Source organism: Paraburkholderia sp. WS6, assembly GCF_030464835.1.
GTDB lineage: Bacteria > Pseudomonadota > Gammaproteobacteria > Burkholderiales > Burkholderiaceae > Paraburkholderia > Paraburkholderia madseniana.
The window spans coordinates 55,366-246,866 of record NZ_JALQCK010000010.1; the positions used below are offsets into that span (position 1 = coordinate 55,366).

Annotated in this window: 161 protein-coding genes, 8 tRNA genes and 2 pseudogenes; 98 read left to right on the top strand and 73 right to left on the bottom strand. The window is 62.7% G+C overall.

Features of this window, described 5'->3' with window-relative positions; translation table 11 throughout:
* Positions 1 to 88 precede the first annotated feature (88 nt).
* From M0D64_RS14450 to M0D64_RS14490, 9 genes are all read right to left on the bottom strand, one after another.
* Entirely contained in the window at positions 89 to 589 is a 501-nt protein-coding gene (locus tag M0D64_RS14450) for a dihydrofolate reductase (protein ID WP_154560610.1), read from the bottom strand.
* A 71-nt stretch (positions 590 to 660) separates the two neighbouring features.
* Positions 661 to 2,268: a sigma-54 dependent transcriptional regulator gene (locus M0D64_RS14455; RefSeq protein ID WP_266258194.1), complete on the bottom strand. Its 1,608-nt coding sequence runs from the start codon at positions 2,266 to 2,268 to the stop codon at positions 661 to 663.
* Positions 2,269 to 2,292: 24 nt separating this feature from the next.
* Positions 2,293 to 3,732: a hypothetical protein gene (locus M0D64_RS14460; protein ID WP_266258195.1), complete on the bottom strand. Its 1,440-nt coding sequence runs from the start codon at positions 3,730 to 3,732 to the stop codon at positions 2,293 to 2,295.
* Positions 3,733 to 3,833: 101 nt separating this feature from the next.
* On the bottom strand, positions 3,834 to 4,541 hold the full coding sequence (locus M0D64_RS14465; RefSeq protein ID WP_266258196.1) for a peptidase C39: 708 nt from the start codon (positions 4,539 to 4,541) through the stop codon (positions 3,834 to 3,836).
* Between the two features lie 99 nt (positions 4,542 to 4,640).
* A complete protein-coding gene (locus M0D64_RS14470) occupies positions 4,641 to 5,255 on the bottom strand; it encodes a C39 family peptidase (RefSeq protein ID WP_234487016.1) in 615 nt (204 codons plus the stop codon).
* A 169-nt stretch (positions 5,256 to 5,424) separates the two neighbouring features.
* Positions 5,425 to 6,828 carry a hypothetical protein gene (locus M0D64_RS14475; RefSeq protein WP_266258197.1) on the bottom strand — a complete coding sequence of 468 codons (1,404 nt, stop codon included), beginning with the start codon at positions 6,826 to 6,828 and terminating at the stop codon, positions 5,425 to 5,427.
* Positions 6,829 to 6,857: 29 nt separating this feature from the next.
* Positions 6,858 to 7,505: a hypothetical protein gene (locus M0D64_RS14480; RefSeq protein ID WP_266258199.1), complete on the bottom strand. Its 648-nt coding sequence runs from the start codon at positions 7,503 to 7,505 to the stop codon at positions 6,858 to 6,860.
* Complete coding sequence (locus M0D64_RS14485; protein WP_266258200.1) at positions 7,502 to 7,993, bottom strand: hypothetical protein; 492 nt, start codon at positions 7,991 to 7,993, stop codon at positions 7,502 to 7,504. The genes M0D64_RS14480 and M0D64_RS14485 overlap by 4 nt, the downstream gene beginning before the upstream one ends.
* A 62-nt stretch (positions 7,994 to 8,055) precedes the next feature.
* Entirely contained in the window at positions 8,056 to 8,616 is a 561-nt protein-coding gene (locus tag M0D64_RS14490) for a hypothetical protein (RefSeq protein ID WP_266258201.1), read from the bottom strand.
* A gap of 536 nt (positions 8,617 to 9,152) precedes the next feature.
* Here M0D64_RS14490 and M0D64_RS14495 point away from each other — a divergent pair.
* Together M0D64_RS14495 and M0D64_RS14500 are read left to right on the top strand one after the other, a co-directional pair.
* Complete coding sequence (locus M0D64_RS14495) at positions 9,153 to 10,547, top strand: sigma-54 dependent transcriptional regulator (RefSeq protein ID WP_097390052.1); 1,395 nt, start codon at positions 9,153 to 9,155, stop codon at positions 10,545 to 10,547.
* A gap of 164 nt (positions 10,548 to 10,711) precedes the next feature.
* On the top strand, positions 10,712 to 11,683 hold the full coding sequence (locus M0D64_RS14500) for a thymidylate synthase (RefSeq protein WP_154560617.1): 972 nt from the start codon (positions 10,712 to 10,714) through the stop codon (positions 11,681 to 11,683).
* Positions 11,684 to 11,808: 125 nt separating this feature from the next.
* On the opposite strand, the gene M0D64_RS14505 is transcribed toward M0D64_RS14500, so the two are convergent.
* A complete protein-coding gene (locus M0D64_RS14505; RefSeq protein ID WP_266258202.1) occupies positions 11,809 to 14,367 on the bottom strand; it encodes a DUF6600 domain-containing protein in 2,559 nt (852 codons plus the stop codon).
* 182 nt (positions 14,368 to 14,549) lie between these two features.
* Entirely contained in the window at positions 14,550 to 15,263 is a 714-nt protein-coding gene (locus tag M0D64_RS14510; RefSeq protein ID WP_266258204.1) for a helix-turn-helix transcriptional regulator, read from the bottom strand.
* A 246-nt stretch (positions 15,264 to 15,509) separates the two neighbouring features.
* Here M0D64_RS14510 and M0D64_RS14515 point away from each other — a divergent pair, with 246 nt between their 5' ends.
* The 4 genes from M0D64_RS14515 (at position 15,510) to M0D64_RS14530 (ending at position 18,773) form a co-directional block, all read left to right on the top strand.
* Positions 15,510 to 15,653 carry a hypothetical protein gene (locus M0D64_RS14515; RefSeq protein WP_266258206.1) on the top strand — a complete coding sequence of 48 codons (144 nt, stop codon included), beginning with the start codon at positions 15,510 to 15,512 and terminating at the stop codon, positions 15,651 to 15,653.
* A gap of 137 nt (positions 15,654 to 15,790) precedes the next feature.
* A complete protein-coding gene (locus M0D64_RS14520) occupies positions 15,791 to 17,059 on the top strand; it encodes an MFS transporter (RefSeq protein WP_266258207.1) in 1,269 nt (422 codons plus the stop codon).
* Positions 17,059 to 18,120 carry a GlxA family transcriptional regulator gene (locus M0D64_RS14525; protein WP_266258208.1) on the top strand — a complete coding sequence of 354 codons (1,062 nt, stop codon included), beginning with the start codon at positions 17,059 to 17,061 and terminating at the stop codon, positions 18,118 to 18,120. Before M0D64_RS14520 ends, M0D64_RS14525 begins: the two co-directional genes overlap by 1 nt.
* Positions 18,121 to 18,266: 146 nt before the next feature.
* Complete coding sequence (locus M0D64_RS14530; RefSeq protein ID WP_154560622.1) at positions 18,267 to 18,773, top strand: acyl-CoA thioesterase; 507 nt, start codon at positions 18,267 to 18,269, stop codon at positions 18,771 to 18,773.
* Positions 18,774 to 18,936: 163 nt separating this feature from the next.
* Here the strand turns inward: M0D64_RS14530 and fumC are convergent, their stop codons facing one another.
* The 4 genes from fumC to M0D64_RS14550 all read right to left on the bottom strand — a co-directional run bounded on the left by fumC (position 18,937) and on the right by M0D64_RS14550 (position 24,209).
* On the bottom strand, positions 18,937 to 20,337 hold the full coding sequence (fumC, locus tag M0D64_RS14535) for a class II fumarate hydratase (RefSeq protein WP_266258210.1): 1,401 nt from the start codon (positions 20,335 to 20,337) through the stop codon (positions 18,937 to 18,939).
* A gap of 16 nt (positions 20,338 to 20,353) precedes the next feature.
* Positions 20,354 to 21,928 carry a phospholipase D family protein gene (locus M0D64_RS14540; protein WP_266258295.1) on the bottom strand — a complete coding sequence of 525 codons (1,575 nt, stop codon included), beginning with the start codon at positions 21,926 to 21,928 and terminating at the stop codon, positions 20,354 to 20,356.
* Positions 21,929 to 22,340: 412 nt separating this feature from the next.
* On the bottom strand, positions 22,341 to 23,753 hold the full coding sequence (locus tag M0D64_RS14545) for an MATE family efflux transporter (RefSeq protein WP_266258211.1): 1,413 nt from the start codon (positions 23,751 to 23,753) through the stop codon (positions 22,341 to 22,343).
* A 237-nt stretch (positions 23,754 to 23,990) separates the two neighbouring features.
* Positions 23,991 to 24,209: an RNA-binding S4 domain-containing protein gene (locus M0D64_RS14550; RefSeq protein ID WP_011489423.1), complete on the bottom strand. Its 219-nt coding sequence runs from the start codon at positions 24,207 to 24,209 to the stop codon at positions 23,991 to 23,993.
* Positions 24,210 to 24,521: 312 nt separating this feature from the next.
* Here M0D64_RS14550 and M0D64_RS14555 point away from each other — a divergent pair, with 312 nt between their 5' ends.
* Both M0D64_RS14555 and M0D64_RS14560 read left to right on the top strand, forming a co-directional pair.
* A complete protein-coding gene (locus tag M0D64_RS14555) occupies positions 24,522 to 24,977 on the top strand; it encodes a hypothetical protein (RefSeq protein ID WP_266258213.1) in 456 nt (151 codons plus the stop codon).
* A 189-nt stretch (positions 24,978 to 25,166) separates the two neighbouring features.
* Positions 25,167 to 27,377 (top strand): ATP-dependent helicase, encoded by a 2,211-nt coding sequence (locus M0D64_RS14560; protein WP_266258214.1) that lies wholly within the window; start codon positions 25,167 to 25,169, stop codon positions 27,375 to 27,377.
* 8 nt (positions 27,378 to 27,385) lie between these two features.
* Here M0D64_RS14560 and M0D64_RS14565 read toward each other — a convergent pair whose 3' ends face one another.
* The 8 genes and pseudogenes from M0D64_RS14565 to fdxA form a co-directional block, all read right to left on the bottom strand.
* Positions 27,386 to 28,156, bottom strand: coding sequence for a DUF4088 family protein (locus tag M0D64_RS14565; RefSeq protein ID WP_154560627.1), 771 nt, complete (start codon positions 28,154 to 28,156; stop codon positions 27,386 to 27,388).
* Between the two features lie 328 nt (positions 28,157 to 28,484).
* Positions 28,485 to 28,808 (bottom strand): AzlD domain-containing protein, encoded by a 324-nt coding sequence (locus M0D64_RS14570; RefSeq protein WP_154560628.1) that lies wholly within the window; start codon positions 28,806 to 28,808, stop codon positions 28,485 to 28,487.
* A gap of 128 nt (positions 28,809 to 28,936) precedes the next feature.
* A pseudogene (locus M0D64_RS14575) lies at positions 28,937 to 29,644 on the bottom strand (AzlC family ABC transporter permease); the annotation flags it as partial.
* An 86-nt stretch (positions 29,645 to 29,730) separates the two neighbouring features.
* Positions 29,731 to 30,558, bottom strand: coding sequence for an AraC family transcriptional regulator (locus M0D64_RS14580; RefSeq protein ID WP_266258215.1), 828 nt, complete (start codon positions 30,556 to 30,558; stop codon positions 29,731 to 29,733).
* A 134-nt stretch (positions 30,559 to 30,692) separates the two neighbouring features.
* Positions 30,693 to 31,169 (bottom strand): CreA family protein, encoded by a 477-nt coding sequence (locus M0D64_RS14585; protein ID WP_266258217.1) that lies wholly within the window; start codon positions 31,167 to 31,169, stop codon positions 30,693 to 30,695.
* A 227-nt stretch (positions 31,170 to 31,396) separates the two neighbouring features.
* Positions 31,397 to 31,478: transfer RNA gene (locus M0D64_RS14590), tRNA-Asn, on the bottom strand.
* Positions 31,479 to 31,540: 62 nt separating this feature from the next.
* Positions 31,541 to 31,616, bottom strand: a tRNA-Asn gene (locus M0D64_RS14595).
* Between the two features lie 115 nt (positions 31,617 to 31,731).
* Entirely contained in the window at positions 31,732 to 32,055 is a 324-nt protein-coding gene (gene fdxA, locus M0D64_RS14600; RefSeq protein WP_054036179.1) for a ferredoxin FdxA, read from the bottom strand.
* Between the two features lie 280 nt (positions 32,056 to 32,335).
* On the opposite strand from fdxA, the gene pncB reads away from it, so the two are divergent.
* From pncB to M0D64_RS14625, 5 genes are all read left to right on the top strand, one after another.
* Positions 32,336 to 33,532, top strand: coding sequence for a nicotinate phosphoribosyltransferase (gene pncB, locus M0D64_RS14605; RefSeq protein ID WP_154560631.1), 1,197 nt, complete (start codon positions 32,336 to 32,338; stop codon positions 33,530 to 33,532).
* A gap of 183 nt (positions 33,533 to 33,715) precedes the next feature.
* The gene (locus M0D64_RS14610) at positions 33,716 to 34,378 is read left to right on the top strand and encodes a lactate utilization protein C (RefSeq protein WP_266258218.1); all 663 of its coding nucleotides are present in this window, start codon (positions 33,716 to 33,718) and stop codon (positions 34,376 to 34,378) included.
* A 67-nt stretch (positions 34,379 to 34,445) separates the two neighbouring features.
* Positions 34,446 to 35,873, top strand: a complete 1,428-nt coding sequence (locus M0D64_RS14615) for a sodium:proton antiporter (RefSeq protein ID WP_266258219.1) — start codon at positions 34,446 to 34,448, stop codon at positions 35,871 to 35,873.
* A gap of 66 nt (positions 35,874 to 35,939) precedes the next feature.
* Positions 35,940 to 36,929 (top strand): D-glycerate dehydrogenase, encoded by a 990-nt coding sequence (locus M0D64_RS14620; protein WP_266258220.1) that lies wholly within the window; start codon positions 35,940 to 35,942, stop codon positions 36,927 to 36,929.
* On the top strand, positions 36,926 to 38,374 hold the full coding sequence (locus M0D64_RS14625; RefSeq protein WP_266258221.1) for a DNA recombination protein RmuC: 1,449 nt from the start codon (positions 36,926 to 36,928) through the stop codon (positions 38,372 to 38,374). Before M0D64_RS14620 ends, M0D64_RS14625 begins: the two co-directional genes overlap by 4 nt.
* 27 nt (positions 38,375 to 38,401) lie before the next feature.
* Here the strand turns inward: M0D64_RS14625 and M0D64_RS14630 are convergent, their stop codons facing one another.
* The 6 genes from M0D64_RS14630 to M0D64_RS14655 form a co-directional block, all read right to left on the bottom strand.
* Positions 38,402 to 38,890 carry a GNAT family N-acetyltransferase gene (locus M0D64_RS14630; protein ID WP_266258222.1) on the bottom strand — a complete coding sequence of 163 codons (489 nt, stop codon included), beginning with the start codon at positions 38,888 to 38,890 and terminating at the stop codon, positions 38,402 to 38,404.
* A complete protein-coding gene (locus M0D64_RS14635) occupies positions 38,890 to 39,165 on the bottom strand; it encodes a hypothetical protein (RefSeq protein WP_054036190.1) in 276 nt (91 codons plus the stop codon). Before M0D64_RS14635 ends, M0D64_RS14630 begins: the two co-directional genes overlap by 1 nt.
* 111 nt (positions 39,166 to 39,276) lie before the next feature.
* Positions 39,277 to 40,578, bottom strand: a complete 1,302-nt coding sequence (gene glp / locus M0D64_RS14640) for a gephyrin-like molybdotransferase Glp (protein WP_266258296.1) — start codon at positions 40,576 to 40,578, stop codon at positions 39,277 to 39,279.
* A gap of 74 nt (positions 40,579 to 40,652) precedes the next feature.
* Positions 40,653 to 41,267, bottom strand: a complete 615-nt coding sequence (gene mobA / locus M0D64_RS14645; protein ID WP_266258223.1) for a molybdenum cofactor guanylyltransferase MobA — start codon at positions 41,265 to 41,267, stop codon at positions 40,653 to 40,655.
* A 12-nt stretch (positions 41,268 to 41,279) separates the two neighbouring features.
* Positions 41,280 to 42,389, bottom strand: a complete 1,110-nt coding sequence (moaA, locus tag M0D64_RS14650; RefSeq protein WP_266258224.1) for a GTP 3',8-cyclase MoaA — start codon at positions 42,387 to 42,389, stop codon at positions 41,280 to 41,282.
* Positions 42,390 to 42,610: 221 nt separating this feature from the next.
* Positions 42,611 to 45,916 (bottom strand): Rne/Rng family ribonuclease, encoded by a 3,306-nt coding sequence (locus M0D64_RS14655; protein WP_266258225.1) that lies wholly within the window; start codon positions 45,914 to 45,916, stop codon positions 42,611 to 42,613.
* A 732-nt stretch (positions 45,917 to 46,648) separates the two neighbouring features.
* Here M0D64_RS14655 and M0D64_RS14660 point away from each other — a divergent pair.
* Genes M0D64_RS14660 through M0D64_RS14675 form a run of 4 tightly spaced genes read left to right on the top strand, consistent with a single transcriptional unit; the run spans position 46,649 to position 49,774 of the window.
* Positions 46,649 to 47,683, top strand: coding sequence for an RluA family pseudouridine synthase (locus M0D64_RS14660; protein WP_171925412.1), 1,035 nt, complete (start codon positions 46,649 to 46,651; stop codon positions 47,681 to 47,683).
* The gene (locus tag M0D64_RS14665; protein WP_154560640.1) at positions 47,676 to 48,335 is read left to right on the top strand and encodes an HAD-IIIA family hydrolase; all 660 of its coding nucleotides are present in this window, start codon (positions 47,676 to 47,678) and stop codon (positions 48,333 to 48,335) included. Before M0D64_RS14660 ends, M0D64_RS14665 begins: the two co-directional genes overlap by 8 nt.
* 8 nt (positions 48,336 to 48,343) lie before the next feature.
* Positions 48,344 to 48,736, top strand: a complete 393-nt coding sequence (locus M0D64_RS14670) for a Rieske 2Fe-2S domain-containing protein (RefSeq protein ID WP_154560670.1) — start codon at positions 48,344 to 48,346, stop codon at positions 48,734 to 48,736.
* 33 nt (positions 48,737 to 48,769) lie between these two features.
* Positions 48,770 to 49,774, top strand: a complete 1,005-nt coding sequence (locus tag M0D64_RS14675) for a S49 family peptidase (RefSeq protein WP_154560641.1) — start codon at positions 48,770 to 48,772, stop codon at positions 49,772 to 49,774.
* A 117-nt stretch (positions 49,775 to 49,891) separates the two neighbouring features.
* On the opposite strand, the gene M0D64_RS14680 is transcribed toward M0D64_RS14675, so the two are convergent.
* Positions 49,892 to 50,611, bottom strand: a complete 720-nt coding sequence (locus M0D64_RS14680; RefSeq protein WP_200618368.1) for an SAM-dependent methyltransferase — start codon at positions 50,609 to 50,611, stop codon at positions 49,892 to 49,894.
* Complete coding sequence (locus M0D64_RS14685; RefSeq protein WP_266258226.1) at positions 50,608 to 51,225, bottom strand: Maf-like protein; 618 nt, start codon at positions 51,223 to 51,225, stop codon at positions 50,608 to 50,610. Before M0D64_RS14685 ends, M0D64_RS14680 begins: the two co-directional genes overlap by 4 nt.
* 271 nt (positions 51,226 to 51,496) lie before the next feature.
* Here M0D64_RS14685 and M0D64_RS14690 point away from each other — a divergent pair, with 271 nt between their 5' ends.
* The 22 genes from M0D64_RS14690 to nagZ all read left to right on the top strand — a co-directional run bounded on the left by M0D64_RS14690 (position 51,497) and on the right by nagZ (position 71,854).
* Entirely contained in the window at positions 51,497 to 52,141 is a 645-nt protein-coding gene (locus tag M0D64_RS14690) for a DUF177 domain-containing protein (RefSeq protein WP_154560644.1), read from the top strand.
* Between the two features lie 101 nt (positions 52,142 to 52,242).
* Entirely contained in the window at positions 52,243 to 52,422 is a 180-nt protein-coding gene (gene rpmF / locus M0D64_RS14695; RefSeq protein WP_006051932.1) for a 50S ribosomal protein L32, read from the top strand.
* A 172-nt stretch (positions 52,423 to 52,594) separates the two neighbouring features.
* Complete coding sequence (gene plsX / locus M0D64_RS14700; protein ID WP_097390021.1) at positions 52,595 to 53,701, top strand: phosphate acyltransferase PlsX; 1,107 nt, start codon at positions 52,595 to 52,597, stop codon at positions 53,699 to 53,701.
* The gene (locus M0D64_RS14705) at positions 53,701 to 54,690 is read left to right on the top strand and encodes a beta-ketoacyl-ACP synthase III (RefSeq protein WP_266258227.1); all 990 of its coding nucleotides are present in this window, start codon (positions 53,701 to 53,703) and stop codon (positions 54,688 to 54,690) included. The genes plsX and M0D64_RS14705 overlap by 1 nt, the downstream gene beginning before the upstream one ends.
* A gap of 111 nt (positions 54,691 to 54,801) precedes the next feature.
* Positions 54,802 to 55,737, top strand: coding sequence for an ACP S-malonyltransferase (fabD, locus tag M0D64_RS14710; RefSeq protein WP_266258228.1), 936 nt, complete (start codon positions 54,802 to 54,804; stop codon positions 55,735 to 55,737).
* Between the two features lie 84 nt (positions 55,738 to 55,821).
* Positions 55,822 to 56,571: a 3-oxoacyl-ACP reductase FabG gene (gene fabG / locus M0D64_RS14715; protein WP_154560647.1), complete on the top strand. Its 750-nt coding sequence runs from the start codon at positions 55,822 to 55,824 to the stop codon at positions 56,569 to 56,571.
* Between the two features lie 151 nt (positions 56,572 to 56,722).
* The gene (gene acpP / locus M0D64_RS14720) at positions 56,723 to 56,962 is read left to right on the top strand and encodes an acyl carrier protein (RefSeq protein ID WP_004197638.1); all 240 of its coding nucleotides are present in this window, start codon (positions 56,723 to 56,725) and stop codon (positions 56,960 to 56,962) included.
* Between the two features lie 329 nt (positions 56,963 to 57,291).
* Positions 57,292 to 58,530: a beta-ketoacyl-ACP synthase II gene (gene fabF / locus M0D64_RS14725; RefSeq protein WP_093640472.1), complete on the top strand. Its 1,239-nt coding sequence runs from the start codon at positions 57,292 to 57,294 to the stop codon at positions 58,528 to 58,530.
* A 117-nt stretch (positions 58,531 to 58,647) separates the two neighbouring features.
* Positions 58,648 to 59,031 carry a protein YgfX gene (locus tag M0D64_RS14730; protein WP_171925411.1) on the top strand — a complete coding sequence of 128 codons (384 nt, stop codon included), beginning with the start codon at positions 58,648 to 58,650 and terminating at the stop codon, positions 59,029 to 59,031.
* Positions 59,032 to 59,131: 100 nt separating this feature from the next.
* On the top strand, positions 59,132 to 59,731 hold the full coding sequence (rpoE, locus tag M0D64_RS14735) for an RNA polymerase sigma factor RpoE (protein WP_006051939.1): 600 nt from the start codon (positions 59,132 to 59,134) through the stop codon (positions 59,729 to 59,731).
* Between the two features lie 82 nt (positions 59,732 to 59,813).
* The gene (locus M0D64_RS14740; protein ID WP_266258229.1) at positions 59,814 to 60,440 is read left to right on the top strand and encodes a sigma-E factor negative regulatory protein; all 627 of its coding nucleotides are present in this window, start codon (positions 59,814 to 59,816) and stop codon (positions 60,438 to 60,440) included.
* 4 nt (positions 60,441 to 60,444) lie between these two features.
* Positions 60,445 to 61,488: a MucB/RseB C-terminal domain-containing protein gene (locus tag M0D64_RS14745; protein WP_266258230.1), complete on the top strand. Its 1,044-nt coding sequence runs from the start codon at positions 60,445 to 60,447 to the stop codon at positions 61,486 to 61,488.
* 37 nt (positions 61,489 to 61,525) lie between these two features.
* The gene (locus M0D64_RS14750; protein WP_266258231.1) at positions 61,526 to 63,040 is read left to right on the top strand and encodes a DegQ family serine endoprotease; all 1,515 of its coding nucleotides are present in this window, start codon (positions 61,526 to 61,528) and stop codon (positions 63,038 to 63,040) included.
* On the top strand, positions 63,037 to 63,312 hold the full coding sequence (locus M0D64_RS14755) for a glutaredoxin family protein (RefSeq protein ID WP_266258232.1): 276 nt from the start codon (positions 63,037 to 63,039) through the stop codon (positions 63,310 to 63,312). The genes M0D64_RS14750 and M0D64_RS14755 overlap by 4 nt, the downstream gene beginning before the upstream one ends.
* A gap of 193 nt (positions 63,313 to 63,505) precedes the next feature.
* Positions 63,506 to 65,299, top strand: coding sequence for a translation elongation factor 4 (lepA, locus tag M0D64_RS14760; RefSeq protein ID WP_154560652.1), 1,794 nt, complete (start codon positions 63,506 to 63,508; stop codon positions 65,297 to 65,299).
* An 18-nt stretch (positions 65,300 to 65,317) separates the two neighbouring features.
* Positions 65,318 to 66,211 carry a signal peptidase I gene (gene lepB / locus M0D64_RS14765; RefSeq protein WP_266258233.1) on the top strand — a complete coding sequence of 298 codons (894 nt, stop codon included), beginning with the start codon at positions 65,318 to 65,320 and terminating at the stop codon, positions 66,209 to 66,211.
* Between the two features lie 175 nt (positions 66,212 to 66,386).
* Positions 66,387 to 67,661, top strand: a complete 1,275-nt coding sequence (gene rnc / locus M0D64_RS14770; RefSeq protein WP_266258234.1) for a ribonuclease III — start codon at positions 66,387 to 66,389, stop codon at positions 67,659 to 67,661.
* Between the two features lie 55 nt (positions 67,662 to 67,716).
* Positions 67,717 to 68,616, top strand: a complete 900-nt coding sequence (gene era / locus M0D64_RS14775) for a GTPase Era (protein WP_154560655.1) — start codon at positions 67,717 to 67,719, stop codon at positions 68,614 to 68,616.
* Positions 68,603 to 69,535 (top strand): DNA repair protein RecO, encoded by a 933-nt coding sequence (recO, locus tag M0D64_RS14780; RefSeq protein WP_266258235.1) that lies wholly within the window; start codon positions 68,603 to 68,605, stop codon positions 69,533 to 69,535. The genes era and recO overlap by 14 nt, the downstream gene beginning before the upstream one ends.
* A complete protein-coding gene (gene pdxJ / locus M0D64_RS14785) occupies positions 69,532 to 70,296 on the top strand; it encodes a pyridoxine 5'-phosphate synthase (RefSeq protein ID WP_266258236.1) in 765 nt (254 codons plus the stop codon). The genes recO and pdxJ overlap by 4 nt, the downstream gene beginning before the upstream one ends.
* Before the next feature lie 16 nt (positions 70,297 to 70,312).
* Positions 70,313 to 70,756 (top strand): holo-ACP synthase, encoded by a 444-nt coding sequence (acpS, locus tag M0D64_RS14790; RefSeq protein WP_266258237.1) that lies wholly within the window; start codon positions 70,313 to 70,315, stop codon positions 70,754 to 70,756.
* 69 nt (positions 70,757 to 70,825) lie between these two features.
* The gene (gene nagZ / locus M0D64_RS14795; RefSeq protein WP_266258239.1) at positions 70,826 to 71,854 is read left to right on the top strand and encodes a beta-N-acetylhexosaminidase; all 1,029 of its coding nucleotides are present in this window, start codon (positions 70,826 to 70,828) and stop codon (positions 71,852 to 71,854) included.
* 3 nt (positions 71,855 to 71,857) lie between these two features.
* On the opposite strand, the gene M0D64_RS14800 is transcribed toward nagZ, so the two are convergent.
* The 4 genes and pseudogenes from M0D64_RS14800 to earP all read right to left on the bottom strand — a co-directional run bounded on the left by M0D64_RS14800 (position 71,858) and on the right by earP (position 75,820).
* A complete protein-coding gene (locus M0D64_RS14800) occupies positions 71,858 to 73,240 on the bottom strand; it encodes a sigma-54 dependent transcriptional regulator (RefSeq protein ID WP_266258240.1) in 1,383 nt (460 codons plus the stop codon).
* A 102-nt stretch (positions 73,241 to 73,342) separates the two neighbouring features.
* A pseudogene (locus M0D64_RS14805) lies at positions 73,343 to 73,519 on the bottom strand (CsbD family protein); the annotation flags it as partial.
* 275 nt (positions 73,520 to 73,794) lie between these two features.
* Positions 73,795 to 74,352: an elongation factor P gene (gene efp / locus M0D64_RS14810; RefSeq protein ID WP_054036233.1), complete on the bottom strand. Its 558-nt coding sequence runs from the start codon at positions 74,350 to 74,352 to the stop codon at positions 73,795 to 73,797.
* A gap of 265 nt (positions 74,353 to 74,617) precedes the next feature.
* Positions 74,618 to 75,820: an elongation factor P maturation arginine rhamnosyltransferase EarP gene (earP, locus tag M0D64_RS14815; RefSeq protein ID WP_266258241.1), complete on the bottom strand. Its 1,203-nt coding sequence runs from the start codon at positions 75,818 to 75,820 to the stop codon at positions 74,618 to 74,620.
* Positions 75,821 to 77,123: 1,303 nt separating this feature from the next.
* Here earP and ltrA point away from each other — a divergent pair.
* From ltrA to M0D64_RS14860, 9 genes are all read left to right on the top strand, one after another.
* Positions 77,124 to 78,824, top strand: a complete 1,701-nt coding sequence (gene ltrA, locus M0D64_RS14820) for a group II intron reverse transcriptase/maturase (RefSeq protein ID WP_266258242.1) — start codon at positions 77,124 to 77,126, stop codon at positions 78,822 to 78,824.
* 191 nt (positions 78,825 to 79,015) lie between these two features.
* Complete coding sequence (gene uvrC / locus M0D64_RS14825) at positions 79,016 to 81,220, top strand: excinuclease ABC subunit UvrC (RefSeq protein WP_266258243.1); 2,205 nt, start codon at positions 79,016 to 79,018, stop codon at positions 81,218 to 81,220.
* 198 nt (positions 81,221 to 81,418) lie between these two features.
* Positions 81,419 to 82,012 carry a CDP-diacylglycerol--glycerol-3-phosphate 3-phosphatidyltransferase gene (pgsA, locus tag M0D64_RS14830; RefSeq protein WP_266258244.1) on the top strand — a complete coding sequence of 198 codons (594 nt, stop codon included), beginning with the start codon at positions 81,419 to 81,421 and terminating at the stop codon, positions 82,010 to 82,012.
* 226 nt (positions 82,013 to 82,238) lie between these two features.
* Positions 82,239 to 82,314: transfer RNA gene (locus tag M0D64_RS14835), tRNA-Gly, on the top strand.
* Positions 82,315 to 82,376: 62 nt separating this feature from the next.
* A tRNA-Gly gene (locus tag M0D64_RS14840) sits at positions 82,377 to 82,452 on the top strand.
* A gap of 104 nt (positions 82,453 to 82,556) precedes the next feature.
* Positions 82,557 to 82,630 (top strand) — tRNA-Cys (locus tag M0D64_RS14845).
* Between the two features lie 188 nt (positions 82,631 to 82,818).
* Positions 82,819 to 83,223 (top strand): hypothetical protein, encoded by a 405-nt coding sequence (locus tag M0D64_RS14850; RefSeq protein ID WP_266258245.1) that lies wholly within the window; start codon positions 82,819 to 82,821, stop codon positions 83,221 to 83,223.
* Between the two features lie 47 nt (positions 83,224 to 83,270).
* Positions 83,271 to 84,029 carry a TraB/GumN family protein gene (locus tag M0D64_RS14855; RefSeq protein ID WP_266258246.1) on the top strand — a complete coding sequence of 253 codons (759 nt, stop codon included), beginning with the start codon at positions 83,271 to 83,273 and terminating at the stop codon, positions 84,027 to 84,029.
* 227 nt (positions 84,030 to 84,256) lie between these two features.
* Positions 84,257 to 84,751 (top strand): GNAT family N-acetyltransferase, encoded by a 495-nt coding sequence (locus tag M0D64_RS14860; RefSeq protein ID WP_266258247.1) that lies wholly within the window; start codon positions 84,257 to 84,259, stop codon positions 84,749 to 84,751.
* An 81-nt stretch (positions 84,752 to 84,832) separates the two neighbouring features.
* Here M0D64_RS14860 and M0D64_RS14865 read toward each other — a convergent pair whose 3' ends face one another.
* From M0D64_RS14865 to M0D64_RS14875, 3 genes are read right to left on the bottom strand one after another with little or no spacing between them, the layout of a single operon-like run.
* Positions 84,833 to 85,717 carry a cytochrome c oxidase assembly protein gene (locus M0D64_RS14865; protein ID WP_266258248.1) on the bottom strand — a complete coding sequence of 295 codons (885 nt, stop codon included), beginning with the start codon at positions 85,715 to 85,717 and terminating at the stop codon, positions 84,833 to 84,835.
* A 9-nt stretch (positions 85,718 to 85,726) separates the two neighbouring features.
* Entirely contained in the window at positions 85,727 to 86,188 is a 462-nt protein-coding gene (locus tag M0D64_RS14870; RefSeq protein WP_054036246.1) for a copper chaperone PCu(A)C, read from the bottom strand.
* A gap of 18 nt (positions 86,189 to 86,206) precedes the next feature.
* Positions 86,207 to 86,776, bottom strand: coding sequence for an SCO family protein (locus M0D64_RS14875; protein WP_266258297.1), 570 nt, complete (start codon positions 86,774 to 86,776; stop codon positions 86,207 to 86,209).
* A gap of 474 nt (positions 86,777 to 87,250) precedes the next feature.
* On the opposite strand from M0D64_RS14875, the gene otsB reads away from it, so the two are divergent.
* Both otsB and otsA read left to right on the top strand, forming a co-directional pair.
* The gene (gene otsB, locus M0D64_RS14880; RefSeq protein WP_266258249.1) at positions 87,251 to 88,000 is read left to right on the top strand and encodes a trehalose-phosphatase; all 750 of its coding nucleotides are present in this window, start codon (positions 87,251 to 87,253) and stop codon (positions 87,998 to 88,000) included.
* Positions 88,001 to 88,067: 67 nt separating this feature from the next.
* Positions 88,068 to 89,528: an alpha,alpha-trehalose-phosphate synthase (UDP-forming) gene (otsA, locus tag M0D64_RS14885; protein WP_266258251.1), complete on the top strand. Its 1,461-nt coding sequence runs from the start codon at positions 88,068 to 88,070 to the stop codon at positions 89,526 to 89,528.
* A gap of 113 nt (positions 89,529 to 89,641) precedes the next feature.
* Here the strand turns inward: otsA and M0D64_RS14890 are convergent, their stop codons facing one another.
* The gene (locus tag M0D64_RS14890) at positions 89,642 to 91,477 is read right to left on the bottom strand and encodes an ABC transporter ATP-binding protein (RefSeq protein ID WP_154565280.1); all 1,836 of its coding nucleotides are present in this window, start codon (positions 91,475 to 91,477) and stop codon (positions 89,642 to 89,644) included.
* 692 nt (positions 91,478 to 92,169) lie between these two features.
* On the opposite strand from M0D64_RS14890, the gene M0D64_RS14895 reads away from it, so the two are divergent.
* The 3 genes from M0D64_RS14895 (at position 92,170) to M0D64_RS14905 (ending at position 94,980) form a co-directional block, all read left to right on the top strand.
* Positions 92,170 to 93,234: a glycosyltransferase family 4 protein gene (locus tag M0D64_RS14895; RefSeq protein ID WP_154565279.1), complete on the top strand. Its 1,065-nt coding sequence runs from the start codon at positions 92,170 to 92,172 to the stop codon at positions 93,232 to 93,234.
* Between the two features lie 268 nt (positions 93,235 to 93,502).
* Positions 93,503 to 94,357 carry a hypothetical protein gene (locus M0D64_RS14900; RefSeq protein ID WP_266258252.1) on the top strand — a complete coding sequence of 285 codons (855 nt, stop codon included), beginning with the start codon at positions 93,503 to 93,505 and terminating at the stop codon, positions 94,355 to 94,357.
* 158 nt (positions 94,358 to 94,515) lie between these two features.
* A complete protein-coding gene (locus tag M0D64_RS14905; RefSeq protein ID WP_266258253.1) occupies positions 94,516 to 94,980 on the top strand; it encodes a DUF2214 family protein in 465 nt (154 codons plus the stop codon).
* A gap of 81 nt (positions 94,981 to 95,061) precedes the next feature.
* Here the strand turns inward: M0D64_RS14905 and M0D64_RS14910 are convergent, their stop codons facing one another.
* From M0D64_RS14910 to M0D64_RS14930, 5 genes are all read right to left on the bottom strand, one after another.
* Positions 95,062 to 96,939: an ABC transporter ATP-binding protein gene (locus tag M0D64_RS14910; protein WP_266258254.1), complete on the bottom strand. Its 1,878-nt coding sequence runs from the start codon at positions 96,937 to 96,939 to the stop codon at positions 95,062 to 95,064.
* A 520-nt stretch (positions 96,940 to 97,459) separates the two neighbouring features.
* Positions 97,460 to 97,534, bottom strand: a tRNA-Val gene (locus M0D64_RS14915).
* Between the two features lie 48 nt (positions 97,535 to 97,582).
* On the bottom strand, positions 97,583 to 98,323 hold the full coding sequence (dnaQ, locus tag M0D64_RS14920) for a DNA polymerase III subunit epsilon (RefSeq protein WP_266258255.1): 741 nt from the start codon (positions 98,321 to 98,323) through the stop codon (positions 97,583 to 97,585).
* Between the two features lie 80 nt (positions 98,324 to 98,403).
* Complete coding sequence (gene rnhA, locus M0D64_RS14925; RefSeq protein ID WP_093640388.1) at positions 98,404 to 98,850, bottom strand: ribonuclease HI; 447 nt, start codon at positions 98,848 to 98,850, stop codon at positions 98,404 to 98,406.
* Positions 98,847 to 99,710 (bottom strand): class I SAM-dependent methyltransferase, encoded by an 864-nt coding sequence (locus M0D64_RS14930; RefSeq protein WP_154565273.1) that lies wholly within the window; start codon positions 99,708 to 99,710, stop codon positions 98,847 to 98,849. Before M0D64_RS14930 ends, rnhA begins: the two co-directional genes overlap by 4 nt.
* Positions 99,711 to 99,729: 19 nt before the next feature.
* Between M0D64_RS14930 and gloB the strand changes: the two genes are divergently transcribed.
* The 7 genes from gloB to M0D64_RS14965 all read left to right on the top strand — a co-directional run bounded on the left by gloB (position 99,730) and on the right by M0D64_RS14965 (position 109,969).
* Positions 99,730 to 100,521 carry a hydroxyacylglutathione hydrolase gene (gene gloB / locus M0D64_RS14935; protein ID WP_266258256.1) on the top strand — a complete coding sequence of 264 codons (792 nt, stop codon included), beginning with the start codon at positions 99,730 to 99,732 and terminating at the stop codon, positions 100,519 to 100,521.
* Between the two features lie 157 nt (positions 100,522 to 100,678).
* Positions 100,679 to 102,373, top strand: a complete 1,695-nt coding sequence (locus M0D64_RS14940; protein ID WP_266258257.1) for a transglycosylase SLT domain-containing protein — start codon at positions 100,679 to 100,681, stop codon at positions 102,371 to 102,373.
* 201 nt (positions 102,374 to 102,574) lie between these two features.
* Positions 102,575 to 103,816 (top strand): nitrate/nitrite transporter, encoded by a 1,242-nt coding sequence (locus M0D64_RS14945; RefSeq protein ID WP_266258258.1) that lies wholly within the window; start codon positions 102,575 to 102,577, stop codon positions 103,814 to 103,816.
* Between the two features lie 429 nt (positions 103,817 to 104,245).
* The gene (gene carA, locus M0D64_RS14950) at positions 104,246 to 105,400 is read left to right on the top strand and encodes a glutamine-hydrolyzing carbamoyl-phosphate synthase small subunit (protein ID WP_054036255.1); all 1,155 of its coding nucleotides are present in this window, start codon (positions 104,246 to 104,248) and stop codon (positions 105,398 to 105,400) included.
* A 155-nt stretch (positions 105,401 to 105,555) separates the two neighbouring features.
* Entirely contained in the window at positions 105,556 to 108,810 is a 3,255-nt protein-coding gene (carB, locus tag M0D64_RS14955) for a carbamoyl-phosphate synthase large subunit (RefSeq protein ID WP_266258259.1), read from the top strand.
* A 152-nt stretch (positions 108,811 to 108,962) separates the two neighbouring features.
* Positions 108,963 to 109,439, top strand: a complete 477-nt coding sequence (greA, locus tag M0D64_RS14960) for a transcription elongation factor GreA (protein WP_054036257.1) — start codon at positions 108,963 to 108,965, stop codon at positions 109,437 to 109,439.
* A 20-nt stretch (positions 109,440 to 109,459) separates the two neighbouring features.
* Entirely contained in the window at positions 109,460 to 109,969 is a 510-nt protein-coding gene (locus M0D64_RS14965; RefSeq protein WP_154565268.1) for a DUF4149 domain-containing protein, read from the top strand.
* Positions 109,970 to 110,101: 132 nt separating this feature from the next.
* On the opposite strand, the gene M0D64_RS14970 is transcribed toward M0D64_RS14965, so the two are convergent.
* A complete protein-coding gene (locus tag M0D64_RS14970; RefSeq protein WP_063496816.1) occupies positions 110,102 to 110,632 on the bottom strand; it encodes a YhbY family RNA-binding protein in 531 nt (176 codons plus the stop codon).
* A 182-nt stretch (positions 110,633 to 110,814) separates the two neighbouring features.
* Between M0D64_RS14970 and M0D64_RS14975 the strand changes: the two genes are divergently transcribed.
* The 11 genes from M0D64_RS14975 to phoR all read left to right on the top strand — a co-directional run bounded on the left by M0D64_RS14975 (position 110,815) and on the right by phoR (position 123,124).
* Positions 110,815 to 111,477, top strand: a complete 663-nt coding sequence (locus M0D64_RS14975) for an RlmE family RNA methyltransferase (RefSeq protein WP_054036258.1) — start codon at positions 110,815 to 110,817, stop codon at positions 111,475 to 111,477.
* 189 nt (positions 111,478 to 111,666) lie between these two features.
* Complete coding sequence (ftsH, locus tag M0D64_RS14980; protein WP_074282683.1) at positions 111,667 to 113,556, top strand: ATP-dependent zinc metalloprotease FtsH; 1,890 nt, start codon at positions 111,667 to 111,669, stop codon at positions 113,554 to 113,556.
* Positions 113,557 to 113,639: 83 nt separating this feature from the next.
* The gene (folP, locus tag M0D64_RS14985) at positions 113,640 to 114,539 is read left to right on the top strand and encodes a dihydropteroate synthase (RefSeq protein WP_266258260.1); all 900 of its coding nucleotides are present in this window, start codon (positions 113,640 to 113,642) and stop codon (positions 114,537 to 114,539) included.
* Positions 114,540 to 114,567: 28 nt separating this feature from the next.
* Entirely contained in the window at positions 114,568 to 115,926 is a 1,359-nt protein-coding gene (gene glmM, locus M0D64_RS14990) for a phosphoglucosamine mutase (protein WP_266258261.1), read from the top strand.
* A gap of 310 nt (positions 115,927 to 116,236) precedes the next feature.
* Positions 116,237 to 117,268 carry a phosphate ABC transporter substrate-binding protein PstS gene (gene pstS, locus M0D64_RS14995; RefSeq protein ID WP_154565265.1) on the top strand — a complete coding sequence of 344 codons (1,032 nt, stop codon included), beginning with the start codon at positions 116,237 to 116,239 and terminating at the stop codon, positions 117,266 to 117,268.
* A gap of 171 nt (positions 117,269 to 117,439) precedes the next feature.
* A complete protein-coding gene (gene pstC, locus M0D64_RS15000; protein ID WP_154565264.1) occupies positions 117,440 to 118,441 on the top strand; it encodes a phosphate ABC transporter permease PstC in 1,002 nt (333 codons plus the stop codon).
* Positions 118,438 to 119,334, top strand: a complete 897-nt coding sequence (pstA, locus tag M0D64_RS15005) for a phosphate ABC transporter permease PstA (RefSeq protein WP_154565263.1) — start codon at positions 118,438 to 118,440, stop codon at positions 119,332 to 119,334. Before pstC ends, pstA begins: the two co-directional genes overlap by 4 nt.
* Before the next feature lie 17 nt (positions 119,335 to 119,351).
* Positions 119,352 to 120,200, top strand: coding sequence for a phosphate ABC transporter ATP-binding protein PstB (pstB, locus tag M0D64_RS15010; RefSeq protein ID WP_154565262.1), 849 nt, complete (start codon positions 119,352 to 119,354; stop codon positions 120,198 to 120,200).
* Between the two features lie 29 nt (positions 120,201 to 120,229).
* Positions 120,230 to 120,934 carry a phosphate signaling complex protein PhoU gene (gene phoU, locus M0D64_RS15015; protein ID WP_054036271.1) on the top strand — a complete coding sequence of 235 codons (705 nt, stop codon included), beginning with the start codon at positions 120,230 to 120,232 and terminating at the stop codon, positions 120,932 to 120,934.
* Between the two features lie 25 nt (positions 120,935 to 120,959).
* Entirely contained in the window at positions 120,960 to 121,661 is a 702-nt protein-coding gene (phoB, locus tag M0D64_RS15020) for a phosphate regulon transcriptional regulator PhoB (protein WP_028199153.1), read from the top strand.
* A gap of 149 nt (positions 121,662 to 121,810) precedes the next feature.
* Positions 121,811 to 123,124: a phosphate regulon sensor histidine kinase PhoR gene (gene phoR / locus M0D64_RS15025; RefSeq protein ID WP_154565261.1), complete on the top strand. Its 1,314-nt coding sequence runs from the start codon at positions 121,811 to 121,813 to the stop codon at positions 123,122 to 123,124.
* A 110-nt stretch (positions 123,125 to 123,234) separates the two neighbouring features.
* Here the strand turns inward: phoR and ppk1 are convergent, their stop codons facing one another.
* The gene (gene ppk1, locus M0D64_RS15030) at positions 123,235 to 125,298 is read right to left on the bottom strand and encodes a polyphosphate kinase 1 (protein WP_154565260.1); all 2,064 of its coding nucleotides are present in this window, start codon (positions 125,296 to 125,298) and stop codon (positions 123,235 to 123,237) included.
* A 202-nt stretch (positions 125,299 to 125,500) separates the two neighbouring features.
* Here ppk1 and ppx point away from each other — a divergent pair, with 202 nt between their 5' ends.
* Positions 125,501 to 127,126, top strand: coding sequence for an exopolyphosphatase (ppx, locus tag M0D64_RS15035; RefSeq protein WP_154565259.1), 1,626 nt, complete (start codon positions 125,501 to 125,503; stop codon positions 127,124 to 127,126).
* 115 nt (positions 127,127 to 127,241) lie between these two features.
* On the opposite strand, the gene M0D64_RS15040 is transcribed toward ppx, so the two are convergent.
* The 4 genes from M0D64_RS15040 to M0D64_RS15055 form a co-directional block, all read right to left on the bottom strand.
* Positions 127,242 to 128,054 carry a GNAT family N-acetyltransferase gene (locus tag M0D64_RS15040; RefSeq protein WP_154565258.1) on the bottom strand — a complete coding sequence of 271 codons (813 nt, stop codon included), beginning with the start codon at positions 128,052 to 128,054 and terminating at the stop codon, positions 127,242 to 127,244.
* A gap of 237 nt (positions 128,055 to 128,291) precedes the next feature.
* Positions 128,292 to 128,750 carry a phosphohistidine phosphatase SixA gene (gene sixA / locus M0D64_RS15045; protein ID WP_154565257.1) on the bottom strand — a complete coding sequence of 153 codons (459 nt, stop codon included), beginning with the start codon at positions 128,748 to 128,750 and terminating at the stop codon, positions 128,292 to 128,294.
* 191 nt (positions 128,751 to 128,941) lie between these two features.
* Positions 128,942 to 129,018 (bottom strand) — tRNA-Pro (locus M0D64_RS15050).
* Positions 129,019 to 129,113: 95 nt separating this feature from the next.
* Positions 129,114 to 129,287, bottom strand: coding sequence for a hypothetical protein (locus M0D64_RS15055; RefSeq protein WP_166618274.1), 174 nt, complete (start codon positions 129,285 to 129,287; stop codon positions 129,114 to 129,116).
* 164 nt (positions 129,288 to 129,451) lie between these two features.
* Here M0D64_RS15055 and M0D64_RS15060 point away from each other — a divergent pair, with 164 nt between their 5' ends.
* Entirely contained in the window at positions 129,452 to 129,613 is a 162-nt protein-coding gene (locus tag M0D64_RS15060) for a hypothetical protein (protein WP_166618273.1), read from the top strand.
* Between the two features lie 165 nt (positions 129,614 to 129,778).
* Here the strand turns inward: M0D64_RS15060 and M0D64_RS15065 are convergent, their stop codons facing one another.
* Both M0D64_RS15065 and M0D64_RS15070 read right to left on the bottom strand, forming a co-directional pair.
* Positions 129,779 to 131,131, bottom strand: a complete 1,353-nt coding sequence (locus M0D64_RS15065) for an MATE family efflux transporter (RefSeq protein WP_266258298.1) — start codon at positions 131,129 to 131,131, stop codon at positions 129,779 to 129,781.
* A gap of 32 nt (positions 131,132 to 131,163) precedes the next feature.
* Entirely contained in the window at positions 131,164 to 131,472 is a 309-nt protein-coding gene (locus tag M0D64_RS15070) for a DUF2288 domain-containing protein (RefSeq protein ID WP_266258262.1), read from the bottom strand.
* Between the two features lie 111 nt (positions 131,473 to 131,583).
* Here M0D64_RS15070 and M0D64_RS15075 point away from each other — a divergent pair, with 111 nt between their 5' ends.
* Positions 131,584 to 132,312 (top strand): pentapeptide repeat-containing protein, encoded by a 729-nt coding sequence (locus tag M0D64_RS15075; protein WP_266258263.1) that lies wholly within the window; start codon positions 131,584 to 131,586, stop codon positions 132,310 to 132,312.
* A gap of 752 nt (positions 132,313 to 133,064) precedes the next feature.
* On the opposite strand, the gene M0D64_RS15080 is transcribed toward M0D64_RS15075, so the two are convergent.
* The 3 genes from M0D64_RS15080 to M0D64_RS15090 form a co-directional block, all read right to left on the bottom strand.
* Complete coding sequence (locus M0D64_RS15080; RefSeq protein ID WP_097389968.1) at positions 133,065 to 133,391, bottom strand: hypothetical protein; 327 nt, start codon at positions 133,389 to 133,391, stop codon at positions 133,065 to 133,067.
* 127 nt (positions 133,392 to 133,518) lie between these two features.
* A complete protein-coding gene (locus M0D64_RS15085; protein ID WP_266258264.1) occupies positions 133,519 to 134,247 on the bottom strand; it encodes a peptidoglycan DD-metalloendopeptidase family protein in 729 nt (242 codons plus the stop codon).
* A 183-nt stretch (positions 134,248 to 134,430) separates the two neighbouring features.
* Positions 134,431 to 135,339 carry an aldose epimerase gene (locus M0D64_RS15090; RefSeq protein WP_266258265.1) on the bottom strand — a complete coding sequence of 303 codons (909 nt, stop codon included), beginning with the start codon at positions 135,337 to 135,339 and terminating at the stop codon, positions 134,431 to 134,433.
* Positions 135,340 to 135,983: 644 nt separating this feature from the next.
* On the opposite strand from M0D64_RS15090, the gene M0D64_RS15095 reads away from it, so the two are divergent.
* Positions 135,984 to 136,811 (top strand): undecaprenyl-diphosphate phosphatase, encoded by an 828-nt coding sequence (locus M0D64_RS15095; protein WP_266258266.1) that lies wholly within the window; start codon positions 135,984 to 135,986, stop codon positions 136,809 to 136,811.
* Between the two features lie 313 nt (positions 136,812 to 137,124).
* A tRNA-Arg gene (locus tag M0D64_RS15100) sits at positions 137,125 to 137,198 on the top strand.
* A gap of 58 nt (positions 137,199 to 137,256) precedes the next feature.
* Here the strand turns inward: M0D64_RS15100 and M0D64_RS15105 are convergent.
* Together M0D64_RS15105 and M0D64_RS15110 are read right to left on the bottom strand one after the other, a co-directional pair.
* Entirely contained in the window at positions 137,257 to 137,640 is a 384-nt protein-coding gene (locus tag M0D64_RS15105; protein WP_266258267.1) for a DUF427 domain-containing protein, read from the bottom strand.
* 244 nt (positions 137,641 to 137,884) lie between these two features.
* On the bottom strand, positions 137,885 to 139,465 hold the full coding sequence (locus M0D64_RS15110; RefSeq protein WP_266258268.1) for an acid phosphatase: 1,581 nt from the start codon (positions 139,463 to 139,465) through the stop codon (positions 137,885 to 137,887).
* Positions 139,466 to 139,680: 215 nt separating this feature from the next.
* Between M0D64_RS15110 and M0D64_RS15115 the strand changes: the two genes are divergently transcribed.
* On the top strand, positions 139,681 to 141,150 hold the full coding sequence (locus M0D64_RS15115; RefSeq protein ID WP_266258269.1) for a cytochrome-c peroxidase: 1,470 nt from the start codon (positions 139,681 to 139,683) through the stop codon (positions 141,148 to 141,150).
* A 56-nt stretch (positions 141,151 to 141,206) separates the two neighbouring features.
* Here the strand turns inward: M0D64_RS15115 and M0D64_RS15120 are convergent, their stop codons facing one another.
* Positions 141,207 to 141,446 carry a hypothetical protein gene (locus tag M0D64_RS15120; RefSeq protein ID WP_266258270.1) on the bottom strand — a complete coding sequence of 80 codons (240 nt, stop codon included), beginning with the start codon at positions 141,444 to 141,446 and terminating at the stop codon, positions 141,207 to 141,209.
* A 283-nt stretch (positions 141,447 to 141,729) separates the two neighbouring features.
* On the opposite strand from M0D64_RS15120, the gene M0D64_RS15125 reads away from it, so the two are divergent.
* Positions 141,730 to 142,119 (top strand): RT0821/Lpp0805 family surface protein, encoded by a 390-nt coding sequence (locus tag M0D64_RS15125; protein ID WP_266258271.1) that lies wholly within the window; start codon positions 141,730 to 141,732, stop codon positions 142,117 to 142,119.
* An 82-nt stretch (positions 142,120 to 142,201) separates the two neighbouring features.
* The gene (locus M0D64_RS15130) at positions 142,202 to 142,651 is read left to right on the top strand and encodes an NUDIX hydrolase (protein WP_266258272.1); all 450 of its coding nucleotides are present in this window, start codon (positions 142,202 to 142,204) and stop codon (positions 142,649 to 142,651) included.
* 75 nt (positions 142,652 to 142,726) lie between these two features.
* Here the strand turns inward: M0D64_RS15130 and M0D64_RS15135 are convergent, their stop codons facing one another.
* Positions 142,727 to 143,620 (bottom strand): transporter substrate-binding domain-containing protein, encoded by an 894-nt coding sequence (locus M0D64_RS15135; RefSeq protein WP_266258299.1) that lies wholly within the window; start codon positions 143,618 to 143,620, stop codon positions 142,727 to 142,729.
* 270 nt (positions 143,621 to 143,890) lie between these two features.
* Positions 143,891 to 145,600, bottom strand: a complete 1,710-nt coding sequence (locus M0D64_RS15140; RefSeq protein WP_266258273.1) for a glutamine--tRNA ligase/YqeY domain fusion protein — start codon at positions 145,598 to 145,600, stop codon at positions 143,891 to 143,893.
* 497 nt (positions 145,601 to 146,097) lie between these two features.
* Between M0D64_RS15140 and ggt the strand changes: the two genes are divergently transcribed.
* Both ggt and M0D64_RS15150 read left to right on the top strand, forming a co-directional pair.
* Positions 146,098 to 147,852, top strand: coding sequence for a gamma-glutamyltransferase (gene ggt, locus M0D64_RS15145; protein ID WP_266258274.1), 1,755 nt, complete (start codon positions 146,098 to 146,100; stop codon positions 147,850 to 147,852).
* Positions 147,853 to 148,030: 178 nt separating this feature from the next.
* The gene (locus M0D64_RS15150; protein ID WP_266258275.1) at positions 148,031 to 148,591 is read left to right on the top strand and encodes an alpha/beta hydrolase; all 561 of its coding nucleotides are present in this window, start codon (positions 148,031 to 148,033) and stop codon (positions 148,589 to 148,591) included.
* A 114-nt stretch (positions 148,592 to 148,705) separates the two neighbouring features.
* On the opposite strand, the gene M0D64_RS15155 is transcribed toward M0D64_RS15150, so the two are convergent.
* Positions 148,706 to 149,926: a CaiB/BaiF CoA-transferase family protein gene (locus tag M0D64_RS15155; protein WP_171927420.1), complete on the bottom strand. Its 1,221-nt coding sequence runs from the start codon at positions 149,924 to 149,926 to the stop codon at positions 148,706 to 148,708.
* A gap of 307 nt (positions 149,927 to 150,233) precedes the next feature.
* Between M0D64_RS15155 and alaS the strand changes: the two genes are divergently transcribed.
* Complete coding sequence (gene alaS / locus M0D64_RS15160) at positions 150,234 to 152,858, top strand: alanine--tRNA ligase (RefSeq protein WP_154566362.1); 2,625 nt, start codon at positions 150,234 to 150,236, stop codon at positions 152,856 to 152,858.
* Positions 152,859 to 153,015: 157 nt separating this feature from the next.
* Here alaS and M0D64_RS15165 read toward each other — a convergent pair whose 3' ends face one another.
* Positions 153,016 to 153,927, bottom strand: a complete 912-nt coding sequence (locus tag M0D64_RS15165) for a LysR family transcriptional regulator (protein ID WP_266239357.1) — start codon at positions 153,925 to 153,927, stop codon at positions 153,016 to 153,018.
* 118 nt (positions 153,928 to 154,045) lie between these two features.
* Between M0D64_RS15165 and M0D64_RS15170 the strand changes: the two genes are divergently transcribed.
* The 9 genes from M0D64_RS15170 to M0D64_RS15210 all read left to right on the top strand — a co-directional run bounded on the left by M0D64_RS15170 (position 154,046) and on the right by M0D64_RS15210 (position 164,500).
* Complete coding sequence (locus tag M0D64_RS15170) at positions 154,046 to 155,434, top strand: YbfB/YjiJ family MFS transporter (protein WP_266258276.1); 1,389 nt, start codon at positions 154,046 to 154,048, stop codon at positions 155,432 to 155,434.
* A 251-nt stretch (positions 155,435 to 155,685) separates the two neighbouring features.
* Positions 155,686 to 156,759, top strand: a complete 1,074-nt coding sequence (locus tag M0D64_RS15175) for a low specificity L-threonine aldolase (protein WP_266258277.1) — start codon at positions 155,686 to 155,688, stop codon at positions 156,757 to 156,759.
* Positions 156,760 to 156,891: 132 nt separating this feature from the next.
* Positions 156,892 to 157,422 (top strand): NUDIX domain-containing protein, encoded by a 531-nt coding sequence (locus tag M0D64_RS15180; RefSeq protein WP_266258278.1) that lies wholly within the window; start codon positions 156,892 to 156,894, stop codon positions 157,420 to 157,422.
* A gap of 3 nt (positions 157,423 to 157,425) precedes the next feature.
* Positions 157,426 to 157,875, top strand: a complete 450-nt coding sequence (locus M0D64_RS15185) for a thioesterase family protein (protein WP_266258279.1) — start codon at positions 157,426 to 157,428, stop codon at positions 157,873 to 157,875.
* 4 nt (positions 157,876 to 157,879) lie between these two features.
* Positions 157,880 to 158,818 (top strand): branched-chain amino acid ABC transporter permease, encoded by a 939-nt coding sequence (locus M0D64_RS15190; RefSeq protein ID WP_054036322.1) that lies wholly within the window; start codon positions 157,880 to 157,882, stop codon positions 158,816 to 158,818.
* 43 nt (positions 158,819 to 158,861) lie between these two features.
* Positions 158,862 to 160,100: a branched-chain amino acid ABC transporter permease gene (locus M0D64_RS15195; protein ID WP_266258300.1), complete on the top strand. Its 1,239-nt coding sequence runs from the start codon at positions 158,862 to 158,864 to the stop codon at positions 160,098 to 160,100.
* The gene (locus M0D64_RS15200; RefSeq protein ID WP_154566368.1) at positions 160,097 to 160,849 is read left to right on the top strand and encodes an ABC transporter ATP-binding protein; all 753 of its coding nucleotides are present in this window, start codon (positions 160,097 to 160,099) and stop codon (positions 160,847 to 160,849) included. Before M0D64_RS15195 ends, M0D64_RS15200 begins: the two co-directional genes overlap by 4 nt.
* Entirely contained in the window at positions 160,846 to 161,559 is a 714-nt protein-coding gene (locus tag M0D64_RS15205; RefSeq protein WP_154566369.1) for an ABC transporter ATP-binding protein, read from the top strand. The genes M0D64_RS15200 and M0D64_RS15205 overlap by 4 nt, the downstream gene beginning before the upstream one ends.
* A 586-nt stretch (positions 161,560 to 162,145) precedes the next feature.
* The gene (locus M0D64_RS15210; protein WP_266258301.1) at positions 162,146 to 164,500 is read left to right on the top strand and encodes a hypothetical protein; all 2,355 of its coding nucleotides are present in this window, start codon (positions 162,146 to 162,148) and stop codon (positions 164,498 to 164,500) included.
* 880 nt (positions 164,501 to 165,380) lie between these two features.
* Here the strand turns inward: M0D64_RS15210 and iolB are convergent.
* The 7 genes from iolB to M0D64_RS15245 all read right to left on the bottom strand — a co-directional run bounded on the left by iolB (position 165,381) and on the right by M0D64_RS15245 (position 174,469).
* Complete coding sequence (iolB, locus tag M0D64_RS15215; RefSeq protein ID WP_266258280.1) at positions 165,381 to 166,181, bottom strand: 5-deoxy-glucuronate isomerase; 801 nt, start codon at positions 166,179 to 166,181, stop codon at positions 165,381 to 165,383.
* Positions 166,178 to 167,104, bottom strand: coding sequence for a myo-inosose-2 dehydratase (iolE, locus tag M0D64_RS15220; RefSeq protein ID WP_266258281.1), 927 nt, complete (start codon positions 167,102 to 167,104; stop codon positions 166,178 to 166,180). Before iolE ends, iolB begins: the two co-directional genes overlap by 4 nt.
* Before the next feature lie 10 nt (positions 167,105 to 167,114).
* Positions 167,115 to 169,088 carry a 3D-(3,5/4)-trihydroxycyclohexane-1,2-dione acylhydrolase (decyclizing) gene (iolD, locus tag M0D64_RS15225; RefSeq protein ID WP_266258282.1) on the bottom strand — a complete coding sequence of 658 codons (1,974 nt, stop codon included), beginning with the start codon at positions 169,086 to 169,088 and terminating at the stop codon, positions 167,115 to 167,117.
* Positions 169,085 to 171,151: a 5-dehydro-2-deoxygluconokinase gene (gene iolC, locus M0D64_RS15230; RefSeq protein ID WP_266258283.1), complete on the bottom strand. Its 2,067-nt coding sequence runs from the start codon at positions 171,149 to 171,151 to the stop codon at positions 169,085 to 169,087. The genes iolD and iolC overlap by 4 nt, the downstream gene beginning before the upstream one ends.
* A 66-nt stretch (positions 171,152 to 171,217) precedes the next feature.
* Positions 171,218 to 172,042 carry an ATP-binding cassette domain-containing protein gene (locus M0D64_RS15235; protein ID WP_266258284.1) on the bottom strand — a complete coding sequence of 275 codons (825 nt, stop codon included), beginning with the start codon at positions 172,040 to 172,042 and terminating at the stop codon, positions 171,218 to 171,220.
* Between the two features lie 13 nt (positions 172,043 to 172,055).
* Positions 172,056 to 173,231 carry an ABC transporter permease gene (locus M0D64_RS15240; RefSeq protein WP_154567216.1) on the bottom strand — a complete coding sequence of 392 codons (1,176 nt, stop codon included), beginning with the start codon at positions 173,229 to 173,231 and terminating at the stop codon, positions 172,056 to 172,058.
* Between the two features lie 191 nt (positions 173,232 to 173,422).
* Complete coding sequence (locus tag M0D64_RS15245; protein WP_154567215.1) at positions 173,423 to 174,469, bottom strand: sugar ABC transporter substrate-binding protein; 1,047 nt, start codon at positions 174,467 to 174,469, stop codon at positions 173,423 to 173,425.
* A 277-nt stretch (positions 174,470 to 174,746) separates the two neighbouring features.
* On the opposite strand from M0D64_RS15245, the gene M0D64_RS15250 reads away from it, so the two are divergent.
* The 4 genes from M0D64_RS15250 to M0D64_RS15265 all read left to right on the top strand — a co-directional run bounded on the left by M0D64_RS15250 (position 174,747) and on the right by M0D64_RS15265 (position 178,050).
* Positions 174,747 to 175,628 carry a MurR/RpiR family transcriptional regulator gene (locus M0D64_RS15250; RefSeq protein WP_154567214.1) on the top strand — a complete coding sequence of 294 codons (882 nt, stop codon included), beginning with the start codon at positions 174,747 to 174,749 and terminating at the stop codon, positions 175,626 to 175,628.
* The gene (gene iolG / locus M0D64_RS15255; protein ID WP_093647641.1) at positions 175,621 to 176,637 is read left to right on the top strand and encodes an inositol 2-dehydrogenase; all 1,017 of its coding nucleotides are present in this window, start codon (positions 175,621 to 175,623) and stop codon (positions 176,635 to 176,637) included. Before M0D64_RS15250 ends, iolG begins: the two co-directional genes overlap by 8 nt.
* On the top strand, positions 176,631 to 177,677 hold the full coding sequence (locus M0D64_RS15260; RefSeq protein WP_266258302.1) for a Gfo/Idh/MocA family oxidoreductase: 1,047 nt from the start codon (positions 176,631 to 176,633) through the stop codon (positions 177,675 to 177,677). The genes iolG and M0D64_RS15260 overlap by 7 nt, the downstream gene beginning before the upstream one ends.
* A gap of 145 nt (positions 177,678 to 177,822) precedes the next feature.
* Positions 177,823 to 178,050: a sulfurtransferase TusA family protein gene (locus M0D64_RS15265; RefSeq protein WP_025600552.1), complete on the top strand. Its 228-nt coding sequence runs from the start codon at positions 177,823 to 177,825 to the stop codon at positions 178,048 to 178,050.
* A 130-nt stretch (positions 178,051 to 178,180) separates the two neighbouring features.
* On the opposite strand, the gene galU is transcribed toward M0D64_RS15265, so the two are convergent.
* Both galU and M0D64_RS15275 read right to left on the bottom strand, forming a co-directional pair.
* Entirely contained in the window at positions 178,181 to 179,062 is an 882-nt protein-coding gene (gene galU, locus M0D64_RS15270; protein ID WP_054042256.1) for a UTP--glucose-1-phosphate uridylyltransferase GalU, read from the bottom strand.
* A gap of 72 nt (positions 179,063 to 179,134) precedes the next feature.
* Positions 179,135 to 182,014 (bottom strand): valine--tRNA ligase, encoded by a 2,880-nt coding sequence (locus M0D64_RS15275; RefSeq protein WP_266258286.1) that lies wholly within the window; start codon positions 182,012 to 182,014, stop codon positions 179,135 to 179,137.
* Between the two features lie 394 nt (positions 182,015 to 182,408).
* Here M0D64_RS15275 and M0D64_RS15280 point away from each other — a divergent pair, with 394 nt between their 5' ends.
* Positions 182,409 to 184,760 carry a UvrD-helicase domain-containing protein gene (locus M0D64_RS15280; protein ID WP_154567602.1) on the top strand — a complete coding sequence of 784 codons (2,352 nt, stop codon included), beginning with the start codon at positions 182,409 to 182,411 and terminating at the stop codon, positions 184,758 to 184,760.
* Between the two features lie 11 nt (positions 184,761 to 184,771).
* Positions 184,772 to 185,563 (top strand): 5'-methylthioadenosine/adenosylhomocysteine nucleosidase, encoded by a 792-nt coding sequence (locus M0D64_RS15285; protein WP_266258287.1) that lies wholly within the window; start codon positions 184,772 to 184,774, stop codon positions 185,561 to 185,563.
* Positions 185,564 to 185,566: 3 nt separating this feature from the next.
* Here M0D64_RS15285 and M0D64_RS15290 read toward each other — a convergent pair whose 3' ends face one another.
* Complete coding sequence (locus M0D64_RS15290; RefSeq protein ID WP_266258288.1) at positions 185,567 to 187,456, bottom strand: propionate--CoA ligase; 1,890 nt, start codon at positions 187,454 to 187,456, stop codon at positions 185,567 to 185,569.
* 200 nt (positions 187,457 to 187,656) lie between these two features.
* Positions 187,657 to 188,922, bottom strand: a complete 1,266-nt coding sequence (locus M0D64_RS15295; RefSeq protein ID WP_266258289.1) for an MFS transporter — start codon at positions 188,920 to 188,922, stop codon at positions 187,657 to 187,659.
* Positions 188,923 to 189,444: 522 nt separating this feature from the next.
* Between M0D64_RS15295 and M0D64_RS15300 the strand changes: the two genes are divergently transcribed.
* Positions 189,445 to 191,124: a methyl-accepting chemotaxis protein gene (locus tag M0D64_RS15300; protein WP_266258290.1), complete on the top strand. Its 1,680-nt coding sequence runs from the start codon at positions 189,445 to 189,447 to the stop codon at positions 191,122 to 191,124.
* Positions 191,125 to 191,501: the final 377 nt, after the last annotated feature.

Here is a 191,501-nt window from a genome sequence, read left to right on the forward strand (position 1 = left end):
GTGGCGTTTTTTTATGCGTGCGTGTTGAGTGACGGTGAATGACGAATGCGCGAAGCGCAGACCGTCATTCAGGCGCGCTGCAACACCCTCAAGTGCCCTTACGCTTATACGTCACAAACGCGTAATCGAAGTCATTCGGCGCGTCCGCGCGATGCGTTTCATGCGCGACTTCTTCCCACTCGCCTTCATCGAGCTCGGGGAACGTGGCGTCGCCTTCGAAGTCGGCGGAGATCTCGGTGATGATCAGCTTGTCCGCCTGACGCAAACCTTCCGCATACAACTGCGCGCCGCCGATCAGAAACGCCTCCGGCGCCTGATCCTGCGCGGCGAGCTTCAGCGCGTCTTCGAGCGTGGTGGCCGCGTCGCAGCCCTGAAAGCGCCGTGCGGCATCCCGTGTCACGACAATGTTGCGGCGTCCCGGCAACGGCCGGCCGATCGATTCATGCGTCTTGCGGCCCATGATGATGGGCGCGCCCATCGTGGTGCGCTTGAAGAACGCGAGGTCTTCGGGAAGTCGCCAGGGCAACTGGTTGTCGCGGCCGATCACGCCGTTATTGGCGCGAGCGACGATCAGGGTGAGCGTCGTCATCGAATGGAAAGGGGAACGTAACCAGGATGATTCTACCTGAGGTGCAACACGGTGCCGCGCGAGGCGCCCCATCATTCATGGGCAGCCTCGTCGGCGGCGCTCGGTTCAAACGACGCCTTCTCGTCAACGGCGCTCAGCTCCCGCAAGCCGTGGTGACCCATCAGCCGGTACAGCGTGACGCGCGAAATATTCAGATCGATCGCCGCCTCGTTCAGCCGATGACGATGCCGCAACAGCGCAGCTTCGATCGCGCGTTTCTCGGCGGCTTCGCGCGCCTGCGAGAGACTCATGGTCTCCTGCTCGGTGAACTGCGCGAGGTCGAGGTCCTCGGCGGAAATCAGCTTGTTTTCCGCCATCACGATCGCGCGGCGCACCCGGTTGATCAGTTCGCGGACATTGCCGGGCCAGCCGTAGTTGTACATTGCCTCGATCGCCGACGGCGTAAAGCCACGGATCTTGCGCGCGCTGTCGGTCTTGAACTTGTGCATGATGTGATGCGCAAGAATCTCGATGTCCTTGCCGCGGGCGCGCAGCGGCGGCTCGTCGACACGCAGCACGCACAGGCGGTGGAACAGGTCGGCGCGGAACCGTCCGTCACGCATCGCGATCTCGAGATCCACGTGGGTCGCCGAGATGATTCGCACATCCACCGGGATCGATTCGCGGCCGCCGAGCCGGTCGATCTTGCCTTCCTGCAAAAAGCGCAGCAGGCTTGCCTGGCTTTCCATCGGCAGGTCGCCGATTTCGTCGAGCAGCAGGGTGCCGCCGTCCGCGGCCTCGACCCGGCCGATCTTGCGCTGGTTCGCGCCGGTGAACGCACCGCGTTCGTAACCGAATAGTTCGGATTGCAACAGATGGTGTGGAATCGCGCCGCAATTGATGGGGATGAAAGGCGCCTTGCGGCGCGGCGAGCGTTCGTGGATCGCTAGCGCCGTGAGTTCCTTGCCGGTGCCGGATTCACCCGAGATGAACACGCTGGCGTCGGTGTTGGCGACTTTGCGAATCGTGCGGAAGAGTTGCTGCATCGCTTCGCAGGTCCCGACCATCTCTTCTTCGTCGTCGGCGGCGGGCGCGGCAGGCGGGATCTCATCGGCATCGCACAACGTCACCATGCCGAATGCGTGACTGGCGAGGTAGTCGATCGTGGCGTTGGCCACCGGTGTCTTGACGTAGTCGAAGCAGTAGTGGCGGATCAGGCGCCGCACGTTGACGTCGGTGAGGCGTTCCGCAGTGGCGAGCGCAATCCAGCCGATCTGCTGTTGACGCAGGCTCGTTTCGAACCCGCCAAGGTCGCGCGGCGCAAAGCTGGCCAGGTCGACGATGCCGGCGCATATCACGTCGGGCTTGAGCAGGCGCGAGACCTCATGCGCCGAGCGGGCTACCATCACGTGCCAGCCGCGGCTCTTCAGATGGGCGGCGAGCGCCTCGTCCGGCGAGCGTGCGACGTACAGCAGCGCCCGATCGGTCCGCGCGTGCAGCAGACCGCTCCCATTCTCGGCGGCGGAGGGCGCGTGCAAGCACCCCACAGCGGCCTCCTGAGGTCGCGCCAAAGAGACTTCCGACGGCCGCCCCACGAGGACTTCCGCTGCTCGTGTCGCAGAAACGTCCGACGCTCGGGCGATCGACAGATGAGCGCCGGAGGGCGGTGTAACGCTGCTCAGATGGGGTGATTCGCGCACGATCAACCTCGTATCGTTGGCACGTCAAAAAGTGTAGGGAAAGCGCAAGCCGATCACGAAGTTCGGCGTGTCGGGCGTGAGGCCGACCGATACCGAACCGTTGATCGTCAAGTGCTTGTTCACTACGTGATTCAAGCCGAAGGTCAGTGCGGCAGCGGTGGTCTCGCTGCCCGGCACTTTCGAATAGGTTCCGCCTGGCGCCTTGGTCTGCGACTCGGGTTCCAGCGCCATGGTGTACGAAATGCTCGCTGAGTCCTTGTCCGAGAACGCCAGCGCCACGCCGCCGCCGAACTGCACGACGTCGCCGATCTTGACCGTCGCCGGTTCGGTCTGGCCGATCACCGACGAGATGTCCGAGAACGAGCGGGCAATGTTGTAGGTGTACGAAACGCTGCCGAACAGCACGACCGGATCGTAGGTCTTCAACACCGACAGGCCCGCCGTGATGTTCCAGAAGCCAGTGCCGGTGGGCAGCTTCGTGGGGGCGACGAGGTTGGTGTTGTTGGCATCGACCTGCGCCAGCTTGATGCCGAACGGCGACGAACCGGTCGGCGCCTTGATGCGCAGGCTGCCGACCAGGTCCGGCAGATTGTTGGTTTCTTTCAGGAACTGGTAGTAGATCCCGAAGTTGACGTCGCCAATATCGCTCGAATTTGCCGAGGCGTCCGAGACCGAATTTGCCGCACCGCCGGCTCCGCCGACGATGAAGTTGCTATGCCGGTAGATATAGGGCACGTCGACGTCGACGCTGATGCGGTCGGTCAGACCGTAGCGCGTGTCGAGGTCGGCCATCACCTGGTGCGACTTGGTCTCGCCGAGGTTGATGTTGCCGAGGAAAATCGCATCGAGCGCGAGGAAGCCGGACAGTTGCAACTGGCGGCGATCGTAGTAGGTATCGTTGATACCCCAGTCGAGGGTCAGCTTGTGCTCGAACAGAGGCGTGTGCTGTTGGCTCTGCACCACCGCGTCTTCCGATTGGGTGCGCACCGGTTGCGCGGCCTTCTGCGTCTGGCCGATCGCACCGCTGCCGTCGGTCGCTGCCGGCAGGCCGCCGCCACTGCTGCCTTCCGGCACCGGCGGAGTGACCGGCACGCCTGTCGCGGTACCCGTGGCGCCCCCCGGCGCGGGGGTGCCCGGATTCACCTGGGCAAGCGGCGGCAGCGGCACAGGCAGGCCGTCTGCGCCGGGTTGCTCGGCGACCGCGCCATTGCCGGCCGGCTCACCGTAACCCGGTGCGCCGCGGCCGCGCTGCGACATTTCGAGGTTCGTGACCTGCCGTTCGAGTGAGATGATCTGCTTTTGCTGCTCGCTGACGACACGCATGAGCGTGTTCAGCCGTTCTTCGATCGATTGATCGGCGAGCGCCTGTGCGCCGGCCCCCTGCGATAGCGCAAACAGCATGACGGCGGCTGGAATGGCCGCTAACGCCATTCGCGGCGCCCCATTCTTTGAGAATCTGATCATTTTTGTTCCCCCGGTATTCTGACTGCGCGTCGCATGTCTCCTTGTGCATCACGCGGTCGTTTGGTACATCGGTCTCCTACCTGGTCGGGCGGCGGCCCGTGTTATCTCCTTACGGTGTTTTGCAGGGCTTGTAGTACGCCAATCTGGCGCAGCATCGGGGCCGACATCTGCTGCGTCTGCAAATGCAGTTGCAACTGGTTGGCGACTTGCTGGTTATTGCCTGCGATCTGCAAGAGTTGGGCAATCATGCCGGCCTGTTGCGCGCTGGACGGCGCGATGGTTTGGGTGGCGATACCGCCCGGCGTCTGCAACGAAATCGAAATGCCGCCGTTGGCGAGACTGACGGAGGCTTTCACCGAGCCGTTCGCATTGCTTGCTGCGGCCGACGTTGCGTTGTTATAGGACCCGCCCGCGAGGCTGCCTGGCGAGGCGTCGAAATCGATCAGCGCCTGGTTCGTCCCGAGGTTGCCGTTGCCTGCCACCTGGGTAATCTGCGAGACGCCGTTGACGTTGACGTTCTGCCCGCCGGTCGCGCTGGCGTTGCGGTTGGCGCCGCTGCCCTCGCGCACGTTCGGGCCGGTCACCGAGGCCGCTGAATTGAACTTGACGTTCGGCTGGTTGGACGTGTTTGTACCGATCGCGAGCGAGCCCGAGGCGACAGCGGTGGCGCCGTTCGGCAACTGCCATTGCGACAGCAGGATGATAACGGCGCCCGAAATGATGTCCCCAGCAATGCCTTTGCCGGTCTGGTTGGCAAGGATGGCGTCGTCGACAGGTTGCAGCTTGAGGGCGCCGACGTCTTCAAACACCGTAGATGTCTGCTCGGCAGCGTGTGCGACTGATGCGAGGCCGCACGTTGTGAAACACAACGCACAGCCTATGGTGAGTAAGTTTCGGTCCATGATGAGTCAGAACAACTCTGCCTTGATCAAACCGTATTCAACAAAGGGAGTCGCTGCCGTACCGTTTTCCAGCGCACGTTCGCGCAGCTTTAGCGCGAGCGACTCGTTGCCTTGCAAGAGCGGAGAATCCTCCATAAATGGCTTGCCGACGACCGCGAACACGAGGCCGTTCCATTTCTTGACGAAGTCGTCTTCCATGACGATGCGGTTGCCGAGCGCCGGGTCGGCAATGAAGACACGGCTGTCTTCCGCGTGCTTGACGATCACGAAGTGCTCGTAGCCGTCGCTGTTCATCAGCACGAGCACAGGAATCTGCAGGTGATAGAGCGCTTCAGGGGTGACGCGGAAACCGCGGCCACGCAGGCCGATCGTTTCGACGAACTTCTTCATGTCAAGCATCGAGAAGCCGTTCTTGACCACCACCTCTGGTGTCGAAAACACCATCATGCGTTGGATCATTTCGGGTTCGGGAATATCGATCCCGTAGCCGTACTTCAGCAACGTGGCCAGAGCGGCCGAGCCGCAGCTATAGTCGTAACGCTGCGAAACGATGTGGTTGTAGCGGATCTCGCGGATCGAGCGCACGTTCACGTCGAACGGCACGCCCGCTGCTGCGTTCATGGAAAGGGCACTCTGCGCGTGACCCGTTTGCGACAGCACGAGTCCAGCGAAGAGTGCCAGAAAAAAGCCAGGCGTTACCCTGCTCACCCCGAACATGGTCTATTCCCCCCTGGGGAGACAGCCGGTCAGTACGAAGGCTGACCGGCGTCTTCCTGCGATGCAGCTCTACTTACTGATGCGACACGCTGGCGACTGCAAGGCCGTTGTGTTGCAGGTTGCCTACACCCGACGCGATGTTCACACCGATGTTGCCGGTAGCATTGGCGAGAGCACCCGCACCAAGCATCGACGAGCCGGTGAACTGGCCTTTGACACCTGCTTCCGCGGTCTGGCAGTTCTGGTCGCTTGCGATGACTTCGCCACCTTGCTTGCCGCCCTTGTTATGCTCCCAGCCCATCCCGCTGCTGCTGCTGTCTGTCGTAGCCGATGCTGCCAGGCTGTTGTTTTGCACGTTGCCCGCGCCCGAGGCCACGTTCACCCCGATATTGCCCGTCGCATTTGCCAGCGCGCCTGCGCCGACGGAAGCAACGAAGTTGAAGTCTCCCACTTTCGCCTTGCCGCTCGACGATTGAGTCGAGTAGATCTGTGCAGTGCCGAACACAGGGCCGACATCCATGTTCGACAGGGCGGCGTCGTTGGACTGGGCGTTGTCTACGCCGGTGGCGATGTTGACGCCAATGTTGCCGCTCGCGGTATCCAGCGCGTGATCGCCGATGCCGGCGGACATCGTCGTCGGCGTTTCGGTGTTGATGTGCTGGGTCACACTGCCCGTGACCGTGACGGAGCCCTTGCTGTCGTCGTAGTTATGGGTCCATCCGTAGGCGTGGCTGTTTGACGAGTAGCTGGCGCTGACCCTTTCGCCATGGCCGCTGCTGCTTTCCGTCGCCGTGCTCGCGCTGGCTGCTGCGGTGCTGCCCCACTCCACGCTGTAGCCGGCTGCCTGGCCAGCGAAGCCGCCGCCGTAGTTGTCCGAGGCGTGCGTGTTCAGGGCGGCGGCGAAGCCCGCTGCGACGCCGCCGAAGATGACGCCGGGGCCGCCGCCGAGACCAGCGATAAAGCCTGCTGCGATGAAGCCGTTCGCGGAGGCATGTGTGTTCACGTAGTCGTAGCCCTTATACGACGACGCGATACCCGCAGCGGAGCCGCTGCCTTGGCTAAACGAGGAGCTCGACGAGGCCGTGCTGGTTTGCGTGTTGGTCTTGTTATAGGCCCAGGCGTGGTCGCTATACGACTGGCTCACACCCCAGCCGCTGCCACTGCCGCTCGCATGATTCCAGCTATCCGTCGTGTTGACGGTTGTGGTCACGTTGCCGGAGACATAGCTCTGCGGAGGCGTTTTCATGTCGACGCCGCCGATGTTCACGCTTTGCGTGTTGTTGACCGTGGCGCCGGAACTGCTCGACACGTTAACCTTGCCGTGCAGCGTAATGAAGCCGAATTCGCCGATTTCGGTGTAGACGTTCGTTGCCGTAAAAAGCTCGGCCGGGTCGCAGCCGGCCGTGCATCCTTCTGCATAAGCCGAACTTGCTGCCATCGTCGACAGAACAGCCGCTGCAATGATTGTGCGCTTCATGATGACGCTCCGATAAAGAGTGTGGCTCGTTAGAAAAAGGTGCCCGCCGGGGGACGGAGCACAAAACTATTTGAACTGACGTTACCTGAGCCGGCTGTCTGGTTGATCTGGACGATCCCACTGACGTTTTTGAGCGCGTCCGCACCGATGGATACCTCGCGTGCGTCGTGGTTTTCGCCGGACCTTCCCAGGCCACCGCCTTTGGCGGTCGTAGCGGATAGCACCCCATCCGCTACGATCTCCCCTTCAATCGGCCCAGTTCCGATAACGGCGCTGTTCCGCTGAAGATTCCCTACACCCGCCGACTGATTCACTTCGATAAGGCCAGAGGTGTTTGAAAATGCATTACTACCGATCGTGCTTCTGGCGGCCGTCGTCCTGGCGTTCGTGGACGCGCTCTGCGAGCTTCCGATCAGGTTGAGAGGGACTTTGCCGTTGGTGAGCACGCCCTGGTTCGCTTGTACGTTATCGAGGCCTGATGCCTCGTTGATGGCGATAACCCCGGTGGCGCCGATGACCGCGCCGTTGCCGATCAGCGACTGCGCGTCGATCTGGGCCGGCACCGTTTGGGCATGGACCGCGAAGCTCGCGCAGCCAAGCAATGCCCAGGCAAGCAGGGGCCAGCGCGACTGTTTGCGTGACGGAAGGCGCTTGGCCGGCGCGCGTGAGGTTGTCATTTCATGGCTCCTAGAGCGGCGCCCAGGGGGGCGAGTGCACCGTTGACCGACTGGGCAATCGAGCTGCCGATTCCACCTGCGCCGCCGAAGCTGGCGCCCGCGCCGACCGGAACGTTGTTGCCGTTGCCCGCCAGCATGTGTGTAATACCGTTGGCGCCGACTAGCGCAGGCATATAGCCGTTGCCGGAGATGCCGGCGGTGCCGTGCGCGCCGTTCAGGTCGAGGTCGCTCGCCATCGTGCCGATCGCGCGATCGAAGGTCGCCCTCGGGAAGGTTTGAACCTGGACTGCGATCGGGTCCTGGCTCTTCGGCACCGGCACGAACGCATCGCGTGGCGTGATGTCGCGCTCGATGACGAGGTTGCCCGGCTGGCTCAACTGCTGCGCGGTGGCACTCGTCACGGCGCCGGCAGCGAGCACGCCGAGCAGCGCGGACAGCAAGGCTGCGCAGCGGTGGCGGCTGCCCGGCTTCTGGGTTGAAGCATTCATGTCAGTTCCTTGCGGGCAGACGATCGGTCGGTGCGGTCTTCGGCAGCGAGCGGGTCGTTGCGCTAATTTCTCTGGTAGCTCGTGATGTTGCCTTGTGCGGAGCGGGCGACGTCGACGGGAACCGGCAACTGCGACGGCGGGGCGATTTCGTCCCACAGCGTCACGCCGTTGCCACCGTTGTTAAAGCCGCGCATCAGTTGTGGCGTCGCGGAAACCATCAACATGCCGCCGAAGCCGCCGCGTTGGTGGGACAGCGCCTGATCGTCCAGCACGAGATCGGTCACAGACGCGGCGTCGGCGGGAATGCTCAGCGCGTTGCCGGCCAGATCGCTGCGGGGCGCGGCGCTGTCGTTCGTGGCGGCCACGGTGTTGTCCACCGCGGCGACGCTCGCCGTATTCGTGACATCCGTGGCCGTCGGGTTCGGCGAGGCCACCGCTGCGAGCGTCGTGCTCGCGAGGGTGGCGGAACCGGCATCGGCGGTTTCGGCCATCGTGGCGGATTGAGGTTGCGCGGATTCCTGTGCATTGACGCCAGCGGACAGCACGGTCAAGGTCACCGCGGCGGCGCATAATGCGGCGCAAGGTGCAATGCTGCTCAGGTCGATGCGGAAAGCGAGTCGCATGATGTGTCTCCTTGGTGCACAGCATTTAGCGAAACATGTGCCATGAGTCGCAATCCATTGGTGCGTCTGGATGTGACCCGCATACCGCGGAGTAACAGGGAAGAAATCGGACAAAAACGTTTCAGCGCTGAAACGGCAGGCAGAAAATACCTGTAATTCGTTAAATCCGAAGGTATGAAGTACCTTGGGGTGAACGCCAGGAAAAGCGCTTCCACAATGCTTTTATTCATAAGCTGAATAACTATTCATCGGCCGCTTGGCCTTGCTGGACAAGGAGTCTCCGATTAAATTCGCATAATTGTTTTCCAAGCGGCGCGTGTATAGTAAGCTCTCGAAAACAGCTTCAGATTTAAAAAAGCCCGCTAACGGGCCGTCTCAAACACACACGCCGCTTTCTTGGGGATCAGCTGTCCGCACGGAATGGAATGGCCGTTCGGTTTTTGCTATATCGCGAATCCCGAACGAGTCAGCGTGTCTGAACTGAAGTTCAGGTGCGTGCGTCATCCTTAACGTTCGTTGACGAGAGGATCTGAATAATGGAACCCGCAACGCGGCAACTGATTTACGTTTCACGCGATCCGAGCGCGGAACTGAATACTCGCTTCCATCAGCGCGGCTGGCATGTCGAAGTCGTTGGGTCGGCGCGCGATGTGCGCCGTGCTGTTCGCGCCGGAATGGCGGCGGGCGGCCTGCTCGATCTGTCTAGCGATTTTCAGCCACACGAGATTGCCGCCTTCGAGTCCTGCCTTACCATGCCGAACGTCGGCTGGGTTGCGGCGACCACCCCCGGACAATTGCAGGACGCGGCCTTGCGCCGGCTCGTGCGGGACTATTGTTTCGACTATGTAACGGTGCCTTACTCGGGCGACAGGATCGTCGATTCGGTCGGCCATGCATACGGCATGATCTCGCTCGGCGAGCCGGCATCGAACGATGGCTCGCAAGGCGCGGAAGGCGAAATGGTCGGCTCGTGCGACGCGATGCTCGCGCTGTTCCGCTCGATCCGCAAGGTGGCGATGACCGACGCGCCGGTGTTTATCTCGGGCGAATCGGGCACAGGCAAGGAGTTGACTGCGGTCGCGATCCACGAACGCTCGGCGCGCCGCAATGCGCCTTTTGTGCCGATCAACTGCGGTGCGATTCCACCGCATCTGTTGCAATCCGAACTATTCGGCTATGAGCGCGGCGCGTTCACCGGCGCCAATCAGCGCAAGATCGGCCGCGTGGAAGCGGCCAACGGCGGCACACTGTTTCTCGACGAAATTGGCGATCTGCCGCTCGAAAGCCAGGCGAGCCTGCTGCGCTTCCTGCAGGAACGCAAGGTCGAGCGGCTCGGCGGCCACGGTTCAATCGACGTCGATGTGCGTATCATCTCGGCGACCCACGTAGATATGACGGCCGCGATGATCGAAGGGCGGTTCCGCTCTGACCTTTATCACCGTTTGTGCGTGCTGCAAATCGACGAACCACCGTTGCGTGCACGTGGTAAGGATATCGAACTGCTTGCGCGGCACATGCTGGAACGTTTCAAGAAAGATGCAAGCCGCCGTCTGCGCGGTTTCGCGCCCGACGCCATCGCGGCGCTGCATAACTACGGCTGGCCGGGTAACGTGCGCGAGTTGATCAATCGCGTGCGGCGCGCCATCGTGATGTCGGAAGGGCGCGCGATCACGGCCCGCGATCTCGAGTTGGCCGAGTATGTGGAGATCGTGCCCGTCTCGCTCGCGCAAGCGCGCGAAGCGGCCGAACGCCAGGCCATCGAACTCGCGCTGCTGCGTCATCGCGGTCGTCTCGGCGACGCCGCGCAGGAACTCGGCATTTCGCGCGTGACGCTGTATCGCCTGCTGTGCTCGCACGGCATGCGCCATATGGAAGGCGAACCGCTGGTCACACCGCACGGCGAATTGCCGGCCTCGGTACCGCATCTCTGACGGGCTTGGTCGCCCACTTAGTTGCCCACTTAGCCACCGATATTTTCTCGGCGACGCACCTTGACCGGGCGCCGTCCGGCTGCGCTTGTTAAAATCGGGTTTTCCGCTCAATCTCCGTGGCGCATGCACCTGACCCAAGGGCGCGCTTCGTCGAAGGAACCCGCATGAAACAATACCTCGACCTCGTCCGCACGATTCTCGACACCGGCACGTGGCAGGAGAACCGCACCGGCATCCGCACCATCAGCATGCCGGGCGCCATGTTGCGCTTCGACCTCCAGCAGGGCTTTCCCGCCGTCACCACGAAAAAACTGGCGTTCAAATCGGCGGTGGGCGAGCTGGTCGGCTTTCTGCGCGCCTCGCGCAGCGCCGCGGATTTTCGCGACCTCGGCTGTAAGGTGTGGGACGCGAACGCCAACCAGAATCCGCAATGGCTCGCCAATCCGTATCGCCAGGGCCCGGATGATCTCGGCGACGTGTATGGCGTGCAGTGGCGCCAGTGGCCGGCCTACAAGGTGCTGGACGCAGGCGCGAGCGCGCAATTGGCCGACGCCACGGCGCGCGGCTTCCAGGTGGTGACGGAATTCGAGGAAGACGGCAGCCCCAAGGTGCTGCTGTACAAGGCGATCGACCAGTTGCGGCAGTGTCTCGACACGATCATGCAGAACCCGGCCGACCGGCGAATTTTGTTTCATGCCTGGAACCCCGCCGTGCTGGACCAGATCGCGCTGCCGGCTTGCCACCTGCTTTATCAGTTCTTGCCGAATGTTGCGCGGCGCGAAATTTCGCTGTGTTTGTACATTCGCAGCAACGATGTCGGCCTCGGCACGCCGTTCAATCTGACCGAAGGCGCGGCGTTGTTGCATCTGGTTGGCCGGCTGACGGGTTATACGCCGCGCTGGTTCACCTACTTCATCGGCGACGCGCACATCTACGAGAATCAGCTCGACATGCTGCAGCAACAGCTCACGCGCGAGCCGTATGAAAGCCCGGCTTTCGCGATCTCGGACCGTGTGCCGGACTACGCGAAAACCGGTGTGTATGAGCCGGAATGGCTCGAGAAGATCGAGCCGTCGGACTTCTCGCTGGTCGGCTACCGGCATCACGAGCCGCTCACGGCGCCGATGGCGGTCTGAACGCGCTCTGAGCGTCTGCTCGCTGCCCGCTCAAAGAAAAACCCCCGCGATGCGAATCGCGGGGGTTTTTTCTTGCCGCTTTCCGGCTATCGGGTTGTCAGCGCATCTAGCTGCGCGCGTAACCTTTAGCCTTTGTGATGCTCGTCACGATTGCCGCCGCTCGAATGCTGGTCGGCGTGCTGCGGTTGCGGCTGGGGGCGCGGCTGCTGCGCCTGCTGCGGACGCGGTTCAGGGCGCGGCTGCTGCACCTGTTGCGGTTGCGGTTGAGGGCGCGGCTGCTGCACCTGTTGCGGTTGCGGTTGAGGGCGCGGCTGCTGTACCGGCTGTGGTTGCGGTTGAGGGCGCGGCTGCTGTACCTGCTGTGGTTGCGGGCGCGGCTCAGGGCGCGGCTGCTGTACCTGCTGCGGTTGCGGGCGCGGCTCCGGACGTGGCTGCTGCACTTGCTGCGGTTGCGGTTCAGGACGCGGCTGCTGTACCTGTTGCGGCTGCGGACGATATTCCTGACGCGGTTGCTGCTGCGCCTGCTGCATCTGTTGCGGCTGGGGCGCTTGCGGCTGGGCGTGCACTTCAGGTGCGCGCGGCGGCTGCGCTTCTGGCTGGCGCTGAACCTGTTGCTGCGGCCCAGGACGTGCCTCCGGCTGGCGAGCCTGTTCCTGCGGGGCACCATGCTGCTGCGCCTGCTGGGCCATCGGCGTATGCGGTTGCGTCCATGCAGGCTCGTGCCGTCCTTCCGCACCGGGTTGCTGACCGGCTTGCGCCGGTGCGCCGTGCTGTTGCGCGAAAGCGTTCGGGTTGGCGCCGTTCGCTTGCGGCGGACGGGGCACGCCATTGGACGGACGAGCTGCCTCGCCAGGTTGCTGATGCACGTTGGCCATTTGCGGCGGCATGCCTGGCCGCGCCTGCGGTTCGCCGCCACGTTGCGGTTGACCGTTGAGCGGCGCTTCGCCCGGTCGCTGACCGGCCTGTTGCATGCCATTAGGCGTACCCGGTGCACCCGGCGCTGCGCCCGGCGTCCGTCCGGCCATATGCGACTGCACGACCCGCACGTTCTGCGCCGGCATGACCCCCGGACCGCCTGCCATGTGAGCCGGCACCGAGGTTCGCACGATCGGCTCGCCCGCGCCCGGCACACGTCCGCCGCTCTGCGCAAAACGTTGCGCGAGACTGTCGTGGTACGCCGCCGGCACGGCCGGACTGCGCGTCGCGACGACCGGACGCGCCGTCACGCCGGCCGGCGGACGGTAATTCGCGTTACGCAGGCCCGGTCCAAAGCTTTCCTTCACCGGCGCGATTCCCGGACCGCCCGGATTGATCTGCGCGTTGCGCCACTGTTGCGGATCGACCTTCTGCGCGAAGCGGCCAACCGATTGACCGTGCACGAAGGCTGTCGCCGGCACCGCGGTCACGCCGCCCGGCGCGCGATAGTTGATGTACGTGTTGTGAATGTTGGTCACATTCACGTTCGTCACGTTGCGGTTGTAGTTGTTGACGACCGTGGTGTTGTTGACGCGGTTGTAGTAACCCGGGCTCCAATGATCGTGATCGCCCCAGTGCGGATGCCACGGTTCGCCTGGGCCCAGCGGGAACCACGCGACGCCGGCCGCGACCGCGCCGCCAATCGCGAGACTCACGCCCCAGTTGACTCCGTCGCCACCGCCGCCCACGAAGGCGACCAGCGCCGGTGCGTAGACGGGCGGTTCGCTTTCCACCACCGGTCCCGGCACCCATGCCCACGAGTCGTCATCGTAGGCCCAGCGGCCGTAGTGGTAGGGCGCGAAGCCCCACGGTGCGTCGTCGACCCAGGTCCAGCCCCACGGTGCTTGCCATACCCAATGGCCGTCGTGATAAGGCGCCCAGCCGGCGGGTGTCTCACGCGGCACCCACACTTCACCGTACTGCGGGCTGTTGCGCCACGTGCCGTTGGCGTCGAGATCCTGATAGCCGGGGATGTCGCGCGACACGTAGCGCGCCGACACGGAGCGGTCTTCCGCAGCGTCGCGGCTCGCCGCCCATTGATCGAAGCCGTCGAGGCCGGGCGCGCCGTTGTCGCCGACCTCTTGCAGGTTGGTGCCGGCAAAGCGGATCTGCTGGCCGGCCGCGACCGGCACCTGGCCGCTGTCGCCGTACACGGTCGCGCTGCCGCTGCGCACGGTGACGGTGGTGGTGCTGCCGTCCGGCGCGACGTCGACGCGATAGTCGCCCGGGCCGTTCAGGCCGAGCGCCAGATTCGGCGTGTCGATTTCGTAGGAGGAGCCGGGCGCCAGTCCGCGCACCCGCGCCGACAACGTACCCTGAGCGACCTTCAACTGCGCGCTGTTGTCATCAAGATTGAGGATGTCGAGGCTGGTGGACTGGCCGAGGCGTACCGCGGTCGAGCCGATATGCAGTTCGGAGCGCGCGTTCTGATCGTTCCACAATTGATCGCCGGTGGTGAGCGGGCGATTGATTTGTGCGTACGACCAGTCTGTCGCGCCGGCCGGTTCGGTGGTCACGGCGCCGGCGGTGTAGTTCAGACGCGCAACACGCCCAGGCGGATCGGTGTTCTGTGAAGCAGCCCCTGGCGGCGCCTGTTCGGCTTCCTGCGCGAAGGTGGCTTGCGCCGCGAACAGGAACGCCGCGGCGGCGATCAGCGTGTAACCGGTGATCCGGCGTTTCGATTGTTGGGGTGTGGTCACTGTTCTCATGATTTGGCTCCGACGGACGCGCATTGTGCAGCATCCGTGAGAACCACTCTACCCGTACGGATTGTTTCAAGGCCCCCACTTTTGTAAGGCTCCCTCACGAGCGTGTAACAAAAGGTCTCGATGGGGCGTTTCGTAAGCTGAATGCGCAAATTTTGTAATCACGTCAATCAGTTAAGCGTGTTTCAAGCGGCCAGGAACGCGTCGAAATGGCGGTGGCCTGCCGGGGTGACGCGCAAGATCCGCGGCCGCTCAGTGCGTTCGACCCAGCCATGCGTCGACCACGAATCGAGCAGCGCGGCGCCGAGCGCGCCGCCCAGGTGCGGACGCCGTTCGCTCCAGTCGGGGCAGGTGCAGGCGAAGCGGCGCCGGCGGCTCTTCTGGGCGGACATGTCGATGCCCCACTCGGCGAAGCGGGCGGTGCCGTCGGTAGTGGCTTCGAGCGACGAGCCGTGCAGCGTCAATAGCCCGCGTTCGACCAGCCGCTCGAACACCCGCACCGACAGTTCGCCCGCCATATGGTCGTAGCAGGTGCGGGCGTAGCGCATGTCGACCGGCACGGTGCGCACCGGACGCGGCACGGCCCGTTGCGGCGCGCTGACCTGCGCGACGTTGGCGAGCGCTTCGATGGAGGCAGCGATATCCGGCGAGGCGATCCGGAAATAGCGATGCCGGCCGCGCACTTCGAGCGCGAGCAGGCCGCCGTCTGTCAGACGCGCCAGATGAGCGCTGGCCGCCGACGGCGAGAGCCCGGCGATCATCGTCAGTTCACCGGCCGGGCGGGCGCTGCCGTCCATCAATGACCACAGCATGGCGGCGCGGCCAGGGTCGGCGAGCAGCGCACCGATGCGGCTCAAGCCGGGGAAGTGATTCTGTTCGTCGGTGAGGGTGGTGGGCATCAGGCGTCTCCGGTTGGCGGCGCGGGCAGGGCGCCATGCAGTCCACTGTATCTGGCTGCTGTATTCGATGTTTCAGCTTAGCGTGAATCGTCGAATGCAGTGGCTACGAAAATCCGGCGGGAAGGGCAGGCTAGTGCGTGCTTCGATGAGGCGCTGTTTCTGCGTTTCGGTGCGGCGACGCCGCTTTGGCGTCGCGTTAGCCCGCCAGGCTAAAATCGAACCCTGTCTTTGCAGGAACACGCTGTCATGAAATTTCTTCTTGCCGCCGCTGCCGCAGTTCTGCTGTTCAGCGCGTGTGTGCAGGGCGGTTCCGGCTCGAGTTCGGGTGCGGGCACCGGCAGCATCACGATGTACGGCACGATCGACGAAGGCGTTACGGTCCGCAAGTAAGCGCGAGGCGCGTGCGGCCCCATTTTCAGGTGGGCGAGTGCGGCGACTGGCTGGAATTGATGCATCATTGTCATTCCTGCCACCTCCGGCCATGTGACGATCCAGGCATCGCCACTTTCGCCGTCCGAGGCCTACCGATGCCGCCACCCGCTGCTCCCTCCACCGTTTCTTCCTTTGCCGCCACTCAAACCGGCTCCGGCCACGCCGACCCTCATAGCCGGCGCGCCGCGCGCGTGCTGGCGATCTGCCAGGCGCTCTACACCTCATCGGTCTCGATCGATCTGACCTTGACCGGTCTGGTCGGCTACACACTTGCCGACGACAAGGCGCTCGCGACGCTGCCGTTTTCGCTGATTACCGTCGCCGCCGCACTGACCACCATCTTCGCGTCGTTCCTGATGGCGCGCATCGGACGGCGCGCGGGCTTCATGCTCGGCGCGGGTGTCGGCGCGCTGGGCGGGGCCGTCTCCGTGTGGGCGATCTTTCATCACAGCTTCTGGGCGTTCTGCGCCGGCACGGCGACCGTCGGTGTGTTCCAGGCGTTCGCGCAGTACTACCGGCTGGCGGCCGCGGATGCGGTCGGAATCGAAGGGAAAAGCCGCGCGATTTCGACGGTGCTCACCGGCGGCGTGGTGGCCGCCGTCTGCGGGCCACTTCTTGCCGCATGGAGCAAGGACTGGCTCGCGCCGGTGGCGTTCGCCGGCTCCTATGCGCTTGTCACCGGCTTCGGGCTCGTATCGATCGCCATGCTGGCGCTGCTGTATCGCGACGCCGCACCGTCCGCGAGTGCGGCCGTGACGCACGAACCGGCGCGGCCGCTCGGCGAAATCGTACGGCAGCCGATCTTTGCCGCGGCGCTCGCCAATAACGCGCTCGGCTACGCCGTGATGATGTTCGTGATGACCGCGACGCCGATTGCGGCGGTCGCGTGCGGCCACACGATCGGCGACGGCGCGGCGATCATTCAATGGCACCTCGTCGGCATGTTCGCGCCGTCGCTGATTTCCGCGCGGCTGATCCGGCGCTTCGGCGTGTTGCCGGTGATCGGTGCGGGGATCGTGCTGTCGGCGCTGTGCGGTGTGTTGGCGCTGCGCTCGACCGATCTGCCGCACTTCTACGCGGCGCTCGCATGTCTGGGCGTGGGGTGGAATTTCATGTTCGTCGGCGGCTCGACGCTGCTCGCGCAATCGTACCGGCCGTCCGAGCGGGCCAAGACGCAGGCAACCAGCGAATTCACGACGTTTGCGTTTTCCGCGCTGGGCTCGCTGTTCGCCGGGCAATTGCTGGCGCGCTTCGGCTGGGCGACGATCAATGCCGCGATTTTTCCGCTGCTGGGGTTGGCGGCGTTGGCTACGCTCGGGTATGCGTGGTCGAACAAGCGGCAACTCGCCCAAGGGGTTTCTTGATGGCTGCACGTCATATCGTCTTCGCGGTCGCTCCTGAACTCGTGCTGCTCGATGCGTGCGGGCCGCTTGAGGCGTTCTGGCGCGCAGAGTTGACGATGGCGGCCGCGGCGGGTAAGTCTGGCAACGCTGCCGAGCCGGTCGCCTATCGCACGACGGTCGCGTCGATCGACGGCGGCGTGCTGCAAACCTTTCCCGGCCTGCCGGTCGTCACGCAACGGCTCGATTCGCTCGACGACCAGCCGATCGACACGCTGATCGTCCCCGGCGTCCCGATCGACGAACATTGCACGTTGCAGCCGGAACTTGTCGCGTGGATCAGGCGTCGTGCGCCGGAGGCGCGGCGCGTCTGCTCGGTCTGCACGGGTGCCTTCTATCTGGCTGCGGCGGGCCTGCTCGACGGCCGCCGGGCGACCACCCATTGGCGGGAAGCGCCGCATCTCGCGCGCCGCTTTCCCAGCGTACAGGTCGACGCTGATCCGATCTTTATCCGCGACGTGGGCCATGACGAAGAAAGGCGCGTCGTCTGGACATCGGCGGGCGTGACGGCGGGAATCGATCTGGCATTGGCGCTGATCGAAGAAGATGTCGGCCACGCGGTCGCGATGCAGGCGGCGCGGCGGCTGGTGGTGTTCATGAAGCGGCCCGGCGGCCAGTCGCAATTCAGCGCGGCGTTGGCAGCACAGGCCTCGGCCGGCGGACCGTTCGAGGCGTTGCATAGCTGGATGGCCGGCCATTTGCGAGACGACCTGTCGGTCGAGCGGCTGGCCGAGCGCGCGCAGATGAGTCCGCGGACTTTCGCGCGTCGTTACGTCGACGAGGTTGGTCGCACGCCGGCTAAAACGGTGTCGGCACTGCGGCTGGAGGCGGCCGCGCGGGCGTTGGCGGAGTCGCGCCGGCCGCTGAAGCGGATTGCGCTCGATTGTGGCTTCGGCAGCGAGCAGAATTTGAGGCGCGCCTTTGTGCGGCGCTTCGGCGTATTGCCGCTGGAGTATCGGGAGCGTTTCGAGTCCGCGGTCGTGCCGCAGCGCGCGGCGGTTTCTGCGGTCGTGGCGGCGAGTTAAGCGGGTCTCTAATCGAAAGCTCGACGAAAGCATTGCGCTCGTCCAGGCCGACATTCGGCTACATAACCCCACCCAATCCGCGACGGGGTCAATATTGCGCTCGTATAATCGCCTCCTTTAAATGCGTCCGATTGACCGGAGTCAAGATGAGCACCCCTGCCTTAGCGCCCCTGGACCGTTCCGAAACCACCTTCCGCTTTCTCGCCGAGCCTAGCTCGGTCAACTTCGGCGGCAAGGTGCATGGCGGCGCGTTGATGAAGTGGATCGACGAGACCGCGTACGCGTGCTCGGCGGTGTGGTCGGGGCGCTACTGCGTGACGGTCAGCGTGGGCAATATCCGATTCCGCCGACCGATTCTGGTCGGCAACCTGGTTGAGCTGCGCGCGCGCGTCGTGGCGACGGGGCGTACCAGCATGCACATCCACGTGTCGGTGCAGGCAGGCGATCCGAAGGGCGGCGAGCTGCTGCAAACCACGGACTGCCTGGTGGTGATGGTCGCCGTTAACGAGAACGGCCACCCCGTGCCGGTGCCGGCGTTCGTACCGGAAACAGATGAACAGAAGCGCCTTGCCAGGTACGCGATGGACGTGAAGGAAGCGCTCGACGCGATCGTCGAACTGAAGCCGGAAGAAGTGGCGCAGGGGAAGGTTTAAGGGGCGCCTCGGTCGGCATCGGCACGCCTTGCGGGGACGTGCCGCCGCTTGCCAGGGGCATGCACAACAGGACGCGCGAACATTGCGTCCGCGCAGCCTGCTGTTTGCATTCACGTCAGCCAATCTGCCGGATCGGCCAAGCTCCGGCCGATCCCATCGGCAATCATCCCGCCGAATGCCCGACCATATCCTTCGGCTGCACCCATTCGTCGAACTGCCGTTCGGTGACATAGCCGAGCGCGAGCGCGGACGCCTTCAGCGTCGTGCCTTCCTTGTGCGCCTTCTTCGCAATCTGCGCGGCCTTGTCGTAACCGATGTGCGGATTGAGCGCGGTCACCAGCATCAGCGATTCGTTGAGCAACGTATCGATGCGCTCGCGATTCGGCTCGATGCCCACAGCACAGTTGTCGTTGAAACTGTGCGCGCCGTCCGCGAGCAAACGGACCGATTGCAGCACGTTGTGCGCAATCATCGGTCGGAACACGTTCAACTCGAAGTTGCCGCTCGCACCGCCGATATTCACCGCGACGTCGTTGCCGAACACTTGCGCGCACAGCATCGTCAAGGCTTCGGACTGGGTCGGATTGACCTTGCCCGGCATGATCGAACTGCCTGGTTCGTTCTCCGGAATCGACAGTTCGCCGAGGCCGCAACGCGGGCCGCTCGCGAGCCAACGGATGTCGTTGGCGATCTTGTTCAGGCTCGCCGCCACCGTCTTCAACGCGCCATGCGCGAACACCAGCGCATCGGCCGCGGCCATCACTTCGAATTTGTTGGGCGCGGAGACGAACGGCAAGCCGGTTAGTTTGCCGATCGCCGCCGCCACCTTGTCGGCGAACTGCGGATGCGCGTTCAAACCGGTGCCGACTGCCGTACCGCCCTGGGCGAGTTCGTACAGATGCGGCAGCGCCGATTCCACGTGACGGATGCCGTGATCGAGTTGCGCGACATAGCCTGAAAACTCCTGGCCGAGCGTCAGCGGCGTGGCGTCCTGCAGGTGCGTGCGGCCGATCTTGACGACGTCCGCGAAGGCTTTCGCCTTGCCGTCGAGCGTCTCGCGCAGCGTCTTCAGCGCGGGCAGCAGATGCTTGACGATCGCGTAGGCGGCGGCCACGTGCATCGCCGTCGGAAACACGTCGTTCGACGACTGGCCGCGATTCACATCGTCGTTCGGATGGACCTTGCGGGCTTCGCCGCGCTCGCCGCCGAGCAGCTCGCTCGCGCGATTCGCGATCACCTCGTTGAGGTTCATGTTGGTCTGCGTGCCGGAGCCGGTTTGCCAGACCGCGAGCGGAAATTCTTCAGGGTGCTTGCCGTCGATGATCTCGTCGGCCGCCTGCATGATCGCCTTGGCCTTGTTCTCGTCGAGCACGCCCAGACCCTGGTTGACCTCGGCGGCGGCGCGCTTGATGACGGCCAGCGCGGTGATCAGTTCGGGCGATTGTTTTTCAGACGAAATGCGGAAATTCTGCAGCGAGCGCTGGGTCTGCGCGCCCCATAGACGAGCGTTCGGTACGGCGATTTCACCGAACGTGTCGCGCTCCATTCGTACGTCTTCAGTCATGGTTCAACTCCGCTTTTCAAAGTTCTGCGTTGACAGGCAATAAGGAGAATAGACCCGTTAGCGCGTTCCGGTAAAAACCCGCTTGGGGGTCGAAGATATAGGTACGGCGCGTGCCGTCCTCGACGTCGGTCCAGACGAGCGGCGAGAGGGGCGCGCCGATCGATCGCAGATAGGCGAGTTGCGCCGCGTCGGCGAGCGTGACCTGGTAGCTTGCTTCGGGCGCGATGGCACGTTCGAAGATCTGTGCAACCTGCTCGGCGAGCGCCGGGCTATGGATGACCAGCGTCTGCTCGGTGTTCAGATTGGCCGAGCGCGGATCGAGATTCATCGAGCCGATCACCAGAATCTTGCGGTCGATGACATAAGTCTTTGCGTGCAGGCTGGCTCGCGAGCTGGATCCGGCGAAACCGACACGCCGCGCCTTCTGCTGCGGTTTGAATTCATACAATTCCACGCCCTGTTGCAGCAGCGGCACGCGGAAGGGGCTATAGCCGGCTTGCACCGCTACCGCGTCGGTCGCCGCGAGCGAGTTGGTCAGCACGGCGATGCGTACGCCACGATGCGTCAGTTCGCCGGCTGCCTTGACGCCGCTCTCGTGCGGTACGAAGTAGGGCGAAATAATCAGAAAATCTTTCTGCGCGTCGTGCATCAGCTCGCCCAGTCGCTGCATTGGCGGACTGACGTAGTCCGGCGAGGGATGTTCGATTTTCTCCGGCAAGTCCGCTTTGAATTCGGCCGGCGCCCACGTCAAGCCAAGTTGATCCTGGGCAATCTGCGTGGCGAGCGGCGAAGCGTTCAGCGGTTTCGCGTTGTACGGGTCGGCGTTGGTGCGCCAGTGCTGGCGTAAATCGTCGCGTGTCTGGTCGAGTTCTTTCGCATCGAACTTCTGCTTGTTCAGCGCCCGCAGCGGATAGGCGATGCTGCTGTTCCAGTAGTCGTCGAAACTGGCGGAGACGTCGGCGACTACCGGGCCGGCGGCCAGCACGTCGAGGTCGCGGAACTGCAGCGTTTCGCTCGCGCTGAAATATTCGTCGCCGAGATTGCGGCCGCCGACAATGGCCAACTGGTTGTCGGCGATCATCGACTTGTTGTGCATGCGGCGCGTGAAGTGGCCGATCTGCGTGAACACGTTCGTAGTGCGTTCGAATACGCCTTCCTGCGCGCTGCCGAATGGATTGAAAACGCGGATCTCGATGTTGTCGTGCGAGTTCAGACCCGCCATCGTTTGGTCGATGTCCTTGAAGTTCAGATCGTCGACCAGCATGCGCACTCTCACGCCGCGATCGGCTGCGTAGAGGGCGGCGCCGAGCAGCAGCTTGCCGGTGGTGTCCTCGTTGGCGATGTAGTACTGCATGTCGAGGGTTTTCGTCGCCGCACGTGCGAGCGCAATGCGCATCTGCAAGGCGTCGGTGCCGCTCGACAGTATCCGGAAACCGGACTGATTCGGATGCGCGGCTTCGAGCGGCGCGAGGGCCGTGTGAAGCGGCGTTGTTTCAGTGGCGGGCAGTGCGTGGGTGACCGGACGGTCGAATGCGGTGGCGGGCGGCTTGGTCGCGCAAGCGGTCAGAAATGCCGTTGCGCAGCACAGCAGGAAGAAACGTCTCGTTGTCCTCCAAGGGGTCTTCCTGCGGGGCGTGCTGAACGCGCACGTGCGGTGCGGTGCAGTCTGATCCTGATTTTGATGCCACGACACGCCGGCTCTCCCTTGATTGCACGCTTCTCACGGCGGCAGCGCGTGTAGCGTGCTCACGCTGTCGAGAAATGCATTCTAAGGGGAATCAGGCGTGTGGGCTTTCGATCTTCCGTGTGACTGCGACATGCATCGCGCGGGTGCGCGCGGTTTTGCCAGAGGGCGCATTTTACCGTTCGCGGCACGCTTGCCGGGAAACGATGGTTGCGGGCGCAACCATCCGCGAAATGCCTGGTTCAGGCCAACCTCAGGCCAACCTCAGGCCGGAGTCAGGCCGACCTCAGGCCGACCTCAGGCCGACCTCAGGCCGACCTCAGGCCGAAGGGGCAGGCGGCGTGCCGGGCACAACCGGCACGCGCCGCAAGCTCAGTTTGTGAAAGCGCAGCGTCATCAGAAGCGCAACGCTGGCAAGGCCGGCCGCGAGTCCCCACCACAAACCGCGCGCCCCCAGCCCGAAGTGAAATGCCATCACATAACCAGTCGGAAAGCCGATGACCCAGTACCCGAACGTCGCGGCGATCATCGGCACGCGCGTGTCCTTCAGGCCGCGCAGGCAGCCTGAGCCAACCGTCTGCATGCCGTCGACGATCTGGAAGATCGCGGCCACGCCGAGCAGCGAACTCGCCAACGTCACCGTGGCGGCGTTGGCCGGGTCGTCGAGATGCAGATACAGGCCGACGATCCAGTGCGGCGCGGCGATCAGCACGATGCCCGACAGCGTCATGAAGCCGACGCCGAGCGCGAGCGCGACGAAACCCGCGTGGCGTGCGGCAAGCGGCTGGCCGGCGCCGGACCAGTAGCCGATCCGCACATTGGCTGCCTGACCGATCGCGAGCGGCACCATGAAGGCCACCGAGGCGACGTTCAAGGCGATCTGATGCGCGGCCAGTTGCGATTCGCCGAGCAGGCCGACCATCAGGCCGGTGGCGAGGAACAGCGTCGATTCGACGCCATAGGTGATCGCGACCGGCCAGCCGATGCCGAACAACTCGCCCATTAGCGGCACGTTCGGCCGCGTCGCGACGACGAAATGCTTATAGCGTGGCCGCAGATGCAACAAGGCCATCAGCACGAGCGCGCTCAGCCAGACGGTGATCGAGGTGGCCGCCGCCGAACCGAGAAAGCCCAAGCGAGGCAGTCCGTGGACGCCGTGAATCAGCCCGTAGTTGAGAAAGCCGTTGACGAACACGCTGACGAGCGACACCCACAGGAGCCGCTTGGCCGCGCCGATGGCCGGCAGAAACGAGCGCATCAGGCCGACGCCGATCAGACTGCCGAGCGAGCCCCAGCGCAGCACCGCCGCGTATTCGCCGACGTTGTGCGCGAGCAGCGCGGGTTCGCCGAAGGCCAGCAGGATCGGCGTGGCGAACGACAGCAGGAAGAATGCGGGCACCGACAGCAGCACCGACAACACGAGGCCGGTCCAATAGATATGCGGCACGCGGCCTTCGTCCTGCGCGCCGCGTGCATGCGACACGCTCACGCTCACGGAGGTGAGCACGCCCTGCAGCAACGTGACCACGACGAAGAACAGGTTGGCGCCGAGGCCGCCGGCGGCGAGCGCGTCGGGGCCGAGCGAGCCGAGCAGGATCGTGTCGGTGACGCCCATCGCCATTTGCGACAGTTGCGCGATGGCGAGCGGCGCGGCGAGCCTGGCGGTGTCGGCGGCGTGGCGGGTCAGGGTCGGCGGCCGGGCGGCCACCCGGGTGAAGCCGGATTGAGTCATGGAGCGCTTGGAAGCGGAAGGGGCGACAGCGTGGCGGAGGGCGCAGCCCGGCCGATTCGCGGGGCTTGCGTGCTGCCGGTGAGGCGGCGAAATGCGGTGGCTCACCGGAGCGTAGGGCGGCTGTCAGCCGATTGTTTGTCTGTCGAAACTGACAGCTTATTGCTTAGGCGCGGGGATGTCGATGGAAGAGGCACGATTTTGGTGCGTGCGGTCCCCCGAGTTTTCGGACTTGGCGCGTCAAGCCTCGTGCACCGCGATGCGCGTATCGCCCAGCAGCACGACCTGGCCCGCGCGGATTTTGCAGGTTTTACGCGTTTCGACCCGGCCGTCGACGGTCACCGCGCCGTCCGCGACCATCATTTTTGCCGACCCGCCGCTGTCCGCAAGCCCCGTTATCTTCAGGAGATTGTGCAGTTCGACGTAGTCGCCGGTCAGTGTGAAATCGAGGTTGGGCATGGCGTTTGCGCCTTGAAGCAAAGGGTTCGCATGATAAGCCAGAAGCTTGCCCTGAATGAATAGTCCCCGTGCTCCCGGACCGGATTCGGGCGATTGCAAGCAGATGTTATGTAGTTGTCAGAAAATGAAACGTTCCGTAACACGGGTCGCATATCACGAACTTCACTCGTAAAGTGCGGGTCTGTAGGAAAGGTTGCTGGATTTTTCCAGCGACGAATAGACCGGGCGAGGTGCACATGGCATGAAGCACACGTCAATGTGCCGCGCCGGTTACGGCGCCCGCGTCACAACAACCTTAGAGAGGATTTAGCCATGACTCAGATTCGTACGCTCCTGATCGGTACCGCCCTGACTGCTTTTGCTGCTACCGCGGCGTTCGCGCAGACCGCGCAACCGGCCGCCGGCGTGAACGGCCAGGCACAGGTCCAGGCCCAAGGCGCCGATGTCGCACCCGCAGCACCGGCCGCGCAAGGTGTGCAGCCGGTGACACCGGCGCCGACGCGTCTGACGGCATCGGGCTCGACCGATCCGCTGGTCCAGAAACGCGACGCCAACGCACAGGCTAACGCCGAATACAAGGCGTCGAAGAAGGCGTCCAAGGCGGAATTGGCGCAGCAGCAAAAGGCTGCCAAGTCGCAGTACAAGGAGCAGGTGCGCGACGCCAAGATCAACCAGAAGGCGGACAAACAGACAGCCAACAACGAAATGAAGATGAACATGCAAGGTCAGGCGTCCGATCAGGACAATGGCGCCGACGTGAAGCACTAAGCCAGAGTTCTTCTGAAACACAAGGCGCTTCGACAACAAGCTTAGCCGTTGCCTCAGCCAACCTTGCTGTGGGGCTTCGTCAAAGTCTCGCAGTGCCTTCGCGAAGAAATGGCCCGGAGCGCGTAAGCGCCCGGGCCATTTCTTTTGGGGGCGGCAGGGAAAAAAGGGTCGCTTGTCTCCGATACTTGTATGGATATACAGTATGCGTCGCCGCGTCAATTCCACCTCAGGCCCGAATCCACTGTGCTCTCCGTCGCTGAATCTTCGCCACCGTCTGCTTCCGGTACCGATGCCGATACTGCCGCCTGGCTGGCAAAGCTCAACGACGCGCAACGCGACGCCGTCGAATACGGCGCCGACAGTCCCGACGCGCCGCCGGGCGCGCTGCTGGTGATCGCGGGGGCCGGCTCCGGCAAGACCAACACGCTGGCGCACCGGGTCGCCAATCTGGTGGTGAAGGGCGCCGACCCGCGCCGTATTCTGCTGCTCACTTTCTCACGCCGCGCCGCGCTCGAAATGACCCGCCGCGTCACGCGCATCGCTGGTGCGGCGCTCGGTACGCGGGCTGCGCTGGCGCAAGGGCTGACCTGGTCAGGGACCTTCCATAGCGTCGGCGCGCGGCTTTTGCGCGAATACGCCGACCTGATCGGCCTCGCGCCCGCCTTCACGATCAACGACCGCGAGGATTCCGCCGACCTGATGAATCTCGTGCGCCACGAGCTCGGTTTGTCGGCGAAAGAGCGGCGCTTCCCAGCCAAGGGCACCTGCTTTGCGATCTATTCGCGCGTGGTGAACACCGGTGCGTCGCTTGCCGACGTGCTCAACAGCGCGTTTCCGTGGTGCCGCGAGTGGGAAGCCGATCTGCGCATGCTGTTCGCCGCGTACGTCGAAGCCAAGCAGAAGCAGAGCGTGCTCGACTACGACGACCTGCTGCTCTACTGGTCGCATATGGCCGCGGAGCCGGCGATCGCGGCTGATCTGTCGGCGCGCTTCGATCACGTTCTGGTCGATGAGTATCAGGACACCAACCGCCTGCAGGCGTCGATCCTGCTCGCGCTGAAACCCGACGGCCGCGGCTTGACCGTGGTCGGCGACGACGCCCAGTCGATCTATTCGTTTCGCGGCGCGACCGTGCGCAACATTCTCGACTTCCCGGCGCACTTCAATCCGCCCGCGCGGCAGATCACGCTCGAGCGCAACTACCGCTCGACCGGGCCGATTCTGGCGGCGTCGAATGCGGTGATCGAGCTCGCCTGCGAGCGCTACACGAAGAATCTGTGGACCAACAAAGCGTCGGCGCAGCGCCCGCGTCTGGTGACGGTCGCCGACGAAGCGGATCAGGCGCGCTATATCGTCGAACAGGTGCTCGAAGCGCGCGAGCAGGGTATGAAGCTCAAGTCACAGGCCGTGCTGTTTCGCGCCGCGCATCACAGCGCCGCGCTCGAAATCGAACTGACCCGGCGCAACATTCCGTTCGTGAAGTTCGGCGGCCTGAAGTTTCTCGATTCGGTGCACGTCAAAGATGTGCTCGCCGTGCTGCGCTGGGCAGAGAATCCGCGCGACCGTGTCGCGGGTTTTCGCGTCGTGCAATTGCTGCCAGGCATCGGTCCCGCCACTGCCGCGAAGGTGCTGGACGAGGTCGTGGCCCGCGCGGGCGCCGGCAATCCGGCCGATTTCACCCATAGCGCCGGTGGCGCGCTGGCCGCCTTTGCGCCGCCCGCTCGCGCGCAGGAGGACTGGCATCCGTTCGTCAAGCTGATGTCGAGCGTGTACGGCCGGCAGACGCCGTGGCCGGCGGAGTTCGAAATGGTGCGGCGCTGGTACGAGCCTCATCTCGAGCGCAACCATGAGGACGCGGCGATCCGTCATGCGGACGTGCTGCAGATGGAAAGCATCGCGGGCACCTATGCGTCGCGCGAACGCTTCCTGACTGAGCTGACACTCGATCCACCCGACGCGACCAGCGACGAATCCGGCGTGCCGCTGATCGACGAGGACTACCTGATCCTGTCCACGATTCATTCGGCGAAAGGGCAGGAGTGGCGCAACGTGTTCGTGCTGAATGGCGTCGACGGTTGCATTCCATCCGATCTCGGCACCGGCAGCGAAGAGGAAATCGACGAGGAACGCCGCCTGTTATACGTGGCGATGACGCGCGCGAAGGAAGACCTGCATATCGTCGTGCCGCAGCGCTTTTACGTGCACAACCAGACCCATATGGGCGACCGTCACGTGTGGGCATCGCGCACGCGGTTCATTCCGGCGCATCTGATGCCCTTGTTCGACGCCTACGCCTGGCCGCGCGTGCCGTTGCCGAGCGCGCCGACAGCGGCGGGATTGGCCGCGGCAGCGCAAGCGAAGATCGAGATTGGGGCGAAGCTCAGAAAAATGTGGGATTGAACCTGCTTTTACCGTGACTGCCGTTGTTGTTGCTGTTGCGGCACCGGCCGTGGCGGCACAAAGAAATTGCGCAGCCAGGCGGCGAGGCGTGAGAACACGTCATACGGTTCTTCGACGAAAATCTCCGGCTTCAGCAGGCGCAAATACTCCATGATCTGCTGCGCTTCCTGCTTCTGGAACGAGCCGTGCGAAATGCCCAGGCGCAGCAGTCCGCGCAGTTCGCCGAGCTTTTCGCGCGCAGTGCTGCCCACGCTCGTTTCGCACGCTACTTTGGCTTCGTAGACGCGCTGACGCAGCGATTCCACCAGACGCCAGGCCGGCGTCTGCATGACTTCCTCGAGCGCCTGGATGTCCTGCGCGGCGCTCTTGATCTGCGCCGCGAGCGGATCGATCAACGCCGCGTCGCCTTCCGCTTCCTTGACGATGGCAGCGGCCCAGTCGCGGCACTGCTTGGCGAGCTCTTCCGGCGTCCATTCCGAACGGGCTGCAAAGCCGAAACCGAATTCCCCCGCCTGCCTCATCAGGATCGCGACGACGTCCGGGAATTCCTTGTCCAGCGTGCGTTTCGCCCATGCGTACTGGCCGCCCTGCAACATCCGCTGAACCGCGTGTTCGGTTAGCGGCACCATGTTGTCGAGCAGCTTGGCGCGCAAAAAGTCCTCAAACGACGGCGTCGCGAACTGCGGATCGAGCTTCAGCGAAACCCGCAGAAATGCGTCGAAGTCCTTGCGTAGCGTCGCAATGGTCTCGTCTTTGAGTGTGAGGGTGATCTGACCCATGTGTTATCCCGTTTGGTCCTGCCGCGCTGCTTCGTCATGTCGGCGTTCGCGCACGGACCCCGTGAGACGCGACGCCTATGCCGGCGCGGTTGATTGCTGCCTGTTGCCGCGTAACCAGCGGGACGTATCCCGACGAGCGGACCTCGACATCTTATCGGCGGATTCACGGAAAACTTAAGGGTGCGCGAGGCGCCGGCGGCGGCTTTAGAGGAATGCGTCGCCTGCGAGGGCAGCGCATGGCGGGTGCCACCCCGTGCCGAGCCCGCCGCGCCTGGCGCCTATGGCAATCTGGGCGCCGTTTGCACGCGATGTAGGCGTCGAACAGCGCCTATTTAAGCACAACGCCTTGCCAGACAAAAAAGACTGTCAGGCCGACCGCGATGGTCAGGAGCGGTCGGCGCGTGAGCGCGCTGACTACGATGGCGGCCAGCGCCCCGACCAGTTGCGGATTGCGCCAGGTCAGTTCGGCGCCGGCGCCGTGCGGCGAGACCGCCATCGGGACGATGATCGCCGTCAGCACGGTAACGGGCACGAAGCCGAGCGCGGTGCGCACGAGCGGCGGAAACACCAGCCGGTCGCCGAGCACGAAGACGGCGGCGCGGATCACCCACGTAATGGCGGCCATGCCGAGGATCAGAACGACGTAGTTCATCGCGACGCCTCCATGGTTTCCCTTGAGGTTTTCCGCGGGGCTTCCCGGTGGGGGCCCTGTGAGGTTTCGCGCGAAGCTGCTCGCGAGGAATCGTGATTTCCCCGCACGCCTCGCCCAAATCGCGGCGCCGACAGCAAGACACCGATTGCCACGCCCGCGAACACGGCGCCGAGCAGGCCGAGCTTGTACGGCCACGCCTGCCAGAAGAAAGCCAGCGTGCCCGCGGTCGCGGCCGCCGCGATATAGCGCAGCGCGACGAGCTGCGGCACGACGATCGCGATGAACGTGGCGACCATCGCGAAATCGAGCCCGAGCGACTGCAGGCCCGGAAAGGCCGCGCCGAACAGCAGGCCGGCGACGGTCCAGATCTGCCAGTTGAGGTACATGGCCAGACCCGCGCCAAAGAAGTAGTGCGGGCCAACCGTGCCGGGCTCCCGATGCCGGTAATGTTCCCACGCGACCGCGAAGACTTCGTCGGTGAGCAGCGCGCCGAGCGCCCAGCGCCAGCGCGAGGGCAGGTGCGCGACGTGCGGCGCGAGCGTCGCGCTATACAGCACGTGACGCAGGTTGACGACGAGCGTGGTCGCCCAGATCACCGCAAAACTCGCGTGGCCGGCGATCAGGCCCAATGCGATGAATTGCGCGGAACCGGCGAACACGACGAGCGACATCAGTTGTCCGTGCCACAGATGCAGCGGGCCGGACGCGACCAGGGTGCCGAAGATCACGCCGAAGGGCGCCGCGCCGACCATCATCGGGATGATGTCGCGCGCGCCGGCGGTGAATTCTTTTAAGTGGCCTGTGCTTGAGGGCTGGCCGGAGTGGGAATGGGTCAATCTTGCCTCCTTGATGCGCAAAGGATAGCGGGCAAGGCTGGGCGGGGGCTTGTACGTTCTTGCGGTGGGTGGGGGCGAAGCTTGCGTCAGCTGCCTTGCCAGCGCCCTGGCGGTACGCCGAACATGCGCCGGAAATGGCGCGTGAAATGGCTTTGATCCGTGAAACCGCTCGCCGCGGCGACATCCGTCACGGAAACACCCGCTCGCAATGGCGCGAGCGCGCGCTGCAAGCGCACCTGATTGCGCCACGCGTGCGGCGGCAATCCGGTGGTCTGCGTGAAAAGGCGCGCGGCGTGGAAGGGCGAGAGTCCCGCTGCCTGCGCGACCTCGGCCAGCGTGACAGCTTCGGCGAGGTCGCCGGTCAGGCGCTCCTGCATCGTCGCGACGCGGGCGTCGTCGGCGGCGAGGCGCCACGCTTCCGGCTGCGTTTGCGAGTAGCGGACCAGCAAGGTGGACAGCGCGTCGAGCATCGCGGCCTCGGCGGCGAGCGGATCGTCGCCGGCCTCCAGCAGACAGTGTGCGCGCGCCAGCCGCTGCGCCAGATCGGGATCGCGGATGACGCCCGGCGCGAACCACGGCAATGCTTGCGGCTTGCCGGCAACGTCGTTGGCAAGCTTGTGAATGAAATCCACCGGCGCATACATCACGCGATAGCGCCAGCCTGCCTCGACAGCCTTGGAGCCCGTGTGCAGTTCTCCCGGATTGATGATCGGCACGCTGCCCGCTTCGGCGACATAGTCCGAGCCGAGATACCGATAGCCCTCGGCGCCGGCGACGATCACCGGGATCGTGTACGCATCGTGCCAATGCGGCGAGAACTCGTGATCGTGATATTCCGCCGTGAGCAGATCCGCGCCGGGCAAAAGCGGCGTACGCCAGTAGCGGGCGGAATCCTGGAAACGATGGGCGGTCATGGTGAAAGTCTGGCGATCCTGCGGTCCGGTAGTACCGGCGATCCGGCATGACCAGTCAGTGTAGCGCGCCGTGGCCTTTGCGGTGACTCACGCGTGTATGTCTTTGCGCGGTGAGCTTTGCCGCGGGGCGGCGGTTACTTGACCGGAATTGTCGTGCCGGCCGGCATCGGCACGGCGCTCACGCTGTTCTTCGCACTGCCGCTGACGATGCGGTCGCTGTAAGTCATGTACACCAGCGTGTTGCGCTTCGCGTCGACCACCCGCACCACATGCAGCGATTTGAAGATCAGCGACATGCTGACCGAGAACACATCGGATTGCTGCTTCACGGGGCCGGTGAAATGAATCGCGCCCACTTGCCGACAAGCGATCGACGCCTCGGTTGGATCTTCGGCGATGCCCAGTGTCCCCTTGACGCCACCCGTGCGCGCCCGCGACACGTAGCAGGTCACGCCCTGGACGAGCGGATCGTCATAGGCCTCGACGACCACGCGATCGGAACCGGTAATGCGGAAGTTGGTATTGACGCTGCCGACTTCTTCGCTGTGGGCCGAGGACAGCAGCAGGGCGGTAGTGACTGCAAGTGCGATGCGCAACACGGTGGGATTCATGGAAGGGCCGGGAATGAGTGCTTGGGTTGGGCGCGAGAGATCGGCGTCGATAAAGCGCCATCGTATAACGGCGTGTCCGCCAGAGGGTCAGTGCAAATGCTCGGGGGCATGCGCAATCTTCCGACCGGAACGGACCGTCGCCCCCCGATTCAAGCCACCGGATCCGGCATTCAAATAGGCCAGACCAAAACAAAAAGGCCCGCACGAATGCGGGCCTTTCAAAATTTTGGCTCCTCGACCTGGGCTCGAACCAGGGNCAGGGACCTACGGATTAACAGTCCGGCGCTCTACCGACTGAGCTATCGAGGAACAGCAGTACAACTTGATCTACATAAAAAAGCCCGTATTGGTTAACGGGCTTTTGCAATTCTTGGCTCCTCGACCTGGGCTCGAACCAGGGACCTACGGATTAACAGTCCGGCGCTCTACCGACTGAGCTATCGAGGAACAGAACAACAAACAGCAGAGAAGCGAAATTGTAGGAGGTGACTAGGCGCCTGTCAATACCCTGCATTCATCTCGATTTGGTCCGAATGCAACAGCGGGGCGCAGGCCGCGCCGCTCAGCGTACGAGCAGGGCCAGCTTTTCCTTCACGTCCTTGAATTCGTCGGCTTCCGGCAGCGGCGCTTTGGTCTTGGTGATGCTCGGCCAGTTCTTCGCGAGATCGGCATTCAGCTCGGTGAAGTGCTGCTGGTCGCCCGGCACGTCTTCTTCGGCATAAATGGCGTTCACCGGGCATTCGGCCACGCACACGGCGCAGTCGATGCATTCGTCGGGGTCGATCGCGAGGAAGTTGGGACCTTCGCGAAAGCAGTCCACCGGGCACACATCGACGCAGTCGGTATAGCGGCACTTGATGCAGCTTTCGGTCACAACGTGAGTCATTCAGGCAGCTCCTGCATGCGGAATCAGGGGAGGCGTAACGCCAAAAGCGCTATTGTAACGTAACGTCAAGAGCCGCATGCGGCATCGGGCAACGGCTTTTATACGTTTTTGTGATTAGTTTATGGCGTCCGGCGAGCGCCGCCCGCCGGCGCGCTGAATCCGGATGCATTCGGGTAACATGCGTCAGGTTGGCGCGCACGGGGCGCGCCGCACGCGCATGGGTTGACGCGGTTGGTCGAGCCAAGCCTTCCGTTTTTCCTGCAGTCCAGTTCGCACCATCATGATTATTACTTCGCTGCTCGACACCGATCTGTACAAGTTCACGATGATGCAAGTGGTGTTGCATCACTTTCCCGCGGCGAACGTCGAGTACCGGTTTCGCTGCCGCACGCCGAATGTCGACCTCGTGCCGTATATCGGCGAGATTCGCGACGAAGTGCGCAAGCTCTGCGATCTGCGCTTCACCGACGACGAACTCGACTACCTGCGGCGCATGCGCTTCATCAAGGGCGACTTCATCGAGTTTCTTGCGCTGTTCCATCTGAACGAGAAATACATTTCGATTTCGCCCTCGCCGAAGGGCAATGGTGAAATCGACATCGAGATCAAGGGGCCGTGGCTGCACACGATCCTGTTCGAGATTCCGATGCTCGCGATCGTCAACGAAGTCTACTTCCGCAACACCCAGCAGAAGCCCGACTACAGCGAAGGGCGCGGCCGTCTCGTCGAGAAGATCAAGCTGCTCGGCGCACGCCCGGAATTCGCCGACTGCAAGATCGCCGACTACGGCACGCGCCGCCGCTTCTCGAAGCAATGGCACGAAGAAGTGATCCTCACGCTGAAAGACGGCCTCGGCGAACAATTCGCCGGCACCAGCAATGTCTTCTACGCGATGAAGCACAGCCTCACGCCGCTCGGCACGATGGCGCATGAATACCTGCAGGCGTGTCAGGCGCTCGGTCCGCGGTTGCGCGATTCGCAGATCTTCGGCTTCGAGATGTGGGCGAAGGAGTATCGCGGCGACCTTGGTATTGCACTGTCGGACGTGTACGGCATGGAGGCCTTCCTGCGCGACTTCGACATGTACTTCTGCAAGCTGTTCGACGGCGCGCGCCACGATTCCGGCGACCCGTTCGACTGGGGCGAGCGCCTGCTCAAGCACTACGAGGCGAACCGCTGCGACCCGCGCACCAAGATCCTCGTGTTCTCCGACGCGCTCGATATTCCCAAAGTGCTGCAACTGTACGAGCGTTTCCGCGGCCGCTGCAAGCTGGCATTCGGCGTAGGAACCAATCTGACAAACGACCTCGGCTACAACCCCTTGCAGATCGTCATCAAGATGGTTCGCTGCAACGGTCAGCCGGTGGCGAAGCTGTCGGATTCGCCGGGCAAGAACATGTGCGAAGACAAGGCCTATCTCGCATATCTGCGTCAGGTGTTCGGCATTGCGCAGCCCGAGGAAGACGCTGCGAAGTAACGGGGCGTCTGCGCGGCGCGTGTGCGACTTATGCGCCGCTGTCTTGTGTCGATATCTTGCTGAGATCGTGTTCGCCGCGTGGTCGATACGTTGCCCCAGGCCGTTCGGCCAGGGTGTTCGCGCCCAGGGTGGCCGGTATAATTCCCGCCATATCGCACGGCTGTCGACACGAGGATTTCGCATATGGACACATCGATTGCCCGCCGCAACATCCTGGCGCGCATCCGCGCAGCGCAGGGGCGTGAGCCTGAACCGTCCGCTCCCGAGCGCGAGGCGGCTGCGGATTATCTGGCGCGCCATCCCGAGGGTCCGCGTCCGGAGATGCCGGCCGATCTGACCGCACGCTTCATCGAAGAAGCGCAGAGAATGGCGACCACGGTCGATACCGTCGAATCGCTGGGCGACGTGCCTTCCGCCGCGCATCGCTACCTCACTGAACACGCTTTGCCGCTGCAGGCGATCGCATGGCAAACCCTGCAAGATCTGCAATGGGCCGAAGCCGGCCTCAACGTCGAATTCCGCAAACCTGAAGACGGCGACGTGGTCGGGCTCACTGGCTGCTTCTGTGCGACCGCCGAGACGGGCACGCTCGTTCTGTTGTCCGGACCGGAAACCTACGCATCGGCAGGTCTGTTGCCGGAAACGCATATTGCAATCGTGCCGGCTTCGCGCATCGTCTCGGGACATGAAGAGGCGTTCGGGCTGATCCGTAGCGAACGCGGTGAACTTCCGCGCGCCGTCAATTTTGTCTCCGGGCCATCGCGCACCGGCGATATCGAACAGACTATCGTGCTTGGCGCACATGGGCCGTATCGGGTGCATGTGATCGTCGTACGTGGCGTCTGAGCGCGTTGCGCGTCGCAGTCTCCTTGCGACGCGCACGGCTGCCCGCAGTTACAAGGACTTCAAGAATATGAAACGACATGCCGTAGGGGCGAGCATGGTGCTCGCCGCTGCATTTACGTTGGCAGGGTGGCCTCAACTGGCATCGGCGGCTACGCTCGACGGCGCGAGCTTGTCGGCGTTGTGGGGCTTGCCCTTTGCGGGCGTGCTGTTGTCTATCGCGGTGTTTCCGTTGGTCGCGCCGGCATTCTGGCATCACCATTTCGGCAAGATCGCGGCAGCGTGGGCGTTGCTCTTCCTGGTGCCGTTTGCGCTTGCTTTCGGCACGGGCGCCGCATTCGGAACGCTGGTGCACGCGGTGCTCGAAGAATACATTCCGTTCATCGTGTTACTGACGGCGCTTTATACGGTCGCGGGAGGCATCTGCGTGCGCGGCAATCTGCATGGCACGCCGCGTCTGAATACCGCGATTCTCGCGCTCGGCACACTATTGGCCAGCATCATGGGCACGACCGGTGCGGCGATGCTGCTGATCCGCCCATTGCTGCGCGCTAACGACAATCGCAAGCACGTCGTTCATGTGGTGGTGTTCTTCATCTTTCTGGTCGCGAACGCGGGCGGCTCGTTGTCGCCGCTCGGCGACCCGCCGCTCTTTCTCGGCTTCCTGCAAGGCGTCAGTTTCTTCTGGACCACCACGCATCTGGCGTTGCCGATGCTGTTTGTCTGCGTCGTGCTGCTGGCCGCGTTCTATGCATTGGATTCGTACTATTTTCATCGGCGTGAAGAAGAACGTTCGCGCTTTCTCGACCCGACGCCGGATTCGCCGCCGCTAGGCGTCGACGGCAGGATCAACTTCGTGCTTCTCGCTGCCGTGATTGCGCTGGTTCTGATGAGTGGGTTCTGGAAGTCAGACATCGTGTTCGACGTTTTCGGTACGCACGTCGCGTTGCAAAATGCCGTGCGCGATGTTGCGCTGATCGGCGTCACCTTGCTCTCGCTGGCACTGACGCCGCGCGCGGCACGCGCGGGTAATGACTTCAACTGGGCACCGATCGAAGAGGTCGCCAAACTGTTTGCCGGCATCTTCGTGACGATCGCGCCGGTCATCACGATCCTGCGTGCCGGTGAGGCGGGCGCGTTCGCCGGCATCGTCCATCTGGTCAACCCGTCCGGCCAGCCCCACGACCTGATGTACTTTTGGGCGACTGGCCTGCTATCGTCGTTTCTCGACAATGCGCCGACCTACCTGGTGTTCTTCAACCTGGCCGGCGGCGACGCGCAGACATTGATGACCACCGGTGCCAGGACGCTCGCGGCGATCTCGGCCGGCGCGGTGTTCATGGGCGCCAACACGTATATCGGCAATGCACCGAACTTCATGGTGAAAGCAATCGCGGAGTCGCGCGGCATTCGCATGCCGAGCTTTTTTTCGTATCTCGGCTGGTCGGTTGTGGTGCTCATGCCGCTGTTTCTCGTCACCGGCTGGCTGTTTTTTTGACGCCTGATTTCACGCTTATCCTGACGCCGAGGTCGTTGGACTCGACGCGCTATCCGGAGAATTGCAATGCAGAAGATCCTCGTCGCCCGTCCGATCTTTCCCGATGTGATCGAACGGCTCAAACAGTATTTCGATGTCGACTGGCACCAGGGCGACGTCTTGCCCGCCGACGAGTTGACGCGACGTCTCGCGGATAAAGACGGCGCGCTGACCGCGGGCGATCCGGTCGGCGCGGCGGCGCTCGCAGCAGCGCCGCGTCTGCGCGTGGTGTCGAACATGGCAGTGGGCTACAACAACTTCGACATGGCTGCGTTCAACGCGGCGAACGTACTCGGCACCAACACGCCGGACGTGCTGAACGAATCGACCGCCGATTTCGGCTGGGCGCTGATGATGGCCGCGGCGCGCCGCATTGCCGAATCGGAGCACTGGCTGCGCGCCGGCAAATGGCAGAAGTGGGCCTATGACGGTTTTCTCGGCACCGACCTTTACGGTTCGACACTCGGCGTGATCGGCATGGGCCGGATTGGGCAGGCGCTGGCGCGTCGCGCGAAGGGTTTCAACATGCAGGTGATCTATCACAACCGGTCGCGGGTCGCGCCGGAGATCGAGGCGGAGTTGAACGCGGAATACGCGTCCAAACAGGACCTGCTGCAGCGCGCCGATCACGTGGTGCTCGTCTTGCCGTACACGAAGGAAAACCACCATACGATCGGCGCTGCCGAACTCGCGCAGATGAAGCCGACCGCAACGCTTACCAACATCGCACGCGGCGGCATTGTCGACGATGCGGCGCTGGTCGAAGCACTGCGTACGAAACAGATTGCCGCCGCCGGTCTGGATGTTTACGAAGGCGAGCCGAATCTGAATCCGGATCTGCTGACCGTGCCGAATGTCGTACTGACGCCGCACATCGCCAGCGCGACCGAGGCAACGCGCCGCGCCATGGCGAACCTAGCCGCGGACAATCTGATCGCAGCGCTGGGTGAAGGCCCACGCGCCGGCCGGCCGCCGAATCCGATCAACCCCGAGGTCATCGGCAAGGCGCGTTCATGACAATGATTCTGGTGGCGGCCGTTGCCGTGCTGGCGGTCGCCTTGGTCATCGCGTTGGCATTGCTGATGCGCGGCCTTAGCCGCGCTGACGGAAGCGAGCAATTCGAGATTCTCAGCGAACGTATCGACACAGCGGCGGATGCGCAGTCGCACGCTTATGAGCGGCTCGAGCGGCAACTGCGCAATGACATCACCGAAACGGCGCGCGTCTCGCGTACCGAGCAGAGCAGTGGGTTCGCGCACTTTCAGCAAACGCTGGCATCTCAATTCAGCAGTATGACGACGGTGCAGGGCGGCAAGATCGATGGCTTCGCGCAGCAACTCGACGCAGTGCGTCACAGCCTGCAGCAGCAGGCGCAACAGGCACGCGATGAGCAAGGGCGCACGCTCAAGCAGTTCGGCGAAACGCTGACCCTGCAACTGGGCCAGCTCACCGAGTCGAACGATCGCCGCTTCGCCGAAGTGCGTGCGACGATCGAGCAGCGGCTGAAAGATATCGAGGCGAACAACTCGACGAAGCTCGACGAGATGCGCCGCACCGTCGACGAAAAATTGCACGCCACGCTCGAACAACGTCTGGGCGAATCGTTCAAGCTGGTATCCGACAGGCTGGAACAGGTGCATCGCGGTTTGGGTGAAATGCAGACGCTGGCTGCGGGTGTCGGCGATCTGAAGAAAGTGCTCACTAACGTCAAAACGCGCGGCACGTGGGGCGAAGTGCAGCTCGAAGCATTGCTCGAACAACTGCTCACGGCGGATCAATACGCAAAGAACGTCGCGACGGTGCCGAAGAGCGCCGATCGCGTCGAATTCGCAATCAAACTGCCGGGCCGCGCGGAGGTGGGTGGTCCAGCTACGCCGGTCTGGCTGCCGATTGACGCCAAGTTCCCGCGCGAAGACTACGAGCGGCTGATCGAGGCTCAGGAACGCGCTGATCCGATTGCGGTGGAGGAGGCGTCGCGCGCGCTCGAAGCGCGGATTCGCACCGAGGCGCGCACGATCGCAGAAAAGTATGTGTCGCCGCCGCACACTACCGATTTCGCGCTGCTATTTTTGCCGACCGAAGGTCTGTACGCGGAAGTCCTGCGTCGGCCGGGCCTGACGGACCTGCTGCAACGCGACTATCGCGTGACGATTGCCGGCCCGACCACGCTGACCGCTTTGCTCAATAGTCTGCAAATGGGGTTCCGTACGCTAGCGATCGAGAAGCGGTCGAGCGAAGTGTGGCAAGTGCTCGGCGCGGTGAAAACAGAGTTCGGAAAATTCGGTGACGTGCTGGCCAAGACCAAGGCGCAGCTTGAAACCGTCACGCGTTCGATCGAAGCCGCGGAAACGCGCACCCGCGTCATGAACCGCAAGCTGCGTGACGTCGAGGCGTTGCCGGGTGAAGAGGCGAGCGGGTTGCTCGGTGATGCGCTAACGGGCGTGGATCCCGACGAGCAGTAGAGTCTGACGGTTGGCCCAAACTCAAACTCAGGAGGCGGCTGCTGCGGCCAACTGTTCCAGCGCGTCGCCCGTCAGACGCACGACGCGCCAATCCGGCATCAGTGTCGCGCCCAATTTTTCGTAGAAGCTAATGGCCTGCTTGTTCCAGTCGAGCACGGTCCATTCAAAGCGTCCGCACTGTCGCTCTACTGCCAGTGCCGCCAGCCTAGCCAGCATCGCGGCGCCTAGACCGCTGCCGCGTTGACTCGGTTGCACGTAGACATCTTCGAGATACAGCCCGCGCTTGCCGGCGAAGCTCGAGTAATTGTGGAAGAACAGCGCATAGCCGACGATGCGTCCTTCGTTTTCCGCGACGAGCGCTTCGATCGAGGGCCGCGCGCCGAACAGGGCGTCGCGCAATCCGTCTTCGGTCGCGACAAATACGTGCGTGAGGCTCTCGAATTCGGCCAGCTCGTACGTCAGCGCGAAGATTGCGCCCGTATCCGCGGGTGTCGCGGTGCGGATCGTCGCGGGCATTACGCTTCTTCCGGCGCGTCGGTCAGTTGGATTTCGATGCCGCCAAAGCGCGACGCCACCCAGTTGTAGGCGTGGCACGCAATCCACAGCAGGATGAAGCCGAGAATCGCGTTCAGCAGCAGCGCGCTGAACACGGTGCTCAGTTCGACCGAGCCATAGCGGATGAACGCCACCAGCACGCCGAGCAGCACGATCGGCACCGAGAACGTCAGGTACACGAGGATAAGCGCTTTGGCGGTCTGTCCCGGTGCAATGAACGAGATCTGTTTTTTCATGTAAGTCAAACCCGTGTGTCGTAGTGGTAATGGGTAAAGCTGCAAACGCGGCTGAAAATGAGGCTGCCGGCGCGGCCGTAAAACGCCGCCGTGAAAGCGTGCAGTCAGGCGTCAGATCAGGCCGTCGAACAACATGATATCGACGTGCTCGCCCTCGCCAATATCGGCTTCATCGTGCCCGAGAACGATGAAACAATTTGCTTCGCTCATAGAACTCAAGACGCCGGAGCTTTGCGAGCCGGTCGGCGTGACATGCCATTGGCCGTGCGCATCCTGCCCGGCGACGCCGCGCTGGTACTCGGTGCGGCCGGCGCGCTTGCGGATGGCCTGGCGGCTGGCGGCGCGCAAGACCGGCAGCGCCTGCGGCGTCGCGCCGGACATCAGCAGCAACGCTTCGCGCACGATCTGGTAGAACGTCACCATCACGGCCACGGGATTACCCGGCAAGCCGAAGAATAACGCGGGTAGCCCGAGACCCGGATGTTCGCCGGACCAGACGCGGCCAAAAGCGAGCGGCCGGCCCGGACGCATCGCGAGACTCCAGAAGGCGACGTCGCCGAACGTCTGCAGCAATTGCTTGGTGAAATCCGCCTCGCCCACCGAGACGCCGCCCGACGTCAACACCACGTCGGCGCTGGCTGCGGCGCTGCGCAATGCAGCCTCGAGCGCCGCGGGTTCGTCGCGCACCACGCCCAGATCGAGCGTATCCATGTTCAGGCGCCGAAGCATCGCAAACAGCGTGTAGCGGTTGCTGTCGTACACCGAACCCGCGTCGAGCGGCTCGCCGAGCGAGCGCAATTCGTCGCCGGTTGAGAAAAACGCGACGCGCAAGCGCCGCCGCACGTTGACTTCGCCAATGCCGAGCGAAGCGAGCAAACCGAGGTCCGACGCGCGCATGATGCGGCCGGCGCGTAGCGCGGCATGGCCGCGGGCGAGGTCTTCGCCGGCGAGGCGCCGGTTGGCGCCGCCCCGCAAGGCGTTGGCCGCAAAACGGATCGAGGTGGAATCGGCGCTGCGCTCGACAAGCTCCTGCGGCACGACGGTGTCGCAGTCAGCCGGCATAGAGGCGCCCGTCATGACGCGGACGCATTGCGTCGTGTCCACGAGGCCCGGGAACGGATGACCGGCCAGCGCTTTGCCGACGATCGTCAAATCGATCGTGGATTCACTGGTTGCCAATGCCGCGCCGTTGAACGCGTAGCCGTCCATGGCCGAATTGTCGTGCGACGGGACGTCGATCGGCGAGACGATATCGGCCGCCAGCACGCGGCCGAGCGCATCGCGCAAGGGCACGCGTTCGACCGCCGTGACGGGCGTGGCCCACTGACGGACGATCGCCTGGGCGGCCGAAACAGGTAGCGCATGAGGATCGTACTGCGCGACGCAGCGGGAAAATTCGTTAAGCGTGGTCATGAAGGGCTGGACGTCGCGATCGGCGGCGGAAGCGGCTGTTGCCGTGCGGCCGGAGCGGGATTTCAACCGGGGCCTCAACAACGCTCGAGGTCGGCGAGTTCTTGTAACGAATTGATATTGTAAAACGCGCGCTCGTCGGTAAAGGCGACTTCGACCGTCTTGTGGCGCGCGTACCACGCGCGGACCTTGCGCTCGCCGGCTTCGAGAAAGGCCTCCAGGTCGTCGGCGAGGCTCGTGCGCAGCAACGCGAACACGGGATGGAGCGAGACGTGGCCTTCGGCGTCGGTGGTCGTGACGGTGGCGATGTCGGCCTGATTCGAGTCGACTGCTTGCGTGAGGCGGGCGGCGAGTTCGGCGGGCAGTCCAGGCGTGTCGCAGGGTGCGCTTAGTACGTACGCGGTGCCGGCCGCGCGCAGCCCGGCGAGCAGGCCCGCCAACGGTCCAGGAAAGCCGGGTAGGGTATCGGCAAGCACCCTGGCGCCGAACGGCGCGCCCAGCGCCGTGTAGGCCTCAGGGTGACGATTGGCGCTGATCAGGAGGGCGCCGGTTTGCGGTGCGAGTCGCTTCAGCACGTGAGCGGCGAGCGGCTCGCCGTGCAGCGTTTGCAGTCCCTTATCGACGCCGCCCATACGCATGCCGCGTCCGCCCGCCAGGACCAGACCGGTGATGTGTTCGCGAGCCGGGTTCATGGGCGCGGCCGCTTAGCCGCCGATGTACGACATTTCCACGCGGCGGGCGTCCTGCGCGCGGGGTGCGGCTGCATTGCTGCCGCGCAATTGCGAATAACGGTCGCTGCGGCCTTGCCAGATTTCGGCGACGGCGGTGGCGATATCGGCGTCGCTCGCGCCGCTGCGAAGCAACGCACGCAGATCGTGACCGGACGAGGCGAACAGGCACAGATACAGCTTGCCCTCGGTCGACAGACGCGCTCGCGTACAACTGCCGCAAAACGCGCGTGTCACACTCGAAATCACGCCGATTTCGCCACCGCCATCCACGTAACCCCAGCGCTGGGCGGTTTCTGCCGCACTGTGCGCTTCGAGCGGCATGAGCGGGAAATGCTCGGCGATGCGCGTCACGACGTCGGCGGAAGGCAGCACCTCGGTCATGTTCCAGCCGTTCGACGTGCCCACGTCCATGTACTCGATAAAGCGCAGTACCGTGCCCGAGTCCTTAAAATGACGCGCCATTGGCACGATTTCGCCGTCGTTGGTGCCACGTTTGACGACCATGTTGACTTTCACCGGCGCGAGCCCCACCTCTTGCGCCGCGGCGATCCCGTCCAGCACGTCGGCGACCGCGAAGTCGGCGTCGTTCATGCGGCGAAACAGGGTGTCGTCGAGCGCGTCGAGACTCACCGTCACGCGGGTCAGGCCGGCGTCTTTCAGGCTGCGCGCCTTGCGCTCCAGCAGCGAGCCATTGGTAGTGAGCGTCAGGTCGAGCGGGCGGCCTTCCGGTGTGGTGAGTTGCGCGAGCCGTTCGATCAGGAATTCCAGATTTTTGCGCAGGAGCGGCTCGCCACCCGTAAGACGGATTTTCTCGACGCCGTGTGCGACGAAGAGCCGCGCCAGCCGTTCGATTTCTTCGAAGCTGAGCAGTGCGCTATGCGGCAAGAACGCGTAATCCTTGTCGAACACCGCGCGCGGCATGCAGTAGACGCAGCGGAAATTGCAGCGGTCCGTCACCGAGATGCGCAGATCGCGCAGCGGGCGCGCCAGCGTGTCGTGCAGCGCGCCGCTAGGCGCCTGCACGGGGCCGGTAATGACCGGCACCGCACTGAGATCGGCAACAGGGATGATGCGTCGGGACATGAATTGCTTCGCTTGATGCTTCGTTTCGGGCTGCTTAAGTGCTGCTGCGATTGGAACCTAGATCTTCATTCTAGCGGAAATGCATCCAGCGGCTGCCAGCCTCCAGACGCCGTCCGGGTATACGGGGAGTGGCATAAAGCCCGCAAGCGGACGGGTGCGCGGCGCCCATAAAACAAAAAGCCCGCCGGTGAGGGCGGGCTTTTTGCATGGTGGCGGTTCGCTTACTGCGGATGCTTACCGGTTTCCACCATTTGCATCGGCGCAGTTTCGACCGGCGGCAATGCCTTACGCTCGCGACCCACGCGAACCGGCTTGGCCGCTTGCGCAGCAGCTTCCTGCGCGGCCCGCAGCTTGTCGGCGTCGGTGTTCACCCAGACGAGACCGGCTTGTTCCAGCACCGGCTTCAGGGCTTCAGCCGACACACCGGTATAACGTGGCGCTTGCGGCGCTTGCGGCACAGCAACGGCAACGGGCGCCGTCTCGACTGCTGCCGGTTCAACGACCGCTGCAACGACCGGTTGTGCTTCGAAGATATCGGCTTGCCGTGCCGGCTGGGCGGCCGGTGCTTCGACCACTGCTGCCGGAGCGACGGTTTCCACTGGAGCCGGTGCGGCTTGCGCCTCAACTACCGGAGCAACTGCCGGCGTTTCGACCCGAGCTTCAACCGGGGCTTCAACCTGAGCTTCAAAGCGAGCGACCGGTTCGGCGAACGAAACCGTCTCGCTGACGGCCGGCGCAACTTGCGCGGCTTCGACCGGCGCGGCAACGGCTTGCGCCACCGGCGCTTCCACTGCCTGCTCGAACGCAACCGGCACCACCGGCGCTTCTGCGACCGGCACAACCGTTTCCGCCTTCGCAGCCTGCTCGACGGCCGGAGCCGGCGTTTCGGTTACAGCGTGCAATTCGCTGACGACAACGGTTTCCGTCGCGACAGCAGCGACAACCACTTCCACCGGCTTGACAGCAGTCGCTTCGTTGACTTCAGCCTTGTGCTCGACCGCTTGATGCGCGGTGCGCACCGGTGCGTCATCGGTCACATTGGTGTTGTCGCCTTCACCTTCCGCAACGTCCGCAGCCAGGTTGCCGTTCACGTCTTCTTCACGCTCACGACGACCACCACGACGGCCGCGACGGCGACGACGACGCTCTTCACCTTCACGCGCCACCGCTTCCTGATCGACCGGCATACCGTTTTCGCCCAAGGCGGTCTGGTTTTGCGCCAGTTCTTCAGCCGTTTGCGTGTCGTTCTGCGTCAATGCATCTGCGGCTTCCGGCTGCTGCTTGCGGCGTTCGCCACGTTCAGCGCGCTCGCCACGCTCACGGCGTTCACCGCGTTCCTGACGCTCGCCACGTTCGGCGCGCGGTGCGCCCTCGACGGTTTCCGCACGATCGGTGCCGCGATTGTCGCGGTCACGGTTTTCGCGGCCCTCGCGACCTTCACGCGGCTCACGAGCCTCGCGCGGTTCGCGGCCTTCACGGGCCTCACGCGGTTCACGCTGCTCACGATTAGCACGCGGCTCGCGCGATTCACGTGCTTCACGCGGCTCACGACCTTCGCGTGCTTCACGCGGTTCGCGTTCCTCGCGACGCTGCGACGGCTGCGGCCCCTGAGCCTGACGGCCGCCGGTCGTGCCTTCGCCACGGCCTGCTGCATCGCGGCCGCCTGCGCCGCTACGGCGGTTGCGGTTGCGATCGCCGCCGCGTTCGCCGGTGCGCTCACCGCGCTCCGTGCGTTCGCCGCGTTGCGGACGCGTCTGCTTTTCGGTCGTAGCCGGTGCGACAGGCGCTGGCGCGGCCGGCTGCATGCCGAACAGATTCTTCAACCAGCCGATAAAGCCGCCGCCGGCCGGAGTGACGGCCACCGGTGCCGGAGTTACCGCCGGACGGACCGGCGCGCTCGGGGCCGGCTTCTCGGGCGTAATGCCCTTGACCGCGGCTTCCTGCTTCGGCTTCACTTCCTCGGCGCGCTTGCTGTAACCGGTTTCCGATTCCAGTTCGCGGGCTGCTTCTTCGGCCATCTTCCACGAAGCGCGCGGCTCGTCGAGGCGTGCATCGTCGTGACGCAGGCGCTCGAGCTTGTAATGCGGCGTGTCGAGGTGCTTGTTCGGGATCAGAACGACGTTGACCTTGAAACGCGATTCGATCTTGTTGATTTCGGCGCGCTTTTCGTTCAACAGGAAGGCGGTCACTTCGACCGGCACCTGGCAATGGATCGCCGCGGTGTTTTCCTTCATCGCTTCTTCTTGAATGATCCGCAGCACTTGCAGCGCGGACGATTCGGTATCGCGGATGTGGCCCGTGCCGTTACAGCGCGGGCAGGTCACATGGCTGCCTTCCGACAGAGCCGGGCGCAGACGTTGACGCGACAGTTCCATCAGGCCGAAGCGCGAGATCTTGCCCATCTGGACGCGTGCACGGTCGTGCTTCAACGCGTCTTTCAGGCGTTGCTCGACTTCGCGCTGGCTCTTGGCCGATTCCATGTCGATGAAGTCGATCACGATCAGGCCGCCCAGGTCGCGCAGGCGCAACTGGCGGGCCACTTCGTCGGCGGCTTCGAGGTTGGTGCGTGCAGCCGTTTCCTCGATGTCGGCGCCCTTGGTGGCGCGTGCCGAGTTCACGTCGATCGCGACCAGCGCTTCCGTGTGGTCGATCACGATAGCGCCGCCCGAAGGCAGTGGGACCGTGCGCGAGTACGCGGTTTCGATCTGGTGTTCGATCTGGAAGCGCGAGAAAAGCGGCACGTCGTCGTGATACCGCTTCACCTTGCTGACATTATCCGGCATCACGATATCCATGAAGGCGCGAGCCTGGTCATGGATTTCGGTGGTGTCGATCAGGATTTCGCCGATATCCGGCTGGAAATAGTCACGAATCGCGCGAATAACGAGGCTCGATTCGAGATAAATCAGCATCGGCTGGCCGCTCGAACCGCTTTGCGACGCAGCTTCGATGGCGCGCCACAGTTGCATCAGGTAGTTCAGGTCCCACTGCAGTTCTTCGGCGGAGCGGCCAATCCCGGCCGTGCGCGCGATGATGCTCATGCCTTCCGGCAATTGCAGTTGCGCCATGGTTTCGCGCAGTTCCTGGCGGTCGTCGCCTTCGATCCGGCGCGATACGCCACCGCCGCGCGGGTTGTTCGGCATCAGAACCAGATACCGGCCGGCGAGCGAGATGAAGGTGGTGAGGGCCGCGCCCTTGTTGCCGCGTTCTTCCTTTTCGACCTGAACGATCAGTTCCTGGCCTTCACGGAGGGCGTCCTGAATGCGCGCGGAGCGCATGTCGACGCCGTCACGGAAATACTGGCGGGCGACTTCCTTGAACGGCAAAAAGCCGTGGCGGTCTTCGCCGTAGTTGACGAAACAGGCTTCGAGCGACGGCTCGATGCGGGTGATGATGCCCTTGTAAATATTGCCTTTGCGTTGTTCGCGCCCGGCGGTTTCGATGTCGATATCGATGAGTTTTTGCCCATCGACGATGGCGACGCGCAGTTCTTCCTGCTGCGTCGCGTTGAACAACATTCGTTTCATTGAACGGCTCCAGGCGGCTTAGCTAGCCCTCAGCTGCGCGGTTGTCAGTCGCGAGAGCCACGAGGGCAGCGGCATGCCGCGCCTTATTGTGTTTTCACAAGCACGCTGGAGCGGGAAAAATGGCGGGAGAATTGCCTGAGAGGGCCCGGCCCCATTGAAAAATGGGCACGGTGCCGCAGGGCACATGCGAACACGGCTTCAAATAACGACCCGACACGCCGCGGGTTCTGCCAGCAGACCTTCATAAGCCTTTCGTCCACTCGCGCCGGTGCGCCAACTGGGCGCGTGACCGGAGGGCCGGAGGCTGCGGTCATGCCGCAGCGGGAAGTTCGCGCAGTCGGCGCGTCTTTTCTCGCTGGGGGTGTCTCGCCTCATTTTGACGTCGCCATGTCTTGTATTTTCTACAAGACGCCTCGGGCGCACGCCGTATTTTCGCAACTCGCAGCTTCCTACAGCAAGGCGTCAGACCGCCCGATACCGAAGCTGAAAGTTAAATTCTTTTTTACCAAAATTCCGTTACCGTCGAAGCCGACCTTGACCGAACGCGCCTGTGGGCGCCGTCCCTGCCGGGCACTGACTTCGTGCGTGCAACATGTTGCATCTCATTTTCAGGGTGAGCAACCAGACCCCGGCGCAAGTAAAATAACGGTTTATCGCTTGCGCCTGCGCAATCCGCCCGAATTCCGGACACTGCGCCGGCCGCCGCAGACTGCTGGGCAAATTATATTCATAATGAAAGAGTTAGGCAAAATATCCCAGAAATCGGTCGCAAGCGACCAGGTCTCGATGATCGAGATCGACGACAGTGCGGCCGGACAGCGCATTGATAACTTCCTTTTGCGCGTCTGTAAGGGCGTGCCAAAAAGCCATATTTACCGCATCCTGCGTAGCGGCGAGGTGCGTGTGAATAAGGGTCGGATAGACGCGCAGTACCGCCTCGAACTGGGCGATCTGGTGCGCGTGCCGCCCATCCGCGTCGCTCAACCGAACGAGGCGATCGCCCAGGCGCCGGTGCCGAGCGCCGATTTCAAAATTATTTTTGAAGACGAGCATATGCTCGTGATCGACAAACCGGCCGGTGTGGCGGTTCACGGTGGGAGCGGCGTCGCGTTCGGCGTGATCGAACAGATGCGCGAAGCCCGGCCCCAGGCGAAATTCCTCGAATTGGTGCATCGGCTGGACCGTGAAACGTCCGGCATCCTGATGCTCGCCAAAAAGCGCTCCGCGCTCGTCAATCTGCACGAGCAGATTCGCGAGAACAAGATGGATAAGCGCTACTATGCGTGCGTCCACGGCGAATGGGCGAGTGACTGGGGCCGCCGCCGCGCGGTCAAGGAGCCGCTGCATAAGTATTTGACTGCGGACGGCGAGAGGCGCGTGCGCGTCCAGGCCGACGGCCTCGCGTCGCACACGGTTTTCAATCTGATTGACCGCTGGCCGGAGTACGCGCTGCTCGAGGCGGAACTGAAGACCGGCCGCACGCATCAGATTCGCGTCCATTTGCAGCATCTGGAACTGCCGATCGTCGGCGATGCCAAATACGGCGACTTCGCGCTGAACAAGGCGCTGGCCCGCGCCAATGCGAAGCCTGGCCTGAAACGCATGTTCCTGCACGCATACCGCCTTAAGCTGACGCATCCGGCAACCGGCGCGCCCGTGCAGTTCGAGGCGCCGCTGCCGGCCGAATGCCGCAGTTTCGTGGCGCAGCTCAATGAATTACGTGAATTACGAAATGGGTCAAACCCGGAGACGACACCGCATGGCTAGAGAGCAATTTGATCTGATCGTCTTCGACTGGGACGGAACGCTGATGGATTCGACCGCGCACATCACGCGCAGCATCCAGTCGGCATGCCGCGATCTCGGTCTGCCGGTTCCCGCCGATGAGGCCGCCAGCTACGTGATCGGCCTCGGCCTGCGCGACGCGCTGCAAATCGCCGCGCCTACGCTCGCTCCGTCCGACTACCCGCGTCTGGCGGAGCGCTATCGCTTCCACTATTTAGTGAAGGACCAGACCACCGAGCTGTTCGTCGGCGTGCGCGAGATGCTGCAGGAATTGCGCGATCAGGGTTATCTGCTGGCGGTGGCGACCGGCAAGAGCCGCGTCGGGCTGAACCGCGCGCTCGACCAGTCGCGTCTGACGAGCCTGTTCGACGGCACCCGTTGTGCGGACGAAACCTTCTCGAAGCCGCATCCCGCGATGCTGCACGAGCTTACGCGTGAACTGGGGCAGGATCCGGCGCGCACGGTGATGGTGGGGGATACGACGCACGATCTGCAAATGGCGATCAATGCGGGCGTCGCGGGCATTGGTGTCACATACGGCGCGCATCCTGCCGGCTCGTTGACGGCTTTGTCGCCGAAATTCGTCGCCTCCAGCGTGACCGACCTGTCCGGCTGGCTGCGAGAGAACGCGTGAGTACGGGTATGACCGAGACGGCGACGGAAGCGGTTCGCATTTGCGCGTCCGAAGAACTGGTCGATGGCGGCGCCGGCGTGCGGCGCGCGGCCAGGCTCGGCGGTGGCGACGTCGTGATATTTTTTGTTCGCTATGATGGCCGTGCATACGGCTATTTGAATCGCTGCGCGCACGTGCCGATGGAACTCGACTGGGCCGAAGGGCAGTTCTTCGAATCGTCCGGTTTATACTTGATGTGCGCCACACATGGCGCGATTTACGCGCCAGATACGGGCAAATGCGTCGGCGGCCCGTGCCGAGGCGGCCGGTTGCGTCCCGTCCAGGTTGACGAGCGGGACACACCTGAAGGCCGTGCCGTGTTCTGGCTGCCGGACGGTGAACTGCGTCCGGCCACGCCCTGATTTTTCTCCTCTTCGACCTTTCCACTGCACCGCATGTCCGACAATTTGACTCCCGAACCGAAGGAACCGTCCCTGACAGGCCGTCCCCGCACGCCTGCCGATGAGCCGGGGTGGGAGCGCGCCGCGCTCGAGCGCATCGCGCTTGCGGCAATCACCGAGCAGCGCGCGGCACGCCGCTGGAAGATTTTCTTCCGATTTGTGTTCCTGATCGTCCTGCTGCTGGCGGTATGGGGCGCGTTCGAATTCTCGGGCGACAAGGTGACGGCCACAGGCCGGCATACGGCCATGATCACGCTTGACGGCGAAATCTCTGCTGATACGAACGCGAACGCGGAAGATGTCAACACTGCGCTTGAAAGTGCGTTCGGCGACGCCGGTACGGCAGGCGTGATCCTGCGCTGTAACAGCCCGGGCGGCAGCCCGGTGCAGGCCGGCATTATCTACAACGAGATCCGCCGGCTACGCGCCAAGTATCCGTCGATCCCGTTGTATGTCGTGGTCGGCGACATGTGCGCGTCGGGTGGCTATTACGCGGCCGCGGCGGCGGACAAGATTTACGTGGACAAGGCGAGCATCGTTGGTTCGATTGGCGTGCTGATGGATAGCTTCGGCTTCACGGGCTTGATGGATAAGCTGGGGATCCAGCGCCGCCTGCACACTTCGGGTGAGAACAAGGGCTTTTTCGACCCGTTCTCGCCGGAAACCCCGAAGATGGACGAACATGCGCAGGACATGCTCGATCAGATCCACGCGCAGTTCATCGACGCCGTGCGTGAAGGTCGCGGCAAGCGCCTGCACGAAACGCCGGACATGTTCTCGGGCCTTTTCTGGACGGGGCAGAAGAGCGTCGAACTGGGGCTTGCAGATGGTTTCGGCGACGCGGACTACGTCGCGCGCGACCTTTTCAAGGCGCCGGATATCGTCGACTACACGGTCAAGGAGAGCATTACGGACCGCGTAGCGCGCAAGTTCGGTGCGGCAGTCGGCAGTGGCGCCGTTCATGCGATGGCGCTTGGCGGGAAGATGAATTTGCGGTGATCTAATGCGGAAAAAGCCCCGTGCGGTTGAGTGTCGACCGCGCGGGGCTTTTTTGTTTTTGCCGCTAGTTAAACCGCGACCGATCGGCAAGCTGATCTGCTTGAGCCGCAGCAGCGGTCAGACGGCGAGGATCAGGAAAATTGCCGGCCGCTTGTGGAGATCGATAGCCGGTTTCTTTTTCCAGTCGGCCACAGTGCGGCTGGCGATGGTTTCCGTTTCCAGCGTCAGATCGACGGCGACGCAGACCAACGTCGACGGCGCGCACGTCGCCAGCAACGTGTCGAGCAGTGGCTTATTCCGATAGGGCGTCTCGATAAAGATCTGCGTTTGTTTGGCTTTGCGCGACTGCTGTTCCAGGTCGCGCAGGCGCTTGGCCCGTTCGGTGGCGTCGACCGGCAGATAGCCGTGGAACGCAAAACTCTGGCCATTCAGGCCGGAAGCCATCAACGCCAGCAGAATCGAACTCGGTCCGACAAACGGTACGACCTTCACGCCGCGCTCATGCGCGCGGCGCACCAGCAGGGCGCCCGGGTCGGCGACCGCCGGACAGCCGGCTTCGGACACGAGACCCGCATCCGTCCCCGCAAGCAAAGGCGCGAGCAGTTTGTCGATCTCACCGGCCGGCGTGTTGACGTTTAGTTCGCGAATCTCGATTTCCTGGATCGGCTTTTCGGTGCCGACTTTCTTCAGGAAAGCGCGGGTGGTTTTCGCGTTTTCGCCGATGTAATAGCTGAGCGACGCAGCGCGGGCGCGCACCGGCGCGGGCAGGACGGCGTCGAGCGCGTCGGCATCGCCTTCGCCTAGTGTGTTCGGGATCAGATATAAGGTGCCGCTCATTGCGCCCCCAGGAGTGGATAGTCCACTGCGAGCAGCATGCGCGACAGTGCGATCAGCGGCAGTCCGACCAGTGCGGTCGGGTCGTCCGAGTGAATTGCTTCGAGCAGCGCGATGCCGAGGCCTTCGGATTTGGCGCTGCCCGCGACGTCGTAGGGCGTTTCGGCACGCAGATAGGCGTCCAGCGCGGCGTCCGGCAGCTCGCGGAATTGCACGCGAGTGATGACGTCGACGGTTTGCGCCGCCCCCGAACGGCTGTCGAACAGGCACAGCGCACTATGAAACAGCACTTCGCGGCCACGCATTGCCTGCAATTGGGCGAGCGCCTTGTCATGCGTACCGGGCTTGCCGATCTGAAGGCCGTCGTAAGTGGCGACCTGATCCGAGCCGATCACGAGCACGGCTTCACCGGCGCCGAGCTTGGCTGCCGCCGCGCGGGCTTTTGCCTCGGCGAGGCGCAGGGCCGTCACTTCGGGCGTTTCGCCGGCGAGCGGCGTTTCGTCGATCGCCGGCACGACGACATCGAACGGAATGCGCAGGCGCTCGAGCAGCTCGCGACGATAAGGTGAACTCGACGCCAGAATCAGGCGTGGCGGGCGGTTGAGGGAATCTGGCATGTGCAACCAACGGCTAGAGAGGCGGGTCGTACGGGGTTGTGCGGGTGGCGCACGTGTACGGGCTTAAGTGTTTGACTCGAAAAGACAAAACGGATATGATTTCGGGCTTTTCATCGGTATGCTATTGCACAGGCGGGCCGCTGCTTAGGTAACACGCTTGGGTAACACCGAGCAATACCGACTGAGCAACGCCGGGCAGCGCATGAGTTCCGCGGACTGCTTTGCAAACCGATTTACCCCCGGCGAAATCCTTGCCGACGCAGGAGCGCACATGACTCAACATCCTGGCAACCCTGCTGGTCTGTCCGACCCGCACGATATCGATCTGTTCGAATTTGCGCGGAGTGGGCGTCAGGCCGCGGGTGTCGTGCGCGTCTCGCAACTGCCGCGCATGTTAAACGAAGTCCCGGTTGAAGCGCCAGACCGCGATACCGCGTTCACCTGGCAAGCCGAAGGGGCGACGCAGCCGGAATTGCAGGACGACGGCACCGAGGGTCCGCAGCCTTATCTGAGGCTGGCGATTCACGGTGCTGCATGGCTCGAATGTCAGCGGTGCATGACACCGTATCTGCAGGCGTTCAATGTCGATGCAACTTACCGGATCGTCAGCACTGAGGCGGAAGCCGAAGAGTTTCCGCTCGACGAGGATGAAGTCGAAGTGATCGTGGGCTCGCGCCAGTTCGATCTCATCGACTTGATCGAAGAAGAGTTGCTGCTTTCCTTGCCGCTCGTGCCCAAGCACGAGGTGTGTCCCGAAGTGCACGAGAGCCTCGTCTCTGGTGTGGCTGGAGCAGAAGGCGAGGGCGACGAGGCTGCGCCGGACGAAGCTGGTGAGGGCGGTGAGCCCGAACGGCCTAATCCGTTTGCGGCGCTCGAAAGTCTCAAGCGCGGTGAGCCGGGCGACAAGAAGCACTGAACAGTTGCATGGGAGCGCGAAGCGGGCGCATTGGCCATTCGGTCAATGGCGGACACCGGGTCGGGCTGTGTTAGAATTCGGAAAATTTTTAGGAGTTAGTCATGGCAGTTCAACAAAATAAGAAGTCGCCGTCGAAGCGCGGCATGCACCGTTCGCACGATTTCCTGACGGCAGCGCCGCTGGCCGTGGAACCGAGCACGGGCGAAGTGCATCTGCGTCACCACGTTAGCCCGAACGGCTACTATCGCGGCAAGAAAGTCGTCAAGACGAAGAACGACTAATCGTTTCACTGCGTTGCGCCCCTTGGCGTTTCGCGTGGCGATCGGCTCGCTTGACATTTTCCCGGCTCGGCAAAAAGGCGGCATTCATCTGCCGCTTTTTTGTGTCGATCGCAGTTGGCGCTGTAGCGCTTACTGTGGTCCCATGCAGGGCGCCTGAAATTCGTCGCACTCCATGACAGTAAAGCTCACGATAGATTGCATGGGAGGCGACCACGGCCCGTCCGTGACCGTTCCCGCAGCCGTCAACTTCGTTCGTTCGCATCCCGATGCTGAGCTGCTGCTCGTCGGCATTGAAAGTGCGATTCGTGCGCAGCTAAAGAAGTTGAAGGCTCAAGACCTGCCGGCGCTGACCGTCGTACCTGCTTCCGAAATCGTCGCCATGGACGATCCGGTCGAAGTCGCGCTGCGCAAGAAAAAAGACTCATCCATGCGCGTGGCGCTGAATCGCGTCAAGGAAGGCGAGGCGCAAGCCTGCATTTCCGCCGGCAATACCGGCGCGCTGATGGCGGTCTCGCGCTATGTGCTGAAAACGCTGTCGGGCATCGAGCGCCCGGCCATTGCGTCAGCACTGCCCAATCCCAATGGCTACACGATGATGCTCGACCTGGGCGCCAACGTCGATTGCGAGCCGCAGCATCTGCTGCAGTTCGCGGAGATGGGGCACGCGCTCGTGTCCGCGCTCGAAGGCAAGGAGCGGCCCACCATCGGCCTGCTCAACATCGGCGAAGAAGTCATCAAGGGCAACGACACCATCAAACGTGCCGGCGAACTGCTGCGCGCGAGTACACTTAACTTTCACGGTAACGTTGAAGGCAACGACATCTTCAAGGGCACGGTCGACGTGATCGTCTGCGACGGTTTTGTCGGCAATGTCGCGCTGAAGACGTCGGAAGGCCTCGCGCAGATGCTCTCCAACATCATCAAGGAAGAGTTCGGCCGCTCGTGGCTCACCAAGGTGATGGCGGTGCTCGCCTTGCCGGTATTGATGCGTTTCAAGAAACGCGTCGATCATCGGCAATACAACGGCGCCGCGTTGCTGGGCCTGCGTGGGCTGGTGATCAAAAGCCACGGTTCGGCGGATGCCTACGCGTTTGAGTGGGCTATCAAACGCGGGTATGATGCCGTCAAAAACGGCGTGCTGGAACGCCTTGCGCGAGCAATGGAAGAGAATGCAGGTTCTCTCGAACAGGCAGCGCGCGATGCAAGCGGTGCGGGTCACGCAAGCCCGATCGCAGGCCAGCCAGCCGAGCCCTACGCTGCGCAATCCTCGAAGGCATAATGGCTCAATCGACAATTTATTCCCGCGTGCTGGGCACCGGCAGCTACCTGCCGCCCGGGCGCGTCACCAATCAGGATCTGGCCGAACGTCTCGCCAAGCAAGGTGTCGAGACGAGCGACGAGTGGATCGTTGCCCGCACGGGCATCCATGCACGCCACTTCGCCGAACCCGATGTCACCACCAGCGATCTGGCGCTGATAGCCTCGCAGCGCGCGATCGAAGCGGCCGATATCGATCCGCAATCCATCGATCTGATCATCGTTGCAACCTCCACGCCTGACTTCGTGTTTCCGAGTACGGCGTGCCTGTTGCAGAACAAGCTCGGCATCAAGAACCACGGCGCGGCATTCGACGTGCAGGCCGTTTGTTCCGGCTTTGCTTACGCGGTGGCAATGGCGGATAGCCTGATTCGCGGCGGCCAGCATCGCACGGCGCTCGTAATCGGCGCGGAAACCTTCTCGCGCATTCTCGATTTCAAGGATCGCACCACCTGCGTGCTGTTCGGTGACGGCGCCGGCGCGGTGATCCTGCAGGCGTCCGAAGAACCGGGCGTGCTGGCGAGCGCTTTGCATGCCGACGGCAGCCATTCGAACATTCTCTGCACGCCGGGCAATGTGAACGGCGGCGTGATCGAGGGCAGCGCGTTCCTGCATATGGACGGCCAGGCTGTGTTCAAGCTCGCGGTCAATGTGCTCGAAAAGGTTGCAGTCGAGGCACTCGCAAAAGCGAATCTGTCGGCCGAGCAGATCGACTGGCTGATTCCGCATCAGGCCAATATCCGCATCATGCAAAGCACCTGCCGCAAGCTTGGCTTGCCGCAGGAACGCATGGTCGTCACGGTGGGCGAGCACGGCAATACGTCGGCTGCGTCCATTCCGCTCGCATTCGACGTCGCGGTGCGCGACGGCCGCATCAAGCGCGGCCAGAACGTGCTGATCGAAGGCGTTGGCGGCGGCTTCACCTGGGGCGCGTCGGTTATCCGCTACTGATAGCGGCGACGTTATGGCGAGCGCTCCTTGCGGCGCTCGGCTACGCTTGAGCGCGCTTGCCATCAACCGGGCGCGCCACCCACATCTGACAACACCGATTTTGGGGACGATATGAAATTTGCGTTCGTTTTTCCTGGGCAAGGTTCGCAGTCGGTCGGCATGCTCAACGCATTCGCTGATCACGCGGTCGTGCGTGAGACGGTTCAGGAAGCGTCCGACGCGCTCAATCAGGACCTCGGCAAGCTGATCGCCGAAGGCCCCGCCGAAGATCTGAACCTCACCACCAATACCCAGCCGGTCATGCTGACCGCCGCGTACGCGATTTATCGCGCGTGGCAGCAGGCGGGCGGCCCGAAGCCGGCTATCGTCGCCGGCCATAGCCTCGGCGAATACACCGCGCTGGTCGCGGCGGGCGCGATCGCGTTTCGCGATGCTGTGCCGCTCGTGCGGTTTCGCGCGCAGGCTATGCAAACGGCCGTGCCGGTCGGCGTTGGCGGCATGGCCGCGATTCTCGGCCTCGATGACGACACAGTCCGCGCGGTTTGCACCGAAGCGTCGGTCGCGGGTGTCGTCGAAGCAGTGAATTTCAACGCGCCGGCGCAAGTCGTGATCGCCGGTCACAAGGCCGCTGTCGAAAAGGCCTGCGAAGTCGCGAAGGCGAAGGGCGCAAAGCGCGCGTTGCCGCTGCCGGTGTCTGCGCCGTTCCACTCGTCGCTGCTCCAGCCCGCGTCGGATCAATTGCGCGAGTATCTGGCCAGCGTCGACGTGCAGGTGCCGTCGATTCCGGTGATCAACAACGTCGACGTCGCGGTGGTCAACGAACCGGCAAAGATCAAGGATGCGCTGGTGCGTCAGGCAGCCGGTCCGGTGCGCTGGGTCGAAAGCGTGCAGGCGATGGCGGCGCAAGGCGTCACGCATGTGATCGAATGTGGACCCGGCAAGGTCCTCGCGGGCTTGACGAAGCGTATCGACGGCAATCTGGTCGGCGCCTCGGTGTTCGACCCGGCTTCGCTCGAAGAAACGCTCAAGCTGGTGACGGCAGGCTGAACGCCGTTTCATAGGGCGCAAGCAAGGCGCCAGGCTCGACATCAAGAATCAATCAGCCCTCCGAAAGGGCATCCGGACTGACAGATGGAAAAGACTCTCGACAAGCAGATCGCAATCGTGACGGGCGCGTCGCGCGGCATTGGCCGTGCAATCGCGATGGAACTGGCGCGCCAGGGCGCGACAGTGATCGGCACGGCAACCAGCGAAAGCGGCGCGGCAGCGATCAGCGAAGCCTTTAACGCGGCTGGCTTGAGCGGCCGCGGCGCGGTGCTCAACGTGAACGACGCCGCCGCAGCCGAAGCGCTGATCGACGGCACCGTGAAGGAATTCGGCGCGCTGCACGTGCTGGTGAACAACGCCGGCATCACGCAGGATCAGCTCGCCATGCGCATGAAGGACGACGACTGGGATGCGGTGATCGACACCAATCTCAAGTCGGTCTTCCGCCTGTCGCGCGCAGTGCTGCGTCCGATGATGAAGGCCAAGGGCGGCCGCATCATCAACATCACGTCGGTGGTCGGCTCGGCAGGCAACCCCGGGCAGGTCAACTATGCAGCCGCGAAAGCGGGCGTAGCAGGCATGACGCGCGCACTGGCACGCGAGATCGGCAGCCGCGGCATCACGGTGAATTGCGTCGCGCCGGGCTTCATTGACACCGACATGACCAAGACCCTGCCGGAAGAGCAGCAAACCGCGCTGAAGACGCAGATTCCGCTCGGCCGCCTCGGCAGCCCGGACGATATCGCGCATGCCGTGGCGTTCCTCGCGTCGCCGCAAGCGGGCTATATCACCGGCACGACATTGCATGTGAACGGCGGAATGTACATGTCGTAACCAAATTCGGTTACTATCCGCGCCTTGATGCGTTTGCAAAAGCGTAAGGCGCATGCCTTGACAGGAACCCGATGCGCCGCTTTTTTGCCGGGTCAAACCTGATAAAATGCGCGCACCTGTATTTTTGAACTTCTTTTCCCTTGGAGGGGTAATGGACAATATCGAACAGCGCGTCAAGAAGATCGTCGCAGAACAACTGGGCGTTGCAGAAGCTGAGATCAAGAACGAAGCTTCGTTCGTGAACGACCTCGGTGCCGACTCGCTCGACACCGTTGAACTCGTGATGGCCCTCGAAGACGAATTCGGCATGGAAATTCCGGATGAAGAAGCCGAGAAGATCACTACCGTTCAGCAAGCGATCGACTACGCTCGCGCGAACGTCAAGGCCTAAAGTCATCCGCGCCTGCGTTCCTGCGTTGGCGGCGTATGACGCCCTGCCGTGTCGGTTTCCGACGCCAGCAGGGCTGGCGCTTTTTGCCGTGCAGGAGGCAGCGATGTTGACAGCGCAACTTTTCGCGCGATTGCCGACTTTCAAGAAAACGCCGGGCCGCCCTGCGTTTTCCGCCCCGAAGGAAGTCCCCTTGGGGGATTGCCCCCCTCGGGGGCACCTGGTGCGAAGCGCCAGGGGTAGGGGCGGCTAACAGCCACAGGGCACACAGGGCAGGTTCCTGTGGCCGCTGTGGCTTTTGTGCTTTTGTCATCTATGAAAAAGGGGTTACCGTGAGCCGCCGTCGTGTTGTTGTTACAGGCCTGGGGCTGATTTCGCCTGTTGGCAATAATGTTGCCGACGGCTGGGCCAATCTGGTCGCCGGCAAGTCGGGTATTGCCAATATCACGAAGTTCGATGCGTCGAACTTTTCGACTCGTTTCGCCGGCGAGGTGAAGGGCTTCAATATCGAGGACTACATCCCCGGTAAGGAAGCGCGCCACATGGATACGTTCATCCATTACGGCGTCGCGGCCGGCATCCAGGCGATGCAGGACAGCGGCCTCGAAGTCACCGACGAGAATTCGGAGCGCATCGGCGTGGTGGTCGGTTCGGGCATCGGCGGCCTGCCGATGATCGAAGCGACGCAAACCGAGCTGCTCAATCGCGGCCCGCGCCGTATTTCGCCGTTCTTTGTGCCGGCATCGATCATCAACATGATCTCCGGCCACCTGTCGATCAAGTTCGGCATCAAGGGTCCGAATCTCGCCATCGTTACCGCGTGTACGACGGGTCTGCACTGTATCGGCGAGGCTTCGCGCCTGATCGAATACGGCGACGCCGACGTGATGATCGCAGGCGGTGCCGAATCGACAGTGTCGCCGCTCGGCGTCGGCGGTTTTGCGGCGGCGCGGGCGCTGTCGCAGCGCAACGACGATCCGGCAACGGCGAGCCGTCCGTGGGACAAGGATCGCGACGGTTTCGTGCTGGGCGAAGGCGCTGGCGTGATGGTGCTCGAAGAGTACGAACACGCGAAGGCGCGCGGCGCGAAGATTTACGCCGAAATCAGCGGCTACGGGATGAGCGGCGACGCCTATCACATGACCGCTCCGCTGGAAGATGGTGACGGTGCGCGCCGCTGCATGCTGGCCGCCTTGAAGAACGCGGGCATCAATTCGGATCAGGTGAATTACCTGAACGCGCACGGCACGTCCACGCCGCTGGGCGACCTGGCTGAAACCACCGGCATCAAACGCGCTTTCGGCGACCACGCAAAAGACATGGTCGTGAATTCGACCAAGTCGATGACCGGTCACCTGTTGGGCGGCGCCGGCGGTCTGGAATCCGTGTTCACCGTGCTTGCCGTGCATCATCAGGTGTCGCCGCCGACGATCAACATCTTCAATCAGGATCCGGCCTGCGATCTCGATTACTGCGCCAACACTGCGCGGGAGATGAAGATCGACGTTGCGCTGAAGAACTCGTTCGGGTTCGGCGGCACAAACGGCACGCTGGTCTTCAAGCGCGCCTGATCGCCCGATCGTTTGGTGACACACCAGTCGAAAACGCCGGCTTGCCCGGCGGTTTCCCTCGAATCGGCAACGCCCGACGGAGCGCCGCAGCGGATTACGTTGCGGCGCTCCGTTGCCATGTGCGCCGCTTTGGGGGTGTTCGTCCTGATGGCGACTGGCGCTGTCTATACCTGCTTCGCGTCGCATCTGGGCGCCTGGCAGGCGGTTCCCTTGACGCTTGCCGTGTGGACGCTGCTGACGCTCTGTGCGGTAAAACATGAGCATGCGCAGCCGGTCGCGCTGAAAATCGGCCCGGACGGATTGTCCGCCTGGAACCGGGCCGGCAATTTGCTGGCGCAAGGCCGCATTGCCGGCTGTGCGCAATGGAGCGGTCGCCTGCTCGTTCTGGCGCTGGCGCCGGATCATGGACGCTCCCGCACGCTGCTTCTTGCTGCTGACGCGCTTCCTGCGTCCGTTTTCCGGGAGCTGGCCGTGCTGGGCCGGCGTGGCGCCGGTGCGTGACTGTAACGACTGTAACCGTGTTACCGGAGTAACGTGCCGCGATGATGGGGACGCTACAATGGTCCCCCGCCATGCGCCCTATAGTTAACGGATTTATCAGGTGAGCGAAAAAGAAATTGATCAGGTGCTGGTCGAGCGCGTCCAGAAGGGCGACAAGGCCGCGTTCGAGCTTCTGGTCTCCAAATACCACCGCAAGATTCTCCGGCTGATCTCCCGTCTCGTGCGGGACCCGGCCGAAGTGGAAGACGTCGCTCAGGACGCCTTTATCAAGGCGTACCGGGCGTTGCCGCAATTTCGCGGCGAATCGGCCTTTTATACGTGGTTGTACCGGATTGCGGTCAATACGGCAAAGAACTACCTTGCGACCCAAGGGCGGCGCGCACCGACTTCGACCGAAGCAGATGCTGAAGAAGCTGAAACTTTCTCGGACGCCGACCAACTAAGGGATATCAACACGCCTGAGTCGATGTTGATGAGCAAGCAGATCGCTGAGACGGTCAATGCTGCGATGGCGGTTTTACCGGAAGAGTTGCGTACCGCCATTACTCTTCGTGAAATTGAAGGTTTGAGTTACGAGGAAATCGCTGAGATGATGGGTTGCCCAATTGGCACAGTCAGATCACGAATTTTCCGCGCTCGCGAAGCCATTGCGGCAAAATTGCGTCCGTTGCTTGACACACCTGAAGGCAAGCGCTGGTAAACACCAGCCCGCCGGACGGGGCGCGGGTGCAATATCTGGATTAGTGGTGTCACTACGGGGTATTTGTAAGATGGGGAGCATCATGGGGTCGGTCTCGATGCAATCGCAAGCCAGCTCGCGCGGCGAGCGTCTGTCCGCTTTTGTCGACGGTGAGCTGTTCGGCGAAGAGCATCTGAACACGTTTGTTTCCGAACTGGACGGCGAAGATCGTGCCGCCTGGTCGTGCTATCACCTGATCGGCGACGCTCTGCGTTCCGACGATCTGGCGGTCAGCCCGGCGGCGAGCAGCGCGTTCCTGAACGGTTTTGCGGCGCGTTTCGACAATGAGCCGCACGTGCTCGCGCCTGCCGCAATGCCGGTCGCGCGCCGTTTGCTGGCGCTGCGCCGCCGCGTTGTGCCGGCCTTTGCTGTCGCCGCCGCCGCTGCCACGCTGACGTGGATCGTCGTGCCGCAACTGCAAGGCGTGCCGGGCGGCCCGGGTGTGGCGCAAGTCGCGTCGTCCCAGTCGCACGGCGATTCGCTGCAACGTGTGGCCATGGCATCGGTGCCGGCCGCTACGCTCCAGCCGGTCGCGCAAGACGCCAACATCATTCGCGACGCCAGTCTCGACCAGTACCTGGAAGCTCACCAGCAATTCGCGCAACAACCGGTCATGCCGGGCTCGATGCCGCTGATTCGCGCTGCCGCCGTTTCTACGCAAGGCCAATAGTTTGATGCAGACTCCGCGGTTGAATAAAACGACTATCTGGGGGCGGCTGCCGGCATTTCTGTTCTGCGCAGCCGTATTGTTGTCCGCCACGCCGCGGGTCTTTGCACAAACCGACGATCCACTCGTCGCCCGTCGCACGGCCGCGGAGTTGCTCGATCGAATCCATCAGGCCGCCCAGCAGCAGAACTACGAGGGCGCGTTCGTCTATCAGCGCGGTAATTTCGTTCAGACGTCGCGGATCGCGCACTACGCGACCCGTACTGACGGCGAATTCGAGCAACTCGAAAGTCTCGACGGCAAGCCGCGCAAAATGCTTCGCCACAACGAAGATCTCTACACGTTCGTGCCTGAGCGGCATCTGTGCGTGGTCGAGAAGCGCCAGAACAAAGATTCGTTTCCTGCGCTGCTCGCTGTAAGCGGCGAGCAGGTGCTGTCTGTGTACGAGCCGAAGCTGCTCGGCGACGACCGCGTCGCGGGTATCGACAGCCAGGTGATCGAGCTCGACCCGAAAGACGCGTATCGCTTTGCCTACAAGCTGTGGGCCGATAAGAAGACTGGCCTGCTGCTGCGTGCGCAGACGCTTGACCCGAATGGCCAGGTGCTTGAGCAGTTGTCGTTTTCGCAGATTCGCATCGGCGTGCCGGTCGACAAGACCGCTATCGTCAACGGCATTCGTAATACAACAGGTTGGACGGTAGTGCGTCCGCCGGTCGAGCCGGTCGATATGGCTGCGCAAGGCTGGCAGATCGCACCGACGGTACCGGGCTTCCGCAAGATTCGCGAGCTTCGCCGCCCCATGGCCGCGCGTGACGCGGGCCAGCCCACCATTCCGGTTGATCAGGCTGTATTCTCCGATGGCCTTGCGGCCATTTCGGTATTCGTCGAGCCGGTCGAGAACAATACCCGCAAGGAAGGCGCGGGCAGTAGCGGCGCCACGCACGTACTGGTCAAGCGGCGCGGCGACTTCTGGATTACTCTGCTTGGTGAAGTGCCCCAGACCACATTGCAGCAATTTGCGTCTGCCATAGAATATAAAGCTCCGAAGTAATCCTCCGAATCACTCGAATCCCTCGGCTTGCTACGATATGACGACTTTCTCGGTGCGCAAATTCCTCGCGGCCGCGGTGGTAGCGGCGTGTTTGCCGCTCGTGCCGCACACGGCATCGGCCGCTCCCGCAGCCAATCTGCCCGACTTCACTGACCTCGTCGACAAGGTCGGCCCGGCAGTCGTCAATATTCGCACGACCACGCGCGTGTCGAGCAGCGGTGCCCGTGGCGGGTTGCCGCCAGGCATGGACGACGGAGACATGTCGGAGTTTTTCCGGCGCTTCTTCGGCATCCCGTTGCCGCAGTCGCCGCAATCGCCTGGTTCGCCACGCGGTGGCGATAACGGTGGCAGCGGCAGTGGCGGCAATCAGGACTCGCCGGATAACAGCGATCCCGAACAGAACAGTGGCGTCGGCTCAGGCTTCATTCTGTCGGCGGACGGCTACGTGATGACCAACGCACACGTCGTGGACGACGCGGACACCATTTACGTCACCCTCACCGACAAACGCGAGTTCAAGGCCAAGCTGATCGGCGTGGACGATCGGACCGATGTTGCCGTCGTGAAGATCAGTGCGGCCAACTTGCCGACCATCACGATTGGTGACTCGAACAAGGTGCGGGTGGGCGAGTGGGTGGTCGCGATCGGTTCGCCGTTCGGTCTCGAGAACACGGTGACGGCCGGTATCGTTAGCGCCAAGGGGCGCGATACGGGCGATTATCTGCCGTTCATCCAGACCGACGTGGCCGTCAATCCAGGTAATTCGGGCGGTCCGCTGATCAATATGCAGGGCGAAGTGATCGGTATCAATTCGCAGATTTACAGCCGTACCGGCGGCTTCATGGGCATCTCGTTCGCGATTCCGATCGACGAGGCCATGCGCGTGGCCGATCAGTTGAAGGCATCGGGCAAGGTCGTGCGCGGCCGGATCGCGGTGGCGATCGGTGAAGTGACGAAAGATGTTGCCGATTCGCTCGGTCTGCCGAAGGCGCAGGGCGCGCTGGTTAGCAGCGTCGAACCGGGTGGCCCGGCAGACAAAGCCGGCGTGCAGCCGGGTGACATCATCCTGAAGTTCAATGGCCATTCGGTCGACACGGCAACGGACTTGCCGCGTATGGTTGGCGATACGAAGCCGGGCACCAAGTCGACCATCACGATCTGGCGCAAGGGTCAGACGCGCGATCTGCCGGTCACGATTACCGAGATGCAGCCGGACAAGACCACCAAGGCGGATGATAAAAAGCCGCCGGTGCCGAAGCAGCGCGCCACGAACGTGTTGGGTCTTGCCGTTAGCGATATCCCTGCCGACCAGATGAAGGCGCTGAAGCTGCACAACGGTGTGCAGATCGACGCGGTAGACGGACCGGCCGTGCGCGTTGGATTGCAAAAGGGCGACATCGTCCTGCGTGTGGGTGATACGGATATCACGAGCGCGAAGCAGTTCGACGAGCTGACCGCGCACCTCGACTCGCAGAAGATGGTTGCGTTGCTGGTCCGTCGCGGCGAGAACACGCAGTTCGTGCCGATTCGCCCGCGCAGCGCGCAGAAATGAAGTCAACGGCGCCGCTCACGCTCTACGGGCGCGCGTGGTGCCACTTATGCGACGACATGCGCGCCGCGCTGGAGCCGTTGCTGGCCGAATTCGCTGCGCAAGTCGTCGTGATCGACGTCGACACGGATCCTTTGCTGGAAGCCCGTTATAACGAGCTGGTTCCGGTTCTGGTCTGTGACGGCGTCGAACTGTGTCACTATCACCTTGACGTGGCGCGGGTTCGTGCCGCGCTTGCTGCACGCGTTGCAGTGACTCATTCGGGATCCAGTTAAGGGTCCGAAACAGGCGCGAACGTGCGCTGTTCACACCCCGTTTCACGTCTCTCATGAGCCGTCTTTTCCGCCCGAGCCTTGCAAGATGCGCCGGGCGATAGCCTTTTCGGCTAAAATAGATAGGTTTTTCACCTACTTACAAGGCGTGCTCCGCTATTGTCCGAGCGCGCCTTTTTCGCTTGATCGGTACTGAATGGATCATATTCGTAACTTTTCGATCATTGCGCACATCGACCATGGCAAGTCGACGCTCGCCGATCGCATCATCCAGATCTGCGGTGGCTTGTCCGACCGCGAGATGGAATCTCAAGTGCTCGACTCGATGGATCTCGAGCGCGAGCGCGGTATCACCATCAAGGCACAAACCGCCGCACTGACGTATAAGGCCCGTGACGGGCAGATCTACAACCTGAACATGATCGACACGCCGGGCCACGTCGACTTCTCGTACGAAGTCAGTCGCTCGCTGTCCGCATGTGAAGGCGCGTTGCTGGTCGTCGACGCAAGCCAGGGCGTGGAAGCGCAAACCGTCGCCAATTGCTACACGGCGATCGAGCTTGGCGTCGACGTCATTCCGGTGCTCAACAAGATTGACCTGCCGGCCGCGAATCCCGAGAACGCGATCGAAGAAATCGAAGACGTGATCGGTATCGACGCGACCGACGCGACACGTTGCAGCGCGAAGACCGGCCTCGGCGTGGAAGATGTGCTCGAAGCGCTGGTCGCTAAAGTGCCGCCGCCCAAGGGCGATCCGGAAGCACCGCTGCAGGCGCTGATCATCGACTCGTGGTTCGACAACTACGTTGGCGTCGTGATGCTGGTGCGTATCGTCAACGGCACGCTGCGTCCGAAAGACAAGATCCGCATGATGGCGACCGGCGCGCAGTATCCGGTCGAGCATATCGGCGTGTTCACGCCGAAGTCGAAGAACCTCGAATCGCTGTCCGCGGGGCAGGTGGGCTTCATCATCGCCGGCATCAAGGAACTGGCTGCCGCGAAAGTGGGCGACACCGTCACGCTGGTGAATCGTCCTGCTGCCGAACCGCTGCCGGGCTTCAAGGAAGTGAAGCCGCAGGTGTTCGCCGGTCTCTATCCGGTCGAAGCGAACCAGTACGACGCGCTGCGCGACTCGCTGGAAAAGCTGAAGCTGAACGACGCCTCGCTGATGTACGAGCCGGAAGTGTCGCAGGCGCTCGGCTTCGGTTTCCGCTGCGGCTTCCTTGGCCTGCTGCACATGGAGATCGTGCAGGAACGTCTGGAGCGCGAGTTCGACATGGACCTGATCACCACGGCGCCGACCGTGGTGTACGAAGTTCTGCAGCGCGACGGCACGATCCTCATGGTCGAAAACCCGGCCAAGATGCCGGAGCCCTCGAAGATCGAAGAGGTGCGCGAGCCGATCGTCACCGTCAACCTGTACATGCCGCAAGACTATGTCGGCGCGGTGATCACGCTGTGCACGCAAAAGCGCGGCAACCAGATCAACATGCAGTACCACGGCCGTCAGGTGCAGTTGACCTACGAAATCCCGATGGGTGAAGTCGTGCTCGATTTCTTCGATCGTCTGAAGTCGATCTCGCGCGGCTACGCGTCGATGGATTACGAGTTCAAGGAATATCGCGCGGCAGACGTTGTGAAGGTCGACATGCTGATCAACGGCGACAAGGTGGATGCCTTGTCCGTGATCGTGCACCGTTCGCAGAGCCAGTATCGCGGCCGTGAAGTCGCGGCGAAAATGCGCGAACTGATTCCGCGCCAGATGTACGACGTGGCGATTCAGGCCACCATCGGTTCGAACATTATTGCGCGCGAGAACATTAAAGCCTTGCGTAAGAACGTGCTGGCAAAATGCTACGGCGGTGACATTTCCCGTAAGAAGAAACTGCTTGAGAAACAAAAGGCAGGCAAGAAGCGAATGAAGCAGGTCGGGTCCGTCGAGATTCCGCAAGAGGCTTTCCTCGCGATTCTGCGTGTCGAAGACAAATAAGACGAACAACGGAACCCTATGAATTTTGCGCTGATTCTTTTTGTGCTCGTCATTTTGACGGGCGTCGCATGGGTCGCAGACAAACTGGTTTTCATGCCGCAACGGCGGCGCGCGGCGGAAGCCGTGGTCGCTGAGTTCGACCGCCAGCAGGCGCGCGTCGGCGAGCGTTTCGCCGACGAAAACGCGGCGCAAACGCGTGCCCGTCTGCGTGACGACAAGCTGCGTCAACCGTGGTGGCTCGAGTATTCGGCGAGCTTTTTCCCGGTGATTCTGGTGGTGTTCGTTGTGCGCTCGTTCGTGGTCGAGCCGTTCAAGATTCCGTCGGGTTCGATGGTGCCGACGTTGCTGGTGGGCGACTTCATCCTCGTCAATAAATTCGACTACGGCATCCGTCTGCCGATCACCAACACGAAGATCACCGAAGGCCGTCCGCTCGAACGCGGCGACGTGGTGGTGTTCCGCTACCCGAAAGACGAATCGGTCGACTACATCAAGCGCGTGATCGGCCTGCCGGGTGACACCGTTGCTTATCAGGACAAGCAACTGACGATCAACGGCAAGCCCGTGCCGGAAACGCCGCTGCCTGACTACCTTGACGAAGAGCGTCTCGGCTACGCAAAGCAATTCGAAGAAAATCTCGGTGGCCGCAAGAACGCGATTCTGAACAATCCGGCCGTGCCTCCGTTCATCGTCGGCGCGGAAGATTATCCGTATCGCGATAACTGCACGTACAACGCACGCGGCGTGATCTGCAAAGTGCCGCCTGGCAATTACTTCATGATGGGCGACAACCGCGATAACAGCGCGGACAGCCGTTATTGGGGTTTCGCGCCGGATAAGAATATCGTCGGCCGCGCGTTTTTCATCTGGATGAACTTCAGCGATCTGAAACGCATCGGCTCATTCCACTGAGCACGCATGCCTTGATCGCACAACACGCCGCGCAGGTGGCCCACACTTAGGCCACATCAGTCGCGGCGTGTTATCACGCTACTTTAAGAATCCGCAGTAACGTCGCTTCACCACGCTTTTTCCGCTGGCCGTCCCGCGTTTTCGCCGGGGCAGGCGCCCGCGTTATACTCTGCCCATGCCCCTATCTCCGTTGGAAAGCCGTCTGCGCTACGAATTTCGCAATGCGGAATTGTTGCGCCAGGCTTTAACGCACCGCAGTCATAGCTCCACGCACAACGAACGGCTCGAGTTTCTCGGCGACTCCGTTCTGAATTGCGCGGTGGCTGCGCTTTTGTTCCAACGTTTCGGCAAATTGGACGAAGGCGACCTGTCGCGCGTCCGTGCCAATCTGGTCAAACAGCAGTCGCTTTACGAAATCGCTCAGGCCCTCAATATCTCGGAAGGCCTGCGTCTCGGTGAGGGCGAACTGCGCAGCGGTGGCTTCCGCCGTCCGTCGATCCTGGCCGACACGCTCGAAGCCGTGCTGGGCGCGGTGTTCCTAGACGGCGGGTTCGATGCCGCCCAGACGGTCATCAAGCGCCTTTACGTGCCGATTCTCGATCACATCGACCCACGCACGCTCGGCAAGGACGCCAAGACGCTGCTGCAGGAATACCTGCAGGGCCACAAGATCGCGTTGCCTACCTACACGGTCGTCGCGACGCATGGTGCGGCGCACAATCAGCAATTTGAAGTCGAATGCACGGTGCCGAAGCTGGACGTCAAGGTGTCCGGCTCCGGCGCGAGTCGTCGTGCGGCCGAGCAGGCCGCGGCCAAGAAGGCGCTTGACGAAGTCATGGCCGCCGCGCCTGCCGTGGTCGCCAAGCCAAAGCGTTCAAAGGGCGCCCGTGCGGCGAAGAATGCCGAGCAGGAGATCGTGCCCGGCGTGACCGGTGTACAGGCCGCGCTCGACTTGCGCAGTCCGGATCGCAAGAGCGAACGCGGGGCTGGGCGGGGTGAAACACGCACCCCGCCAGCGACGGAGTCGGCAGCCGAACGGCCGACCCTGACGGCGACGTCCGCGCCGCTGGCTGTGATTCGCGCCGCGCACGTGGAGTACAGCGGACAGGACAAGTCGGAGCGCGCTGAGAGATCCGACAGGTCTGCTGACAAAGTAGCGACGGATAAGCCGGCCGACAAGCTGGACGCCAAATCTGCTGAGATCAAATCGGAAGCCGCGAAGCCCGCGGACCCAAAACCGGTAGACGTGAAGGCTGCTGAAGCAAAGCCCGCTGAAGCAAAGCCCGCCGAAGCCAAGCCAGAAGCCGCCGTCCGCAGCGCCGACAAACATCGCAGCCGTGAAGCCACACCCGGCGCAGCCGTGCCCGCGCCTGGCGTGCCGGCACCTATCGAACACGAACCCGGCGTAGCCGACGCGGTGCAAACCCGCGTCGCCGATGCGGGCCATTGATTGCCATCGGCGCGCCATTCCTCGCGCGTCGATCTGAACCTGCCGTAGCCCGAATATGAACGCTCCCACTCCCACTGGTTTTCGCTGCGGCATGGTCGCGATCGTCGGCCGCCCGAACGTCGGCAAGTCCACGCTGATGAATGCGCTGGTCGGCCAGAAAGTCAGTATCACGTCGCGCAAGGCGCAGACCACGCGCCACCGCATCACCGGCATTCATACGTTTGAAGACGCACAGTACATCTTCGTCGACACGCCGGGTTTCCAGACCAAACACAGCGGCGCGCTGAACCGTTCGCTCAACCGCGCGGTCACATCCACGCTGAGTTCGGTGGACGCGATTCTGTTCGTGATCGAAGCCGGCCGCTTCGGCCCGGATGACCAGAAGGTGCTCGACCTGATTCCGCCGTCGGTACCCACGCTGCTGATCGCGAACAAGCTCGATCGCGTGTCGGATAAGGACTCGCTGTATCCGTTCATGCAGCAGGTGAGTGCGCTGCGTCAGTTCAACGAGATCGTGCCGCTGTCGGCGAAAAATCCGGACGACATCAAGCGTTTGCTGGCGACGATCAAGCCGTTCCTGCCGGAAGGCGCACCGATCTACGGCGAAGACGATCTGACCGATCGTAGCGAGCGCTTTCTTGCCGCCGAAATCCTGCGCGAAAAAGTGTTCCGCTGGACCGGCGACGAACTGCCGTACACGAGCACCGTGCTGATCGACAAGTTCGAAACCGAAGGGCGTCTGCGCCGCATTTTCGCGACCATCCTGGTGGAGCGCGATACGCAAAAAGCAATGATCATCGGCCAGAAGGGCGCCAAGCTGAAGCAGATCAGCACCGAAGCGCGCCTTGATATGGAAAAGCTGTTCGACGGGCCCGTGTATCTGGAAACCTTCATCAAGGTGAAGAGCGGCTGGGCTGACAACGAAGCCGGACTCCGTGCGTATGGGTACGAATGACGCGTGGATGACGCTGAATTCCGACGCTGACCCGGACGACTCGGCGCCGGCAGCGCCGGCACGCGAGCCGTCCAAACCGGCTCGCAGTACCAAGAAATCCTCATCGAGTGCCAAAGGCGCTCAGAGTGCTCAAAGCGGTGCTCAAGGCACCGAAAGCGAGCCGCGCAAAGCGCCGGCGCGCCGCGCGCCTCGCACCTCCGCATCCGATTACCGGATCGCTGAGCAACCCGCTTTTGTCCTGCACAGCTATCCGTATCGTGAGACCAGTCTGATCATCGACGTACTGTCGCGCGATCACGGCCGTCTTGCGCTCGTCGCAAAGGGCGCGAAACGTCCGCACTCCGCTTTGCGCGGCGTGCTGCAGACGTTCCAGCCGCTCGCCTTGTCGTGGTCCGGCAAATCCGAAGTGCGCACGCTGACCGGCGCCGAATGGGTCGGCGGCATGTTGCCTTTGGCGGGCGACGCGCTGCTCTGCGGTTTCTATGTCAACGAACTGCTGGTCAAATTCTGCGCACGCGAAGACCCGCATCCGCAACTGTTTCATCACTACGTCGTCACGATGACGCGCCTCGCGCATGACGAACCGCCCGTGCAGGTGCTGCGTTCGTTCGAACGCGTGCTGCTGCGCGAAACCGGTTATGCGATGGCGCTCGATCGCACCGTCGCGCGCAAAGCGGTGCAGGCCGAAGGCCGCTACGTGTTCGACCCGGAGCGCGGCGTGCGCGAAGCGTCCGACGATCTGCCGGCGCAATGGCCGGTGATCGCCGGACAGACCTTGCTCGATATGGAAAAGGACGATTACCATCGAGCGCAGACGGTGGCGCAAAGCAAAACGCTGATGCGCTTTCTGCTCAACACCTACCTTGGCGGCACGCCGCTCGCGACGCGCCAGATACTGATCGACTTGCAGAACTTATGAGCTTCTTTCTTACGTCGCCGAATGTGATTGACCTGGGCGTGAACATCGATCACGTCGCCACGCTGCGCAACGCGCGCGGCACGTCTTACCCCGATCCGATCCGCGCCGCGTTGATGGCCGAAGAGGCGGGCGCCGATGTGATCACGCTGCATCTGCGTGAAGACCGCCGCCATATCGTCGACGCCGACGTGCGCAAGCTGCGGCCGGTCTTGAAAACGCGCATGAATCTGGAATGCGCGGTTACGCAGGAGATGCTCGACATCGCCTGTGAAGTGCAACCGCACGATGTTTGCCTCGTGCCGGAAAAGCGTCAGGAACTGACGACTGAAGGCGGGCTCGACGTCGCCGGCCAGTTCGAAGCCGTGCGCGCCGCATGCAAGCAACTTGCCGAAGCGAACTCGCGCGTGTCGCTCTTCATCGATCCGGACGAAACGCAAATCCGCGCCGCGCACGAAGCGGGCGCACCGGTGATCGAGCTGCACACGGGCCGCTATGCCGAAGCGCACGATCCCGCCGAACAGCAGCGCGAATATGAGCGCGTGGTGCGTGCCGTCGAATTCGGCGCGACGCTCGGCATCAAGGTCAATGCGGGTCACGGCCTGCACTACACCAACGTTCAGCAGATCGCCGCGATCGAAGGCATCGTCGAACTCAATATCGGCCACGCGATCGTCGCGCATGCGATCTTCGCCGGCTGGGACAACGCCGTGCGCGAGATGAAGGCGATCATGGTCGCCGCCCGTCTCGGCGCAAGCGCGTAACGCCGCGGCGCCGAACATGACGATCTACGGCATTGGTACGGATATCGTTCAGGTCAGCCGCGTGGCCGCGGTAATGACACGCACCAAGGGCCGCTTCGCCGAGAAGGTGCTCGGCCCGGACGAGCTGCGCGTGTATCACGCGCGTCACGCACGGTCCGCGGCGCGTGGGCTCGCATTTCTTGCCACGCGGTTTTCGGCCAAAGAAGCCTTTTCGAAAGCGATCGGTCTCGGCATGCGCTGGCCGATGACCTGGCGCGCGCTGCAAACGCTTAATAAACCGAGCGGCGAACCGATGGTGGTTGCGTCGGGCGAACTGGCCGAATGGCTCGACGCGCGCGGCATCACGGCGCGCGTGACGATCAGCGACGAACGCGATTACGCGGTGTCGTTTGTGATTGCGGAAACCGGGGAAGTGGCGCGAGGGCCGGACTCCCCCCACGCACCCGCCAGCGACGAATAAAAATATTCTGAACGCGGCGCACGTCGGCCGTGTCTCTCTTTGCCTCAAGCTTTTTTCTAGCGGAATTCGATGAAACTCACTCCCGGACCGGTAATGCTCGACGTGGTCGGCACAACGCTGAACCACGACGACAAACGCCGCCTTGCCCATCCGATGACCGGCGGCGTGATCCTGTTCACCCGGCACTACGAGAGCCGCGCGCAACTGATCGCGCTGACCGATTCGATCCGCGCGCTTCGCGACGATCTGCTGATTGCCGTCGACCACGAAGGCGGCCGCGTGCAGCGCTTTCGCACCGACGGCTTCACGGTGCTGCCGGCGATGGGCAAGCTCGGCACGCTGTGGGACAGCGACGTGCTGCACGCCACGAAGGTGACGACTGCGGTCGGCTACATCCTCGCGTCTGAGTTGCGCGCGTGCGGCATCGATATGAGTTTTACGCCGGTACTCGATCTGAACTACGGTCAGTCGCAGGTGATCGGCGATCGCTCGTTCCATCGCGATCCGCGCGTCGTGACCTTGCTGGCGAAGAGCCTCAGTCACGGCCTTGCGTTGGCCGGCATGAGCAATTGCGGCAAACATTTTCCTGGACATGGCTTCGCGCACGCGGACTCCCACGTCGCGATGCCGGTCGACGACCGCTCGCTCGACGAGATCCTGCGCGAGGACGCGGCGCCGTACGACTGGCTCGATGTGTCACTCGGGGCCGTGCTGCCCGCCCATGTGGTCTATCCGCAGGTTGACTCGAAGCCGGCGGGTTTTTCGCGCGTCTGGCTGCAGGACATCCTGCGCAAAAAATTGCGTTTTGAAGGCGCGGTCTTCAGCGACGATCTTTCGATGGAAGCCGCGCGCCAGGGCGGCACGCTGACGGAAGGCGCGGCCGCCGCGCTGCAGGCCGGCTGCGACATGGTGCTGATCTGCAATCAGCCGGACGAAGCGGAGAAGGTGCTGGACGCGCTGCACTTCACACCGTCGAAGGAGTCGCAGCAGCGGCTCAAGCGCATGCGGCCGCGCGGCAAGGCGCTCAAGTGGAGCAAGCTGGTCGCCGAGCCACAGTATCTGCAAGCGCAAACTTTATTGCGCAGTGCATTTGCGTGAGAGTCAGTTCAAGCGCATCCGTTGCAGCTTGTTGTATAGCGTCTTCGGACTGATCCCCAGCAGCGATGCGGCGCGATGGCGCGTGCCGCCGACCGCATCGAGCGTTGCGCGAATCAGCATTTCCTCGACGTCCGCGAGGGGGGTGCCGACGGTGACCTGCACGCGGCTACCGTTCAGATCGCGCCCGTTTACCGAACCCGCTTCATCGGCGCGCAACGTTTCCAGGACGTCGCCCGATGCGTGATACGCGCGGCGCACGCGATCCTGCAACTCACGCACATTACCTGGCCACTCGTACGAGAGGCACTCGCGCAGGAAGTTCGGTCCGACCTGCTTGGCCGTTTCCGAGGTGCCGCGCGCGATCGCTTCGTGATTTAACTCGTCGACGACAGCTTGCGCGATCAGCGTTGGATCGTCACCGCGCTCGCGCAACGGCGGCAGTGATATCGCGGCCGCTTCGAGACGCAGCGCGAGATCTTCGTGCAGGCTGCCGTCTGCGACCGCCGCGCGCGGGTTTTTGCGCGTCGAGGCGATCAGCCGGAAGTCGGTCGCCACCTGATTCGTGCCACCGACACGCATGAAGGTCTGCGAATCGAGTGCGCGCAGCAGCGCTTCCTGCTGGGCGCGCGGCAGTTCGGCGATTTCGTCGATGAACAGCGTGCCGCCACTGGCCTGCTCGAACAGGCCCGGCTCGCGCTGCTCGGCACCGCTGAACGCACCGCGCTCGTGGCCGAACAGCAGGCTCTCGAGCGAGCGGTGCGCCGCGACGCTGCCCGCCGTCCGGCAGTCGAATGTGATGAACGGTCCTTTGCGGCGCCGGCTCATGTCGTGCAGCGTGCGTGCGGCAATCTGCTTGCCCGTGCCGGCTTCACCGGAAATCAGCACGGCGGCTTCGGTCGGCGCGATATGTTCGATTGTGTCGTAGACATGCTGGATTGCACCGCTGCGACCGAGTAACGAGCCGAAACGACCGAGCCGGCGTAACGACGCGCGCAACGTCTGGACTTCTTCGGTCAGCTCGTACGGACGCGGAATCCGGGCGAGCAGACTGCGCAGACGCGGGATATTGACCGGTTTGAGCAGATAGTCCCAGATGCCGTGCCGCAGACCCTCGATCGCGCTCTCGACCGTCGCGTTGCCGGTCATCACGATCACGGGCAGGGCGCCGCCGGGTGGATGCGCGGGCAGGTGCTGCAACACGTCGAGCCCGCTGCCGTCCGGCAGATTCAGGTCGACCAGCACGACATCGGGGATGAAGCGCGTCAGTGCCGCCCGGGCCTCGGCGATGGTGGTCGCGGTGTCGACGGAGAAGCCGTCGGCGGCGAGGATGGCGGACAGGCCTGACAGGCTATTGGGATCGTCTTCAACAATCAGGGCGTGTGGCATGGCGAGCGCTATTTTTTAGATGGACGGAATACCCGATACGCCGCGCCGGTACTCTGGCGCGCGACACGGGCGCGATGGCTGGCCGGTACTGCCGGTCGAATGCCGTACCTCAAGCTCCGCCTGCTGGCGGGTCTTGGCGTAGCGTTGCTGGATCAGCCCGGTCAGTTTGTCGACGCGGCCTTCTGCCTTGGTCAGTTCGTCGTCCGTCAATTCACCCCATGCTGTTTTGGCCTTACCGACCATTTGCTTCCACTTGCCTTCAGCGATGTCGTGATTCATGTCGCATCTCCGGAGTTGAGGAAATCAAGCCTAACCAGCCTGTATCGGAGAGAAGCATGGACTGTGCCACGGCCAATTACTTAAGCTTATCAATGGTTTGTTTGACGCAAGGCAGGAAGAGAAGAGCAACCGACAGGCATTTTTGAGAAAGGGCCGGTAAAGATTTCCACAACCATACACGGCGGCGCAAAAAAGAAAAAGCGCCCAAAGCGGGCGCTTTTTTTGCCAATTATTTTTCGCCGCGCCGGACTTGCTCCAGCGCAGGCTGCAGGCGCTTAGGCGCGGCTGCGGTACTCGTGCGTACGCGTGTCGATTTCGATCTTGTCGCCGATGTTGCAGAAGAGCGGCACTTGCAGTTCAAAACCGGTGGTCAGCTTGGCGTTTTTCAGCACCTTGCCCGACGACGTATCGCCCTTGACTGCCGGTTCCGTGTAGATGATTTCACGGACCAGCGTGGTCGGCAGTTCGACCGAAATGGCTTTCTCGTTGTAGAACACGACTTCGCAAGCCATGCCGTCTTCGAGGTAATGGAGGGCGTCGCCCATCATTTCGCCTTCGACTTCGAACTGGTTGTAGTCGGCGTCCATGAACACGTACATCGGGTCAGCGAAGTACGAGTACGTGACTTCCTTGCGCTCCAGCACGACGACGTCGAACTTGTCGTCTGCCTTGTACACGCTTTCCATGCCTGCGCCGGTCAGCAGATTCTTGAACTTCATCTTCACGACGGCGGAGTTACGGCCCGACTTGTTGTATTCGGCCTTCTGCACGACCATCGCGTCGCTGCCGATCATTACGACGTTGCCGGTGCGGAGTTCCTGTGCGGTCTTCATAAAACTGTCCTGTACGAAATTAGTAGCTTCAACTTTTGCTCAACGGCATACGGCGCAAGCGGATTGGCCTGCCGGGTTTGCCTTGCGAATTGGTCTGGCCCGTGGGTCTAGCCCCTGAGTCTGCCCTCTGAGTCTGGCCCCGTTATCCGGGCGAATTTGCCAGACGAATTTGCAAGACGAGTCTGCCAGATGAATTGGTCAAACGAGTTTGCCAAACCTCGCCACGGTCGGGCCGCGCTTGCGTCGTCGGCCGTTGGATAACCGCTTATTTTAACTGACTTTTTGCGAACAAGGCCAGATTTCCGGCGAGGTCGCCTACCTGGGCCAGTTCGCCGGCCCATTCGGCCGCGCGCTGCTTCAGCGCCGCGCGGTGGCGCCGGAATTCCGCCCAGTCCGGCCGGCCCGCGCCGTTCCATGCGTGCCAGAAGCGCGCGAGGGCGTCCCGCGTGTCGGCGGGCAGGGTGCGGGCGTAGTGGGCGAGCGCGGCGTCGAGCTTTGGCAGATGGGCGTCGTCGGCCTGGGGGTAGATGTGCCAGACGAAGGGTTTGGCGGCCCATTGGGCGCGCACGAACGAATCTTCGCCGCGCACGAAATTGACGTCGCTGGCCCACAGCAGCGTGTCGTAACCCGGTTGCTCGGTGAAAGCGAGCGCGTGAACGCTGAGGCCGCCGCGCTCGGCATATGAGCCGGCAGCGAACGCAGGCAGCCCGAAAAAGCGCGCGACCGCGCCCGAAATACGGCCTTCCGGTACCAGCAGCACGACCGGTTCAACGCTGTCGCGCCATTGTTCGAGCAGGCTGTCGACGGCGGGGTTTTCGTAGGCGAACAGCGAGACGACCGTGGCCGTGGCCGGTGGCGGCGCACGGCCGGTGGTCTTTAGCCACCACGCTGCGCGCTCCGGTTGCGAGGCCTCGAAGGCCGCGCGTGCGGCGTCTAGAGGCCGTTCCTTCAGTACGCCGCCGGTGCCGGGACCGAGTCCCGGGAAAAAGAAGGTCTTGGTCAGCGGGTAGCGCGGATGCGGCGACGGCCGCAGATGGAAATCCGCGACCCAGTCCTCGGCGCTCAGATATTCGAGGTTGAACCAGACCGGCGCGCGCTCGCGCCGCGCCATTGCAGCGACGTAGATCGGCGGCAACTCGCAGGCGAATGCTTCGATCACGACGTCAGCCACTTCGAGCGTATCGCCCGCGTGGGCCGGCTCGTGCCAGTGCTCGACGATGATGCTACCGACTGCCTGGCGCGCGCGATCCAGCGCCAGCGACGGGCACAGTTTCTGGAACGCATGCAGATCGTCGACGAACACACGCACCTGCCAGCCGTGCTCGCTTGCCAACTGGCGCGCGAGACGCCAGCACACGCCGATGTCGCCGAAATTGTCGATCACCGCGCAGAAGATGTCGCAGGCAATCCCTGTGGGCGCGGCCGCGGATTGTTCGGAAACGGGCCTAACGGAGGAAGCGGAGGACATGGTGGCGTGGTCGCAGAGTGGAACAGGTGGCGTGGTCGGGTTCTGCAGGGTCTTGCTGGCGGGTGCCGCAATCGGCTTCGGTCGCCGCCTTCTACCGGTGCATCACGCCATTCGATGCAGCAGGGTTCGAACGCACGCGGAATGCTCTAAACTGGCGATTCTAGTGCGACACGCACGCTCGTGTCCGGGTAGCCCCAACGTAAGGGGCATCGACTAGCGACAAAGGAGGCGTCTGTATGAGCCTAACCGGTCGCGAAGATATCACGTGGAGCATCGGGAAGGGGCGTGAGTCCCTCGACGCAACTGCTCAGAAGCGGGGTATCTCTTTTAGCGAAGCGAGAGCCGGTAGAGGTTTGCCGGGTCTCGTTCATACGAGTCTCGGTAGAGCACATTCTCCGAGAGCTCGCATTGCATTGACCTGATTACCGTCAGGTTCCGCCCCGTCAGCGGCTTCACCTCCGCCGACAGGGTGGAGTGATGTATGTAATTCCTGCGCCGTCAGCGGCAATGGATTCGCGAACCGATACGAGCGAAAGCTCGGTGTGTCATTGTTTGGCCTCGTCAGTTGTACGGCGAGGATAGTGAACCTGCTGTACGACCAGCAGTAGCCTAAGAAGACATGCGTCACTGGCAACGGTGGGGTGTGAAGCTCTTCTGACAATGTAGCCTCCGGATGTTTCGGGCAGGCCCTTCCCGCGAGGGATTGGTCTGGACACTCCTAGCAGCAAAGGGGTCGAGGAGCTAGGCTGGCTGATAGGGTTAACGTATGTGAACTGCTGATAAACCTCGTTACCAGTGAGGAGCCAAAGCTGCTTGAACATCGGGCTCTAACCAAAAGGTACGTGGCTGGTTAGTCCACTTAGAATTTGGGCTACGTCGTTGTCAAGCCACCGGGGGATAGGCAGAACCTACGTCAGTCGTGTGACATGCCGGGAACGTGGTAAGCCTGTATGGTTGCCAGCTGTCTTTTGGCTGGCAGGCGAACCGTAAGGGACGCTGTTGATTGTGCAGGTATGGGAGGACGGAAAAAGCGAATGTCGGGCTGTAATGGCCCGGATAGGGGTTGAGACATTACTCCACGCGAAAGCGGGCAGACTTCCGTCTGGTCTACCGTCGCAAGGCGGCTGACTACCCTCTGTAACTTGGTTAGGTGCGAGCGCATGCGCTCGTACTGAGGTGTTTGTCCGAGATAGGGGCGCACGCGCCCCTATTGAGGTGTCTGTTGTTCCCCAGAGGGGTGTGTCTGCCCCTCTGGGGGAGATGCGCCTTCTGCCTGGGGACTTCTTCCAAGTAGGAGAGCAGCATGAAAGTATCTGGTCGAAAGACCGGGTCTGCGCTTTCCCACGCGCCGGACAACTGGAACGCCGTAGATTGGCGTCGGGTTGAACGGAACGTGCGAGGGATGCAGATTCGAATTGCGAAGGCGACGCGGGAAAGTGACTGGCGCAGGGTGAAAGCCCTGCAACGGATGCTGACTCGCACGTTATCCGCGAAGCTGTATGCGGTACGACGTGTTACGCAGAACCAGGGGGCGCGAACGGCTGGAGTCGATCGCGAACTGTGGGATTCGCCTGAAAGCCGGTGGGAAGCTATCGGCAGGTTGAAGCGGCGCGGATACAAGCCTCTGCCATTACGGAGAGTTTTTATCCCCAAAGCCAATGGAAAGGAGCGCCCTCTGGGCATCCCGACCATGCGGGACAGGGCGATGCAGGCTCTGTATCTGCTGGCTCTGGAGCCAGTGTCGGAATCGACGAGCGACCCGAATTCATATGGGTTCAGGATCAACCGCTCGACAGCTGATGCTATGGGTCAGGTACGCGCTTGCACGTCCCGGAAGGATTCGTCCCGATGGGTACTGGAAGCGGATATCAAAGGCTGCTTTGACCACATCAACCACGACTGGCTGGAAAGCCATGTCCCCATGGACAGGGAGATCCTCCGGAAGTGGTTGAAGGCTGGCCTGATTTACAAGGGTCAGCTACAGGCGACTGAGGCCGGTACGCCGCAGGGAGGGATCATCTCCCCGACGCTGGCGAATGTGACGCTGAACGGGCTGGAGCGTGAACTGGTTGCGCACCTCGGTGCGAAATTCGGGATCGTCAAAGCTAAGAAGTTGAAGGTCAATGTGGTGCGATACGCGGATGACTTCGTGATTACCGGTGACTCGAAAGAGATACTGGAAAGCGTGGTCAGGCCTTGGGTGGAAGCGTTCCTTGCGGTTCGGGGCCTGCAACTGTCTGAGGCGAAAACGCGCATCACCCACATTGATGAAGGCTTCGATTTCCTTGGGTGGAATTTCCGGAAGTACTCGGGAAAATTGCTCATCAAGCCGAGCAAGAAAAACGCGCAAGCGTTTTATCGCAAGGTGGCGGAAACGATCAGCGGCAACAAAACGGTAAAGCAGGGGGATCTAATCCAACTGCTGAACCCGATGTTGCGCGGATGGGCGCAGTACCACCGTCCGGTCTCGGCCAAGCAGACGTACAGCCGCATGGAGCATCTGATTTTTCGGAAGCTCTGGCGGTGGTCGAAGCGGAGGCACCCGCAAAAGAGCGCTGTGTGGGTGAAACAGAAGTACTTTCACTCTATCGGTGCCCGGCACTGGGTGTTTGCGGTTCGTACGGTACGCGAAGACGGCAGTTGGGGGCTGAATGAGCTATACCAGCTTAGTGGTATGGCTATCAAACGGCACACGAGGATCAAGGGCGAGTTCAATCCTTTTGATCCGACATGGGAGCAATATGGCGAAACCCTGCGGCAGGGGCGCATGTGGGAACAAATGCGCTACCGAAAGCAGTGGGCGACGCTGTATATGTCACAAGGCGGGCTATGCGCGCATTGTGGCTGTGCCTTAACGGACGAATCGGGCTGGCACGACCATCATCTGGAATATCGGATGCATGGCGGTACCGACGCTTTATCCAACCGGGTGCTGCTCCACCCGCACTGCCATCAGCAAGTGCACGCTGGTAAGCTGGTTGTAACTAAGCCGGTTCTGTCGTAGACAGAACTTTGTTTGTAGATTTGAGCCGTATGCGGGGAAACTCGCACGTACGGTTCTCGGGGGGCCCGGCTTTCGCAAGAAAGTCGGGCTACCCGACAAGCACTCGCCCGCGGTTCCGCGCCTCAGTGACCACTCAGCGCGCAGCGCGTGAGCAGAGGCTTCGCGACACTGTCCCAGCCAACCGATTCTGCATGACCGAACCTGAAGCAACCGACGTTTTCGAGCCGAAAAAAGTGCTCGCCCAATTGCCGCATCTGCCCGGCGTCTATCGCTATTACGATACGCAGGGCACGGTGCTTTACGTGGGCAAGGCGCGCGATCTCAAGAAGCGCGTCTCGAGCTACTTCACGAAGACCCAACTGTCGCCGCGCATCGCGATGATGGTGACGCGCATTGCGCGCATCGAGACGACCGTCACGCGTTCCGAGGCCGAAGCGCTGCTGCTCGAAAACAACCTGATCAAGGCGCTGGCGCCGCGTTACAACATCCTGTTTCGCGACGACAAGTCGTATCCCTATCTCAAGCTGACCGGTCACAAGTTTCCGCGCATGGCGTACTACCGCGGCTCGGTGGATCGCAAGAACCAGTACTTCGGGCCGTTCCCGAGTGCGTGGGCGGTGCGCGAAAGCATCCAGATCCTGCAACGCGTCTTCCAGTTGCGTACGTGTGAGGATTCCGTGTTCAACAACCGCACACGGCCGTGTCTGCTGCATCAGATCGGCCGTTGCACGGCCCCGTGCGTCGCGGCGATTAGCGAAGAAGATTACGCGCGCGATGTCGCCAACGCGTCGCGCTTTCTGCTCGGCCGCCAGGGCGAAGTGATGAAGGAGCTCGAGCAGAAAATGCACGCGTTCGCGAGCGAACTGAAGTTCGAGCAGGCTGCGGCGGTGCGCAATCAGATGAGCTCGCTGTCGACGGTGCTGCATCAGCAGGCGATCGAAGTCGGCGGCGATAGCGATGTGGATATTCTCGCGGTGGTTGCCCTCGGCGGGCGCGTGTGCGTGAACCTCGCGATGGTGCGCGGCGGACGTCATCTGGGCGACAAGGCGTATTTTCCGTCGCACGTGGAAAGCGCGTTGACGGTCGGCGAGGGCGGGCTTGAACAAGGCGGCGACGATGAACTGCTGGTCGATGTCGCGAGCGGTGCGGGTCTGGTGTCTGACGAGGCTGCAAACAGCGTGAGCGCATCGTCCGATGCAACCGACGCGCTCGCAATCGCCGGGGAGATGCCGTCCGAAGAGGATGATGACGAGGCAGATGCTGCTGTCGAGGCCGAAGATGAAGAGGGCGATGCGGCCGAGTCCGAAGTCGAGCCTTCGGCGCCACGCAAAGGCCGTGCAACCGTCGGCGGCATCGAATCTGAAGTGCTGGAGGCGTTCATCGCGCAGCACTACATCGGCAATCGCGTCCCGCCGGTGCTCGTGGTCAGCCATGCGCCGTCCACACGCGAGCTGGTCGATGTGCTGATCGAGCAGGCCGGCCATAAAGTGACGGTGCTGCGCCAGCCGCAAGGTCAACGGCGCGCATGGCTCGCGATGGCCGAGCAGAACGCGCGGCTCGCGCTCGCACGCCTGCTCTCGGAACAAGGCTCGCAGCAGGCCCGTACGCGCGCGCTCACGGACACGCTCGGCATGGAGTACGACGATCTCGCGCATCTGCGTATCGAGTGCTTCGACATCAGCCACACAATGGGCGAGGCGACGCAGGCATCGTGCGTGGTGTATCACCATCACAAGATGCAGTCGTCCGAATACCGGCGCTACAACATCACCGGCATTACGCCCGGTGACGACTACGCGGCGATGCGCCAGGTGCTGACGCGCCGCTACGAGAAGATGGTTGCGCAGGCGGCTGCGAACGCCGCGGACGAAGCCGCCGAATTGCAAAGCGACGCAGCCGCGGATCCGTCACTCGCAGCGGATGCCGCGGAACCGGCTGCGGCCGGCGGCATCCTGCCGACTATCGTGTTAATCGACGGTGGCAAGGGTCAGGTTGAAATCGCGCGCCAGGTGTTCACCGAACTGGGTCTCGATACCGGCATGCTGGTCGGTGTCGCGAAGGGCGAAGGACGCAAGGTCGGTCTCGAAACCTTGATTTTCGCGGACGGCCGCGCGGCGCTCGAACTCGGCAAGGAAAGCGCTGCGCTGATGCTGGTCGCGCAAATTCGTGACGAGGCGCACCGCTTTGCGATTACCGGTATGCGCGCGAAGCGCGGCAAGACTCGCCAGACCTCGCGGCTCGAAGAACTCGAAGGGGTGGGCGCGAAGCGGCGTCAGCGGCTGTTGGCGCGCTTCGGCGGGCTGCGCGGGGTGGTCGCGGCCAGCGTCGAGGATCTGGCGAGCGTCGAAGGAATTTCGCAGGCGCTTGCCGAGCAGATCTATCGGCAGTTGCACTGATTGCGGTACGCCACGCTGCCCGAGGAGGGGCAGCGAGCGGTCGATAGGTGGCGCAGAAGCGCTCAGCAAGCGGGTGATAAGTGTCCGGCAAGCGGTGCTCCGGCGCTGCACGTGCCAGGCCCAGCGTGCCGCTTTGCTTGTGGCAGGCCCTGTGACACGGCACAATTGCATCTCCCTTGTCAGACGCTGCGCCTGCCCATGCCGTTTAATTTCCCGATTTTCCTGACTTGGCTGCGGATCGTCCTGATTCCGCTCGTCGTCGGCGTGTTCTATTTGCCCGACATGATGATGAGCCCGGCACACCGCAATCTGGCGGCCGCCACGATCTTCATTCTGGCGGCACTCACCGACTGGTTCGACGGCTATCTGGCCCGCAAATGGAATCAGACCTCGGCGTTCGGCGCATTTCTCGATCCGGTCGCCGACAAGCTGATGGTGACGGCTGCGCTGCTGGTGCTCGTGCAACTGGCGCGGATCGATTCGGCGATCGCGCTAGTGATCGTCGGACGCGAGATCGCCATCTCGGCGCTGCGTGAGTGGATGGCGCAGATCGGCGCATCGAAGAGTGTCGCGGTGAATTCGCTCGGCAAGTTCAAGACGGTGTGCCAGATGGTCGCGATTCCGATGCTGCTGTTCTACGGGCCGTTGCCGTTCGGTGGCGGGGTGTCTGTCGATACGCGCGTGTGGGGCCTGTGGCTGATCTATCTGGCCGCGTTCCTGACGATCTGGTCGATGCTCTACTACATGAAACTCGCGTGGCCGCAGATCCGCGAGCGGAGTGGCGTCGCCTGATTGGAAAACGTTCGGGGCGCGATGCCCGAGCGGTTGAAGCGTGTCCGAACGTCGGGCAAGCGTGAGTGAAATCTTTTCAGTTAAAGACATTCGCAAAAGGGGTTGACACGTTTCAGTCGTTTCTCCATAATCTCGTTTCTCCGATGCACGCAGTTTGAAGCGCGGCAGCAGTAAGAGAGCAGTTGCAGTAATAAGGCAGTAGTTAGCAGGGCAAAAGCAGCACATTGCGGGAGTAGCTCAGTTGGTAGAGCGCAACCTTGCCAAGGTTGAGGTCGCGAGTTCGAGCCTCGTCTCCCGCTCCAAATTTTGAAGCAACGCGTTGTTTGGCGAAGTAAAAGTGCAAGGCGTTGTGAAGTAGGGCAATGCGGGAGTAGCTCAGTTGGTAGAGCGCAACCTTGCCAAGGTTGAGGTCGCGAGTTCGAGCCTCGTCTCCCGCTCCATACATAAGGGGAAGCAACGCTTCCCTTTTTGTTTGGTGGGTCAGTCCTTACGGTTACCCACCAGACAAATCTGAGAATCTGCAGCTAGGTTCCAGTCCGCTTGCGGCGCGATAGCAAAGCGGTTATGCAGCGGCCTGCAAAGCCGTTTAGGCCGGTTCGACTCCGGCTCGCGCCTCCAGTAGTTGATGTAAAGAAAAGCCCCGACTTGTCGGGGCTTTTCTTTTATCCGGCGTCGTGCACCTCGTACTTCGTGTCTCTCCTTTTAGCCTTGGTACTCAGGTCGCCGCTTACGATACGCCGCTGCGTCCATGTCCATCTGCGCGCAACGCTATAGTTCGCAGACTCCAACGCTCCCTCATCGACATCATGCGCATCCAGGATATCGAACGCCGCTCCTTCTATTTGCGCCTGATCTACGCGCTATGTCTGTGCGGCGCCACCTGGGCGCATCTGCAAGCGGCTTTGGTCCATGGGCTCTGGTGGGACTACGGCGGCGCGGCGCCGCTGACACAAATCTACTGGACGTCACTGCTCTTTATCAACCCGCTCACGGTTCTGTTATTACTGTTGAGTCCGAGAGCAGGGCTGATCCTCTGTGTCGCTGTCATCGTGACAGACGTGGTGCACAATTCATGGTTCGCGCTGCATCATCCGATCCGCATGGACCTGTACGTTTCGCAGATCGCTTTCCTGCTGTTCGTCGCGTTCACGGTGCGGACCGCGTGGCGAGGGGCCGCGAGCCGGGCCGCCGCGCTGCGCGCCGCTGATTGAATTGCCCGATTGCCGCTTTGCGCAATTGCCCGTCTACACGAGGCTGCATGTACCTACAACTCACCGGCACCAACGTCCGTCTGCTCGGCTCGATGCATCTGTTTCCGGCGACGAGTCGCAGAACGCCGCCGTGGATCGCCGAAGCGTATGACTGGGCCGAATCGCTGGTCTTCGAATCCGATCCGCCGACGATCCTGCCGTTTCTGAAGGCTCCCCCGCAGGGCGGTGCCGATCAACTGCAGCCTTTGCTATCCGCCGATGCCTGGAATCGGCTGCAAGCTGTGTGGCCCGTCGAGGGTCCGTTGGCGCCGCTCGTCGATCTGCGTCCGTGGGCCGCGTTGATCGTCGCGCCGACGCTATTCCAGCAGGTCGTCGAAGGTGTCGAGCCGCGCATGCTGCGCTCGGCGCTCACGCAAGCCAAACCGTACCAGTATCTCGAGACCGCGCAGGAGGTGGCGGCGTCGCTCGAATCGATTTCGCTTGAAGCAGTTGGCACCGCGCTCGGCATGCTGATGTCCGATCTCGACGAACCGCAGCGCACGCTCGAGCGGATGCACACCGCGTGGCTGCATGGCGATCTGGAAGCCGTGCATCAGATCGCTGTCGAGTCGCCGATGTTCAATCTCCCCGGCATCCGCCACGCCATTCTCGATGCGCGCAATCGCGCGTGGGCGGCGCGTGTGACGGCGCTGCTCGGGCGGCCGGAGCGGACTTTGGTGGTGGTGGGCGCGCTGCATTTGTGCGGACCCGGTAACCTGATCGACTGTCTCGCACAGCCCGTCGAGCCGGTTTTTGCAAGCGCGTAGCAGGATTGCGGCTGGCGGCCGCATCAACGCGATTGACCGCGAAGCGTCCTGAATGCGTGGCGTAACGGGGGTGCGATCGGGCGCATGGCGGCTGAATGCAGCAGGCGTGTGTGGGTCCGCCGACGAACTCGCCAATATCGGCGCGACGTAGCCTCAGATCGCCCCACGCGGCATAATTTCGCATTGCCGCTGCCCCTTCCAGGCGCACCTCTTTTTGAAGCCTCTCCATGACCGAACCGCTGCAAACTGCCGCCACGCGACTGGCGCAACTCGAATGGCGCTGGAAAGCGTTCGAAGACCTCACGGCCGCCGAAGTCTACGCGATGCTGGCCGCGCGCAGCGCGGTGTTCGTCATCGAGCAGAACTGCTTGTATGGCGATATCGACGGGCTCGATTCAGATGCCTGGCACCTGTTTGCCTTTGGCCCCGGTGAAAAGAAGCCGCCGCTCGCGGGCTATCTGCGCGTGCTGTTGCCGGACGTCGACGACACCGATATCCGCATCGGCCGCGTACTGAGCACGGCGGAATTCCGCGGCATCGGCGTCGGCAACGCGATGCTCGAACGCTCACTCGCGCACATCCGGGCGCAGTGGCCGGGTACGCCGATCCGTTTGCATGCGCAGGCGCATCTGCAAGGCTTCTACGGGGCGTTTGGCTTTACGCCGGTGTCGGAGATTCACGAAGAGGACGGCATCCCGCACGTGTGGATGCGTTCGGCTTAAAAAACCGGGTCGCAATCGGACTCGGTGCGCATGCGCCGACCGGCTTCAAACGCCGCGACGACTTCAATCGATTCGAAATGCTCAGCGCTGGCTGCTCGCAGGCACCGACGCGGGCTGCGTCAAGCCTTGCGTCGCCTTAACGTGCCGCTCGCCGCGCAGACGTCCGCGTGCCGACAGCCGCATCCAGTGACGCAACGCCAACAGCGCGCCGATCACGCTCATCATCGAGCCCGGAATCCACAGCAACAGCCCGCCGATTTGCTGATCGCGCATCGGGCTCAGCCACGTGAAGGCGCGGCCGCAGATCGAGTAGATCGGATAGAGCTCGCGCGGCGTAAAGAAGATAAATGCGCCGAGCATGATCTGCGGCGGAATCGCAGCAATCACCACCAGTACGCGCTTGCCGGGCGACAAACGCGCCGGCGGCGCAGGACGCGGATCGAGCACGAGCCACCAGAACAGCAGCCCGTCGATCACCATGCTCCAGTTCATCACGCGATAGAGCCGCCAGTCGAGCATCGCCACGAAATGAATTGGCGACATCAGCCAGAAGTAGATCAACCCGACGAACAACGTGACGGCGACTACCGGATGCATCACCACGTCGAGCAGCTTGCGTACTACCGGAGTCTCAAGCGCCGGCCGCACGAAGCGCTGCCGCCAGCTGAATGGAATGCCCGCACGCAACGCGGCGCCCGGATACGAGAGGGCGATAAAGAACGGCCCGAGGTGATGCAGCACCAGATGCTGCGCGCGATGCATGAAGAACTCATGCTCGAAGAAATAATCGAGCCGCGTATGCAGCGCGACATACAACGCGACCAACCCGAACCAGAAGGAAATGCGCCGGCGAATCGACACCTTCGCCTTGTGCGCGCCGCGCACGAAAAGAATCGCCGGCACCAGCAAGGCGATGACGACGGTCGGCGAAAACTCCCAGGGGTCGAGCCAGTAGAGCAGGTTCATCGCGGGACGTTACTTGGTCTGGGCGGGCGACTTGACGGCGAACGGCGTATCGAGCGTTTCGCCGTCGGAGAACTTCAGCGTCAGATGCACGGTGTCACCTGGTGCGACCTTGTGCTTCGCGTCTTCGAGCATCACGTGATAGCCGCCCGGCGCAATTGCCACCTGGCCGTGCGCGGGCACTGTCAGCTTGTCGACCATCACCATCTTTTGCGTCGAGCCGTTCGATACGGTTTGATGCAGCATCGCATCGCCGTAGTCGTTGCTGGAAATATCGACGAGGTCGACCGGCTTGTCGCTCGCGTTCACCAGCGTCACGTAGCCGGCGGCGGGGAGGTTGTTCGGCAGCCAGCGCACCCACGCGTCTTTGACGCTGATCGCATTGGCACCGGCGGCATGCGCGGCCGATGCGAAACCGAATGAGAGGGCGAGCGTGCAGCTCAGTGCGGCGAACGTTTTGATCTTGATCGACATGGGTGAACTCGGGAAAGGTCAGGAGCGGTCATCAACGATGCGGCGCAGGTCTTGTGCGATAGCATCGGGAGTATCGTGATCGGTGGCGAGCAGGCGCGCGTGGCCTTGCGGATCGAACACGTAGCAGGCCGAGCTATGGGTGACTTCGTAGTTGCCGTTGGGGTCGCGCTTTTCCATCTGATAGGCGACCCGGTAACGCTTGGCGAGCGACTCGATCTGCCAGTCGGTACCGGTCAGGCCCTCGGCGTGCTGCGAGTCGAAGGCGCCGACGTAATCATGCAGCGCTTTGGGCGTGTCGCGTGCCGGATCGACGGTGATGAACAGGATGCGCACTTTTTGCGCGTCCGGGCCGAGTTTGCCGAGCACCTGCATCAGGCGACCCATCGTTTCTGGGCAGACGTCCGGACAATGCGTATAACCAAAGTAGACGAGCGAGGTGCGGCCTTTGAACGAATCACCGGTTACGGTGCGGCCGTCGTCGCCAGTTAGGGTGAAATCGAGATCCGGCAAGTGGCCGGTCACGTTGGTCAACTGGAACGGTTCGGCGGGATGTGTGCAGCCGGCTAGCGCACCGAGCGCGCCCACCATGACGGTCAACGCGACCAGGCGCCCGGGCCACGGCTGGCGTGGCGTTAAGCGGTTCGACTGTTGGTGGCGGGACGAGAGGATGGGGAACAAAGCAGGGTTCAATGACTCGATTGAAGAGCGGCGCCTGACGCTGCCCGTAAACGGACTCGGTTGGTTCGTGCCAGGCGGGCGGCCCGTCATGGTGTGCAAATAGGGTTGTCGCTGCAATGGTCTGTGTGGCAGCGACTGTATCGCAAAATCTCCAAAGACGTCGCGCAGCGCCCGCGGGCGCGCGGTTTGCGAGGCAATTTGACGCAGGCGGCTGAAAGCTCGCTGAAGCCCGATTGTTCTCTTTTTGAACGCAATCGTGAGCAGCGCCGGCTGCGCTACCCGGCCAGGCTTGTGTCCCGGCTTACTTTCTCGAAAAATTGACGGATGCGCGGTAAGATGCGCACACTTTTCCGGCCGCAGAAGGCTGAAAGGCAAAATTAACCGATGCAAGCACTTCCGGCTGTTCTGTCTCCTGGTGAGACGGCATTTTTCTTCGACTTCGATGGCACGCTCGTCGAGCTCGCGCCCACGCCGGACGGCGTGCTGGTGCAACCGCGCGTGATCGTGTTGCTGAGCGAGTTGCGCAGTCTCACGAATGGCGCGGTCGCGATCGTGTCGGGCCGCGGTATCGACAGCATCGACGGTTTTCTCGGCATGCCCGATCTGCCGATTGCCGGTCTGCATGGCGCCGAGCGGCGCGACGCGAACGGCGACACACAGCGCATCGGTTTTCACGACGAACGCCTGTTGCGCATGGAGCAGGTGCTCGCGCAGGTCGTCAACGAACATCCCGGCATGCTGCTCGAGATCAAAGGCGCGGCGCTCGCGCTGCACTACCGCAACGCGCCCGACCGCGAACCGGTGGCGCGCGAGGCGACTGAGCGGCTGGTGGCCGATTATCCCGGCTCGTATGTGCTGCAGCCGGGCAAGATGGTCTACGAAATCAAGCCGAAGGACGTCGACAAGGGCCGCGCGATGCGCGCGTTTCTGGAAGAGCCGCCGTTCGTGGGCCGCACGCCGGTGTTTGCCGGCGACGATCTGACCGACGAGAAAGGCTTTGCTGTCGTCAACGAGCGCGGCGGCCTGTCGATCAAGGTGGGTGCGGGAGACACGATGGCACATACGCGCATCGAGTCGGTCACGGCGCTGCTCGACTGGCTGGAATCGATTGTCGCGACCGCGCGCGGAGCGTGATCTTGACACCGCCGGTGGCGCCCCATCCCCTAACGACCATGACTTACTGCATCGGGAATCGCGCTTCATGAGCCGACTGATCATCGTATCGAACCGGGTTGCGCCGATCTCGGAGGGCGGCCCGGCGGCGGGCGGCCTGGCGGTCGGCGTGTATGACGCGCTGAAGGAAACCGGCGGCATGTGGTTTGGCTGGAGCGGCGATGTGCTGAGCTCGGGCCAGCCGCAGATCAAGGTGGAAGAGCGCGGACCGGTGACCTTCGCGACCATCGCGCTGATGCGCCGCGACTACGACCAGTACTACCGCGGTTTCTCGAACGCCACGCTGTGGCCCGCGTTCCACTATCGCGCCGATCTGCTGCAATACGACCGGCACGACTTCGAAGGCTACTGCCGCGTCAACGCGTGGCTCGCTCAGCAACTGGTCCCGCTATTGCGCGAAGACGACGTGATCTGGGTCCACGACTATCACCTGATTCCGTTCGCCCAGGCGTTGCGTGCGGCCGGCGTGAAAAATCGCATCGGCTTTTTCCTGCATATTCCGTTTCCGGCGTCGCAGGTATTGCTGGCGGTACCGCCGCATCGCGAGCTGGTCGAAGCGCTGTGCTCGTTCGATCTGCTCGGTTTCCAGACCGCGCCGGATTTGCGGGCGTTCTGCGACTACATCGTCAATGAGGCGAACGGCACGGTCGACGTGTCAGCCAGCGGACCGCTGACCGTCCATGCGTTCGGCCGCACCTTGCGCGCGGCGGCGTATCCGATCGGCGTCTATCCGGACGAAATCGCCGGGCTCGCGAAAGCGGGCGAGCGTGGCAAACCGGTGCGCACGATGAAGACGGCGCTGCATTCGCGCAAGCTGATCATGAGCGTGGACCGCCTCGATTATTCGAAGGGGCTGGTCGAACGTTTCCGCGCGTTCGAGCGCTTGCTGGAACATTTCACCGCGCAACGCAACCAGGTGTCGTTCCTGCAAATCGCACCGCCGACGCGCGCCGACATGCACGCGTACCAGGACATCCGCCTGCAGCTCGAAGGGGAGTCGGGGCGCATCAACGGCCGCTTTGCCGAACTGGACTGGACACCAATCCTGTACATCCATAAGCAGTACGAGCGCTCGGTGCTGGCTGCGCTGTTTCGCACGGCGCATGTCGGCTATGTCACGCCCTTGCGCGACGGCATGAATCTCGTCGCCAAGGAGTATGTGTCGGCACAGGATCCGGACAATCCGGGCGTGCTCGTGCTGTCACGCTTTGCCGGCGCCGCGCAGGAACTGGATGGTGCGCTGATCGTGAATCCGGTCGACATCGACGGTATGGCCGAGGCGTTGGCGAGAGCGCTGGAGATGCCGCTTGTGGAGCGCCAGGCGCGTCATCGCGACATGATGGTGCAATTGCGCGAGAACAACGTATCGGTGTGGCGCGACAACTTCATGCGCGATCTTCAGAGCGTCGATGGTGCGAAGAGCACCAGAACCGTGAAGGTGCGTGCCGGATCGGGCAAGAAGACGGCGCGCGAAACTACGGTCGGATAGGTGGTTTTCGGGCCCGATTAGAAGCGCCTTTGGAAAACAAAAAAGCCGCACGAAAGCGGCTTTTTTGTTTATTGCTGCGGGTGTTGCTGAAGCAGCAGAAGGCGGTGTGTTGACTAGACCACGTGCTGTTCGTCCACCTTCTTGCCGCCGACATGCAGCGTGGTGCCCTTGCCGTACTGCTTCGAAAGCAGATCGCGATACAGGCCCGGCCGCTGGCGCAACTCTTCCGGACTGCCGTCGTCGATGACCTTGCCTTGGCTCATCACGATGATCCGGTCGAAGTTGTTCAGTGTCGACAACCGGTGCGCGATCGCGATCACCGTACGGCCCACCATTAACCGGTCGAGCGCCTTCTGAATCGCTTCTTCCGATGCGCTATCGAGCGCCGAGGTGGCTTCGTCGAGCAGCAGGATCGGCGCGTTCTTCAGGATTGCGCGCGCAATCGCGATGCGCTGGCGCTGTCCGCCGGAGAGCTTGACACCGCGGTCGCCGACGATCGTGTCGAACCCTTCCGGCATGGCTTCGATGAAATCGCTGCAGCGGGCTTCGCGCGCGGCGGCGACCACTTCTTCCCGGGTCGCTTCAGGGCGGCCGTAAGCGATGTTTTCGTACACCGTGCGATGGAACAGGGAAATATCCTGCGGCACCAGCGCGATTGTGTGGCGCAGGCTGTCCTGGGTGATCGCAGCAATGTCCTGGCCGTCGATCTTGATGGCGCCGCCCTGCGTCTCGTAGAAACGCTGCAGCAGCGCCAGCACGGTGGATTTGCCCGCGCCCGACTTGCCGATCAGGCCGACCCGCTGGCCCGGCTCGATATGCAGGTCGAAGTGATCGAGAATCGGCCGGCGGCGCGGGTAGGCGAACGTCACGCCTTCGAAATCGACCCGGCCGCCTTGCGGCACGAGTTCGGTGGCGCCGTCGCGGTCCGGCATGCCGTGCGGCTCGAGCAGGGTGCGAACGGCTTCCGCGAGCCGCGCGACGTGCTGCGTGACGTCGACCAGCGCTACGGCCAGATCACGCGTGCCGTGCAGAATCGTGAAGCCGAGCGAGCTGACCAGCACGATGTCGCCGGAGGTCGCACGGCCTTGATCCCACAGCCACAGCGCCCAGCCCAGCAAGCCTGCCGACAGCAGCGCGGTGATCACCGCATGCAGCAGGCGCAGCTTTTCCAGATACAGCAGGCTCTGCTGGCGCGCTTCCATTTCCGCTTTGACAGTCGCGCCGAAACGCTGCTGCTCGCGAAACGTCATGCCGAAGGCGCGCACGAGGCCCATGTTGCTGATCACGTCGACCAGCTCACCGTCCACCGACGCTGCTTTCGTGGCGAAATGGTGATGTCGCGCCGAGCCACGCCCGGCAAGTTTGTAAAGCACGACCGACAGAATGGCCGAACACAGCATCAGGCCGCCCGCCATCAGCGGATTCACGGCGGTGATCATGACGATCGCGCCGAGCACGGCGATACACGGCGGCAGCACGTTCCAGGCGGTGGTGTTCTCGGCGGTGTAGACCGCGTTCGAGGTTGCCGTGATGCGGCTCGCCAGCATGCCGGGCTGTTTCTCCGAGTAGTAGGTCGGCGAGTGGCCGCTTAAATACTGGAACAAATCGCGCCGCAGGTCGCCAGTTACGGCCACGAAGGTGTGCGCAGCCACCCATCCGCCGACCCGCCACAACAGGTTGTCGGCGGCAATCAGGCCAACCAGGATGGCGAACGCGCCCCACAGCGGACCGGGATGATGCCGGCCTTCGCCGAGCACATCGATCAGATGCTTGATCGCGTATTGCGAAGCGAGCGCACAGCCCACGGCCGCGAACACGCTGCACAGGACGATCGCGTGCGCGAGCGGATGGCGGCGAATAAAGCGGAAAAGAAACGCAAGCGGCCTGTGCGCATAGCTTGCAAGCTTTGCGTTCTGGGCATTACGCTGGGCGATGGTTAAGTGTTCCAATTGATCGTGAGGTCGGTGTGGTTCAGGTTGTGCATGCAAGGCATGGGCCACAGCAAAAGCGCTCGCCGCGAAGCCGATGCTTCGCATTGTAAACATGCAAAAGCGATTGCGCCCTGTGTATCCGGGCTATGGCGCGACTGATTTCGCGATAGACGACCGCGACCTACTGTTGCTCGACCCGCCGATCGGGCGGTGGTTCACGCAGGCTGCGGAATATTTCGGGATATAATTACAAATTGCATTCAACTGCGGTGCGGCATTTCTTCAATGCCTGCCGGCAAAGTTGACACAGGAGCTTACAGCGGCCGTCTTCGGGTCAGCGTTGCAAGCCAGTTGCTACTGTAGAACTGTCTTATAAAACAAGGGTTTGTAAAGTGTTTCGCCTTTGTAACAACGTAAAGACTTTGAAATGTTGTGGTGCAGCGAGATCCCCGGCATTGATAATGCATGCTCTGCTAGCCCACCGAAATATCTGACAGTTTGTCAACGTAGGTGCCATGTGTGCGTTTACCGGCACATGCGCAGACAGCGAACTGCTGATCTGGGCTCACTACCCAAGCGATCCATCGCAGGATTTCTCGAAAGAATCAGGCCCGCGCCGGCATATCCGGCCAGACTGCCCTGGCGAGCAAGCGAATCGCTTTTACCAAACGCAGTACTTTTGCCTGATTTTTTACGAGGAGTTCTTCATTATGCGAATCGCTCAAATCGCTCCCTTGCACGAGGCGGTTCCTCCCAAGCTTTACGGCGGGACGGAACGTGTGGTGTCCTACCTGACCGAAGCGCTGGTTGAACAGGGCCATGACGTCACGCTTTTCGCAAGCGGCGATTCGCAAACCTCGGCGAAGCTCGAAGCGTTCTGGCCGCAGGCGCTGCGCCTCGACCCGACCATCCGCGACGTGATGGCGCCGCACATGCTGCTGCTGGAAGAAGTGCGCCGCCGCGCGGACGAATTCGACGTGCTGCATTTCCACATCGACTACTACCCGTTCTCGCTGTTCGCCCGCCAGCCGGTGCCGTTCCTGACCACGCTGCACGGCCGTCTCGATCTGCCGGAACTGCAGCCGATCTTCAACACGTTCAGCGACGTGCCGGTGGTGTCGATTTCGGACAACCAGCGCATCCCGCTGCAACAGGCGAACTGGCTGCAAACCGTTTATCACGGGCTGCCGGAAAACGTGCTCACGCCGATCAAGGACGTCGAGCCGGGCTACCTCGCATTCCTTGGCCGCGTCTCGCCGGAGAAGGGTCTCGACCGTGCGATCCGCATCGCCGGCCAGGCAGGCATGAAGCTCAAGGTCGCCGCCAAGATCGACAAGGCCGATCGTGCCTATTACGAAGAAGTGATCAAGCCGCTGATGGCGCTCCCGCACGTCGAATACATTGGCGAAATCGGCGAAACCGAAAAGCGTGAGTTCCTCGGCAACGCGCATGCACTTGTGTTCCCGATCGACTGGCCGGAGCCCTTCGGTCTGGTGATGATCGAAGCAATGGCTTGCGGTACGCCGGTGATCGCGTTCAACCGTGGTTCGGTGCCGGAAGTGATCGAAAACGGCGTGTCGGGTTTCGTCGTCGAAGACGAAATCAGCGCGGTCGCCGCAGTGAAGCGTCTGCACACGCTGCCGCGCACCGGAGTGCGCAAGGCATTCGAAGCGCGCTTCTCGTCGAAGGTTATGGCGAAGAACTACGTTGCCACCTACGAAGAGCTGCTGCGTCAGAAGCATCGCACGGTGCTGCGCGAAGTGAACGCCAGTTGAGCGCCAGCTAAGTACGGTACGTAAAAGCAGCCGGACCGGCTGGCCGGGCGCGCGCTTTCGGCGCCCAGTGATCGATGGTCCGGCTGCCCCAGCAACGCCCCGCGTGCATCTCGCCTGCGGGGCGTTGTTGCATGCGCGCCGCGATTTTGCGCGTATGCGGCAGAAAGTACGGTTTTGGGACCGGCAAGCATGAGCCTGTCTCGGTAATATCCCTATAATGGCCGTGCCGCAAATCTGGCTGCGGCGCCGTCGACGACAGGAGGATGCTTTGGCGAGAACGAAAGAGACGCGTGCGAACGCGGCGCCCGGCGCCGGAATGATTTTCGCGCTGCGCGCCATCGGTCTCGTGCTCCTCACTCGCTGGCTCTTTTCGATGGCGCAGATGGACCTGGGCGCGTCGTTGTCGGCGATGGTGTCCTCGCCGTGGGCGTGTATCAACCTGGTGTTCCTGTTCCTGCTGATCTTCCTGCCGGGCGCCCGCGCCGTGGCCGAGCGCCCGTTGCATCCGCTGCCGCAATGGTTGCGGCAGGCGGTGCGTCTGTTTGCTTTCCTCGGATTCCTGTTTGCTGTCTGGTCGGTCGGCGCATTTGCGGCGAGCGCCGGTTGGCGCCGCGCCGCGCAGGCGGTGGCGGCCACCAACGGCTGGCTGTTGGCGGCACCGGCGTTGTATGCGGCGGTGGTGTGGATTTGCCGGCCGCGCGCGCTGTGGCGAACCAATATCGCTGCGCGGCGCTTTGCAATCGGCCGCTATGCGGTCTCGCTCGATCCGGCCACGCGCACGGTGGTCGTCTGGGCCGAGCGTCGCAAGGTGGGGCAGTACGACGCTCGCGAATTGTCCGTGCGCTGGGCGGCGGCGCCAGGCATGGGCGCGCCGCCGGCGCCTGCCCCGGCGGTGGCGTTCGGTGTTGCCGGTGAAGCGGGTCGACCTGCAGCGCCGCTCGGTACGGTCGGCGCGCCTGCGCTGGTGCGCAGCGGCTTCGGCCGACGTCCGAAAATCGAATTGCTGTGGGATTCGCCGGCTGCGGCGGGACACAATCGGCAAACCGTGTTCCGCGCCGCGCTGACTACCGAGGGCGATCGGGTCGCCGCGCGAGCGCTCGACACATCGTTGCGGCAAGTCTGAAACTGTCGCTCCGGACAGTCAGCTACAACACGCGGGCGAAGCAGACATCGTAAAGTGCGGTAGTCGATAATAAGACATGTAAGAAAAAGTGCCGCCCGGCGTTTCGGTGGGCGAGTGAGAGATACATCGATCGTATTGCGTCGTTTGCAGGAGTCGCTATGCTGGTTCGCTGGTTGCTTGCCGCCCTTCATCTACTTGCTTATGGCTTTGCCCTCGCGTCGATTCTTCGGCGCACCTGGTCATTGCGGCGAGCCAGCGTGCCTGCTGCGCTGCGATCCGTATTCCGCTCCGACTCGCGGTGGGGTCTTTCGGCTTTGGTGCTGATCGTCACCGGTCTGATGCGCGCCTTCGGCGGTTTCGAAAAGGGCGCCGACTACTACCTGCATGAGCCGCTCTTTCACTTGAAGATGACGCTGCTCGTGCTGATACTCATTTTCGAAGTCCCGACGATGCTCGGCCTGATGCGCTGGCGCGCAAGTATCAGAAAAGGCACAACGCCTGATTTGCGAAAGGCGCGTACTTATGCGCGTTTCAGTGTGATCCAGACCGTGCTGCTGGTGTTGATGGTGTTCGCGGCGACCGGCATGGCGCGCGGCATCGGGCTGCCTGCGGGCGTGGTGTAGGTGTGGGTAAGTGTGCGTAAGCCTGCAGAAAACGCCTGTTACGGCGGCTTCTGCAGGACGTCCCGCACGCTTCTTCGCAATTTACTTCTCGACTAGCAAGTCCGAATCATCGCGTCGATTCGCCTTTGCGGCATTGGTCTTGTGCGTGACCTCAGAATCGCCGAGACCCTTGATCAACTCCAGCGCCTGACGTTCGAACAAGCGCCTGTACAAGCCGTTCTCGAGTCTGATCAACGCCTCGTGACTACCTTCCTCGATGACCTTGCCCTTGTCCAGCACCAGCAGTCTGTCCAGCGCTCGCACGGTGGACAGACGGTGCGCCACCACCAGCGTCGTGCGGCCCATCATCAGCCGTTCCATGGCCTGCTGGATCAGCACTTCGCTTTCGCTGTCGAGGCTCGAGGTCGCTTCGTCCAGAATCAGGATCGGCGCGTCCGCGAGAAACGCCCGCGCAATCGCTACACGCTGACGTTCGCCACCCGAGAGCTTGATGCCGCGTTCGCCCACCAGCGTGTCGTAACCTTGGGGCAGCGCCGCGATAAAGCCGTGCGCACTGGCAAGCTTCGCGGCGCGTTCGATCTCGGCACGGCTCGCGCCGGGCCGTGCATAGGCGATGTTCTCCGCCAGCGAGCGGTGGAACAGCACCGGCTCCTGCTGAACGATGGCGATCTGGCTGCGCAACGACGCCTGCCGCACACGGGCGATATCCTGACCGTCGATCGTGATCCGGCCTTCCGAAATGTCGTAGAGCCGCTGGATCAGCTTGATGAAAGTCGTCTTCCCCGAACCCGAGTGCCCGACCAGTCCGACGCGTTCTCCCGGCGCGATGCGCACGGAGAAGTTGTCGTAGAGCGGCGTGGCTTTCGCACCGTAGTGGAAGGTAACGTGCTCGAAGCGAATTTCGCCTTTGCCGATCGCGATTGGGCCTGCGCCGGGGCGGTCTTCGATACCAAGCGGCTGGCTCTCGAGCGACACCAGTTCTTCCATGTCGTTGACCGAACGCTGCAGGTTGCGGATGTGCATGCCCACGTCGCGCAGATAGCCTTGCAGCATGAAGAACATCGTCAGCGCGAACGTGATGTCGCCGACGCTTGCTTCGCCGCGCACCCACAACAGCAACGCGGCGCCGAGAATGGCGGCCTGGATCGCCACCAGCATGCTGCCCTGCACGCCGCCGTTGATCGTGCCGCGAATCCACGTGCGGCGCGTGCGATGACGCCACTTGACGATCACACGCTCGAGCAGGGCTTCTTCGCGCGCTTCGGCGCCGAACGCTTTCACCACGCCATTGCAGCTGACTGCGTCGGCGAGGGCGCCGCCCATGCGCGTGTCCCACGCGTTAGCGAGGCGCGCGGCGGGCGCAACGAAGCCGAGCGACAGGGCCACGGTCGCCGCGATATAGAGCACCGAACCGATACCGACGACCGCGCCCATCATCGGCCAGCGCCAGCCGAGCAGCACCGTTGCGCCGACCAGCATGACCAGCGACGGCAGCAGCGCGACCAGCAACGTGTCGTTGAGCAGATCGAGCGCCCACATGCCGCGCGTGATCTTGCGCACGGTGGATCCGGCGAAGCTGTTGGCGTGCCAGTCCGTCGAAAAGCGTTGCACGCGATGAAAAGCGTTCCCGGCGATCTCGCTCATCATCTTGAGCGTCAGCCTGATAAGGTTGAAGAACACGCCCTGGCGAAGCAGTGTGGCGCCGAGCCCGAGCGCACCCAGCACGCAGAAGGCCGTGATCGCCGCGTGCCACGCGACGGCGTCGCCGGCGGAGCCGGATGCGATCGCGTCGACGAGCCGCCCGGCGAACATCGGCGTTAGTACGTCGGCCAATGCCGAGAGCAGCACCAGCGCCGCAATGACGAAGATGCGCCAGGGCTGTTTGGCCCAGTGACGGAAGGTGAAGCCAAGGACGTCCTTGAAGGCTTGTCCACGAAAGTCGAGTTTTTTTCTAGTCATTTGCCACGACCCGATGGCGCGCGAGCGCACCGAGGTTCCAGTCAGAAGCGAAAGGAAGAGACAGTCAAGCGAGCCGCGCTGTGTTGACAGCAATGCCGGCAATGAGACTACGGACTGTCTGGAATTTGCGCGGGACGCCTGGTCAGGCAGAACCGCGTGAGCGACAACGCGACAAACTTAAGGTCGCGAGAACGGTCGTGAAGCCATCCCAGGGAGAGCGATATGCACTGCGAACATGTGACGCCTCCCTGTAGTCGAATGAAGTGAAGGAATGGACGGGGCGAGTGCCCGAAAACTGACTATATCAGCAGTATTTCGCGGCCGCAATCGTACGAAAAGTTCGGTGTTGACTTCGAAGCGGAGCGGGCGCAGATGTAGATGCGTATCAACGCACACACACGTGATCAATCCGGCGCGCGCATGCCTGGAAACAAACAGAATCAAGCGGAAGCAAAAACAAAAAAGCCCTCGACTTTCGTCTAAGGGCTTTCTCTTGCGGTTCTTCGGGAACCAGCGAATCTGGTGGGTGGTACAGGGATTGAACCTGTGACCCCTGCCGTGTGAAGGCAGTGCTCTACCGCTGAGCTAACCACCCGAAGAGAGCCGAATTATGTCAGGGATTTTTCGACTCGTCTAGTACTTTTTAAGTGGTTTGCTCATCCGCGGCCGCAGCCGGAGCCGGTTCGAGACGCCACACGCTCGTGCCTTTGACCGCTTTGTCGAGACCGTCGAGCACGGCCTGATGTTCGGCGACTTCGTCGTCGCTCGCGGCGATCACGACCAGATTCAGCGAATCGATCGCGATGCGCGGTGCGCTCGCATCGCCGCCGCCGTGCGAATCGCCGAGCATGTCGATAACGAGGCTCTCCTGGCCGCGCGTCATTGCCAGGTAAACCTCGGCAAGCAGTTCCGAGTCGAGCAGTGCGCCGTGCAAGGTGCGGTGTGCGTTGCTGATGCCGAAGCGGTCGCACAGCGCGTCGAGCGAATTGCGCTTGCCCGGGAACATCTGCTTGGCGCGCGCGAGCGTATCGATGATCTCGCCGCAGTAGGTTTTCACCGGCGGCAAACCCAGCAACGCAAATTCGGCATCGAGAAAGCCGATGTCGAACGGCGCGTTGTGAATGATCAGTTCCGCGTCCTGAATGAAGTCGCGAATCTGATCGGCAATCTCGGCGAACTTTGGCTTGTCGCTCAGGAACTCGGTGGTCAGCCCGTGAACGGCCAAAGCGCCCGGATCGCTTTCGCGTTCCGGGTTGATGTAGAAATGCAGGTTGTTGCCCGTGAGCCGGCGGTTCACCATTTCGACGCAACCGAGTTCAAGGATCCGGTCGCCGGTTCGTGCATTCAGGCCGGTGGTTTCGGTATCGAGGATGAGTTGACGCATGTCGGATTAGCCTGCTCTAAAAAAATCAGCGAAAAAGAAGGGCGCGCGCGTGGGTGTCGCCGCGGGCATCACAACACGCATCACATCTCCGCGAGTGACGCGACGCCGCGATTGGCCAGTTGATCCGCGCGTTCGTTTTCCGGGTGGCCGTTGTGACCGCGCACCCAGCGCCATTCAATTTCGTGCTGCGCGACGAGCGCATCGAGCCGCTTCCAGAGATCGGCGTTCTTCACCGGCTGCTTCGCGGCGGTGATCCAGCCTTTTTTCTTCCAGCCGTGAATCCATTCGCTGATGCCTTTCTGCACGTACTGCGAGTCGGTATGCACGACGGCCTTGCAGGGACGCTTGAGCGCCTCGAGCGCGCCGATCACGCCCATCAGTTCCATGCGATTGTTGGTGGTGTTGGGCTCACCGCCGAACAGTTCTTTTTCCTGGTCGCCGAAGCGCAGCAGCGCGCCCCAGCCGCCGGGGCCGGGGTTGCCCTTGCAGGCGCCGTCGGTATAAATATCGATGATGTCGGGAGTCATTGAGTGTGGTTGCGTGTGTTCGGAGTGGCGGCGGGTGCGAGGCCCGCGGCGAGGACAGGTTTCTTCACTTTCAGCGGACCGACGAGGCGCATGCCGCGCACGCGCTTGATCGCCTTGATCATGTAGGTGGCGCCGAAAATCGGCCACCAGCGGTCGCCGGCGGCTTCCATGAAGCCATAGCGGGACAGCCATTGTTCGCTGCCGAGCGGCGGACGATAGCAGCCGAAGCGCCCGCGTTCAAGGTCGAAACCCAGCAATTTGATCCAGTCTTTCAGGCGCGTGAAGGCGATCAGGTCAACTGCGGCGGGCACGAACGGCCGGCCCGTCATCTTGCCGACCGATTGGCGCGCGCCCCATAGCGACAGCGAATTGAAGCCGAGAATGATCAACTGGCCTTCAGGCATCAGCACGCGTTCCGCTTCGCGCAGCAGCCGGTGCGGGTCGCTCGTGAATTCCAGTGTATGCGGCATCACGATCAGGTCGACGCTTTGTGCTTCGAACGGCAAGTCGAGCAGATCGCACCAGACAGCGCTGCGTCCAGCGGGCGCAGGCAAACCCGCGGGCAGACCTTGCGCGGCGCTGTTACCCATGCCCTTGCCCGAGCCATTCCCGGCGCGCCCGAGGCCGCGCGGAAAAGTGTAGGGCGCACTCGCGCCGCTCGCTGCGTCGAGCACGAGCCCGCGGCAGGGCATGCGGTTCTCGCGCAGGGCGTCGAGCTGCGGCAGGCCGAGTTGCAGCGCATGGTAACCGAACACGTCGGACACCACGCGATCGAGCTGGGTCTGTTCCCACTCGAGTACGTAGCGGCCGGGTGGTGAATCGGTCCAGGCAGGCCAGTCTATAATTGCTCGATCAGTCATATCAGAGAATGCGTCACCTATGAATGCGCTCGAGTACGTACCGGTCCCGGCGTTTGAAGACAATTACATCTGGGTCGTTTCCGACGGGCATCATGCGGTGGTCGTCGATCCGGGTGAGGCCGCCCCCGTGCGCGCATATCTGGCGAAACGGGGTTGGCGGCTGAGCGCTATTTTACTCACGCACCATCACCAAGACCATGTCGGTGGGGTGGCCGATCTGCTGAACGGCCAGGCCGTTCCCGTGTACGGCCCCGCTGGTGAGGCGATCCAGCATCTCACGCATCGTCTCAAAAACGGCGATCACGTGACGATTGCGGCCCCCGCACTCGAATTCAGCGTACTCGACGTGCCCGGGCATACGAGCGGCCACATTGCCTATTTCCAGGCGGCCGATCCGCGCGGCACGCCGCACGTGTTTTGTGGCGACACGCTGTTCGCGTGTGGCTGCGGCCGCTTGTTCGAAGGCACGCCCACGCAGATGCTGGCGTCGCTGGATGCGCTGGCCGCGCTGCCCGGCGCGACCGAGGTTCACTGCGCCCACGAGTACACCTTGTCGAACATCCGCTTCGCGCTCGCCTGCGAGCCAGGCAACGCCGAACTGCAAGCCTGGCGCGACACGGCGAGCGAATTGCGCGCGCGCCATGTGCCGACGCTGCCCACCACCATCGCCCACGAACGCGCCGTGAATCCGTTTTTGCGCGCCGACAGTCCGGCGATTCGCGCTACCTTGCAAGAGCAGTTGCACGAAAAAGTGTCCGATCGTTTGACCGCATTTACGCTGATGCGCGAATGGAAAAACCGCTTCCGTTGACCCGTTGAGCATCGGGGTGTTCCTCACGCGAAGAATCGCAAAAATTCGCCAAGCCTAAGATTTCCTTGATTTTTTTCGTAATTTTCCGATTGACGTAAACGTTGCCGTTTCGTACTATCGGCTGCAAATTCCAGCCCTTGTGGAAGCCGAGACGTTCATGCGATTTATCTTTAGTGCGTTGTTGGTCCTGACACTCGCCGCTTGCGCGAGTCAGGGACCGGCGACGAATAGCCCTACCACCGCAACAAACCCCGCCAGCCAGCAAGCCGTAGCCGACGCCCTTCGCAAGACAGCCACCGCCAAAGAGACGATCAACGTCGATCAAGGCTCGGTCAGTCAACTGACGAGCGCGGACGCCGATTTGTGGGGCCGTATTCGCCGTGGTTTTCAAATGCCGGATCTGCAAACCGACCTCGTCGACATGCAGGTCAACTGGTATGCGCAGCGTCCGGATTACGTGCAGCGCATGACCGAGCGCTCGCAGAAATACCTGTACCACATCGTCGAAGAGCTCGAAGCGCGCAATATGCCGACCGAGCTTGCCTTGCTGCCGTTCATCGAATCCGCGTATAGCCCGCAGGCGTTGTCGGTGGCGAAGGCCGCCGGCATGTGGCAGTTCATGCCGGGCACAGGCCGCACCTACAACCTCAAGCAGAACATGTGGCAGGACGAGCGCCGCGACGTGCTGGCTTCGACCAGCGCCGCGCTCGACTACCTGTCGCGTCTGCATGACATGTTCGGCGACTGGCAACTGGCGCTCGCCGCGTACAACTGGGGTGAGGGCAACGTGCAGCGCGCGATCGCGCGCAACGAAGCGGCGGGGCTGCCCTCCGACTACCTCAGCCTGCGCATGCCGAACGAGACGCGCAACTACGTGCCCAAGTTGCAGGCGGTGAAGAACATCGTGATGAACCCCCAGATGTACGGGCTCACGCTGCCGTCGATTCCAAATCACCCGTATTTCGTGACGGTCACGACCTCGCACGACATCGACGTGGACATGGCGGCAAAACTCGCGAATCTGTCGCCAGACGAATTCCGCTCGCTGAACCCGTCGTTCAGGAAGCCGGTGATTCTCGGCGCCACGCAGCCGCAAATCCTGCTGCCGTTCGATAACGCCAGCGCCTTCGAACGTAATCTGAAGGCCTATTCCGGCTCGCTGTCGTCCTGGACCACGTACACGGTCACGGAGCGCTCGGCGCCGGCGGCGATCGCGCAAAAGATCGGTGTCGATGCCGACACGCTGATGGAAGTGAACAAGATTCCGGCCGGCATGCGTTTGAAACCGGGTTCCACAATCGTGGTGCCGCGTGGTTCGGACGACGACGAAGACATCAGCGCCGACGTTGCCGAAAGCGCCGTGCTCGCCATGGAGCCCGATGTCCCCGACACCCGCAAGATGCTGATCCGGGTGCGCCGCAATCAATCCATGGCCGCCATCGCAGTGCGTTACGGCGTCTCGATCGGTCAATTGAAGGCATGGAATCACACGCATCGCGATCAGGTTTCGCGCGGCCAGGTGATCGTGCTGCACGTGCCGGTCGGCAAGGCGATGCCGAGCGAACCGGGTCCGGAGCGCATCGCGACTGACGTGCAGGGCGGCGGCGTCGAGAAGATCGGCACCCGTGTCACAGACACGAAGAACGATTCGCGCTACGATAAGAAAAAGGGTCGTGGCCGCTCCGCCGTGGTGAAGGTGTCTGAACCGGTGGATAAAGCGAGCAAGCCGACAACGTCCGGCGCCAGCAAGGGCAAGATGACGAAGGTGTCGGCTTCCACGTCCAGCAAGGCGTCGAAGGCCGCGGCAGATAGCCGCCAGAAGACCGTGGCCAACGCGAAGAAGGGTAAGTAGACCAAAAAGCGGCTCCACGGTAGTGACCACATGCGTTGCGGGGGCAGCGCATGAATTGCGCTCCGATCACGCACCGTGTTATTCCGACGCCGTCACCTTAGGGTGACGGCGTTTTTCATTCTGCAGATCAATTCAGGCGAATTTCGCTCATTTCATTTATCGTTCGTGCTCAGGCCTTGTCGGCCGCTCATTTCAAAGCTCATGTCGTCCACCCAGTTGCGCGTCTTTCTGCTGTTTTCCGCCGGTTACTTTGTTTCGTACGTGTTTCGCGGCGTCAATCTGGGCTTTGCGCCCTTCATCACACACGATCTCGGCTTGTCGGCCACGGATCTCGGTTTGCTCACCAGTCTGTATTTCCTCGGCTTCGCGGGCGCGCAGATTCCGGCGGGCGTCTTGCTCGACCACTTTGGCGCGCGTCGGGTGACGGCGGTCACCCTGCTATTTGCCGCGCTGGGAATCTGGGTGTTCGGCGCGGCGCACGGCGTTGGCGCGATGATGGTCGGGCGTTTGCTGATCGGCGTCGGCGTGTCCGTGTGTCTCGGCGCCGCCTTCAAGGCGTTGGCGCAGCATTTCGCGTCGGCACGGTTGCCGCTGATGAACGGGCTGGTGATGGCGATTGGCGGTTTCGGCGGTGTGATGGTCGGGTCTCCGCTCACGTGGGTGCTGGGCTTCGCCAGTTGGCGCGCCGTCTGCGTCGGCTTGGGCCTGCTGACTGTCCTGGTTGCGGTGGCGCAATGGACCCTCGCGCCGGACGCAAAAGAAAGCCACCACCAGGCAAGTCTCGGGGCCCAGTTCAAGGGCACTTTGCACATTTTGAAGAGCGCGGCATTCTGGAAGATCGCGTCGTTTTCGGTCGTCACGCAAGGCGTGTTCTACGCGATGCAATCGCTGTGGGTCGGCGCCTGGTTGCGCGACGTGCAGGGCTTCGAGCCGCGTGAAGCTGCCGCGCTCGTATCGGTTCTCGGCTTCGCGATGATGGCCGGCTGCGTGGGCTTCGGCGCGGCCGCGCGCAGCCTCGAGCGGCGCGGTGTCTCGCTGTACGTGTTTTGCGGCACCGGCATGGCGCTGTTCGTCGTCACCCAGTTGCTGATCATGTTCAATGCGCCGCTGCCCGCGAGCCTGCTGTGGGCGGCGTATGGGATCTTCGGCGGTACCGGGATTCTCAGCTACGCGGTGATGGCGCGGCACTTCCCGGCGCAGATGATCGGCCGGGTGAACACCACCCTGACACTGATCATCTTTCTGCTGATTTTCGGCTTCCAGATCGGCGTCGGCGCGGTGCTGTCGCACTGGCCGGCCAGTGGCGGACATTATCCGGCCGCCGCGCATCTCACCGCCTGGGGCATTTTGATGGCGCTGCAATTGTTGAGCGCGATCTGGTACGTATTGCCCGGCCGCACAGGGCTTCAACCGGTGCACGCGCGCGCTGGACGGCCGGTTTAAGGCCGTTGTGGATGGTTCGCCGGGTCGGGTCATATTCGCCGGCTCTATCCCGATTCTGGCCCGCACAAATTTTGTCGACCGGCTTCTGAGCCATGTGCAGCAAGACTTCGACCCGTTTGGGAGGAGGCTCTGCTACGCCGGCTCCCCATCTCGGATTTGGAGGGAAGGGTAGTTTCACGCTATAATTTCAAGGTTTGAGCTTATCAACCCGCACCCTAGCGCCTACCTCTCCCATACCGTTCATCCGCCGCGCGCTTTTGACGCCCCGCACCCCAGCCGATCCGTCCACACAATGGACCCATCGCGCCCCTTGCGACGTCACCAGCAGTACGCGAGCGAGTCTGCGCGCGCATCCTCGTCGATGCGTTTCGCTGCGGCTCGCAGTCGGATAGACAGGTCGGCAACAGGGTGTTCCCCAAGGAGTCTCCCGTGTTGCCGTCATTTTCTCCCGCTTTGCTCGCACTCGCCGACGGCACGGTCTTTCGTGGTTACTCGATCGGCGCCCCCGGGCATACGATCGGCGAAGTCGTGTTCAACACCGCTATCACCGGTTATCAGGAAATCCTGACCGACCCGAGCTACGCGCGCCAGATCGTGACCCTCACGTATCCGCACATCGGTAATGTCGGCGTGAATGCCGAAGACGTCGAAGCCACGAAAGTCCATGCCGCCGGCCTGATCATCCGTGATCTGCCGGTTCTCGCGTCGAACTTCCGCATGGAGCGCACGCTCCCGCAATACCTGAAAGACGAAGGCGTGGTCGCCATCGCCGGTCTCGACACCCGTATGCTGACGCGCGTGCTACGCGACAAGGGTGCGCAGAACGGCGCCATTCTGGCCGGTTCGGATGACGAAGCGAAGGCAATCGAACTCGCGCGCTCGTTCCCGGGTTTGTCGGGCATGGACCTCGCGAAGGTTGTGTCGACCAAGGAAAGCTACGAATGGACCCAGACCGAATGGCGTCTGGGCACCGGCTACGGCACGCAGAACGCACCGAAGTACCGCGTGGTCGCGTTCGATTACGGCGTGAAGTACAACATTCTGCGCATGCTGGCTGAGCGAGGCTGCCACGTCACCGTGCTGCCGGCGCAAGCTTCTGCTGCTGATGCGCTCGCGCTCAACCCGGACGGCGTGTTCCTGTCGAACGGTCCCGGCGATCCGGAACCGTGCGACTACGCAATCGCTGCGACTAAAGAGCTGATCGAACGCGGCATCCCGACCTTCGGCATCTGCCTCGGCCACCAGATCATGGGCCTCGCGCTCGGCGCCAAGACCCTGAAGATGAAGACCGGCCACCACGGCGCGAACCATCCGGTTAAAGATCTCGAAGACGGCCGTGTGGTCATCACGTCGCAGAACCACGGTTTCGCGGTCGACGCCGACACGCTGCCGGCCAATGCCAAGGTTACGCACATCTCGCTGTTCGACGGCACGCTGCAAGGCTTCGCGTTGACCGACAAGCCGGCGTTCTGCTTCCAGGGCCACCCGGAAGCGTCGCCCGGTCCGCACGACATCGCCTATCTGTTCGATCGCTTCACCGCGTTGATGGACACGAAGAAGGCCGGCAAGGCAACAGCGGCATAGGCAGCAGCGGGTGAGGCGTCCAGGCGACGCACGGCTCGTGGCGCGAACAGCGCCTCAGCGCACAAGCGAAGCGAGCCGCACACAACAGAGCGCGCGCAACGTATCAACGCAGCGCGCCGACGGAAAGAATTCAGGAATACATTAGCGAGAGCGTTATGCCCAAGCGGACAGACATTAAAAGCATCCTCATCATCGGCGCGGGTCCGATCATCATCGGCCAGGCGTGCGAGTTCGACTACTCGGGCGCGCAGGCATGCAAGGCGCTGCGTGAGGAAGGCTACAAGGTCATTCTCGTCAACAGCAATCCGGCGACGATCATGACCGACCCGAACACGGCCGACGTCACCTACATCGAGCCGATCACGTGGGAAGTGGTGGAACGCATCATCGCCAAGGAGCGCCCGGACGCGATCCTGCCGACGATGGGCGGCCAGACCGCGCTGAACTGCGCGCTCGATCTCCACGCGCACGGCGTGCTGGACAAGTACAAGGTCGAGCTGATCGGCGCCTCGCCGGAAGCGATCGACAAGGCGGAAGACCGTCAGAAGTTCAAAGACGCGATGACCAAGATCGGCCTCGGTTCGGCCAAGTCGGGCACCGCGCATTCGATGGAAGAAGCACTGCAGGTGCAGGCCGACATCGCGACGCAAACGGGCAGCGGCGGTTATCCGGTCGTGATCCGTCCGTCGTTCACCTTGGGTGGTTCGGGCGGCGGTATCGCGTACAACCGCGACGAATTCGAAGAGATCTGCAAGCGCGGTCTCGACCTGTCGCCTACGCGTGAGCTGCTGATCGAAGAATCGCTGCTCGGCTGGAAAGAGTACGAGATGGAAGTGGTCCGCGACAAGAAGGACAACTGCATCATCGTTTGCTCGATCGAAAACCTGGACCCGATGGGCATCCACACCGGCGACTCGATCACCGTCGCGCCGGCGCAAACGCTCACGGACAAGGAATATCAGATCCTGCGTAACGCATCGCTCGCCGTGCTGCGCGAGATCGGCGTGGACACGGGCGGTTCTAACGTGCAGTTCTCGATCAATCCGAAAGATGGCCGGATGATCGTGATCGAAATGAACCCGCGCGTGTCGCGTTCGTCGGCACTGGCCTCGAAGGCGACCGGCTTCCCGATCGCCAAGGTCGCGGCAAAGCTGGCAGTCGGCTACACGCTGGACGAGCTGAAGAACGAAATCACCGGCGGCCAGACCCCGGCATCGTTCGAACCGACGATCGACTACGTCGTCACCAAGATTCCGCGTTTCGCATTCGAGAAATTCCGCGAAGCCGATGCGCGTCTGACCACGCAAATGAAGTCGGTCGGTGAAGTGATGGCAATCGGCCGCACCTTCCAGGAATCGTTCCAGAAGGCGCTGCGTGGCCTCGAAGTGGGCGTGGATGGTCTCGACGAAAAGACCAATAACCGCGACGAGATCATCCGCGAGATCGGCGAAGCCGGTCCGGATCGCATCTGGTATGTCGGCGACGCGTTCCGTGTCGGTATGACGGCCGAAGAGATCTTCGAAGAGACCTCGATCGACCCGTGGTTCCTCGCGCAGATCGAACAGATCATCCTGAAGGAAAAGGCGCTGGCTGGCCGCACGCTGGCAAGCCTGTCGAAGGAAGAACTCAAGTATCTGAAGCAAAGCGGCTTCTCGGACCGCCGCTTGGCCAAGCTGCTCGGCGCGAAGCCGGCGGAAGTGCGCCAGCGCCGTATCGAGTTGAACGTGCGCCCGGTCTACAAGCGCGTCGACACGTGCGCGGCTGAGTTCGCCACGAAAACCGCCTACATGTACTCCACCTACGAGGAAGAGTGCGAAGCGAACCCCACGAACAACAAGAAGATCATGGTGCTGGGCGGCGGCCCGAACCGGATCGGCCAGGGTATCGAGTTCGACTACTGCTGCGTGCACGCCGCGCTCGCCATGCGCGAAGACGGCTACGAAACGATCATGGTCAACTGCAACCCTGAAACCGTTTCGACCGACTACGACACGTCCGATCGTCTGTACTTCGAATCGCTGACGCTCGAAGATGTGCTCGAAATCGTCGACAAGGAAAAGCCGGTCGGCGTGATCGTTCAGTACGGCGGTCAGACGCCGCTGAAGCTCGCACTCGATCTCGAAGCGAACGGTGTGCCGATCATCGGCACGTCGCCGGACATGATCGACGCCGCGGAAGACCGCGAGCGTTTCCAGAAGCTGCTGCAGGACCTCGGCCTGCGTCAACCGCCGAACCGCACCGCGCGTGCCGAAGACGAAGCGCTGAAGCTCGCTGAAGAAATCGGCTACCCGCTTGTGGTGCGTCCGTCGTACGTGCTGGGCGGCCGCGCCATGGAAATCGTCCACGAGCCGCGTGACCTCGAGCGCTATATGCGCGAGGCCGTGAAGGTGTCGAACGATTCGCCGGTGCTGCTCGACCGCTTCCTGAACGACGCGATCGAATGCGACGTGGATTGCATCTCCGATGGCGAAGCCGTGTTCATCGGCGGCGTGATGGAGCACATCGAACAGGCGGGCGTCCACTCGGGCGACTCGGCTTGCTCGCTGCCGCCGTACTCGCTGTCGAAGGAAACCATTGCCGAGCTGAAGCGCCAGACCGGCGCAATGGCCAAGGCGCTGAACGTGATCGGCCTGATGAACGTGCAGTTCGCGATCCAGCAGGTGCCGCAGGCGGATGGTTCGAAAGAGGACGTGATCTACGTGCTCGAGGTGAACCCGCGTGCCTCGCGTACCGTGCCGTACGTCTCGAAGGCGACCAGCCTGCCGCTCGCCAAGATCGCCGCGCGTGCGATGGTCGGCCAGACGCTTGCGCAACAGGGCGTGACGAAGGAAATCGATCCGCCGTACTTCAGCGTGAAGGAAGCCGTGTTCCCGTTCGTCAAGTTCCCGGCAGTCGATCCGGTGCTCGGACCGGAAATGCGTTCGACCGGTGAAGTGATGGGCGTGGGTCAAACGTTCGGCGAAGCGCTGTTCAAGTCGCAGCTCGCGGCAGGTTCGCGTCTGCCGGAGTCGGGCACGGTGCTCCTGACCGTGATGGACGCCGACAAGCCGAAGGCTGTCGAAGTGGCGCACATGCTGCACGAACTCGGCTACCCGATCGTCGCGACCAAGGGCACGGCTGCCGCGATCGAAGCGGCCGGTGTGCCGGTCAAAGTCGTCAACAAGGTGAAGGACGGCCGGCCGCACATCGTCGACATGATCAAGAACGGTGAAATCGCGCTGGTCTTCACGACCGTCGACGAAACCCGTGCCGCGATCGCCGACTCGCGTTCGATCCGCATGAGCGCGCAGGCGAACAAGGTCACGTACTACACGACGATGTCTGGCGCACGGGCCGCGGTTGAAGGTTTGCGCTATTTGAAGGACCTGGAAGTCTATGATTTACAAGGTCTTCACGCTCGCCTAAACTAAGGCTTCGAATACCTGTCCAAGATGTAAGTGCCGCGGTTAAGCGGCGTTCCGCAGGTGCTTTGGGCCCGGGTTTCCCCCGGTGCTCCGGCCCCCGCGGAATGCACTTAACCGCGGTGATTTTTTTTACGGCTGTTTTTTGCATAGAGTTGTTTATGAGCACTGTTCCATTGACTAAGCGCGGCGCGGAAATGTTGCGCGATGAATTGCAGCGCCTGAAATCGGTTGAGCGTCCCTCCGTGATCAATTCGATCGCGGAAGCGCGTGCCCAGGGCGATCTGTCGGAAAACGCGGAATACGACGCGGCGAAGGAAAAGCAGGGCTTCATCGAAGGCCGTATTGCCGAAATCGAATCGAAGCTGGCCGGGGCGCAGGTGATCGACCCGGCGGCGGTCGAGGCGGACGGGCGCGTGGTGTTCGGCGCGACGCTCGAACTCGAGGACCTCGATTCGGGTGCGAAGGTCAAATACCAGATCGTCGGCGACGATGAAGCTGACATCGACCACGGTCTGATCTCGATCAGCTCGCCGATCGCGCGCGCATTGATCGGCAAGTCGGAAGGCGACGTTGCATCGGTGCAAGCGCCGGGCGGCGTGCGCGAGTACGAAATCATCGCGGTTAGCTACGTTTGAAGGCGGCCCCGGTGTCCTTGATGCCGCATCGACTGTTCCGTCTGCTGACGGTGGTGTGGGTCGGTAGTCTGCTGACTATCGGCTATGCCGTCGCGCCGGTGTTGTTCACGTCGCTCGATCGCATGACGGCGGGCGCCGTGGCGGCGCAACTGTTTCGTATCGAGGGCGTGCTGGGCGCGGTGTGCGGCATTTTGCTGCTGGGTCTCGCGAACGTACTGGTGCGCCGGGGCAGCGACGCTTATCGTCGTTTGCGCTGGTTGATCGTCGGCATGCTGGTGTGCGTGCTGGTGGGTTACTTTGCGCTGCAGCCGTTCATGAATGCAATGCGCATTGCCGCGCTGGAAGCGGGCAGTGATGTCGGGCATTCGGCTTATGCAACGCGCTTTGGCATCCTGCACGGCGTATCCAGTCTGTTTTACCTGATCGAAAGCCTGCTGGGTGTGGTGCTGGTGTGGAAGCTGCCGGCGAGCGTCGGCATTGTGACCGCGGAGCAGGGCGCTCGCGGCGCTGCGGGGAAAGTAACCAGTTGAGTGGTATGGTTCTACCTTGCTTGAGCGGGTTTGCCTGCAGCGCTACCCAAATGGGCATCAAATAGGCATCGCCCAGCCCGCCTGAGCAGTTCACGCCAAGGTGCGGACACCGCCCGCACCCTCATCATTCGCTTACTTCGACGACTGATGCGCGCGCTTCGCGCTGGTCTGGCGCTTCTTGGCGCGCTTGATATTGCCGCCTTGCGTGACGCGTTCATTGCCGCGCACCACGACCGCTTTTGCCTTCGGCTTGCGCATCGGGATTTCGCTGGGCTTCACCACCGTGACCACGCGCGGTGCGCGGCCTTTACCCGGTTTGGCTTCGACAGCCGCTTCGCGGGCGCTCGGCAGGGCGCCGCGCTTGGCCTTGACAGCCGGTTGTGCTGCCGCTTCCGGCTTCCAGATCACCAGCAGCTTGCCGATATGCTGGATCGGCGCGGCGTTCAGCGTGTCGCAGATCTGTTCGTAGATGGCAATACGTTCTTCGCGTTCGTCGCCGAACACGCGGATCTTGATCAGTTGATGCGCGCCAAGGTGGACCTTGATTTCCGACAGCACAGCGTCGGTCAAGCCTTCGGCGCCGACGAGCACGACCGGTTTGAGCGCATGTGCCTGGGAGCGCAACTCGGCGCGTTGGTCGGAAGAGACTTTAAGGGCTGGCATGGAAAGTGGGAGACTCGACTAAAATGGCGGCACCTGCATTTCCGAGAGATTCGGCCAATAGCGCAGGGCGGCGCGTCAGAACAACAGAATCGCGGATGACTGCCAGTTTTGGCGGTGGCCGCGCGAATTAACCGCGTATTATCCCCTAATGCGCCACATTTCGCAGCAAGAGTTCACCTTTAATGGCAAAAAACAAGTTCAACACGGCGTGGTTGCACGATCACATCAACGACCCCTACGTCAAAATGGCGCAGCGGGAGGGCTATCGCGCCCGCGCAGCCTACAAGCTGAAGGAAATCGACGAGCAGGACAAGCTGATCCGGCCAGGCCAGGTGATCGTCGATCTCGGCTCGGTACCGGGCAGTTGGAGCCAGTACGCCCGCAACAAGCTCGCCAAGGGCTCGCAGCGCGACGCCGAGCGCGAGGGCGGCATCGACGGCACGATCATCGCGCTGGACATGCTGCCGATGGAACCGATCGCCGACGTCCATTTCATTCAGGGCGACTTCCGCGAAGACTCGGTTCTCGAACAACTCGAAGAATTAGTCGGGGAACGTCAGGTTGATCTTGTAATTTCGGATATGGCGCCCAACCTGTCGGGAGTAGCGGTCGCGGATGCCGCGCGAATCGAGCATCTGTGCGATATCGCGATGGAATTTTCGCAAAACCACCTGAAGCCGGATGGCGCCCTTTTAGTCAAATGTTTTCATGGCAGCGGTTACAGCCAGATTGTCGAAAAGTTCAAGCGCCAGTTCAAGGTGGTGGCGGCCCGCAAGCCGAAAGCCTCGCGGGACAAATCGTCAGAAACGTTTATTTTGGGTAAGCATCTGAAGCGGCCCGCATAGGTGCGCTGCAGGAAGGTTCCGCATCTGCCGATAATGTGCCTACAGCACTGGAAATTGGCGCTGAAATGGCCCGCTACGCTATTTGTGTGGTAGTGAAACCTTATGGCAGGGGTCTGCGGACTGGATTAGAATGCTTTCGTGGTGCCGCAAGGCAAATGTAGGCGCCCGTCTAAGTGAAGGAGTGGTGCTTTGAACAACAATATGTTTTCGAAAGCAGCAGTGTGGCTGGTTATCGCACTGGTGCTGTTTACGGTGTTCAAGCAGTTCGACAAGCCCCGTGTCCAGGAAGGCGTTTCCTATTCGCAGTTCATGGACGACGCGAAGAACGGCAAAGTCAAGAACGTCATTGTCCAGGGGCGGAACCTCACGGTCACTCCAGCAGACGGCCAGAAGTACCAGATCGTGTCGCCCGGCGACATCTGGATGGTCGGCGATCTGATGAAGTATGGCGTTCAGGTGAGCGGCAAGGCTGATGACGAACCGAATGCGCTGGTGTCCGCGCTGTACTACCTCGGACCAACGATCCTGATCATCGGCTTCTGGTTCTACATGATGCGACAGATGCAGGGAGGCGGGAAAGGCGGTGCGTTCTCGTTCGGTAAATCCCGTGCACGTCTGATCGACGAAAACAACAACGCTATCAATTTCACCGACGTCGCCGGTTGCGACGAAGCCAAGGAAGAAGTCTCCGAACTGGTCGACTTCCTGCGCGATCCGCAGAAATTCCAGAAGCTGGGCGGACGCATTCCGCGCGGCGTGCTGCTGGTCGGCCCACCGGGAACGGGTAAGACGTTGCTGGCGCGCGCTATCGCCGGTGAGGCGAAGGTGCCGTTCTTCAGCATCTCGGGTTCGGACTTCGTGGAAATGTTTGTCGGTGTCGGTGCGGCTCGTGTGCGCGACATGTTCGAGCAGGCCAAGAAGCATGCGCCGTGTATCGTGTTCATCGACGAAATCGATGCGGTCGGCCGTCATCGCGGCGCCGGCATGGGCGGCGGTAACGACGAACGCGAACAGACCTTGAACCAGATGCTGGTCGAGATGGACGGCTTCGAAGCGAATTCGGGTGTGATCGTGATCGCTGCCACGAACCGTTCGGACGTGCTCGACAAGGCGCTGCTGCGTCCGGGCCGTTTCGACCGTCAGGTGTACGTCGGTCTGCCGGACATCCGTGGTCGCGAGCACATCATGAAGGTTCACCTGCGCAAGGTGCCGATTTCGAACGACGTCGACGCAGCGGTGATCGCACGCGGCACGCCGGGCTTCTCGGGCGCCGATCTGGCGAACCTGGTCAACGAGGCAGCGCTGTTTGCTGCGCGTCGCGGCAAGCGCATCGTCGAGATGGCGGATTTCGAAGACGCGAAGGACAAGATCTTCATGGGTCCGGAGCGCAAGTCGGCCGTGATTCGCGAAGAATCGAAGCGCGCCACCGCGTATCACGAGTCGGGTCACGCGGTGATCGCCAAGCTGTTGCCGAAGGCTGATCCGGTGCACAAGGTCACGATTATTCCGCGCGGCCGAGCGCTGGGTGTGACGTGGCAGTTGCCGGAACATGACAACGAAACGTATTCGAAGGACTACCTGCTGGATCGCCTCGCGATCCTGTTCGGTGGCCGTGTCGCGGAAGAGCTGTTCCTGAACCTGATCAGCACCGGCGCGTCGGACGACTTCAACAAGGCAACGGCTACGGCCCGCGCCATGGTGGCTCGCTTCGGTATGACCGACGCACTCGGACCGATGGTCTACGTCGACGACGAAAACGACGCAACGCCGTTTGGCCGTGGCTTCACGCGGACCATTTCGGAAGCGACGCAGCAAAAGGTCGACGCGGAAATCCGCCGCGTGCTCGACGAGCAGTACAACCTCGCCAAGCGCCTGCTGGACGAGAACCGCGACAAGGTTGAAGCGATGACCGCCGCGCTGATGGAGTGGGAAACGATCGACGCCGATCAGATCAACGACATCATGGCAGGCCGTCCGCCGCGTTCGCCGAAGAGCTCGCCGCCGTCGGTTGGCGACGCCTCGTCGGGCGGCAGCCCGGGCACCGAGGTCAAGCCGGGCAGCGCGACCGCGCCGGCCTGATCGGCGACCAGTAGAAAGTGCGGGCCGGTGTGATTCACACCGGCCCGTTTTGCATTTATTCGTTTTACGTGATTGACCGCTACGTGTCGAAAGTCGAATTTCCATCTCTTCCCCTCCCCGAACCGCTGCAATGCGGCCGCTTCAAGCTGACCTTTGAACGCCCGTTGATCATGGGCATCCTGAACGTCACGCCCGACTCGTTTTCCGACGGCGGTCAGTACGCGATGCGCGGCGATGCGCTGCGCCAGGCAGAGCGCATGCTGCTCGACGGCGCGGACATTATCGACATCGGCGGCGAGTCGACCCGTCCGGGTGCGCCGCTCGTGCCGCTCGACGAAGAACTTGAGCGGGTGATCCCGCTGGTCGAACAACTGCGCGGCGCGAACGTGCCGTTGTCGGTCGATACGTACAAGCCGGAAGTGATGCGTCACGCACTGACCGCGGGCGCCGACCTGATCAACGATATCTGGGGCTTCCGGATGCCCGGTGCGGTCGACGCCGTACGCGACAGCGAATGCGGTCTGTGTGTGATGCATATGCTCGGCGAGCCGCAGACCATGCAGCTAGGTGAGCCCGTCTATGACGACGTGGTGAGCGAGGTGCGGCAGTTTCTCGAAGAACGGGTGGCAACCCTGAAGCGGGCGGGCATCGCTCGTGCTCGCATCAGCGTGGACCCGGGCTTTGGTTTCGGCAAAGCGGTGATCGAACACAATTACGCGCTGCTCGCGCACCTGCCGGACACGGCGCCGCGGGCCGAGCCGCCGTACCCCATTCTCGCCGGCATGTCGCGCAAGTCGATGGTCGGCGCGGTTGTCGGACGCCCGGCGCCGGAGCGCGTCGCGGGCAGCATCGCCGCAGCGGTGTGTGCTGCCGGGCGCGGTGCGGCAATTCTGCGCGTGCACGATGTCGCGCAAACAGTGGATGCATTGAAAGTATGGGCGGCCATGCGCGACGCGGCGAATCACAGCCGCGCGCGCGGCTGAACCCGCAAGCCAAGGAGGAACATAAAACATGGCACGTCGTTATTTCGGAACGGATGGGATTCGGGGCAAGGTCGGCGAAGGGCCGATTACGCCGGAGTTTGTATTGCGGCTCGGCTACGCTGCCGGCAAGGTGCTCGCGGGCGCGGACCGCTGGGCGAGAACGGGCGCACGGCCCACGGTGCTGATCGGTAAAGACACACGGGTGTCGGGCTATATGCTCGAAGCCGCGCTCGAAGCGGGCTTTTCCGCGGCGGGCGTCGACGTCATGCTGGCCGGGCCAATGCCGACCCCGGGTATTGCCTATCTGACGCGCGCACTGCGGCTCGCCGCGGGCGTCGTGATCAGCGCGTCGCACAACCCGTACTACGACAACGGCATCAAATTCTTCTCCGCCGACGGCAACAAGCTGCCCGACGAAGTGGAATTGCAGATCGAAGAACAACTCGATCTGCCGCTCGCATGCGCGGCCTCCGAGCAACTCGGCAAGGCGCGGCGCCTCGATGACGCTGCCGGCCGCTATATCGAGTTCTGCAAGAGCACCTTCCCGGCAGCGTTCGACTTGCGCGGCCTGAAGCTGGTGGTCGACTGTGCGCACGGTGCCGCGTACGACGTCGCGCCGCACGTGTTCCATGAACTCGGCGCCGATGTGATTCCGATCGGCGTCGCGCCGAACGGTTTCAACATCAACGACGGCGTCGGCGCGACCGCGCCGGACGCGCTGGTGCGCGCGGTGCGCGCGAACCACGCGGACCTCGGCATCGCGCTCGACGGCGACGCCGACCGGTTGCAGGTCGTGGACGCGGCAGGTCGCCTGTATAACGGCGACGAGCTGCTATATGTACTGGTCAAGGACCGGATGGCGACCGACGGCAAAGTGGAAGGCGCGGTCGGCACCTTGATGACCAACATGGCGGTCGAAGTCGCGCTGCAGGAAGCCGGCGTGAAGTTCGTCCGCGCGGCGGTGGGCGACCGCTACGTGCTCGAACAGTTGCGCGAACACGGCTGGCAGCTGGGCGCGGAAGGCTCCGGCCATATTCTCTCCCTTGACCGCCATTCGACCGGCGACGGCATCGTGTCGGCCCTGCTGGTGTTGGCCGCGATGAAGCGCAGCGACAAAACGCTCGCCGAACTGCTCCACGGTGTGACGCTGTTTCCGCAGAAGCTGATCAACGTGCGGATGCAGCCCGGCGCGGACTGGAAGGGCAGCGACGCGATCCGCCGCGCCATCAGCACGGCCGAGGCAGCGCTGAACGGCCGCGGCCGCGTGCTGATTCGGGCCTCGGGCACCGAGCCCGTTCTGCGCGTGATGGTGGAGGCGGAAAAAGTCGACGACGCGGTTCGCCATTCCGAAGCGATCGCTAACGCCGTGAAGCAGGCCACAGCCTAAGCCGCGTTTGACCTACGGCGGCGAGGGACGACCATGAGCGCGTCCCCGCTGCCGCACCCCTCCGCCGTACGCCTCTGCGGTACCCCTCTCCCCACACGCAAACGTTCGCGTCCTATTTTTTTCGTCTAATCTGTAAAACGACGCCCGCAACGCCGCTAAACCGGCGATTTGTCCGCGCGTGCGCCTTTCACCTTAGTAATCCCACTGTCACATCCGTTTCACGGTTAGTCACGTTACTGTCACAAAGAGACCCTAAGCTTCGCGGTGTTCGTGTTACTCGCTCACACCGCTCACACCCCTTGGAGGTCTCATGAAATTGATGCAAACCGTGTTCGCTGGCGTCGCTGGCGCGCTTTTCGCGATCGCAGCGCAAGCCGCAGACATCACCGGCGCGGGCAGCACCTTCGCAGCACCGATCTACACGAAGTGGGCCGATGCCTACCAGAAGTCGGGTGGCGGCAAGGTCAACTATCAAGGTATCGGTTCGTCGGGTGGCGTGAAGCAGATCGTCGCGAAGACTGTTGACTTCGCTGGTTCGGACGCTCCGCTGAAGGACGAAGACCTCGCGAAGGAAGGCCTGTTCCAGTTCCCGACGGTTGTCGGCGGTGTGGTGCCGGTCGTCAATGTGCCGGGCGTGACGCCGGGTGAACTGACGCTGTCGGGCGAAGTGCTCGGCGACATCTACCTGGGCAAGATCAAGAAGTGGAACGATCCGGCGATCGTTGCGCTGAACCCGAAGGCTAAGCTGCCGGATACCGACATTGCCGTGGTTCGCCGCGCCGACGGTTCGGGCACCAGCTTCATCTGGACGAACTACCTGTCGAAGGTCAACGCAGACTGGAAGTCGAAGGTTGGTGAAGGTTCGACGGTCAACTGGCCGACGGGTACGGGCGGCAAGGGCAACGACGGCGTCGCAGCTTTCGTGCAACGCCTGCCGGGCGCAATCGGCTACGTCGAATGGGCGTACGCGAAGCAGAACAAGATGACGTATGTCGGCCTGAAGAATTCGTCGGGCACGGTGGTCGAGCCGAAGACGGAAACGTTCAAGGCAGCGGCAGCGGGCGCGGACTGGTCGAAGTCGTTCTACCAGATCCTGACGAACGAACCGGGCAAGAACGCATGGCCGATCGTCGGCGCAACGTTCGTGCTGCTGCACACGGCGCAGGACAAGCCGGCGCAAGGTACCGAAACGCTGAAGTTCTTCGACTGGGCGTTCAAGAATGGCTCGCAAGCTGCGAACGATCTGGACTACATCTCGCTGCCGGATTCGGTTGTGTCGGAAATCCGCACGCAGTGGAAGTCGAAGGTGAAGGACGCTGCGGGCAAGCCGATCGCTGAATAAGCGACGCAGCTAGGCGCCGCAACTAAGCGACACAGCATGCAGTAAGCATGCAGCAATACATTGGCCGTCCTCATTCGAGGACGGCCAATGGCGTTACCCCGGCATTAGCCAGCATTGTCCGCCGCGCGACAAGTGTCGTACGGCAACTGGAAACAGGTCCATCAGGCTCTCATGTCCGATATCCAATTAGCGTCTGGCGCGGCGAAGTCGACACCGCCCGGCAGCACGTCGCAGCAGAAAGCGCCCAGCCGCGCCGGCGACGTCATCTTCGGCGGCCTTGCCCGTCTCTCCGCCATCGTCACCCTGTTGCTGCTCGGCGGCATCATCGTTTCGCTGATCGTGGCTTCGCTGCCGTCGATCAAGCAGTTCGGCCTCGCGTTCCTGTGGACCGCCGACTGGGATCCACCTAGCAAGCAATTCGGCGCATTGGTGCCCATCTACGGCACGATCGCGACCTCGCTCATTGCACTCATCATCGCGGTGCCCGTCAGCTTCGGCATCGCGCTTTTCCTGACCGAACTCGCGCCCGCGTGGCTGCGCCGTCCGCTCGGCGTCGCCATCGAACTGCTTGCCGCGATTCCGTCGATCGTCTACGGCATGTGGGGTCTGCTGGTGTTCGCGCCGATCTTCGCGACGTGGTTCGAAAAGCCGCTCGGCACGCTGCTCAGCGGCATTCCTATCGTCGGCGCGTTGTTTAAGGGCGCACCGATCGGCATCGGCATTCTCTGCGCGGGCGTGATTCTCGCGATCATGATCATTCCGTACATCGCTTCGGTGATGCGTGACGTGTTCGAAGTCACGCCGGTCCTGTTGAAGGAGTCGGCGTACGGCATCGGCTGCACGACCTGGGAAGTGATGTGGAAGATCGTGCTGCCCTTTACCAAGAGCGGCGTGATCGGCGGCGTGATGCTCGGCCTCGGCCGCGCGCTCGGCGAGACCATGGCGGTCACGTTCGTGATCGGCAACACCAATCTGCTCGATAACGTCTCGCTGTTTTCGCCGGGCAACAGTATTACCTCGGCGCTCGCCAACGAATTCGCGGAAGCGGATCCGGGCCTGCATACGTCGGCGCTGATGGAACTCGGGTTGATCCTCTTTGTGATTACTTTCATCGTGCTGGCGATCTCGAAGGTCATGCTGCTTCGCCTCGAAAAAGGGGAGGGCGCGAAATGAGCCAGCCCACCTTGAATATGCCGGGTTCGAACGACGCCGTCGCGCTCGAAGCGATGCGCGTGCGTCTGCAAGGCCGCCGCCGCGCGAAGAATGCCGTTGCGCTGACGCTGTCGCTCGCGGCCATGGCGTTCGGCCTGCTGTGGCTGGTGTGGATTCTTTATACGACGCTGCGCCTGGGCATCGGCGGCTTGTCGGTCGAATTGTTCACGCAATCCACACCGCCGCCGAACACCGATGGCGGTGGTCTCGCCAACGCGATCGTCGGCAGCGTGATGCTGGTTGCGCTCGCAACTTTTGTCGGCACGCCGATCGGCATTCTGGCGGGCGTGTATCTCGCCGAGTACGGGCAGAAGGGCTGGCTCGCCAGTCTCACGCGCTTCATCAACGACATCCTGTTGTCGGCGCCGTCGATCGTCGTCGGTCTGTTCGTCTACGCGCTCGTCGTGGCGAAGATGGGCCACTTCAGCGGTTGGGCCGGCGTATTCGCGCTCGCGCTGCTGCAGATTCCGATCGTGATCCGCACCACCGAGAACATGCTGAAGCTGGTGCCGAATGCGCTGCGTGAAGCCGCTTTCGCACTCGGTACGCCGAAGTGGAAGATGGTGATGTCGATCACGCTGAAAGCTTCGATCGCGGGCATTATCACCGGCGTGCTGCTCGGCGTCGCGCGCATTGCCGGTGAAACGGCGCCGCTGCTCTTCACCGCGTTGTCGAACCAGTTCTTCTCGTGGAACATGGACCAGCCGGTTGCGAACCTGCCGGTCACGATCTACAAGTTCGCGATGAGCCCGTTTGCGCAGTGGCAATCGCTCGCGTGGGCCGGCGTCTTCCTGATCACGCTCGCGGTGCTGGGACTGAACATCCTCGCGCGCACGATCTTTTCGAATAAGTAAGGGCGGAGTGTAATCCGATGAATATGGCAGAAACTCAACTCAATCCGGGCACGCGTCCCACGGCGCCCGCCGGTTTCGATCCCGCCCAAAGCGGCCAGGCGCAAGCCCCGTCGCGTCCGAAGATCGAAATCAACGACCTGAACTTCTTCTACGGCAAGTATCACGCGCTGAAGAACATCAATCTGCGGATTCCCGAAGGCAAGGTCACCGCCTTCATCGGCCCGTCGGGTTGCGGCAAGTCCACCTTGCTGCGCACGCTCAACAAGATGTACGCGCTCTATCCGGAGCAACACGCCGAAGGCGAGATCCTGATGGACGGCGAAAACCTGCTGACCTCCAAGCGCGATATTTCGCTGCTGCGCGCGCGGATCGGCATGGTGTTCCAGAAGCCGACGCCGTTTCCGATGTCGATCTACGACAACATCGCGTTCGGCGTGAAGATGTTCGAAACGCTGCCGCGTTCGGAAATGGACGACCGTGTGGAATGGGCGTTGACCAAGGCCGCACTGTGGAACGAAGTCAAGGATAAATTGGGCCAGAGCGGCTACGGTTTGTCCGGCGGCCAGCAACAGCGTCTATGTATCGCGCGCGGTATCGCGATCCGTCCTGAAGTGCTGCTGCTCGACGAGCCGTGTTCCGCGCTCGACCCGATTTCCACGGGCCGCATCGAAGAACTGATCGCCGAATTGAAGAGCGATTACACGGTTGTAATCGTGACGCACAACATGCAACAGGCCGCACGCTGTTCGGACTACACTGCCTATATGTACCTCGGTGAACTGATCGAATTCGGCGACACCGAAAAGATCTTCATCAAGCCGGTCCGCAAGGAAACCGAGGACTACATCACTGGCCGCTTCGGCTAAGCCGCCGCGCAAAAACAACGGAGTACGACATGTCCGATAAACATCTGTCCAGCCAGTTCGACGCCGACCTGAACCTCGTTTCCTCGAAGGTGCTCGAAATGGGCGGCCTGGTCGAATCGCAGATCGTCAACGCGATGATCGCGCTCAACAACTTCGACCTCGATGTGTGCGAGCAGGTGATCGCCGCTGAAGACCGTCTGAACACGATGGAAGTCGAGATCGACGAAGAATGCAGCAACATCATCGCGCGCCGCCAACCGGCCGCACGCGACTTGCGCCTCCTGATCGCGATTTCGAAGACCATCACGAATCTCGAGCGCGCCGGCGACGAAGCCGAAAAAATCGCCAAGCGCACCAAGCGTCTGATGGAAGACGGCGCTTCGCGTAGCATCAATATCGCCGAGATCAAATTGTCGGGCGAAATGGCGGTGTCGATCCTGCGCCGCGCGCTGGACGCCTTTGCGCGTCTGGACACGGTCGCCGCCGCGCAGATCATGCGTGACGACAAGGCGATCGACGAAGAATTCCGCGCTTTCGTTCGCAAGCTGATTTCGTACATGACTGAAGATCCGCGTTCGATTTCGGTGGGCCTCGATTTTCTGTTCATCGCCAAGGCGATTGAACGGATCGGCGACCACGCGAAAAACATCGCCGAATTCATCATCTACATCGTCAAGGGCACCGACGTGCGGCACAAGTCGCGCGACGCGCTCGAACGCGAAGCACTCAGTTAATCAGTTATAAGGACCAGAGGTGCCGATGCCCAGCAGCATTCTCGTCATTGAAGATGAGCCCGCCATTTCCGAACTGATTTCGGTCAATCTTCAACACGCCGGACACTGCCCGATTCGCGCGTACAACGCGGAGCAGGCGCAGAACCTGATCAGCGACGTACTGCCCGACCTCGTGCTGCTCGACTGGATGTTGCCGGGCAAGTCGGGCATCGCGTTCGCTCGCGATCTGCGCAACAACGAGCGCACCAAGCACATTCCGATCATCATGCTGACCGCACGTGGCGATGAGCAGGACAAGGTGCTCGGCCTCGAAATCGGCGCCGACGACTACGTCACCAAACCGTTTTCGCCGAAGGAACTGATGGCGCGCATCAAGGCGGTGTTGCGCCGCCGCGCGCCGCAGTTGACCGAAGACCTGGTGGCGATCAACGGTCTGAAGCTCGATCCGGCAACGCACCGCGTCGCCGCGCACGCCGAAGGCAGCGAGATCAAGCTCGATCTCGGCCCGACCGAATTCCGTCTGCTGCACTTCTTCATGACGCACCCGGAGCGCGTGCACAGCCGCACGCAACTGCTCGATCAGGTGTGGGGCGACCACGTGTTCGTCGAAGAACGCACGGTGGATGTGCACATCAAGCGTCTGCGCGCGGCACTCAAGCCGGCCGGGTGCGATGCTATGATTGAGACGGTACGCGGCAGCGGCTACCGGCTCGCGAAGAGCGCCTGACTTTGCGCGGTAGCGCGAGTGGCGGTGCTTGAGCCACGCGCGTTATAGATGTCGCATAGGCCACGTACGCCACATAGGCCACATCGGTTACGTTAGGCGCCGCGATTTCAGATCCCGGCGTGGACGGTTTTCTCTTCGATCGCTAGAACATGAACATCATCTGGGCGCGCTCCATCGTGTCGGTCGTGCTGCTGGCTGTTCTGTGCGTGGTGGTCGGCGCACTCGTGAACGTCAAGGCAGGGCTGGTCCTCGCGATTGTCATGCTGCTCGCGCAGAGCTTCTTCAGCACCTTCCACAAGCAGCGTTTGTGGCGCCTGCTCGACGCTCCGGTCTACGGCGAAGTGCCGAGCGCCCCCGGCATCTGGGGCGAAATCTACTACCGTCTGCATAAGCTTGCGAAGCGCTGGCATGCGCAGGTGCGTCAGGTCGAACAACAGCATTCGCGTTTCATCCAGGCGATCCAGGCGTCGCCGAACGGCGTGGCGATGCTCGACGATCACGATCAGATCGAGTGGTGCAACGCGATCTCCGAACTCCATTTCGGACTCGATGCGAAACGCGATCTGCGCCAGCACATCACACATCTCGTGCGTCAGCCCGATTTCGTGCGCTATCTGAATTCGCAACGCTACGAACAGATGCTGATCATGCGCGGCATGGGCGAGAAGCGCCAGAACGTGCTGTCGGTGCAGGTGTTTCCGTATGGCGAGAATCGCAAGCTGGTGCTGTCGCAGGACATCACCGAGCTGGAGCGTACCGACGCGATGCGGCGCGACTTCGTCGCTAACGTGTCGCATGAATTGAAGACACCGTTGACCGTATTGTCGGGTTTTCTCGAGACGATGCGGGAACTGCCGTTGAGCGAAGCCGAGCGCGGGCGCTACCTCGAACTGATGGAGCAGCAAGCTTCGCGCATGCGGCATATCGTCAACGACTTGCTGGTGCTCGCGAAGCTAGAAGGCGACAACAAGCCGCCGAGCGATCAGATGATCGATATGCGCGCTGTGCTGCGGCATCTGCGCGACGACGCGCAAAGCCTGTCGAGCGACCATCACAAGATCGTGTTCGACGCCGACGAAGGGCTCACGGTAACCGGCGTTGAAACGGAAATTCTCAGTGCGTTGGGCAACCTCGTGACCAATGCGATCCGCTATACGCCGGACGGCGGTGCGATCAGGGTGAGTTGGCAGGCCAACGGCGGCTGTGCGGTTTTTTCGGTCACGGACAGCGGCTTGGGGATTCCAGCCGCGGACATTCCACGTCTGACCGAGCGTTTCTATCGCGTTGACCGCAGCCGCTCGCGCGATACGGGTGGGACGGGCCTCGGTCTCGCCATCGTCAAGCATGTGCTGCAACGGCACGATGCGCAGCTCGACGTGAAGAGCGAAGAGGGACGTGGCAGCACGTTCACCGTGCGTTTCCCGGTGTTTCGCACGGCGCGTCGGCAACCGGCGCCGGTTTGAAAACGTTGGCCTGAAAAAATGCCCGCCTGTAACAAGACAAGGCGGGCTTTTTTCATGTGCAGCGCCGCTTGCTTCGGCGGCGCGCGAACACGATCAGGACATCACGAAACTCACGAACAGAATTTCCCCAGCAGGCTCATCTGGGCATTGCGCGAGGATTTGCCCGGCCGGCGGCGCCGATAGTGGCCGTCGCTTTGCATGAGCCACGCGGACTGGTTGTCGCCGAGAAAGGCCGAGAGGCCTTCGGCGATCACACGCCGCTTCAAACGACGGTTGTTGACAGGAAACGCCACTTCAACGCGCCGGAAGAAATTGCGGTCCATCCAGTCGGCGCTCGACAGATACACCTGTTCCTTGCCGCCGTCGTAGAAGTAGAAGATGCGGTGATGCTCGAGAAAGCGCCCGACGATCGAACGCACCGTGATGTTCTCCGACAGGCCCGGCACACCCGGTTGCAACGAACACACGCCACGTACTATCAGATCGATCTTCACGCCTGCCTGTGACGCTTCGTACAGCTCGGCAATCACGGTCGGTTCGAGCAGCGCGTTCATCTTCGCGACGATGCGCGCCTTCTTGCCGGCGCGAGCATGCTCGGCTTCCGCACGAATCGATTCAACCAGTTTCGGATGCAGCGTGAACGGCGACTGCCACAACTCGTGCAGCGACAGTTCACCACCGATGCCGGTCAGTTGCTGGAACACATGGTGCACGTCTTCGCAGATTTTCTGATCCGCGGTCATCAGGGCGAAGTCGGTGTAAAGACGCGCGGTGCGCGGGTGATAGTTGCCGGTACCCAGGTGCACGTAACGCTTGAGTGTGGTCTTGCCGCCCGACGACACACGCCGCACGATCAGCATCATCTTTGCGTGGCACTTGTGGCCCACCACGCCGTACACGACGTGCGCGCCCACCGCTTCAAGCTGCGACGCCCAGTTGATGTTGGTTTCTTCGTCGAAGCGCGCAAGCAGTTCGACCACCACCGTCACTTCCTTGCCGTTGCGCGCGGCTTGCATCAGCGCGTCCATCAGCGGCGAGTCGGTGCCGGTGCGATAGATGGTCTGCTTGATGGCCATCACGTTCGGGTCTTTAGCTGCCTGCAGCAGCAACTCGAGCACTGGCTGAAAGCTCTCATAAGGGTGATGCAGCAGCACGTCGCCCTGATCGATCACGTCGAACATGCTGGTGCTGTTGGCGATCTGCGGGGGAATCGCCGGAATATGCGGCACGAATTTCAGGTCGGGCCGGTCCACCATCTCCGGCAATTGCATCAGCCGTACCAGATTGACGGGGCCGTCGGCGAAATAGCAATCCTTGGTGGTCAGGCCGCTTTCGTCGAGCAGGCGCCGCACGACATGCGAGGGCGTCTCCGCCGATACTTCGAGCCGCACTGCATTGCCCAGATGGCGTGCCGGCAGTTCGCCCTGCAGCGCGACACGCAGATTGGTGATTTCGTCTTCGTCGACGAACAGTTCGCTATTGCGTGTGATGCGAAACTGGTTACAGGTGCGCACCACCAGATTCGGGAACAGCTCGCCGACAAAGCGCTGCAGCAACGAACTCAGCAGCACGAAACCATGCGGATAGCCCGACAGCTCCTGCGGCATGCGCACGAGCCGGGGCAAGGCACGCGGCGCCTGCACGATGCCCATCATCGCCTGGCGGCCGAACGCATCTTTGCCTTCGAGTTCGACGACGAAGTTCAGGCTCTTGTTGAGCACGCGCGGAAACGGGTGAGCCGGATCGAGGCCGATCGGCGTGAGCACCGGCAGCAGTTCGTCGAAGAAGTAGTTGCGCGCCCATTCGGTCTGCGCTTCGTTCCACGCTTCAGTGCCGTGAAAATAGATGCCTTCTGCTTCGAGCGCGGTGAGCACCGTGTCGTGCAGCATGGTGTACTGGCGATGCACGAGCCTCTGCGCGCGCTCGACCACGAGGTCGTATACGTGCTGCAGCGACATGCCATCAGGTGACATTGCGCCCGGGTTGTCGCGCATCTGTTCCTGCAGTCCGGCCATGCGGACTTCGAAGAATTCGTCGAGGTTGCTACTGGTAATGCAGATGAAGCGCAGGCGTTCGAGCAAAGGGACGGCAGGGTCGGCAGCTTGTGCCAACACACGCTCGTTGAAACCCAGAATGCCCAGCTCGCGATTCAATAAGGGGTAGCGGATGGACATCGGCAGCGAGAATGGAATGTCAGGAGGGGAGACGAAAAGACGCTCGGAAATTCTCACAGTATGATGACGTTGTTATGACATTCTCGAAGTTATAAATTCTACGCCGTATTCATTGCGTGTCGTAATTATGACGCAGTGCATGTGGGACCATAGGGCACCCCCATTACTGCGAGGCGACATCGTGAGGTCCGGTACGCTTAGAATGGCGTCTTTGAACAGCGCGGCCGGCCACAAGGCGCCCAAGGCATCCGGTGGGCATCCGGCACCTTTCGCATCTACCGCCGCCGCGCTCGCGCGCATGGAGTCCGCTTACTCGATGGTCACTACTCCACAACTCCTCGCTGCCGTCGACCTCGGCTCGAACAGCTTCCGGCTGATCGTGGGCCGGGTCGAGGAAACCGATGCGGGCAGCCAGATCTATCAGGTCGATGCGTTGCGCGAACCGGTGCGTCTTGCCGCCGGTCTGTCGCGCGACAAGATGCTCGACCGCGCCTCGCAAGTGCGCGGCTGGGACGCGCTTAAGCGCTTCGGCGAGCGGCTGCGCGACTTTCATCCCGATCACGTTCGCGCCGTCGCCACCAATACGTTGCGCATCGCCAAGAACGCGGGCGAGTTTCTCGGCGAGGCGCAAGCCGCGCTCGGTTTTCCGATCGAAGTGATCGCCGGGCGTGAAGAAGCGCGCCTGATTTATGCAGGCGCTGCACACTCTGTGCCCGCAAGCGCGGGCAAGCGTCTCGTGGTGGATATCGGAGGCGGCTCGACGGAATTCATCATCGGGTCGCACTACACGCCGATCAAGATGGAGAGCCTGTATATCGGCTGCGTGAGTCATAGCCGCGCATTCTTCCCGGCGGGCAATGTCGACGAATACACGATGCGTCAGGCCGAACTTGCCGCGAGCCGTGAAATTCAGATCATTTCCGCCGAGTACAAGAAAACCGGCTGGGAGCAGGCGATTGGCTCGTCCGGCACCGCGCGGGCGCTCGCCGAACTGGTCGAGGCCAATGGCTTCAACGACCCGGGCGTCACGCACGGCATCTCGCGCGGTGGGCTGGAGCGCCTCAAGCGCGCGCTGATCAAGGCGGAAAACGTCAATCGTCTGAAGCTGGTCGCGTTGAAGGGCGATCGCATTCCGGTGCTGGCCGGCGGCCTGTCGATCATGATCGCGGTGTTCGACGAACTCGGCGTCGATTACGTCGATACGACAGACGGCGCGCTGCGCCTCGGTGTGCTGTACGACCTGCTGGGCCGTTCGCAGCACGAGGACATGCGCACGGTGACGGTGGAAGGCTTCATGCGCCGTTACGGTGTGGACCGCGCGCAGGCCGGGCGTATCGGTGAACTCGCGGTGCGCTTTTACGAGCAGTTTGCCGAACCGGACGAAGAGCGCCGCGCCGAGAATCGCATGTTCCTCGGCTGGGCTGCGGCCTTGCACGAAATCGGGCTGTCGATTTCGCACAGCGCCTATCACAAGCATTCCGCCTATATCGCCAGCAACGCCGACATGCCGGGTTTTTCGCGCACCGATCAGGCGCGGCTCGCCGCGCTGGTGCTCGGCCACGCGGGGAAACTCGGCAAGCTGTCGCAAACGCGCGAAGTGGAATGGCCGCTGCTGTTCTGTCTGCGGCTCGCGGCGCTGCTGTGCCGCCGGCGTGCGGATGTCGGCTTGCCGGGGATCGCGGTTGCGCAGGTCAATGGCGGTTACGAAGTGCGTTTGCCGAATGAGTGGGTGGCTAACAATCCGCTGACGGATTACAGTCTGATCCAGGAAGCTGCAGAGTGGGAGAAGGTTGGCATTCCCTATCGCGTGGTTTACACGGACGATTGAGAATCATGCGCGGTAAATGAAAAAGCCCGGCGGATTAGCTGGGCTTTTTTTATGCGCTTCAGTTTTCAGTCGCTCAGCCGCCGGCTGAATATGCCGGGCGGTTCGCGTGTGCCGCTCAGCGTGGCGATGCGTCGCCGAGGAAGTGCCGCGCGTAACGCGCGTTGATATCCGTCAGGCGCAACAGCGTCAGAAAGTCGGCGGTGTTGAAGTCGGGATCCCAGGCCGGTGCGCCGCAAATCTTCGCACCGAGGCGCAGATAGCCCTTCACCAGCGGCGGCGGTGCGACGTCGGCGCCGGTTTGCAATTCTTCCACCGGCAGCGGCGTGTGCGGGAACGCGCGATATTCCGGCGCCGTCATCGCGTTGTCGCGCAGCGAGCAGTAAAGATTCGCTGCGTAGTGGCCACCGTCGACCATCGCGACGCTCGCGCAACCGAGCATCGTCTCGTAGCCGTTGTGCTTCATGTACGCGGCGAGCCCTGCCCACAACGACATGATCACCGAGCCGCTGCGATAGTCGGGGTGCACGCATGAGCGGCCCACTTCGACCATCTTCGCGCGCAGGTGCGTGAGACGTGACACGTCGAATTCGCTTTCGGCATACAGGCGTCCGATACGGGCGGCCTGATGCGGCGGCAGCGCGCGATAGGTGCCGACCACCTTCAGCGTGTCGAGATCGCGCACCAGCAGGTGATCGCAGTATGAATCGAACGCATCGACGTCGAGGCCGGCCGGACCCGTCAGACGGGCGCCCATTTCATCGGCGAATACACGGTAGCGCAGACGCTGGGCCTCGCGCAGTTGCTCGTCGGTGCGTGCCCACGTCACTTGCAGGCGATGCTGGGCGGTGACTGTCTCTTCGGCGCGCGGCAGGCGGCGCGTTTCGAAGATCGAAGCCAGGGGCAGGGTGGGCGTCGGCAGTTCTCGCATGTGGCGTCCTGGTCGAAAAAAGGGAGATTTCTTTTTTCGCCAATGTAGTAACGCCTGGTGACGCTCGCATGGCAAAGCTGTGACGATTGGATGACTGCCCGTAAGCTGCGCGCGCACGGCTTGTAATGTCGTGGGCCGGGCGGGTCATGTGTTGTTTCTGCGCGACCGTTGGGACTGGCGGGCGCAACTGCGCCTCTTTGAGTACCAGGCCGCGTGACCTGATTGGTTCAGTTCAGCTCAGATCAGATCGGGGCTCATCGCCGCGCGCAGCACGGCCTGGTCGTCGCCGTCGCGCTCACGGCTTTCGATCCACCACAGGCCGGCTTTCTTCAGCGGCCAACTCGCTCCGCTGTTGCCGAGCAAACGCGCCGCAACGTGGCCGAGCGTCGGTTGATGGCCGACGATCACCACAGTGGGTGCGATGCCTTTTGGCCAGCCCGCGGCCTCGAGCACGTCGTCCGCACTGGCGTTAGGCGCGAGTTCGCGCACCACGCGATACTGGTCGCTCAAGGCTTCCGCGGTCTGGATGGTGCGCACCGCAGGACTCGCGAGGACCACTGCGTCCTCGGGCAGACGAGTGCGCAGCCACTTGGCGACGTTTTGCGCCTGTTTGCGGCCCCGCGTGGTGAGCGCACGGGCGAGATCGCTCGCGGCGAAATCTTCGGCTTCGGCGTGACGCCAGAGGATCAGATTCATACGTGTCTCCTTGACTCTGGTTGCGGCGTAGATAACAGCGCCGGGTTTTCAATCACTGTCGCATGCGAGCTCGTGAGGACGCAAGGCGGTGGCGCGTGCCGAATGTTCCCATCAGTTCGCATCAGCCCCTGGCGCCCAAAAAGCAAAAACCCGCGAAGCCGAAGGCTACGCGGGTTTCGTATTGCTTTTCGTGGTCGGAGCGAAAGGATTCGAACCTTCGACCCTCTGATCCCAAATCAGATGCGCTACCAGGCTGCGCTACGCTCCGACGAATCCGAGATTCTACGTGGCATTGGGTGCCAGAGTCAATCACGAATTGCGTCGGGTAGAAAAAAGGTGCAGTGCGCCGCGCCGTTTGTCCGCTCAATGCCGGCGACGCATCCAGTGCGGCATGTGCTGGTGCGTGATCCAGTGATGCAGCATGCCTTCGCCGTCGTGTTCGCGCCGGTAGGTTCTCGATTCGAAAATCGACAGGGCGAGCAGCACGAGCAGGCCTATTGCAAGTCCGATCAGACCTGCGATCGATTCAGCGTCCATGGCAGTCTCCTATGACACGCAGCCGTGCCTCTATAGTAGGACACGCGTAACAAAATGGCAGGGGGTGGCATGGGGACGCGGCCTGCCGCGACATCGTCGAATGCGAATTGCAGGTAGACTCTCGGCGCTTCGTTGCCGTTATTGTCATTCTGTTTCGAGAGTCTATGAACCGTGTTTTGTTGATTGTCTTGATGCTGGCTGCCGGGCTCGCCGGCTGTGCCAACGATCCTTCCGGCCACCATGGCGGCCCGCCGCCGAAAGATCCCGTCGACTACCACGGTGTGCCTACCGACGACCGTCCGCCCGTCATGGCGCCCGCGCCCTGAGCGTTTACCGGGAACGAAAGCGAAGCACCGGCGCGGGCACGCCGGCGCTTCTGACCCGCGCAGACTATTCGCGCGGACAGCGCGGGCTGCAGTTATTCTAGGGCGAGGTGCACGCGTGATATGTGTGCGCTTGTTTCAAGCCGTAACCGTGCGCGGCGTTGTCGTTCAGACCGCTGCCACCGCCATGCCTCGCACGACACCTGGCAAAAAGCGCGCGAGCGTGACGCCGCGCGCGGCCATGAAGATCAGCATCGCGGCCCACAAACCGTGATTGCCATACAGCGCCAGCAAGGCCCACGAGGCCGCCACGAATACCGCGAACGAGACCACCATCGACGTCATCAGCTCATGCGTGCGAGTGGCGCCGATGAACACGCCGTCGAGCAGAAAGCCCCACACTGAGATCACCGGTAAGAGCGCGGCCCATGGCAGATAAGTCTCGGCCGTGGCGCGCACGACGGCCTGATTGGTCAGACCTTCGATGATCCATGAGCCCGCGCCCCAGTACACCAGCGAGAAGCCCAGCGCACCGAGCGCGGACCATAGCGCCGTCACCTTGATGGCCTGCGCGAAAGCGTGCCGGTCGCGCGCGCCGATCGCAGCGCCGACCAGCGCTTCGGCCGCGTGAGCGAAGCCGTCGAGTCCATAAGCCATGAAGGTCTGAAAATTGAGCAGCAGCGCGTTGGCGGCAAGCGTGGCGTCACCTTGCTTCGCGCCGAGATGCGCGAACCAGCCGAACGACGACAGCAGACAGAGCGTGCGTACGAAGATATCGCGATTCAGTACCACCAGGCGCTTGAGGGCTGGAGCGTCGAAGAGGGAGGCGCGGTTTAGCGCAGGCAAACCGCGCGGCCGGCCGTGCCACAACAACGCGGCGCCGAGCACGAAGCCGAGCGCGTCGGCGGTGGCCGTGGCCGCGCCGATGCCGGCCACGCCCCAATCGAATACGTACACGTACAACAGCACCGCCGCGATGTTCACACTGTTGATGAACACTTGCGACAGCAGTGCAAGCCGCACCTGCTGCGTACCGAGTAGCCAGCCGAGCACCACGTAGTTGCCGAGCGCGAGCGGCGCGGCCCAGATGCGCGCGTGGCAGTAGATCTGCGCGTGGCGCTGCACCGCGTCGCTGCCGCCGATCACGCGTAATGCGTAATCGATCAGTGGCACTTGCAACAGAAGCACCGCGGCGCCGATCGCCGCCGCCAGCAACAACGCGCGTACGACGTTGTTGCGCAACTCGGCGTGATCCCCTGCACCGTGCGCTTGCGCGACGAGGCCCGTGGTGCCCATGCGCAGGAAGCCGAAGCCCCAGAACACGAAGTTGAAGAACAGGCCGCCGAGCGCGACGCCGCCGAGATAGGACGCGCCGTCCAGATGGCCGGCGACGGCAGTGTCGACTGCGCCGAGAATCGGCTGTGTGAGATTGGCGAGGACGATTGGAAACGCCAGCGTCAGCACCCGGCGATGCCAGCGCACCGGGACGGCGGGGGCCGTCGCGCTCGCGCCGTTCCCCAGGGGGACTTCCTTCGGGACGTGCGCGGGGTCGCTCAATTACGTTCCTGCACGCACACCCATGGCGAGACGACCACCGCCCACAGATCGGGATCGCGCGCGGCGAAATCGGCGGCGGTTTCCGCCTGCACGCGTTCGACGAGGCCGGAAGACAGCCATTGCGTGACCTGCGTGGTGTCGTCGCTGGCGATGGCTTCGGCGACGCTCACCAGATCGATGTCGCGTGCGACGCGCAGCAGCATGCCGCGCGCGAAAAAGCGTTCGAGTTCGGTCCAGCCGATTTTGGCGGTTTCGGCGAGCAGCTGGGCGTACAGCGGGCTATGAGTGGCGTCGTTGGAAGTCATCGTAAGCGGGTTCTGACGGGGCCGTTACTATAAACCATCGGCGCGGATCGCCAGGGCGGCGCGCGTTCCGGTACGCTTAGGGTCTTTTGCCGAAAATCATTCTGAACCTTCATGTCACTGGATTCAACGGCGCGCGCTGCGGGCGCGCAAGCTCATGTAGTGGCCGGCGCCACACTCACGCGCACCGATGTGGAGCGCCTCATTGGCACGAGCATGGCGGGCAATAGAGAGCCGCTCCATTTCACCGATTGCGATTTCGAAGGCGCCGATCTGTCGCGACTCGACTTGCGCGGCGCAGAGTTTCATCGCTGCACGATCGTCGAGACGTCATTTTTTGGCGCGGCGCTGTCGCACACGCGCTGGGTTCGTTGCCGCGGCCGCCAGGCGGATTTCGCGTCGGCCGATCTGGTCGATGCGGCGTTCCAATCGAGCGATCTGAACAACACGAGCTGGCGGCGCGCCAAGCTTGCCTCGGCGTCGTTTCATAGCTGCAAGCTGACGGGCGCCAATTTCGAAGCCTGTACGGCACTTGGGTTGAGCTTCGTCGAGACCTTGCTGGTGGGCGCGCATTTGCGCGGCCTGTCGTTTCGCAAGGCCACCCTCCAGCAACTCGATTTCTCCGACGCCGATCTGGCCGGCGTCGATTTCCGCGAGGCGATCTTCGACGGCGGCAGTCTGAAGGATGCTCATCTGAAAGGCGCGCGCTTTGACGGCGCGGACCTGCGCGAGGCGGATCTGAGCGGCGTGCGGCTCGTCGATGCGGCGCTGTTCAAGGGTGCGACGATTTCGCATCAGCAGGCGGCGGTGCTCGTAACCGAACTGGGCCTGCGAGTCATGTGATCGCGCTGCAAGCTGGCCGATTTTAGCCATTCGGCCAGCTTGAACGAATCAAGGCCTGTGCTTATCATCTAATCTATTGATTCATTAACCGCGGTCGATTTTCAATCTCGCAATTTGTCAGCGGATTTGAAGATTTTTAATGTATTCGCTATTCGCGAATTTGTTGTGAAGAAATGCGATTACTTATTCGCGTCGCTCAATAATCGCTAATACCTCGGTATGGTGCGTTGGCGCACTAAAGGTTCGCAATACATAAAGCGTCCGGATCATGCTGGGCGGGGCTGGCGGGAATCGGTCAAAGGGCTTTCGTCAGGCTTTTCGGGTGACGCGTGGGTAGGTGCTTGATTTATAAGGCCCGGTGAACCACGCGCGCGATTTTGACTTGTTGATTTTATGACGTTTCATGCGAGGCAGATAAGGGCGTTTACCCAGCTTATTTCCGACATTTTCTCTTCACGTAATGCGGACTCCGTACGCCGCGTCACATTGCCCGCGAAATTAATAGATTGCGCTTGTAAAGGCGGGTTGTTAGATTTCCTTCTGGCGCATGGTGAACCGGTCCTTTGCCGATATGCGCCGAACCCCCGTTAGCCCGGCCTCGTGCCGGGCTTTTTTTCTGGCCGATCGCGCTCGGCGCGCTGTTCGCGTTTGCCGCACGCATTCGCCGAACGCGTCGATCCGCGCTCTGGCCGCGGGCGCCGCCGCCAGCTCGAGCGGCCCTGCGCCTGCGTTATTGCGTTGCCACGTTGCCTCTACTGCTTGCAGCGAACCACCATCGACCGGTTTTTGACGTTCGCACCGAAAACTCCGCCGATCGAGCCACCCGAGGTCGCGCCGTTGTCGACGTCCTTCGAAACGACGTCGTAGCCGTAGTTGCCGCAGACCTCGCCCGCGCGTTTGTAGCACTCGGCCCAACTGGAACTCGCGTCACTGCCGCTGCAGTTGATCGCAAAGCCCGTATCGCCGCTTGGCAGGTAGGTCATGGTGGTGGTGCTGGAACAGCCGCCGAGGCTGCCGAGCGTCAGCAGGCCGAGGCCGATCGCCGCGGCCGTTGTTAAGGACGCCAGTGCGCTCTTCATTGCAGATTCCTTACAGATAACAGGGGAGGACGCGGCGCGAAGCCGCGTCATGCATAGGATTGGGTGTTTTATAGCACGCGCGGTTCCCTCGACTGCTGTTGCAGGGCGCGTGCCTGAGGCCGGGCGGCTAGCGCGCCGGCAGTGCCCGCGACGGGTCGATCGAGCGGCCCTGATAGCGCAGTTCGAAGTGCAGCATGACACGGTCGGTGTCGGTGTCGCCCATTTCGGCGATCTTGTCGCCGCGGGCGACCGACTGGCCTTCCTTCACCAGCAGCACGCGGTTGTGCGCGTAGGCAGTCAGATAGTCGGCGTTGTGTTTGAGGATCAGCAGGTTGCCGTAACCGCGCAAGCCGTTACCCGCATAAACCACCGTGCCGGGCGCGGCGGCAACCACCGGGGTGCCCGCCGCCGCCGAAATATCGATGCCCTTCGAATTGGCGCCGTCGAAGGGCCGGATCACCGTGCCGTCAGCAGGCCATACCAGCGAGATCGCCGAAGCCGGCGCGGACGGCGGCGCGCTATCGGCGGGTGCCGGCCGGGGCGCCGCCGAAGCGCTCGCGCTTCCTGCCCCGCTGCTACGCGCAGCACCACCCGCAGCACCACCTGTAGACGCCACATTGCCCGGTGGCGCGACCCGCAACACCTGTCCGACCTCGATGCTGTCCGGGTTGGTCAGGTTGTTCCAGCGCACGATGTTTTGCACCGGTTGCCGGTTGCTGCGCGCGATCTTCGACAGCGTATCGCCCCGTTCGACGCGGTAAAAGCCCGGCCCCACCGGAGCGGACCCGCAGGCGGCAAGCACCGCCAGCAACGACGCGCAGGCGAGCTGTTTCATCATTCTTGTTGTGTTGAGCATTGGACCTCGCAAAGCGCTGCCACGCGCCGATCCCGATCACGCGGCAGGTAGATGCAAAGCGTCCGATTCTAACGGTTTTGCGCTGCAGCATCCGAAAAACGGATGCAGAGGCGGGCGCGCACGGCGGGAACGCGGCGAAAAGCCACGTAACCCGTCACGTCGCGATGAGCGGAAAACCTGCCATCAGCGCAGCTTGCTGACGCTGATACGCAGTGCGGCTGTCTCGGTTTGTCCTGGTTCGAGCCAGCGCAGTCCCAGGCCGTTGTGGATCGCGTCCGGCAGACCCAGCCATGGCTCGACGCAGTAAAAGTCTGACTCAGCGGCTTCGGTCCATGTCGTGATCGCATACCAGGGCACCGAGTCCGGCCGTTGCAGATCGATCGTGATGACCCGGTTCAGTCCGGGCGCGACGAGGCGTACCGGTTGGTCCGGCGCACCGACGAGACAATGGAAGCGGTCGAGAATGCGCGCCTCGTCGAGCGTGTAGCGCGCCGCGCCCGGTTCTGCTGCGCCGATCGAGCCGTCGCTCTGCTGGTAGCACCGTTCGGTGGGCGGCAGTTCCAGCGAGGTCTCGGCGCGTTGCGTATGCGGCAGCGTGAAATAGAAGTGATGGCCGGCGTAGTAGGGCAGCCGCACGTCGCCGGTATTGGCGGTGCTTAGCGTGACTTCCAGCGTATGCGTATCGACGAGCTGGTACGTCGCTTCGAAACGGAAGCCGAACGGGTAGCCGCCGCGTGTCGCGTCGCTGTCGGCGAGGGTCATGCGCAAACCGGCGCCGTGTACGTCGGCGTGGGCTTCAAAGGGCAGGTCGCGTGCGAAACCATGCATCGGCAATTCGCGCACCGTGCCTTGTGCGTCACGCCAGAAGCCGATCTTGCCGTCGACGCGATGCCGGCCCAGAAACGGAAACAGCAGCGGGTTGCCGCCGCGAATCCTGGCCGGCTGGCTCCAGTCGGCGTTCTCGGGCCAATGAATGACCTCTTCGCCGTCGATGATCCACGACAAAAGACGGCCGCCGGCTTGCGGCGAGAAACGGAGCACGGAGGCGTCCTGGGCGATCTCGAGAATGTCCTGTTGCGGGGAGAGGGGCATGGTCGATGGGCTGGTTGAGAAAAGGTTGGGTGCGGTTCAAGTGAGTTGAGCGCGGCTCGAACGCGGGTTGTGAACGTTCGAACTACGCCGCGTAACGGCTCGCGAAGCAACGATTTTGCGCTGCTTTGCGCTACGGGGAAACCCTTCTCGGGAAATTGCGGGTGTCCGGGAAGCACTATCCTTGTCGATAATCCACTGACTGCCCGGCCACTTCAACGACCGGGCGAGATCGGCTCAGGAGGCTTTATGGATCTCGCAATGGCAATGGGTGTGGCGCTGTTCGGCATGTTCGCGGCAAGCACGGTCTACTTTTTCTACAAGCTCGAGCGCTGATCCAGTCATCTGTTTTGCCTTCTGCCCGGCCGTCAATGCGGGCCTGGTACGACGGGCCTGGCACAACTCTCGCGCATCAGCACATTGAATTTCTCATAAACGCAGGGCGGCCACCGGCGGCGCTCTGTTTCTTTTGCTGCGACGTAACAACGGTTTCCAGTTGTGACGCAGCGCATCAATATTTCCCCGAATGCGGTTCAAACGCTTGGCGCTGACTTTGCAGCCAGGCATAATCGGTGCGCTCTTGACGCGCCGTCGATCTCCTTGTGCGGCGCGCTGTTCCCCGACATTTTCCTTACAAGGACCGCCGCGTGAACCTGTCGTTTCTGATTTTCCTGAGCGTGCTGCAAGGCGTCACCGAACTGTTCCCGGTCAGCAGCCTTGGCCACACCTTGCTCGTACCCGGCCTGTTCGGCATGCATATCGACAAGCACGCGCCGCAGTTGCTGCCGTTCCTCGTCGCGTTGCATCTCGGTACGGCGTTCGCGCTGCTGTGGTACTTCCGCAAGCGCTGGTGCGCGCTGGTGCGTGGCTTCTTCGCTTCGTTCGGCGGCCGTCGCAACGACGACGCGCACATGATGTGGGCGCTCATCATCGGCACGATTCCTGCTGGCCTCGTCGGGCTGATTCTTGAGAAACGTCTTGAGCTGATTTTTCACGATTTGCGCATTGTCGCAGTCGCCCTGATCGTGAATGGGGTGCTGCTGTGGTTCGGCGATCGCCTGCAACGTTCGCGCGCGCACCAGGCGCCGGAGAAGCTGACCTTCCGCCAGGCGTTTTTCGTCGGCCTCGCGCAGATCGGCGCGCTGATTCCGGGCTTCTCGCGCAGCGGTCTGACGATGATCGCCGGGAATGCGGCCGGCCTGACGACTGAGAAGGCCGCCGAGTTCTCGTTCCTGCTCGGCACGCCGATCATCTTCGCGGCCGGCGTGCTCGAATTGCCGAAACTGTTCCATGCGCCGGGCCAGCTCGCCGATGCATTGCTCGGCGGCGTGCTGACCGCAATCGCTGCGTATCTCAGCGTGCGTTTCCTGATGCGTTATTTCGAAGGCCGCGGACGTCTGGCTTCGTTCGGCGTGTACTGCGTGATCGCGGGGATCGTGTTCCTCGGCTGGTTCGTGCTGCATCCGCAGGTCTGATTGCGTTCGACACGCCCGCTACAGTCGGCTAGGTGCCGGCGTGCGACTGGCGGGTAAGAAGCGATCGGTTATAATCCGGGCCCGGCTCAACGCGTCGGGCCCGTTTGTTTTGCGATGCGGCGTGGTGACTGCCGATCAGCGTTGCCGTGCGCCGGATTGGATTTCCACAGTCCTCGGCCCGGTCAGTTAGAATTTCGGTATCCCATGAACCCTGTGGCAGTCATACAGCACAGGTTCCAATGCCCGTTAAGGGTTCTCATTGCGGGCGATGCAGGTTGTACACGTTTCGTGTGTAGCATCGCCTCACGTCATTACGGCAGTAGCTCAGCTGGATAGAGCATCGGCCTTCTAAGCCGAGGGTGGGGGGTTCGAGTCCCTCCTGCCGTACTTCAAAAGCCTGGCGCCGCGCATCGAAGCCTCACCGCTGCGATGCGCGCATGGCCGTTTACCCCGCCGGCTGCACGTCGATGGAATCGACCCGGTTCGGATAGAACGCCAGATGCTGGGCGATCTCTTTCACGGCCGCGTAGGGCGACTCGTAGGTCCAGACCGCATTCACTGCGCGCTCGCCGCCGATCGGAATGCTGTAGTACGCGCAATCGCCTTTATATGGGCAATAGGTTGCGTGATCGGTACGTTCCAACAGCGTCATCTCGACGTCATTGCGTGGAATGTAATACACCGGCGGATACGACGCCTCGCGCAGCACGAGCGCATTGTGCGTATCCGCGATCACGCGGCCGGCTACCGTCACCACCACGTGGGCTTTGTCCGGCTCGATGGTGATCGGATGATCGGGGCCGGGTACCTTGATGGTTTTTTCAGTCATGCTGTCGAGCTCCTGAATAAGTGGGCAAGCCTGCAACACGTTGCTATGGGTTTCGAGCCGCCATCGGCGGGAATGATTGCGTCCTGCGTCGAAGCATACGCCGCTCGTGCAAACGCGTTGTGTCGCTGTTTGCGTCGATAACGAGTCGCGTGCGCCGTGGGGTGATCCGCGCGACGAAAACAAAAAAGGGCAGCCGAAGCTGCCCCGTCAAAATCCCACCGTCAGGCGGACTGTTGCTAACGGATTACTGCCTGATGTTCAGCGCGGCCGTCAGATCACCCATCGGCTTGCTGCCGTTGCTGACCAGCGCGGCATCACGCGCTGCGATACCTGGCAGCGTCGGCAGCGCGAAGCGGTGCGTGATGAAACGCAGAATCGACGTCGTGTCGTACTGCGTGTGATCGACGAAACCCTTCTTCGCGTACGGCGAAATGATCAGCGCCGGAATCCGCGTGCCCGGACCCCAACGGTCGGCCTTCGGCGGCGCGACGTGGTCCCAGAAGCCGCCGTTTTCGTCGTATGTCACGACCACCAGCATGTTGTTCCACTGCGGGCTTTTCTGCAGATGCGAGATCACGTCGGCGATGTGCTGGTCGCCCGAGGCGACGTCGGTGTAACCCGCGTGCTCGTTCAGGTTGCCCTGCGGCTTGTAGAACGACACTTGCGGCAGCGTGCCGCCGTCGATCGCCTTGATGAACTCGGAACCCGCCAGACCGCCGTCGAGCAAATGCTGCGAACGGTTCGCGGAGCCCGGTGCGAGATCGGCGAAATAGTTGAACGGCTGGTGATGCGGCTGGAAATTCGGCGCCGTCAGATTCGCGCCGTAGATCACGTTCGACGTGCCGCTTTGCACCGCCGACACCGCCGCACCCCACGCGCCGCCGTACCACGCCCACGACACCTTCGCGTTGTTCAGCAGATCGCCGATGTGTTGTTGCGTTTGCGCCGGCAACGTGGTGGCCGCAGTCGGGTCGGCCAGGTTGGAATCGCCCCCCGAAGCCGCCTTGTTGCCGCTTGGCTGATACGGCGGCTGCATCGTGTTGATCGCGTAGAAGTCAGGCGTCAGGTTGCCCGAGAGCACGTATTTCGGCGGGCCGCTCAGCGCCGACGCCGGCGAGTTGGTCGCAAGCTTCAGCGTCACGCCGTCGCTCTCGACCGACGAGATCGAGGCGGCTGCCGGGCTCTTGTCCGCATTCGGATAGGTCGGCGTGCACGCGCAAACCAGCCACTGGTGATTCAGGAACGAGCCGCCGAACGCGCCCATGAAGAAGTTGTCGGCCAGCGTGTATTGCTGGGCGATTTTCCACAACGGCAGCTTGTCGGCGTTGAGCGTGTAGTGACCCATGACGAGGCCGCCGGAATCCGCCCACGCGGCGAATTTGTCGTTCTTGCCGCCATTGATCTGCATCTGGTTTTCATAGAAGCGGTGATACAGATCGCGCGTCGTGGCCGTGATTGGCGTGTTGAAACCATTCGGATCGTCGATGGCGAACGGGCTGTTCGGCAGGTTGGCCGTCATCGCTTGCGTCACGACCGGTGTCACGCCGGTTTGCGTCAGGCCGTTCCACACTTGCGGCAGCGTGGCGAGCACCGTGCCGTCGCGGTCGACCTGTGTGGCGCTCGCCGCCGTCACGTTCTGCAGACCGTTGGCGCCGGGGAAGTTGCCGTACAGATTGTCGAAGCTGCGGTTCTCCGCGTAGATCACCACGACCGTCTTGATCGACGTGATGTCCGGTTGCGCGGTGACATTGTCGCCGCCGCACGCATACAGACTCAACGCTGCCGCGATCGCGATAGGCGCCGCGCAGATCAGTTTTTTGTTCATTTGGTATGTGTTCTCTCTCTCGCGTTGGGGACGGGCCGCGTGCATTGTTTACACGGATGGCCGCGAGCGAAAGTTTGAACAAGGAATTTGACAGAAACATGTAACTAATTACGAATGGCTTGGGTTTCGATATTTTCGTCGGCTGTATGTCATTTAAACGACATGTCGATGAAATACGCTCGCGGACTTCAATATCGCAAACTCACATCATTCATATGCGGCTTGGTCTCGCGGGGATTCGTAAAACGACGGTTCGGCCGCAGGCGCGGCGGCGCGTGAGGCCGGCAGGCATTGGCGCGTTGCTGGCGATGGCGCTCGCGGCCATGACCGTGACGCTGGCCGCGTGCGACGCAGGCTCGCAGACAGCGGGGGGCAAGGCCGACGGGAATGGCAACGCGCAAGTGAGCGCCAGGGTGGATACGAACGTCAATACCAATGCCAATGCGGGCGTCGGGCGCCAGACGAGTGCGTCGGCGGCGTCCACCTCTACGGTGGCCTCTACCGTCAAGGTGACGGCACATGAAGCCGGTCAGACCCGCGCGCAAGTCTACGAATCCGTGCGGCAGATGACGGCCCTCGGCAAGCAACTGTTCTTCGACGCGTCGCTATCCGGCTCGGGCAAGCTGGCCTGCGCGTCGTGCCACAGCCCCGCTCACGGCTTTTCGCCGGCGAATTCGCTGTCGGTACAACTGGGCGGCAACGACATGCACCGCACCGGCATGCGCGCCGCGCCGACGCTCAAGTACCTGCAATCGGTGCCGGCGTTCGCCGAGCACTATCACGAGTCGGACGACGAAGGCGATGAGAGCGTGGATGCCGGGCCGACCGGCGGCTTGACGTGGGACGGCAGGGTCGACCGCGGCTCGGATCAGGCGCGTATTCCGCTGCTGTCGTCGTTCGAAATGGGCAGCACGCCTGCGAAGGTCACGGCGGCGGTGAAAGCCGCGCCGTATGCCGAGGCTTTTCGCGCGGCATTTGGCGAGCATATTTTCGATAGCGATGCCGCCACTTTCAACGCCGTGCTGCAAGCGCTGGAAACCTTCGAGCAGGCGCCCGAGATTTTCTATCCGTACACCAGCAAGTACGACGCGTATCTGGCGGGCAAAGCGCAACTGACCAAGGCCGAACTACACGGTCTGGAAGTCTTCAACGACGAAAAGAAGGGTAATTGCGCGAGCTGCCACATCAGCCAGCGCACCATGGACGGCGCGCCGCCACAGTTCAGCGACTTCGGTCTGATTGCGATCGGCGTGCCGCGCAACCGCGCGCTGCCGGTGAATCGCGATCCGCATTTCTACGACCTCGGCGCATGCGGGCCGGAGCGTACCGATCTAGGGGGGCGTGCCGAGTTTTGCGGCATCTTCCGCACGCCGACGCTGCGCAACGTCGCGTTGAAGAAGAGTTTCTTCCACAACGGCATCTATCATTCGCTGGATCAGGCAGTGCGTTTTTATGCGCAACGCGACACGAACCCGGAAAAGTTTTATCCGGTCGTGAAGGGCAAGGTGCAGAAGTTCGACGATCTGCCGCAGCGTTACTGGGCCAATCTGAACACCGAGCCGCCGTTCGATCGCAAGCCGGGTGACAAGCCGGTGCTCGACGAGGCTGAAATCAAGGATGTGGTGGCGTTTTTGAATACGCTCACCGATGGATATAAGGCGGGAAATAAGGCGGCGGCGAATTGATCGCCGGGCGATGGACGCGCCGCTAATCGGGGCGGCACGTGCCGCCGCGGGCGAGGTCAGTGGCCCGCGCCGGCAATGATGTAGTAGCAGCCGACCAGCAGAAGCGCGAACGATATGAGGACGCATGCAATGCCGGCGCGTGTCAGCAGATTCGGCCAGCGTGCGCGAGGGAGGCTGTCCATTTGCACGATGCGCCGCGCAAGACCGGGATCGCGGCCGATGGCGAACGGCACCAGCGCGACGCAAAAGAGCGCGAGCGCGACGGTGAAGGTTTCGAGAGCAAACGAGATGTCCATAGGGCGGCGGTGGAAGCTTGATCAGCGCTACAGCGCAACAGACCTATCTTAAGAAGACGTTTCATAAGAAGATATGAGACTCGTCCTAAAAAGTCTGAGCGGTCGTCGCGCCAGGTCGTTCCCGCAAGGCGGCAATCGGATGCTGCAGGCTTGCCGTGGGTCGTTGCGAGGCCGCATCCACGCGGCCGCTTCGAGGGTGACATGCTATGCTTTTGGGGTCCAGATCACGAGCCGCCGTGAACGCGCTCGAGACCGCCGAACTACTCTTCGAGGAGAACCCTTCATGTCGATGCGAACCCGTGTCCTGTTTCACCTGACCGTCGGTGGCCTGCTGCTTGGCGGCGCCATTGGCGCGCAAGCGGCAAACCTCGGTTTTCTGAACGACACGCCGATCAGCTACATGAAGCAACGCGACGTCGACTCGATCAAGAGCGCCGTGTTCGCTGCCTTGAACGACAAGCAGGACGGCGAAAGCGTGAACTGGGTTAACGAAGACACCGGCAACAGCGTGAAGATCGACGCGACGATCAGCATCGCCAGCACGGCGAAGGATGGCGAGCGCACTTGCCGCGACGTCGGCGTCGCGCTGAATGCGAAAGGGCAGTCGATGAACCTGCGTCCGCAGTTCTGCAAACAGGGCGGCGGCAACTGGCAATTGCAGAAAAAGCACTGAGCGTGCGGGCCGGTATGATGGCGCGCGCCGGCTTGCCGCCGGCGCAGCCCGAAGTTGTGCGTCCTTGCGGCGCGTTGCGTCGATGAGCGCGCGGGTCGTCTCGTGCGGTGTCGTGCTGCTCGACCCGGACGGCCGGGTGCTGCTCGCGCATGCCACCGAAACGTCTCACTGGGACGTTCCGAAAGGGCATGGCGAAGAGGGCGAGGCGCCACACGTCACGGCGTTGCGCGAGATGGTCGAGGAGACCGGTATCGTGATCGAACCCGGTCGCTTGAAGGATCTCGGATTGTTCGTCTATCGGCGCGACAAGGATCTGCATCTGTTCGCGGCGCGCGCGACGGCCGACGAACTCGATCTGTCTTCTTGCACCTGCACGTCGCTGTTTCCGCGCCGCTCCGACGGCACGCTGATCCCCGAAATGGACGCATATCGCTGGACCGCACCGGACGAAGTCGAGCAGTATGCGAGCCGCAGTCTCACACGGCTCTTTCAGACCACGCTTTCGCTCGCGGAACTGCATCGAACGCTATAGCGTTGCATGGGTTGTTTGGACTGTAGCGCTGGCAATACCCGCCACCTGCATCCGCCACGCGCGCTGCCGGCGCGCTCAGTCGAGCGCGCGGTCGTTCGGATGCGCGAATAGCGTGCGGTTCTGTTCCGACAACGGAAAATTCAGATTGATGCCGTGCGGCGGAATCGGCTGGGTGAACCACTGGTTGTATAGACGTTCCGCGTCGCCGGCAAGCTGGCCGCGTGCGATCACCCCGTTCACGAGCGTGCGCAGCGGCTCGTCGCCCTTGCGGAACATGCAGGCGTAGACCTCATAGCCGAGCGGCGTGCCGGTTACCACAAAGTCTTCGGGGTGCGGGTCGGTCGATTTGAAACCGTACACGATCGGCTCGTCCATCACGAAGGCCACGGCCCGGTCATCCTTGACCGCGCTGAATGCTTCCGCATGATCGCGCGCACTCGTGATGCGCATGTTCAGATGCTTCTCGGTGTTCAGGCGGCGCAGCAGGCGCTCGTCGGAGGTGCCGGCGGTCGTCACGACCGTCTTGCTGGCCAGGTCGGGAAAATCCGTAATGCCGCTGCTCTTGCGCGCGATCATGCGCACCGCGTACTGGAAGAAGCTGTTCGAGAACGCGGCCACGTTTTCGCGTTCCACCGTGTGCGTGGTTGAGCCGCATTCCAGATCGATCTGGTTGTTCAGCAACATCGGCGTGCGGTTCGACGAGGTCACGGTGATTTCGTGCACCTTCAGTTGCGGCAGGCCGAGCGTTTTCTTGATTTCGTCGACGATCTGCAGCGCGATGGTCTGCGAGTAGCCGACCGTGCGCGTGCCGTCGAAGTAGGAGAAGGGAATCGACGCTTCTCGCACGCCGAGTACGACCACGCCATCGTCGTGGATTTTCTTCAGCGTGCCGGTGAGTTCGTCCGCGTGAGCGGGGCAGGCGAGCGATGCCGCGCCGAACGCACCCAGCGCCACGAGTGCGCAGCGCATGCTATGCGCGACGCGAGCGGCGCGGGTTATGCGCGTAACAGCAACGGCACGCGTATGACCCGCGCCTGATGCTGTGTCCCATGCACTTACCCCGCGACGGGCTGCAACTTTCATCGGGCCTCCCGGACTCGCGCGTGCACGGATGCCGCGCTGTCACTGTCGATGGAACATGATGCAACGAAACGGCGTGCATCCCGCTCGCGAAATGCACGCCGTATTTGACTTCAGAGAAGCTACGTCAGATGCGCTTCGCGCTGTTGTGGCTCCAGCTTACGCCGGCTTGCCCCAACTGTCGCGCAAGCTGACGATGCGATTGAATACGGGTTTGCCCGGTTTCGAATCGACGCGGTCGGCGACGAAATAGCCGTGGCGCTCGAACTGATAGCGCTGTTCCGGCAGCGCGTCGCGCGCACCCGGTTCCAGGTAGGCGTTGACCACGCGCTTCGAATCCGGATTCAGCGCTTCGAGGAAGTCGCGGCCGCCGGCGTCCGGTTGCGGTTCCTTGAACAGACGGTCGTAGATGCGCACTTCGGCCGGGACCGCGCCTGCCGCGCTGACCCAGTGAATGTTGCCCTTGACCTTATAGGTGTTCGCGCCTTCCGTGCCCGATTTGCTGTCAGGGAAGTAGTTGCAGTGGACCGCGACGATGTTGCCGTTCTCGTCCTTGTCCGCACCGATGCATTCGATCACATAGCCGTAGCGCAGGCGCACCTTGTTGCCCGGGAACAGGCGGAAGTAGCCCTTCGGCGGCGTTTCGTTGTAGTCCTCGCGTTCGATCCACAGTTCGCGGGAGATCGGGAACTCCCGAACCCCCATTTCCGGATGATGCGGGTGGACCGGCGCATTGCACGGCTCGGTCACGTCTTCAGGGAAGTTGTCGATGATCAGCTTGACCGGATCGAGCACGGCAGCAGTGCGTGGCGCCTTGTCGTCCAGATCGTCGCGCAGTGCGCCTTCGAACACGCTCATGTCGATCCACGAATCGACCTTGGTGACGCCGATGCGCTCGCAGAACAACTGGATCGCTTCCGGCGTGAAACCGCGGCGGCGCACACCGACGATAGTCGGCATACGCGGATCGTCCCAGCCCTCGACATGGCCTTCGGTCACCAGTTGCAGCAGTTTGCGCTTGCTGGTGATCGCGTAGGTCAGGTTCAGGCGCGAAAACTCGATTTGTTGCGGCAGCGGGCGCGTGAAGATTCCAGCTTCGGCCAACTCGTTCAGAATCCAGTCGTACAGCGGACGGTGGTCTTCGAATTCGAGCGTGCACAGCGAATGCGTGATGTTTTCCAGCGCGTCCGAGATGCAGTGCGTGTAGTCGTACATCGGGTACACGCACCATGTGTCCCCGGTGCGGTAGTGATGCGCGAAGCGGATGCGGTAGATGACCGGGTCGCGCATGTTGAAGTTCGGCGACGACATGTCGATCTTCGCGCGCAGCACATGCTCGCCTTCCTTGAACTCGCCGGCTTTCATGCGGCGGAACAGGTCGAGGTTTTCCTGCACCGAACGCTCGCGGAAGCGCGACGGCGTGCCGACTTCGGAAGCCGAGCCGCGATTCGCGCGCATTTCTTCGGCCGACTGGCTGTCCACATACGCCTTGCCGCGTTCGATCAGCAGTTCGGCGAATTCGTACAGTTTGTCGTAATAGTCGCTCGCGAAGTAGAGCTGTTCCTTGCCGCCTTTTTCCCACTCGAAACCGAGCCAGCGCACGGAGTCGATGATCGAGTCGACGTACTCGACGCTTTCCTTTTCCGGATTCGTATCGTCGAAACGCAGATGGCACACGCCGCCGTAGCTGCGCGCCACGCCGAAGTTCAGGCAGATGCTCTTGGCGTGACCGATGTGCAGGTAGCCGTTCGGCTCGGGCGGAAAGCGCGTTTCGACGCGCTGCTCCCACTTGCCGGTGCGGTTGTCTTCGTCAATGATGTTGCGGATAAAATTGGATGCCGCTGGCGCGTCGTTGCGTTCGGTATTCATGCGAGAAGGTGAAAGTCTGTCGGGGACGCGCAATGCGCCCACTTATCCGTCAATTCTACCTGACGCGTTCGCTTGCGGCAGGCGAGTGCGGCGCGCAGCCAACGTTTGAGCGGTTTCGGGCGGTTTTTGGGGGCGGACGAGATCCTGCAAGCTGCGTTTAATGTGCTGTAACAGGAGGTAAAACGTTTTGTTGGCGCGGTCCATGGCGACTTACGATGCGGGCGGCGCACTCTCCACGCGCCGCGCACGGGCAACATGATGTTCGCCCACGGATTTTTTCCCCGGCGCCGCTTTGCGCCCGTGCGGCGCAAGCCAGACCGCCTCGCCGCACACCCGCGCCCCGCTCAAGCCGTTTTGGATTGCGCTGCCTGTGCCCTGCCATGTAGCGCCAACCGCAGTGCGGCTGGGCACGCAGGCCGCGTCACCCATTGGGCCGCCCTGGCATGGACGCTTTCCGTTCGTGCAACATGGCGTTCCTAGTTCCCGGAGTTCCTCAGATGTCCGTCCCGTCGCATGACGCGCCTCGCGCGCCCTTCGCCTCTTTGTCTTTCGCACGGATCGTGACGGCTGCGGCCGTGTTCGCCGCGCTCGCCGGCAGCTTCGCCGCGCCCGTCCCCGCGCTCGCGAAAACGCCGCCGCCCAAGGCCGTGCTGGACGCGTCGGCGGTGGCCGTGCCGGATCGCTTCAGCGCCGACACCGCGCAGCAGATCTTCGCCGCCGGCGGCAACGCGGTGGACGCCGCGGTGGCGATCGCCTTCACGCTGGCCGTGACCTGTCCGGACGCGGGGAATCTCGGCGGCGGCGGCTTCATGACCGTGTTCATGGACGGCAAGCCGTATTTTCTCGACTATCGCGAGCGCGCGCCGCAACAGGCGACCCGCGACATGTACCTCGACGATAAAGGCAACCTCGTGCCGGGTATGAGCCTCGTCGGCCATCGCGCGGTGGGCGTGCCGGGCACCGTCGAGGGCATGTGGGAAGCGCAGCAGCGTTTCGGCAAGCTGAAATGGAAGCAGGTGCTGGCGCCCGCGATCCGTTACGCCACCGACGGCTTTCAGGTCGACGCAGGGTTGCAGCAGCGCCACGACGCGGCGGCGAAGAGTTTCGCCGGCAAGACCAATTTCGACGCCTACTTCTCGAACCTGAAGGCGGGCGTGATGTATCGCCAGCCGGAACTCGCGCAAACGCTCTCGCGTATCGCCAGCGATGGCGGCCGTGAGTTCTACGAAGGCCGCACCGCCGATCTGATCGCCCAGCAGATGTACGGCCACGGTCTGGTCACGAAGCCGGACCTGATTCAATACAAGGCTGTCTGGCGCCAGCCGCTCACCGCCAATTGGAACGGCTACCAGGTCGTGACCGCGCCGCCGCCGAGTTCGGGTGGTGTCGGGCTGATCCAGATGCTGAAGATGAAGGCCGATCTGAAGCCGGCGTTCGATGGCCTCAAGCTGAATTCCGAGCCGTATATCCATCTGATCGCGCAGATCGAAGACCGCGTGTTCGCCGATCGCCAGCAATACATTGGCGACCCCGATTCGTACAAGGTGCCGCTCGACAAACTGACCAGCGACGCCTACCTCGCGCAACGCGCCGATGAAGTGAAACCCGACGAAGTGCCGGGCGCGACGCCCGTTAAAGGCGGCTTCGGCGACGTGATGCCGGAGAAAGCGCAAACCACGCATTATTCGGTGGTCGACAAGTGGGGTAACGCCGTGTCGAACACCTACACGCTGAACGGGGATTTCGGTTCCGGCGTGGTGGTGGACGGCGGCGGCTTCCTGCTCAATGACGCGATGGACGACTTCGTCACCAAACCGGCTGCCGCCGGCACGCCCGGCGCGACGGCTGACGACCTGAACACGGTGGCCCCGGGACGCCGGCCGCTTTCGTCGATGACGCCGACCATCCTGTTGAAGGACAACAAGGTGTCGCTGGTGATCGGCACGCCTGGCGGCTCGCGAATACTCACGTCGATCTTCCAGGTCATGACCAACCTGTACGATTTCAATCTGACACCGGCCGACGCTTTGGCTGCGATGCGGTTCCATCATCAGTTGCTGCCGCCGAAGACGATCTATTTCGAGCCGTATCATCCGATCACGGGTGAGTTGGCCGATCAGCTGAAAGCCAGGGGCTACACGCTGGAAGGGCAGTCGTTTAACGGCGACGTGCAGATGATCCGCGTCGAAGGGACGACGCCTGAGCCGGCAGCTGATCCGCGCGGCGTGGGCGTGGGCCGTGTGATGCATTGAAGCATGCGGCTTTGGCCGGGCGAAGTGGGTGATTGCGGAAGCAAACTGCGGCGACGGACTGCGGAAACGGACTGCGGAGACGTGCCGCAGAAACGTACCGCAGCAACAATTGCAGACGTGGACCGCGGAAACATATCGCGAAAGCGAACTTGAAAAACGAACTGCGACGGGGAACGCAATGAGCGGACAAAAACTAAACGTACTCGTGCTGCCGGGCTACCAGAACTCCGGCACGGGCCACTGGCAAACACTTTGGGAAGCGCTCGATCCCGCCTTCTTGCGCGTGCAAATGCCTGACTGGGATCATCCGACGCGCGACGCGTGGTGCCGCACGCTCGACGCCGCAGTGGCCGCAGCCGACTCGCCGGTGGTGTTCGCCGCGCACAGCCTGGGCTGCCTGACGACCGCCTTCTGGGCGTCGCAATACGCGAGCGTTGAGCGGTTGGCGAAAGTGGCCGGTGCATTACTGGTGGCCGTGCCCAACCCCTCCGAGGCGCATTTTCCGCAGGACGCCAGCGGCTTTGCGCCGGTGCCGCGCACGCGCCTGCCGTTCGCGAGCATCGTCGTGTCGAGCAGCGACGATCCGTACGGTGGTGTGCCGTTTTCGCAGACTTGTGCGAGCGCGTGGGGCAGCCGCTGGATCGATATCGGGCCTCGCGGCCACATCAATGCCGACAGCGGCCTCGGCGATTGGGAAGAGGGGCGGCGCTGGCTGGCTTCGTTAGACGAGCGGCGGTGATGGCCTCATTTGCGGAGATTCAGGCGGCGAGTGAGCTGGCACCGTCGCCAGCTCCGCTGAAAACTGTCAACGCCTCGGCCGGCTCCAAATCACTCGCCCGCAACGCAGCCGGCCTCAAATCACCGACTGGTCCCGCAACGCCGCAATCCGTGCCTCGTCATAGCCGAGCACATCGCGCAGGATGCTGTCGGTGTGCTCGCCGAGCGTCGGCGGATGGGACAGCGCTTCGGGCGGCGTACCGCTCATATTGATCGGATTGCGCACCAGTTTGACCGTGCCGCCCGACGGATGCGGCAGATCGACCTGCAGCCCGCGCGCCACCACCTGCTCGTTCTCGAACACTTCGCCCAGATCGTTGATCGGCCCGCACGGCACACCGGCTGCTTCGAGGGCGGCAATCCATTGTTGTTTGCCCTGCAGACGCACCATGTCGGCAAGAATCGGCACGAGGATATCGCGGTTGCGTACGCGTGCCGGATTGGTGGCGAATCGCTCGTCAATGGCGAGTTCGGTGCGGCCGCCGGCCTCGACGAACTTGCGGAACTGGCCGTCGTTACCGACCGCGACGATGATCCAGCCGTCACTGGTCTGGAAGGTCTGGTAGGGCACGATGTTCGGATGCGCATTGCCCCAGCGCACGGGCGGCTGGCCGCTCGCCAGGTAATTCGAATTCATGTTTGCCAGCATGGCCACCTGCACGTCGAGCAGCGCCATGTCGATGTACTGGCCTTCGCCCGTGCGGTCGCGATGCGTGAGCGCCGTGAGCACGGCGATGGTCGAATACATGCCGGTCATCAGATCGGCGATCGCGACGCCGGCCTTTTGCGGGCCACCGCCCGGCTGGCCGTCGCGCTCGCCGGTAATGCTCATGAAGCCGCCGATGCCCTGCACGATGAAGTCGTAGCCGGCGCGCTGCGCATACGGGCCGGTTTGCCCGAAGCCGGTCACCGAGCAGTAGATCAGATCGGGCTTCACTTCCTTCAGCGACGCGTAATCGAGGCCGTACTTCTTCAACTGCCCGACCTTGTAGTTCTCCAGCACCACGTCGCTTTGCGCGGCCAGTTCGCGGATGATCCGCTGGCCTTCGGGCGAAGCGATGTCGACGGTGACCGAGCGCTTGTTGCGATTCGCCGCGAGGTAATAGGCGGCTTCGCGGGTGTCGGCGCCTTCAGGCGTTTTCAGGTACGGCGGCCCCCAGTGGCGCGTGTCGTCGCCGACTTCGGGCCGTTCGATCTTGATCACGTCGGCGCCGAAATCGGCGAGCGTCTGCGCGCACCAAGGCCCGGCGAGCACGCGTGTGAGGTCCAGCACGCGGATATGACTGAGAGCGCCCATATTTTTCATTGTCTCCTTTGTAGCCAAAGCGACGTACATGTCGCCGCGGATGGGGGCAATCTTAAGCGATTCCCACGCGCCGGCGCAGTCAGCCGAACGGCATAGGACGCGAGGCGCGCCTCGCCATGTCACTCGCTACCCGGCCAAACCTGGCCGAATGGCTATTGGGACCAGGGTGGGACAGGGCCGCCGCCGCGCACGGGCGCCGATCCCGTATAATCAGTCGTTTAAGAAACAAACAGTTGGCGCATCCCCATGATGCCGCCGGTAACAGCCAGGGAACTGGCAAACCCGTCCCCCGCACGCTATGAAAGCCGCCGAAATCCGCGAGAAATTCCTCAAGTTCTTCGAATCGAAGGGCCATACGATCGTTCGCTCGTCGAGCCTTGTGCCCGGCAACGACCCGACACTGCTCTTCACCAATTCGGGAATGGTGCAGTTCAAAGATGTGTTCCTCGGCGCGGAATCGCGTCCGTATTCGCGCGCCACGACCGCGCAGCGCAGCGTGCGCGCCGGCGGCAAGCACAACGATCTGGAAAACGTCGGCTACACCGCGCGTCACCACACGTTCTTCGAAATGCTGGGCAACTTCTCGTTCGGCGACTACTTCAAGCGCGACGCGATCCACTACGCGTGGGAATTGCTGACCGGCGTGTACCAGTTGCCGAAAGACAAGCTGTGGGTCACCGTCTATCACGAAGACGACGAAGCGCACGACATCTGGGCGAAGGAAGTCGGCGTGCCGGTCGAGCGGATCATCCGCATCGGCGACAACAAAGGCGCGCGCTACGCGTCGGACAACTTCTGGCAGATGGCCGACGTCGGGCCGTGCGGCCCGTGCTCGGAAATTTTCTACGACCACGGCCCGGAGGTATGGGGTGGCCCGCCGGGATCGCCTGAGGAAGACGGCGACCGTTACATCGAGATCTGGAATCTCGTGTTCATGCAATTCAGCCGCGACGCCCAAGGCAACATGACGCCGCTGCCCAAGCAGTGCGTCGACACCGGCATGGGTCTCGAGCGTATCGCCGCGGTTCTGCAGCACGTGCACAGCAACTACGAGATCGATCTGTTCCAGGCGCTTATCAAGGCCGCGGGCCGCGAAACCGGCGTGACCGATCTGACGAACAACTCGCTGAAGGTGATCGCCGATCACATCCGCGCCTGCTCGTTCCTGATCGTCGACGGTGTGATTCCGGGCAACGAAGGCCGCGGCTACGTGCTGCGCCGTATCGTGCGCCGCGCGATCCGCCACGGCTACAAGCTGGGCAAGAAGGGTTCGTTCTTCCACCGCATGGTGCCGGACCTCGTCGCGCAAATGGGCGGCGCCTATCCGGAACTGAAGGACGCGGAGCAACGCGTGACAGATGTGCTGCGTCAGGAAGAAGAGCGCTTCTTCGAGACCATCGAGCACGGCATGTCGATTCTCGAAAGCGCGCTGGCCGATCTGGAAGCGAAGGGTGGCAAGACGCTCGACGGCGAACTCGCGTTCAAGCTGCACGACACCTACGGCTTCCCGCTCGATCTGACGGCAGACGTCTGCCGCGAGCGCGAAGTGACGGTCGACGAAGCCGCTTTCGACGAAGCCATGGCGCGTCAGCGCGAACAGGCTCGCGCGGCGGGCAAGTTCAAGATGGCGCAGGGCCTCGAATACTCGGGCGCGAAGACCACGTTCCACGGCTACGAAGAAATTATCTTTGACGACGCGAAAGTGATCGCGCTGTATGTTGACGGCGCGTCGGTCAAGGAAGTGAGCCACGGCCAGCAGGCGGTCGTCGTGCTCGACCACACGCCGTTCTACGCGGAGTCGGGCGGCCAGGTCGGCGACCAGGGCGTGCTGGCGAACGCGAGCGTGCGCTTTGCGGTGACCGACACGTTGAAGGTGCAGGCGGACGTCGTCGGCCATCACGGCACGCTCGAGCAGGGCACGCTGAAAGTCGGCGACGTCGTGAAGGCGGAAATCGACGCGGTGCGTCGTGCCCGCACCGAGCGCAATCACTCGGCCACCCACCTGATGCACAAGGCGCTGCGCGAAGTGCTCGGCTCGCACGTGCAGCAGAAGGGCTCGCTGGTCGATGCGGACAAGACCCGTTTCGACTTCGCGCACAACGCGCCGATGACTGACGAGCAGATTCGTCAGGTCGAAGCGATCGTCAACGCGGAAGTGCTGGCGAACGCGCCGGGCATTGTGCGCGTGATGCCGTTCGACGAAGCGGTGAAGGGCGGCGCGATGGCGCTGTTCGGCGAAAAATACGGCGACGAAGTGCGCGTGCTCGACCTCGGCTTCTCGCGTGAATTGTGCGGCGGTACGCACGTGCATCGCACGGGCGACATCGGACTCTTCAAGATCGTGATGGAAGGCGGCGTGGCTGCCGGCATTCGTCGCGTGGAAGCGATCACGGGCGATAACGCCGTGCGCTTCGTGCAGGATCTCGACGCGCGGATCAATGCGGCTGCGGCCGTGTTGAAGGCGCAGCCGTCGGAACTGACGCAGCGGATCATGCAGGTGCAGGATCAGGTGAAGTCGCTGGAGAAGGAACTGGGCGCATTGAAGTCGAAGATGGCTTCCAGCCAGGGCGATGAACTTGCCGGTCAGGCAATCGAAGTGGCCGGCGTGCATGTGCTGGCTGCCACGCTCGAAGGCGCCGATGTGAAAACGCTGCGCGAGACGGTCGACAAGCTGAAGGACAAGCTGAAGAGCGCAGCGATCGTGCTGGCCTCTGTCGAGGGCGGCAAGGTGAGCCTGATCGCCGGTGTGACGGCGGACGCCAGCAAGAAGGTCAAGGCCGGTGAACTGGTTAACTTCGTTGCACAGCAAGTCGGCGGCAAGGGCGGCGGGCGCCCGGATATGGCGCAAGCGGGTGGCACTGAACCGGCGAATCTGCCGGCGGCACTGGCAGGCGTGAAGGGTTGGGTCGAAGCCCAGCTTTGATTCGGGTTTGATTGGGCCATGCGGGGCGCTGGTGGTTTTTGCGTCCCGGGTGGCCCAAGTTGTTTTTGGCCTTGGCGTGTCTTGCCGTGCATCAACCTAACCGATTGCTGTCGCGGTTAGCGTTCCCCGCCACGCAGGCAAAGTAACAAGCAAAAATTCAAGCAACGCCTACCGGTGCAGCGACAGGTAACTCCACCGCATCCTCTCCCGACACAAGCGCTTGCCGCAGCGCATTGAGCGCGGACGAAAAATGCCCTCGTCGCCAGACGAGAAGCGTCTCGATCACACCAATATCCGGAAGCTCATGAACCGCGATGTTGCTCGTATCCGTTTGCAGATCGAGCACTGATCGCGGCGCCACGGCCACTCCCGCGCCGGCGGCGACACAAGCCACGATCGCATGATACGAGCCGAGCTCCAGAACGCGGGCCGGCCTTACGCCATGCTCCAGATACCACTTCTCGATGTACGCCCGGTAAGCACACCCGCGCTCGAACGCGATCAGCGTCGATAAAGCAATATCCCGTACTTCGCGAATCGGCCGATGGCCTCGCGGCGACAGCATCACCAGTTCTTCGCGGAAAACCGGCACTGTCTCGAACAATTCACCGAGTGTGGCTGGATCTGGTGGCGTCGCCACCAACGCCGCATCCACTTCGAATTCGCGGACCCGCTCGATCAGCTTGCCGGTCGTGCCGGTTTCGAGTTCCAGCGCGACATCCGGCCACCGCTGGTGGTAACTCGCGAGCAATCCAGGCAGACGCGTCGCCGCGACGCTTTCCATCGTGCCCAAACGCAGGCGCCCACTCGGACGATCCTCGCGCACGGCATGGCGCGCCTCGTCGGCGAGTGCGAGCAAACGCTCCGCATAGGGCAGCAGTGTCTCGCCAGCCGGGGTCAAAACAAGGCGCCGGCCGTCGCGGATGAACAGGTCGGTGCCCAGTTGCTCCTCGAGTTGCTTGATGCGCGTCGTGACGTTCGATTGCACGCGATTGAGCTTGGCAGCGGCGCGCGTCACGCCGTTTTCCCGCACGACTGCACGAAAAATGGTCAAGGCGGCCAGATCCATGATTCTCTCCTGGCGATGGTTGGTATCGCAATTATTCATTTTTCGTGATCGAAAGGTCAAGCTAATATGGATTGAACAAACCGGCGACTGCCGGCCCGCTTCCGCTATTCGTCCACTTATGATCGATCTCGCTTCCAGCGCGCAAGACACCGCTACCGAACGTCACGCTGCCCGCCGCGCGGCGCTTGCCTGCATGATCACCTTGGCCGTGGTGCTCGGTATCGGCCGTTTTGCGTTCACGCCGCTCCTGCCGCTGATGCTTCACGGCGGCGCTCTCGGTCAGCCGCAGATCGATATCCAGCACGGCGGCTGGCTCGCATCGGCCAACTACGCAGGCTATTTCGTCGGCGCGATCACCTGCGCGGCGCTGCGGGTGGCACCGGCGCGTATGGTGCGCGCGGGGCTTGTCGCGACGGTCCTGCTGACGCTGGCGATGGGCGTAACAAGCCAATTCTGGGTGTGGGCCGTCGTGCGCTTCATCGCCGGCGCGGTCAGCGCCTGGACCTTCGTGTTCGCCTCGCAGTGGGGCTTGCGGCGGCTCGCCGAACTCGGCGCGCACGGGTGGGGCGGGGTGATCTATACGGGCCCGGGCATGGGCATTGTCGGAACAGGTTTGCTCGTCAGCGCTGCGGGCGGCTATGGCGCGACGGTCGGTTGGATCGGTTTCGGACTCATCGCGGCGGTGCTTTCGATCGTGGTTTGGCCCGTGTTCGGGGCCGTGACCGGCACCACTTCAAAAGGCGCGACGCTTGCCACGAACGGGTCGATGCCCGTCGCTCATGCCAGTCAACGCTCGGCTGGGCAGCACTCCGCCGGGCAGCACGACACCGGCCAATACGTCGCAATTCAGCGACCCACGAACCATTTCTCCGTCGCGAACCAAATCCCCGCCGCCGGCCAACACGCCCCCACAAACCGTGCCCCGCACCGCGCCGACGCCTTCTGGCTGATTCTGCTCTATGGCGTGCCCGGCTTCGGCTACATCATCACCGCGACGTTCCTGCCGGTGATCGCGCGCCACGCGCTGCCGGGCTCGTCCTGGCCCGATCTGTTCTGGCCTATGTTCGGCGCGGCCTTGATCGTCGGTGCGCTTCTCGCGGCACGCCTGCCGGTGCATTGGGACAATCGCACCCTGCTCGCCGGTTGCTATGTGCTGCAAGCCGCCGGTATTGCGCTCGGCATCGTCTGGCCCACGGCGGGCGGTTTCTCGCTCGGCAGCATCCTGATCGGCCTGCCATTTACGGCCATCACCCTGTTCGCGATGCGAGAGGCGCGGCGCCTGCTTGGCGACGAAGCGGCCGGCCTGATGGGCTATGCGACGGCGGCTTACGGCGTCGGCCAGATCGTCGGCCCGCTGGTGGCCGCGCCGATCGCCGAGCACACGGGGTCTTTCTCGCCGGCCTTGTGGCTGGCGGCGGGGACGCTACTGTTGGGCGCGGCCGGCCTGATCGTCGTGACACACATGCCGCGAGGCCGTGGCCGCATGCCCGATTGCGGCTGCAACTAACGGTCTTTCCGGGGGCGCATTCCTCGACGTCAACCGATCCCGCAGGCGCAGGTGCAGGTGCAAGTGCAGGCGCAAGTCCAAGTCCAAGCGCCAGCAAGGCAAGTTCGTCCGCCGCCTTGCGCAGAACACATGGGCCCGTTGAACCGCCCACGAGGCAAATGCCAGGCCAAAAAACAAATAACTCCCCGGCGCACTAAAATGACGGCTTTCCCGTCATCTCAGCGCGCCTGTCGCCGGGCGCGCCGCCAGCCATGCAACATTTCGCGTCCGACAACTACGCCGGCATCTGTCCCGAAGCGCTCAACGCGCTGATCACCGCCAACAACAGCGGCCACGAACCCGCTTACGGCGACGACTCCTGGACCAACCAGGTTTGCGACCGCCTGCGGGATCTGTTCCAGACCGATTGCGAAGTGTTTTTCGTGTTCAACGGCACGGCCGCCAATTCGCTGGCGCTGGCGTCGCTGTGCCAGTCGTATCACTCGGTGATCTGCCACGAACTCGCGCACATCGAAACCGATGAATGCGGCGGCCCGGAATTCTTCTCCGGCGGCTCGAAGCTGCTGACCGCGCCGGGCGTCAGTGGCAAGCTCACGCCGGATGCGATCGAAGCGGTCGTCACGCGCCGCGCCGATATTCATTACCCAAAGCCGAAGGTCGTCACGCTGACCCAATCGACCGAAGTCGGCACCGTCTACACCGTCGAGGAAGTGCGCGCGATCGCGGCGATCGCCAAACGGCGTCATCTGAAAGTGCACATGGACGGCGCGCGCTTTGCGAATGCGGTCGCGGCGCTCGACGTGCATCCGTCCGAGATCACGTGGCGTGCGGGCGTCGACGTGCTGTGCTTCGGCGGGACCAAGAACGGTTTGCCGGTCGGTGAAGCCGTGGTGTTCTTCGATCGCTCGCTCGCCGACGATTTCGCCTACCGTCTGAAGCAGGCCGGCCAACTCGCTTCGAAAATGCGCTTCATCTCCGCGCCGTGGCTCGGACTGCTGGATAACGACGTCTGGCTGCGCAATGGGCGTCATGCGAATGCAATGGCGGCCTTGCTGGAAACGCGGTTGCACGAAATTCCCGGTGTGAGCATCATGTTTCCGCGAGAATCGAACGCGGTCTTTGCGCAATTGCCGGCGCAGGCCGCCAAGGCAATGCGTGCGCGCGGCTGGAAGTTCTACGAGTTCATCGGCGCGGGTGGTTGCCGGCTGATGTGCGCGTGGGACACGCAGCCGGAAACCGTCGAGCGTTTCGCTGCGGAAGTGCGCGAGCTGTGCCTGGCCAGAAACCGCATCGACTGCGCGCCTGCGACCAGGCTGGGACCGTGAACTTGGACCGGAAGCTGAAACCAGGAACCAGGCGTACAAACAGCACCGCGCACGAGTTGCTGAACCGGCCGCAGCACGACATTCAACACTGAACAACGCCGCACACGAACCATAAGAGACGACCCACTCGCCATGACCGAACACCGATTTTGTCCGCGCTGCGCTACGCCTTTGATCGAGCGCGTCGATGCCGAACACGAAGGCGGCCGGATCCGCCAGATCTGCCCTGATACGGAATGCGGCTACGTTCACTGGAACAATCCGCTGCCGGTGGTGGCCGCGATCGTCGAGTACGAAGGCAAGATTCTGCTCGCGCGCAACGCCGCCTGGCCGGAAGGCATGTTCGCGCTGATCACCGGTTTTCTGGAAAACGGCGAGACCCCGGAAGAGGGCATTGCCCGCGAAGTGCTGGAAGAAACCTCGCTGCACGCTGAGACGGTCGAATTGATCGGCGTGTACGAATTCATCCGCAAAAACGAACTGATCATCGCGTATCACGTGAAGGCGTACGGCACGGTCGCGCTGTCGCCGGAATTGCTCGAATACCGGTTGGTCGAGCCGGCCAAACTGCGTCCGTGGCGTGCGGGCACCGGTCAGGCGCTCGGCGAATGGATGCGGCGGCGCGGCTTGCAGTTCGAGTTTGTCGAAAAACCGGGGCAGTAAGCGATGAACAAACCCGCACCGGCCACGCGCGGCGCCTACCCGCATTTTCTACCGATCACCACACGCTGGATGGACAACGACGTCTACGGCCACGTCAACAATGTCGTCTATTACAGCTACTTCGACACGGTGGTGAACGAGTACCTGATTCGCGCCGGCGTGCTCGATTTCGAGCATGGCGCGACGATCGGTCTTGTGGTCGAGACGCATTGCAATTACTTCGCGCCGCTGGTGTTTCCCGAGCGCGTCGAAGCGGGCTTGCGGGTCGTGCGGCTCGGCACCTCGAGCGTGCGCTACGAAGTGGGCCTCTTCAAGGAGGGCGAAGATCAACCCGCCGCCCAAGGGCATTTCGTGCACGTCTATGTGGATCGCGTCACGCGTCGCCCGGTGAGCTTGGCCGCCGACTTGCGCGCGGCGCTCGAACCGCTGACCGTCGCTGTGCAGGCGGAATAGGCGCGTGCAGTCGTTCGTCATCAACCTGCTCAACGGTGTCAGTTACGGCCTGCTGCTGTTTATGCTGTCGGCGGGCCTGACGCTGATTTTCAGCATGCTCGGCGTGCTGAATTTCGCGCACGCGAGCTTCTACATGCTCGGCGCGTACGTCGGTTTTTCGGTGGCGGCGCATGCGGGTTTCTGGAGTGCGCTGGTGATCGCGCCGCTGATCGTCGGCTTGATCGGCGCGGCGTTGGAGCGCTGGCTGCTGCGCCGCGTGCGTGTGCATGGTCATCTCCCCGAGTTGCTGCTGACTTTCGGCGCCGCGTATCTGCTCGGTGAGCTGGTCAAGCTTGGCTGGGGCTTGAGTCCGCTTGGCGCGACTGTTCCGGCCGTGCTCGACGGACCGTTGTTCACCCTCTACGGCGCGGCCTTTGCACGCTATCGGGCCTTCATGATGGCGGTGTCGCTGGCGATGCTGGCGGTGCTCTACGCGGTGCTGCGCGTGTCGAAGGCGGGGCTGATCGTACGTGCGGCGCTTACACATGCGAGTGCTGTCGAGGCGCTCGGCCACAACGTGCCGCGCGTGTTCACCGGTGTGTTCGCGGCAGGCACAGCGCTCGCCGCGTTGGCCGGCGTGATCGGTGCGCCGCTCTTCGTGATCGAACCGTCGATGGCGGAGTCGCTCGGCTCGATCGTCTTCGTGGTGGTCGTGATCGGCGGACTGGGCTCGTTGAGCGGGGCGCTGGCGGCATCGCTGATCGTCGGTTGCGTGCAGACCTTCGCGGTAGCAAGCGACGTGTCGCTGGGCGATCTCACGGCCGTATTCGGAGGCGTGCTGCCGGACGCATGGGACACGCTGACGCTCGCGCAACTCGCGCCGCTGATTCCCTATCTGCTGCTTGTCGCCATGCTGGCGCTGCGCCCGCGTGGACTGTTCGGACGGCGTGACGATCATGCGTGAGCCGCCCGAGAAGTTTGCTGTGCCGGCAGTCAAGCCGCGCTCGATGTTGCGCAGGTTCGCGCCATGGCTCGCGCTCGTCCTGTTCCTCGCCGTGCCGCCTTTTGTCTGGCCGCAAAGCTGGCTCCTCGCCTATCTCGCGCAAACCGCGACGATGATCGTATTCGCGCTTTCGTACAACCTGCTGCTCGGCGATACGGGCTTGCTGTCCTTCGGACATGCCGCTTATTCCGGCCTCGGCGCGCTCATTGCGGCGCAAGTGTTCAATCGCATTGGTGTGCCGTTGGTGCTGCTGCCGTTGATCGGCGGCATCGGCGGCGCGCTGTGCGGAGTCCTGTTCGGTTTCGTGTCGACGCGGCGCGCCGGGACGGCCTTCGCGATGATCACGCTCGGCATCGGCGAGCTCGTCGCGGCGGCCGCGTGGACGCTGCCCGACTGGTTCGGCGGCGAGGCCGGCGTGCCAATCGATCGCGCGAGCGGTCCGATGCTCGCAAGCTGGAGTTTCGGCCCGGCGCGCGAGGCGTATGCGCTGATCGCGCTGTGGTGCGTGCTGGCGAGCGTCGCGATGTTCGTGTTGTCGCGCACACCGTTCATGCGGCTCGCCAACGCCGTGCGCGACAACCCAGTGCGCGCCGCGGCGATCGGCTGTTATCCGGGCCGTATCCGCTATGGCGTGGTGGTGATGTCGGCGTTTTTTGCCGGTATTGCAGGCACCTTGGGGTTGATCAATGTCGAACTGGTGTCGACGGAAAGCGTCGGCATGATGCGCTCGGGCGCCGTGCTGATCGCGACAGTGATCGGCGGCACAGGAGCGTTTTTCGGGCCGGTCGCGGGCGCGATCGTCCTGACGTTTTTCAGCGTTGCGGTGGCGAGCGTGACGCGGGCATGGCTGTTCTATCTGGGCCTGTTCTTTGTCGTGATCGTGGTGGCGTCGCCGGATGGACTGGCGGGCTTCATGCAGCGGCACACGGCACGCGTCGCTGCTTACGGTTGGCGCGTATGCGGCAAGGCGTATCTATGGGGCGCGGCTTCAGCGGCGCTATGGACGCTGGCCGTCGTGCTCGCGGTGCAGTGGGCCTATGCCGTGCAATTCGGTGCGGCCGATGGCGCGGCGTTCAGCGTCATCGGTGTGCCGCTGGAGCCGGCCTCGCCGCATTTCTGGCTCGGCGTCGTGGTGTTCATGCTGGCCGCGCCAGGCGCACTCGCCGCGCACTATGCACATCGTGCGCAAGCACGTCTTGCCGTGCGCGCCAGCGCCACGCAGATCGCCGGAGACGCGCGATGATCCCGGCCCTCGCGGTCTACGGCGTCGAAAAACGCATCGGCGCCACGCGGATTCTGCGCGGCGTCGATCTTGCGATCGAGCCCGGCGAGCGCCATGCATTGATCGGGCCGAACGGCGCAGGCAAGTCGACGCTCTTCAATCTGATCGCCGGCGGCGCGCGCCCGAACGCCGGGCGCATCGATCTGTTCGGCGCGGAGATCACGCGCCTCGCGCCGGCCGCCATCACGCGCCGGGGTCTCGCGCGCAGCTTCCAGACCACCAGCGTGTTCGCACGCCTCAGCGTATTCGACAACCTGCGCTGCGCGGCCATGCTGGCCGAGCGCGACCGCACGCGCTGGTGGCAGCGTTTCAGCGGCTCACGTACGGTCGATGCGCGTGCCGAGCAGGTGCTCGAAGCCGTGGGGCTGAGTGCGCGCAGACATATCCAGGCCGGCACGCTTAGCTATGCCGAGCAACGCGCGCTCGACCTCGGCCTTGCGCTTGCAGGCGGCGCGCACACCTTGCTGCTCGACGAGCCAACTGCGGGCATGAACCGCGCCGAAGCGGCGCGCGCCATCGAACTGATTCGCGCGACCACCGCCGGCCGTACGCTGCTGATGATCGAGCACGACATGGACGCCGTGTTTGCGATTGCCGACCGCGTTTCGGTGCTGGTGCAAGGCCGGATCATCGCGACCGGCACGCCGGCGGCGATTCGCGCGGATGCGGCCGTGCGCGCCGCTTATCTTGGCGACGGCGTCCGCCCATGACTGCCTTGCTCGACATTCGACAACTGAACGCCTGGTACGGCGCGAGCCAGACCCTGCACGGTGTCAACTTGCAGATCGACGCCGGCGAAGTCGTCGCACTGGTCGGGCGCAACGGCTCCGGACGCTCGACGCTCGCGCGCGCGATCATGGGCCTCGTGCGCAGCGAGGGCGAGTTGCGTTTTGCCGGCCATGCACTCGGCGGGCTACGCACCTTCGAGATCGCTCGCCTGGGGCTCGGTTACGTGCCTGAGCATCGCGACGTCTTTCCGACGCTGAGCGTCCACGAGAATCTGCAACTCGGTGTGGCGCCGCACGCTCGCGGCCGTGCACCGCGCTTCACCTTTGACGACGCCTACGAACTGTTCCCCGTCCTGCGCGAAAGAAAGCGCACGCGCGCCGGCGTGTTATCGGGCGGCGAACAACAGATGCTGACGCTCGCCCGGGCATTGCTCGGCGACCCCGACCTGCTGGTCATCGACGAACCGGGCGAAGGGCTGGCCAGCGTGGTGATGGGGCAGGTCGCGCAATGTCTGCGGATGTTGCGTGATCGTGGTGTGGCGATGCTGCTGATCGAGCAGCGGCTTGTCATTGCGCAAGACATCGCCAGCAGGGTTGCGGTGATGGGGCACGGCGAAATTGTCTTCGATGACGCGCTCGCGTCGTTTGTGAAGCGGCCGGACGTTATGCAGGAATGGTTAGGCGTGGGTTAGCCGATGCGTAGCGGGGCTGCGCATAACCGCTGGTTCACCCGGCGTCGCCGCAGCTCACTGAAGGACAGCGCTCGATAGGGCGCCCGAGCCCGGTTTCGCGAAGCCGAACCTGAGCGTCCTTGGCTGGCGTCTCGCTGCGGTTTTATTGCAGCGCCGCATTCGAATTTGCGACCTTTTTGCTGTTCTGACATGCGCGTCACGCACTGCGCGATGCACGCGCCCCTCGTTCCACGCCCAAATCGCGCTCTGAATGCCGTTTGAATCCTGTTTGCGTACGGCGCGCTCAAGCCTGATGCGTGGGGCTTTCCAGTGACTTGTTGTTGCGATTCAAACGCTTGATCGTTTGGTGAGCGTCCTCCAGAAATCTTGTCGGCAGCGCGCTGACAAATCAAGACAATCAGGTCAAAGGCGCGCAACGGCGGCACGGTGTTTAAAGCCGACGTATGTGCGACCGACCATGCCGTGCCGGACGCGCAAAAGACGCGCCGCGGCCTCAGGAGGAGACATCATGAAACAGACAGGCGCATTGGGCGAAACATCGGCTGACGGCGTGCAGGCGGAGCCCGCGCTGCGCCTGCTTCAAAGAATGTTGTCGCGTCGCGTGGCGCGAACGCCGCTCGGAGAAGCGTGGCGCACGCGAGCCGGCGCTGGTGCCGCGCTTGTGACGGCTGCACTGCTGATGTCCGCGTGCGCCGACGCGAGTTCCACGACCGGCGATGCCGCATCCGCGCCGTCGACACAAACGAGCACGGCGGCGAACGCTGTGAGCAACAACGACAGCCCGCTGACGGCCAAATCTCAACCGGATGCCGCGGGACCCACCGCTAACGCCACGAACGGCGTCGCTACCGCATCGAACAGCGCCGCCGTTGCGAGCGCTGATCAGCCTGCCTCCGCATCGCGCCCCTCGCTCGAACTCGCCAAGGCCAAGCAGCTTGCTGCCGAACAGCGCGTCGCCGCACGCGTGCCGCCCGCGAGCGGCATGACCGAGAAGCGCAGCCGTCCGCTGACGCTGCGCGATTCCGGCATCGACGGATCGTTGATGTTCGCACGCGACGTCGACTTTCGCGTGACCGGCGACATCGGTTTCATGATTCACGACATGGCCGCGACGCTGACGCCGGCGCGCGCTGGACAGCCGATCGTGTTCGACGATCCGACCAGCGTGACGATCAACGTCCACCGTGGCGACGTCACGCTCGACAGCGCCAAGCTCACTGCGATTTTCAATCGCTACCTGTTCCAGTACCAGGGCTCGCCGCTGCGCAATATGCGAGTGGTGCCACAAGACGGCGGCACCTTGCGAATTACGGGCGAAATGCATCGCGACACGTGGGTGCCGATCGTGCTGATCGGGTCGCTGTCGATGCGCAACGCCGACAACCTCGTGTTCCATGCCGACCACGTCGAAGTGGCCGGCGTCGGTGCCGACAAGCTGATGCAGGCTGCGCACGTGAAGATGGCCGACCTGTTGAAGGTGGACACGCCGATCGCGCGTCTCGACGGTGACGACGTCGTGATGCAGGTGGCCAAACTCACGCCACCGCCCGCGTTGCGCATGACGATCACGCAGATCAATACCAGTGCGGCAGGTGTCCGCTTCATGCTCGACGACCACACGGTGCAGAAGATCGACTGGCCCGCGACGATGCCACCGCGCGGCATGCTGGTACAGGGCGGCGACGTCAAGTTCATGCGTTCGATGCCGATGAACATCGACATGGCGCTAACGCCGCTTGATACGAACGCGCCGTTCGTGCTCGACCTGTACCACTACCGCGACCAGATGGCGGCCGGCTACTTCACCTTCGATGAGGCGGGTGCACTGGACGTGCATTTGCCGTCATATCCCACGCTAGCCAGCGCGTCGAAAGATGCGCCGACGCAGGTGGGCAGCGCGAGCGCGCGCTTTAACGACAGCTTCATTCGCGCGCAGCAGGCGTCGCTCGCGCAGGCGCGCCTCGTGTGGCAACACGTGCCGCAGACATTGCGGACGGCGTCGGTTGCACGCGCGATCCCGGTCGGCACGCGGGCGGCATTTGTCGGTCAGAGCATGGCGACGCCCGGCTCTGCGATTAGCGACGAGCGGCACTCGTCCGGACCTGCACCCTTGATTCACGTCGAGAATGTCGACTTCTACGTATCGGGTCGAATCGGCTTTCATGTGCGTTCGCTGGATGCGCAGATGGTGCCGAAGAATCCGGGTCAACCGGTCGACCTCGACGATCCGGACCAGTACGACATTCGGATCATTGGCGGCGAAGTGGTCGAGCCGTGGCCTGCGATGGCGGCGTTGTTCAACGATTATCTGCTCGACTATGAGCCGCGTTCGCTGAACGATTTGCAGTTGAAGCCGGTGGATGGCAAGTTGGAAGTGACGGGCGGGATCAAGTTGTGGAATCACTTTCCTGGCGTGTGGCTGCCGACGACGATGAGCGGCACGATCGTGGCCAAGGATGAGCGGCATCTTGTCTATGAGCCGACCTCGGTGAAGGTGCTGGGGGTGCCGCAGGCGGGGTTGTTGCGGGCGCTGGATATTCCGTTGGCGTCGTTGACGCCGTTTACACGCAAGGGTGTTGCGTTGAAGGGGAACGAACTGGTGTTCGATCAGTACACCGTGTTTCCGCCGCCGGTTTTGCAGGGGCGGCTGGCTAGTGCGACGGTGACTGATGAGGGGTTGGTGTTGAAGTTCAAGCGGGATGCTTCTATTGCTGCTGCGAGGCCGCCTGTTGGGGCGGCGAAGAGTTTTGTCTGGATCGAGTCGGGTGATGTGAAGATGTTTAATTCGTTGGTCACGAATGCGAGGACTTTTATTCGGGATAGTTCTAATCCTGGGGTCATGAAGTTTGATCTTTATGGATATCGAAGGGATGTTTCCAAGGGGACTGTGAGGATGGGGGAGGATGGGGGATTGGACGTGGATCTGGCTGCTAGGAAATAGTTAGGGTTTTTGCCTTCGCGGCGCTTATTGTCCGTGTTCTTAGGGCTTTGGCCTTTCCTTGATTTGTTAGTGGTCTATTAGTGTTGCCCCTGTGCGGGGCGGCACCTACTTCTCTTTGCCGGCTGCAAAGAGAAGTAGGCAAGAGAAAGCAGCTCAAACCGCTACTGCTAAGCGGGTACCGTGGTCTGCTACGGGTAGTGGTGCATCTGGAATCTGGGTTCGTGCACCTGCATGCGCCAGTGACAAAGACGTCATACTTCCGGCGACGCTGCGCGCGCCGAAGAGTACTTCATAAAACCGACCACTGCGCTTTAACGCCCGCGTCTCGCCACCGGGTCGTGGCTCGTCATTGCACCGCATCACCATCCCGATTCCGATTGGAACCGTAACCGTAACCGTAACCGCAACTGTGACTGTGACTGTGACTGTGACTGTGACTGTGACTGTGATTCAGCACACCGACATATCATTTGAGGCGGGATTCCCGGGGGAGTGCAGAGGTGCGTCGCCGAGGCGAAGCCGATGGCCACCCACTGACCTCAACCGAAGCGCCTGGTTTCCCTGGCAGACCCGTCCGCGACGCACGCAGTGCGGAGTGGGAGCTGATGACACCCTTGTCACTAACGCCTGAAGGTGCACGAACACGGATTCCACGGAGCCACTGCCACTTGCAGGCCACGGTGCCCACTTAGCAGTAGCGGTTTGAGCTGCTTTCTCTTGCCTACTTCTCTTTGCAGCCGGCAAAGAGAAGTAGGTGCCGCCCCGCACAGGGGCAACGCTAATAGACCACTAACAATGCAAGGAAAGGCACGAAAGCCAGAACAAGGAAAGGCCAAAGCCCTAAGAACACTGCCAATGCCGCCGCAAAAGGCAAAAACCCCTAGCCATCCTTATTAATAATCCACTCATGCGCCGGATCATTCCGAAAATGCCAGGTCCGCTGCCCCCCAGCCATAACATTCAAATAATAAGATTCATACCCATAGGGAACAACAACAGGATGATACCCACGCGGCACCATCACGACGTCGTGATTCTCCACCGCCATCGACTCATCGATATCGCGCATATCCGTATACACACGCTGAAAAGCAAACCCTTGCGGCGGATCGAGCCGATGATAGTAGGTCTCTTCGAGCGAACTCTCATGAGGCACATTATCCGTATCGTGCTTATGCGGCGGATAGCTTGAAGCATGCCCACCAGGCGTCCGAACCTCGACAACCAGCAAAGACTCCGCAAGCTCAGTCTGCGGAAGAATATCGCAAACGTAACGCGTATTCAGCCCCTTCCCGCGCGTGGAGCGCTTCATCGTAGAAGGCTCGATCAACCTCGCCGGATACATACCCTTGCCGGGCGCACTCGCCACACCAACCTCCGCATCGCGACACGCGCGAACCGTCACCCGCACGCCAGGCGGAAAATACATCGCATACGGCGCGGAATCCTCGAACACGCTATCGCGTGAACCCAGCGAACTCCATTTTGCATCAGCAGTTTCAATATCCACCGCGCCCGTCAACACGACGATACACACCTCGCGAGACGGCTCAAACACATGCACGACTTCATCCGCGCCCAACCGGTAAGCAGCAAATCCCACATACCGCCAGCACGCCGACTCAGGCGTCACCCGCGCGATTGTCTGGCCCTCGCGCTGCGCCTTTACCAATAAACTCATGCTGCCTCCTGCTCAGTCCTGCCACCGGCGTCGAGCGGCGCATCGACCAGCGCTCGCAACGTCCGGAATCCTTTCTGCGCATACTCATACGATGGCGCCACCGCCGGGTCCTGTTCCGCTTCAACCACCAGCCAACCACGATAGCCATGCCGCTTCAATCGATCGATGATCGCCGGGAAGTTCACTGCGCCATCGCCCGGCACCGTGAAGGCGCCGCTGATCACCGCGTCAAGGAAACTCCAGTTGCGATTGCGCGCCAGTTTCATTACCGCGGGTCGAACGTCCTTGCAGTGCACGTGGCACACGCGCCCGATGTGTTTGTCGAGCACCGCGAGCGGATCGCCGCCGGCAAACGTGATGTGTCCGGCATCGAACAGCAGGCCGACGGCGTCGCTCGTGCGCGACATCAGTTGATCTACGTCGGCCGGCGTTTCGACATACGCGCCCATGTGATGATGGTACGCCAGCCGCACGCCGCGGCTCAACGTATAGCGTGCGAATTCATCGACGCGCGCCGCGTACGCGGCCCATTGCGCTTCGCTGAAAAAACGCGGGCGTTGGTACAGCGGTTGCGGCGCGCCCTGGATCGAATCGGCAACTTCGCCGTAGACCATCGCGGTCGCGCCGTTCTGTGCGAGCAGTTCGAGGTGCGGGCCGACCGAGGCGATTTCCTCTTCCACGCTGCGTCGCGCGAGTCGTCCGGAGTACCAGCCGGATACCAAGGCCAGATCGTATTGGGCAAGCAGTGTCTTCAGCGCCTGCGGTTCGCGCGGAAACTTGTTGCCGAGTTCGAAACCCTGGTAGCCGATCTGGCGTCCTTCGGTCAACGCGACTTCGAGCGGCGTTTCGCCACCGAGCGAAGGCAGGTCGTCGTTCATCCACGATAAGGGGTTGATGCCGATACGTACGTCGAAAGCAGTCATGCGGGCGTCCTCATTCGTTGTCGATGTGGCCGGGGCGGTCGCTGGGGTCGGTGGGCGCCGCGCGGGCGGCGAGTTGCGCGTCGTATTGCGAGCGCGCAGCGCGCACGGTGTCGCGCGCCGATACCTCGGGCACGGCGACCTCCCACCACCAGCCGCCGTCGTTCGTGGTGCGGGCGGGGTCGGTGTCGATACTGATCACATAGGTGCGGTCGGCGGCGCGCGCACGCTGCAGCGCGTCTTCAAGTTCGCCGATGTTCGCGACGTGTTCGGCCTCTGCGCCGAGCGCGCGTGCGTGCGCGGCGAAGTCGATCTTCGGCGCGCCAAGCGGGCCCTGCATGCAGTCGTCGAGCAGGTTGTTGAACGGTGCGCCACCGCAAGCCTGTTGCAAGCGGTTGATGCAGCCGTAGCCGCGATTGTCGAGCACCACCACGATCAGCTTCGCGCCGATCATCACCGAAGTCGCGATCTCGCTGTTCATCATCAGATAGCTGCCGTCGCCGACCATCACGATCACTTCACGCGCGGGCCGTGCGAGTTTGACGCCGAGGCCGCCGGCAATCTCGTAGCCCATGCACGAGTAGCCGTATTCGACGTGATACGCGCCCGGTTTGCCCGCGCGCCATAACTTGTGCAATTCGGCCGGCAAGGTGCCCGCTGCGCACACGACGATATCGTCCGTCGCGGAACGCGCGCTCGAACGCTGCACCGCGCCGATCACGTCGCCTTCATACGGCAGCACGGTGTCGCGCTGCGGCGCATGCGTGAGCGTGCTCACGGTGTCGCGCCAGCTTGCCGCGAGCTTATGTGCGCGTGCGGTCCATGTACGGTCCGCGTGCCAGCCTTGCAGGGATTCGGCGAGCGCATCTAATGCAAGATGTGCGTCGGCTTCGACCACCAGCGCGCGATGCTTGAGGCCGTCGAACGGATTCGCGTTGATGCCGATCACGTCGGCCTGGGTGAACAACGTGTTCGAGCCGGTGGTGAAGTCCTGCAAGCGTGTGCCAATTGCCAGCACGCAGTCGGCATCGTGGGCGAGTGCATTGGCGGCGGGCGAGCCGGTCACGCCCAACGCGCCGGTGTTCAGCGGATCGTTCCACGCGAGCGAACCTTTGCCGGCCTGAGTTTCGGCCACCGGAATGCCGTGCGCGGCGGCGAAGCGGTGCAGCACGTCGGTCGCGCGGCCATAGAGCACGCCGCCGCCAGCGACGATCAATGGACGCTTGGCGCGGCGCAGATGGGCAACCGCCGCGTTGATGTCTTCAGCGCGCGGCGCGGGGGAATGGAACGTGACGACGCGCGGCGTAAAGAAATCAGCGGGGAAATCCCATGCCTGCGCTTGCACGTCCTGAGGCAGCGCGAGCGTGACGGGACCGCATAACGCTGCATCGGTGAGCACGCGCAAGGCGCGCGGCAACGCATTGAGCAATTGCGCCGGGTGCACGATGCGGTCGAAGTAGCGCGACACCGGCTTGAATGCATCGTTGGCGGAGACGCCGCCATCGTGGAAATCTTCAACCTGCTGCAACACCGGATCGGGTGCGCGCGAGATGAACACGTCGCCGGGTAACAGCAGCACCGGCAGACGGTTCACATGCGCGAGCGCGGCCGCCGTGATCAGATTGGTCGCGCCGGGTCCGATCGACGTTGTGACGGCCATCATGCGGCGACGGAAATGCGCCTTCGCATAGGCAATCGCGCTGTGCGCCATCGCCTGTTCGTTGTGAGCACGCAGCGTGGGCAACGCTTCGCGGTGCTGATACAAGGCTTCGCCCATTCCGGCCACATTGCCGTGCCCGAAGATCGCGAATACGCCGCCAAAGAGCGGCTCGGTGCCGCTGCCGTCTTCGGTCGCGACGCGTTGTGCGGCGAGGTAGCGAACCAGCGCCTGGGCGGTCGTCAGGCGGACGGTGCCGCCCGATGGTGCATGGGCCTGGGTGGCGTCGTTGGCGGACGCCGCATCGTGATGCAATACGCGCTGGTTCATGCCGCCTGCTCCTGATGTGCATGGTCCGCCGTGTTGGGCTGCGTGCTTGTCGTTCCACGCGTCGCACGCCACGACGCGATCAGCGTTTCGAACGTACGGCGCACCCGCGCGATCAGTTCGTCGTCGCTGATTTCACCGGCGAGCCACGCATGGCTCGGCTCATGAAAGATCGTGCGGCCGACGGTAAAGCCGCGGCATGTCGCCGATTGCGCAGCCGCGCGAAAGCCATCGTTCAATTGCTCGACGCCCGCCGACAAACCGAGCAACACCACGCCACGGCAGTACGGATCGCGCTCGGCGATCAGCGCGTCGACGGCTTGCCATTGAGCGGCGTCCATCGGTTCGAGTTTCCACCATTCCGGATAGATACCGATGTTGTACAGCCGCTTCAACGCACGATAAACGATGTCCGGTGCTTGCGGCAGATGCGCGTGTTTCGGCGGAATTACTTCAAGCAGCAATTCGTGGCCGCTCGCTTGCGTCGCATCGTAAAGCGCACGCAGTTGCGCTTCCTGTTCGAGGCGTTGTTCGACGGGTTCGTCGGGATGGAATTGCACGAGGCACTTGGCGATGTGTTCCTGCGGCCAAGCGATCAGCGTCGTGCCGATCGAGCGTCCGTGGTCGAACACGAGCGGCACGGAGCCGGGCAGCTCAACCGGCCGGCCGATCCACCAACCGCGGCCGGTGGCGGCGTTCAATGCGTCCTGACCGTAGCGGTCGTCGCTCAAGATGCCGATGCGGCCTTGCAGCCCCAAGGCGGTTTCCGTCTGTGCGACAGCTTCGACGAACAGGCCCTTCAGTTGCACGATACGCGCTTCGTCGGCGCCGGTCTGCTGGGCGAGTTCGAAAAACTGGTTGCGGTGATCGAATGCGAACCCGAGTACTTCGTCCCATTGTTTGCGAGCAGGGGAGACACGATGCAGCCGTGCGAGCGTCGCATCGCGATCGGGGCGGCGCATGCGTTGCGGATCGGCCTTGGCTTCGCGCAGGAAGTAGTCGAGTTCGGCGGGCGTCGGCATCGCCGGCGCACAGCCGTGACGCGAGACGACCAGCGCACCGCTCGCATTCGCCGCCCGCGCGCAAGCTTCAAGCGGCTGATCGCGCAACCATCCGGAGAGAAAGCCCGAGGCGAATGCATCGCCTGCGCCGAGTACATTCAACACTTCCACCTCGACTCCGCCGTGAATCGGCAAATCGTCGAGCTTTGCAGGTACTTTGCCGTCGATAATCTGGCAGCCCATCGGCCCGCGCTTCAGAACCAGCGTGGCCGGCGTCACGGCGCGCACCATCGCTAATGCATCGACGAGTTCGGTCTTGCCGCCGGCGATGCGAAACTCCTCCTCAGTGCCGATCACCAGATCGAACAACGGCAGGATGCGCTGCAAGTGTGCGGTCACGCCTTCGCTCGCGACGAAGCGGGTTTCGCCATCCGCCTTGCCCGTGAGACCCCACAACACCGGGCGATAGTCGATATCGAGCACGGTGCGCACGTTATTGCGTCGCGCGTAATCCAGCGCGCGGCGGCTCGTGCGATTCACCTGCTCGGTCGAAAAGTGTGTGCCGGTAATCAGCAGCGCTTTCGACGACGCAATGTACGCCTCGTCGAAATCCGCTTCATCCACCGCCATATCCGCGCAGTTCTCGCGATAAAAGATCAGCGGAAAGGTATCGCGATCTTTCAGACCGAGCAGAACGAGGGCGGTCAGGCGTTCCTGATCGACGCGTACATGGCTGACGTCGCAGCCTTCCTTCGTCAAGGTCTCGGTGAGAAAACGCCCCATGTGATCGTTGCCGACGCGCGCCAGCATCGCCGATGCAAGCCCGAGCCGCGCGCAACCGAACGCGATATTCGCGGATGAACCGCCAAGATACTTCGCGAAGCTCGACACGTCTTCGAGTCGCGCGCCGACCTGCTGCGCGTACAGATCGACGGCAAGACGGCCAAGACAGACGATGTCGCGACTGTGGTCCGGTGCGAAACGGCTGACAGTTGCCGCCGAAGCGGAAGTGAGCCTGCCACCGTTCACAATCCCGGTCCCGCTAGATGTGCTGGAATGATTCATGAATATTCCTGAATAGCTGAGCGCGGGCACGAGGCGCAACAAGCGCCGGAAGCCCGCGCGAATGAATCAGATCGTCGCGCCGTCGAGTTCGCCGATCATCTTCTGCATTTCGGCGCCGCCGGCCATCATGTCGAGTACTTCGTCCTTGCTGATGGTGTCCTTCGTGAACGTGCCGAGCGATTTGCCGCGATTGAGCAGCGTGAACGAATCGCCGATCGGATACGCGTGGTGCACGTTGTGTGTGATGAAAATCACCGAGATGCCTTTCGCGCGCGCCGTGTGGATCAGCTTCACCACGTTGAAGCTCTGCTTGACGCCGAGCGCGGCAGTCGGCTCGTCGAGAATTAGCACGCGCGCGCCGAAGTGAATCGCCCGGGCGATCGCGAGGCATTGCTTCTCGCCGCCGGACATCGTTCCAATCGGTTGATGCGGATCGCGCACGTTGATGCCCATTTCGGCGAGCTTGTCGCGTGCGGTGGTGGCGCTGGTTTCGAGGTCCATCACGTTGATGAAACCAAACAGTTTTTTCTGCGGCTCGCGGCCCATGAAGAAATTGCGCGCCACGGAGAGCAAGGGCACCAGCGCCAGATCCTGATAGACGGTGGCGATGCCGAGATCGAGCGCGTCTTTCGGCGACTCGAACTGCACCGGTTTGCCGTCCACCAGATATTGACCGGAGGAGGGTCGATGCACGCCGGCGAGCGTCTTGATCAACGTCGACTTACCCGCGCCGTTGTCGCCGAGCAGGCAATGCACTTCGCCGCGCTTCAGGCGCAAGGTCACGCCGCTTAGCGCGATGACCTGGCCGAAGTACTTGCTGACGTCTTCGAGTGCGAGGATCACGTCGTCCTGCGGCTTGGCCGCGGTGTTCACGATATTCGTATCGGACATGGTCGTCTCCTCGTTACGACTGCGCGACGCGGCGGCGCACGTAGTGATTGAACAGCACGGCGATCAGCAGCATCACGCCGAGGAACACGCGGAACCAGTCGGAATCGACATTCGTATAGGTGATGCCGATCTGCACGACGCCGAAGATCAACGCGCCGAAGCAGGCGCCGATCACCGAACCGTAGCCGCCGGTGAGCAGCGTGCCGCCAATCACCGCCGCGATGATGGCTTCGAATTCGGCCTGCAACCCGCGGTCGGCCGCGGCCGAGCCGATGTCGCACACTTGCAGCACGGCGAACAGGCACGCGCAGAACGCGGTTAGCACGAACAGCGAAATCTTCACGCGCCGTACCGGCACACCGACGTTCTTCGCCGCGTTGGCGTCGCCGCCAACCGCGAAAATCCAGTTGCCGAAGCGGGTCTTGGCGAGGGTGAACGCACAGACTGCGGCAAGCGCGAACCACCAGAGCAGCACTTTCGGAATACCCGGCACGAGCGGGTTGCCGTTATCGAGCAGCTTCACGACACCGATGTGGCCGAGCCAGGTGAATAGGCCCTTGAACGCGACACCCTGGAACAGGGTATGGGCGAGCCAGTCGTGAGCGGCGACGTCGCCCACGCCGGAGATGATCGTGCGGTCGGCGAACATGACCGACAGGGCCAGTGTGAGCCCGCGCAGGATGAACAGGAACGCCAGTGTCACGATGAATGACGGCAGCCGCGTACGCATCACCAGATAGCCGTTGAGTGCGCCGAGCAGCATCGATCCGGCGAACGCAAACACGATCGACAAGGCAATCGGCCAGTGGAAGTACATCGTGGGCAGCGCGACCATCATGCCCGAGAAGCCGATCATCGAACCGATCGACAGATCGAATTCGCCGGCGATCATCAGCAGGCACGCACCGACTGAGATGAGGCCGAGATACGCGGCCACTTGCGACCAGTTCATCACGCCGTCGAGGTTGAACATGCCGGAGTTGCCGGCCGCAATCCCAAACACGAGGAACACCATCACGGTGCCGGCGAGGGCGGCGAATTCCGGACGGTTCAGCAGATGCCGGAACCACGATTCCTGGCGCACGCGCTCATCGGCCGCCGCGGGCGCACCGCCGGACGTTGACGTCGTCGCGGTGTTCGAAGGGGGTTGCTTGCGGGGATGAGGGTGGAAGGGGTTGGCTACGCCCATTGAAGCTCTCCTTGATGCGCCTGGCCTTTCGCAGTCATCAAAGGGCTGCAATCGGACCGCATGGCGCGTAATGCACGTAAAACGTGGTGAATGCAGGCGTGGGGCGGCCTGGCCAGTTGCGGCCGGCCGCGTCCACTTTCTTCATACCTGCCGGAACGGTTCTCCCGTGTCCGTACTTCCAGCGAAATGCGTTAGCGGTACTGCCCTGCGTACTTGACCACCTTGTCGATATTGGCCTTGGTGATGAAGCCCGGACCGGAGCCGATATTGCGCGGCCCATAAGCGGGCTGCAGGCCGTACGTGGTGAGACGTTGCTGGAACTTCGGATTGGCCTGCAGGATCTGGCGGATCTTCGCCGGATCTGTGGTGTGTTCCTTCTTCACGATGGCCAGTACGGCAACCGGGATATAGCCCTGCAGGTAGGGTTGCTGGTCGATCGCGAACTGGATCGTGCCGTCCTGGATGCCCTTGGCGATGTCATTGTCGAAGTCGAACGTCGCGAACCAGACCTTGCCGGCGAGGCCCATCTGCTGCAGCGCCTTCATCGTCGGCGCGGCCGACAGCGGACCGAGGGTGAGCACCGCCTGGGTGTTCGGGTGATTGCGCAGATACGCGCTCACTTTCGATTGCACGCCGGTCGGGTCCTGCCCGGCGTCGAGCGTGGAGGACTTGAAGTCGACGCCGATCGCCTCGGCAAAGCCGCGGCAGCGTTCGAACGAAGCCGGGTTGGTCGCGTAGTGGTTCACGCACAGGAACGACTTGATGCCCGCTGCCTTCGCTTTCTGGCCCGCCGCTTTGCCCGCGGCGTATTCAGGCTGACCGACGTGCATGATCGCGCCAAGCTGCGCGCTTTGCTCCTCAGTGCCGGAATTGATCGTGACGAGCGGAATGTGTTTCTCGGTGACCTTGGCGAGCGAACTCTTGAGCACGTCGAAGTCTGCGATCGAAACGATCACGCCGTCGTAGTTGCGCGCGGCGGCCTGTTCGACCAGACGCGCCATATCGGCGATGTCGCCGTTCGGCGGATTGCGGTAGTCGGTCTCGACGTTGAAATCTTCGTCGGCCTGTTTGATGGCGTTCTTGATGGTGTTCCACCACGAATCCGAATCCGGCGCGTGGCTGATCAGCACGAAGTGAGCGTCAGCCGCGCGGGCGGACGACGCCGCACCGAATCCCGTCGCCAACGTCAATGCCGCCACCAGAATCCTGAGCGTAGCCTTGCCCTTGCAAAGTCTCATTGTCTCCACCTTTCTCGGTCTGTCGTTATTGAAGGGAGCGTCTGGCGGGCGGCTTTCCGATTGCGTGCGTTGCGGCAGACGTCAGCCGATGCACCATCGCTCACGACCAAGATTAGGTCATCTTCCGAAGCCTTGCAATGAAAATTTCATGACAAATAAAAATAGAAAATACGTTCCATTTGGTGGGGCGCCTGCCTATAATCGGCAGCGTCAGGACACTGTGCGGCGCGCGCTGGAAGCGCCTTCCGCACTGCAATAAAGCAACGAAGAGAGAGCCATGGCGGAAGAGAGCACCGAAGACTTGCCGAGCGTCGAAGAATTGATGCAGCGCATCGCGGAAAACTACGAGGCGCTGCCGCGGCAATTGAAGAATGTCGCGACGTATATCGAGCAGCATCGCTCGAGCGTGATGGTGGATCGCACCAGCGATATCGCCGCGAGCTGCGGCGTGCATCCGTCGGCGGTGGTGCGCTTTGCGCAGCGCTTCGGCTTTTCCGGCTTCTCCGATCTGCAGGCGGTGTTTCGTCAGGCGTACACGGGGCAGGGCACGTCCTCGCCGAGTTATCAGCAGCGGATTCGCAAGCTGATCGACGAGAAGCCCGGCGCGTTGTCCGGCGGCTCCGTGGCGCGCGAATTCATCGCGGCCTCGCGCGGCGGTCTTGAAGAACTTGAAGCCGGCCTCGACGACCAGCAGTTCGATGCCGCCGTGAAGATGCTGCAGCAGGCCGACAACATCTACGTGATCGGCGTGCGGCGCTCGTTTCCGGTGGCGAGCTACATCGTCTACGCGTTGCAGCACACCCCCAAGCGCGTGCATCTGGTATCCGGTTTCGGCGGCATGTACCGCGAACAGATTCGCAGCGTGAAGAAGGGCGACGTGGTGATCGCGATCAGCTTCGCCCCGTATGGCAAGGAAACACAGTACTGCCTGCGTGTTGCGCACCATCATCAAGCGAAGACGCTGGTTATTACGGATAGCCAACTTTCTCCGCTGGCGCGTTACGCTACCACCCAACTGTATGTGAAAGAGGGCAGCGCGTTTGCGTTCCGCTCGCTGACCAGCACGATCTGTTTGTGCCAGGCGTTGTTCATCGCGCTCGCGTACAAGCTCGAACTGAACGTAGAAGAATCCAAAGACACTGGAGGATACGATGACTGAGGCGGTAAAGACGATCGACGTAGCGGTATTCGGTGCGGGACGTATCGGCAAGATTCATGCGGCGAATCTGGCGCGGCAACCGGGCGTGCGGCTCAAGTATGTGGTCGATGTGAATCGCGAGGCGGCCGCGGCGCTCGCCGCCGAGCACGGCGCGCAGGTTGCGGATATCGACGGCGCGATGGGCGACGCATCGATCGGCGCGACGGTGATCTGTTCGAGCACGGACACGCACGCGGATCTGATCATGAAATCGGCTGCACAGAAGAAACATGTGTTCTGCGAGAAGCCGGTCGATCTGACTTTGGAGCGGGCGCGTGCTTGCGCCGATGCGGTGGAGCGTGCGGGCGTGGTCTGCATGATTGGTTTTCAGCGCCGCTTCGACCCGACCTTTTCCGCGTTGAAAGCGCGCATCGATGCGGGCGAAATCGGCACGCCGGAAATGCTGGTGGTGACGAGCCGCGATCCGGGCGCACCGCCGGTCGAGTACATCAAGCACTCGGGTGGCATCTTCAAGGACATGCTGATTCACGACTTCGACATCTTCCGCTGGATTCTCGACGACGAAGCTGACACGCTGCATGCCACGGGTAGTTGTCTTTCGGATCCGGCAATTGCCGAAGCGGGCGATATCGATTCGACCGCGGTGACGATCCGCACGAAGCACGGCCGCCTGTGCCAGATCAACACCGCGCGGCGCGCGGCTTATGGGTATGACCAGCGTTTCGAGGTGCTCGGCAGCACCGGCATGCTGCAGGCGGGCAATGTACGGCCCACCGAGGTCACCGCGTATTCGAAAACCGAAGTGTCGAGCGACGTGCCCGAGGCGTTTTTCCTCGAACGTTATCGCGCGGCGTACGCACTGGAAATCGCGCATTTCTTCGATGCGGTCACGCACGGCAAGCCGGTGCGAACCACCGTCGCCGACGGCCTGAAAGCGCTCGAACTGGCAGACGCTGCGACGCGCTCGTGGCGTGAGGGTCGCGCCGTGAAGCTCGGGGAGGCATCGTGACGAACGCGACGACTGGGCGGCTTCGTTTGGGTGTGGTCGGCTTGGGGCGGTTGGGCAAGCGCCACGCGGAGAATCTGGCGTATCGCGTGCCGGGTGCGGCGCTCGTGGCCGCTTGCAGTCCGGTGGAGGAGGAGCGGGCGTGGGCGCGCGAGGTGTTGCCCGAACCGCGTCTCTACGACGACTATGCGGCCCTGCTCGCCGATCGCGACGTGGACGCGGTGTGGCTCGTCACGCCGTCGTCCTTGCACGCGCAGCAGATTATCGATGCATTGCGGGCCGGCAAACATGTGTTCTGCGAGAAGCCGCTGTCGCTGGATCTCGCCGAGTGCGAGCGCGTATTGGCCGAGGCCGCGCGCTATCCGCATCTGCAGGCCACCATCGGCTTCATGCGGCGTTTCGATCCCAGCTACAAGGATGCGTTCGACAAGATCGAAGCCGGCAAGATCGGCCGACCGTTTCTGGTGCGCTCGCAAACCACCGATCAGAACGACAACGACGGCTTCTTCGTGCGTTTCGCGGCGACCTCCGGTGGGATCTTTCTGGACTGCACGGTGCACGACATCGACGTCGCGCGTTGGCTGCTCGGCAAACCGCGCGCCAAACGCGTGTTTGCGGCGGGCGCGGTCGCATTGCATGAGGGTCTGCGTGAATTCGGCGACGTCGACAACGGCGTGGCGATCTGCGAGTTCGAGGACGGCAAGCTCGCGATGTTCTACGCGTCACGCACGCAAGCTCACGGTAACGACACGCATAGCGAGGTGATCGGCACGGCCGGCGCGCTGGCGATTGGCCACAATCCGCGTGCAAATCGCGTCGAGATCTACGACGCGACGGGCATTCGCAACGAATGCACGCCGACCTTCTTCGATCGCTTCGAGGACGCGTTTTTGCATGAGGCGCGCGCCTTCGTTGCGGCGGTGCAGGGCGGTGCGGCATCGAATGCGCAAGCAGGCGCCACGCTTGCCGACGCGCTCGAAGCGACGCGGATCGGCATGGCGTTGCGGCAGTCTTTGCAGAGCGGAGAGGCGGTCACGTTGTAGCGCCCAAGGCACCAAAGCGCCGCCGGATTGCGACAATCGACATGACAGCGTCACTTCCGGCGGCTAAACGACACCTGCTGTAGAATTTGACCCTCTGTCCGGCGTCGCTTACGACGCCTCATCCCGAAGGTCATCGTCGATGCAAATTCAGGTTCACAAGGAAGTCGATGCGCGCGGGCTGATGTGCCCGCTGCCCATTTTGCGCGCCAAGAAGGCGCTCGCCGACATGGAAAGCGGCCAGATTCTCAAGGTACTGGCCACCGATCCGGGCTCGCAGCGCGATTTCGCCGCATTCGCGAAGCAAACCGGCAACGAAATCGTCGAAAGCTCGGCGCACGACAAGGTTTTCACGTTTCTGATGAAGCGCCGCTGAAATACAAAACAAAAATACCAAACAAAAGGCGCTGTGCCCGCAATTGCGGGGCACAGCGCCTTTTTTACGTCTGACTACTGCTATCGCGAGAGGCTAACAGCGCAAGGGTTCTGCGCGGCTGTCCCGTTGCTCAGCCTTCCAGCACCGGCGAACGGGTACGCAGATATTCTTCGAAATCGGCTGCCACTTCCGGGTGACGCAGCGCGAACTCGACCGTCGCCTTCAGGTAACCCAGCTTGCTGCCGCAGTCGAAACGCGTGCCATGGTACTTGTACGCCAGCACCTGTTCATCGGCGAGCAACGACTGAATCGCGTCCGTCAACTGCAATTCGCCACCCGCGCCCGGCTTCAGCGCGCGCAGATGTTCGAAAATACGCGGCTTCAGCACATAGCGGCCCACCACGCCGAGATTCGACGGCGCGACGTCCGGCTCCGGTTTTTCGACGATGCCCGACATCTTGATGATCGAGTCTTCCCACTCCTTACCGTCGACGATACCGTACGACTTCGTCTCCGAGTGCGGGATCTCTTCGACGCCGATCACCGAGCTGTGATAGTGGTCGAACACCTCGATCATCTGCGTCATGACGGGCGGCTTGCCGTACAGCAAGTCGTCCGCGAGGATGACGGCGAACGGGTTGTCGCCCACCAGTTTTTCAGCGCACATCACCGCGTGGCCGAGGCCAAGCGCTTCCGGCTGACGCACGTAGAAGCAGTCCACATGGCTAGGCTTGATGCTGCGCACCAATTCCAGCAGCTTGTCCTTGCCACGCGCCTGGAGTTCGGCCTCGATTTCGTATGACTTATCGAAATGGTCCTCGATCGCACGCTTGCTGCGGCCCGTCACAAAGATCATTTCGGTGATGCCGGCCGCCATTGCCTCTTCCACCGCGTATTGAATCAGCGGCTTGTCGACGATCGGCAGCATCTCCTTCGGGCTTGCCTTCGTGGCAGGGAGGAACCGGGTGCCAAGACCTGCTACCGGAAAAACCGCTTTTGTAACTTTTAGCATGTGATTACCCTGAATCCTCTGGTTTAGCTTTGTGCCCTGTCAGCCCGCAACGGGGCGGACAAGGCGCGTCGATCAGGCCGGCAAACGCGCCAATTGGGCTTTCAGCTTGCCGATAGTGGTTTCGAATTCTGCCAGCCTTTTCTGCTCCTGCTCAACGACTGCCGGTGGCGCCTTTGCCACAAAGCTTTCATTCTGCAATTTGGCATTGCACTTGATGACTTCCGTGCCAAGCCGCGCAATTTCCTTCGACAGACGCTCGCGCTCGACGGCAACGTCGATTTCCACCTTCAGCACGAGCTTGTCATTCCCTACGATAGCAATTGGCGCGCCATCTGCCTGCGCGTCCAGCGTTGCCTCGTCGGCAATGATCTGCACCTCCGACAAACGAGCCAATGCCTGAGCGTACGGAGCGAAGGTTGCGAGGCGCTCCGCGTTGCCGGTAGCGAGCAACGGCACCTTGACCGCCGGCGACAGATTCATCTCGCCACGCAGATTCCGGCACGCATCGATCACTGCTTTCAGGTCGGCCGCCCATTGCTCCGCGTCTTCGTCGATCTTCGACGGCTCCGCAACGGGGTAGGGCTGCACCATGATGGACGCTTCGCCCTCGGCTTTGCCTTCGGGATAACGTCCGGCCAACGGTGCAACTTTTTGCCACAGCGCTTCAGTGATGAACGGAATCACCGGATGCGCGAGGCGCAACACCGTCTCGAGTACGCGCAGCAGCGTGCGGCGCGTTGCGCGCTGCTGGTTCGGCTGACCCGTCTGGATCTGAACCTTGGCGAGTTCGAGATACCAGTCACAGTATTCGTCCCATACGAACTTGTATAGGGCGTTGGCCACATTGTCAAAACGATAGTCGGCGAAACCCTTGGCGATTTCCGCTTCCACACGTTGTAGACGCGAAACGATCCAGCGGTCGGCCGCCGAAAAATTCAGGTGGCCGTCCGGACCGCATTCGCCGCATTGCTCCGGCTTGCCGAAACCGCAATCGTGGCCTTCGCAATTCATCAGCACAAAGCGGGTGGCATTCCACAGCTTGTTGCAGAAGTTGCGATAGCCTTCGCAGCGCGCGAGATCGAAGTTGACGTTGCGGCCGAGCGTGGCCATCGACGCCATCGTGAAGCGCAGCGCGTCGGTGCCGAACGCCGGAATGCCGTCCGGGAATTCCTTGCGGGTTTTCTTTTCGATCGACGCAGCCTGCTTCGGATTCATCAGACCGGTGGTGCGCTTGGCGACCAGCGCGTCCAGGTCGATGCCGTCGACGATATCGATCGGGTCGAGCGTATTGCCCTTGCTCTTCGACATTTTCTGGCCTTCGGCGTCGCGCACGAGACCGTGCACGTAGACCGTGTCGAACGGCACCTTACCGGTGAAGTGCGTGGTCATCATGACCATGCGCGCGACCCAGAAGAAGATGATGTCGAAACCGGTGACCAGCACCGACGAGGGCATGAAGTGCTTCAGCTCCGGCGTCTCGGCAGGCCAGCCGAGCGACGAGAACGGCACCAGCGCCGACGAGAACCACGTATCGAGCACATCATCGTCGCGCTTGAGCGGGCCCGTGTAACCGGCTTCTGCGGCCTTCTCGCGCGCGCCTTCTTCGGTGTTGGCGACGAAGATTTCACCGTTTTCGCCGTACCACGCCGGGATCTGATGGCCCCACCAGAGTTGGCGCGAGATACACCAGTCCTGGATGTTTTCGAGCCACTGGTAATACGTGGTGGACCAGTTTTCCGGCACGAACTTGATTTCACCGCTGCGAACCACGTCGAGCGCCGTTTCGGCGATCGACTTGCCCGGATTGAAGGTGCCTTCCGGCGCCGGCTTGCTCATGGCGACGAACCATTGGTCCGTCAGCATCGGCTCGATCACGACGCCCGTGCGGTCGCCGCGCGGCACCATCAGCTTGTGCGGCTTGACCGATTCGAGTGCGCCGAGCGCTTCGAGATCCATCACCACCTGCTTGCGGGCTTCGAAACGGTCCAGACCGCGGTAGGTTTCCGGCGCGTTGTCGTTGATTTTCGCGTCGAGCGTGAGGATCTCGATCATCGGCAGCTTGTGGCGCAGGCCGACCTGATAGTCGTTGAAATCGTGTGCGGGCGTGACCTTGACCACGCCGGTGCCGAATTCGCGGTCGACGTAGTCGTCGGCGATGATCGGGACTTCGCGGCCGGAGAGCGGCAGCGTGACCGTTTTGCCGATCAGGTGCGCATAGCGTTCGTCTTCCGGATGGACCATCACCGCGGTATCGCCGAGCATGGTTTCCGGGCGCGTGGTGGCGACCGTCAGATGGCCCGAGCCGTCCGTGAGCGGATACTGGATGTGCCAGAGGTGGCCGTTTTCTTCTTCGCTGACCACTTCGAGATCGGAGACGGCGGTGAGCAGCACCGGATCCCAGTTCACGAGGCGCTTGCCGCGGTAGATCAGGCCTTGTTCATACAGGCGTACGAACACGTCGCGCACGGCGGCCGACATTTTGTCGTCCATCGTGAAGTATTCGCGCGACCAGTCGATCGACGCGCCGAGGCGGCGCACCTGATTCGTGATGGTCGAGCCGGATTCCTGCTTCCATTCCCAGACGCGTTCGGTGAATTTTTCGCGGCCGAGGTCATGACGGGAGACGCCTTTCGCATCCAGTTGCCGTTCGACGACGATTTGCGTGGCGATGCCTGCGTGGTCCGTGCCCGGCACCCAGAGGGTGTTTTCACCGAGCATACGGTGATAGCGGGTGAGGCCGTCCATGATCGTCTGGTTGAACGCATGGCCCATATGCAGGGTGCCGGTGACGTTCGGTGGCGGCAACTGGATCGAGAAGTCTTTCTTGTTTTCGTCGAAGGTGGGCGCCGCGTAGGCGCGCTTTTCCCATTCGGGGCCCCAGTGGGCCTCGATGGTGTGGGGCTCGAAGCTTTTAGCAAGTGTGGAGGTGGGGTCGCTCGGGGTCTCGCTCATTTCTGTCCGTCTGCTGGTGGATGCAAAGAATGCTCGATTATAAGCGGCGCTGCCGGTGAGAGGATTTAGGGGTGGTTTTTGCCTGCGCGGCGCTTTTGTCAGTTTTCTTAGGGCTTTGGCCTTTCCTTGTTCTGGCTTTCGTGCCTTTCCTTGCATTGTTAGTGGTCTATTAGCGTTGCCCCTGTGCGGGGCGGCACTAATAGACCACTAGCAAATCAAGGAAAGGCCAAAGCGCCAGGCAAACAGACAACAAGCTCCGCGCAGGCAATAGACGAAGGAAAGGCCAAAGCCCCAAGAACCCTGACAATGCCGCCGCAAAAGGCAAAAAACCCCAAAAAAACCTAACCCCCGGAGGGGCATATAATGTCGAACGCCCTCGCCGTCCTCCCAAAAAATGCCCGATCTGCTAGCCAATCTAAACCCCGAACAACACGCCGCCGTCACGCTCCCCAACGAGCCAGCGCTCATCCTTGCAGGCGCGGGCAGCGGCAAAACCCGCGTCCTCATCACGCGCATCGCGTGGCTGATCCAGCACGGTCTGGCGTCGCCCGCCACCATCCTGGCGGTGACCTTCACCAATAAGGCCGCCCGCGAAATGATGTCGCGTCTTTCGGCTCTCCTGCCGATCGACACCCGTGGCATGTGGATCGGTACCTTCCACGGCCTCTGTAACCGTATGCTCCGCGCGCACCATCGCGACGCGGGCCTGCCCGCCACCTTCCAGATCCTCGATACCGCGGACCAGCTCTCCGCGATCAAGCGTCTGATGAAGGGCCTCAACATCGACGATGAAAAGTACCCGGCGAAAAATCTCCAGTACTTCATCAACAATTCCAAAGAACAAGGCCTGCGCCCGAAAGACGTCGACGCCACCGACAACTTCAACCGCAAATTCGTCGAACTCTACGAAGCCTACGACCAGCAATGCCAGCGCGAAGGCGTCGTCGACTTCCCGGAACTGCTGCTGCGCTGCTTCGAACTGCTCGCGCACAATCCGCCGCTGCGCGCCCACTATCAGGCGCGCTTCAGGCACATTCTCGTCGACGAGTTCCAGGACACCAACAAGCTGCAATACGCGTGGCTGAAGTTGCTGGCCGGGCAGACCAACTCGATCTTCGCCGTCGGCGACGACGATCAGTCGATCTACGCGTTCCGTGGTGCGAACGTCGGCAACATGCGCGACTTCGAACACGAGTTCAACGTCCGGCACATGATCAAGCTGGAGCAGAACTACCGCTCGCACGGTCATATTCTCGACGCGGCCAATCAACTGATCGCCAATAACTCGCGGCGTCTGGGCAAGAATCTGCGCACCGACGCGGGTCACGGCGAACCGGTGCGCGTCTACGAGTCCGCCACCGATACGCAGGAAGCCGGCTGGATCGTCGAGGAAATCAAGGCGCTGATCAGCACCGGCACGTCGCGCAGCGAAGTCGCCATCCTGTATCGGAGCAACGCGCAGTCGCGCACGATCGAACACACGCTGGTCAATGCGGGCATCGCGTATCGCGTGTACGGCGGTCTGCGCTTTTTCGAGCGCCAGGAAGTCAAACACGCGCTCGCCTATCTGCGCCTGATCGACAATCCGAACGACGACACCGCGTTCGCCCGCGTGGTCAATTTCCCCACGCGCGGCATCGGCGCGCGCTCGATCGAGCAACTTGCCGACGCGGCGCGTCTGTACAACTGCTCGATGGCCGCGGCGATTCCGTATGTCGCGGGTAAGGCGGGGTCGAGCCTCGCGAGTTTCGCAAACCTGATCGGCAAGATGCGCGCGGAAACGCAGCAGATGAGCCTGCCGGAAACGGTCGAATACGTGGTCCGCACGAGCGGTCTCACGGAGTTCTATCAGAACGAACGCGAAGGCCAGGACCGGCTGGAGAACTTGCAGGAACTGGTCAACGCGGCCGCTGCTTTTGTCAGCGAAGAAGGCTACGGCATGGATACGCCGGCGCGCTCGATTCCGCTGCGCCCGGGCGCGACCACGGCGCCTGAGTTGGCCGTCGCCACGGATGATCCGAATACCGTCGTGCTGGACGCGCCCGGCATCGCCGATCCGGCGCAAAACCCGGACACGATGACGCCGCTCGCCGGTTTCCTGTCGCACGCGTCGCTGGAAGCGGGCGACAACCAGGCGCAAGCCGGTCAGGAAGCCGTGCAGTTGATGACGGTGCACGCGGCCAAGGGTCTCGAGTTCACGGCGGTGTTTATCACCGGGCTCGAAGAAGGGCTGTTCCCGCATGAAAACAGCGCGATGGAGTCGGACGGCCTCGAAGAAGAGCGTCGTCTGATGTATGTGGCGATCACGCGGGCCAAGGAGCGTTTGTATCTGTCGTTCGCGCAGAGCCGGATGCTGCACGGCCAGACGCGCTACAACATCCGCTCGCGCTTCTTCGACGAACTGCCGCAGGAAACCCTCAAGTGGCTCACGCCGAAGGTCGAGGCGGGGGCGCGGTGGGGCGGGCGTTCGGATAACGCCGGTTATGGTCGCGACTGGTTCGCGCGGCCGGGTTACACGGGCGCCGTGTCGTCGACGCCGGCGCCGTTGCCGGCCTTTGCGAACGAACAACGCGCTGCTGAAACGGGTTTCCGCGTCGGCCAGCAAGTGTTCCATACCAAGTTCGGGGAAGGCACGATTACGGCGCTGGAAGGCGGTGGCACGGATGCCAAGGCCCAAGTCAAATTCAAGCGGCACGGCGAAAAGTGGCTGGCGCTTGCGGTCGCTAAATTGCAGGCGGTTGAATGAGCACGGGCGGCATGAATCCAAACCACAGCGGCGCAACGGTCTCGCATCGTCCGCTTGGCATTCTGGCGGCGTTGCCGCAGGAACTTGGCGATCTGATCGAAGCGATGCGCGCCGAATCCGGCGTGCGCATCATTACTCACGGTCAGCGTGACTATCACCTCGGCACCATGCACGGCGCGCCTTGCGTCGTGACACTGGCGCGCGTCGGCAAGGTCGCGGCGGCGGCTACGGTCAGCGCTTTGATCCATGCGTTCGATGTCGAAGCGGTTGTGTTCACCGGCGTTGCGGGTGGCGTGGGGACTGAGGTGCGGGTCGGTGATATCGTCGTCGCCAACGGGCTGATGCAGCACGATCTCGACGCGTCGCCGTTGTTTCCGCGCTTCGAGGTGCCGTTGCTCGGCGTGTCGCGCTTCGCAGCCGATGCGGCGCTTGCCGATCAACTGGCTGCGGCATGCGAGCGTTTTGTCGCGGAAGAGGGGGCTGCTGCGGCGGCGCGCTTCGGCACACGCGAGCCGCGCGTGCATCGTGGCCTGATTATCAGTGGCGATCAGTTCGTGGCGAGTGCAACGGGCGTCAAGGCCTTGCGCGATGCGCTGCCGGATGCGCTTGCGGTGGAGATGGAAGGCGCGGCGATCGCGCAGGTCTGTTACGAGTACGGCGTGCCTTGCGCGGTGGTGCGCACCATCTCCGACGCCGCCGACGATCACGCGCCGCAATCGTTCGTGTCGTTTCTGACGGAGATCGCGGGGACGTATTCGAACGCGATCCTGACGCGGTTTTTAGCGGCACGTAGCGCGGCGTAATCCTTAACCCAGCGCCTCCCGCACCTGCTGCAAAGCCGCCGGATCCTCGATCGTCGGCAGATCGCCCGGTTCGCGTCCCTCGGCGAGCGCCGCAATCGCACGGCGCAGCAGCTTACCCGAGCGCGTCTTCGGCAGCATCGACACCACCACCACGCGCGCCGGCCGCGCAATCGCGCCGAGTTGGCGGTCGACCGTCGCGGTGAGTTCGGCTTCCAGCTTCGCTCGTGCCTTTTCTCCCGCATAGGCTTGCGCGTCGCGCAGCACCACGAAGGCCATCGCCGTCTGACCCTTCAGCGCATCCGTCACGCCGACCACCGCGACTTCCGCGACCGCCGCGTGGCTCGACAACGCTTCCTCGATCTCGCGTGTGCCGAGCCGATGACCGGCGACGTTGATCACGTCATCGGTGCGGCCGAGGATCGTCACGTATCCGTCTTCATCCTGAATGCCCCAGTCGAAGGTCGAGTAGGCCTGCTGATTCGGAATGCTCGACCAGTACGTGCTGACAAAACGCTTGTCGTCGCCCCACACCGTCGACATGCAGCCGGGCGGCAGCGGATAGCCCAGCGTGAGCACGCCTTTTTCGCCGGGCGTGCAGGGCTCGCCCGTCAGTTCGTTACGCAAGGTCAGATTGAAGCCGGCCGACGGCACGCCCGGCGAGCCGAGCTTGGTAGGCAGCGCTTCGACGCCGCGCGGAATCGCCAGCATCGGCCAGCCGGTTTCGGTCTGCCAGTAGTTGTCGATCACGGGCTTGCCGAGTGCGTTTGTGATCCATGCGGCGGTCGGTTCGTCGAGCGGCTCGCCGGCGAGGAACAGCGCGCGCAGGCTCGAGAGATCGGATTTTTTCAGCAACGCCGGGTCCTGCTTTTTCAGCACGCGCAACGCAGTCGGCGCCGTGAACATCAGATTGATCTTGTGCTGTTCGACGAGGCGCCACCAGATGCCGCCGTCCGGACGAATCGGCGTGCCTTCGTACATCACGGTAGTGAGGCCCGCGATCAGCGGTGCATAGACGATGTAGCTATGGCCGACTACCCAGCCCACGTCCGACGCGGTGAACATCGTATCGCCGGGCTTGCCCTGAAAGATGTGTTCCATCGATGCCGCCAGCGCCACAGCATAGCCGCCGACATCGCGTTGCACGCCCTTCGGCTTGCCGGTGGTGCCCGAGGTGTACAGCACATACGAAGGTTCGTTCGACTCGAGCCATTCGCACGGCACGTGGGCGTCGAAAAATTTCTCGCGCAGCGGCTCGTAGGCGACGAGGTAGCTCGCGTTCAGGCGCTCGGGTGCGAGTTGCCGGTCGATCAACAGCACGTGCGGTGTCTTGTGGGCCGCACGCGCAAGTGCTTCGTCCATCAGCGGCGTGTAGTCGATCACTTTGCCGCCACGCGCGCCGGCGTCGGCGGTGACGATCAGCACAGGTTTCGCATCGTCGATACGGGCCGCCAGATTGGGGGCCGCGAAGCCGCCGAACACCACCGAGTGAATCGCGCCGAGCCGCGCGCACGCGAGCATCGCGAACAGCGCTTCGGGGATCATCGGCAGATAGAGCAGCACGACGTCGCCGCGCTTCACGCCCAGCGAGCGCATCACCGCGGCCATCCGGTTGATTTCGGCGTACAGATCGGCGTAGGTGTAGCGCCGCTCGATGCCGGTTTCCGTCGACACGTACACCAGCGCGTTCTGCTGCGGGCGCTCGGCCATATGCCGGTCCACCGCGTTATGGCACAGGTTCGTGCGCCCGCCGACGAACCAGCGCGCGAACGGCGGATTCGAGCGGTCGAGCACCGTATCGAACGGCGTTTGCCAATGAATCCGCTGCGCCTCTTCACGCCAGAATTCCTCGGGCTGCTCGATCGAACGGCGGTGGAAGTCGCGGTAGGTGGTCATCGGCGGCGATCCTTCTGCTGCGTGAGTGAACGGATGTCGAGTCGTACGGCTGCGAGGCGCGGCGGGAGGGCAGGCCGTACATCCGCACAAGCATAGAGCAGGCGTCGCCTTGCGGACAACGCGGGTTCACCATGAGGGCGCGGCCCAACGGAAAAAGGCGCCGTAGCGCCTTTTTCTTCATGCAACCGCAAGCGGCTCCGTCACGCTTTCGCGCGTTTGCCTTCGACATCCGGCAGAAACACCGTCAACAGGCCGATCAGCGGCAGGAACGAGCAGACCTTATACACATAGGCGATGCTGGTGGCGTCGGCCAACTGTCCGAGCACGGCAGCGCCAATCCCGCCCATGCCGAACGCGAAACCGAAGAAGAGGCCCGCGATCATCCCCACCTTGCCGGGGATCAGTTCCTGCGCATAGACGAGGATCGCCGAGAACGCCGAAGCCAGCACGATACCGATGATCACCGTCAGCACGCCGGTCCAGAACAGGTTGGCGTACGGCAGCAGCAGCGTGAACGGCGCGACGCCGAGGATCGATACCCAGATCACATACTTGCGGCCGATCCGGTCGCCGATCGGACCACCGATCACCGTGCCTGCCGCAACCGCCGCGAGGAACACGAACAGGTGGACCTGGGCGGCCTGCACCGGCAGGTGGAACTTGTCGATCAGATAGAACGTGAAGTAGCTGTTGATGCTGGCGAGGTAGAAGTACTTCGAGAACACCAGCAGCATCAGCACGCCCATCGCGAACATGACCTGGTTGCGCGACAGGGTCGCGTGACCGGTCTGGCTGCGCGCCTTCTTCACGGCGGGATGCTGCTTGTACCAGCGGCCGATCTGCGTGAGCACGACGATCGCGACCAGCGCCGCCACCGAGAACCACGCGATGCTGCGCTGGCCATGCGGAATCACGATCAACGCGGCGAGCAACGGCCCGAGCGACGAACCCGCATTGCCGCCCACCTGGAACAGCGACTGCGCCAGACCGTGGCGGCCGCCCGAGGCCATGCGCGCCACCCGCGACGATTCCGGATGGAACACCGACGAGCCGCAGCCGACCAGCGCCGCCGCGACCAGCAGCACGCCGAAACTCGGCGCGACCGACATCAGCAGCAGGCCGGCGAGCGTGAAGCCCATGCCGACCGGCAGCGAATAGGGCTTCGGATGCTTGTCGGTATAGCTGCCGACCAGCGGCTGCAGCAGCGACGCGGTGATCTGATAGGTCAGCGTAATCAGGCCGATCTGCCCGAACGACAGCGAAAAGTTGTCTTTCAGCATCGGGTAGATCGCCAGGATCAACGACTGGATCATGTCGTTGAGCAGGTGCGAAAAGCTGATCGCACCCAGCACGGAGTAGACCGTGCGCTGGACCTTGGCGGCCGGCTGTGCGCCAGCGGGGTTGGCAGAACCCGCGAGGGAGGCTGAGGCGCCGGCGAGGGCGCTTTTATCGAGGCTCGTTTCCATACGCTAGATGAGAGAGGAGAAAGGGTGTGCGGTCATGATTTCAGGCCGCCGGCGCGTCGCGATTTCCGGCGTTCGCATGCCTGTGCGTGACCTGCCGGGTTGCCGCAGCATTTCGACGCGGCGCCGGGCGTTGTCAGCTATTTGTCTAAGTTTAATGTGGCTCACGCGAATTGTAAGGACAAGTTTTGTCGAGAATCGGACACGAATTGCGCATTCCATGCGTCATGGATGTGCCGAAGCCCCAACCGCGATGCACCGCGGCGGTGCCTGTGTCAAGCGTGTTGCGCATGGTGACGTGTGGTTGGCACGTCGTCTGATAAATGCGATTCGGGGATTTTTGGCCATGTATAAAACGATCGCGGGCGCGGAGCTTACAAAGCGACGCGTCGAGGACCGGGCGCGGCAGTCGGCATCAGACAAGCGACGTTAAAGATCGCAGACGTTTATGCCGTAGACCCGGAGAGATAAGTATTAATGCCGGAACCGACCTTTCCGGCAGTTCGAAACGTGGGGACGAGAAATATGAAAGCAGTTTCGGTGGGCGGCCAGACGGGCGCGGGGTTCGTACCGGAAGGGGAAGCGGCGGGCAAGCCGTCGCCATCGAGTGGCCAGGGCAGCCGCTCGCGGGCCGTGGGGCTCAAGGGCTTGTCGGTGAAGGCGACGTTGCGGCTGGCGTTTGCCGTGCTGCTGATCGGCACGCTCGCGATCGGCGTGTTTTCGCTGACCCAGATCAGCCGCCTGAATGCTTCCGCACAATCGATCTACGACCAGGGCCACGTCGCGAGCCGCGCTGCCGAAGAGGCGCGTGGCCACATGCTGCGCGCAAGCCGCGCGCAAAAGATGCTGCTGACCGCGACCACCGCCAAGGAGCGCGACGATCTCGGCGCCGACATCGACAAGGGATTGAGCGGCCTCGCCAGGGAGCTCGGCACGCTGCAACAGTACGTCGACACATCCGACGCAAAAGCCGTCGACCAGCAAAAGAAATTCGCTGCTGCCGTCGCGGTGTGGAGCGGCCACTTGCGCGACTTCGTGACCCTCGTAAAAGCGCAGCCGCTCGATCTTTCGCAGATGAACTGGCAGGTCGGCACCCAGGACGTCTCGTTGCTGGTCGAGACCGGCAAGCTCGAAAAACTCGTCGACGAACTCGTTGCCCAGCGCGGCACAGCCGCAAAGGCAACCATCGAGGCATCGGGTTTCATCTTCCATTCGTCGTTCGTGATGCTCGCTGCGATGACGGTCGCGCTGATCGCACTGGCGTTCGGCATTAGCGAGTGGGTAGTCCGACGCCTCGCCGGCCAACTCGGCGGCGAGCCTGCGTACGCAAAGGAAATTGCCAGCCGGATTGCCGCGGGCGACCTGTCGAACCAGATCGCATTGGGCCGCAAGGACAAGTCGAGCATGCTGTACGCGCTGCACGACATGCAAAGCGGCCTTGCGACGACGGTCTCCGACATCGCGTCCAGCGCGGACGCGATCGCAACCGCATCGGGCGAAATCTCGATGGGCAACCTGGACTTGTCGCAACGCACCGAGCAACAGGCGATGGCGCTCGAGCGAACCGCGAGCAGCATGGAACAGTTGACTTCGACGGTTCGTCAGAACGCCGACAACGCGAAGCAGGCGAGCACGCTGGCCAACAACGCCTCGGAAATTGCGGAGAAGGGCGGCGACGTAGTAAGCCGCGTGGTGGCGACGATGAACGAGATCAACGACAGCGCGCGGAGCATTGGCGACATCATTGGCGTGATTGAGGGGATTGCATTCCAGACCAACATTCTCGCGTTGAACGCGGCGGTGGAAGCAGCACGAGCCGGCGAGGAAGGCCGAGGATTTTCGGTAGTCGCCGCCGAAGTGCGCAACCTTGCTCAGCGCAGCGCGGCTGCCGCCAAGGAGATCAAGGGTTTGATCAGCACGTCGGTGGAGCGAGTGAGCAACGGCTCGACGCTGGCGCAGGATGCCGGACAAACGATGGATGAAGTGGTGAAGGCGGTGAAGCGCGTAACCGACATCATGGGCGAGATTTCGGCGGCATCATCGGAACAGAGCGCGGGAATTGAAGAGATCAATCTCGCGGTAACGCAGATGGATTCCGGCACGCAGCAGAACGCCGCACTGGTGGAACAGGCCACAGCGGCCGCCAGATCCCTGGACGATCAGGCTCGCGGCCTGAAGCAGATGGTCGGAAAGTTCAGGCTATAAAACAGGAAGCACCGCACCTGAAGAAACGAGACTGAACTACCGCCTCGGCGCGCCCAGCGCCGCCGAGGCGAAGCCGATGGTTCCCCGGGGCGCAAAACCGAAGCCCCTGGTTTCCCAGGCAGACCCATCCGCGACGCACGCAGTGCGGAGTGGGAGCTGATGAGCCCTTTGTCACTAGCGCCGAATGTGCGAGGGCCCGGATTCCACGGAGCCACTGCCACTTGCAGGCCACGGTTCCCACTTAGCAGTAGCGGTTTGAGCTGCTTTCTCTTGCTTACTTCTCTTTGCAGCCGGCAAAGAGAAGTAGGTGCCGCCCCGCACAGCAATGCTCTCAACTTAAGCCCGAAAGGGCTTGTATACGGGGCGTTCGACCTGTA

What these genes read in the sequence shown, in the direction of transcription:
- M0D64_RS15110 (WP_266258268.1), bottom strand. Translation starts at nt 139,465, where the DNA reads ATGAACAAAAAACTGATCTGCGCGGCGCCTATCGCGATCGCGGCAGCG.
- M0D64_RS14610 (WP_266258218.1), top strand. Translation starts at nt 33,716, where the DNA reads ATGGACACATCGATTGCCCGCCGCAACATCCTGGCGCGCATCCGCGCA.
- M0D64_RS14655 (WP_266258225.1), bottom strand. Translation starts at nt 45,916, where the DNA reads ATGAAACGAATGTTGTTCAACGCGACGCAGCAGGAAGAACTGCGCGTC.
- M0D64_RS14865 (WP_266258248.1), bottom strand. Translation starts at nt 85,717, where the DNA reads ATGAACCTGCTCTACTGGCTCGACCCCTGGGAGTTTTCGCCGACCGTC.
- M0D64_RS14555 (WP_266258213.1), top strand. Translation starts at nt 24,522, where the DNA reads ATGACTCAGATTCGTACGCTCCTGATCGGTACCGCCCTGACTGCTTTT.
- M0D64_RS15140 (WP_266258273.1), bottom strand. Translation starts at nt 145,600, where the DNA reads ATGAATACCGAACGCAACGACGCGCCAGCGGCATCCAATTTTATCCGC.
- M0D64_RS14930 (WP_154565273.1), bottom strand. Translation starts at nt 99,710, where the DNA reads ATGACTGATCGAGCAATTATAGACTGGCCTGCCTGGACCGATTCACCA.
- M0D64_RS15275 (WP_266258286.1), bottom strand. Translation starts at nt 182,014, where the DNA reads ATGAGCGAGACCCCGAGCGACCCCACCTCCACACTTGCTAAAAGCTTC.
- M0D64_RS15060 (WP_166618273.1), top strand. Translation starts at nt 129,452, where the DNA reads ATGAACCGTGTTTTGTTGATTGTCTTGATGCTGGCTGCCGGGCTCGCC.
- M0D64_RS14635 (WP_054036190.1), bottom strand. Translation starts at nt 39,165, where the DNA reads ATGAAAAAACAGATCTCGTTCATTGCACCGGGACAGACCGCCAAAGCG.
- M0D64_RS14970 (WP_063496816.1), bottom strand. Translation starts at nt 110,632, where the DNA reads ATGCCAGCCCTTAAAGTCTCTTCCGACCAACGCGCCGAGTTGCGCTCC.
- M0D64_RS15090 (WP_266258265.1), bottom strand. Translation starts at nt 135,339, where the DNA reads ATGCCCCTCTCCCCGCAACAGGACATTCTCGAGATCGCCCAGGACGCC.
- earP (WP_266258241.1), bottom strand. Translation starts at nt 75,820, where the DNA reads ATGTCCTCCGCTTCCTCCGTTAGGCCCGTTTCCGAACAATCCGCGGCC.
- M0D64_RS14550 (WP_011489423.1), bottom strand. Translation starts at nt 24,209, where the DNA reads ATGCCCAACCTCGATTTCACACTGACCGGCGACTACGTCGAACTGCAC.
- sixA (WP_154565257.1), bottom strand. Translation starts at nt 128,750, where the DNA reads ATGAATCTGATCCTCTGGCGTCACGCCGAAGCCGAAGATTTCGCCGCG.
- M0D64_RS15280 (WP_154567602.1), top strand. Translation starts at nt 182,409, where the DNA reads ATGCCCGATCTGCTAGCCAATCTAAACCCCGAACAACACGCCGCCGTC.
- otsA (WP_266258251.1), top strand. Translation starts at nt 88,068, where the DNA reads ATGAGCCGACTGATCATCGTATCGAACCGGGTTGCGCCGATCTCGGAG.
- M0D64_RS15195 (WP_266258300.1), top strand. Translation starts at nt 158,862, where the DNA reads ATGTTGCGCAGGTTCGCGCCATGGCTCGCGCTCGTCCTGTTCCTCGCC.
- pstA (WP_154565263.1), top strand. Translation starts at nt 118,438, where the DNA reads ATGAGCCAGCCCACCTTGAATATGCCGGGTTCGAACGACGCCGTCGCG.
- M0D64_RS14730 (WP_171925411.1), top strand. Translation starts at nt 58,648, where the DNA reads ATGTGCGCCGCTTTGGGGGTGTTCGTCCTGATGGCGACTGGCGCTGTC.
- M0D64_RS14905 (WP_266258253.1), top strand. Translation starts at nt 94,516, where the DNA reads ATGCTGGTTCGCTGGTTGCTTGCCGCCCTTCATCTACTTGCTTATGGC.
- M0D64_RS15120 (WP_266258270.1), bottom strand. Translation starts at nt 141,446, where the DNA reads ATGGACATCTCGTTTGCTCTCGAAACCTTCACCGTCGCGCTCGCGCTC.
- M0D64_RS14525 (WP_266258208.1), top strand. Translation starts at nt 17,059, where the DNA reads ATGGCTGCACGTCATATCGTCTTCGCGGTCGCTCCTGAACTCGTGCTG.
- efp (WP_054036233.1), bottom strand. Translation starts at nt 74,352, where the DNA reads ATGAAGACCGCACAGGAACTCCGCACCGGCAACGTCGTAATGATCGGC.
- glmM (WP_266258261.1), top strand. Translation starts at nt 114,568, where the DNA reads ATGGCACGTCGTTATTTCGGAACGGATGGGATTCGGGGCAAGGTCGGC.
- M0D64_RS15055 (WP_166618274.1), bottom strand. Translation starts at nt 129,287, where the DNA reads ATGGACGCTGAATCGATCGCAGGTCTGATCGGACTTGCAATAGGCCTG.
- M0D64_RS14495 (WP_097390052.1), top strand. Translation starts at nt 9,153, where the DNA reads ATGGAACCCGCAACGCGGCAACTGATTTACGTTTCACGCGATCCGAGC.
- alaS (WP_154566362.1), top strand. Translation starts at nt 150,234, where the DNA reads ATGAAAGCCGCCGAAATCCGCGAGAAATTCCTCAAGTTCTTCGAATCG.
- M0D64_RS14875 (WP_266258297.1), bottom strand. Translation starts at nt 86,776, where the DNA reads ATGGTGGGCGCGCTCGGTGCGCTAGCCGGCTGCACACATCCCGCCGAA.
- M0D64_RS14870 (WP_054036246.1), bottom strand. Translation starts at nt 86,188, where the DNA reads ATGTCGATCAAGATCAAAACGTTCGCCGCACTGAGCTGCACGCTCGCC.
- M0D64_RS14755 (WP_266258232.1), top strand. Translation starts at nt 63,037, where the DNA reads ATGAAGTCAACGGCGCCGCTCACGCTCTACGGGCGCGCGTGGTGCCAC.
- ltrA (WP_266258242.1), top strand. Translation starts at nt 77,124, where the DNA reads ATGAAAGTATCTGGTCGAAAGACCGGGTCTGCGCTTTCCCACGCGCCG.
- lepB (WP_266258233.1), top strand. Translation starts at nt 65,318, where the DNA reads ATGAATTTTGCGCTGATTCTTTTTGTGCTCGTCATTTTGACGGGCGTC.
- acpS (WP_266258237.1), top strand. Translation starts at nt 70,313, where the DNA reads ATGACGATCTACGGCATTGGTACGGATATCGTTCAGGTCAGCCGCGTG.
- pncB (WP_154560631.1), top strand. Translation starts at nt 32,336, where the DNA reads ATGATTATTACTTCGCTGCTCGACACCGATCTGTACAAGTTCACGATG.
- fabD (WP_266258228.1), top strand. Translation starts at nt 54,802, where the DNA reads ATGAAATTTGCGTTCGTTTTTCCTGGGCAAGGTTCGCAGTCGGTCGGC.
- gloB (WP_266258256.1), top strand. Translation starts at nt 99,730, where the DNA reads ATGAATGCGCTCGAGTACGTACCGGTCCCGGCGTTTGAAGACAATTAC.
- M0D64_RS14560 (WP_266258214.1), top strand. Translation starts at nt 25,167, where the DNA reads ATGGATATACAGTATGCGTCGCCGCGTCAATTCCACCTCAGGCCCGAA.
- ppk1 (WP_154565260.1), bottom strand. Translation starts at nt 125,298, where the DNA reads ATGTCCATCCGCTACCCCTTATTGAATCGCGAGCTGGGCATTCTGGGT.
- recO (WP_266258235.1), top strand. Translation starts at nt 68,603, where the DNA reads ATGGGTACGAATGACGCGTGGATGACGCTGAATTCCGACGCTGACCCG.
- M0D64_RS14485 (WP_266258200.1), bottom strand. Translation starts at nt 7,993, where the DNA reads ATGAATGCTTCAACCCAGAAGCCGGGCAGCCGCCACCGCTGCGCAGCC.
- iolB (WP_266258280.1), bottom strand. Translation starts at nt 166,181, where the DNA reads ATGAGTTTATTGGTAAAGGCGCAGCGCGAGGGCCAGACAATCGCGCGG.
- M0D64_RS14750 (WP_266258231.1), top strand. Translation starts at nt 61,526, where the DNA reads ATGACGACTTTCTCGGTGCGCAAATTCCTCGCGGCCGCGGTGGTAGCG.
- M0D64_RS14615 (WP_266258219.1), top strand. Translation starts at nt 34,446, where the DNA reads ATGAAACGACATGCCGTAGGGGCGAGCATGGTGCTCGCCGCTGCATTT.
- M0D64_RS15295 (WP_266258289.1), bottom strand. Translation starts at nt 188,922, where the DNA reads ATGGAAACGAGCCTCGATAAAAGCGCCCTCGCCGGCGCCTCAGCCTCC.
- carB (WP_266258259.1), top strand. Translation starts at nt 105,556, where the DNA reads ATGCCCAAGCGGACAGACATTAAAAGCATCCTCATCATCGGCGCGGGT.
- M0D64_RS14515 (WP_266258206.1), top strand. Translation starts at nt 15,510, where the DNA reads ATGAAATTTCTTCTTGCCGCCGCTGCCGCAGTTCTGCTGTTCAGCGCG.
- mobA (WP_266258223.1), bottom strand. Translation starts at nt 41,267, where the DNA reads ATGAACCCGGCTCGCGAACACATCACCGGTCTGGTCCTGGCGGGCGGA.
- iolE (WP_266258281.1), bottom strand. Translation starts at nt 167,104, where the DNA reads ATGACTGCTTTCGACGTACGTATCGGCATCAACCCCTTATCGTGGATG.
- rpmF (WP_006051932.1), top strand. Translation starts at nt 52,243, where the DNA reads ATGGCAGTTCAACAAAATAAGAAGTCGCCGTCGAAGCGCGGCATGCAC.
- M0D64_RS15250 (WP_154567214.1), top strand. Translation starts at nt 174,747, where the DNA reads ATGGCGGAAGAGAGCACCGAAGACTTGCCGAGCGTCGAAGAATTGATG.
- M0D64_RS15210 (WP_266258301.1), top strand. Translation starts at nt 162,146, where the DNA reads ATGTTGTCGCGTCGCGTGGCGCGAACGCCGCTCGGAGAAGCGTGGCGC.
- galU (WP_054042256.1), bottom strand. Translation starts at nt 179,062, where the DNA reads ATGCTAAAAGTTACAAAAGCGGTTTTTCCGGTAGCAGGTCTTGGCACC.
- M0D64_RS14855 (WP_266258246.1), top strand. Translation starts at nt 83,271, where the DNA reads ATGTACCTACAACTCACCGGCACCAACGTCCGTCTGCTCGGCTCGATG.
- M0D64_RS15070 (WP_266258262.1), bottom strand. Translation starts at nt 131,472, where the DNA reads ATGACTTCCAACGACGCCACTCATAGCCCGCTGTACGCCCAGCTGCTC.
- otsB (WP_266258249.1), top strand. Translation starts at nt 87,251, where the DNA reads ATGCAAGCACTTCCGGCTGTTCTGTCTCCTGGTGAGACGGCATTTTTC.
- greA (WP_054036257.1), top strand. Translation starts at nt 108,963, where the DNA reads ATGAGCACTGTTCCATTGACTAAGCGCGGCGCGGAAATGTTGCGCGAT.
- M0D64_RS14660 (WP_171925412.1), top strand. Translation starts at nt 46,649, where the DNA reads ATGAAAGAGTTAGGCAAAATATCCCAGAAATCGGTCGCAAGCGACCAG.
- M0D64_RS15300 (WP_266258290.1), top strand. Translation starts at nt 189,445, where the DNA reads ATGAAAGCAGTTTCGGTGGGCGGCCAGACGGGCGCGGGGTTCGTACCG.
- ppx (WP_154565259.1), top strand. Translation starts at nt 125,501, where the DNA reads ATGGCGTCTTTGAACAGCGCGGCCGGCCACAAGGCGCCCAAGGCATCC.
- M0D64_RS14945 (WP_266258258.1), top strand. Translation starts at nt 102,575, where the DNA reads ATGTCGTCCACCCAGTTGCGCGTCTTTCTGCTGTTTTCCGCCGGTTAC.
- M0D64_RS14580 (WP_266258215.1), bottom strand. Translation starts at nt 30,558, where the DNA reads ATGACCGCCCATCGTTTCCAGGATTCCGCCCGCTACTGGCGTACGCCG.
- M0D64_RS14520 (WP_266258207.1), top strand. Translation starts at nt 15,791, where the DNA reads ATGCCGCCACCCGCTGCTCCCTCCACCGTTTCTTCCTTTGCCGCCACT.
- M0D64_RS14460 (WP_266258195.1), bottom strand. Translation starts at nt 3,732, where the DNA reads ATGATCAGATTCTCAAAGAATGGGGCGCCGCGAATGGCGTTAGCGGCC.
- M0D64_RS15125 (WP_266258271.1), top strand. Translation starts at nt 141,730, where the DNA reads ATGTCGATGCGAACCCGTGTCCTGTTTCACCTGACCGTCGGTGGCCTG.
- M0D64_RS15135 (WP_266258299.1), bottom strand. Translation starts at nt 143,620, where the DNA reads ATGCGCTGCGCACTCGTGGCGCTGGGTGCGTTCGGCGCGGCATCGCTC.
- M0D64_RS15170 (WP_266258276.1), top strand. Translation starts at nt 154,046, where the DNA reads ATGATCGATCTCGCTTCCAGCGCGCAAGACACCGCTACCGAACGTCAC.
- M0D64_RS14860 (WP_266258247.1), top strand. Translation starts at nt 84,257, where the DNA reads ATGACCGAACCGCTGCAAACTGCCGCCACGCGACTGGCGCAACTCGAA.
- M0D64_RS15085 (WP_266258264.1), bottom strand. Translation starts at nt 134,247, where the DNA reads ATGCTCAACACAACAAGAATGATGAAACAGCTCGCCTGCGCGTCGTTG.
- M0D64_RS15165 (WP_266239357.1), bottom strand. Translation starts at nt 153,927, where the DNA reads ATGGATCTGGCCGCCTTGACCATTTTTCGTGCAGTCGTGCGGGAAAAC.
- M0D64_RS14625 (WP_266258221.1), top strand. Translation starts at nt 36,926, where the DNA reads ATGACAATGATTCTGGTGGCGGCCGTTGCCGTGCTGGCGGTCGCCTTG.
- M0D64_RS15200 (WP_154566368.1), top strand. Translation starts at nt 160,097, where the DNA reads ATGATCCCGGCCCTCGCGGTCTACGGCGTCGAAAAACGCATCGGCGCC.
- M0D64_RS14680 (WP_200618368.1), bottom strand. Translation starts at nt 50,611, where the DNA reads ATGAGCGGCACCTTATATCTGATCCCGAACACACTAGGCGAAGGCGAT.
- M0D64_RS14685 (WP_266258226.1), bottom strand. Translation starts at nt 51,225, where the DNA reads ATGCCAGATTCCCTCAACCGCCCGCCACGCCTGATTCTGGCGTCGAGT.
- phoB (WP_028199153.1), top strand. Translation starts at nt 120,960, where the DNA reads ATGCCCAGCAGCATTCTCGTCATTGAAGATGAGCCCGCCATTTCCGAA.
- iolG (WP_093647641.1), top strand. Translation starts at nt 175,621, where the DNA reads ATGACTGAGGCGGTAAAGACGATCGACGTAGCGGTATTCGGTGCGGGA.
- nagZ (WP_266258239.1), top strand. Translation starts at nt 70,826, where the DNA reads ATGAAACTCACTCCCGGACCGGTAATGCTCGACGTGGTCGGCACAACG.
- M0D64_RS15115 (WP_266258269.1), top strand. Translation starts at nt 139,681, where the DNA reads ATGCGGCTTGGTCTCGCGGGGATTCGTAAAACGACGGTTCGGCCGCAG.
- M0D64_RS14800 (WP_266258240.1), bottom strand. Translation starts at nt 73,240, where the DNA reads ATGCCACACGCCCTGATTGTTGAAGACGATCCCAATAGCCTGTCAGGC.
- iolC (WP_266258283.1), bottom strand. Translation starts at nt 171,151, where the DNA reads ATGAATCATTCCAGCACATCTAGCGGGACCGGGATTGTGAACGGTGGC.
- M0D64_RS15075 (WP_266258263.1), top strand. Translation starts at nt 131,584, where the DNA reads ATGTCACTGGATTCAACGGCGCGCGCTGCGGGCGCGCAAGCTCATGTA.
- M0D64_RS15185 (WP_266258279.1), top strand. Translation starts at nt 157,426, where the DNA reads ATGAACAAACCCGCACCGGCCACGCGCGGCGCCTACCCGCATTTTCTA.
- M0D64_RS14530 (WP_154560622.1), top strand. Translation starts at nt 18,267, where the DNA reads ATGAGCACCCCTGCCTTAGCGCCCCTGGACCGTTCCGAAACCACCTTC.
- M0D64_RS15180 (WP_266258278.1), top strand. Translation starts at nt 156,892, where the DNA reads ATGACCGAACACCGATTTTGTCCGCGCTGCGCTACGCCTTTGATCGAG.
- phoR (WP_154565261.1), top strand. Translation starts at nt 121,811, where the DNA reads ATGAACATCATCTGGGCGCGCTCCATCGTGTCGGTCGTGCTGCTGGCT.
- pgsA (WP_266258244.1), top strand. Translation starts at nt 81,419, where the DNA reads ATGCCGTTTAATTTCCCGATTTTCCTGACTTGGCTGCGGATCGTCCTG.
- M0D64_RS14450 (WP_154560610.1), bottom strand. Translation starts at nt 589, where the DNA reads ATGACGACGCTCACCCTGATCGTCGCTCGCGCCAATAACGGCGTGATC.
- M0D64_RS14975 (WP_054036258.1), top strand. Translation starts at nt 110,815, where the DNA reads ATGGCAAAAAACAAGTTCAACACGGCGTGGTTGCACGATCACATCAAC.
- M0D64_RS15240 (WP_154567216.1), bottom strand. Translation starts at nt 173,231, where the DNA reads ATGGGCGTAGCCAACCCCTTCCACCCTCATCCCCGCAAGCAACCCCCT.
- M0D64_RS15235 (WP_266258284.1), bottom strand. Translation starts at nt 172,042, where the DNA reads ATGTCCGATACGAATATCGTGAACACCGCGGCCAAGCCGCAGGACGAC.
- M0D64_RS15285 (WP_266258287.1), top strand. Translation starts at nt 184,772, where the DNA reads ATGAATCCAAACCACAGCGGCGCAACGGTCTCGCATCGTCCGCTTGGC.
- pstC (WP_154565264.1), top strand. Translation starts at nt 117,440, where the DNA reads ATGTCCGATATCCAATTAGCGTCTGGCGCGGCGAAGTCGACACCGCCC.
- M0D64_RS14740 (WP_266258229.1), top strand. Translation starts at nt 59,814, where the DNA reads ATGGGGTCGGTCTCGATGCAATCGCAAGCCAGCTCGCGCGGCGAGCGT.
- M0D64_RS15205 (WP_154566369.1), top strand. Translation starts at nt 160,846, where the DNA reads ATGACTGCCTTGCTCGACATTCGACAACTGAACGCCTGGTACGGCGCG.
- fdxA (WP_054036179.1), bottom strand. Translation starts at nt 32,055, where the DNA reads ATGACTCACGTTGTGACCGAAAGCTGCATCAAGTGCCGCTATACCGAC.
- M0D64_RS14670 (WP_154560670.1), top strand. Translation starts at nt 48,344, where the DNA reads ATGACCGAGACGGCGACGGAAGCGGTTCGCATTTGCGCGTCCGAAGAA.
- M0D64_RS15175 (WP_266258277.1), top strand. Translation starts at nt 155,686, where the DNA reads ATGCAACATTTCGCGTCCGACAACTACGCCGGCATCTGTCCCGAAGCG.
- M0D64_RS15290 (WP_266258288.1), bottom strand. Translation starts at nt 187,456, where the DNA reads ATGACCACCTACCGCGACTTCCACCGCCGTTCGATCGAGCAGCCCGAG.
- M0D64_RS14510 (WP_266258204.1), bottom strand. Translation starts at nt 15,263, where the DNA reads ATGCCCACCACCCTCACCGACGAACAGAATCACTTCCCCGGCTTGAGC.
- M0D64_RS14505 (WP_266258202.1), bottom strand. Translation starts at nt 14,367, where the DNA reads ATGAGAACAGTGACCACACCCCAACAATCGAAACGCCGGATCACCGGT.
- M0D64_RS15130 (WP_266258272.1), top strand. Translation starts at nt 142,202, where the DNA reads ATGAGCGCGCGGGTCGTCTCGTGCGGTGTCGTGCTGCTCGACCCGGAC.
- rnhA (WP_093640388.1), bottom strand. Translation starts at nt 98,850, where the DNA reads ATGACTCCCGACATCATCGATATTTATACCGACGGCGCCTGCAAGGGC.
- M0D64_RS15080 (WP_097389968.1), bottom strand. Translation starts at nt 133,391, where the DNA reads ATGAAGAGCGCACTGGCGTCCTTAACAACGGCCGCGGCGATCGGCCTC.
- fumC (WP_266258210.1), bottom strand. Translation starts at nt 20,337, where the DNA reads ATGACTGAAGACGTACGAATGGAGCGCGACACGTTCGGTGAAATCGCC.
- M0D64_RS14850 (WP_266258245.1), top strand. Translation starts at nt 82,819, where the DNA reads ATGCGCATCCAGGATATCGAACGCCGCTCCTTCTATTTGCGCCTGATC.
- pdxJ (WP_266258236.1), top strand. Translation starts at nt 69,532, where the DNA reads ATGAGCTTCTTTCTTACGTCGCCGAATGTGATTGACCTGGGCGTGAAC.
- M0D64_RS14965 (WP_154565268.1), top strand. Translation starts at nt 109,460, where the DNA reads ATGCCGCATCGACTGTTCCGTCTGCTGACGGTGGTGTGGGTCGGTAGT.
- M0D64_RS14705 (WP_266258227.1), top strand. Translation starts at nt 53,701, where the DNA reads ATGGCTCAATCGACAATTTATTCCCGCGTGCTGGGCACCGGCAGCTAC.
- M0D64_RS15040 (WP_154565258.1), bottom strand. Translation starts at nt 128,054, where the DNA reads ATGCGAGAACTGCCGACGCCCACCCTGCCCCTGGCTTCGATCTTCGAA.
- M0D64_RS14545 (WP_266258211.1), bottom strand. Translation starts at nt 23,753, where the DNA reads ATGACTCAATCCGGCTTCACCCGGGTGGCCGCCCGGCCGCCGACCCTG.
- M0D64_RS14910 (WP_266258254.1), bottom strand. Translation starts at nt 96,939, where the DNA reads ATGACTAGAAAAAAACTCGACTTTCGTGGACAAGCCTTCAAGGACGTC.
- M0D64_RS14675 (WP_154560641.1), top strand. Translation starts at nt 48,770, where the DNA reads ATGTCCGACAATTTGACTCCCGAACCGAAGGAACCGTCCCTGACAGGC.
- acpP (WP_004197638.1), top strand. Translation starts at nt 56,723, where the DNA reads ATGGACAATATCGAACAGCGCGTCAAGAAGATCGTCGCAGAACAACTG.
- M0D64_RS15150 (WP_266258275.1), top strand. Translation starts at nt 148,031, where the DNA reads ATGAGCGGACAAAAACTAAACGTACTCGTGCTGCCGGGCTACCAGAAC.
- M0D64_RS14690 (WP_154560644.1), top strand. Translation starts at nt 51,497, where the DNA reads ATGACTCAACATCCTGGCAACCCTGCTGGTCTGTCCGACCCGCACGAT.
- era (WP_154560655.1), top strand. Translation starts at nt 67,717, where the DNA reads ATGAACGCTCCCACTCCCACTGGTTTTCGCTGCGGCATGGTCGCGATC.
- pstS (WP_154565265.1), top strand. Translation starts at nt 116,237, where the DNA reads ATGAAATTGATGCAAACCGTGTTCGCTGGCGTCGCTGGCGCGCTTTTC.
- M0D64_RS14620 (WP_266258220.1), top strand. Translation starts at nt 35,940, where the DNA reads ATGCAGAAGATCCTCGTCGCCCGTCCGATCTTTCCCGATGTGATCGAA.
- M0D64_RS14630 (WP_266258222.1), bottom strand. Translation starts at nt 38,890, where the DNA reads ATGCCCGCGACGATCCGCACCGCGACACCCGCGGATACGGGCGCAATC.
- M0D64_RS14570 (WP_154560628.1), bottom strand. Translation starts at nt 28,808, where the DNA reads ATGAACTACGTCGTTCTGATCCTCGGCATGGCCGCCATTACGTGGGTG.
- lepA (WP_154560652.1), top strand. Translation starts at nt 63,506, where the DNA reads ATGGATCATATTCGTAACTTTTCGATCATTGCGCACATCGACCATGGC.
- M0D64_RS14665 (WP_154560640.1), top strand. Translation starts at nt 47,676, where the DNA reads ATGGCTAGAGAGCAATTTGATCTGATCGTCTTCGACTGGGACGGAACG.
- M0D64_RS14500 (WP_154560617.1), top strand. Translation starts at nt 10,712, where the DNA reads ATGAAACAATACCTCGACCTCGTCCGCACGATTCTCGACACCGGCACG.
- M0D64_RS15105 (WP_266258267.1), bottom strand. Translation starts at nt 137,640, where the DNA reads ATGACTGAAAAAACCATCAAGGTACCCGGCCCCGATCATCCGATCACC.
- M0D64_RS14475 (WP_266258197.1), bottom strand. Translation starts at nt 6,828, where the DNA reads ATGAAGCGCACAATCATTGCAGCGGCTGTTCTGTCGACGATGGCAGCA.
- M0D64_RS15155 (WP_171927420.1), bottom strand. Translation starts at nt 149,926, where the DNA reads ATGGGCGCTCTCAGTCATATCCGCGTGCTGGACCTCACACGCGTGCTC.
- M0D64_RS14480 (WP_266258199.1), bottom strand. Translation starts at nt 7,505, where the DNA reads ATGACAACCTCACGCGCGCCGGCCAAGCGCCTTCCGTCACGCAAACAG.
- M0D64_RS14470 (WP_234487016.1), bottom strand. Translation starts at nt 5,255, where the DNA reads ATGAACGCAGCAGCGGGCGTGCCGTTCGACGTGAACGTGCGCTCGATC.
- plsX (WP_097390021.1), top strand. Translation starts at nt 52,595, where the DNA reads ATGACAGTAAAGCTCACGATAGATTGCATGGGAGGCGACCACGGCCCG.
- dnaQ (WP_266258255.1), bottom strand. Translation starts at nt 98,323, where the DNA reads ATGCGTCAACTCATCCTCGATACCGAAACCACCGGCCTGAATGCACGA.
- rnc (WP_266258234.1), top strand. Translation starts at nt 66,387, where the DNA reads ATGCCCCTATCTCCGTTGGAAAGCCGTCTGCGCTACGAATTTCGCAAT.
- phoU (WP_054036271.1), top strand. Translation starts at nt 120,230, where the DNA reads ATGTCCGATAAACATCTGTCCAGCCAGTTCGACGCCGACCTGAACCTC.
- M0D64_RS14940 (WP_266258257.1), top strand. Translation starts at nt 100,679, where the DNA reads ATGCGATTTATCTTTAGTGCGTTGTTGGTCCTGACACTCGCCGCTTGC.
- moaA (WP_266258224.1), bottom strand. Translation starts at nt 42,389, where the DNA reads ATGTCCCGACGCATCATCCCTGTTGCCGATCTCAGTGCGGTGCCGGTC.
- M0D64_RS14565 (WP_154560627.1), bottom strand. Translation starts at nt 28,156, where the DNA reads ATGGGTCAGATCACCCTCACACTCAAAGACGAGACCATTGCGACGCTA.
- iolD (WP_266258282.1), bottom strand. Translation starts at nt 169,088, where the DNA reads ATGAACCAGCGCGTATTGCATCACGATGCGGCGTCCGCCAACGACGCC.
- pstB (WP_154565262.1), top strand. Translation starts at nt 119,352, where the DNA reads ATGAATATGGCAGAAACTCAACTCAATCCGGGCACGCGTCCCACGGCG.
- glp (WP_266258296.1), bottom strand. Translation starts at nt 40,578, where the DNA reads ATGACCACGCTTAACGAATTTTCCCGCTGCGTCGCGCAGTACGATCCT.
- M0D64_RS14585 (WP_266258217.1), bottom strand. Translation starts at nt 31,169, where the DNA reads ATGAATCCCACCGTGTTGCGCATCGCACTTGCAGTCACTACCGCCCTG.
- uvrC (WP_266258243.1), top strand. Translation starts at nt 79,016, where the DNA reads ATGACCGAACCTGAAGCAACCGACGTTTTCGAGCCGAAAAAAGTGCTC.
- M0D64_RS14895 (WP_154565279.1), top strand. Translation starts at nt 92,170, where the DNA reads ATGCGAATCGCTCAAATCGCTCCCTTGCACGAGGCGGTTCCTCCCAAG.
- M0D64_RS15245 (WP_154567215.1), bottom strand. Translation starts at nt 174,469, where the DNA reads ATGAGACTTTGCAAGGGCAAGGCTACGCTCAGGATTCTGGTGGCGGCA.
- M0D64_RS14745 (WP_266258230.1), top strand. Translation starts at nt 60,445, where the DNA reads ATGCAGACTCCGCGGTTGAATAAAACGACTATCTGGGGGCGGCTGCCG.
- M0D64_RS14490 (WP_266258201.1), bottom strand. Translation starts at nt 8,616, where the DNA reads ATGCGACTCGCTTTCCGCATCGACCTGAGCAGCATTGCACCTTGCGCC.
- fabG (WP_154560647.1), top strand. Translation starts at nt 55,822, where the DNA reads ATGGAAAAGACTCTCGACAAGCAGATCGCAATCGTGACGGGCGCGTCG.
- ggt (WP_266258274.1), top strand. Translation starts at nt 146,098, where the DNA reads ATGTCCGTCCCGTCGCATGACGCGCCTCGCGCGCCCTTCGCCTCTTTG.